The organism is Nocardioides aquaticus (genome assembly GCF_018459925.1).
Lineage (GTDB): Bacteria > Actinomycetota > Actinomycetes > Propionibacteriales > Nocardioidaceae > Nocardioides > Nocardioides aquaticus.
In genome coordinates, this window is record NZ_CP075371.1 from 445,900 (window position 1) to 668,720 (window position 222,821).

Annotated in this window: 224 protein-coding genes, 1 tRNA gene, 2 pseudogenes and 1 riboswitch (2 of these 228 only partly in view); of the genes and pseudogenes, 143 read left to right on the forward strand and 84 right to left on the reverse strand. The window is 74.4% G+C overall.

The genetic code is table 11. From position 1 onward, the window contains the following. The 6 genes in view from ENKNEFLB_RS02160 to ENKNEFLB_RS02185 are tightly spaced (at most 53 nt apart) and all read left to right on the forward strand, a layout consistent with a single transcriptional unit that may run on beyond the window. On the forward strand, positions 1-4,602 hold the 3' portion of the coding sequence (locus ENKNEFLB_RS02160; protein WP_214057693.1) for a DUF6531 domain-containing protein. The gene continues 873 nt to the left of window position 1, outside the view; only the last 4,602 of its 5,475 coding nucleotides appear in the window; its start codon lies beyond the left edge, outside the window; it ends in the stop codon at positions 4,600-4,602. 2 nt (positions 4,603-4,604) lie between these two features. Continuing rightward, complete coding sequence (locus ENKNEFLB_RS02165) at positions 4,605-4,901, forward strand: hypothetical protein (protein ID WP_214057694.1); 297 nt, start codon at positions 4,605-4,607, stop codon at positions 4,899-4,901. A gap of 9 nt (positions 4,902-4,910) precedes the next feature. Further along, positions 4,911-5,489 carry a hypothetical protein gene (locus tag ENKNEFLB_RS02170; RefSeq protein ID WP_214057695.1) on the forward strand — a complete coding sequence of 193 codons (579 nt, stop codon included), beginning with the start codon at positions 4,911-4,913 and terminating at the stop codon, positions 5,487-5,489. After that, positions 5,486-6,142: a hypothetical protein gene (locus ENKNEFLB_RS02175; protein ID WP_214057696.1), complete on the forward strand. Its 657-nt coding sequence runs from the start codon at positions 5,486-5,488 to the stop codon at positions 6,140-6,142. The genes ENKNEFLB_RS02170 and ENKNEFLB_RS02175 overlap by 4 nt, the downstream gene beginning before the upstream one ends. A 7-nt stretch (positions 6,143-6,149) precedes the next feature. Then, positions 6,150-6,485, forward strand: a complete 336-nt coding sequence (locus tag ENKNEFLB_RS02180) for a hypothetical protein (RefSeq protein WP_214057697.1) — start codon at positions 6,150-6,152, stop codon at positions 6,483-6,485. Positions 6,486-6,538: 53 nt separating this feature from the next. Then, on the forward strand, positions 6,539-7,048 hold the full coding sequence (locus tag ENKNEFLB_RS02185) for an Imm26 family immunity protein (protein ID WP_214057698.1): 510 nt from the start codon (positions 6,539-6,541) through the stop codon (positions 7,046-7,048). A gap of 14 nt (positions 7,049-7,062) precedes the next feature. Here the strand turns inward: ENKNEFLB_RS02185 and ENKNEFLB_RS02190 are convergent, their stop codons facing one another. Then, on the reverse strand, positions 7,063-9,069 hold the full coding sequence (locus ENKNEFLB_RS02190) for a serine/threonine-protein kinase (protein WP_214057699.1): 2,007 nt from the start codon (positions 9,067-9,069) through the stop codon (positions 7,063-7,065). A 291-nt stretch (positions 9,070-9,360) separates the two neighbouring features. Here ENKNEFLB_RS02190 and ENKNEFLB_RS02195 point away from each other — a divergent pair, with 291 nt between their 5' ends. The 9 genes from ENKNEFLB_RS02195 (at position 9,361) to ENKNEFLB_RS02235 (ending at position 20,329) form a co-directional block, all read left to right on the forward strand. After that, the gene (locus ENKNEFLB_RS02195) at positions 9,361-9,645 is read left to right on the forward strand and encodes a pyrophosphorylase (RefSeq protein WP_246535794.1); all 285 of its coding nucleotides are present in this window, start codon (positions 9,361-9,363) and stop codon (positions 9,643-9,645) included. Positions 9,646-9,700: 55 nt separating this feature from the next. Continuing rightward, on the forward strand, positions 9,701-15,250 hold the full coding sequence (locus ENKNEFLB_RS02200; RefSeq protein ID WP_214057700.1) for a DUF6531 domain-containing protein: 5,550 nt from the start codon (positions 9,701-9,703) through the stop codon (positions 15,248-15,250). Then, positions 15,231-15,605 (forward strand): hypothetical protein, encoded by a 375-nt coding sequence (locus tag ENKNEFLB_RS02205; RefSeq protein ID WP_214057702.1) that lies wholly within the window; start codon positions 15,231-15,233, stop codon positions 15,603-15,605. Before ENKNEFLB_RS02200 ends, ENKNEFLB_RS02205 begins: the two co-directional genes overlap by 20 nt. 651 nt (positions 15,606-16,256) lie before the next feature. After that, positions 16,257-16,895, forward strand: coding sequence for a hypothetical protein (locus ENKNEFLB_RS02210; protein ID WP_214057703.1), 639 nt, complete (start codon positions 16,257-16,259; stop codon positions 16,893-16,895). Positions 16,896-17,336: 441 nt separating this feature from the next. Next, positions 17,337-17,819, forward strand: a complete 483-nt coding sequence (locus ENKNEFLB_RS02215) for a suppressor of fused domain protein (RefSeq protein WP_214057704.1) — start codon at positions 17,337-17,339, stop codon at positions 17,817-17,819. Between the two features lie 188 nt (positions 17,820-18,007). After that, positions 18,008-18,328 (forward strand): hypothetical protein, encoded by a 321-nt coding sequence (locus ENKNEFLB_RS02220; protein WP_214057705.1) that lies wholly within the window; start codon positions 18,008-18,010, stop codon positions 18,326-18,328. Between the two features lie 300 nt (positions 18,329-18,628). Further along, positions 18,629-19,384 carry a pentapeptide repeat-containing protein gene (locus ENKNEFLB_RS02225; RefSeq protein ID WP_214057706.1) on the forward strand — a complete coding sequence of 252 codons (756 nt, stop codon included), beginning with the start codon at positions 18,629-18,631 and terminating at the stop codon, positions 19,382-19,384. A 94-nt stretch (positions 19,385-19,478) separates the two neighbouring features. Then, positions 19,479-19,973: a hypothetical protein gene (locus ENKNEFLB_RS02230; protein WP_214057707.1), complete on the forward strand. Its 495-nt coding sequence runs from the start codon at positions 19,479-19,481 to the stop codon at positions 19,971-19,973. A gap of 119 nt (positions 19,974-20,092) precedes the next feature. Beyond that, positions 20,093-20,329, forward strand: coding sequence for a hypothetical protein (locus ENKNEFLB_RS02235; RefSeq protein ID WP_214057708.1), 237 nt, complete (start codon positions 20,093-20,095; stop codon positions 20,327-20,329). Positions 20,330-20,381: 52 nt separating this feature from the next. On the opposite strand, the gene ENKNEFLB_RS02240 is transcribed toward ENKNEFLB_RS02235, so the two are convergent. After that, complete coding sequence (locus ENKNEFLB_RS02240) at positions 20,382-20,708, reverse strand: DUF6572 domain-containing protein (protein WP_214057709.1); 327 nt, start codon at positions 20,706-20,708, stop codon at positions 20,382-20,384. A 224-nt stretch (positions 20,709-20,932) separates the two neighbouring features. On the opposite strand from ENKNEFLB_RS02240, the gene ENKNEFLB_RS02245 reads away from it, so the two are divergent. The 12 genes from ENKNEFLB_RS02245 to ENKNEFLB_RS02300 all read left to right on the forward strand — a co-directional run bounded on the left by ENKNEFLB_RS02245 (position 20,933) and on the right by ENKNEFLB_RS02300 (position 26,310). Beyond that, complete coding sequence (locus tag ENKNEFLB_RS02245) at positions 20,933-21,205, forward strand: YrhB domain-containing protein (RefSeq protein ID WP_214057710.1); 273 nt, start codon at positions 20,933-20,935, stop codon at positions 21,203-21,205. Further along, positions 21,202-21,555, forward strand: coding sequence for a hypothetical protein (locus ENKNEFLB_RS02250; RefSeq protein ID WP_214057711.1), 354 nt, complete (start codon positions 21,202-21,204; stop codon positions 21,553-21,555). The genes ENKNEFLB_RS02245 and ENKNEFLB_RS02250 overlap by 4 nt, the downstream gene beginning before the upstream one ends. Positions 21,556-21,604: 49 nt before the next feature. Further along, entirely contained in the window at positions 21,605-22,204 is a 600-nt protein-coding gene (locus ENKNEFLB_RS02255; RefSeq protein WP_214057712.1) for a hypothetical protein, read from the forward strand. A gap of 206 nt (positions 22,205-22,410) precedes the next feature. After that, positions 22,411-22,707, forward strand: coding sequence for a hypothetical protein (locus ENKNEFLB_RS02260; RefSeq protein WP_214057713.1), 297 nt, complete (start codon positions 22,411-22,413; stop codon positions 22,705-22,707). Positions 22,708-22,750: 43 nt separating this feature from the next. Beyond that, complete coding sequence (locus ENKNEFLB_RS02265; RefSeq protein ID WP_214057714.1) at positions 22,751-23,137, forward strand: hypothetical protein; 387 nt, start codon at positions 22,751-22,753, stop codon at positions 23,135-23,137. Beyond that, positions 23,128-23,529: a hypothetical protein gene (locus tag ENKNEFLB_RS02270; RefSeq protein ID WP_214057715.1), complete on the forward strand. Its 402-nt coding sequence runs from the start codon at positions 23,128-23,130 to the stop codon at positions 23,527-23,529. The genes ENKNEFLB_RS02265 and ENKNEFLB_RS02270 overlap by 10 nt, the downstream gene beginning before the upstream one ends. A 73-nt stretch (positions 23,530-23,602) precedes the next feature. Continuing rightward, positions 23,603-24,025 (forward strand): ankyrin repeat domain-containing protein, encoded by a 423-nt coding sequence (locus ENKNEFLB_RS02275; RefSeq protein WP_214057716.1) that lies wholly within the window; start codon positions 23,603-23,605, stop codon positions 24,023-24,025. After that, entirely contained in the window at positions 24,022-24,522 is a 501-nt protein-coding gene (locus ENKNEFLB_RS02280) for a HEAT repeat domain-containing protein (RefSeq protein WP_214057717.1), read from the forward strand. The genes ENKNEFLB_RS02275 and ENKNEFLB_RS02280 overlap by 4 nt, the downstream gene beginning before the upstream one ends. After that, entirely contained in the window at positions 24,519-24,839 is a 321-nt protein-coding gene (locus tag ENKNEFLB_RS02285; protein ID WP_214057718.1) for a hypothetical protein, read from the forward strand. The genes ENKNEFLB_RS02280 and ENKNEFLB_RS02285 overlap by 4 nt, the downstream gene beginning before the upstream one ends. Before the next feature lie 33 nt (positions 24,840-24,872). Beyond that, on the forward strand, positions 24,873-25,364 hold the full coding sequence (locus ENKNEFLB_RS02290) for a hypothetical protein (protein ID WP_214057719.1): 492 nt from the start codon (positions 24,873-24,875) through the stop codon (positions 25,362-25,364). Further along, positions 25,361-25,762 (forward strand): DUF7919 family protein, encoded by a 402-nt coding sequence (locus ENKNEFLB_RS02295; protein ID WP_214057720.1) that lies wholly within the window; start codon positions 25,361-25,363, stop codon positions 25,760-25,762. The genes ENKNEFLB_RS02290 and ENKNEFLB_RS02295 overlap by 4 nt, the downstream gene beginning before the upstream one ends. Continuing rightward, positions 25,759-26,310 carry an SMI1/KNR4 family protein gene (locus ENKNEFLB_RS02300; RefSeq protein ID WP_214057721.1) on the forward strand — a complete coding sequence of 184 codons (552 nt, stop codon included), beginning with the start codon at positions 25,759-25,761 and terminating at the stop codon, positions 26,308-26,310. The genes ENKNEFLB_RS02295 and ENKNEFLB_RS02300 overlap by 4 nt, the downstream gene beginning before the upstream one ends. Here the strand turns inward: ENKNEFLB_RS02300 and ENKNEFLB_RS02305 are convergent. Next, entirely contained in the window at positions 26,279-26,893 is a 615-nt protein-coding gene (locus tag ENKNEFLB_RS02305) for a DUF4291 domain-containing protein (protein WP_214057722.1), read from the reverse strand. The two genes, ENKNEFLB_RS02300 and ENKNEFLB_RS02305, sit on opposite strands and share 32 nt — an antisense overlap. A 23-nt stretch (positions 26,894-26,916) precedes the next feature. On the opposite strand from ENKNEFLB_RS02305, the gene ENKNEFLB_RS02310 reads away from it, so the two are divergent. From ENKNEFLB_RS02310 to ENKNEFLB_RS02325, 4 genes are read left to right on the forward strand one after another with little or no spacing between them, the layout of a single operon-like run. Beyond that, positions 26,917-27,531, forward strand: a complete 615-nt coding sequence (locus tag ENKNEFLB_RS02310) for a hypothetical protein (RefSeq protein WP_214057723.1) — start codon at positions 26,917-26,919, stop codon at positions 27,529-27,531. Between the two features lie 49 nt (positions 27,532-27,580). Further along, positions 27,581-28,153 carry a hypothetical protein gene (locus tag ENKNEFLB_RS02315; RefSeq protein WP_214057724.1) on the forward strand — a complete coding sequence of 191 codons (573 nt, stop codon included), beginning with the start codon at positions 27,581-27,583 and terminating at the stop codon, positions 28,151-28,153. Further along, positions 28,150-29,043 (forward strand): hypothetical protein, encoded by an 894-nt coding sequence (locus tag ENKNEFLB_RS02320; protein ID WP_214057725.1) that lies wholly within the window; start codon positions 28,150-28,152, stop codon positions 29,041-29,043. The genes ENKNEFLB_RS02315 and ENKNEFLB_RS02320 overlap by 4 nt, the downstream gene beginning before the upstream one ends. Continuing rightward, positions 29,036-29,569 (forward strand): hypothetical protein, encoded by a 534-nt coding sequence (locus tag ENKNEFLB_RS02325; RefSeq protein ID WP_214057726.1) that lies wholly within the window; start codon positions 29,036-29,038, stop codon positions 29,567-29,569. The genes ENKNEFLB_RS02320 and ENKNEFLB_RS02325 overlap by 8 nt, the downstream gene beginning before the upstream one ends. Positions 29,570-29,733: 164 nt before the next feature. On the opposite strand, the gene ENKNEFLB_RS02330 is transcribed toward ENKNEFLB_RS02325, so the two are convergent. Then, positions 29,734-31,014 (reverse strand): HNH endonuclease signature motif containing protein, encoded by a 1,281-nt coding sequence (locus ENKNEFLB_RS02330; protein WP_214057727.1) that lies wholly within the window; start codon positions 31,012-31,014, stop codon positions 29,734-29,736. 176 nt (positions 31,015-31,190) lie between these two features. Here ENKNEFLB_RS02330 and ENKNEFLB_RS02335 point away from each other — a divergent pair, with 176 nt between their 5' ends. The 4 genes from ENKNEFLB_RS02335 (at position 31,191) to ENKNEFLB_RS02350 (ending at position 40,188) form a co-directional block, all read left to right on the forward strand. Further along, positions 31,191-31,412 (forward strand): hypothetical protein, encoded by a 222-nt coding sequence (locus tag ENKNEFLB_RS02335; RefSeq protein WP_214057728.1) that lies wholly within the window; start codon positions 31,191-31,193, stop codon positions 31,410-31,412. 311 nt (positions 31,413-31,723) lie between these two features. After that, on the forward strand, positions 31,724-34,354 hold the full coding sequence (locus ENKNEFLB_RS02340; protein ID WP_214057729.1) for a hypothetical protein: 2,631 nt from the start codon (positions 31,724-31,726) through the stop codon (positions 34,352-34,354). 2 nt (positions 34,355-34,356) lie between these two features. Continuing rightward, a complete protein-coding gene (locus ENKNEFLB_RS02345) occupies positions 34,357-35,664 on the forward strand; it encodes an ABC transporter substrate-binding protein (protein ID WP_214057730.1) in 1,308 nt (435 codons plus the stop codon). Positions 35,665-35,718: 54 nt separating this feature from the next. Further along, on the forward strand, positions 35,719-40,188 hold the full coding sequence (locus ENKNEFLB_RS02350; protein WP_214057731.1) for an FtsK/SpoIIIE domain-containing protein: 4,470 nt from the start codon (positions 35,719-35,721) through the stop codon (positions 40,186-40,188). Between the two features lie 22 nt (positions 40,189-40,210). On the opposite strand, the gene ENKNEFLB_RS02355 is transcribed toward ENKNEFLB_RS02350, so the two are convergent. From ENKNEFLB_RS02355 to ENKNEFLB_RS02375, 5 genes are all read right to left on the reverse strand, one after another. Then, a complete protein-coding gene (locus ENKNEFLB_RS02355; protein ID WP_214057732.1) occupies positions 40,211-40,747 on the reverse strand; it encodes a hypothetical protein in 537 nt (178 codons plus the stop codon). Further along, on the reverse strand, positions 40,747-41,526 hold the full coding sequence (locus tag ENKNEFLB_RS02360) for a hypothetical protein (protein WP_214057733.1): 780 nt from the start codon (positions 41,524-41,526) through the stop codon (positions 40,747-40,749). Before ENKNEFLB_RS02360 ends, ENKNEFLB_RS02355 begins: the two co-directional genes overlap by 1 nt. A gap of 173 nt (positions 41,527-41,699) precedes the next feature. Then, positions 41,700-41,984: a pyrophosphorylase gene (locus tag ENKNEFLB_RS02365; protein WP_246535794.1), complete on the reverse strand. Its 285-nt coding sequence runs from the start codon at positions 41,982-41,984 to the stop codon at positions 41,700-41,702. A 176-nt stretch (positions 41,985-42,160) separates the two neighbouring features. After that, positions 42,161-43,072, reverse strand: a complete 912-nt coding sequence (locus tag ENKNEFLB_RS02370) for a DMT family transporter (RefSeq protein ID WP_214057734.1) — start codon at positions 43,070-43,072, stop codon at positions 42,161-42,163. Between the two features lie 39 nt (positions 43,073-43,111). Then, positions 43,112-44,038, reverse strand: a complete 927-nt coding sequence (locus ENKNEFLB_RS02375; protein ID WP_214057735.1) for a LysR family transcriptional regulator — start codon at positions 44,036-44,038, stop codon at positions 43,112-43,114. Between the two features lie 113 nt (positions 44,039-44,151). Here ENKNEFLB_RS02375 and ENKNEFLB_RS02380 point away from each other — a divergent pair, with 113 nt between their 5' ends. After that, on the forward strand, positions 44,152-44,328 hold the full coding sequence (locus tag ENKNEFLB_RS02380) for a hypothetical protein (protein WP_214057736.1): 177 nt from the start codon (positions 44,152-44,154) through the stop codon (positions 44,326-44,328). An 18-nt stretch (positions 44,329-44,346) separates the two neighbouring features. Here ENKNEFLB_RS02380 and ENKNEFLB_RS02385 read toward each other — a convergent pair whose 3' ends face one another. Continuing rightward, a complete protein-coding gene (locus ENKNEFLB_RS02385) occupies positions 44,347-45,321 on the reverse strand; it encodes an MOSC domain-containing protein (RefSeq protein WP_214057737.1) in 975 nt (324 codons plus the stop codon). Between the two features lie 133 nt (positions 45,322-45,454). Then, positions 45,455-45,961, reverse strand: coding sequence for a TspO/MBR family protein (locus tag ENKNEFLB_RS02390; protein WP_214057738.1), 507 nt, complete (start codon positions 45,959-45,961; stop codon positions 45,455-45,457). Positions 45,962-46,062: 101 nt separating this feature from the next. Here ENKNEFLB_RS02390 and ENKNEFLB_RS02395 point away from each other — a divergent pair. Then, positions 46,063-46,135 (forward strand) — tRNA-Thr (locus tag ENKNEFLB_RS02395). 102 nt (positions 46,136-46,237) lie between these two features. Here ENKNEFLB_RS02395 and ENKNEFLB_RS02400 read toward each other — a convergent pair. Continuing rightward, positions 46,238-46,387 (reverse strand): hypothetical protein, encoded by a 150-nt coding sequence (locus ENKNEFLB_RS02400; RefSeq protein ID WP_214057739.1) that lies wholly within the window; start codon positions 46,385-46,387, stop codon positions 46,238-46,240. Between the two features lie 183 nt (positions 46,388-46,570). On the opposite strand from ENKNEFLB_RS02400, the gene ENKNEFLB_RS02405 reads away from it, so the two are divergent. Continuing rightward, complete coding sequence (locus tag ENKNEFLB_RS02405) at positions 46,571-47,002, forward strand: Fur family transcriptional regulator (protein WP_246535795.1); 432 nt, start codon at positions 46,571-46,573, stop codon at positions 47,000-47,002. Positions 47,003-47,081: 79 nt separating this feature from the next. Next, entirely contained in the window at positions 47,082-49,289 is a 2,208-nt protein-coding gene (katG, locus tag ENKNEFLB_RS02410; protein WP_214059278.1) for a catalase/peroxidase HPI, read from the forward strand. 69 nt (positions 49,290-49,358) lie between these two features. Here the strand turns inward: katG and ENKNEFLB_RS02415 are convergent, their stop codons facing one another. Continuing rightward, positions 49,359-49,736, reverse strand: a complete 378-nt coding sequence (locus ENKNEFLB_RS02415; protein WP_214057741.1) for a hypothetical protein — start codon at positions 49,734-49,736, stop codon at positions 49,359-49,361. Positions 49,737-49,867: 131 nt separating this feature from the next. On the opposite strand from ENKNEFLB_RS02415, the gene ENKNEFLB_RS02420 reads away from it, so the two are divergent. Then, positions 49,868-50,695, forward strand: a complete 828-nt coding sequence (locus ENKNEFLB_RS02420) for an oxidoreductase (RefSeq protein WP_214057742.1) — start codon at positions 49,868-49,870, stop codon at positions 50,693-50,695. Here the strand turns inward: ENKNEFLB_RS02420 and ENKNEFLB_RS02425 are convergent. Continuing rightward, on the reverse strand, positions 50,692-51,096 hold the full coding sequence (locus tag ENKNEFLB_RS02425) for a Rid family hydrolase (protein WP_214057743.1): 405 nt from the start codon (positions 51,094-51,096) through the stop codon (positions 50,692-50,694). The genes ENKNEFLB_RS02420 and ENKNEFLB_RS02425 overlap by 4 nt on opposite strands. 33 nt (positions 51,097-51,129) lie before the next feature. Continuing rightward, entirely contained in the window at positions 51,130-51,474 is a 345-nt protein-coding gene (locus tag ENKNEFLB_RS02430) for a hypothetical protein (protein ID WP_214057744.1), read from the reverse strand. A 126-nt stretch (positions 51,475-51,600) separates the two neighbouring features. Here ENKNEFLB_RS02430 and ENKNEFLB_RS02435 point away from each other — a divergent pair, with 126 nt between their 5' ends. The 6 genes from ENKNEFLB_RS02435 to ENKNEFLB_RS02460 all read left to right on the forward strand — a co-directional run bounded on the left by ENKNEFLB_RS02435 (position 51,601) and on the right by ENKNEFLB_RS02460 (position 58,798). Next, positions 51,601-52,167: a hypothetical protein gene (locus tag ENKNEFLB_RS02435; protein ID WP_214057745.1), complete on the forward strand. Its 567-nt coding sequence runs from the start codon at positions 51,601-51,603 to the stop codon at positions 52,165-52,167. A gap of 60 nt (positions 52,168-52,227) precedes the next feature. Then, positions 52,228-53,244: an LLM class flavin-dependent oxidoreductase gene (locus ENKNEFLB_RS02440; protein ID WP_214057746.1), complete on the forward strand. Its 1,017-nt coding sequence runs from the start codon at positions 52,228-52,230 to the stop codon at positions 53,242-53,244. Between the two features lie 62 nt (positions 53,245-53,306). Then, entirely contained in the window at positions 53,307-53,840 is a 534-nt protein-coding gene (locus ENKNEFLB_RS02445) for an NUDIX hydrolase family protein (RefSeq protein WP_214057747.1), read from the forward strand. 160 nt (positions 53,841-54,000) lie between these two features. Then, positions 54,001-55,155, forward strand: coding sequence for a zinc-binding dehydrogenase (locus ENKNEFLB_RS02450; RefSeq protein WP_214057748.1), 1,155 nt, complete (start codon positions 54,001-54,003; stop codon positions 55,153-55,155). 123 nt (positions 55,156-55,278) lie between these two features. Continuing rightward, positions 55,279-56,565: a uracil-xanthine permease family protein gene (locus tag ENKNEFLB_RS02455; RefSeq protein ID WP_214057749.1), complete on the forward strand. Its 1,287-nt coding sequence runs from the start codon at positions 55,279-55,281 to the stop codon at positions 56,563-56,565. Between the two features lie 139 nt (positions 56,566-56,704). After that, a complete protein-coding gene (locus ENKNEFLB_RS02460; protein WP_214057750.1) occupies positions 56,705-58,798 on the forward strand; it encodes an ATP-binding protein in 2,094 nt (697 codons plus the stop codon). Here ENKNEFLB_RS02460 and ENKNEFLB_RS02465 read toward each other — a convergent pair. Then, positions 58,773-59,603, reverse strand: a complete 831-nt coding sequence (locus ENKNEFLB_RS02465; protein WP_214057751.1) for a Cof-type HAD-IIB family hydrolase — start codon at positions 59,601-59,603, stop codon at positions 58,773-58,775. The genes ENKNEFLB_RS02460 and ENKNEFLB_RS02465 overlap by 26 nt on opposite strands. A 196-nt stretch (positions 59,604-59,799) precedes the next feature. Here ENKNEFLB_RS02465 and ENKNEFLB_RS02470 point away from each other — a divergent pair, with 196 nt between their 5' ends. Both ENKNEFLB_RS02470 and ENKNEFLB_RS02475 read left to right on the forward strand, forming a co-directional pair. Then, complete coding sequence (locus ENKNEFLB_RS02470) at positions 59,800-61,209, forward strand: mycothione reductase (RefSeq protein ID WP_214057752.1); 1,410 nt, start codon at positions 59,800-59,802, stop codon at positions 61,207-61,209. A 61-nt stretch (positions 61,210-61,270) separates the two neighbouring features. After that, entirely contained in the window at positions 61,271-62,269 is a 999-nt protein-coding gene (locus tag ENKNEFLB_RS02475; protein ID WP_214057753.1) for an NAD(P)H-binding protein, read from the forward strand. Positions 62,270-62,284: 15 nt separating this feature from the next. Here ENKNEFLB_RS02475 and ENKNEFLB_RS02480 read toward each other — a convergent pair whose 3' ends face one another. The 3 genes from ENKNEFLB_RS02480 to ENKNEFLB_RS02490 are packed head-to-tail and all read right to left on the reverse strand — an operon-like array spanning position 62,285 to position 64,442. Further along, the gene (locus tag ENKNEFLB_RS02480) at positions 62,285-63,004 is read right to left on the reverse strand and encodes a helical backbone metal receptor (protein ID WP_246535796.1); all 720 of its coding nucleotides are present in this window, start codon (positions 63,002-63,004) and stop codon (positions 62,285-62,287) included. After that, positions 63,001-63,522, reverse strand: coding sequence for a thioesterase family protein (locus tag ENKNEFLB_RS02485; protein WP_214057754.1), 522 nt, complete (start codon positions 63,520-63,522; stop codon positions 63,001-63,003). Before ENKNEFLB_RS02485 ends, ENKNEFLB_RS02480 begins: the two co-directional genes overlap by 4 nt. Further along, positions 63,519-64,442: a TetR-type transcription factor C-terminal domain-containing protein gene (locus tag ENKNEFLB_RS02490; RefSeq protein ID WP_214057755.1), complete on the reverse strand. Its 924-nt coding sequence runs from the start codon at positions 64,440-64,442 to the stop codon at positions 63,519-63,521. Before ENKNEFLB_RS02490 ends, ENKNEFLB_RS02485 begins: the two co-directional genes overlap by 4 nt. Positions 64,443-64,562: 120 nt before the next feature. On the opposite strand from ENKNEFLB_RS02490, the gene ENKNEFLB_RS02495 reads away from it, so the two are divergent. Then, positions 64,563-65,549: a cyclase family protein gene (locus tag ENKNEFLB_RS02495; RefSeq protein ID WP_214057756.1), complete on the forward strand. Its 987-nt coding sequence runs from the start codon at positions 64,563-64,565 to the stop codon at positions 65,547-65,549. A gap of 7 nt (positions 65,550-65,556) precedes the next feature. After that, positions 65,557-67,203: a class I adenylate-forming enzyme family protein gene (locus ENKNEFLB_RS02500; protein ID WP_214057757.1), complete on the forward strand. Its 1,647-nt coding sequence runs from the start codon at positions 65,557-65,559 to the stop codon at positions 67,201-67,203. 54 nt (positions 67,204-67,257) lie between these two features. On the opposite strand, the gene ENKNEFLB_RS02505 is transcribed toward ENKNEFLB_RS02500, so the two are convergent. The 3 genes from ENKNEFLB_RS02505 to icmF all read right to left on the reverse strand — a co-directional run bounded on the left by ENKNEFLB_RS02505 (position 67,258) and on the right by icmF (position 72,671). Beyond that, positions 67,258-68,103, reverse strand: a complete 846-nt coding sequence (locus tag ENKNEFLB_RS02505; protein ID WP_246535797.1) for an SDR family oxidoreductase — start codon at positions 68,101-68,103, stop codon at positions 67,258-67,260. Then, a complete protein-coding gene (locus ENKNEFLB_RS02510; RefSeq protein ID WP_246535798.1) occupies positions 68,100-69,323 on the reverse strand; it encodes an acyl-CoA dehydrogenase family protein in 1,224 nt (407 codons plus the stop codon). The genes ENKNEFLB_RS02505 and ENKNEFLB_RS02510 overlap by 4 nt, the downstream gene beginning before the upstream one ends. 123 nt (positions 69,324-69,446) lie before the next feature. Then, positions 69,447-72,671, reverse strand: a complete 3,225-nt coding sequence (gene icmF / locus ENKNEFLB_RS02515) for a fused isobutyryl-CoA mutase/GTPase IcmF (protein ID WP_214057758.1) — start codon at positions 72,669-72,671, stop codon at positions 69,447-69,449. Between the two features lie 106 nt (positions 72,672-72,777). Between icmF and ENKNEFLB_RS02520 the strand changes: the two genes are divergently transcribed. Then, positions 72,778-73,857 (forward strand): glycoside hydrolase family 6 protein, encoded by a 1,080-nt coding sequence (locus tag ENKNEFLB_RS02520; protein ID WP_214057759.1) that lies wholly within the window; start codon positions 72,778-72,780, stop codon positions 73,855-73,857. 268 nt (positions 73,858-74,125) lie between these two features. Here the strand turns inward: ENKNEFLB_RS02520 and mftR are convergent, their stop codons facing one another. After that, the gene (mftR, locus tag ENKNEFLB_RS02525) at positions 74,126-74,725 is read right to left on the reverse strand and encodes a mycofactocin system transcriptional regulator (RefSeq protein WP_214057760.1); all 600 of its coding nucleotides are present in this window, start codon (positions 74,723-74,725) and stop codon (positions 74,126-74,128) included. Positions 74,726-74,857: 132 nt separating this feature from the next. Between mftR and mftA the strand changes: the two genes are divergently transcribed. From mftA to ENKNEFLB_RS02555, 6 genes are read left to right on the forward strand one after another with little or no spacing between them, the layout of a single operon-like run. Then, positions 74,858-74,959 (forward strand): mycofactocin precursor MftA, encoded by a 102-nt coding sequence (gene mftA, locus ENKNEFLB_RS02530; RefSeq protein WP_214057761.1) that lies wholly within the window; start codon positions 74,858-74,860, stop codon positions 74,957-74,959. Further along, the gene (gene mftB, locus ENKNEFLB_RS02535; protein ID WP_160005032.1) at positions 74,959-75,231 is read left to right on the forward strand and encodes a mycofactocin biosynthesis chaperone MftB; all 273 of its coding nucleotides are present in this window, start codon (positions 74,959-74,961) and stop codon (positions 75,229-75,231) included. Before mftA ends, mftB begins: the two co-directional genes overlap by 1 nt. Next, on the forward strand, positions 75,228-76,568 hold the full coding sequence (gene mftC / locus ENKNEFLB_RS02540; RefSeq protein ID WP_214057762.1) for a mycofactocin radical SAM maturase: 1,341 nt from the start codon (positions 75,228-75,230) through the stop codon (positions 76,566-76,568). Before mftB ends, mftC begins: the two co-directional genes overlap by 4 nt. Continuing rightward, complete coding sequence (gene mftD / locus ENKNEFLB_RS02545; protein WP_246535799.1) at positions 76,568-77,836, forward strand: pre-mycofactocin synthase MftD; 1,269 nt, start codon at positions 76,568-76,570, stop codon at positions 77,834-77,836. The genes mftC and mftD overlap by 1 nt, the downstream gene beginning before the upstream one ends. Before the next feature lie 20 nt (positions 77,837-77,856). Continuing rightward, entirely contained in the window at positions 77,857-78,549 is a 693-nt protein-coding gene (gene mftE / locus ENKNEFLB_RS02550) for a mycofactocin biosynthesis peptidyl-dipeptidase MftE (protein ID WP_214057763.1), read from the forward strand. Next, on the forward strand, positions 78,546-79,328 hold the full coding sequence (locus tag ENKNEFLB_RS02555; protein ID WP_214057764.1) for a mycofactocin-coupled SDR family oxidoreductase: 783 nt from the start codon (positions 78,546-78,548) through the stop codon (positions 79,326-79,328). Before mftE ends, ENKNEFLB_RS02555 begins: the two co-directional genes overlap by 4 nt. A gap of 35 nt (positions 79,329-79,363) precedes the next feature. On the opposite strand, the gene ENKNEFLB_RS02560 is transcribed toward ENKNEFLB_RS02555, so the two are convergent. The 3 genes from ENKNEFLB_RS02560 to ENKNEFLB_RS02570 all read right to left on the reverse strand — a co-directional run bounded on the left by ENKNEFLB_RS02560 (position 79,364) and on the right by ENKNEFLB_RS02570 (position 83,151). Then, the gene (locus ENKNEFLB_RS02560) at positions 79,364-80,836 is read right to left on the reverse strand and encodes an FGGY-family carbohydrate kinase (protein WP_214057765.1); all 1,473 of its coding nucleotides are present in this window, start codon (positions 80,834-80,836) and stop codon (positions 79,364-79,366) included. Then, on the reverse strand, positions 80,833-82,311 hold the full coding sequence (locus ENKNEFLB_RS02565) for an FAD-binding oxidoreductase (RefSeq protein WP_214057766.1): 1,479 nt from the start codon (positions 82,309-82,311) through the stop codon (positions 80,833-80,835). The genes ENKNEFLB_RS02560 and ENKNEFLB_RS02565 overlap by 4 nt, the downstream gene beginning before the upstream one ends. A 63-nt stretch (positions 82,312-82,374) precedes the next feature. After that, complete coding sequence (locus tag ENKNEFLB_RS02570) at positions 82,375-83,151, reverse strand: SDR family oxidoreductase (RefSeq protein WP_246535800.1); 777 nt, start codon at positions 83,149-83,151, stop codon at positions 82,375-82,377. A 238-nt stretch (positions 83,152-83,389) separates the two neighbouring features. Between ENKNEFLB_RS02570 and ENKNEFLB_RS02575 the strand changes: the two genes are divergently transcribed. Continuing rightward, entirely contained in the window at positions 83,390-84,160 is a 771-nt protein-coding gene (locus tag ENKNEFLB_RS02575) for a hypothetical protein (RefSeq protein WP_214057767.1), read from the forward strand. Positions 84,161-84,224: 64 nt separating this feature from the next. Here ENKNEFLB_RS02575 and ENKNEFLB_RS02580 read toward each other — a convergent pair whose 3' ends face one another. Both ENKNEFLB_RS02580 and ENKNEFLB_RS02585 read right to left on the reverse strand, forming a co-directional pair. After that, the gene (locus ENKNEFLB_RS02580) at positions 84,225-84,728 is read right to left on the reverse strand and encodes a VOC family protein (protein WP_214057768.1); all 504 of its coding nucleotides are present in this window, start codon (positions 84,726-84,728) and stop codon (positions 84,225-84,227) included. Between the two features lie 138 nt (positions 84,729-84,866). Beyond that, on the reverse strand, positions 84,867-86,243 hold the full coding sequence (locus tag ENKNEFLB_RS02585; protein ID WP_214057769.1) for an NAD-dependent succinate-semialdehyde dehydrogenase: 1,377 nt from the start codon (positions 86,241-86,243) through the stop codon (positions 84,867-84,869). A gap of 116 nt (positions 86,244-86,359) precedes the next feature. Here ENKNEFLB_RS02585 and ENKNEFLB_RS02590 point away from each other — a divergent pair, with 116 nt between their 5' ends. The 4 genes from ENKNEFLB_RS02590 to ENKNEFLB_RS02605 are packed head-to-tail and all read left to right on the forward strand — an operon-like array spanning position 86,360 to position 89,679. Then, complete coding sequence (locus tag ENKNEFLB_RS02590) at positions 86,360-87,583, forward strand: thiolase family protein (protein WP_246535801.1); 1,224 nt, start codon at positions 86,360-86,362, stop codon at positions 87,581-87,583. Beyond that, positions 87,580-88,248 carry a 3-oxoacid CoA-transferase subunit A gene (locus ENKNEFLB_RS02595; RefSeq protein WP_214057770.1) on the forward strand — a complete coding sequence of 223 codons (669 nt, stop codon included), beginning with the start codon at positions 87,580-87,582 and terminating at the stop codon, positions 88,246-88,248. Before ENKNEFLB_RS02590 ends, ENKNEFLB_RS02595 begins: the two co-directional genes overlap by 4 nt. Further along, positions 88,245-88,916, forward strand: a complete 672-nt coding sequence (locus ENKNEFLB_RS02600) for a 3-oxoacid CoA-transferase subunit B (protein ID WP_214057771.1) — start codon at positions 88,245-88,247, stop codon at positions 88,914-88,916. Before ENKNEFLB_RS02595 ends, ENKNEFLB_RS02600 begins: the two co-directional genes overlap by 4 nt. 10 nt (positions 88,917-88,926) lie before the next feature. Then, positions 88,927-89,679, forward strand: coding sequence for an IclR family transcriptional regulator domain-containing protein (locus ENKNEFLB_RS02605; protein WP_214057772.1), 753 nt, complete (start codon positions 88,927-88,929; stop codon positions 89,677-89,679). Between the two features lie 19 nt (positions 89,680-89,698). Here ENKNEFLB_RS02605 and ENKNEFLB_RS02610 read toward each other — a convergent pair whose 3' ends face one another. Together ENKNEFLB_RS02610 and ENKNEFLB_RS02615 are read right to left on the reverse strand one after the other, a co-directional pair. Then, complete coding sequence (locus ENKNEFLB_RS02610; protein WP_246535802.1) at positions 89,699-90,760, reverse strand: NADH:flavin oxidoreductase; 1,062 nt, start codon at positions 90,758-90,760, stop codon at positions 89,699-89,701. Positions 90,761-90,768: 8 nt separating this feature from the next. Continuing rightward, positions 90,769-91,578 (reverse strand): IclR family transcriptional regulator, encoded by an 810-nt coding sequence (locus ENKNEFLB_RS02615; RefSeq protein WP_214057774.1) that lies wholly within the window; start codon positions 91,576-91,578, stop codon positions 90,769-90,771. A gap of 97 nt (positions 91,579-91,675) precedes the next feature. Here ENKNEFLB_RS02615 and ENKNEFLB_RS02620 point away from each other — a divergent pair, with 97 nt between their 5' ends. Next, positions 91,676-92,080 (forward strand): VOC family protein, encoded by a 405-nt coding sequence (locus ENKNEFLB_RS02620; protein ID WP_214057775.1) that lies wholly within the window; start codon positions 91,676-91,678, stop codon positions 92,078-92,080. A gap of 11 nt (positions 92,081-92,091) precedes the next feature. Here ENKNEFLB_RS02620 and ENKNEFLB_RS02625 read toward each other — a convergent pair whose 3' ends face one another. After that, positions 92,092-93,354: an MFS transporter gene (locus ENKNEFLB_RS02625; RefSeq protein WP_214057776.1), complete on the reverse strand. Its 1,263-nt coding sequence runs from the start codon at positions 93,352-93,354 to the stop codon at positions 92,092-92,094. Between the two features lie 138 nt (positions 93,355-93,492). Between ENKNEFLB_RS02625 and ENKNEFLB_RS02630 the strand changes: the two genes are divergently transcribed. Genes ENKNEFLB_RS02630 through pcaDC form a run of 5 tightly spaced genes read left to right on the forward strand, consistent with a single transcriptional unit; the run spans position 93,493 to position 98,683 of the window. After that, a complete protein-coding gene (locus tag ENKNEFLB_RS02630) occupies positions 93,493-94,707 on the forward strand; it encodes a 4-hydroxybenzoate 3-monooxygenase (RefSeq protein WP_214057777.1) in 1,215 nt (404 codons plus the stop codon). Continuing rightward, positions 94,704-95,534: a protocatechuate 3,4-dioxygenase subunit beta gene (gene pcaH, locus ENKNEFLB_RS02635; protein ID WP_214057778.1), complete on the forward strand. Its 831-nt coding sequence runs from the start codon at positions 94,704-94,706 to the stop codon at positions 95,532-95,534. The genes ENKNEFLB_RS02630 and pcaH overlap by 4 nt, the downstream gene beginning before the upstream one ends. Further along, complete coding sequence (gene pcaG, locus ENKNEFLB_RS02640; RefSeq protein ID WP_214057779.1) at positions 95,534-96,139, forward strand: protocatechuate 3,4-dioxygenase subunit alpha; 606 nt, start codon at positions 95,534-95,536, stop codon at positions 96,137-96,139. Before pcaH ends, pcaG begins: the two co-directional genes overlap by 1 nt. Positions 96,140-96,173: 34 nt before the next feature. Further along, on the forward strand, positions 96,174-97,469 hold the full coding sequence (locus tag ENKNEFLB_RS02645; RefSeq protein ID WP_214057780.1) for a lyase family protein: 1,296 nt from the start codon (positions 96,174-96,176) through the stop codon (positions 97,467-97,469). Then, positions 97,466-98,683: a bifunctional 3-oxoadipate enol-lactonase/4-carboxymuconolactone decarboxylase PcaDC gene (gene pcaDC, locus ENKNEFLB_RS23270; RefSeq protein ID WP_214057781.1), complete on the forward strand. Its 1,218-nt coding sequence runs from the start codon at positions 97,466-97,468 to the stop codon at positions 98,681-98,683. Before ENKNEFLB_RS02645 ends, pcaDC begins: the two co-directional genes overlap by 4 nt. Before the next feature lie 44 nt (positions 98,684-98,727). Here the strand turns inward: pcaDC and ENKNEFLB_RS02655 are convergent, their stop codons facing one another. Continuing rightward, positions 98,728-99,243, reverse strand: a complete 516-nt coding sequence (locus tag ENKNEFLB_RS02655) for a thioesterase family protein (protein ID WP_214057782.1) — start codon at positions 99,241-99,243, stop codon at positions 98,728-98,730. A gap of 114 nt (positions 99,244-99,357) precedes the next feature. Between ENKNEFLB_RS02655 and ENKNEFLB_RS02660 the strand changes: the two genes are divergently transcribed. Continuing rightward, entirely contained in the window at positions 99,358-99,561 is a 204-nt protein-coding gene (locus tag ENKNEFLB_RS02660; protein ID WP_214057783.1) for a hypothetical protein, read from the forward strand. 1 nt (position 99,562) lies between these two features. Next, positions 99,563-99,772 carry a hypothetical protein gene (locus tag ENKNEFLB_RS02665; RefSeq protein WP_214057784.1) on the forward strand — a complete coding sequence of 70 codons (210 nt, stop codon included), beginning with the start codon at positions 99,563-99,565 and terminating at the stop codon, positions 99,770-99,772. Between the two features lie 42 nt (positions 99,773-99,814). Here the strand turns inward: ENKNEFLB_RS02665 and ENKNEFLB_RS02670 are convergent, their stop codons facing one another. The 3 genes from ENKNEFLB_RS02670 to ENKNEFLB_RS02680 all read right to left on the reverse strand — a co-directional run bounded on the left by ENKNEFLB_RS02670 (position 99,815) and on the right by ENKNEFLB_RS02680 (position 104,058). Continuing rightward, a complete protein-coding gene (locus ENKNEFLB_RS02670) occupies positions 99,815-102,139 on the reverse strand; it encodes an MMPL family transporter (protein WP_214057785.1) in 2,325 nt (774 codons plus the stop codon). 76 nt (positions 102,140-102,215) lie between these two features. Next, positions 102,216-102,836: a TetR/AcrR family transcriptional regulator gene (locus ENKNEFLB_RS02675; protein WP_214057786.1), complete on the reverse strand. Its 621-nt coding sequence runs from the start codon at positions 102,834-102,836 to the stop codon at positions 102,216-102,218. A 58-nt stretch (positions 102,837-102,894) separates the two neighbouring features. Next, on the reverse strand, positions 102,895-104,058 hold the full coding sequence (locus tag ENKNEFLB_RS02680; protein ID WP_214057787.1) for an acyl-CoA dehydrogenase family protein: 1,164 nt from the start codon (positions 104,056-104,058) through the stop codon (positions 102,895-102,897). Between the two features lie 82 nt (positions 104,059-104,140). On the opposite strand from ENKNEFLB_RS02680, the gene ENKNEFLB_RS02685 reads away from it, so the two are divergent. After that, the gene (locus ENKNEFLB_RS02685) at positions 104,141-104,731 is read left to right on the forward strand and encodes a TetR/AcrR family transcriptional regulator (protein ID WP_214057788.1); all 591 of its coding nucleotides are present in this window, start codon (positions 104,141-104,143) and stop codon (positions 104,729-104,731) included. Positions 104,732-104,786: 55 nt separating this feature from the next. Here ENKNEFLB_RS02685 and ENKNEFLB_RS02690 read toward each other — a convergent pair whose 3' ends face one another. The 3 genes from ENKNEFLB_RS02690 to ENKNEFLB_RS02700 all read right to left on the reverse strand — a co-directional run bounded on the left by ENKNEFLB_RS02690 (position 104,787) and on the right by ENKNEFLB_RS02700 (position 107,055). Beyond that, positions 104,787-105,563 (reverse strand): helix-turn-helix transcriptional regulator, encoded by a 777-nt coding sequence (locus ENKNEFLB_RS02690; protein WP_214057789.1) that lies wholly within the window; start codon positions 105,561-105,563, stop codon positions 104,787-104,789. A gap of 10 nt (positions 105,564-105,573) precedes the next feature. Beyond that, positions 105,574-105,933 (reverse strand): hypothetical protein, encoded by a 360-nt coding sequence (locus tag ENKNEFLB_RS02695; protein ID WP_214057790.1) that lies wholly within the window; start codon positions 105,931-105,933, stop codon positions 105,574-105,576. Between the two features lie 99 nt (positions 105,934-106,032). Continuing rightward, on the reverse strand, positions 106,033-107,055 hold the full coding sequence (locus tag ENKNEFLB_RS02700; RefSeq protein ID WP_214057791.1) for a MerR family transcriptional regulator: 1,023 nt from the start codon (positions 107,053-107,055) through the stop codon (positions 106,033-106,035). Positions 107,056-107,165: 110 nt separating this feature from the next. Between ENKNEFLB_RS02700 and ENKNEFLB_RS02705 the strand changes: the two genes are divergently transcribed. After that, the gene (locus tag ENKNEFLB_RS02705) at positions 107,166-107,474 is read left to right on the forward strand and encodes a hypothetical protein (protein ID WP_214057792.1); all 309 of its coding nucleotides are present in this window, start codon (positions 107,166-107,168) and stop codon (positions 107,472-107,474) included. Between the two features lie 31 nt (positions 107,475-107,505). Here ENKNEFLB_RS02705 and ENKNEFLB_RS02710 read toward each other — a convergent pair whose 3' ends face one another. Together ENKNEFLB_RS02710 and ENKNEFLB_RS23095 are read right to left on the reverse strand one after the other, a co-directional pair. Beyond that, positions 107,506-107,952, reverse strand: coding sequence for a sigma-70 family RNA polymerase sigma factor (locus ENKNEFLB_RS02710; RefSeq protein ID WP_214057793.1), 447 nt, complete (start codon positions 107,950-107,952; stop codon positions 107,506-107,508). 56 nt (positions 107,953-108,008) lie between these two features. Continuing rightward, positions 108,009-108,143, reverse strand: a pseudogene (locus ENKNEFLB_RS23095) (sigma factor); the annotation flags it as partial. 366 nt (positions 108,144-108,509) lie between these two features. Here ENKNEFLB_RS23095 and ENKNEFLB_RS02720 point away from each other — a divergent pair. Beyond that, the gene (locus ENKNEFLB_RS02720; RefSeq protein WP_214057794.1) at positions 108,510-110,123 is read left to right on the forward strand and encodes an adenylate/guanylate cyclase domain-containing protein; all 1,614 of its coding nucleotides are present in this window, start codon (positions 108,510-108,512) and stop codon (positions 110,121-110,123) included. Here ENKNEFLB_RS02720 and ENKNEFLB_RS02725 read toward each other — a convergent pair. Together ENKNEFLB_RS02725 and ENKNEFLB_RS02730 are read right to left on the reverse strand one after the other, a co-directional pair. Beyond that, complete coding sequence (locus ENKNEFLB_RS02725) at positions 110,107-111,357, reverse strand: cysteine desulfurase-like protein (RefSeq protein WP_214057795.1); 1,251 nt, start codon at positions 111,355-111,357, stop codon at positions 110,107-110,109. The two genes, ENKNEFLB_RS02720 and ENKNEFLB_RS02725, sit on opposite strands and share 17 nt — an antisense overlap. Then, complete coding sequence (locus tag ENKNEFLB_RS02730) at positions 111,354-111,743, reverse strand: hypothetical protein (protein WP_214057796.1); 390 nt, start codon at positions 111,741-111,743, stop codon at positions 111,354-111,356. Before ENKNEFLB_RS02730 ends, ENKNEFLB_RS02725 begins: the two co-directional genes overlap by 4 nt. A 221-nt stretch (positions 111,744-111,964) precedes the next feature. Between ENKNEFLB_RS02730 and ENKNEFLB_RS02735 the strand changes: the two genes are divergently transcribed. The 3 genes from ENKNEFLB_RS02735 (at position 111,965) to ENKNEFLB_RS02745 (ending at position 116,321) form a co-directional block, all read left to right on the forward strand. Next, positions 111,965-112,816, forward strand: a complete 852-nt coding sequence (locus tag ENKNEFLB_RS02735; protein WP_246535804.1) for a response regulator transcription factor — start codon at positions 111,965-111,967, stop codon at positions 112,814-112,816. Positions 112,817-113,023: 207 nt separating this feature from the next. After that, complete coding sequence (gene zwf / locus ENKNEFLB_RS02740; protein ID WP_246535805.1) at positions 113,024-114,451, forward strand: glucose-6-phosphate dehydrogenase; 1,428 nt, start codon at positions 113,024-113,026, stop codon at positions 114,449-114,451. Further along, positions 114,444-116,321: a glycoside hydrolase family 15 protein gene (locus ENKNEFLB_RS02745; protein WP_214057797.1), complete on the forward strand. Its 1,878-nt coding sequence runs from the start codon at positions 114,444-114,446 to the stop codon at positions 116,319-116,321. The genes zwf and ENKNEFLB_RS02745 overlap by 8 nt, the downstream gene beginning before the upstream one ends. A 70-nt stretch (positions 116,322-116,391) precedes the next feature. Here the strand turns inward: ENKNEFLB_RS02745 and ENKNEFLB_RS02750 are convergent, their stop codons facing one another. Further along, positions 116,392-117,051 carry an HAD family hydrolase gene (locus ENKNEFLB_RS02750; protein ID WP_246535806.1) on the reverse strand — a complete coding sequence of 220 codons (660 nt, stop codon included), beginning with the start codon at positions 117,049-117,051 and terminating at the stop codon, positions 116,392-116,394. A 137-nt stretch (positions 117,052-117,188) separates the two neighbouring features. On the opposite strand from ENKNEFLB_RS02750, the gene ENKNEFLB_RS02755 reads away from it, so the two are divergent. Further along, positions 117,189-117,464 (forward strand): DUF7218 family protein, encoded by a 276-nt coding sequence (locus ENKNEFLB_RS02755; RefSeq protein WP_214057799.1) that lies wholly within the window; start codon positions 117,189-117,191, stop codon positions 117,462-117,464. A gap of 28 nt (positions 117,465-117,492) precedes the next feature. Here ENKNEFLB_RS02755 and ENKNEFLB_RS02760 read toward each other — a convergent pair whose 3' ends face one another. Next, positions 117,493-117,795 carry a MerR family transcriptional regulator gene (locus ENKNEFLB_RS02760; protein WP_214057800.1) on the reverse strand — a complete coding sequence of 101 codons (303 nt, stop codon included), beginning with the start codon at positions 117,793-117,795 and terminating at the stop codon, positions 117,493-117,495. Positions 117,796-117,895: 100 nt separating this feature from the next. Here ENKNEFLB_RS02760 and ENKNEFLB_RS02765 point away from each other — a divergent pair, with 100 nt between their 5' ends. Continuing rightward, positions 117,896-118,333: an Hsp20/alpha crystallin family protein gene (locus ENKNEFLB_RS02765; RefSeq protein ID WP_214057801.1), complete on the forward strand. Its 438-nt coding sequence runs from the start codon at positions 117,896-117,898 to the stop codon at positions 118,331-118,333. A 219-nt stretch (positions 118,334-118,552) separates the two neighbouring features. Here ENKNEFLB_RS02765 and ENKNEFLB_RS02770 read toward each other — a convergent pair whose 3' ends face one another. Beyond that, a complete protein-coding gene (locus tag ENKNEFLB_RS02770; protein WP_214057802.1) occupies positions 118,553-119,347 on the reverse strand; it encodes a putative protein N(5)-glutamine methyltransferase in 795 nt (264 codons plus the stop codon). A 58-nt stretch (positions 119,348-119,405) separates the two neighbouring features. Here ENKNEFLB_RS02770 and ENKNEFLB_RS02775 point away from each other — a divergent pair, with 58 nt between their 5' ends. Then, entirely contained in the window at positions 119,406-120,470 is a 1,065-nt protein-coding gene (locus ENKNEFLB_RS02775) for an MBL fold metallo-hydrolase (RefSeq protein WP_214057803.1), read from the forward strand. 153 nt (positions 120,471-120,623) lie between these two features. Here ENKNEFLB_RS02775 and ENKNEFLB_RS02780 read toward each other — a convergent pair whose 3' ends face one another. Next, on the reverse strand, positions 120,624-121,064 hold the full coding sequence (locus tag ENKNEFLB_RS02780; protein ID WP_214057804.1) for a GNAT family N-acetyltransferase: 441 nt from the start codon (positions 121,062-121,064) through the stop codon (positions 120,624-120,626). Beyond that, positions 121,061-121,815, reverse strand: a pseudogene (locus tag ENKNEFLB_RS02785) (alpha/beta hydrolase fold domain-containing protein). The gene ENKNEFLB_RS02780 and the pseudogene ENKNEFLB_RS02785 overlap by 4 nt, the downstream one beginning before the upstream one ends. A 232-nt stretch (positions 121,816-122,047) precedes the next feature. Further along, positions 122,048-122,154: riboswitch (TPP riboswitch) on the forward strand. Here ENKNEFLB_RS02785 and ENKNEFLB_RS02790 point away from each other — a divergent pair. The 8 genes from ENKNEFLB_RS02790 (at position 122,144) to ENKNEFLB_RS02825 (ending at position 132,094) form a co-directional block, all read left to right on the forward strand. Further along, entirely contained in the window at positions 122,144-123,250 is a 1,107-nt protein-coding gene (locus ENKNEFLB_RS02790; protein ID WP_246535807.1) for a thiamine ABC transporter substrate-binding protein, read from the forward strand. It overlaps the preceding riboswitch by 11 nt. 10 nt (positions 123,251-123,260) lie before the next feature. Beyond that, positions 123,261-124,928, forward strand: a complete 1,668-nt coding sequence (locus ENKNEFLB_RS02795) for an ABC transporter permease (protein ID WP_246535808.1) — start codon at positions 123,261-123,263, stop codon at positions 124,926-124,928. Between the two features lie 7 nt (positions 124,929-124,935). After that, entirely contained in the window at positions 124,936-125,955 is a 1,020-nt protein-coding gene (locus ENKNEFLB_RS02800; protein WP_214057806.1) for an ABC transporter ATP-binding protein, read from the forward strand. 34 nt (positions 125,956-125,989) lie between these two features. Beyond that, positions 125,990-127,174 carry a phosphatase PAP2 family protein gene (locus ENKNEFLB_RS02805; RefSeq protein ID WP_246535809.1) on the forward strand — a complete coding sequence of 395 codons (1,185 nt, stop codon included), beginning with the start codon at positions 125,990-125,992 and terminating at the stop codon, positions 127,172-127,174. 146 nt (positions 127,175-127,320) lie between these two features. Next, positions 127,321-128,712, forward strand: coding sequence for a C40 family peptidase (locus tag ENKNEFLB_RS02810; RefSeq protein ID WP_214057807.1), 1,392 nt, complete (start codon positions 127,321-127,323; stop codon positions 128,710-128,712). Positions 128,713-128,774: 62 nt separating this feature from the next. Continuing rightward, positions 128,775-130,823 carry an acyl-CoA dehydrogenase family protein gene (locus ENKNEFLB_RS02815; RefSeq protein WP_338040940.1) on the forward strand — a complete coding sequence of 683 codons (2,049 nt, stop codon included), beginning with the start codon at positions 128,775-128,777 and terminating at the stop codon, positions 130,821-130,823. A 27-nt stretch (positions 130,824-130,850) separates the two neighbouring features. Continuing rightward, a complete protein-coding gene (locus ENKNEFLB_RS02820; protein WP_214057808.1) occupies positions 130,851-131,420 on the forward strand; it encodes a hypothetical protein in 570 nt (189 codons plus the stop codon). Next, the gene (locus tag ENKNEFLB_RS02825) at positions 131,417-132,094 is read left to right on the forward strand and encodes a class I SAM-dependent methyltransferase (RefSeq protein WP_214057809.1); all 678 of its coding nucleotides are present in this window, start codon (positions 131,417-131,419) and stop codon (positions 132,092-132,094) included. The genes ENKNEFLB_RS02820 and ENKNEFLB_RS02825 overlap by 4 nt, the downstream gene beginning before the upstream one ends. A 54-nt stretch (positions 132,095-132,148) precedes the next feature. Here the strand turns inward: ENKNEFLB_RS02825 and ENKNEFLB_RS02830 are convergent, their stop codons facing one another. Further along, positions 132,149-132,643, reverse strand: coding sequence for an inorganic diphosphatase (locus ENKNEFLB_RS02830; protein WP_214057810.1), 495 nt, complete (start codon positions 132,641-132,643; stop codon positions 132,149-132,151). A 118-nt stretch (positions 132,644-132,761) separates the two neighbouring features. On the opposite strand from ENKNEFLB_RS02830, the gene dacB reads away from it, so the two are divergent. The 13 genes from dacB (at position 132,762) to ENKNEFLB_RS02895 (ending at position 145,009) form a co-directional block, all read left to right on the forward strand. Continuing rightward, positions 132,762-134,186, forward strand: coding sequence for a D-alanyl-D-alanine carboxypeptidase/D-alanyl-D-alanine endopeptidase (dacB, locus tag ENKNEFLB_RS02835; protein ID WP_214057811.1), 1,425 nt, complete (start codon positions 132,762-132,764; stop codon positions 134,184-134,186). Positions 134,187-134,301: 115 nt separating this feature from the next. Next, positions 134,302-135,375 (forward strand): zinc-dependent metalloprotease, encoded by a 1,074-nt coding sequence (locus tag ENKNEFLB_RS02840; RefSeq protein ID WP_246535810.1) that lies wholly within the window; start codon positions 134,302-134,304, stop codon positions 135,373-135,375. 16 nt (positions 135,376-135,391) lie between these two features. Next, complete coding sequence (tilS, locus tag ENKNEFLB_RS02845; protein WP_214057812.1) at positions 135,392-136,399, forward strand: tRNA lysidine(34) synthetase TilS; 1,008 nt, start codon at positions 135,392-135,394, stop codon at positions 136,397-136,399. Positions 136,400-136,558: 159 nt separating this feature from the next. Then, positions 136,559-137,404 carry an Ig-like domain-containing protein gene (locus tag ENKNEFLB_RS02850; protein ID WP_214057813.1) on the forward strand — a complete coding sequence of 282 codons (846 nt, stop codon included), beginning with the start codon at positions 136,559-136,561 and terminating at the stop codon, positions 137,402-137,404. Between the two features lie 26 nt (positions 137,405-137,430). Next, positions 137,431-137,982: a hypoxanthine phosphoribosyltransferase gene (gene hpt / locus ENKNEFLB_RS02855; RefSeq protein WP_214057814.1), complete on the forward strand. Its 552-nt coding sequence runs from the start codon at positions 137,431-137,433 to the stop codon at positions 137,980-137,982. 145 nt (positions 137,983-138,127) lie between these two features. Continuing rightward, the gene (ftsH, locus tag ENKNEFLB_RS02860; RefSeq protein ID WP_214057815.1) at positions 138,128-140,218 is read left to right on the forward strand and encodes an ATP-dependent zinc metalloprotease FtsH; all 2,091 of its coding nucleotides are present in this window, start codon (positions 138,128-138,130) and stop codon (positions 140,216-140,218) included. A 16-nt stretch (positions 140,219-140,234) separates the two neighbouring features. Continuing rightward, positions 140,235-140,849: a GTP cyclohydrolase I FolE gene (gene folE, locus ENKNEFLB_RS02865; protein ID WP_214059291.1), complete on the forward strand. Its 615-nt coding sequence runs from the start codon at positions 140,235-140,237 to the stop codon at positions 140,847-140,849. A 29-nt stretch (positions 140,850-140,878) separates the two neighbouring features. After that, positions 140,879-141,760, forward strand: coding sequence for a dihydropteroate synthase (gene folP / locus ENKNEFLB_RS02870; protein WP_214057816.1), 882 nt, complete (start codon positions 140,879-140,881; stop codon positions 141,758-141,760). After that, positions 141,757-142,131, forward strand: coding sequence for a dihydroneopterin aldolase (folB, locus tag ENKNEFLB_RS02875; RefSeq protein WP_214057817.1), 375 nt, complete (start codon positions 141,757-141,759; stop codon positions 142,129-142,131). Before folP ends, folB begins: the two co-directional genes overlap by 4 nt. After that, on the forward strand, positions 142,128-142,697 hold the full coding sequence (gene folK, locus ENKNEFLB_RS02880) for a 2-amino-4-hydroxy-6-hydroxymethyldihydropteridine diphosphokinase (RefSeq protein ID WP_214057818.1): 570 nt from the start codon (positions 142,128-142,130) through the stop codon (positions 142,695-142,697). The genes folB and folK overlap by 4 nt, the downstream gene beginning before the upstream one ends. Beyond that, the gene (locus tag ENKNEFLB_RS02885; RefSeq protein ID WP_246535811.1) at positions 142,694-143,251 is read left to right on the forward strand and encodes a DUF3180 family protein; all 558 of its coding nucleotides are present in this window, start codon (positions 142,694-142,696) and stop codon (positions 143,249-143,251) included. The genes folK and ENKNEFLB_RS02885 overlap by 4 nt, the downstream gene beginning before the upstream one ends. A gap of 9 nt (positions 143,252-143,260) precedes the next feature. Further along, positions 143,261-143,860 (forward strand): hypothetical protein, encoded by a 600-nt coding sequence (locus tag ENKNEFLB_RS02890; protein ID WP_214057819.1) that lies wholly within the window; start codon positions 143,261-143,263, stop codon positions 143,858-143,860. 54 nt (positions 143,861-143,914) lie between these two features. Beyond that, positions 143,915-145,009 (forward strand): GNAT family N-acetyltransferase, encoded by a 1,095-nt coding sequence (locus ENKNEFLB_RS02895; RefSeq protein ID WP_214057820.1) that lies wholly within the window; start codon positions 143,915-143,917, stop codon positions 145,007-145,009. Positions 145,010-145,100: 91 nt separating this feature from the next. On the opposite strand, the gene ENKNEFLB_RS02900 is transcribed toward ENKNEFLB_RS02895, so the two are convergent. Next, positions 145,101-146,114, reverse strand: a complete 1,014-nt coding sequence (locus tag ENKNEFLB_RS02900) for an ABC transporter ATP-binding protein (protein WP_420830522.1) — start codon at positions 146,112-146,114, stop codon at positions 145,101-145,103. Positions 146,115-146,117: 3 nt separating this feature from the next. Here ENKNEFLB_RS02900 and ENKNEFLB_RS02905 point away from each other — a divergent pair, with 3 nt between their 5' ends. The 11 genes from ENKNEFLB_RS02905 (at position 146,118) to ENKNEFLB_RS02955 (ending at position 157,954) form a co-directional block, all read left to right on the forward strand. Next, positions 146,118-146,843 (forward strand): ABC transporter permease, encoded by a 726-nt coding sequence (locus ENKNEFLB_RS02905; protein ID WP_214057821.1) that lies wholly within the window; start codon positions 146,118-146,120, stop codon positions 146,841-146,843. Next, a complete protein-coding gene (locus tag ENKNEFLB_RS02910; RefSeq protein WP_214057822.1) occupies positions 146,840-147,604 on the forward strand; it encodes an ABC transporter permease in 765 nt (254 codons plus the stop codon). The genes ENKNEFLB_RS02905 and ENKNEFLB_RS02910 overlap by 4 nt, the downstream gene beginning before the upstream one ends. Before the next feature lie 114 nt (positions 147,605-147,718). Then, positions 147,719-148,666, forward strand: coding sequence for an ABC transporter substrate-binding protein (locus tag ENKNEFLB_RS02915; RefSeq protein ID WP_214057823.1), 948 nt, complete (start codon positions 147,719-147,721; stop codon positions 148,664-148,666). A 180-nt stretch (positions 148,667-148,846) separates the two neighbouring features. Continuing rightward, complete coding sequence (locus tag ENKNEFLB_RS02920) at positions 148,847-149,779, forward strand: Rossmann-like and DUF2520 domain-containing protein (RefSeq protein ID WP_214057824.1); 933 nt, start codon at positions 148,847-148,849, stop codon at positions 149,777-149,779. Next, positions 149,776-150,678 carry a pantoate--beta-alanine ligase gene (panC, locus tag ENKNEFLB_RS02925; RefSeq protein ID WP_214057825.1) on the forward strand — a complete coding sequence of 301 codons (903 nt, stop codon included), beginning with the start codon at positions 149,776-149,778 and terminating at the stop codon, positions 150,676-150,678. The genes ENKNEFLB_RS02920 and panC overlap by 4 nt, the downstream gene beginning before the upstream one ends. Continuing rightward, positions 150,678-151,100 (forward strand): aspartate 1-decarboxylase, encoded by a 423-nt coding sequence (gene panD, locus ENKNEFLB_RS02930; RefSeq protein WP_214057826.1) that lies wholly within the window; start codon positions 150,678-150,680, stop codon positions 151,098-151,100. The genes panC and panD overlap by 1 nt, the downstream gene beginning before the upstream one ends. Positions 151,101-151,109: 9 nt before the next feature. Continuing rightward, positions 151,110-152,843: an L-aspartate oxidase gene (locus ENKNEFLB_RS02935; protein ID WP_214057827.1), complete on the forward strand. Its 1,734-nt coding sequence runs from the start codon at positions 151,110-151,112 to the stop codon at positions 152,841-152,843. After that, the gene (gene nadC / locus ENKNEFLB_RS02940) at positions 152,840-153,757 is read left to right on the forward strand and encodes a carboxylating nicotinate-nucleotide diphosphorylase (RefSeq protein ID WP_246535812.1); all 918 of its coding nucleotides are present in this window, start codon (positions 152,840-152,842) and stop codon (positions 153,755-153,757) included. Before ENKNEFLB_RS02935 ends, nadC begins: the two co-directional genes overlap by 4 nt. Beyond that, the gene (locus ENKNEFLB_RS02945; RefSeq protein ID WP_214057828.1) at positions 153,754-154,545 is read left to right on the forward strand and encodes a type III pantothenate kinase; all 792 of its coding nucleotides are present in this window, start codon (positions 153,754-153,756) and stop codon (positions 154,543-154,545) included. The genes nadC and ENKNEFLB_RS02945 overlap by 4 nt, the downstream gene beginning before the upstream one ends. A 245-nt stretch (positions 154,546-154,790) precedes the next feature. Beyond that, positions 154,791-155,129 (forward strand): histone-like nucleoid-structuring protein Lsr2, encoded by a 339-nt coding sequence (locus ENKNEFLB_RS02950; protein ID WP_214057829.1) that lies wholly within the window; start codon positions 154,791-154,793, stop codon positions 155,127-155,129. Positions 155,130-155,347: 218 nt separating this feature from the next. After that, a complete protein-coding gene (locus ENKNEFLB_RS02955; RefSeq protein ID WP_214057830.1) occupies positions 155,348-157,954 on the forward strand; it encodes an ATP-dependent Clp protease ATP-binding subunit in 2,607 nt (868 codons plus the stop codon). A gap of 129 nt (positions 157,955-158,083) precedes the next feature. On the opposite strand, the gene ENKNEFLB_RS02960 is transcribed toward ENKNEFLB_RS02955, so the two are convergent. Beyond that, positions 158,084-158,950: an HhH-GPD family protein gene (locus ENKNEFLB_RS02960; protein ID WP_214057831.1), complete on the reverse strand. Its 867-nt coding sequence runs from the start codon at positions 158,948-158,950 to the stop codon at positions 158,084-158,086. A 67-nt stretch (positions 158,951-159,017) separates the two neighbouring features. Between ENKNEFLB_RS02960 and ENKNEFLB_RS02965 the strand changes: the two genes are divergently transcribed. Then, positions 159,018-159,869 carry a hypothetical protein gene (locus ENKNEFLB_RS02965; RefSeq protein WP_214057832.1) on the forward strand — a complete coding sequence of 284 codons (852 nt, stop codon included), beginning with the start codon at positions 159,018-159,020 and terminating at the stop codon, positions 159,867-159,869. A 51-nt stretch (positions 159,870-159,920) separates the two neighbouring features. Here the strand turns inward: ENKNEFLB_RS02965 and disA are convergent, their stop codons facing one another. Together disA and radA are read right to left on the reverse strand one after the other, a co-directional pair. Continuing rightward, on the reverse strand, positions 159,921-161,003 hold the full coding sequence (gene disA / locus ENKNEFLB_RS02970; RefSeq protein ID WP_214057833.1) for a DNA integrity scanning diadenylate cyclase DisA: 1,083 nt from the start codon (positions 161,001-161,003) through the stop codon (positions 159,921-159,923). 78 nt (positions 161,004-161,081) lie between these two features. Continuing rightward, positions 161,082-162,548 carry a DNA repair protein RadA gene (radA, locus tag ENKNEFLB_RS02975; protein WP_214057834.1) on the reverse strand — a complete coding sequence of 489 codons (1,467 nt, stop codon included), beginning with the start codon at positions 162,546-162,548 and terminating at the stop codon, positions 161,082-161,084. A 279-nt stretch (positions 162,549-162,827) separates the two neighbouring features. Between radA and ENKNEFLB_RS02980 the strand changes: the two genes are divergently transcribed. Then, positions 162,828-163,865, forward strand: a complete 1,038-nt coding sequence (locus ENKNEFLB_RS02980) for a LacI family DNA-binding transcriptional regulator (protein WP_214059295.1) — start codon at positions 162,828-162,830, stop codon at positions 163,863-163,865. Between the two features lie 53 nt (positions 163,866-163,918). On the opposite strand, the gene ENKNEFLB_RS02985 is transcribed toward ENKNEFLB_RS02980, so the two are convergent. The 3 genes from ENKNEFLB_RS02985 to ENKNEFLB_RS02995 form a co-directional block, all read right to left on the reverse strand. Then, on the reverse strand, positions 163,919-164,644 hold the full coding sequence (locus ENKNEFLB_RS02985) for a methyltransferase domain-containing protein (protein ID WP_338040941.1): 726 nt from the start codon (positions 164,642-164,644) through the stop codon (positions 163,919-163,921). 2 nt (positions 164,645-164,646) lie between these two features. Next, positions 164,647-165,282 (reverse strand): VOC family protein, encoded by a 636-nt coding sequence (locus ENKNEFLB_RS02990; protein ID WP_214057835.1) that lies wholly within the window; start codon positions 165,280-165,282, stop codon positions 164,647-164,649. Between the two features lie 67 nt (positions 165,283-165,349). Beyond that, the gene (locus ENKNEFLB_RS02995) at positions 165,350-166,108 is read right to left on the reverse strand and encodes a DUF3109 family protein (protein WP_214057836.1); all 759 of its coding nucleotides are present in this window, start codon (positions 166,106-166,108) and stop codon (positions 165,350-165,352) included. Positions 166,109-166,173: 65 nt separating this feature from the next. On the opposite strand from ENKNEFLB_RS02995, the gene ENKNEFLB_RS03000 reads away from it, so the two are divergent. The 5 genes from ENKNEFLB_RS03000 to ENKNEFLB_RS03020 all read left to right on the forward strand — a co-directional run bounded on the left by ENKNEFLB_RS03000 (position 166,174) and on the right by ENKNEFLB_RS03020 (position 170,189). After that, entirely contained in the window at positions 166,174-167,133 is a 960-nt protein-coding gene (locus tag ENKNEFLB_RS03000) for a Ppx/GppA family phosphatase (protein WP_214057837.1), read from the forward strand. Continuing rightward, the gene (locus ENKNEFLB_RS03005) at positions 167,133-167,933 is read left to right on the forward strand and encodes a sugar phosphate isomerase/epimerase family protein (RefSeq protein ID WP_214057838.1); all 801 of its coding nucleotides are present in this window, start codon (positions 167,133-167,135) and stop codon (positions 167,931-167,933) included. Before ENKNEFLB_RS03000 ends, ENKNEFLB_RS03005 begins: the two co-directional genes overlap by 1 nt. 72 nt (positions 167,934-168,005) lie before the next feature. After that, on the forward strand, positions 168,006-168,728 hold the full coding sequence (locus ENKNEFLB_RS03010; RefSeq protein WP_214057839.1) for an ABC transporter ATP-binding protein: 723 nt from the start codon (positions 168,006-168,008) through the stop codon (positions 168,726-168,728). Further along, positions 168,725-169,459 carry an ABC transporter permease gene (locus tag ENKNEFLB_RS03015; protein WP_214057840.1) on the forward strand — a complete coding sequence of 245 codons (735 nt, stop codon included), beginning with the start codon at positions 168,725-168,727 and terminating at the stop codon, positions 169,457-169,459. Before ENKNEFLB_RS03010 ends, ENKNEFLB_RS03015 begins: the two co-directional genes overlap by 4 nt. Before the next feature lie 82 nt (positions 169,460-169,541). Further along, positions 169,542-170,189, forward strand: a complete 648-nt coding sequence (locus ENKNEFLB_RS03020; RefSeq protein ID WP_214059297.1) for a TrmH family RNA methyltransferase — start codon at positions 169,542-169,544, stop codon at positions 170,187-170,189. A 22-nt stretch (positions 170,190-170,211) separates the two neighbouring features. On the opposite strand, the gene ENKNEFLB_RS03025 is transcribed toward ENKNEFLB_RS03020, so the two are convergent. Genes ENKNEFLB_RS03025 through ENKNEFLB_RS03040 form a run of 4 tightly spaced genes read right to left on the reverse strand, consistent with a single transcriptional unit; the run spans position 170,212 to position 172,317 of the window. Then, a complete protein-coding gene (locus tag ENKNEFLB_RS03025) occupies positions 170,212-170,727 on the reverse strand; it encodes a DUF2867 domain-containing protein (RefSeq protein ID WP_214057841.1) in 516 nt (171 codons plus the stop codon). 49 nt (positions 170,728-170,776) lie between these two features. Continuing rightward, positions 170,777-171,268 (reverse strand): SigE family RNA polymerase sigma factor, encoded by a 492-nt coding sequence (locus ENKNEFLB_RS03030; protein WP_214057842.1) that lies wholly within the window; start codon positions 171,266-171,268, stop codon positions 170,777-170,779. After that, positions 171,265-171,882 carry a hypothetical protein gene (locus ENKNEFLB_RS03035; RefSeq protein ID WP_214057843.1) on the reverse strand — a complete coding sequence of 206 codons (618 nt, stop codon included), beginning with the start codon at positions 171,880-171,882 and terminating at the stop codon, positions 171,265-171,267. The genes ENKNEFLB_RS03030 and ENKNEFLB_RS03035 overlap by 4 nt, the downstream gene beginning before the upstream one ends. A gap of 33 nt (positions 171,883-171,915) precedes the next feature. Continuing rightward, positions 171,916-172,317 (reverse strand): cupin domain-containing protein, encoded by a 402-nt coding sequence (locus tag ENKNEFLB_RS03040; protein WP_214057844.1) that lies wholly within the window; start codon positions 172,315-172,317, stop codon positions 171,916-171,918. A gap of 110 nt (positions 172,318-172,427) precedes the next feature. Between ENKNEFLB_RS03040 and fbaA the strand changes: the two genes are divergently transcribed. Beyond that, the gene (gene fbaA / locus ENKNEFLB_RS03045) at positions 172,428-173,459 is read left to right on the forward strand and encodes a class II fructose-bisphosphate aldolase (protein WP_214057845.1); all 1,032 of its coding nucleotides are present in this window, start codon (positions 172,428-172,430) and stop codon (positions 173,457-173,459) included. Positions 173,460-173,529: 70 nt separating this feature from the next. Continuing rightward, the gene (locus ENKNEFLB_RS03050; RefSeq protein WP_214057846.1) at positions 173,530-173,946 is read left to right on the forward strand and encodes a DUF3151 domain-containing protein; all 417 of its coding nucleotides are present in this window, start codon (positions 173,530-173,532) and stop codon (positions 173,944-173,946) included. Between the two features lie 130 nt (positions 173,947-174,076). Here ENKNEFLB_RS03050 and lysS read toward each other — a convergent pair whose 3' ends face one another. After that, positions 174,077-175,570 carry a lysine--tRNA ligase gene (gene lysS / locus ENKNEFLB_RS03055; RefSeq protein ID WP_214057847.1) on the reverse strand — a complete coding sequence of 498 codons (1,494 nt, stop codon included), beginning with the start codon at positions 175,568-175,570 and terminating at the stop codon, positions 174,077-174,079. A 57-nt stretch (positions 175,571-175,627) separates the two neighbouring features. Next, positions 175,628-176,542 carry a diacylglycerol/lipid kinase family protein gene (locus tag ENKNEFLB_RS03060; protein ID WP_214057848.1) on the reverse strand — a complete coding sequence of 305 codons (915 nt, stop codon included), beginning with the start codon at positions 176,540-176,542 and terminating at the stop codon, positions 175,628-175,630. A gap of 167 nt (positions 176,543-176,709) precedes the next feature. Between ENKNEFLB_RS03060 and ENKNEFLB_RS03065 the strand changes: the two genes are divergently transcribed. After that, on the forward strand, positions 176,710-177,993 hold the full coding sequence (locus ENKNEFLB_RS03065; RefSeq protein WP_214057849.1) for an adenylosuccinate synthase: 1,284 nt from the start codon (positions 176,710-176,712) through the stop codon (positions 177,991-177,993). A 65-nt stretch (positions 177,994-178,058) separates the two neighbouring features. Here ENKNEFLB_RS03065 and ENKNEFLB_RS03070 read toward each other — a convergent pair whose 3' ends face one another. Then, positions 178,059-178,739, reverse strand: a complete 681-nt coding sequence (locus ENKNEFLB_RS03070; RefSeq protein ID WP_214057850.1) for a MerR family transcriptional regulator — start codon at positions 178,737-178,739, stop codon at positions 178,059-178,061. 59 nt (positions 178,740-178,798) lie between these two features. Here ENKNEFLB_RS03070 and ENKNEFLB_RS03075 point away from each other — a divergent pair, with 59 nt between their 5' ends. The 4 genes from ENKNEFLB_RS03075 (at position 178,799) to ENKNEFLB_RS03090 (ending at position 182,685) form a co-directional block, all read left to right on the forward strand. Beyond that, entirely contained in the window at positions 178,799-179,377 is a 579-nt protein-coding gene (locus ENKNEFLB_RS03075) for a DUF4188 domain-containing protein (RefSeq protein ID WP_214057851.1), read from the forward strand. Between the two features lie 194 nt (positions 179,378-179,571). Then, a complete protein-coding gene (gene purD / locus ENKNEFLB_RS03080; protein ID WP_214059298.1) occupies positions 179,572-180,852 on the forward strand; it encodes a phosphoribosylamine--glycine ligase in 1,281 nt (426 codons plus the stop codon). Beyond that, entirely contained in the window at positions 180,849-182,267 is a 1,419-nt protein-coding gene (gene purB, locus ENKNEFLB_RS03085; RefSeq protein WP_214057852.1) for an adenylosuccinate lyase, read from the forward strand. The genes purD and purB overlap by 4 nt, the downstream gene beginning before the upstream one ends. A 4-nt stretch (positions 182,268-182,271) precedes the next feature. Next, positions 182,272-182,685: a hypothetical protein gene (locus ENKNEFLB_RS03090; protein WP_214057853.1), complete on the forward strand. Its 414-nt coding sequence runs from the start codon at positions 182,272-182,274 to the stop codon at positions 182,683-182,685. Here ENKNEFLB_RS03090 and ENKNEFLB_RS03095 read toward each other — a convergent pair. Continuing rightward, positions 182,670-184,121, reverse strand: coding sequence for an MFS transporter (locus tag ENKNEFLB_RS03095; protein ID WP_246535813.1), 1,452 nt, complete (start codon positions 184,119-184,121; stop codon positions 182,670-182,672). The two genes, ENKNEFLB_RS03090 and ENKNEFLB_RS03095, sit on opposite strands and share 16 nt — an antisense overlap. 75 nt (positions 184,122-184,196) lie before the next feature. Here ENKNEFLB_RS03095 and ENKNEFLB_RS03100 point away from each other — a divergent pair, with 75 nt between their 5' ends. After that, positions 184,197-184,511: an acylphosphatase gene (locus ENKNEFLB_RS03100; RefSeq protein ID WP_214057854.1), complete on the forward strand. Its 315-nt coding sequence runs from the start codon at positions 184,197-184,199 to the stop codon at positions 184,509-184,511. Between the two features lie 43 nt (positions 184,512-184,554). Here ENKNEFLB_RS03100 and ENKNEFLB_RS03105 read toward each other — a convergent pair whose 3' ends face one another. The 5 genes from ENKNEFLB_RS03105 to ENKNEFLB_RS03125 form a co-directional block, all read right to left on the reverse strand. Continuing rightward, positions 184,555-185,130 carry an antibiotic biosynthesis monooxygenase gene (locus ENKNEFLB_RS03105; protein ID WP_214057855.1) on the reverse strand — a complete coding sequence of 192 codons (576 nt, stop codon included), beginning with the start codon at positions 185,128-185,130 and terminating at the stop codon, positions 184,555-184,557. A gap of 153 nt (positions 185,131-185,283) precedes the next feature. Next, the gene (locus ENKNEFLB_RS03110) at positions 185,284-185,901 is read right to left on the reverse strand and encodes a hypothetical protein (protein WP_214057856.1); all 618 of its coding nucleotides are present in this window, start codon (positions 185,899-185,901) and stop codon (positions 185,284-185,286) included. Between the two features lie 27 nt (positions 185,902-185,928). Continuing rightward, the gene (locus ENKNEFLB_RS03115) at positions 185,929-186,264 is read right to left on the reverse strand and encodes a hypothetical protein (RefSeq protein ID WP_214057857.1); all 336 of its coding nucleotides are present in this window, start codon (positions 186,262-186,264) and stop codon (positions 185,929-185,931) included. Beyond that, complete coding sequence (locus ENKNEFLB_RS03120; protein WP_214057858.1) at positions 186,248-187,024, reverse strand: hypothetical protein; 777 nt, start codon at positions 187,022-187,024, stop codon at positions 186,248-186,250. The genes ENKNEFLB_RS03115 and ENKNEFLB_RS03120 overlap by 17 nt, the downstream gene beginning before the upstream one ends. Further along, a complete protein-coding gene (locus tag ENKNEFLB_RS03125; protein ID WP_214057859.1) occupies positions 187,021-187,689 on the reverse strand; it encodes a hypothetical protein in 669 nt (222 codons plus the stop codon). Before ENKNEFLB_RS03125 ends, ENKNEFLB_RS03120 begins: the two co-directional genes overlap by 4 nt. 133 nt (positions 187,690-187,822) lie before the next feature. Between ENKNEFLB_RS03125 and ENKNEFLB_RS03130 the strand changes: the two genes are divergently transcribed. Together ENKNEFLB_RS03130 and ENKNEFLB_RS03135 are read left to right on the forward strand one after the other, a co-directional pair. Next, entirely contained in the window at positions 187,823-188,695 is an 873-nt protein-coding gene (locus ENKNEFLB_RS03130) for a phosphoribosylaminoimidazolesuccinocarboxamide synthase (protein ID WP_214057860.1), read from the forward strand. Between the two features lie 10 nt (positions 188,696-188,705). Then, complete coding sequence (locus tag ENKNEFLB_RS03135) at positions 188,706-189,116, forward strand: SRPBCC family protein (protein ID WP_214057861.1); 411 nt, start codon at positions 188,706-188,708, stop codon at positions 189,114-189,116. Positions 189,117-189,140: 24 nt separating this feature from the next. On the opposite strand, the gene ENKNEFLB_RS03140 is transcribed toward ENKNEFLB_RS03135, so the two are convergent. Further along, positions 189,141-189,644, reverse strand: a complete 504-nt coding sequence (locus tag ENKNEFLB_RS03140; RefSeq protein ID WP_214057862.1) for a YflT domain-containing protein — start codon at positions 189,642-189,644, stop codon at positions 189,141-189,143. 143 nt (positions 189,645-189,787) lie between these two features. On the opposite strand from ENKNEFLB_RS03140, the gene purS reads away from it, so the two are divergent. Continuing rightward, a complete protein-coding gene (purS, locus tag ENKNEFLB_RS03145; protein WP_214057863.1) occupies positions 189,788-190,078 on the forward strand; it encodes a phosphoribosylformylglycinamidine synthase subunit PurS in 291 nt (96 codons plus the stop codon). Further along, positions 190,075-190,743 (forward strand): phosphoribosylformylglycinamidine synthase subunit PurQ, encoded by a 669-nt coding sequence (gene purQ, locus ENKNEFLB_RS03150; RefSeq protein ID WP_214057864.1) that lies wholly within the window; start codon positions 190,075-190,077, stop codon positions 190,741-190,743. Before purS ends, purQ begins: the two co-directional genes overlap by 4 nt. A gap of 67 nt (positions 190,744-190,810) precedes the next feature. Here purQ and ENKNEFLB_RS03155 read toward each other — a convergent pair whose 3' ends face one another. Next, a complete protein-coding gene (locus ENKNEFLB_RS03155; protein WP_214057865.1) occupies positions 190,811-192,175 on the reverse strand; it encodes a glycoside hydrolase domain-containing protein in 1,365 nt (454 codons plus the stop codon). 171 nt (positions 192,176-192,346) lie between these two features. Between ENKNEFLB_RS03155 and purL the strand changes: the two genes are divergently transcribed. Then, positions 192,347-194,626 (forward strand): phosphoribosylformylglycinamidine synthase subunit PurL, encoded by a 2,280-nt coding sequence (gene purL, locus ENKNEFLB_RS03160; RefSeq protein ID WP_214057866.1) that lies wholly within the window; start codon positions 192,347-192,349, stop codon positions 194,624-194,626. Positions 194,627-194,716: 90 nt separating this feature from the next. Here the strand turns inward: purL and ENKNEFLB_RS03165 are convergent, their stop codons facing one another. Beyond that, a complete protein-coding gene (locus ENKNEFLB_RS03165) occupies positions 194,717-195,565 on the reverse strand; it encodes an SCO6745 family protein (protein WP_214057867.1) in 849 nt (282 codons plus the stop codon). Between the two features lie 125 nt (positions 195,566-195,690). Between ENKNEFLB_RS03165 and ENKNEFLB_RS03170 the strand changes: the two genes are divergently transcribed. From ENKNEFLB_RS03170 to ENKNEFLB_RS03185, 4 genes are all read left to right on the forward strand, one after another. Next, the gene (locus tag ENKNEFLB_RS03170) at positions 195,691-196,356 is read left to right on the forward strand and encodes a class I SAM-dependent methyltransferase (protein ID WP_214057868.1); all 666 of its coding nucleotides are present in this window, start codon (positions 195,691-195,693) and stop codon (positions 196,354-196,356) included. Between the two features lie 99 nt (positions 196,357-196,455). Then, the gene (locus ENKNEFLB_RS03175; RefSeq protein WP_214057869.1) at positions 196,456-197,031 is read left to right on the forward strand and encodes a dihydrofolate reductase family protein; all 576 of its coding nucleotides are present in this window, start codon (positions 196,456-196,458) and stop codon (positions 197,029-197,031) included. Positions 197,032-197,035: 4 nt separating this feature from the next. After that, positions 197,036-197,464, forward strand: a complete 429-nt coding sequence (gene arfB, locus ENKNEFLB_RS03180; protein WP_214057870.1) for an alternative ribosome rescue aminoacyl-tRNA hydrolase ArfB — start codon at positions 197,036-197,038, stop codon at positions 197,462-197,464. A gap of 38 nt (positions 197,465-197,502) precedes the next feature. Beyond that, the gene (locus ENKNEFLB_RS03185; protein ID WP_214059300.1) at positions 197,503-198,354 is read left to right on the forward strand and encodes an alpha/beta hydrolase; all 852 of its coding nucleotides are present in this window, start codon (positions 197,503-197,505) and stop codon (positions 198,352-198,354) included. A gap of 18 nt (positions 198,355-198,372) precedes the next feature. On the opposite strand, the gene ENKNEFLB_RS03190 is transcribed toward ENKNEFLB_RS03185, so the two are convergent. Continuing rightward, positions 198,373-199,230 (reverse strand): DNA-formamidopyrimidine glycosylase family protein, encoded by an 858-nt coding sequence (locus ENKNEFLB_RS03190; protein ID WP_214057871.1) that lies wholly within the window; start codon positions 199,228-199,230, stop codon positions 198,373-198,375. A 132-nt stretch (positions 199,231-199,362) separates the two neighbouring features. Between ENKNEFLB_RS03190 and ENKNEFLB_RS03195 the strand changes: the two genes are divergently transcribed. The 4 genes from ENKNEFLB_RS03195 (at position 199,363) to ENKNEFLB_RS03210 (ending at position 204,134) form a co-directional block, all read left to right on the forward strand. Next, positions 199,363-199,722 (forward strand): sterol carrier family protein, encoded by a 360-nt coding sequence (locus tag ENKNEFLB_RS03195; RefSeq protein WP_160004731.1) that lies wholly within the window; start codon positions 199,363-199,365, stop codon positions 199,720-199,722. Between the two features lie 27 nt (positions 199,723-199,749). Beyond that, positions 199,750-201,138: a dipeptidase gene (locus ENKNEFLB_RS03200; protein ID WP_214057872.1), complete on the forward strand. Its 1,389-nt coding sequence runs from the start codon at positions 199,750-199,752 to the stop codon at positions 201,136-201,138. Positions 201,139-201,223: 85 nt separating this feature from the next. Further along, positions 201,224-203,614 (forward strand): molybdopterin cofactor-binding domain-containing protein, encoded by a 2,391-nt coding sequence (locus ENKNEFLB_RS03205; RefSeq protein WP_214057873.1) that lies wholly within the window; start codon positions 201,224-201,226, stop codon positions 203,612-203,614. Positions 203,615-203,642: 28 nt separating this feature from the next. Further along, complete coding sequence (locus tag ENKNEFLB_RS03210; RefSeq protein WP_214057874.1) at positions 203,643-204,134, forward strand: (2Fe-2S)-binding protein; 492 nt, start codon at positions 203,643-203,645, stop codon at positions 204,132-204,134. A gap of 60 nt (positions 204,135-204,194) precedes the next feature. Here the strand turns inward: ENKNEFLB_RS03210 and ENKNEFLB_RS03215 are convergent, their stop codons facing one another. Then, positions 204,195-205,349, reverse strand: a complete 1,155-nt coding sequence (locus ENKNEFLB_RS03215) for a sensor histidine kinase (RefSeq protein ID WP_338040963.1) — start codon at positions 205,347-205,349, stop codon at positions 204,195-204,197. Further along, positions 205,274-206,155: a hypothetical protein gene (locus ENKNEFLB_RS03220; protein WP_214057876.1), complete on the reverse strand. Its 882-nt coding sequence runs from the start codon at positions 206,153-206,155 to the stop codon at positions 205,274-205,276. Before ENKNEFLB_RS03220 ends, ENKNEFLB_RS03215 begins: the two co-directional genes overlap by 76 nt. Before the next feature lie 177 nt (positions 206,156-206,332). On the opposite strand from ENKNEFLB_RS03220, the gene purF reads away from it, so the two are divergent. The 3 genes from purF (at position 206,333) to ENKNEFLB_RS03235 (ending at position 209,399) form a co-directional block, all read left to right on the forward strand. Beyond that, positions 206,333-207,880, forward strand: coding sequence for an amidophosphoribosyltransferase (gene purF, locus ENKNEFLB_RS03225; RefSeq protein ID WP_214057877.1), 1,548 nt, complete (start codon positions 206,333-206,335; stop codon positions 207,878-207,880). A 28-nt stretch (positions 207,881-207,908) separates the two neighbouring features. Further along, the gene (gene purM / locus ENKNEFLB_RS03230) at positions 207,909-209,042 is read left to right on the forward strand and encodes a phosphoribosylformylglycinamidine cyclo-ligase (RefSeq protein WP_214057878.1); all 1,134 of its coding nucleotides are present in this window, start codon (positions 207,909-207,911) and stop codon (positions 209,040-209,042) included. Positions 209,043-209,225: 183 nt separating this feature from the next. Then, entirely contained in the window at positions 209,226-209,399 is a 174-nt protein-coding gene (locus ENKNEFLB_RS03235; RefSeq protein WP_214057879.1) for a DUF3073 domain-containing protein, read from the forward strand. Between the two features lie 242 nt (positions 209,400-209,641). Here ENKNEFLB_RS03235 and ENKNEFLB_RS03240 read toward each other — a convergent pair whose 3' ends face one another. The 9 genes from ENKNEFLB_RS03240 to ENKNEFLB_RS03280 all read right to left on the reverse strand — a co-directional run bounded on the left by ENKNEFLB_RS03240 (position 209,642) and on the right by ENKNEFLB_RS03280 (position 221,015). After that, positions 209,642-210,754 (reverse strand): Glu/Leu/Phe/Val family dehydrogenase, encoded by a 1,113-nt coding sequence (locus ENKNEFLB_RS03240; protein WP_246535814.1) that lies wholly within the window; start codon positions 210,752-210,754, stop codon positions 209,642-209,644. 136 nt (positions 210,755-210,890) lie between these two features. Further along, a complete protein-coding gene (locus ENKNEFLB_RS03245) occupies positions 210,891-211,835 on the reverse strand; it encodes a lipid kinase (protein WP_214059302.1) in 945 nt (314 codons plus the stop codon). Between the two features lie 43 nt (positions 211,836-211,878). Further along, the gene (locus ENKNEFLB_RS03250; RefSeq protein ID WP_214057880.1) at positions 211,879-212,793 is read right to left on the reverse strand and encodes a serine/threonine-protein kinase; all 915 of its coding nucleotides are present in this window, start codon (positions 212,791-212,793) and stop codon (positions 211,879-211,881) included. Beyond that, on the reverse strand, positions 212,790-214,676 hold the full coding sequence (locus tag ENKNEFLB_RS03255) for an ABC transporter ATP-binding protein (RefSeq protein WP_214057881.1): 1,887 nt from the start codon (positions 214,674-214,676) through the stop codon (positions 212,790-212,792). Before ENKNEFLB_RS03255 ends, ENKNEFLB_RS03250 begins: the two co-directional genes overlap by 4 nt. An 83-nt stretch (positions 214,677-214,759) precedes the next feature. Continuing rightward, positions 214,760-216,184 (reverse strand): hypothetical protein, encoded by a 1,425-nt coding sequence (locus ENKNEFLB_RS03260; RefSeq protein ID WP_246535816.1) that lies wholly within the window; start codon positions 216,182-216,184, stop codon positions 214,760-214,762. Then, positions 216,181-217,395, reverse strand: coding sequence for a TerC family protein (locus ENKNEFLB_RS03265; RefSeq protein ID WP_214057882.1), 1,215 nt, complete (start codon positions 217,393-217,395; stop codon positions 216,181-216,183). The genes ENKNEFLB_RS03260 and ENKNEFLB_RS03265 overlap by 4 nt, the downstream gene beginning before the upstream one ends. A 199-nt stretch (positions 217,396-217,594) precedes the next feature. After that, on the reverse strand, positions 217,595-219,763 hold the full coding sequence (locus ENKNEFLB_RS03270) for an SCO7613 C-terminal domain-containing membrane protein (RefSeq protein WP_214057883.1): 2,169 nt from the start codon (positions 219,761-219,763) through the stop codon (positions 217,595-217,597). Continuing rightward, positions 219,760-220,095, reverse strand: a complete 336-nt coding sequence (locus ENKNEFLB_RS03275) for a hypothetical protein (protein WP_214057884.1) — start codon at positions 220,093-220,095, stop codon at positions 219,760-219,762. Before ENKNEFLB_RS03275 ends, ENKNEFLB_RS03270 begins: the two co-directional genes overlap by 4 nt. Before the next feature lie 170 nt (positions 220,096-220,265). Beyond that, on the reverse strand, positions 220,266-221,015 hold the full coding sequence (locus tag ENKNEFLB_RS03280) for a YqjF family protein (protein ID WP_214057885.1): 750 nt from the start codon (positions 221,013-221,015) through the stop codon (positions 220,266-220,268). 211 nt (positions 221,016-221,226) lie between these two features. Here ENKNEFLB_RS03280 and ENKNEFLB_RS03285 point away from each other — a divergent pair, with 211 nt between their 5' ends. Then, positions 221,227-221,997, forward strand: coding sequence for a hypothetical protein (locus ENKNEFLB_RS03285; protein ID WP_214057886.1), 771 nt, complete (start codon positions 221,227-221,229; stop codon positions 221,995-221,997). Between the two features lie 47 nt (positions 221,998-222,044). On the opposite strand, the gene ENKNEFLB_RS03290 is transcribed toward ENKNEFLB_RS03285, so the two are convergent. Next, positions 222,045-222,821: the 3' portion of an acetamidase/formamidase family protein gene (locus ENKNEFLB_RS03290; RefSeq protein ID WP_246535817.1), read on the reverse strand. It continues 546 nt past the right edge of the window; the window shows 777 of its 1,323 coding nt (coding positions 547-1,323); its start codon lies beyond the right edge, outside the window — the gene reads right to left on this strand; it ends in the stop codon at positions 222,045-222,047.

Sequence of the window (222,821 nt, forward strand, 5' to 3'; positions counted from 1 at the left end):
GACCCGGTCAACACCTCGACAGGCAACTTCCTCGAGCCCGAGGCCGATCTCGGCTTCGCCGGCGGGTGCGCCTCGCTGTCGTTCACCCGGATGTACAACTCGATGACCTGCGTCGTCGGCGCCCTCGGTCCGGGCTGGTCCTCCTGGGCCGACACCGGGCTGTCCCTCGACGACGAGGCCGCCCGGTGCACCCTGCCCGACGGCCGGCAGCTGGTCTTCCCCCGTCTCGGCGAGGCGTGGGACCGCGCGGCCGGAGAGAGCCGGTGGCTCGAGCGGCAGGACGACGGCTACCTCGTCAGCGGCAACGACGGCGTCCGCTGGCGCTTCGACCGCGCCGGTCGGCTCCTGGCGCAGACCGCCGGGCCCGGCACCACGGTCCGGCTGACCTGGGCCGAGGACCGCCTGGTGCGCATGTCCCACGAGCGAGGACGCCACCTCGAGCTGGTCTGGGGCGACACCCGCCTGCTCGCCGTCCGTGCCTCGGACGGGCGCGAGGTCACCTACGACTACGACGACCAGGACCGTCTGGTCGCGGCCGGCACCGCCCTCGGCACCCGCCGCTACCGGTGGGACGAGCGCGGGCTCGTCGACGCCGTCATCGGCGCGTCCGGCGTCGTCGAGGTCGAGAACTCCTACGACGACCGCTCCCGGGTGACCCGTCAGCGCTCCCCGCACGGCCGGGTCACCCGGTACGCCTACCTGCCGGGCAGGGTCACCGTCGTCTCGGACGAGGACGGCACCCGCTCGAACACCTGGGTCGCCGACGAGCGCGGGCGGCTGGTCGGCGCGATCGACAGCGCCGACCGGCGGCAGTCGACGTCGTACGACCCCCACGGCAACGCCGTCTCGGTCACCGAGCGCGACGGGTCGACCACGGTGCGGGAGTACGACGCCCGCGGCCGTCTGGTCCGCACCGTCAGCCCCAACGGCGCCGACGTCACCCAGTCCTTCGACGACCAGGACCGGCTCGCGACCGTCGAGGTGCTGACCGAGGACGGCACGCCCGCGGTCACCTCCTTCACCTACGACGGCGACGAGCGCAACCCGTCCACCCTGACCGACCCCGAGGGCGGCGTGACCCGGATGACGTGGGCCGCGGGCCTGCTGACCGAGGTCGTCGACCCGACCGGGGTCGTCGTCTCCTTCGCCTACGACGCGCACGGCGACCTCGTCTCGACCACCGATGCCGACGGTCACGCCGCCCGGCTGGAGCGCGACCACGCCGGTCGCGTCGTCGCCGCGACGACCCCGTCGGGCCACCGCACCACCTTCGCCTTCGACGAGGTCACCGGCCTGCTCCGCGGCCGCACCGACCCCGACGGCGCGACCTGGACCTACGAGCACACCGTCGACGGTCGCGTGGCGGCCATCACCGACCCGCTCGGCGCGCGTACCGAGATGCAGCACGGCGCCGCCGGCGACCTCGAGACCACGATCGACCCGCTGGGGCGGGCCGTCACCCGGCACGTCGACGACCTCGGCAACCTGGCTGCGGTCGAGCTGCCCGACGGGTCCGAGTGGCGCTTCGCGCACGACGCCCTCTCCCGGCTGCGTGAGACCACCGACCCCACCGGGGCGGTCTGGACGCGGGACTACGACGCCAACGGCGACCTGGTCACGACCACCTCGCCGACCGGCGAGCAGCGCGCCGCGCGCGCCGACGTCGCCGCCGGCACCGCCGAGGTCGTCTCCGGGTCCGTCGCCGCCGGCATGCAGTTCGACACGCTCGGCCGCCTCGTGGCCAGCGTGCGCCCCGACGGCTCCAGCGTCCTGACCCGCTACGACCGCTGCGGCCGGGCCGTCGAGCTGGTCGACGCCGCGGGCGGCCTCACCACGGTCGAGCGCGACGCCGCTGGCCGTGCGGTGTCCGTGACCCGGCCCGGCGGCGGGGTCGTCGCCTACGAGTACGACCGCTGCGGTCGTCCGGGCGCGGTCGTCGACGAGCTCGGCGCGCGCACGACGATGACCTACGACGCCGACGGCCGGGTCGTCGCGCAGACGATGCCCACCGGCGAGCAGGCCACGTGGCGCTACGACGAGTGCGGGCGGGTCGTCGCCGCCAGGGTCCCCGGGGTCGGCACGACGCTCGTCACCTACGACCTCCTCGGGCGGGTCCTGGAGTCCCGCGACCCGCAGCACGGCCGTCGCCGGTTCCGCTACGACGACGCCGGCCAGCTGGTCGAGGCCACCGACGGCAACGGTGGGTCGACCCGGTGGGAGTACGACGCCGGTGGCCGCGCCGTCGCCATCACCCGTCCCGACGGGGGCGTGGTGCGCCGGGAGTTCGACGCGATGGGCCGTACGGTCGCCGAGACCGATCCGCTCGGCCGCACGATCCGCGGCGGGTACGACGGGGCCGGGCGCCAGGTGTGGCAGGAGCACCCCACCGGCACGCGGACCGAGTGGACCTATGACGACCAGGGACAGGTCGCGACCGTGGCCGTGGACGGCCAGGTCGTCTCCCACGCCGTCCGTGACGCCCGTGGTCGGACCGCGCGCGTGGTCGACCACACGCAGCAGGGCGAGGAGACCGTCCACGAGCTGGCCTGGGACCCCCGGGGGCTGCTGGTCTCGCAGACCCGGGACGGCCGGGGCCTCTCCTGGTCCTACGACGCCGACGGCCGCCGCTCGACGCGCACCGACCCTGACGGCAGGCGGGTGCACTACGAGCGCGACGCCGCCGGCCGCATCGTCGCGGTGGAGCACGACGCGCTCGGCCGTGCGACGTTCCGACGCGACCTGGGCGGGCGGGTGGTCGCCGCCGAGGCGGGCGGGGTCCGGCAGTCCTGGACCTTCGGCGACGGCCACGTCGCCGGGCACACCCTCGCCGAGGGCGGGCGCACCTCGACCACCGTGGTCGACCGGGACGCCACGGGCAGGATCAGCACGATCGCGCGCGACGGCGTCTCGAGCGCCTTCGAGTACGACGAGGCCCACCAGCTCGTCGCGCTGCGGACGACCGGCGGGCACGCGGACTCGGTCAGCCGCTGGCGCTACGACGCCGCCGGCCGCCTCGTGGCCGAGACCACGGACGGCCGCACGCGCGAGCTGTCGTACGACGCCGCGGGCCAGCTGCTCGCCGCTGTCGAGCGCGACGGCGGCACCACCCGTAGCGCGCGCTACTCCTACGACGGGCTCGGTCGCCGCACCCGGGTGGAGCGCAGCGACGGCTCGACCCGGGACGTCCGCTGGAGCCGGCTCGGTCCCCTGGCCGAGGTCGTCGACCGCGACGACGAGGGGCGTGAGCGACGGGTCACCTCCGTCGTGGACGCCCTCGGGCAGCTGACGCGGCTCGACGGTGCCGAGGTCTTCTTCGACGGCGCCGACGCGAGAGCCGCCGCGCCGGCCCGGGTGGGGGACACCACCGTGGTGTCGACCGGTCCCGTGCTCGGCGTGGGCTCCCGGTGGAGCACCTCCGGGTGGCGACAGGTCCGTGCGACCGGGGACGACCCGTGGGACCTCGACGAGACGGCCGGCCCTGCCGGCCCCGGCCCCGGGCTCGGCTCGGCCGGGGAGCTGACCTTCGCCGGACTGGAGTGGATGGGTCGTCGGGTCTACGACCCCGACACCCGTGGCTTCCTCTCGGTCGACCCGTGGGAGCCGGTGACGGGTGCGGGGTGGTCGGGGAACCCGTACTCGTTCGCGGGCAACGACCCGATGCACGCCCTGGACCCGCTCGGCCTCAGCCCGATGACGGACGCCGACCTCCAGACCTACCTGTCGGAGAACGGCGGCGCCTTCGCCGCCGCCGGCAACTGGGCGAAGGACAACTGGGAGTACCTCGCCGGCGGTGCCATGGTCATCGTGGGAGGGGCGCTGATGTTCACCGGCGTCGGGGGGCCGGCCGGGATGATGCTGATGTCCGCGGGCGCCGACACCATCATCCAGCGCGCGACGACCGGCAGCGTCGACTGGGGTCAGGTCGCGATCTCCGGCGCGTTCGGGGCCTGGAGCGGCGGTGGTGTCGCCGCACGGCTCGGTGGGTCCATGATGCGGCGCGCCGTCGTCGGCGGAACGATCTCGGGGACCACCAGCGGCGCGGCGGGCGGGGCGTACACCTATGCCCGGAGCGATGGTCCGCACACGGTGAGCGGCTTCCTGCGGCACACCGGTGCGAGCGCCGGGGTGGGGGGTCTGACGGGCGGGGCCCTCGGTGGCGCAGGTCGTCAGCTCGACCTGGTCGGAGAGCGCACGCTGGCCTCCCGGGGCGCGATCCCCGAGATGCCGGACCCGTACGCCGGGGTCCGGGAGGCGTCGGCCTTCCTCCAGGAGCAGGGCGTCCCGCGGCAGTTCCGCAAGGAGGCGCTGGAGTCCTTCACGCCCGGGACGGTGCGGATGAACACCGCGGACGGCGCGACCTACGGTCTGCGCCACTTCGGCGGGGGGTCGGCGGCCGAGGGTCGCTACCTCACCCCGACGCTGCCCGCCACCCGCACGGAGCTGGCGCTGCCGTCCGCCAACACCATGGGCGGGCTGGCGCAGTTCCGGCTGCCGGAGGGCACCGGCTACGTCTCGGGCCAGGTCGGCCCGAACTTCGGTCATCCCGGCGGTGGGGAGCAGCTCTACGTGCCGGACCCGTCGGTCCTGGAGAGGTTGGGATAGCGGTGGCAGGGTTCGAGACCAGGCTGGAGGCGCTCGAGGGCGCGCTCCGCCACGAGCAGCAGCTGCCGCCGGGGGAGCGCAGGACCGCGGCGTCGGACGCCGCGCTCGCCCGGGCCGTCGACAGCACGGGGCGCGCCAGGCTGCTGCTCGCCGACGGTGACGCCGCAGGTGCGAGCAGGCTCCTGGACGAGGCGGCCCACCTGGCCACCGACTCGTGGTCCTACACCTCGGAGCTGGCCGCCGAGGTGGTCGCCGTCGCACAGGCGGCACGCCGGCTACGCACCCGGCCCGGTGGGTAGCCTGCCGCCATGAGCAGGCGGGCACGGACCTCGGCGGACAGCGCCGACGTGTGGCCGGCCTGGGTCCGGACCACGGTCCTGGTGGCGCTGGTGCTGGTGGTGGGGATCGGGGTCGTGGTCGCGCTCTACGACCGTGGTCTGCTGGCCCTGACCGGACCCCTGGTCGTGCTCGTGGTGGCCCCTGCCGTCGGCCTGGCGGGGATCGCGGTGGCCCGGCGGCGGTGGTCCTCGCAGCAGCGCCGGACCGGTGAGCTGCTCTCCCAGCTCGTGGACCTCCTCGAGGTCGAGCTGGGCCAGGACCAGGAGCGCCGGCACAGCCGGGCGGACGACGGCCAGGTCCGCGCGGCCCTCCGGCGTGCGCAGGAGGCCCGGGCGCAGCTCGCGTGGGGGCGCGGTCAGGGTGTCGCCGAGCTGGAGAAGCTCGTCCGTACGACGCGGTCGTGGCCGCCGGGCACCCCGCTGTCGACCGCATCGGCGCGCCTCGACCGCGAGTCCGCGCGACTGCGCCGTACCGAGTCCTTGCTCGAGCGCCTCCGCGCTGGGCGCGCCCGCCGTTCCGGGTCGGCGCCCGACCGGCAGTCGTCGTGACCGGGCCGGAGGACCGACGAGACCCCGTCACCGCCGCGATCGGGTTCCTGGAGGCGCCGACCGACGACGTCGCAGCCTCCCTGCGCGCGTGGCGGGCACAGATCCACGGCGCCGCCGACGTGGAGCACCTCTCGGGCGGCCTGAAGGAGAACGTCGGCCGGCTCGAGCCGCTCACCGGCCGGGTCCGGCCACGGGAGCTGGTGGTCGGGACCGCGGGTGGCCGGTGGACCGCGCTGTTCGACTGTGGTGTCAGAGGAGGTGACCCGGTCGCCTCCGTCGGCCACCTGTCCAGGTCGATGGGGGTCCAGGGTGTGGTGGTGGTGTGTGTCGCCGAGGGTGCCGTCAGGGGGCAGGCCGCACGCCAGCTGCAGCTGTTCGGCCCCCTCCCGACGGACTTCCTGAACTACGTGCGCACGATCTCCGTGGTGCAGGACGGCAGCCGTTGGCGCTTCGACGCCCACGGCGTCGTCCAGGACTTCGAGGAGGTCGAGGCCTACGCCGCCCGCCGGGTGGAGGACCGGCTCACCCCGGAGATGCTCCAGCGGTACTGCCGGGCTCTGGGCCTGGAGCCGTTCGCCCCCGACTTCTACGCCGGCCCGAGCCGTCTGGTGACCAACCCCTCGGCGCCTGTGGTGGGGGACTGGTCGGGCTGAGGACGAGGTGAGCGAGATCGCGGTCTCGGAGATCGAGGCGTTCTTCCGTCAGCACCGCCCCGGGCTGAAGCTGCCCGACGGGTGGTTCGGCCGCCCGTTCGACGGCCAGCACGAGCTGACGGCGGTCCAGGAGACCGAGGACGGGCTCCTCATCGAGCTGGACGGTCGCCTGCGCATGCTGCTGCGCGGCCCGGTCGAGGTGGCGGTGGAGCCCGGCCGTCGACTGGTCCTGACGGGCTTCACCTCGCTGTCCTGGGAGCGGCAGGACTACGGCTCGTCCGGGCGGGTCCACCGCACGGAGTACGGTCCCGGCACGGTCGAGCTGGTCGTCCCGGCGGGCTGAGGACGCGACGTCGAGCGTCACCAGCGAGCACCAGGTCCCGAAGGAGGTCCACGGTGAGTCAGCAGGTCGACGAGGGCGACATGTTCTCGATCCCCCTGGGAGACGGCCGGTGCGGGTTCGGCCAGGTGGTGGCGACGTACCGGAAGAAGGGCGTCTACTACGTCGCGGTCTTCGACAAGATCGTCGACGAGGCCGTCGTCGAGGAGTCGGCCGAGGAGGCTCGCGCGTCCCGGTTGCTGTTCCTGGCGCTCACCCTGGACTCGCGCCTGCACCACGGGATGTGGCGGGTGATCGGTCCCCGGGACATCGCGGCGGACCTGCCCTTCCCGGCGTACAAGGTCGATGTCGGGTTCCCTCCGGTGCCCCACGTGGTGGACCACCTCGGTGAGAGGACCCGTCCGGCCACCGCGGACGAGGTGGCGCTGCTGCCGGTCCGTACGACGGTCGCTCCCGTCGCGCTCGAGAGGGCGCTGCAGGCGAGGGCCGGTCTGGCGCCGTGGACGGAGCGGTTCGACGGCTTCGCCCCGGACGAGGACCTGACCACGGACCGTTTCTTCGGCTGACGGGCGGAGCGAGGTCAGCTGTCGCGGAAGGCGACGGCGAACGGAGCGCTCGCGGTCTCGGGCAGATTGCCCAGCTCAACCCCCACGGTGCAGTCCTCGACCTGCGACAAGGCGCTCACCAGGCCGGCCGCGGTGACGACCACCGACGGGGCGCAGCTGCTGGAGAGCGAGACACCGTCGGTGCCGCCGGCGACGGCGGCGAGGACCGAGTTCGGGTCGCCGGAGGAGCCTGTCGCGAAGATCGCGACGGTCCCGGTGCCCGACGGCCACTCCGGGTAGACCGTCACGGGCACGACCCTCTCGATGAAGGTGCTGCTCGGGACGTCGACGCTGATCCCCAGCAGGCGCTGCGCGGGGTAGGAGTCCACCGCGGCCGACAGGCCGGGGTCGGTCAGCGCCGTGGTGGTGGTCTCGTCGACCCCGGCCAGCCACTCCTGCAGGGCCGTCGAGGCGTCACCGCCCTCGTCCACCTCGAGCGGGAGGGTGAAGGTCGCCTGGAGCTGGACCGTCTGACCGGGCTGGATGGTGCCGACGTCCAGGGCCCACGCGCAGGGGGCGTCGATGCTGGTGGTGGAGACGATGTTGGGCTCCTGGGGGACGTCCCAGTCGACGTCGGTGGGGCAGTTGCCGTCCGGGTTGGCCAGGACCTCCAGCACCGGTCCCATCAGCGGGGCACGGTCGGCGGAGTAGGTGAGGGTCAGCTGGACCTGCTCGGTCTCCGGGTCCCACGCGGCGGCCCGCTCGAGGCCGAGACCGGAGGCTGCCTGCAGCTGGCTCGGCTGCTCGGCCTCCGCGGGGCCGGCGGCCGGGACCTCGGGGGTGGGGTTCTCGGTGGACGCGTCGTCCTCGCCGCCGGTCAGGGTCACGAAGAGGACCGCGCCGACGAGGAGCACGAGGGCCGCGGCGACGACCCCGATCAGCTTGGGGTCCTTCCACCCGGGCACGGCGGCGCGGCGGGCGGGCGCGGCGGGCGCGTCGTCGTCCTCCTCGACCACCGTGCGGCGCTGCATCGGGCGGACGATCGTCTGCTGGCCCGGGGCACCGAGGTCGGTGGGGGTCCCGGGCTCGTCGTCGGTGCCGCTCGGGGCGGCGGGCGTCTCGGGCGTGAGGCCGCGGACGACCGTGGAGGGTCCGCGGGCGGTGTCGAAGTCCTCCGGCCCGGCCTGGGGTGCCAGGGCCGGGGTGCCGGCGACCGCGGCGCGCGCCCCGCGGAGCGCGACCGCGGCGGCCGCGGCCGACGGGCGCCGGGTCGGGTCCTTCTCCAGCAGCGCCTCGAGCTGCGCGGCCAGCGGGGCCGGCACGTCCAGCGGCGGCGGCTCGGCGGTGACGTGGCGGTGCGCGATCGTGTACTCGTTGCCGGGGCCGGCGAAGGGCGTCCGCCCGGCCAGCAGCTCGTAGAGCATGATCCCGACGCCGTAGACGTCGGCGGGGGACTCGGCCGTCCCCCGCGTGAGCAGCTCCGGGGACATGTACTCCGGAGTGCCCAGCAGCCCGGTCGCGGTGCGCTGCCGATCGGTGATGATCCGGGCGATGCCGAAGTCGACCAGCTTCACCGACCCGGGCTCGCCGCTCTCCCAGTCGCGGGTCAGCAGGACGTTGTCGGGCTTTACGTCACGGTGGACCACGTCGCGCTGGTGGGCGCTGGCCAGGCCCTCGAGCACGGCGGCGGCGACGTCGACGGCCAGGGCGGGAGTCAGGGTGCCGCGCTCGCGGAGGACGTCGCGCAGCGAGCCGCCGTCGACGTGCTCCATCACGATCGCGAGACGCTCGCCCTCCACGACGAGGTCTCGTACCGCGACGACCGCAGGGTGGCGCAGCGTGGTGAGCACCGAGCGCTCCTGGACGAACCGCCCCACCAGGTCGCGGTCGGCGAGGTGCTCGCGCCGCAGCAGCTTCGTCGCCACGATCTCGTCGGTCCGCTTGTCCACGGCCCGCCAGACCTCGCCGCTGGCCCCCTCGCCGAGGCGGTCGAGGAGGCGGTAGGACGCGCCGAGGGCGTCGTCGAAGCCCTCTGGCTGCACGTCCCCTCCTGTCCGGTCCGATCGGGTCGACGGCGAGCGTAACCGAGCGGCCGGTGGGGGGCCCGGGGAACGACCGATCCGGCGCCAGTCCCGCCCGCGAGACAGGTCGAGTCTCGCGGACGAGACGCCCGAGGCCCTGGTCTAGGCGTGGATCGGGCGTGGATCCGGCGTGTCACCAGGAGTTCGCCTCCGACCTGGTGCGCCGACGGCCCCGGGCGTGCATCATCTGGCGGGTCCGTACGACCACGTCCATGACAGCCGGCCCGCGTGGTCGGCGAAAGGCAGGCACCCGTGTCCGACCGCGTTCTCTCCTCCGCCACCGCCAAGTCCGCCATCCAGCAGATGTCCTCGATCATCAACGGCGGCCTGACCGACCAGATCAACCAGCTCGACACCAAGGGCCAGCAGCTCTCCGACCCCAACAACTGGGACGGCCCCCTGGCCGAGCGGTTCCGCTCCGCGACCTGGCCCGAGACCAAGGCGGCCCTGGACAAGGCCAAGACCGAGCTCGAGGAGCTGCGCGTGCAGCTGGACCAGATCAGCCAGAACATCATGACCGCCGGCGGCGGCGCCTGACCGTCCGAGCCGACCGGCAGCACACGGCACGACAGGCACCAGAGAGGCACCACGCATGAGCGGGATCGGTCCGATCGAGGAGGACGTGCGCTTCGACCACGGGGCGGCGCAGCACCTCGTCACCCTGGCCGGCAGCACCGCGTCGACGGTCGAGTCGCAGCGCGGCTCCCGTCTCGCCTGGGCGAGCACGGCGATGGGGGAGTTCCGGGGCTACTTCTCGACCCTCTTCGCCGGCAACGCCGAGACCGCAGACGCGGACGCCGAGCAGGTCGTCGTCGGCCTGCGTGACGTGGCCCGCTTCGTGGGTCAGCTCGCCGACTCCGCCCGCGAGGAGCAGGCCCGCCGCGAGACGGCCCGTGAGTGGCAGCGCGAGCAGGAGGACCGCAACCTCCTCGAGAAGGGCATCGACGGAGGCAAGAGCCTGCTCGGTATGGGCGAGGACAAGCCCCCGGTCGGTGACATGCCGGAGCCGCCGTCCTACGCCCCGACCGTGGTGGCGCCCCGACCCCGCCAGAACCCCGGCGCCGGGAGCGGCGGGGCCGGCGGGACCTCCTCGGCCCGTCCGGCCGACCTGCGCACCTTCGCCACCGGCTCCCAGGGCGCCAACGGCACCCTCGCCGGCAAGCCGTCGTCCTGCCGGAGCGCCTACGACGCGTTCGTCGCCGGCTGCGGCTGGGGGCACCTCGAGGCCAGCAGCGTCTTTACCGGCTTCGACCGCTGGCTGGACGCGAACGCCGAGGACGTCCTCTGGACCACCACCGTCGCCGACGCCTTCGCCACCGCCGGCAGCGACGCCGACGTGTCCACCCTGAGCGACAGCGCGGTCGCGGCCGCGCTGCAGGCCGCGGGGGTCGACGCCTCGCGCCAGGACCTCGACATCGACCCGCCGACGGCCTACGGCAACCCGCCCTCCAGCGGGTACGCCGACGACCCCGTCAACGCCGCGACGGGCAACTTCATCGAGAACGAGGCCGACCTCGGCTTCGCCGGCGGCACGGCGTCGCTGTCGCTGGACCGCACCTACAACTCCTTCGACACCGGCACGGGTGCCTTCGGCCCGGGCTGGTCGAGCTGGACCGAGGCCGGGCTGACCCTCGACGACGAGGCCGCCCGGCTGCGCCTGCCCGACGGCCGCGTGGTCTCCTTCGGCCGCCTCGGTGAGGCGTGGGACCGCGCCGCCGGGGAGGACCTCTGGCTGGACCGCACCCGGGACGCCGCGAGCGGGGACGAGCGGCTCGTGGTCACCGGCAGCGACGGCACCCGCTGGACCTTCGACCGCGCCGGCCGGCCGCTCACCAGCTCGCGCGGCCCCGGCACGACCGTCCGCCTCGTCCACGAGGTGGTCGGCGGCGAGGCCCGCCTGGTCCGTCTCGAGCACGAGCGCGGCCGCAGCATCGACCTCACGTGGGACGTCGAGCGCGTCGGCGGACCCCGCGTGGTCGCCGCGCTCGCCTCCGACGGCCGGCCCGTGACCTACGACTACGACGACGCCGGCCGGCTGCTGCGGGCCACCACCCCGCGCGGCACGCGGTCGTACGCCTGGGACGAGGCGTCGCTGATCACCTCGGTGACCGACGCGGACGGCGTCGTCGAGGCCGAGAACACCTATGACGAGCACCGCCGCGTCAGGCGGCAGCGCTCCCAGCACGGCCGGTTCAGCCGGTTCGTCTACCTGCCCGGCCGCGTCACCGTCGTCTCCGACGAGGACGGCTCGCGGTCCAACACCTGGGTCTCCGACGCGAAGGGGCGCGTCGTCGGCATCGTCGACGCCGAGGAGCACCGCCAGTCCACGTCGTACGACGCGCACGGCCACCCCGTCCTGCAGACCGCCCGCGACGGCTCGACCACGATCCACGAGCACGACGAGCGCGGCCGCCGGGTGCGGACCGTGACACCGTCCGGTGCCGACGTGACCTACGGCTACGACGAGCACGACCGGGTCACGACGGTCGTCGCCGAGTCCGGCGCGGTCACCGAGTACACCTACCCCGCAGCCGACGAGGCGTCCGACCCGGCGACCGGCGTCCCGCGCAACCCCGTGCGCGTCGTCGACCCCGAGGGCGGCGTCACCGGGCTGTCCTGGTCCGACGGGCTGATGACCGGCCTGGTCGACCCCACCGGCGTCACCGTCCGCTTCACCTACGACGAGCACGGCGACCTGGTCGCCACCACCGACGCCACGGGACGAACCGCCCGGCTCGAGCGTGACGGCACCGGCCGCGTCGTCGCGGCCCTGAGCCCCGGCGGGCACCGCACGACCTACACCTACGGCGCCGCCGGCCAGCTCGTCTCGCGCCGCGACGCCGACGGGGCCGTGTGGCGCTACGAGCACACCGCCGCCGGCCGGCTGACGGCCGTCGTCGACCCCACGGGCGCGCGCACCGAGGTCGAGCGCGACGCGCACGGCGAGGAGTCGCGCACCATCGACCCGTTGGGTCGCGCGATCACCCGTCGCGTCGACGACCTCGGCAACGTGGCCGCGGCCGAGCTGCCCGACGGCTCGACCTGGGAGTTCGCCCACGACGCGCTGTCACGGCTGGTGGCGACCACCGACCCCGCCGGGGGCACCTGGCGCAACGAGTACGACACCACCGGTGGTCTGACCGCCACCGTCGACCCGACCGGCGTGCGCAAGGAGGTCAGCGCCGACCGCGCCACGGGCACGGTCAGCGTCGACGACGGCTCGGCCACCCTGTCCACCTCCTTCGACCCGCTCGGCCGCGCCACCCGCTCGGAGCAGGCCGACGGCTCCGCCGCGATGGCGACCTACGACCGGTGCGGGCGGCCCGTCGAGCTGCTCGACGCCGACGGCGGCCTGACGCTCGTCGCGCGCGACGCCGCGGGGCGCCCCGTGGCGATCACCTCTCCGTCGGGTGCGGTGACGCGCCGGGAGTACGACGAGTGCGGCCGGCTGGTCGCGGTGGTCGACCCGACCGGTGCCCGCACCACCCAGGAGTACGACGCCGACGGCCGGGTGGCGCGCCAGGTGCTGCCCACCGGGGAGGTCGCGTGGGTCGAGCGCGACGCGATGGGTCGCGTCACCGCCCGCTTCACCCCGGGCGCCGGCATCGCGCGGTACGCCTACGACGCCGCCGGCCGCGTGGTCCGCTCCTCCGACACCTGGCACGGGCAGCGCCGCTACCGCTACGACGCCGCGGGCCAGCTGGTCGAGGTGGCCAACGGCAACGGCGGGGTCACCCGCTGGGAGTACGACGCCAACGGCCGCGCCGTGGCGATCACCGACCCGCTGGGCCAGGTGACGCGCCGCGAGTTCGACGCGATGAACCACTGCACGGCCGAGACCGACCCGCTCGGCCGCACCACCCGTGCCGGCTACGACGCCGCCGGGCGGCAGGTCTGGCAGACCGACCCGGACGGCCGCCTCACCGAGTGGGCCTACGACGCGCAGGGCCGGCTGGCCTCGACCGCGGTCGACGGGCGGGTGGTCTCGTCCATCAGCCGTGACCTGCGCGCCCGCCGCCTGGTGCTGACCGACCGGACCCGCACCGACGGTCCGGGCGAGGGCGCCGTGGTGCGCCACGAGCTCGAGTGGGACCGGCGGGGGCGGATGGTCTCGCGGACCCGCGACGGCCGCGGGGTCTCCTGGACCTACGACGCCGACGGCCGCCGTACCTCGATGACGACCCCGGACGGGTCAACGACGTCCTACGAGCGCGACGCGGCCGGCCGGCTGCTCGCGGTCGAGCACCCGCTGCTGGGCCGGGCGTCGCTGACGCGCGACGCGGCGGGCCGGGTGGTCTCGGCCAGCGCCGGCGGCACCCTGCAGACCTGGGAGCACGCCGACGGGTTCGTCGTGGGCCACACCGTCACCGACGCCGAGGGCGCCACCCGCACCACGATCGAGCGCGACGAGCTCGGCCGGGTCGCCACGGTCGCCCGCGAGGACCGCGTCACCTCCTACGAGTACGACGGGGCGCACCAGCTCCTCGCGACCCGTACCGGGTCGACGGCCCCGGGCAGTCGGGCCTCGGAGACCCGCTGGCGCTACGACGCCGCGGGCCGCCTGGTCTCGGAGTCGCTGGACGGGTCGACGCGGGAGTACGTCCACGACGCGGCCGGGCAGCTGCTGAGCGTCACCGGGCCCGACGGGACGGTCACCCGGCACGCCTACGACGGCGCCGGGCGCCGGGCGCGTACGGACCTGCCCGACGGCGGCGTCCGACGGTTCTCCTGGTCCTCGACCGGGTTCCTCTCGGCGGTGGGCGAGCAGTCCGCCGCTGGTGCCGGAGACGTCGTCGAGCGGCGTACCGAGGTGCACGTCGACGCCCACGGCGAGCTCGCGGACGTGGACGGCACGGAGGTCTTCTGGGACTCCGCCGACCCCTACGCGCCAGGCCTGGTCCAGGCCGGCGCGACGTCGGTGGTGGGGGCCGGTCCGGTCACCGGTGTCGGCTCGACCGACAGCGGGGCCGACGGGTCCGGCGGCTGGTCGGCGGCGGGGTGGCGCACGGCGCGCTCGGCCGCGACGGCCGACGACCCGTGGGGCGTCGGGGGCGGCATGGAGCTGCCCGGAGGCTTGGAGATCGGGACCTCGGGCGAGGTCTCCCTTCCGGGCGCGGGTGGGCTGGAGCTGCTGGGCGCCCGGGTCTACGACCCGACCTCGCGAGGGTTCCTCTCGGTCGACCCGCTCGACCCGGTGGTCGGGTCGGGGTGGTCGGGCAACCCGTACTCCTACGCCGGCAACGACCCGGTGCACGCCGTCGACCCGACGGGCCTGCGGCCGATCAGCGACGCGGAGCTGAACGCCTACATCGGCTCGACCAAGGGTCCGCTGGGTCATGCCACGGACGCGGTCGGGGACTGGGCGAAGGACAACTGGGAGTACGTCGCGGCCGGCGCGATGATCGTCGCCGGCGCGGCGCTGATGATCGCGCCGGTGCCGGGCGTGGCCCAGGCCGCGGGCATGGCGCTGATCTCGGCGGGCATCGACACCGGGATCCAGAAGGCCACGACCGGTGAGGTGAACTGGGGCCAGGTCGCGGTCTCGGGTGCTGCGGGGGCGATCGGGTTCGGTGCCGGCGGCCTGCTTGCTCGTGGGGGCGCCAGCGCGGTGAAGGTCGCCGTGGCCGAGGGCGTCACCGAGGGTGTCGTCTCCGGTGCCGGTGGGTACCTGACGGGCCCGGGACCGCACACCCCGGAGGGGTTGCTGCGCAACACCGCGATGGGTGCGGGGACCGGGGTGCTCCCGGGGCCGGCGATGGGCGACGACGCCGTCCGAGCGGGCACGCGCAGTCTCGACGACGTACCGCCCGTCACCCACCCACCGCGCGCCGACTTCATCGCCAGCGCAGACGGTGTCGTCATCCCCACGAGTCGATCCCGTCTGGAGGGTGGCTTCAACGATGCAGGCTTCCCCGCTGCGCCGACAGATCGTCCAGGGACGGGATACACACTCCCTGACGGTTCCAAGGTCCGCGTCATGGATCCATCTGGACAGGCTCCCGCCCGTGCGTCCTTCACGAACGCGAACAACGGGCCGGTGGACGCTTTCACCGGCAAGCCGATCCAGCCACCCTCTGGCCTGACAGGACCAGAGCGAAAGGCTTACGTGAGGGAGCGCAGTCATGTCGAACTGGACCCCTAGCCGCCCCGCGTCACAGCTCCTGCGTGAGGCACTGCCGCTTCAGATACGCGGTACCGAGACGACGGATCCCGTCGTCACGCTCTTCGGTGAGAGCTGGAGCCTCACTCTGTGGTGCGACTGGACCGTGGAGTCGATGTCGCTGAGCTCGAGCTCCCCGGACCTGGAAGACCGTGTGTGGGACCTCGTCTCGTTGAGCATCGTCGGGTTGGAGGTCGTCGAGAACGTCGGCCCGATCTTTCGTCTGTCTAGCGGGCACCAGCTTGCACTGATGGAGGGAGACGACGAGGAACCCTGGGTCATGCAGATCCCTGGTCTGATCATCACCGGCGGCACGCGGAGCGAGTACTGGGGCTGAAAGCCGCCGCCGGACACTCCCGACGACGGGCGCGTCGCAGGCGTGGTGCTCTGTGGGCGTGCCCACGGGATGTCCTCGAAGGACGGGGACGGGTGTCGGTCGGCTTCATGCGCCGGTCCCGGGCCTGCGCGCTCTCGATGCGCTCCTGCCGACGCCATCGCCGAACGCACTCTGCGTCGTCGTCAGAGGGACGGCGTTCCTCGGCGGGGTCGAAGATCAGGCGTCCTTCGGGCTTGTGACACCTACACCGGTGGTCGCGGCCGAGGCCTTGCCGCGGAAGGTGTGCTGCTCCTGGTCACGCCGTGGACCGAGATTGCCATGGATGACCTGGGTATGAGGTGGACCTCGCGCGACTGGCCGTTGACGGTCGCCGCATCGACGAGGTGACCGACGGTGCCATGCGTGGGGTGGCTGACCCCGCGGACGAGGAGCCGCGGAACTTCGCGATCGACCTGGCGACAGGAGCAGTCGTGGGCGGTGCCTCCCTGTGGCGATGGGTCACTCGACCCGTGGTGACCGCTGTCCCGCATCAGGCGCCGCCTCTCGAGCGGTGCCGTAACCGGAGGAGAATGGGTCTTGCTGGAACGACCACCGGTCGCCCGGGAGCCAGTCCCGCCGACGCCCGTCCAGATCGACCGATGGGATCTGTGAATGTCACGAGACGAGACAGTTCCGCGACGGGCGCGCGACAGCTGCCGTCGAGCGCTGGAGTCAGCCGGGCTGCGCAAGCGGGCAGGTGACGTCTACACCTTCGACTCCGGGGTGGACGGCACACTGGGGCGCGTCGCCCTGAACACAGCGAGCAACGGTCCCGGGGGCCGGTTCGAGATCAATCCGGTGATGGGTGTCTGCCATGAGGGCATCGAGTCCCGACGCTCCGCCCTGGTGGGGACGAAAGGCCGTCCCTACGAGCTGGCCACCCTGTCTTCGGCCGTCGGGTACCTGATGCCGGAGGGTGCCTACCGGGCGTGGTTCTTCGAGGACGGCTCAGACCTCGACGACGTCGCAGGCGACCTGGCGGCGGCGGTGGTCGCGTACGGGTTCCAGTTCGGACAGGACCACGCGGAGCTCGAGGTCATCGCCGATGACCTCGAACAGGTTCGCTTCACCACCCTCGAGGCCCGCAAGACCCGTCTGCCGATCGCCTACGAGCTGCTCGGTCGACCACGGGACGCGCGGCGGACCCTGGATGCGTCGTTGGCGGAGGTCGAGGGTGAGACTCACATGGCGGCCGAGCAGTTCCGTACGTTCGTGGAGCGGTTCGAGGCCGAGTTCGCGGGCCCTGGTTGAGACCGGTGTCGCGTGCAGCGAGGATGTCGCGCGAGCAGGTCAGCACGTGCGGACGAGGCAACCGGTGATCGAGTGCGAGAACGTCCCGACGCATCAGACCGAGGATCCGTCCTCGGACGTGACCACCGGCGCGAGATGCCATGACGTCTGACGACGGGATGGGCCGGAGCCTCAGCACCATGCGGCTGGAGACACGCCCGACGGCGCAGCATGCCCAGGGGAAGGACCTGGCCGACCTCATGGTTGTCCGGCTCCCGGAGTGAACGGCTCGAGCCCGCAGCCTGTTGCCCCGGCACCAGGTCGCGCGTAGACATGGGCGCTGTGCGAGGTCTGCAGCAACACGCCTACGAGTCGTACCTGCACGACCTGACCGGAGCCCTTCCGGAGCGCGTGCGGGCTCGGGGTGGGGACGGTCCCGGTGCTGGTGACGAGCCCGGGGGCGTGGTGGCGCTGCGCTTCCGGGACCTGCCTGAGCCGGGCATCCAGACGGTGTTCACCTCTGGGCTGTCGCGGGCGCGGCAGGCGGTGTGGACGCAGGGGCGCCCCGAGCTGGTGCTCAGCGTGCGCAGTGCCGACCCCGGGTGGGCGTCGGCGGTAGCCACGCTCGCGCAGTCGATGAGGGACGTGTGTCCCTTCCGGGTCGGTGATGTGATCGGCTCGCGTGCTCCGCTGGCCGGAGACACGACGATGACGTCGTGGTTGTGCTTCGCGCCCGCTGTGGTTCCTGCAGAGGCGCGGCGCATCGAGGTCGGGGACGACCTGCCGATCAATCTGCAGGGCCTCTACCCCATCCATGCGTCGGAGGCGGACCTGATCGCGGCCCACGGGCTGGGCCCGTTCTGGGACATGGAGTGGGACCCGTACGACGTGGGTCGGCCCCCCGCTCGACCCGGCGCACCCACGCGCCGAGGACGACGTCGGTGATACCCGATCTCTTCACGGGCAGCTCGGGCGCGGACAGGGCGTCGTGCGGCTTGTTCAGGGGAGCGACACTCGCCGGGGTCTGGATGGTGGCGAACCCTGGCTCCTGGTGGAGCCGGTGGATACTCAAGCCGGGGGATCCCAGGTGGCGCGCCCCCGAACGAGGATCAGGCCGCACGAGGAGTCGCAACATGTCGACAGTCACGCACCTGGACGGCTCGATGGAGCCTTTCGACGAGAGCAAATTGCAGAGCCTGCTTGATGAGCTCGTAGGTGCTGATGGAGAGCACGCGGATGTGAGCGTCCAGCACACCGACGGTGTCTCGTTGTCCGTGTTCGCCTCCGGTCGCTTGGTTGTCGAAGATGTCGAAGAGGGTCTCATCGGTCCGATCTGGAGCCGAGGTGCAGATCGTTCTCAGACCCTGGACGTGATGAACGTGGTCGGCACTGGCGATTTCACCGTCAGGCGTAGCGGCTTGAGCTGGACGGACGGCTACGGACCTACTGTCTGACCAATCTCGATTGCTCCCCTGCCGGCGCGGAGTCGTCGCGGCGTCCGGTCCCGTTCGACGTCGTCCTGCACGAGGTCCAGCAATCGGGATCCTGGCTGACCGACTCAGGCTAAGGAGGGCAGGCAGCGCGTGGTGACGTCCAGAGACCTGCAGGGCAGATGGCTGGACCGTGACGGCCTGGGCTTGGCGCGGGCGGTCAAGGCGTGGTTGTGCGGCGGCTCCCCGCGTCCTGACGGACTGGGCGAGGTCGATGGGCGGGTCGACTTGCGGGGAATCTCCCTGACGAGCCTGCCCACACAGGTGGGCTCCCAGGACGATCCGGCCGCCGGGGCGTGCTGGGAGGGGTTGGACCTACGGGGCGCCGACGTCGACGAGCTGCGCCTGTTCGGGTCCGTGATCAGGGACTGCCTGTTCGACCGCGCCGGCTGCGTCGGCTGGCGGGTCTGGGGAAGCACGATCGAGGATTGTTCGTTCGACGGGGCGAGGATGACGAGCCGCGGCCTGGGAGGCGGCGGGCCGTGGAATGACCGGTCGACGGTGTGGCGTCGCGTGTCGTTCGCCAGGACGGTCCTGCGGGAATCGAGCTTCGTCGGATGCGTGCTGGAGGAGTGCGCATTCGAGGCGCCGGGGCGTCGGCTGGTCATCCAGGACTGCGATGTCGACCGGGTGATCTTCCGCGGACCGTTGCCGTCCCTCATCGTCACGGGGCAGGGGGCGCGCGCGGAGGTCTCCCCGCATGCCTTCGAGGCCGACTTCTCCCAGGCCGTCTTCGACGACACGAGCCTGATCGGGTACGTCCTGGACAGGACCCTGCTCCCGAAGCAGGAGGACCTTCGGGTCGTGCATCGGTACAGGTCCGTGCTCGGGGCGGCCATCGATCGCCTCCAGGCTGGAGACCCTGACCAGGCGGGACAGGCCGCGGTCGACCTCCTGGCCGGTGTGCTCCAGGCGCACGCCAGCGAGGAGTCCGACTGGGCCTTCGACCTGGGCGGCCTCGGCTCGACCGCGGTCCCGGGCCTGCGCGAGCGCCTCGACGACGCGCTCTTCCCGCGCTGACGACGACGGGCACCCTCTGCCCGTGCGGGCCGATGGGATCCGAGATCAGTCCGAACCACTCGTACGCTCAGGGTGTGAGGGACTGGGGTGAAGCATGACTGAGGAGTCGCGGTCGGTGATCGAGACGAACATGGTGGCCTTTGACGGCCCCGGTTCTCGGCCGGTTACCGGCGAGGTCGACGTCGTCCGGATCGGTGAGTACACCTGTCCTGCCCGCGTCGTCTCCACCGAGGCCTCGATCGGACCCATGCGTGGGGTCGTCCTGGTGTACGTCTTCAGGCCGGTCGCGGCCGACTGGTCGCCGGAGGTGGATCGCGGTGTCCTGGGGGTCTCGAACCTGCTCGTCCCACCTGTCCTGGTCAACAAGTTGCCGTGGACGATGAGATTCTTTCGGCGGGTCTCGCACCTCGACTTCGTCGGAGGCGAGGTGCTCGATCAGCACTGCTTCAGAGACACCCGCGGCTGGTTCTTCGACGAACGGTCGCGACGCTTGGAGGGATCCGTCGAGCCGGTCGGGGAATGGGGGTTGCAGTCGTATCGGACCGTCGACGACCGGTTGAGTGACGCCCTGGGGATCGCCCGTGTCTGAGTCCCTTGTCATGGTGGGGGCGGGATGGGGCTCACGCGCTGGCGACGAAAGCCGTGGACGCGCCGAACGGCGCCGCCTGGGGCCAGTCCTCGGATCAGCTGTCGACGGGAGGACACCTCGTGGCGAGGGACTACATCGGTGATGCCCGATCTCTCAGCGGGCAGCTGGGGCAGCTCGGGCACGGGCTCTGGGAGTCCCGAATCGACGACGTCATCGTCGGGGGCGCCACCGGTACAGAGATCCTGATGGGCCTGAGGTTCGTGCTCGGCAACCTGGTCGAGAGCGGGGAGTGCGACAGCGCGCTCGCCGACCAGGCGGCGGAGCTGCGACACGCGATCGACGCTGCTCTGTCGTGAGGGTGCCGACGCGGTCGGCGCCGGAGGCCCGTCGCGCACGGCTGTCCTGGAGTCAGATCGTGATGATGTTGGTCGTGAGGTCGATGGAGTGCTTGGCGAGCCCTCGTCGGGCCGTGGCGAGGAGCTCGGCCACGTCCCCGGTGGGTTCCTCGACGCTGTCGACCTGGATGCGGACCCGGGCGCCGGAGGCCTCGGGGTAGGTGTCGACGAGCTGTCCGTCGAGGGCGTACGTCGCGTAGTTGTTCAGCTTCTCCCGCAGTCGCGTGACGTCGTGGCCGTCGGCGCTCCACGGCTCGGCGTGGACGAGGATGAGGGCGACGTCGCCATCGGCGTCCTGGGTCACCAGGTCGACCGTGGCGGGGTCATCGAGGCCTGCCATGAGGGTCTGCTCCTTGGGTCCGGTCCGTCCTGTGCTGAGCAAGCCTAGAGCGGGCCAGCTGCGTCTCTGTGGCGCGGAGTCCGTGAGCAGGACCGTGTCCGGCACCGTGCCGGGGGCACGTGTCGGGGTCGCCCCTCCGGTGACCTTCCTGATCACCGCCCCGCCCTGTTGAGTGTCCCCATGACTCCGGACCTGCTGCGTCGTCGACGGCTGGGGACGACCTAGTGGCCATCGGGAGGCACGAGGCTCGGGCCGCGGCCGAGGGCGAGCTCGACCGCGGCATCAGGACGTCGCTGCGTCAACCGGTCTCGATCGACGACGGCGCGACGCAGGAGACAGCAGACGTGTTCGTCTTCTTTTACAACACCGTCGCCTTCCTGGAGACCGGGGAGGTCAAGCACGCCCTCGCCGGGAACGGCCCCGTCATCGTCGACCGGGCCACCGGTGCGTGTCGCGTGGCCGGGTCCGGGCGCCCGTGGACGGAGCAGCTGCCGTGACGGGCCTGCTGACCGCGGGTGAGCTGCCGCCCGGGTTCAGCTACCCCGAGCCCTTCCTCCGTGTGGTCCGGCTGGGGCTGACGAACCTGGAACCGTGGCAGGTGCTCGACGGTCACCTCCTGCGCCGCCATCGGCAGGGTGTCGGCACCCGTTACCCGGACCGGCGCCTGGTGGTGTTCGCCCGCCGTGGTGACAACGACGACCTGGCTTGCTGGGACCTCGACCGCGGACCGGGGCGGGTGTCCGTCATCCATGACTTCGCCGCTCCCGGTTGGGAGCAGCGAGCGGACCTCCCGGGCTTCGACGCGTGGCTCCGGCGGGCGGTGGAGGACCTGCTGGCGTTCGAGTGACGGAGAGTGGGGGTCGTCAGCAACGACGGATCGAGATCGAGGTGGTCGTGTGAGCCCGTTCGAGGCAGCGTCGGACGAGGTGGCGGCGCAGGTCCGAGGGTTGTCGGTCCGATCGGCCGTCGGCCTGTTCTGGGCCGGTTCGGTCGCCCTCACCCGCGACTACGTCCAGTGGTCCTCGGCGGTCCCCGCCGACCCAGAGATCGAGCGTCTGGCGGAGGCGCAGGTGGCGGCGCGCGAGATCGCCCTCGGACGGGGACCGGCCTCGGCGGTCCTGCTGGCCGAGGTGGAGTCGCGGGTGCCGTCCGGGCCGTCGGACGTCGCGGGCTTCACAGCAGCCCAGGACTGCTGGATCTGCGTCGACTCGGCCCTGCGCCTGGCGCTGGGCCGGCTCGAGGCTGAGGACGGGGCGTGGTTCCTGCTGGAGCCCGCGTTCCACCGTGTGACGGAGCGGTTGTCCGGGGTCTACGACACCGGCTCGGCAGACCAGGAGGACACCGAACGAGAGGCGCTCGACGACCCGGTCCTGGCAGGTGCGCGCCAAGGCCTCGATCGGGGGATCCGGCTCCTCGCACGCCACCCGGAGCCCGACGAGGACGTCCTGGCCGAGTGCCTGGTGTCGGTCTCGGCGATCGCTGCGGCCGCCGAGTGAGCAGCGACCGGCCGGCCGGCAAACCCGACGTGCCGCCGGACTGGTCGAGGTCGATCCGGGTGACCGAGGTCGTACGCTCCGTCGTGAGCCTGCCGGCCCCTGGGCGGAGACGAGGGAGCGGAGTCATGCCGAGCTGGACCCCACCTCCCCGACCTGTGCGGCAGCTCCTGCAGGAGGCGCTTCCGTTGCTGATCCGCGGCACTGAGGTGACGGACCCCGTCGTCACCCTGTTCGGCGACGGGTGGGGCATGACCCTGTGGTGCGACTGGACCGTCGACGCACTGGCACTGGGCTCGTCGTCTCCCGACCTCGAGGACCGCGTCTGGGACCTCGTCGGGATGAGCATCGTCGGGGTCGAGACCCGCGCGGGCGTCGGACCGGTCTTCGCCCTGTCCGCCGGTCACGAGCTGGCGCTGGTGGAGGGCGACGACGACGAACCGTGGGTGATGCACCTCCCTGGGCTCATCCTCACCGAGGGCATCCGGGGCGCCTCATGGGGTTGACGGACGGTCGGCCCAGCAGGCCCGCAGCAGAGGAGTCAGGACGATGAACGAGGTGCTCGCCGAGGCGCGCGTCCTGCCGCTCCACGCGCAGGTCTCCGCACACGACCGCGGCACGACCGACCTCCCGGAGTGGGTGACCGGGTCGGAGGCGACGGTGCACTCCGAGCGGGCCGTCGTGGTCGCGACCCGACCGGACACGGCGGGTGACGTGCTCGTACGGGTGCTGCTCGGTGACGACGCGGAGGCCGGGACCGGCGTGTTCGACGGTCGGATCATGATCTCGACCGCGCTCGAGGTGGGATCCGTCGTCGCGTCGGACCTGGTCCCCGTCCCGGTGGCGCCTGGCGCGCACCGTCTCGCCGTGTTCGTGCACCCCGCGGACGCTCCGTCGGTCGTGTCGTTCGTCCTGGGACGGCCGCCGTGGACCTGATCCTCAGGTTCGTGGCGGACCACCTGTCGTGGCTGTGGCGCGGAGGTCGCTTCCAGATCACGGACTCCCGCGCGGACCGCAGCAACGGGGGCGACGGCCTGCTGGTCGTCGAGTCCGAGGGCCTGCGGATCCGCTTCACCTGCGACCGCCGGCAGCTGATGGCCGACGTCCAGCCGGTCCAGGACCCAGGGGACTGGTACTCGATCGACCTGCTCCGCCGGCTGTGGACGGGCCGGCCGGAGTCCTCGGCGCTCCTCGACGCGTCGTACGCCCGGTTCCTGCAGCTGCACCTCGACGAGATCGAGGACATGGCCGCGGGGGAGCGGTGGCCCGCGGCGAGGGCTCGCCTGCGGGAGCTGCGGGTGCAGCGGTCGAAGGAGCTGTTCGGCTGACGGCGCGGTCCGGCGGGGAGGCGCTCTTGTGCTCAAGCCGCTGCCGGAGCGACTCATGGGTGAGGATGGCGGGATGACCTCGTCTTCCGGACCCGCTCGCAGGGACGCGATGGGCCGCAGCGCACTGCACTACGCCGCCGTCGACGTCGACAACGTGAGGGTGCGACGCCTGCTCGACGAGGGCGCCGACGTGCGCGTCGTGGACGGGCGGGGGTTCACCCCGCTGCACTTCGCGGCCCAGCAGGGGAACCTCGAGGGTGTCCGGGTGCTGCTGGCGGCCGGCGCGGACCCGAGGGCGCAGAACGCCCTGGGCAACGACCCGCTGAGGTCCGCGATGCAGGCGCCCCAGGACCTGGAGCTGATCATCAGCGAGCTGATGGCGCACGGGGCCGACCCCGAGTCGCCGAACGCCCACGGCTCCAGCACGGCCACGATGGTCCGCCTGATGGAGCGGCAGGACCTGGCCGACCTCATGGGTGTCCGGCTGTCCGGATGAGCCCGGACCAGCAGCACCTCGTCTTCACCCTCGACCGGCACGACCTCGCGGACGCGCTGGGCGTCGGGGACGTGTCGTCGTGGGCGTGGGACGAGCTGGCCGGCGCGCGGTCCGCGCAGGACCCGGCGACGGTGGAGGCCTCCCTGAAGCTGGGGGACGCCTTCGGGTACGACCACCGCTGGTGCGACCCGCTCGTAGATCTGCTCGGCCAGGACTGGCACACGCGGCACGAGGACGTCGCCTTCATGCTGGGCCGGGTGGGGTGCGTGGACGCGGTCCCCGCCCTGGTCGGAGCGACCCGGTGGGTGCCCGACTACCTGGACTACGACGAGTCCCGCCAGCTGGCCGTCAAGGCGATCCACTCGTTGGGGCGGATCCCCGGCGACGAGGCACGCGTGGCCCTAGAGGCTCTGCTGGACCACGAGGACCACGCCCTGCGTCCCCGTGTGCGACGGGTGCTCGACCGCCGCACCGACGCGGGGGGAGTGGGCTCGTGACCGACCTCAGCGGTTTCGAGGGCCGTCTGGACGAGCTGACCACGCGGGTCCTGATGCCCCTACGGGGCGACAAGTCGTTGGACGGTCAGGCGCTGACCGAGCTCGAGGAGCTGGTCCAGGAGATCGGCGACAGCGGCGCGGTCGCCGAGACCATCCCGACGGCCTTCGCCGGCAAGCTGTGGTTCGTCTTCTACGCGATGCACGACGAGGCCGACCACGCGCGTGCGGAGGCCGGCGCGATCAGGAGGGCCGCCGCGGGCTACCAGGAGGCGCTGCGGGTTGCGATCTTCGGGCCCTGGTGGGGGCGCGGGCGGTAGTCCGGCGCGGTGGGGTCTCCTACGCTCCGGGGCATGACCGACGTAGCGGCTGCCGGGTCCGAGCTGATGCGGCTGCGGGGCGACCCGGCCGCAGGTGGCAGCCCGGGCGGTGCGGGGCTGGTCACCGTCCGGGCGCGGGTGCCACCACCCGCCGACGGTGCCCAGGACGAGGCGTGGGCGGTCCTGCGACGCGTGAACGACGTGGTCCTCGCCGCGGTCCTGCTGCCGGCGGAGGAGCACGCTGCGCCCGACGCCGACCGCCACCTCCCGCCGTGGTTCCGGCAGGCCTGCGCCCCCGAGGGTGCGCGGTCACCGGACGAGCGACGCTGGACGGCGCGCAGCTGGCTGTCCTGGTTCGACCCGTCGGACCGCCCATGGCGGTGGTGGGACGCCGAGGTCGTCACGCCCGATCTGGTCCGGGTCCGGGTGGAGGTGCCGGGGTGGCCGGTCGCCCTGGGCGCGCTGGCGTGGGCGCTCGAGGCGGCCGGCGCGGTCGACGTCACCGAGGACGAGAGCTCCGGATGACCGTCTACGAGGACGGGACCGAGGTCCCCGAGGGTGGCGCCGTCGTGGGTGGACCGGCTGTGGGGGCCCTGGCCTTCGGCTGGCTCGGACCCGGTGATCTCGGGCCTCCCCGTCATTGTCCCGACTCCCTCCTGCGCGTGCTGGAGGACGCGGCCCGGTCGCCGGTCGGGCGCACGCGCGGCTTCCACCGATGCCCGTTCTGCCCGGATGCCGAGTTCTGGCTGACACGCCACCAGACCACGGACGGGTCGGAGCTGTGGCTCGGGAGCGCCGCGATCGAGGTCCGTGACAGAAGTGGTCGGACCTGGCAGGCGCCGAACCTGGTGCTGCACTACGTGACGGCGCACGGCTACCTGCCGCCGGCGCCGCTGGTCGAGACCTACGGCACAGCGCGGTGACCCCCGGCCTCCAGCAGCTCGTCGCGCTGGTCCCGCCGCCGCCGGTGCCCGGGGCGTACGCCATCCCGGCCGCACGGCTCGCTGCCGAGGCCTCCCTCGGTGTCACCCTCCCCGACGATCACCGCGCGCTGCTCGACACCTACGGGCCGGGCGCGTTCGACGACTTCCTGTGGCTGCTCGCGCCCGGCGCCGAGGAGCGGCACCTCGACCTGGTGGAGCAGGCACGCGTCAGGCTCGAGGCGCTGCGGTCGCTGGCCGCGGGCGGCGAGGTGGTGCCGTACGACGTCGACGGCGGCGAGCTGCTCCCGTGGGCGGTGACCGACAACGGCGACGTCTGCTTCTGGCGGTGCTCCCCGCGTCACGACCCGGAGCGGTGGGGAGTCGTGGTGAACGAGGCCCGCGGGCCGGCGTGGGAGCCGTTCGACCTGACCGCGACGGGTTTCCTCGTCGCGGTTCTCTCGGGCCGGGAGCGAGTACGCGCCTTCCCGTCGGACGTGCCGTCCGCGCAGCCCCGGTTCACTGTTCGTGCTGCGGGAGGGGCCGGCTGAGGCCGATCCGCGGGCCCACGGCCTCGGGCAGCGGGTAGGGCCGTTCGAGGCCGGGTCGGGTGCGGCGCAGCGCGGGGTCCTCGCGCATGGCGTGCACCTCGGCGGTGAGGTCGGTCAGGTCGACCATCCACTCGTCGACGTAGGCCGCGACCGTGCGGCCACCGAGGCCCACCTGGATCGAGCGCCACGGGAGCGGGTCGAGGGTCGTGGAGCGTTCGGGGTCCCACTGCACGCGCACGGGGCTGGCTTCCTTGAGCCGGGCCCAGGTGTCGCGGTCGGGGTGGATCTCCGCGTCGAGGTGGCTGAGGCAGGACGACGCGAGTGCCTCCTCGAAGCCCGCGCGGGTGATCCGGACGGCCAGGACGCGCTCCTGGTCGGGCTTGGTCGCCCAGCCGCAGCGGTACATCATCCAGAGGAACGACGGCTTGACCCAGGTCATCCGCTCGCGCTTGAAGGGCGGCACGAAGCGCCCGGCCTCGAGGGCGGCGTCGGCGACCCGGTCGGGGTAGGCCTGGTAGACGGTGATGGTCTGGTCGTCGTAGGCGGCGCGGACCTGGCGCAGCGGCGGGGTCGACGGAGACACGGGACCATCATGGAGGCAGGACGATGACGCTCGACGAGGTGCGTGCCCGGGTGACCCGGCTGGACGTGCCCTCTGACGCCGTCGTCCTCGGCCACGGTGCGGCGGCGAACGAGGCGTGGGTCCTGTGCGACGAGGGCAGCCGGTGGAGCGTCTACTACGCCGAGCGCGGCGGACGTACCGCGGAGCGCCGCCACCCCACGCTCGAGGAGGCCGCCGAGGACCTGCTGACACGCCTGGCCCGGGTCTTCCCCGCCGCTCGGGAGGTCGGTGAATCTCGGACCACCTACTACCTCAGCTCCCTCGAGAGCACCCGGCTCGCGCAGGTGCGCCAGTGTCACGTCCTGCGGGTGCTGGCCTTCGACAACGGCAAGCCGGCCCTGCTGGTCCGCCTGCAGCCGCCGCTCCCGGGGCAGGAGCTCGGCGAGCGCGAGGACGTCGGGGTGGTCGTCCTCGCCGCCCGTCACCGGGGCGCCTCGGTCGACCCGGTCGCGGAGTTCCCCTGCTTCGTCCACGTCGCGGTGGCGGCCGAGGGTCGGGAACCGCCGCAGGACCCGGTGAGCGCCGCGGACCTCACCGTGGTCGGCTGGGGGGAGCTCTACCGGACAGCGGCGGACGCCGCGGCGAACCGCTTCGAGTGACCGGGGCCGGTCGAGGCGGGGGCGGGCCGGCGACTGTCATCATGACGACGTGGACGTCCTGGGGCGGGCTCGTGGCCTGGTGGTCCTGGTCGAGGACCAGCTGACCCGCCGCGACGTCGACAACGCCTGGGACCTCCTCGACGCGAACGAGGCCGGCGTCGCCGTCGAGCTGGTGGCCACCCAGCTCGTCGAGCACGGCGCGACGGTCGAGGAGGAGACGGTGCGGCTGGTCCGCTCTCTGTGCGAGGAGATGGGCCTGCGCGACGAGGTCTGGCGCTCGCTGCGGGGGACGACCGCAGACGCACCCGACGGGGTCGCCGAGACGCTCCGCGCCCTCTCGTCGTTGCTCTACCGCACGGGCGAGCCGCGCTGGGCAGCACTGCTGGGCTCGCTCGCCGAGGAGGCCGCCACGCCCCGTCCGGCCGACGAGCGGCGTCAGCTGCTGGTCACGGTGATCGGCCTCTACCGCGGCATGGGTGGGCTCGACGACCTCGTCCTCCAGGACGCGTCCGGGGTACGCACCGAGCAGCCCGCTCTGGACGACCTGCGCCGGCGGCTCCACGAGCAGGCGGTACGCGAACGTGGCGCGGACGGACCGGTCGGCGGGGGTGCCGGCTCGTGACGAGCGGATTCAGCGAGGGCGAGCTCGGTGGCGTGGTCGAGGTCGTGCTCCAGGGTCGGTGGACCCCCGCGGCAGCGGAGCCGTTCACCTCCGGGCGTGCGCAGCGACTCGTCGTCAACCACGCGCTCGGCGCCGACGAGCCGGACCTCGGGTTCCTCGAGGGGCTGCCGGTCCGCGAGCTGGTGGTGCTCGACCGACGGGTCCGGAGCCTGAAGCCGGTCGAGGCCCTCGGGGCGAACCTGAGCAAGTTGTCAGTGACCACGCACCCCTCGGCGGTCCTCGACCTGGGACGGCTGCCGGGGCTCCTCGAGCTGGCGGCCGAATGGAGCCAGGTCCGAGGTTCGTGGGCCTCGGCCTCGGCCTCGGGCCTCCTGCGCGCCGCACTGCGTGGCTACACCGCGGCGGACCTCATTCCGCTGGGCGCCGCCCCGGGGTTGGTTCAGGTCGACCTGAAGGACCGTCCGCGGCTGGAGTCGCTGCGCGGTGCGTCCGCGCTGCCCGCTCTCCGCCGGCTCGCCGTCGTCGGCGCGGCCGCGCTCACCGACATTGACGACCTGCGCACCCTCGGCCGGTTAGAGGAGCTCGAGCTGGAGGCGTGCCGCGGGGTGGGTGCCCTGGACGCGGTGGCGGACTGCCGTGCTCTGACCCGGTTCAACGCCAGCGACTGCGGCGACGTCGCGTCGCTGCGACCCCTGCGTGACCTGGCACGGCTGCGGCACCTCAGGCTCTACGGGACGACGCGGGTCCTCGACGGCGACCTGTCCGTCCTGGCGGACCTGCCCGTCCTCGAGGACCTGCGGATGAGGAGCCGTCGGGAGTACCGCCCGTCGGTCGCCGAGATCCAGGCGCTGCGTCCGCGGGTCTCGCCGGGAGCGGGTCCCGATGAGTGACGTGCTCGGCCTGCTGGCGCTGCCGACCGACGAGCGCGACCACGACGTACCGGCGTCATGGGTGCTACGCATCGCCGACTCGATGTCCCAGGAACCCGGGCAGTGGTCGGCGGCAGCGGACGGGCTCGACGACGGCCACTCCTGGCCGCTGCTCGGGTTCGTGGAGCACGCCTCCTCGCTCGTCGCCCGGGACGGCAGCCTCCGGCTCGCCGAGCAGGCCGCCTTCGCCCTGGCGTTGCTGCAGGACGGACCCCTGGACCGGCGGGACGTGATCGTCGTCGCCGACCTGCTCCCGCGAGCCTGCGACCGGGCCTGCCTGGACTTCGCCGCCGTGGTGCGGGCGGGGTGCGCGCGGGCCGGGGAGCGCGGCGAATCCTGCCGGAATTGGCTGCTGCAGCGCCCGGTCGGCTCGTCGCTGTACGACGAGGTGGGGGAGGGGCGGACGTTCCGCTACCGCCGGGTGCCGGCGGAGTTCGACGCCGACGACCTGCTCGCCCGGTTGGAGCGCCACCGCAAGGACCGCTGATCCGTCAGGGCGCGCCAAGGCGGCGCGCGCAGCCCCGGTGGTCGAGGGCGAGCGCAGCGTCCGGTCGTCGAGGGCGTGCGTCAGCCCGGGTGGTCGAGGGCGTGCGTCAGCCCCGGTGGTCGAGGAGCGAGCAAAGCGAGAGCTCGCCCGCCGAACGGGTCGGCCTAGGTCCGGCGGTGGAAGGTGACCTTGTTGTCGGCGTGGACCTTCATCTCGTAGGCGGGGTCGTGGGCCCGGGCGTGGTGGTGGGGGCACAAAAGCCGCCCGTCCTCGATGTCGGTCAGGCCGCCTTCGGAGAACTTCTTGTCGTGGTGGGCGTGACACAGACCCGGTGGCCAGTCGCACCCTTTGGCGGTGCACGACTTGTCGCGGGCGTGCAGGGCGTAGGTCTGGGCGGCGGTGAACCGGCGTCGGGCCCGGCCCTGGTGCAGGACCTCGCCGTTGCCGCCCAGGACGACGGGGATGATCCGGGCCTCGCAGGCCAGGCGCATCGCCTGGGCCGCGGTCATCGGGGTCCCGTCGTCGAGCGTCGCGGTCCCGAGTGCGGTGGTGAGGAGGTCGAAGGTGGTGGTCGTGATGAAGGTGCCGTCGGTGCGTCCGAGCTTCGGGGCGTTGTTGCGGGGGTAGTTCTCGATGAGCTCGCAGAACGCCTCACCCAGCTTCTGCGGTGACGGCCGGCCCTTGGTCCATTCCCGCTTCCCACCCTCGGGGTCGTCGCTGGCGGGGGTGCAGTTGACGTGGCCGGGGGCAGCGAAGCCGTAGAGGAGCTTCTGCAGCATCTTGGCTTGGACCTCGGGGATGGTGAACCGGCCATGCGCGGTGCCGTGGCCGTCGAACGACAGGCTGAACCGCCGCTTCTGCGCCGCCTTCGCCTCAGCGGCTTCGAGACGTTTGCGGTCGATCTCCTCACCGACCTCGGGTGCGACCAGGGTCAGGATGTGCGCCCCCAGCTGCCTCAGCTCCTGGGGAGCGAACTCCACCGCGTACCCGACCAACGCCTCCTCGGCTCGTGTCACCAACCCCGCGTCGAGGTCGTCGGGGAGGTCCTCCAACGCGTTGACCACGACCCGGACCTGCTCCGCGTTCATGGACCCGGCGGCGAGCGCGTCCCGCACACGGTGCCACCGGGTCTCCAACGCGGTCGCCAACCTGACCTGGGCGGCGGACACGTTCTTCTGCGACCGGGTGGCGTTGGCGGCCCAGACGCCGGTGGAGGTGCAGCCGGTGTCGGCGCCGACCTGGACCTCCTCGGCGTGGGCGAGGACGGCGTACTCGTAGGAGGCCAGGCGGGACTTCAGCTCGGCCAGGGCCAGGATCGTGTCCCTCGTGGTGGCGGCGTCCAACGCGAACAGCGGCCGCTCCACCAACGCGACTACAGCTGCGGACACCGCGCGGACACCGGCCGGCACGGGGTGCCCGGTGGTGGTGTCCTTGTCGGTGGCCATGAATCAATCCAAGCACTCGCCACCGACAGTCCTGGGGTGTTTCCACAGGTCAGAGGCGGTTATCCTCAACCAGGACGGGCACATTCGATCAAACGTTCGGTAACAAGATCGAGGTGACCGCTTGATGACGAGGTAATCCGCCCCGCGCCCGTCCGCGGTGCCGCATCATGACGCCCGTGAATGCTCCGGAAACCCCTCTGTCCCAGGCGTCCGACTTCCCGAGCGTCACCTACCTGGTCGTCACTGGCACCATCGCGGTGATCGGGCTGGGCCTCGCGTTCGCTGCTGTGGTGCCGTCGATCGTCGGGGTCATCTCGATGCTGCCGGTCCTGATCGGCTTCCAGCAGATCGGGCTTCGCAAGCGGGCGGAGCGGCAGGAGAAGAAGGCTCGCGGCTAGCCCGGACAACGACCTTGTTGAACCGTTGACAAGCTTCTGACCTGCGACGACTGCGTGGTCTAGCCGGTTGGACGGGACCACCGTCGTTCGGGTACGGGTCGCTGTACCCAGGCCTTATGCTGTGGCCGCTGCGGGGCTCGCCATGGGGTGTCTCGGCATCCGCGATCAGCTAGATGGGGTCACACATGTTCCACAACCGTCCGTCCGCGCGCGCAGCGACGCTGCGCGCTCGCAAGCCACTGGTCGGCCTCGTCGCCGCCGTGGCGGTCGCCTCGCTGGTGGGCTCGGCGTCGACGCCGGGCCTGGTCACGGTGGCCGACTCCGAGCTCCCCGTCTCCCCGGGCGACCGCGTGCTGCAGTCGGTCGAGATCGCCATGGGTCCCGACGGCACGCTCACCGCCGTCGAGGGCACGACGGTCACCGCTTCGGCCGACGGTGAGAGCGCCGACAGCACCACCCAGGCGTACTCGCCCGACGACGTGGTCAGCGACCTGCCGGTCCGCGTCCTCACCTCCTACCGCACCGCCGACGGCACTGGTTCGGACCTCGCCGACCTCGAGGGGTACGACGGTGAGGTGCAGATCGACCTCACGGTCCAGAACCTGACGGTCGAGGCGCAGGACATCACCTACGACGTCCCCGGCGGATCACGCACCCGCCCGGCCCTGGTCGGTGCGCCACTGACGATCGTCGCCGGCGCCGACCTCGGCAGCACCGATCCCGCTCGGGTCGTCACGCAGTCCGCCGGCCAGGACAACGTGACCAACGGCGTGCTCAGCCAGGGCGCCGACGGTGCCACCCAGGTCCAGTGGGCCACGATCCTGGCCCCGCCGCAGCTGAGCTCCAGCGCGACGCTGAGCCTGGTCGTCGACGCCAAGGACTTCAGCGCCCCGGCCTTCGACCTGAGCGTCCAGCCCGGCCTGGTCACCGACCCGTCGGTGGGCGCGCTGGTCGAGAACGCCTTCAACCCCGCTGCCTCCGAGGAGCTCGCCCTGCAGGCGCGCACCGTCGAGGTCGTCGGCGAGGTGAACGAGGTGCTGGCTGAGGCCGGCGACTCCATCTCCGCCGTGCGCGACAGCCTGAACTCCACCACCGAGACCCTCGGCCAGAAGACCGTGGGCGACCTCGAGACCAGCATCACCGGGATCGCCGCCTCGATGGAAGCCCTCGACGGCACCGTCACCGGCCTCGGCGACGGCATCTCCTCGGCCCTCGACTCGACCGGCTCATCCTCACTCGCCCAGCTCGAGAGCACCGTCAACTCTGTTGACTCACTGCTCGGCGACACGAGTGGTGCGGTGCCGGCGGCGCCCGCCTCCGGCGGCGGATGCGGGGCCAGCGTCCGAACGGGCGCCGGTGCTGGCAGCGTCTACGACAGCCTGCGTCGCGTGGCTGGCACTCTTAAGGGCTATGCGGCAGCGAGCGAAGCCTGCAAGGAGCAGTTGGGCCAGCAGATCCTGGTCTCGATCGGCCCGGACGTCCCGAGCCCGGCGATCTGCGTCCCTCCCTCGCCCAACTCCGCGAACCCCTTCACGGAGTCGGTGACTTGCTCGCTCTTCCGCGCCAAGGACGACTTCCGCGGCGTCGCTGACAAGATTCGTGAGACCACCGAGTCGGTGCAGAACACGGTCGACACCACCGGTATCAGCGACGCGCTCGACGCAACGCTCGGACTCGAGAATCAGGTTGATCGGACCATCTCGGCGCTCACTGAAATCCGCGGCAGCCTGCCCGAGGATGAAGTGCTGGAGCTGGGCGATCTCATCAAGGCTCGCAACGCATTCGCGGCTCAGGGTCAGGCCTTCACAACTGCGATCACAGCGGTACGGAGTACCGCGGACACCAACCTGAGCCAGAACCGCGACCTCGCGGCAGCTCTTTGCGGCCTGATCGCTCCGGACGAGGCCGCCGTCCAGCCCGGTCAGCTCACTCGGGCCACCGTGGAGTCGCTCCGGTCGAAGTTGACCTTAGTGCCGTGCGCGGAAGTGACCGAAGAAAACCCGGCAACCTTCCCGGGCTGGCAGTCAGTCATCGACGCCACCGACACCTCGGACGGCTCTCAGTCCGACTTCGGGAAGGCGATGAACTTGTACAAGTCAAACCTACGGGCCTTGAACGACGCCATTCTGGTGCTGGAGACGGCTAACGAGGCGTCGGGCCAGACGGATCCGGCCAAGAAGACGCTGAAGGACAAGCTCGACGACCTCCTGAAGTCGGAGGGTGGTCTCACGTCGACGCGTGACGAGGTGAAGGCGGCGGCGACTGCTCTTCGCACCAGTGAGCAGAAGGCAAAGGACCAGATCGAAGCCGGCATTGAAGCTGCGGCCGTCAGCGCCGAGGGTCTGGGTGCGTCGGCGATCGATCCGGCCATCCGACAGGTGGGCCGCAAGGCCGACGAGGTGCGTGACTCGGTTGGCGAGGTGTTCGAGAACTCCCAGGCAGGCATGAACGCTGCGGCCGACGACATCGTCAAGGACGGCAAGGCGACCATCAACGAGCAGAAGGCCGGCCTGGACAAGACCTCGAAGGAGGCGACGTCCGCGATCGAGTCGAACGTCCGCCAGGGTCTCGACGTCATCGCCGACACCGTGTCGGCCTCGACCCGGGACACCGACGCGGCCGGCAAGCTGCTCACCGCCGACCTGACCAAAGTGCTGCTCGACCTCGGTGACCCCGAGGTCGAGGGGGCCGGGCTGCTCGGCACGCTCGGCGCGAACGCGGGCGACGCCCGGGCCGCCGACTTCCAGCTCGCGCTGGCCACCCGGACCGCGTCCTCCTACGCCAACGCGCGCGGGCAGGACATCGGCGGGCTGATGCTGCGTCAGGCGCAGGCCGAGGCTGCCTTCAAGCGTCAGGCCCAGCTGCAGGCCTTCCAGGTGGACGTGCCCGAGGGCGTCGAGCGCCGCACGGTCTACTCGTTCCACCTGGCCGCCGGGCAGTGAGCGTGCGGTCGTCGCAACGGTGGGCAGCCCTGCCCGCAGCCGCGCTGCTGGCGTTGGCCGTCACCTCCTGCTCGGGGGACGACGCCGAGCCGGAGGATGCCGCCGAGTCCACCGCGGCCCCGGCCACGCCGGCGGCGGTGCCGCTGGAGGCCGAGGGCCTGCCTGAGGGCGCGTCGATCGGGGTCGTGGTCAGCCTGTCCTCGCCCGACGACTCCGGGGCCCAGTGGAACGAGGCGGCCGAGGGCGCCGAGGTGGCGGCGTACCGCCTGGGCCTCGGCGGCACCCCCGTCGACGTCGTCGCGGTCGACGACCGCGGCACGGTCGAGGGCGCCGAGCAGGCGGTCCAGGACCTCGCCGAGCAGGGCGTGGCCGGGGTCGTCGTCGCCTCCTCCGGTCCGCACGTCGCCGGCGCGGTCGACGCCGCGGCCGAGACCGGGGTCCCGGTGCTGCTGCCGTACGCGCCCAGCCCGGCGCTGCCCGACGGTGCGCCCGTGTGGCTCACCGGTCCGGCCCAGACGGCCATCGCCGACGAGCTCACCGGCGCGATCGATGCGGCCGGCGTCTCCAAGCCCGTGCTGGTCGACGCCGGCGGTGGCGAGCTGCCCACGCTGGCCCCGGCCGCGCAGCGCGCCCTCGCCGTGGGCGCGCCGGTCAGCGCCGCGGACCGGCTCGCCACCGAGATCGCCCGGCTGGCCGACGACGCCGAGGTCGACTCCGTCGTCGTCACCGGCCCGGCCTCGCGCCAGGCCGTCATGGTCCGCGCGCTCCAGGGCTCCGCGGTGTCCCTGCCCGTCTTCCTCACCCCGGACGCGCTGAGCCCGGTGCTGGCGACGGACCTCGTCGAGGCCGACGGCAGCCTGGCCTCCGAGATGGTCACCGTCGGCGAGGACACCGGCGACGTCGCCGCCCTCGAGCCCGGTGCCACCGGGGAGTCGCTCTCGGCGTACTTCGCCGCCGTGCGCGCCGCGGCCGCCGACCCGGCCGTCGAGGACTTCTTCGACGGTGAGCCGTTCTCCACCATCGCCGGCAGCGCCGACACCCGCAGCCACGACGCGGTCGTCGCCCTCGCGCGCGCCGCGGCGGAGGCCGGCAGCACCGAGCCCGCCGCGGTCGCCGACGCGCTCGGCGACCTGCAGCTGGACCGGGCCGACGGCCTGACCGGCTCCGGTCTCGACTTCAGCTCCTCGCGCGCGCTGCCCGCCGACCAGGTGGTCGCCCTCCAGGCCACCTCCCAGGACCCGGGCGTCCGCCCGGTGTCCGGCTCCGCCCCGGCACCCCGCCTGTTCTGGTTCGCGGTGCCGCGCGGCTGACCCCGTCGTACGCCGGTCCGCCCGGCGTGCCGACCGACCCCAAGGAGACCGCCCGTGCGCGTGACCATCGACGTCGACGGAACCCCCCACGACGTGGAGCTGGCGCAGGCCGCCGGCACGGCGACCCTCGCCGACCTCGTCGAGCAGGTCTGCGGCCAGCTGCTCGCCGCGGCCGACGAGGTGTGGGTCGACGAGCGGAAGCACGCCGCGAGCGACCGGCTCGCCGACGTGACCCTGCTCGAGGGCTCCCGCGTCGGTCGGGACCCGCTGTCGCGGACCACGCCGGTCACCTCCTGGACCGCGACGGTCTCCGGCGGCCTCGACGCCGGCCGCGTGGTGCCCCTCCCGCGCCAGCGTGCGCTGACCATCGGCCGGGCGCCGCTGGCCGACATCACCGTGGACTCCCCGAGCACCTCGTGGAACCACGCCAGCCTGACCCTGGAGGAGGACGGCGTCCGCGTGCGCGACGTCGGCTCCACCAACGGCACCGTCGTCGAGGGCGAGCGCGTCGCGACCCTCGCCGAGCTCGAGGCCGCGGCCGCCGCGGAGGCGGAGGAGGCGGCGAAGGCCGAGAAGACCGGGGTGGCCGCCAAGGTCTCCGGCCTGCGCCGCAAGGACGAGGAGACCGAGGAGCCGGAGCCGATCGTCGACGGGGTCCTGGTCACCGAGGAGGCCGTGGTGCTCGTCGGTGGCGCCGCCATCACGCTGCGCCGCAAGCCCGCGGAGCCACTGGCCCCCGCGCCCGGCTCGCTGAACAACGTCACCCCCTCGGGCACCGCGCCGTTCAACCGCCCGCCCCGTCCGGGCCGCCCGCCGGCACCGGAGGAGATCACCCCGCCGGTGAAGAAGGACGACCCGCCCCCGAGCCGCTTCCCGCTGGCCACCGTGATCGGGCCGCTCGTGCTGGCCGTCGCCATGGTCTTCGTCCTGGGCAACGCCAAGTTCGCCCTGATCGCCGGCCTGAGCCCGATCCTCGGGATCGGCACCTACTACGAGCAGAAGCGGCGCCGTACGAAGGAGATCGAGGAGGAGGAGACGCGCTTCGCCGAGGCGCTGGAGACCTTCGCGTCCGACATCGCCGAGGCGGCCGCCGCGGAGCGGGCCCGCCGCCGGGCCGAGCTGCCCGACCCGGCCACGACGATCCGGCGGGCCGCGCTGCCCTCGACCCTGATGTGGCAGCGCCGGTTCTCGGCCGACGACTTCCTCAAGCTCAACGCCGGCGTGGGTGACGTCGGGTGGGCCCCGCCCATCGACGACTCCTCCAACGGCAAGCGACTCCACGACGCCGCCAAGAAGACCATCCGGGCCAGCATCCTCGGCTCCGCACCCGTCGAGGTCGACCTCGGCAACGCCGGCGTGGTCGGCATCGTCGGCGACCGCGAGGGCGCGCTCGCCGTCGCCCGCAGCCTGGTCGCCCAGGCCGCGGTGCACGTCGGCCCCGCCGACCTGACGATCGGCGTCTTCTGCGACCGGGGCCGCGACGCCGACTGGTCCTGGACGCAGTGGCTCCCGCACAGCCGCCGGCTCGGCGACTCCGCCGGCGGGCACTGGCTCTCCGACGACCGCAGCCGCAGCGAGGCCATGCTGCGCGGCCTGCGCGACAACGTCGACCGGCAGCCCACGCCGGCCGTCCTGCTCGTCCTCGACTCCGACGTGCTCCTGGAGGGCCGCAACGCCCCCGCCCGCACGCTGCTCGGCCACGGGCGCCGGATCAGCTCGACCAGCCCGATCAACCCCAACCAGCGCGAGGTCCACGTCGCCGGGATCGTCGTGGCGTCCTCCCACGAGCAGCTGCCGTCGTCGTGCACGGTCGTGCTCGAGGTGCAGCCCGACGCCCTCGGCACCGCCACCCGCCCCGACGACCTCACCACCGTCGACGACGTCGTCCTGGCCGGCCTCGACCTGCCCACGGCACGTCGCTGCGCGCTCGACCTGGCCCGCTTCGACGACCCCGAGCTGGTCGTGCCGGGCGCGGCGCTGCCCTCGATGGTGCGCCTGCCCCCGCTGCTGGGCATCGAGGAGATCAGCCGCGAGGCGATCCGGGAGAGCTGGCGCACCTCGACCCGGATCAAGGCGCCGATCGGCGTCGGCGAGACCGGGGGCTTCGAGCTCGACCTCGTCCGCGACGGGCCGCACGGCCTGGTCGGCGGGACCACCGGCTCAGGGAAGAGCGAGTTCCTGCGCTCCCTGGTCGCGGGGCTGGCGGCGCGGACCGACCCGACCCGGCTCACCTTCATCCTGATCGACTTCAAGGGCGGCGCGGCGTTCGCGGCCTGCGAGCGGCTGCCCCACACGATCGGCACGGTCAGCAACCTCGACGCCCAGCTCGCCGACCGCGCGATCCGGGCCCTCGAGGCTGAGATGCGCTACCGCCAGGAGATGTTCGCGGCCGCGGGGGAGGGCGTGGACAACCTCGACGCCTACCTGGCCACCAACCCCGCCGAGCCGATGCCGCGGCTGCTGCTGGTCGTCGACGAGTTCGCGATGCTGGCCAAGGAGTACCCCGACGTGCTGTCCTCCCTGGTCAGCGTCGGTGCCGTCGGTCGTACGCTCGGGGTGCACATGATCCTGGCCACCCAGCGCCCCGCCGGCGTCGTGAACGACGACATCCTGGCCAACACCAACCTGCGCGTGGCGCTGCGCGTGCAGAGCCGCGACGACTCCAGCAACGTGATCGGGGTGCCCACCGCCTCCGCCATCGGACGCACCCAGATGGGTCGCGCGTTCGTGAAGCTCGGCCAGGACGACATCACCCCGGTCCAGACGGCGCTCGTCACGGGCCGCGCCCAGGCCGAGTCGTCCACGGTCGTCGAGGCGCACCCGCTCGGCTTCGGGGTCACCATCACCCCCGAGCAGGTCGAGGTCGACGACAAGGACGCCCCGACCGACCTGGACCTGCTGATCGACGCGATCGTGGAGGCCAACGACGAGATGGGGTACGCCCCGCCGCGCCCGGTGTGGCCCGAGGCGCTGGGCGAGCGCGTGGAGCTCGCCGGGCCGTACGCCCCGGCGCTCGCCGAGCCGGACCCGCACGGCCCGGCGCCGCTGCCGGTGGTCGGCTCCGTCGAGGGCGGGCGGGTGCTGTTCGCGATCTCGGACGAGCCCGACCGCCAGCGCCAGATCCCCGCCGCGTGGGACCTCGGCAACGGCAACGCGCTGATGATGGGCATCCCGGGCAGCGGCACCAGCACCGCGCTCGCGACGATCGGCCTGACCGTCTGCGCCGCCACCTCGCCCGAGGACGTCGACCTGCTGGTGATGGACCTCGGGAGCCGCGACCTCGCCCCGCTCCGCGACCTGCCCCACCTCGTGGGGTACGTCGGCTCCGGCGCCGCCGCCCGCGAGGAGCAGGTGCGCCTGCTGAAGTACGTCCGGGCCGAGCTGGACCGCCGGCGCGCGTCGAGCGGGCCGTACCGTCGCCTGGTCGTGCTCATCGACGGCCTGGCCACCCTGCGTGACGAGTACGACGACTACGAGGGCATCCGGCTCCTCGAGGGCCTCTACCGCGCCTGGACCGACGGCCCCGACCTCGGCATGCACTTCGTGGCCAGCACCGCGCGGGTCAAGGCGGTGCCGCCGGCGATCGACGAGGTCACCACGCAGAAGTGGCTCTTCCGCCTCGCCGACGCCTACGACTACTCGACCGCGGGGGTGCCGGCCAAGCTCGCGCCGCCGCCGGTCCCCGGCCGCTGCGTGCTGGCCGAGACCAAGCTCCAGACCCACGTGGCCACCCCGGCCGGGGGCCTGGCGGCCGCCGTCGAGGCCGTGCGCGGCACCTGGTCGGGCGCGCAGCGCAAGGCCACCGTGATCGGGCGGCTGCCCGAGGTCGTCTCGGTCGCCGACCTCGGCGTCGGCGCGCGGATCGACACCGAGCCGTGGCTCCTGCCCGTCGGGATCGCCGAGGCCGACCTCGGGGTCGCCGCGCTCGAGCTGTGGCAGGGCGAGCACGTGATGGTCACCGGCCCCGCGCGCAGCGGCAAGTCCACCCTGCTGCTCGCGATGGCCGAGACCATCCGTACGGCGGCCACCGCGGCCGGCACACCGGTCGCGATCTGGGGCGTGTGCGGGCGGCGCTCGCCGCTCGGCGACGCCGGCCTGGACAAGGTGGCCGTGGGCGAGGAGGACCTCGCGGCGCTGCTGGCCACCGCGCGCGTGCACCGCGGCCAGCTGGTCCTGCTCATCGACGACGCCGAGCAGCTCGACGACCGGGACCAGGCGATCACGGGCCTGCTCGACGCCAAGCTGCCCGGCCTGACCGTGATCGCCGCGGGCCGCTCCGACGACCTGCGCGGGATGTACAGCCACTGGTCCAAGACCGTGCGCAAGTCGCGCTGCGGTGTGCTGCTGATGCCGAACGTCGACTTCGACGGCGACCTGCTGGGCGTCTCCTCGCTGCCGCGCAAGGCGCCGGTCGCGCTCACCGTGGGCCGCGGCTACGCCGTGTCCGGCGGGGCGGTCGGCCTGGTGCAGACCGCCACCCCGACCCCGGCGCCCGCCGCGGGGGAGCCGGCGGTCGCCGGCTGACCGGTACGGGTCGGTCGGTGGGTCAGGGCCGGTACGGCTCGTCGTCGTACATGCCGGTCGGCCGGCGTTCCGCGTCCTGAGCGTGGGCGCCGCCGCCCGAGGGGCCGCGGCGGCGCGTCACCAGGCTGCGCACGAGCAGCACCAGGAGCAGCAGGGCGCCGACGCCGCTGAAGACGGTGACGCCGAGCGGTCCGTGGTCCGTGTCCCCGGTCTGGGCGACGTACGGCGACTCCGGGTCGTAGCGGACCTGGACCGCGCTCTCCCCACCGTCGGCCGGACAGGCGCCGCCGACCCGGTCGGTGATCTGCCAGTCGCGACCGTCGACGGCGTAGACGATCGTGCCGGCGCACCGCTCGCCGCCGGCGGAGAGGCTCTCGGTCTCGCCCGAGACGACCTCACCGGTCGTGGTGGCGCTCAGCGCGCGCTCCTCCACCACGCCCGTCATGGCGGCCGCCACGCCGACGAGCGCCAGCAGCAGGAGGAAGGCGAGGAGTCCGGGGGTGGCGACGCCACGGGTCGCGGGGCGTGACCTCGGGCTCGTGCCCGTCCGCGCCACCACTACAGGTCTCCCGAGGCGTCGAGCGCCGGAGGCCGCAGGTCGGCAACCTGCATGCCGCCACGAAGCTCGTGCGCGGGGGCCGGGGTGCCGCCGGCGGCGACGTGCTCGACCGCCTCGAGCGCCCGGCCCAGCGTGGTGGTGGCGGACGCGGGGACGCGCCCGTCGGTGCCGGCGATGCGGACAGCCACCTCGCCGCCGGACTGCTCGTGCGGCCCGCTGGTCAGGGCCTGCCACCGCGGGAGCCGGGCGCTGACGTCCGCGCAGTAGAGCACCAGGAGGGGACCGCCGGCGTCGCCACCGATGTCGAGCCGGGCGTGCCCGCGTGCGATCGAGACCACGGTGCGCCCGCGACCGTCCAGCGCCCGGACGGCATCGAGGAGGTCGGCGGTGGACGGGGTGTCGGGCTCGACCGTCTCCGGCCCGTGGTCCCACCGGACACGCACGGCCGTGGCCGGGCCGCGCCGACGGCCGCGCTCGGCGCGACCGGTGAGCACCATGCCGAGCACCGCGCCGAGCACCATGCCGGCGATCCAGGAGCCGCCCGACTCGGTGCGGTCCAGGGACCCCAGGACGACGACCCCGGTCGCGAGCAGGGCGAAGAACGCCGCGAGCTTCCGGCCGCCGACGAGTGGCCCGGTCGCCACGCCGGCCACGACCCCCAGGGCGAGGACCGCGACCGTCAGGGCCGGGTCGAGGCCGAGTGCGACGGGCAGGACGACCCCCGTCGCGGCACACCCCAGGCCGAGGACGACGTCGCCGAGTCGGTTGCCTACCGCCATGGTCGGACCCTAGGGGTCCGGGACGACGTCCCCGGCGCCCCCCACGCCCGCTCCGCCTCGTGCGGAACCGCGGGAGAACCAGTCGGCGGCGCGCCGGGTGACATCATGGTGCACCGCCACCCGCCGTCGCGTGGGTGATGGACGGATGGCGGACGGTCGCAGTGGGGTGGGCCTCAGGCGCCGCCGCCGGCGGTCATGATGTTCTGGCTGATCTGGTCCAGCTGCACGCGCAGCTCCTCGAGCTCGGTCTTGGCCTTGTCCAGGGCCGCCTTGGTCTCGGGCCAGGTCGCGGAGCGGAACCGCTCGGCCAGGGGGCCGTCCCAGTTGTTGGGGTCGGAGAGCTGCTGGCCCTTGGTGTCGAGCTGGTTGATCTGGTCGGTCAGGCCGCCGTTGATGATCGAGGACATCTGCTGGATGGCGGACTTGGCGGTGGCGGAGGAGAGAACGCGGTCGGACACGGGTGCCTGCCTTTCGCCGACCCCGTGGGCCGGTCGGGTGGGGACACGGGCCCGGCTTCTCCCGGCCCGTGGTGCTGCCTTGCGCGAGGAGGGTAAACCCGCCGGAGGGACTTCCGACCCCCCTTGAGCAGGACCGTCCTGCCCCGTCTGGACCAGGTGCGGGGCCGGCGCCCTCCTCAGTCGGTGCGCCGCAGCTCCGTCGGTTGCGGGTGGGCGTCGCTCCGCCCGAGGTGCTTCCAGCTGAGCCCGCGGTCGCGGGTGCCGTGGGTGAGCCACGTGCGCACCGCCGACTCGGCCTGCGCGAGCCCGACGACCCGGGCGCGGTCGACCTTGCTGCCGGGGAAGCCGCCCCGGACCAGCTCGCCGACGGCGCCACGCGGCAACGAGGCCGGGTCGACCACGACGTTGACGTCCCAGGCCGGCAGCAGCCGGTTGTCGGTCTGCTGCACGACGTAGCCGTCGCTCCTCCCGATCACGTCCATCCGCCCTCGACCCCGGTAGACGCTGACGTACACGTGCTGGGCCGACCCGAGGCGGCGTACCGCGTCGAGGACGACCGCGGGGTCGGGCTCGACGGCCTCGTACTCGTGGCGGGCGTCGCGCCAAGTGGCCAGGGTCCCGACGTCGGTGCCACCCCGGGGGTCGTGGTCGACCGCCGGGGCACCGGCAGCCGTGGCCAGGCGTCGACGCCGGTCCCGGCGCGCCAGGAGGGGGAGCAGGAGCGCGACGCCCACCCAGAACCCCATCAGCCAGGAGACCAGCTCACCGACGCCGTCCCCCTCCGGCCCGCCGATGACCGCCAGGCCCACGATCCCCGCCACCACGAGCGCGAGCAACCGCACCAGCCCGGGCAGGGGGTAGCCGGCCAGGCACAGCACGACCGCCGCTCCCAGGGCGAGCAGCACCTCGACCGGGTCGGCGCCGAGCACGGCCGGCGACAGGCCGGTCAGGAGTCCGACCGCGACCGCGAGCCCGACGGCGCCGCGGGCGGCCGGTCGCGAGGTGGTCACCCGGGGGACGTCGAAGGAGGTCACGCCGGGGGGCAGGGCCGCAGCCGGGGACGGGTCCGGTGAGGCGTACTGGGTCACGGCAGCAGTGTGCCGTGGTCCTCCTGAGGTACGCACGCCTCAGCGCGGGGCGACCGGTTCGGCGATGGACCGGATCCGTGCCGTGGCCAGCTCGATCATCAGCTGCGCCGCCGGGCTGAGGACCGCGCCGGCACGGTGCACGATGGCGAGCGTGTCGTACTGCCGGGGGCGCAGGCTGACGAAGCCGGCGTCGGGGGCCAGACGCGGGAGCAGCTGGTCGACCGCGCCGCGCGGGATGATGGTGTCCGCCAGACCCCGTCCGGCGAGCTCGACTGCGGTCTCGACGTCCTCGACCTCGATCCGGGTCGTGGGGTTGCGTCCGGTCTCGTGAAGCATCTGGCGCAGCACGATCCGCGTGGAGTCCTCCGCGCGCCAGGTCGTCTCGGGCATCACCAGGGAGGCTCGCGCCAGGCGCTGTGCGGTGACCGGGCTGGTGAGCCGCTCGGGGTCGGCGCTGACGTAGACCAGCTCGTCGCGGGCGACCGGGGTGACCGTCATGCCCTCGCCGGTGAGCCCGGGCACCGCGATCATCGCGGCCTCGATCCGACCGCGGCGCAGGTCCTCGAAGACGTCGGAGGAGTTCTGCCCGACCAGCTCGACGCGCACCCCCGGGTGCCGCTCGAGGACGTCGGCGACCAGGTCGGCGCCGGCGTAGAGGCGGGCGGTGCCGAACATGCCGAACCGGATGGTGCCGGTCTGCAGGGTGCGGGCGCGCTGGACCGCGCGGCGCGCCTCGTCGACGGCGGCCAGCACCTGCTCGGCGTGGGGGCGCAGCGTGTCGGCCACCGTGGTCGGCACCACACCCCGCCCGACCCGGCGGAACAGCTGCACCCCGAGCGTCTTCTCCAGGGCCCTGACCTGCTCGGACACCGACGGCTGGGCGTAGCCGAGCTCGTCGGCGGCGGCCGTCAGGGAGCCGTGCTCGTAGGTGGCGAGGAAGCAGGTGAGCTGATGCAGCGAGAGCACTGTCACATCATAGGAGATTCCTGGGGCTTCTGAAGGAAAGCAAGGCTGGTCCTGGAGGTTGAAGACGGTCACACTGGAGAAGCCCCCGATCCACCACCGAGGAGGTCCTCACCGTGTTCACCCGCCGTTGCACCACCTGCGAGCGCCGTCAGCTCGTCTTCCCCAGCCAGCTCGCCGGCATCTCGACCACCGCCCACGGCGTCGAGGTCTCCTACCGCTGCTGGTGCGGCGACGTGCAGTCCTTCGAGACCGCGCACGTCGACCAGGTCATGCCCCGCGTCGCGGCCTGACCCACCTTCGGCTGCCCGTCAGGGCAGCAGCCGGGCGCCCAGGCGCAGCGCCGGCCGGGCGACCCGTCGTACGACGGGCCCGGCCACCCGCGCCGCCAGCGGCACCGGGGTCCGGCCCCGCGAGGTGACCTCGTCGCCGACCCGCAGCGTGCCTTCAGCGCGCACCTCGGCGTAGACGCCGAGGAACCGGCCCGCCTCGCGAGCGACCGCGCGGCTGACCCCGCGGTCCTCGGCGACCCCGTCGGCCTGGGCGTGCCCGGGCACCACGCAGCGGATGGTCGGCATCGTCACCGACACCCGGGCGGCTCCGAGCGCGAGGTCGTGGTCCACCCACGCCCGCTCGGGGAACCCCTCCCCGGAGCCGGTGGCAGACTCCAGCAGCGCGGTCGGTCGGAAGCGCCGGACGTCGGCGTCGACCCCCGCCGCCGCGAGCGTGGCCAGGCTGGTGGTGGTCAGCAGGTGCAGCCCTGCCACATCGGCGAAGGTGCCCGGCGGCGTGCTCCACACCGCGAGCCGCGCCAGCGTCCGGGCGTCGAGGAACGACGGGTCCGGCAGCGGCTCGTCGGGGTCCAGCCCGAGCTCGGCACGGATCGCCGCGGCGGTCCGCAGCCCGCCGCGGTGGGCGCGCCGGTCGGTGAGCGGCGGTAGCGGTTCGAGCCGGCTGGGTCGGCCGAGGACCTCGGTGAGCGCGCCATGGACCCGGGGGTCGGCGCTGCCGACCTCGGCACCGTCGGGGAGCGTGATCACGACCGGCCAGGGGTGACCGGGCCCGACGTCGGCCGGGGGCTCGCCCACGAAGCGGGCGCGGCAGGCCAGCAGTGCCGGCAGTCGCCGCGCGGTCGCCACCCGGCCGTCCTCCAGGTCGCGCACCGCCCACAACCGGTCGCCCACGACGCCGCGCGGGCCGAGGCGCACCTCGTCGACCGGCCCGCCGCCCATCGACTTCACCGGATAGCGCCAGATGCCGACGACGCGCGCGGAGGGGACGTCCATCCCGCCAGCCTCGCTCATCGACGTAGCCAGGCGTACCAACCGAAGGACTGTCCGGCAGGGTGGCGCGCTGACGGGCGGCGATGGCACGGCGTCAGGCGCGGTCGGGGGGTTCGGTACGCCTGGTTGCGACCGATCAGCGGTTGAGCCACCACATCGAGGCGTTCAGCGCGGTCGCGAACAGGACCCAGGCGAGGTAGGGGACCATCAGCCAGGCCGCCGGGCGGCTGCGCGGCAGGAACAGCGCCACGGTGACCACGATCGCGACCAGCAGCACGACGATCTCGACCAGCGCGACGCCGTAGAGGCCGGCGCCGAAGAACAGCGGCGTCCAGGCGGCGTTCAGCACCAGCTGCACCGCCCAGGCGGTCGTGGCGCGGCCCCACCCGACGCGGCGCCAGACCAGCCAGCCGGCCACCGCGATCATCACGTAGAGCACCGTCCACACCGGCCCGAAGACCGAGGACGGCGGCGCGAAGGCCGGCTGGGCGAGGCGGGCGTACTCCGAGCCCGCCGACCCGGCGGCGAGCCCGCCGAGGCCCGCGGCCACCGCGACGGCGGCCAGGAACCCGAGCAGGGCGAGCAGGGAGCGGGGGCTGGCCGGGCGGGGCGCGGTGCGGGGGGCGGAGGTCGACGGGCTCACCGGTCGATGGTCCCCGACGGCGGTTTCGCGGCGCACGGCGGGCGTCTGTATGCTCCGGGCGTTGCTCGTCACGGTGCCTCGCGGTGCTGGTCGACCTGCACGCCGCCTTAGCTCAGTCGGTAGAGCGTCTCACTCGTAATGAGAAGGTCGTCGGTTCGATTCCGACAGGCGGCTCCGATCTCCGGACCACCCGGTCCGACGCGCGAGGCCCCCGCACCGCCATCGGCGGTACGGGGGCCTCGGCCGTCCGCGGGGGGAGCGGACGCGACGGGTACGTCAGTTGGTGCGCGTGTTGCGCGACCGGCTGCGGCGGTTGCGCCGACGGCGACGACGGCGGCGGCGACCGTCCCGGCTGCCGGTGTCGGTGTTGTCGCCGCGTGCGGCGACGGCGGGGGTGAGGGCGGTGAAGATGCCGGACCTGGCCATGGGGTTCTCCTCGGGTGGTCTGTCCCCGGTGGACCGGGGCTGATGTCGAGAACTCTGGCGGGGCTCGGTGAGGTGACCGTGAGACCTGGGTGAGGGAATCCTCATCGACGGTCACCGATGTGGCGACGCGACCTCCGCGGGCCTTGTCTTGACTCGTTCCAGAAAAGCGGGCATGGTCGAGGGGTGCAGCCGACCCCCGAGATCCAGCAGGCCCTGCGCGGCGCCGAGCTGCGTGTGACGCGCCAGCGCGCCGCGGTGCTGGCCGCGGTCCTCGCCCACCCGCACGCCGACACCGACACCGTCCTGCGGGCCGTGCGTGACGAGCTGCCCGGGGTGTCCCACCAGGCCGTCTACGACTCCCTGCACACGCTCACCGGCGCCGGCCTGGTGCGTCGCATCCAGCCCGCCGGTTCGGTGTCGCGCTACGAGGCGCGTACCGGTGACAACCACCACCACGTGGTGTGCCGGTCCTGCGGCAGCGTCGCCGACGTCGACTGCGCCGTCGGTGCCGCGCCCTGCCTGACCCCCTCCGAGGACCACGGCTTCGTCATCGACGAGGCCGAGGTCGTCTTCTGGGGCACCTGCGGCGCCTGCGGCGCCGCCCGCCCCACCTGATCTTCCCGACCGACCGACCGTCCACCCGAAGGAGAGGAACCCCGTGACCGAGCAGAGCCACGAGACCCGCGAAGCAGAGATGAACACCCAGGACGCCGGCGGCTGCCCCGTCGCCCACGGGCGGATGAGCCACCCCACCGAGGGCTCGACGAACGAGCGCTGGTGGCCGGAGACGCTGAACGTCAAGATCCTCCGCAAGCACCACCCCTCGGCCGACCCGATGGACGACGACTTCGACTACGCGACCGCGTTCCAGTCCGTCGACCTCGCCGAGCTGCGCGCCGACGTCAAGCAGGTCATGACGACCTCACAGGACTTCTGGCCGGCCGACTACGGCCACTACGGCCCGTTCTTCATCCGGATGGCGTGGCACAGCGCCGGGACGTACCGCGTGGCCGACGGCCGCGGCGGCGCCGGCGCCGGCATGCAGCGCTTCGCCCCGCTCAACAGCTGGCCCGACAACGCCAACCTCGACAAGGCCCGTCGCCTGCTGTGGCCGATCAAGCAGAAGTACGGCCGCAACCTCTCCTGGGCCGACCTCATCGTCTTCACCGGCAACGTGGCGCTCGAGGACATGGGCCTGCCGACCTTCGGCTTCGCCGGCGGCCGCGCGGACGTGTGGGAGCCCGACGAGGACGTGTACTGGGGTCCCGAGACCACCTGGCTCGGCGACGAGCGCTACACCGGCGACCGGGAGCTCCAGGGACCCCTCGCTGCGGTCCAGATGGGTCTGATCTACGTCAACCCCGAGGGCCCGAACGGCAACCCGGACCCGCTGGCCTCGGCCCGCGACATCCGCGAGACCTTCGGGCGGATGGCGATGAACGACGAGGAGACCTTCGCCCTCATCGCCGGTGGCCACACCTTCGGCAAGACCCACGGCGCGGGTGACCCCGAGCCGCACGTCGGCCCCGAGCCCGAGGGCGCGGACCTGACCGAGCAGGGCCTCGGCTGGCGCAGCACCTTCAAGTCCGGCAAGGGCCGCGACGCGATCACCAGCGGCATCGAGGTCACCTGGACCCAGACGCCCACGCAGTGGTCGATGAAGTACCTCGAGAACCTGTACGACCTCGACTGGGAGCTCACCACGAGCCCCGGCGGCGCCCACCAGTGGCAGCCCTCCGGCGGTGCGGCCGCCAACACGGTGCCCGACCCCGAGGACGGCTCCCTCTCGCGCCCGCCGACGATGCTCACCACCGACGTGGCGCTCAAGGTCGACCCCGTCTACGAGGAGATCGGGCGCCGCTTCCGGGCGGACCCCGACGCCTTCGCCGACGCCTTCGCCCGGGCCTGGTTCAAGCTGACCCACCGCGACATGGGCCCGATCCAGCGCTACCTCGGCCAGGAGGTCCCGACCGAGGAGCTCGTCTGGCAGGACCGCGTGCCGGCCGTCGACCACGAGCTGGTCTCGGACGCCGACGTCGCCGCGCTGAAGGAGAAGGTGCTCGGGTCCGGTCTGTCGGTCTCCCGCCTGGTCTCCACCGCGTGGGCCTCCGCCTCGACGTTCCGCAACAGCGACAAGCGCGGCGGCGCCAACGGCGCCCGCCTCCGCCTCGCCCCGCAGAACGGCTGGACGGTCAACGACCCCGAGGAGCTCGCGCAGGCGCTGCGGGTGCTCGAGGGCGTCCGCGACGAGTTCAACGCCGCGGGCGGCGCGAAGATCTCGCTGGCCGACCTGGTCGTCCTGGCCGGTGCCGCCGGCGTCGAGAAGGCCGCCCGCGACGGCGGCCACGACGTCACGGTGCCGTTCACCCCGGGCCGCACCGACGCCACGCAGGAGCAGACCGACGAGGCCTCGATGGCGTGGCTCGAGCCCACCGCCGACGGCTTCCGCAACTACCTCGGCAAGGGCCAGATGCTGCCGGCGGAGTTCCTGCTGGTCGACCGGGCCAACCTGCTCGGCCTGAGCGCCCCGGAGCTGACCGTCCTGGTCGGCGGCCTGCGGGTGCTCGGGGCCAACACCGGCGGCTCGAAGGCCGGCGTGCTCACCGAGCGCGAGGGAGTGCTCAGCAACGACTTCTTCCGCACGCTGCTCGGCATGGACCTCGAGTGGAGCCAGGTCGGCGACGACCGCGACTCCTTCGAGGCCCGCCGCCACGGCTCGGACGAGGTCGTCTGGACCGGGACCCGCAGCGACCTGGTGTTCGGCTCGAACTCCGAGCTGCGCGCGGTCGCCGAGGTCTACGCCTCCGACGACGCGCAGGAGAAGTTCGTGCGCGACTTCGTCAAGGCCTGGGACAAGGTCATGATGGCCGACCGCTACGACGTGGCGGACGCCCGCGCCTGACGGTCCTGCACACGCAAGAGCCCGGTCGCCCCGAGAGGGGCGGCCGGGCTCTTGTCGTACGTCGCTGGGTCAGCAGCAGATCGTGGAACGCTCCCGGACCGGGGGCGCGACGTGGTGGGGGTCCGGTGCGCCGGCGACCAGGACGTGCGCCTGGGGCGCCCCGAGGTGCGGGCCGCGCACGCACCGCAGCGACCCCGAGCGGTGCTCGCAGCGCTCCTCGTCGTGGCCGGCGACCTCGATGCTGCCGATCCGGAACGGGGCGGGCGCCGTACGCAGGGTGCGGCGGGTGCTCAGCGACGTCACCGAGCGGCCGGGCCGGCGCCGGGGGACGGCGGGCTCGAGGTGGGTGACGGTCTTCACCGTCGCGGGGCGGGCGGGCTGGGCGGGCGGAACGGGTGTCGTGGCGATCACGAGGGCCTCCGGGAGGGGGTCGGGGTGGTCGGCCACCGGCGTGTCCGTCGGCCTGTCCGGAGGAACAACACCGGGAGGGCCCCGGACAGTCCCGCCCGAGGGGTGACTTCTACCGTCGTGGCTGCAGCGGCCCACCGGGCCGCGCCACCGACCAGGAGGGACAGACCATGACCACGTGGTTCATCACCGGATGCTCGACCGGGCTCGGGCGGGCCTTCGCCCTCGAGGCCCTCGACCGCGGCCACCGGGTCGTCGTCACCGCACGTGACGTGGGCTCGGTCCAGGACCTCGCCGACGCCCACCCCGACCAGGTGCTCGCGGTCCCGCTCGACGTCACCGACGACGCCCAGGTCGCCGCGGCCGTCGCCGCGGCGGAGGAGCGGTTCGGCGGCGTCGACGTCCTCGTCAACAACGCCGGGTACGGCTACCGCTCCGCCCTCGAGGAGGGCGACCACGAGGACGTGCTGCGGCTGTTCGACACCCACGTGCACGGCACCGTGCGCCTGACGCAGGCCGTCCTGCCCGGGATGCGCGCCCGGCGCTCGGGCACGGTCGTCAACCTCTCGTCGATCGGGGCGCGGGTCTGCCCGGAGGGCTCCGGCTACTACGCCGCCGTCAAGGCCGCCGTCGAGGCGCTCACGCTCTCGCTGCGCAAGGAGGTCGCCCCCCTCGGGATCACCGCCATGACCGTCGAGCCCGGCGCCTTCCGGACCGACTTCTCCGGCCGGTCGCTGACCCAGTCGGCCGTCCCGATCGACGACTACGCCGACACCGCGGGCCGCCGTCGTCGCGAGAACGACCCGACCGACGGCACCCAGCCCGGTGACCCGGCCAAGGCGGCGAGGGCGCTGGTCGACGTCGTGGAGTCGGGGCGGGCGCCGTACCTGCTCGTGCTCGGCAACGACGCCTCCGACGGCATCCGCGGGGCGCTGGACGCGCTGCGCGCGGACCTGGACGCCTGGGAGGACGTCAGCCGCAGCACGGACTTCGACTAGGCCCGGCCGAGCGGGTCCTCGGCCACCGCGCGGATCTCCACCAGCGTGCCCGGGACCACGAGCTCGGCGATCCCGATCGCCGACCACGCGGGGTACGGCGCGGGCACGTGCTGGTCCTTGACGGCGGCGAACGCGAGGAAGTGCTCGCGCAGTCCGACGTGGTACGTCGTGAGCTCGACCAGGTCGGCCGTGGTCGCACCCGCGGTGGCCAGCGTCGCGTCGAGGTGGGTGAACGCCTGGCGGAACTGGGTCGTCGGGTCGGGATCGACGGTGCCGTCGGCGCGCACGCCGGTGACGCCGGAGCAGAAGAGCAGGCCGCGGCTGCGGACGACGTGGCTGAAGTGCCAGCGCGCGGCGGGGTCCTGGGGGCCGGCGGCGGCGGGGTCGACGAGGTGGTCCACGGGGCGATCCTGCCCTGCTGCCGCCGGGTCCGCTCAGGCCCGTCGTCGCACCCACAGGCAGGCGACGACGTCGTCGGTGTCGGGTGCCAGGAAGAGCAGGTAGTGGCGTCCGGCGACGTCGTCGACGACCGGCGCCAGGCGGACGGTCTGCTGGCCGGAGGCTGCGAGGTCCTCGACTGCGCTGTCGAACCCGGCGTGCTCGACGCCGACGGCGACCACGTGCGCCGCGCGGCGCCGGTAGATCGTGAGCAGGTTCGCCGTGGTCGGCCGGCCCGGGAACGTCTCGGGGCGGGCGCCGCGCCCGATCGCGTCGGCGCAGTCGTGCGAGGCCGGGTCGGGTCGTTCCCGCAACGTCGCCTGCAGCCGGTCGAGGTCCATGCCCCGATGCTGGCACCCGTGTGCTGCGTTCCGGACCACCGCCGGGCCGGTCGCGTCTAGCCTGCGGGACGTGCTGCTCCACCTCGCCGTCGTCCCACCCCCGCCCTGGTCGACGAGGCCTCGGCCGTGCTGCGGGACCTGCGGGCTCCGGCCCCGGCTCGCAGCGGCGGGGTCGGGCGCCTGCTCGGGCGCTCCCGCACGACGCCCGCCGGGCCGGCTCCTCTCGACCTCCTCGACCCGGACCTGGTCCTGCTGCCCGTGACCCCCCTGGGCAACCTCACCCCGCGCGACGCCCGGCGCCTGGCCGCGGCGGTCACCGACGCCCTCGCACCGCTCGCCAGGCCGGTGGTGCGCACGCACGGCGGGGTCGCCCTCGAGCCGATCGGCGACGACCGTGTCCAGGTCCGCCTGGTCGGCGACGAGAGGGGACTGCGGACGGTGGTCTCGGCGGCGCTCGCCGCGATCGAGCAGGTCGGGATCTTCTGCGACCGCCGGGTGTTCCGTCCGCTGCTCCCGCTGGCCCGGGTCAACGAGGCGACCACCGAGGCCGACCTGGAGGCCGCTCTGGCCGCGCTGGCCGGGGCCGAGGGGCGGCCGTGGGCCGTCGACCACGTCGCGCTCCTCCAACGCCCCGCCGACGCGCGGACCCAGCCGTCGCGGGTGGTCGAGCGGATCCCGGTCGGGGCGCCGTAGCCCGGGTGTCCTGAGGGTGGAGATCGGGAAGAAAAGCCCCGCGGTGTTGTTCAACCTTGCATGAAGAAGATCGGCTTCCTGTCCTTCGGGCACTGGACCCCCTCGCCGCAGTCGCAGACGCGCTCGGCCTCCGACGTGCTGCTGCAGTCGATCGACCTCGCGGTCGCGGCGGAGGAGCTCGGGGCGGACGGAGCGTACTTCCGCGTGCACCACTTCGCGAACCAGCTCGCCTCGCCGTTCCCGCTGCTGGCCGCGGTCGGGGCGCGCACGAGCCGGATCGAGATCGGCACCGGCGTGATCGACATGCGCTACGAGAACCCGCTCTACATGGCCGAGGACGCCGGCTCGGCCGACCTCATCTCCGGCGGCAGGCTGCAGCTCGGCATCAGCCGCGGCTCACCGGAGCAGGTCGTCGACGGCTTCCGCTACTTCGGGTACGCCCCCGGTGAGGGCCAGGACGCCTCCGACATGGCCCGTCAGCACACCCAGGTGCTTCTCGAGGTGCTCAAGGGCGAGGGGTTCGCCGAGCCCAACCCGCGCCCGATGTTCCCGAACCCGCCGGGCCTGCTGCGCATCGAGCCGCACAGCCCCGGCCTGCGGGACCGGATCTGGTGGGGCGCCGGCACGCGCGCCACGGCCGAGTGGACCGCGGAGCAGGGGATGAACCTGATGAGCTCCACCCTGCTCAGCGAGGACACCGGGGTGCCCTTCCACCAGCTGCAGGCCGAGCAGGTCGAGCGGTACCGCAAGGCGTGGGCCGACGCCGGGCACCAGCGGGACGGCCGCGTCTCGGTCAGCCGGAGCATCTTCCCGGTCGTCAACGACCTCGACCGGGCGTACTTCGGTGCGGCCGGCGGGCAGGACCAGGTCGGCTACCTCGACGGCGGCAAGGCCCGCTTCGGCAAGACGTACGCCGGTGAGCTCGAGCAGCTGGTCAAGGACCTGGCCGAGGACGAGGCGATCGCGGCGGCGGACACCCTGCTGCTGACGATCCCCAACCAGCTCGGGGTCGACTACTGCGCCCACGTCCTCGACGTGGTCGTCAACCAGGTGGCGCCGGAGCTCGGCTGGCGCTGATCCGGGGGGCGCCGACCCGGCCCGCGCCGGACGCGGCGGGGCGCGTCCGGTAGACAATCCCCATGAGCGACCTGTTCACCGAGTCCAGCAGCCAGTGGCTGAGCCGCGACGAGCTGGAGTCGGCCCGCCAGCGGCTGCCGATGCTCTACGTCGACGCGGTGCCGGTCCGGGTCGACGAGACGGGCACGGTCACCGCGTTCGGGCTGCTGCTGCGGGTCAGCGGCGACGGCGAGATCAGCAGGGCGCTGATCTCGGGCCGTGTGCTCTACCAGGAGCGGGTCCGCACCGCGCTCCTGCGCCACCTGGAGAAGGACCTCGGCCCGCTGGCGCTGCCCAAGCTCCCGGCCCACCCGCAGCCCTTCACCGTCGCGGAGTACTTCCCGATGCGGGGCGTCACCCCGTTCCACGACGCCCGTCAGCACGCCGTCTCGCTGGCCTACGTCGTGCCGGTCGAGGGCGACTGCGCCCCCCAGCAGGACGCGCTGGAGCTGGCCTGGTTCACCCCCGAGCAGGCTGCCGACCCGGAGGTCCAGCAGGCGATGGCCGGCGGCCAGGGCACGCTGCTGCGCCAGGCGCTGGCGGTCTGCGGCTTCTAGCCGAGATGACGCTCGCGGACAGCCGAGGTGACGCTCGCGGACAGCCGAGGTGACGCTCGCGGACAGCCGAGGTGACGCTCGCGGACACGCGAGATGACGGTTGCGGCGCGTGGCATGCTCCGGCCATGCCCGCTCTGCTGACACCCGGCCCCGTGCGTCGATGAGGGCGGTCTCCTGCGCCCACGGCGAGCTGGAGGTCGTCGACCTGCCCGACCCTCGCCCGGCCGCCGGCCAGGTCGTGCTCGCCGTGCGCCGATGCGGGATCTGCGGCTCCGACCTGCACGCCAAGGACCACGCCGACGAGCTCGACGAGGTCATGGTGGAGGTCGGGTACGACGCCTCGATCCGCTCCGACCGCCCCACCGTGCTCGGCCACGAGATCTGCGGCGAGGTCGTCGAGCGCGGTCGTGGCGTCCCCCGGGAGCTCCGTCCGGGCACGCTGGCGGTGACCTTCCCGCTGGTCCGCGCGGCCGGGGCGGTGCACCTGACGGGGTTGTCGCCCCAGGCGCCGGGCGGGTACGCCGAGCAGGTGCTGGCGCAGGGCTCGATGACGCTCGCCGTGCCGAACGGGCTCGCGCCCGAGGTCGCCGTGCTGACCGAGCCGATGGCCGTCGCGCTGCACGCGGTGCGCCGGGCCGACGTCGGGCGGCGCGACGTCGCGGTCGTCCTGGGCTGCGGCCCCGTCGGCCTGGCCGTGGTCTGCCACCTGAAGGCGCGCGGCGTACGTCGGGTCGTGGCCTCGGACCCCTCGGCCGCCCGGCGGGCGCTGGCCCTGCGGTGCGGAGCGGACACCGTGGTCGACCCGCGCGAGGAGTCGCCGTACGACGCAGCCTCGACGCGGCGGACCGTGCGGACGGCCCCGCAGCTCCTCGAGCTGGCCGTGGGTTCGATGGACAGGCTGCGCCGGGTCCCGGGGTGGGTGCACCTCTACCGCGCCGCCGAGCTGGCCGGGGCGGCGGACGCGCCGCGGCCGGTCGTCTTCGAGTGCGTCGGCACCCCCGGGATGATCGACGGTGTCCTGTCCGGGGCGCCGATGGGCACCCGGGTCGTGGTGGTCGGCGTCTGCATGGGCGCGGACCGGATCCGCCCGTCGATGGCGGTCAACAAGGAGATCGAGCTCCGCTTCGTGCTCGGCTACACCCCTCTTGAGCTGCGGGACACGCTGCACCTGCTGGCCGAGGGCGAGGTCGATGCCTCGCCGCTGGTCACCGGGACGGTCGGGCTCGACGGGGTGGCCGGGGCGTTCGTCGCGCTGGCCGGGGCCGAGCGGCACGCCAAGGTGCTCGTCGACCCGTCGTCCGACGCCGTGCTCTGACCCCGGGGCGAGGGCGCGCCGCAACCGTCACCTCGAGGCGCCGCGAGCGTCATCTCGGCTGTCCGGAAGGGTCATCTCGGCCCGGGTGCGGTGCGGGGCCCGGGACAGGGGACGATGCCGGTCATGCGACTGACCTGGACCCTGCACGGTGACGGGCGCTCGGTGGCCCCCGACGCGATCGTCCGCCCCGGCGAGCGGCTCAGCTGGCCGCTGACGGTCGGGCTCGGCGCGCAGCACGTCGTCGCGATGTTCGGCGCGACCTTCCTGGTCCCGCTGCTGACCGGCTTCCCGCCGACCGCGACCCTGTTCTTCTCCGGCGTCGGCACGATCCTCTTCCTGCTGCTGACGGCGAACCGGCTGCCGAGCTACCTCGGCTCGTCGTTCGCCTTCATCGCCCCGATCACGGCCGCCAGCACCAGCGGCGGCCCCGGGGCGGCCCTGTTCGGCGTGCTGGCCACCGGGCTGCTGCTCGCCGCGGTCGGCGCGGTGGTCCTGGTCACCGGCACCGGCTGGATCGAGTCGCTGATGCCGCCCGTGGTCACCGGCGCGATCGTCGCCCTGATCGGCCTGAACCTCGCCGGCGCCGCGACGACCAACGTCGAGATGGCGCCGCTCACCGCCTTCGTGACCCTCGCCGTGGTGCTGCTGGTCGCGGTCGGCCTGCGCGGGTTCGCCGCCCGCCTGTCCATCCTGATTGGCGTCGCCGTCGGGTACGTCGTGGCCGCGGTCACCGGCGTCGTCGACCTCGCCCCCGTGGGCGACGCGGCCTGGGTCGGCCTTCCCGACTTCACCGCCCCGTCCTTCGCGTGGTCGGTCCTGCCGGCCTTCCTGCCGGTGGTGCTGGTCCTGGTCGCCGAGAACGTCGGCCACGTCCGTACGGTCGCCCACCTGACCGGGGACGAGTCGGTCAACCGGCTCACCGGACGAGCGTTGCTGGCCGACGGGCTGGCCACCACGCTGGCCGGGGCCGGCGGCGGATCGGGCACCACGACGTACGGCGAGAACATCGGCGTGATGGCCGCGACGCGCGTCTACTCGACCGCGGCCTACTGGGTCGCCGGGCTGACCGCGCTCCTGCTGAGCTTGTCGCCCAAGTTCGGTGCGCTGGTCAACACGATCCCGGCCGGCGTGCTGGGCGGGGTGACCGTCGCGCTCTACGGCCTGATCGGCGTCATCGGCGTCAAGATCTGGATCGACAACCGGGTCGACTTCTCCCGCCCGGTCAACCAGCTCACGGCGGCCGTCGCGCTGGTGATCGGGATCGGCGACCTGACCCTCGGCTTCGGCCTCGGCGGCGAGGACGTCGTGGTGACCGGGATCGCGCTCGGCACGATCGCCGCGCTGGTCGTCTTCCACCTGATGACCGCGGTCGAGAGGGCCCGCGGGACGGGCCCCGCCGGCCGGCCGTGAGTCTCCGGGCTGTTCTCGCCGAGCGCCTCTGGCTCGGTGTCTACTCTTGCCGGGTGCGCAGCCTGCTGGTGGTGGAGGACGACCGGGACGGGCGGGCCCGGACCGCCGCACCGGTCCCGCGACGACGCCCGGTGAGCCCGTGACCCTGGCCGAGGACCCCGTCGACGGCGTGCCGCGTCCCCGAGTCGTCGCCCACCTCGGGTGGGCCCTCGTCCTCGTCCTGCTCGTCCTGGTCGGTCGTCTCACCGTGGTGGGGGACGAGTCCCTCGGCCTGGTGTGGCCCGCGGCGGGGGCGGCGTTCATGTGGTTGTTCCAGCAGCGGGGTCGGCCGGCCTCGGCAGCCGTGCTGGCCGGCATCGCGGCCGCGGTGGGCGTCGCGACGGCGTTGACCGGTGCGTCCACGCTCGTCCTGGTGATCGCGGTCGTCGTCAACGTCGGCGAAGCAGCCCTGGCTGTGCTGCTCGTGCGGCGCTGGTGCCCCCAGCTGCTCGGCGCCGGAGGGCAGGACAGCGTGCACGATCCCGGGGTCGTGGCCCGCGGGGTCGCCGCGGTCGCCCTCGCCACCGGTGTGGGAGCGGTCGCCGCCAGCCTGTCGTTGGCGGCGGCCGGTCTCGCCGGGCCGGGCGCCGGTTTCCTCGACTGGTGGGCCCGTCACCTGACGGGACTCGTGGTGGTCGCGGCCGTGACGCACCTGCTCTGGGAGCGCCTGCTCCGACGACGCGCCGGCCTCCCCGCACCCGGGTGGACACGGACCTCGCGGCTCGAGGCCGTGGCGCTCGGGGTGGTCTCGCTGGCGTCCTACGGGACGGTCTTCCTGCAGGACTCCGGTCTGCCGCTGACCTTCCTGCTGATGGTACCTGCGATCTGGGTGGCGTCGCGGTTCAGCACCCTGGTCGCGGTGCTGCACAGCGTCGTCCTGGGGTCGGTGGGCGTCGCGCTGACGGTGACGGGTCGCGGGCCGTTCGGCGACCTGGCGACCGCGCAGGCCGAGGTGCTCGTGGTCCAGGCGTTCCTGCTGACCGTCCTGCTCACGGTTCTGGCGATCGGCTCCGGGCGGGACGAGCGGCAGCGGCTGGTGGCCGAGCTGGTCGTGTCCCACCAGGGCACCGCGCGTCGCGCGGAGCTTCTCGACGCGATGACCGACGCGATGGACGAGGGGCTCGTCGTGCTCGACCGCGCGGGAGTCATCCTGCGCACCAACCTCGCCGCGCGCGAGTTGCTGGAGATCACCGACACCGGGTACCGCTCGTCCTCGCGCGAGTACGCGGTGCTCCGGCCCGACGGGACGCCGATGCCGTTCGAGGAGCATCCCTCCCAGCGGGCACTGCGCGAGGGGCGCGTCGCCCCCGAGGACGTGGTGCTGCGCGACGTCGGTGGTGGTGAACGCGTCCTGTCGGTCACGGCGGCTCCTCTGTCGTCGGGCGTCCCCGGGGCGGCGGCGACGGCCTCGCTGGTGGTCTACCGCGAGGTCACCGCGGAGCGTCAGCAGCGCGCGCGGCTGGCGGACTTCGCCGCCGTGGCCGCGCACGACCTCCGCAACCCGTTGACCTCGGTCGGCGGATGGGTCGACCTGGCCCGTATGCAGGTCGCCAAGAAGGACGGCGCCGACCCCGTCGCGCTGGACCGCGCGCTGGGCCGGGCCCGGAGCGCCGTGGACCGGATGGCCTCCCTCGTCGACGACCTCCTGGCCCAGGCGCACGCCGAGGGCGGCGCGCTGGTCCTCGTCGCCACCGACCTGGGCGGGGCCGGCGGACTGGTGCGGGACGTGGCCGGCGAGCTCGACCTCGCCGTCGAGGTCGCCGACGGTCCGTGGCCGGAGGTCCTGGTCGACGCCGACCTCGTGCGTCAGCTGGTCGCGAACCTGCTGGGCAACGCCCACAAGTACGTCGCCCCCGGGGTCGAGCCGCGCGTCTGCGTGTCGTCGCAGGTCGCCGGTGCGCGCCTCGTGGTCCGCGTGGAGGACAACGGGATCGGGGTGCCCGAGGGCCAGCACGACCAAGTGTTCGAGCGGTTCCACCGCGCGCACGCCGAGGACGGGTCCTACCCGGGCACGGGCCTCGGCCTGGCGATCTGCCGCACGGTGGTGCAGCGGCACGAGGGCAGCATCGTCTGCACGCCGGCCCCGGGGGGCGGCACCGCCTTCACCTTCGACCTCCCGTTGGCGGCGACAGGAGGGGCCGAGGGCCCCGCCGAGGGTGCGAGCGGCGTCACGCCCGGTCGAGCAGGGTGGTGAGGGTGCGCACGACCCCGTCGTCGGTGTTGGCCGGGGCCCGGTGCCGGGCGCGCTGGAGGACGTCGGGGTGCGCGTTGTCCATCGCGAAGGACAACCCGGCCTCGTCGAGCATCTCGAGGTCGTTGAGGTAGTCGCCGAAGGCGGCCGTCTGCGCCGCGGTCACCCCGAGCGCCTCCTGCAGCCGCCGCACCGCGACGCCCTTGTGCACCCCGGCGTCCATCACGTCGACCCAGTGCGCGCCCGAGACGACCACCTGGTGGTCGGGCCGCAGCGGGGCCAGGGCCGGCTCGACCTGCTCGGTCGGGTCGCCGAAGGCGAACACGGCGACCTTGACCGCGATGTCGTCGACGGCGAGCAGGTCCTCGACCTCGGTCAGGCTGGCGTAGTAGGGGTCGACGTGGTCGAGGAAGGCCCGGTCGTGGCGCTCGACGTAGGCCGTGCGGCGACCGCAGACGACCACGCCGAGGTCGGCGCCGCCGTCCGCGAGCGCCCGCATCCGGCGGACGACGTCGGTCACCAGGGCGGCCGGCAGGGTCGCCGCGCTGATCTCCTGACCGTCGCGCACGACGTAGCCGCCGTTCTCGGCGATGAACACCATGCCCTCGGCTGCGCGGGCGAACATCGCGGCCAGGGTCGCGTACTGCCGCCCGCTCGCGGGGGCGAAGACCACGCCGGCCTCCCGCATCCGCTCGAGCAGCGGCCAGAGGCCGTCCGGCACCTGCCCGGCACCGTCGAGGAGCGTGCCGTCCATGTCGACGACCGCGAGGCGGAGGTCGGGACGCTCGGGCAGCGGTGCGTGGCTCACCCGGTCAGGATCCCAGTCCCGCCCGGAACCTGCGCACCCGGTCACTCGTCGCCGGAAGGAACGAAGTGCGCCGTGCCCCCTGGTGCGGGGCACTGACCTGCACCGACCGCGGACGGGTTGGAGGTCGGCACGACTTCCTTCCTTCCCACGACGTCACTACCCGCCGGGTGAGGCGTCCCGACCTACGGTTCTGCCCATGACTCACTACGACCTCGTGATCATCGGGACCGGCTCCGGCAACACCATCCTGGACGACCGGTTCGAGGGGTGGCGGGTCGCGATCGTCGAGGAGGGCGCGTACGGCGGGACCTGTCTGAACCGCGGCTGCATCCCCTCGAAGATGTACGTCGTCCCCGCCACCATCGCCCACGACGCGGCCGACGAGGGCCCCCGCCTGGGTCTGCGGACGTCGTACGACGGCGCCGACTGGCGCGCGATGCGGGACCGGGTCTTCGGGCGGATCGACCCGCTCGCACGGCAGGGCCACGAGTACCGCGTCGGGCAGTCGCACGTCGACGCGATCGACGGCCGGGCGCGGTTCACCGGGGCCCGTGCCCTGGTGGTCTCCCGCGAGGGGGAGACCGACCTGGAGCTGACCGCCGACCACGTCCTGATCGCGGTGGGCAGCCGGCCGGTCGTGCCGGACGTGCCGGGCCTGGACGCCGTGCCCTACGAGACCAGCGACACCGTGATGCGCCTCGACGCGCTGCCCGCGCGGATAGGGGTCGTCGGCGGTGGCTACGTCGGGTCGGAGTTCGCGAACGTCTTCGCCTCCCTCGGCACCCAGGTGGTGCAGGTCGACTCGGCGCCGCGGCTGATCGACAACCACGACCGGGAGGTCGCCGACCACTTCACCGAGCTCGCCGGGCGCCGCTGGGACCTCCGCCTCGACGCCGGTCTCGAGAAGGTGGAGCGCACGGACTCCGGGAGCATCACGATGCACCTCGGCGACGGCAGCCGCGCCGAGGTCGACGTGCTGCTGCTGGCCGTGGGTCGCACGCCCAACGCCGACCTGCTCGACCTCGACGGCAGCGGGAGCGGGGTGGAGGTCGACGACGCCGGCCGGGTGGTGGTCGACGAGCACCAGCGCACCACCGCAGACGGGGTCTGGGCCCTCGGCGACGTCTCCTCGCCTCAGCCGCTCAAGCACGTGGCCAACCAGGACGCCCGGGTCGTGCAGCACAACCTGCTGAACCCCGACGGCCTGCGGGTCAGCGACCACCGGTTCGTGCCGAGCGCCGTGTTCGCCTCCCCGCAGGTCGCCGCGGTCGGCCTGACCGAGGAGCAGGCCCGCGAGCAGGGCCTCGACCTCGCGGTCGGCCGGTCCCACTACGCCGACACCGCGCACGGGTGGGCGATGGAGACCGACGACCGGTGCCACTTCGCCAAGGTGCTGGCCGACCGCGCCACCGGCCGGCTCGTCGGCGCGCACCTCATCGGCCCCCAGGCCTCCGTCCTGGTGCAGCCGCTGATCCAGGCGATGAGCTTCGACCAGCCGGTGGTGGGGCTGGCCCGCGGGATGTACTGGATCCACCCCGCGCTGAGCGAGGTCGTCGAGACCGCGCTGCTCGCGCTCGAGGAGGAGCTGGTCGGCGAGAAGCCGTAGGCCCGGCCGCCGAGGCCGACGCCGCCGCCGGGGGTGAGCGGGGCCGCCGTACCGTCGGGGCGTGGACGAGACGACGAACGAGCAGGGCCCCGCGACGGCACGCCGCCGGCGGGTGCTGGTCACCGGCGCGACGGGGTACGTCGGCTCGCGGCTCGTGCCCGCCCTGCTCGCCGAGGGCCACGAGGTGGTCGCGGCGACGCGCAGCGCGTCGAGCCTCGAGGACTACCCCTGGTCGGACCGGGTCGACGCGGCCGAGTTCGACATCGCCGACGAGGACAAGATCGCCGCCGCGGTCGAGAGCGTCGACGCGGTGGTCTACCTGGTGCACTCGATGGCCGACGAGGACTTCGTCCGCAAGGACCGGGAGGCCGCCGAGCGGGTGGCCCGGGCCTGCGAGAAGGCCGGTGTGGAGCAGGTCGTCTACCTCTCCGGCCTCGTGCCGGACGCCGAGCTGACCGACCACCTGCGCTCGCGCCTGGAGGTCGAGGAGGTCTTCCTCGACTCGTCGGTCCCGGCGACGGTGCTGCGCGCCGCGATGGTGATCGGGTCCGGGTCGACCTCCTTCGAGCTGCTGCGCCGGCTCAGCCGTCGGGTGCCGCTGGTGACGCCGGTCCCGTCGTGGATGCGCCGCAGCCTCCAGCCGGTCTCGATCGACGACGTCGTCCACCTGCTGGTGCGCGCGCTCCAGGGTGAGGTGCACGACCGGCACTACGACGTCGGGGGCGACGACGTCCTGACCTACCCCGAGCTGCTGGCGCTGTTCGCCGAGGTGGACGGCCTGCGCCGACGCCGCGTGCTCGTGCCGGGCCTGTCGGCGAGGACGGTCGGGTGGGCCTGCGCGCGGATCAGCGGGATGGACATCACCACCGTCTCGGCCCTCGTCGAGAGCCTCGGTGAGGACATGGTCTGCGGCGAGGACGACGTACGTCGGGACCTCGCCGACCCCGACCACCGGTTCGTGTCCGTGCGGGAGGCGCTGCAGCGCTCCGTCTCGGAGTCCACGGACGGCGGGACGCTCGAGGGCGACACGCACGCCCCGGCACCGACCGACTCGGTCTGAGCCGCCTCAGCCGCCTCAGCCGCGCAGCGCCGCAGCCTCGCCGAGCGAGGGGCCGTACCAGGTCAGCAGGCGGCCGGGCACCCGGCGGGTCGGGACCCGGGTGAAGGCCTCGGGGCCGTCGGCGGCGGTGAACTCGTACGGCTCGTCGGGCAGCAGGACCAGGTCCACCCGCTCGGGGTCGTCGATCTCGGCCAGCTCGACGTGCGGGTAGCGCTCGCGGTCGCCGAAGGCGTTGGCCCAGCCCAGCCGGCGGGCCAGGTCGGAGGTGAAGGTGTCGCCGCCGACGACCATCCACGGGTCGCGCCACACCGGGATCGCGACCCGCGCGACGACCGGCGGCAGCGGTCCGCACCACTGCTCCCGCGCCGCGCCCAGCCAGCCGGGCCGGTCCCAGCCCAGCACGCGGTCGAAGAGGTCCTCGAAGGTCTCCACGGCCTCCGGGACCGTGCTGATCTCGCTGACGTGCACCCGGACGCCGGCGTCGCGCAGACGCCGCACGTCGAGCTCGCGGTTCTCCTCCTTGACCGCGAGCACGAGGTCGGGCGCGAGCGCGCGGACGGCCGCCAGGTCGGGGTTCTTCGTGCCGCGCACGCGGGTGACGTCGAGGTCGTGCGGGTGGGTGCACCAGTCCGTGGCGCCCACGACGCGCTCGGGGGCGACCGAGGCCAGCGCCTCGGTGAGCGAGGGCACCAGGGAGACCACCCGCTGCGCCGAGCGAGGCGCGCCGAGGATCACGACGGACGCCGCAGCGACAGGCCGGTGGCCACGTCGGCGACCCACGGGTGCGCGGCGACCTCGGCGCCGGCCCGGGCCGCGACGTCGTCCGGCATCGTGCTCGAGCGCCGCGCGTCCATGTCGACGTGCAGGTAGACGACCTCCATCCGGCATGCGACGCGGTCCCGCTCGCGGTCGAGGACGAGCGCGAGGCCGTGCAGCGCCTTGTCGGTGCGCCCGGCGAGGGCGGCGTGCACGGAGTACCGCTCGCCGAGCCGCAGCTCGCCGAGGTAGGCGATCCGGTGCTCGACGGTGAAGAAGGACGAGCCCCGGCGGGCGATGTAGTCCGCCCCGGTGACCCGCTCGGTGGTGAGGTCCCAGACCGCCCACGACGCGGCCGAGAAGTAGTGGCCGATGTTCATGTGGCCGTTCTCGTCGATGTGGTCCTCGGGCACCGTGGTGTCGGTCGCGGTGTGCAGCGCGAGGACCTGGGCGGTGGTCGGCTGCGCGGTCGGGCGGGCGGCGGGGGAGTCGGTCACGGGGCCTTCCTGAGGGGCGGGGGACGGTGGTCGGGGGCGCAGCGGACGAGGTCCAGGGCGAACCCGACGTAGTCGGCGGCGACCTGCTCGGCGGTCGCCGGGCCGTCGTGGCGGAACCACTGGGGCAGCGCGGTGCACAGGGTCACCGCGGCGCGGGCGGCCTCGTGCGGCCGGGTGGTGGCGAAGACGCGAGCGCGCACGCCGTCCTCGACGACGGCGTCGACGACCCGCTGCTCGGCGACCCGGCTCGCGGCGACGCGGGACCGGGCGGCCGGCTCCAGGCTGCGCATCTCGGAGGCGCCGACGAAGCCGAGCTCGCGGCGGTGGGTGTGGAACAGCGCCAGGCACTCGACCACGTGCGCGAACCGCTGCACGGGCCCGTCGGCCTCGTCCAGCGCGGCCCGGGTGCGGGCGTGCAGGTCGGCCATCGTCACGTCGAGCAGGGCCACGAGGAGGTCCTGCTTGCTGTCGTGGTGGTGGTAGAGCCCGGGCACCGACAGACCCGCCCGCCCGGCGATCGTGCGCATCGTGGCGCCGTGGTAGCCGTACTCGAGGAAGGCCGACAGCGCCCCGGTCAGCGGGGCGTCCAGGACCAGCGGCGGGAACGTCCGCCAGTCGCCGGCGTGCACGGCGGCCAGGGCCGCGGCGGCGCCGCGCGGGGGGCGGTCCGCGGGGTCGGCGAACAGCTGCTCCACGGGCACCCCGAGGGCCTGCGCGACCTGGGCCAGGCGCTGGGTCGAGACGCCCGTACGGCCGTTCTCGATCCCGCTGACCGTCGCGGTGCTCACCTCGAGCAGGGCGGCCAGCTGCCGGGAGGTGAGGCCGCGCTGGTGGCGCAGGCCGCGGATGGTCCGACCGAGCCGCTCGCGGTGGGTGACGTCGCCGGACGGGACCGGCGGGACGTCGTCGAGCGTGGGCACGGGTTCAACATAACTGAACCCGGCGGTGGTGAGGGGGACGGTGGACGGACCCTTGACGCCCGGGTGCGGCCCGCGACATGGTGAGGTACGTCATACGCGCGCCGAGCGCTCGCTCGGCCCGTGACCGCCACCGTGCTGGAGGAACCCATGAACGACGCCCCCGTCCCCGCCCTCGGCGAGCTGCTCAAGGACGCCCCGAGCAACTGGGGGAAGTGGGGGGAGGACGACGAGGTCGGCGGGCTGAACTACCTCGGCCCCGAGCAGGTGCTCGCCGCCGTCGGGCTGGTCCGCCAGGGCAAGACGTTCTGCATCCAGCGGCTGATCGGCGACCCGAAGGGCGACCCGGTGTGGCCGGGCCGCAAGCCCGCCGTGCGCACCCAGATCATGGACGAGGCGACCTGGGACGCCGACGACGCGCCGGCCTTCCCCGGCGGCCTGCACTACGCCGACGACATGATCAACGCCTTCCTCCAGGGCTCCACGCAGTACGACGCCCTCGGCCACGTGTGGTTCGACGGCCAGATGTGGAACGGCTACGACGCCCGCAGCTCGGTGGGCGGGATGGACAAGGCCAGCGTCGAGCCGATCGCGCAGAAGGGCGTCGTGGGGCGTGGCGTGCTGCTCGACATGGCCCGCTTCCGCGGCAAGACCTACCTCGACTCCGCCGAGACCTTCACCCACGAGGACCTCCTGGCCTGCGCCGAGTCCCAGGGCGTCGAGCTGCGCAAGCGCGACATCCTGGTGATCCGCACCAACTACCTCCAGCGGTTCTTCGAGCTCGGCGAGGCGTTCTACGAGGGCTTCTGCGAGCCGGGCCTGGTCTACAGCCCCGAGCTCGTCCAGTGGTTCCAGGACATGGAGATCCCCAACCTGGTCACCGACACCATCGCCAACGAGGTCACCTTCGACCCGAACACCGGTGTCGCGCTGACCCTGCACAACGCGCTGATGCGCAACCTCGGCGTCACCTTCACCGAGATCGTCGACCTGGAGGACCTCGCCGCCGACTGCGCCGACGACGGCACGTACGAGTTCTGCTACACCGCCGCCCCGATCAAGGTGGCCCAGGGCAGCGGTGCCCCGGTGAACCCCGTCGTCCTGAAGTGAGCACCCGGTGAGCGCCTACGACGAGTTGCCGTGGCTGGGCGTCTACGCCGGGCAGTCCGCCGAGCTCCCGCCGGAGCACCCCGACGCGCTGACGATGTACCGCGCCGGGCTCGCCGCCGACCCCGACGGCGTCGCGATCCGCTACTTCGACGGCGTGCTGACCCGGTCCGAGCTGGAGGCGCAGAGCGACGCCCTGGCCAGCGCCCTGCTGGCGCACGGCTTCGAGCGGGGCGACCGGCTCGCGGTCTACCTCCAGAACGTCCCGCAGTTCGTGGTCTGCATGGTCGCGACCTGGAAGGCCGGCGGGGTGATGGTCTCGATCAACCCGATGAGCCGCGCCCGCGAGCTGACCTACCTCCTGGCCGACTCCGGCGCGCGGGTCCTGGTCAGCCTGGAGACGCTGTACGACGAGGTGGCGCGCGAGGTCGTGCCCGGCACTGCGGTCGACCTCGTCCTGACCACCAGCGGGCTCGAGCACCAGCAGCGGCACGACGAGCGGCTGTTCGCCGGGGTCGCGCGCGCGCGGCACGACGGGACGACCGACCTGGCCACGCTGATCGAGGAGCACCGCGGCCAGGTGCCGCCGCCGGTCACGCTCGGGCCCGACGACGTCGCGTTCCTGACCTACACCTCGGGCACGACCGGGGTGCCCAAGGGCGCGATGAACACCCACCGCAACGTCGTCTTCACCGCCGGCGTCTACCGGGACCGGGCCCGGTTCGCGCCCGGCGGGTCGGTGTTCGGCGTCGCCCCGCTGTTCCACATCACCGGGCTCATCGGGCACGTCGCCGTCACCCTCGCCGCCCCGTCCGAGCTGGTGCTGGCCTACCGGTTCGAGCCGGGCGTCGTGCTGGACGCGCTGCTGGAGCACCGCCCGACGTACACGATCGGCGCGATCACCGCCTTCAACGCGCTGCTCAACGCCGAGGGCTTCACCCGCGACCACTTCTCGTCCTTCACCTCGGTCTACTCCGGAGGGGCCGCGATCTCGCCGACGGCCGAGAAGGCGTTCGCGGAGAAGACCGGGCTGCAGGTGCACAACGCCTACGGGCTGACCGAGACGACCAGCCCGATGACGCTCACGCCGTACGGCGCCCCCTCCCCGGTGGACCCGACCTCCGGGGCGCTGTCCGTCGGGGTGCCCGTGCCGAGCACGATCGTGCGGATCCAGGACGACGACGGGAACGACCTGCCGCTCGGCGAGGTCGGGGAGATCGTCGCCGACGGCCCGCAGGTCGTGGCGGGCTACTGGGGCAAGCCCGAGGAGACCGCCGCCGGCCTCCCGGGCGGGGCGCTGCGCAGCGGCGACGTGGGGTTCATGGACGCCGACGGCTGGGTCTACATCGTCGACCGCAAGAAGGACATGATCAACGCCTCCGGCTACAAGGTCTGGCCACGCGAGGTCGAGGACGTCCTGGCCGAGCACCCCGCCGTGCGCGAGTCCGCGGTGGTCGGCGTGCCCGACGAGAAGCGGGGCGAGACGGTCAGGGCGTTCGTCAGCCTGCACGCCGGCGCGACCGTCACCACCGAGGAGCTCGTCGCGCACTGCAAGGAGCGGATGGCGGCCTACAAGTACCCCCGCCAGGTCGTCGTCATCGACGAGCTCCCCAAGACCGTCACGGGCAAGATCCTGCGCCGCGAGCTGCGCGACTGACCACGTCGGACCACGGAGCCCCGCGCCCGTGGTCCGACGTGCCCCACCCGGGGCTCAGGCGTCGTCGGGGTCCAGGAACAGGTCCGGGAGGAGCGGCCCGGTGCCGCCCTCGACGCGGTACCCGTCGAGGTCGGTGACGCCCTCCTCGGCGAGGACCTCGTCGTCGACCAGGAAGCGGCCGGTGCAGGTGCGCGGGTCGCGGGTCAGCACGGCGTACGCCGCGTCGGCGACGATCTCCGGCGTGCGCGACCCGGCCACGGCCTCGGCGCCACCGAGCAGGTTGGCGACCGCGGCGGTGGCGATCATCGTGCGCGGCCACAGCGAGTTGACCCCGATGCCGGCCTCGCGCAGCTCCTCGGCCAGCCCGAGCGTCACCAGGCTCATCCCGTACTTCGCCATCGTGTAGCCGAGGTAGGACCCCGCCCAGCGCGGGTCGAGGTCGAGCGGCGGCGACAGCGTGAGGACGTGCGCCTGGTCGCTGCGCTCGAGGTGCGGGATCGCGGTCTTCGACAGCAGGAACGTGCCGCGGGCGTTGATCGACTGCATCAGGTCGTACTTCTTCATGCTGAGCTCGCGGGTGGGGCTCAGGTCGATCGCGCTGGCGTTGTTGACCACCACGTCGATCCCGCCGAAGCGCTCGACGGCCGCGGCCACCGCGCGCTCGACGTCGTCGTCGCTGCGCACGTCGCCGACCACGGCGAGGGCCTCGCCGCCGGCGGCCTCGATCTCGGCGGCCGCGGTGTGCACGGTGCCCTCGAGCTTCGGGTGCGGCTGGTCGGTCTTGGCCATCAGCACCACGCGGGCACCGTCGCGGGCGGCGCGCAGCGCAATCGCCAGGCCGATGCCGCGGCTGCCGCCGGACATCAGGATCGTGCGGCCGGCCAGGGTGCGGGTGCTCACGCGCGGCCCCCGTCGGTGTTCCCGGAGGTGGGGCCGGCGGGGGGCAGGACCGGCGTACGCCCGAGCTCGCCGCGCGCGATCGAGCGCACGTGAACCTCGTCGGGCCCGTCGAAGAGCCGCATCGCGCGGTGCCAGCCGTACATCGCGGCCAGCGGGGTGTCGTCGGTGACGCCGGCGCCGCCGTGGACCTGGATGGCCCGGTCGATCACCTGGGTCGCGGCACGGGGGACGGCGACCTTGGCCATCGCGACCAGGTTGCGGGCCTCCTTGTTGCCGTGGGCGTCGATCACCGCGCAGGCGCGGTGGCAGAGCAGCCGGGCCTGGTCGATCTCCATCCGGGACTCGGCGATCTGCTGGCGCACGACGCCCTGGTCGGACAGCGGTCCGCCGAAGGCGACCCGGTCCTGGGCGCGGGCGACCATGAGCGCCAGCGCCCGCTCGGCCGCGCCGAGGGCGCGCATGCAGTGGTGGATCCGGCCGGGACCGAGCCGGGCCTGGGCGGCGGCGAACCCGCCGCCCTCCTCGCCGAGCACGTTGGTCGCGGGCACCCGCACGTCGTCGAAGCGGACCTCGGCGTGGCCGTGCTGGTCGTGGTGGCCGAAGACGGGCAGGTCGCGCACGATCGTCACGCCGGGGGTGTCCCGCGGGACGATCACCATCGTCTGCTGGCGGTGGGTGGCGGCCTCGGGGTCGGTCTTGCCCATCACGACGAGGACCGCGCAGCGCGGGTCCATCGCGCCGCTGGTCCACCACTTGCGGCCGTTGATGACGTACTCGTCGCCGTCGCGGACGATCCGGGTGGCGATGTTGGTGGCGTCGCTGCTGGCCACGGCCGGCTCGGTCATCGAGAACGCCGAGCGGATCTCCCCGGCGAGCAGGGGGGCGAGCCACTGCTGCTTCTGCTGCTCGGTGCCGAGCAGGTGCAGCAGCTCCATGTTGCCGGTGTCGGGCGCCTGGCAGTTCAGCGCCTCGGGCGCCAGGTCCAGGCTCCACCCGGAGAGCTCGGCGATGGGGGCGTACTCGAGCTGGGTCAGCCCGGACTCCGAGGGCAGGAACAGGTTCCAGAGCCCCAGCGCCTGCGCCTTCGTCTTCAGCTCTTCGACCACCGGCGGCAGGGTGTGGTCGTCGGGACCGGCGGCGCGACGGTGGTCGGCGTAGGCCTGCTCGGCGGGCAGCACCTCGGTGCGCATGAACTCGACCATCCGGCCGTGCAGGTCCACCGCCCGCTCGGAGGGGCGGGCAGCGAGTGGTCGTCGTACGTCGTCACAGAGGCGCTCCTGAAGTCGGACCGAGCCAGCGCTCGGTGACGTTCACCATAGCGGGGGCGGGCCGCCCCGGCGGGGTCAGACGTTGCGGCGGTACTGCCCGCCGACCTCGAAGAACGCCTCGGTGACCTGGCCGAGCGAGCAGACCCGCGCGGCGTCCATCAGGACCGCGAAGACGTTCTCGCCGCCCATCGCGGCCTCCTTGAGCCGGGCCAGCGCGGCCTCGCCCTCGTCGGTGTGGGCGGTGCGGAAGGACTGGACCCGCTCGAGCTGGCCCTCCTTCTCCTCCTCCGTGGCCCGGGCGAGCTCGACGTGCTGCGGGGTCGCGTCGTCGGACTGCGGCGCCAGGAAGGTGTTTACGCCCACGATCGGCAGCGAGCCGTCGTGCTTGCGGTGCTCGTAGAGCATCGACTCGTCCTGGATGCGGCCGCGCTGGTAGCCGGTCTCCATCGCGCCGAGCACGCCGCCGCGCTCGTTGATCCGGTCGAACTCGGCCAGCACGGCCTCCTCCACCAGGTCGGTCAGCTGGTCGATGACGAACGATCCCTGGAGCGGGTTCTCGTTCATCGCCATGCCCCACTCGCGGTTGATGATGAGCTGGATCGCCAGCGCCCGGCGTACGGACTCCGCACCCGGGGTGGTGACCGCCTCGTCGTAGGCGTTGGTGTGCAGGCTGTTGGCGTTGTCGTAGATCGCGATCAGCGCCTGGAGCGTGGTGCGGATGTCGTTGAAGTCCATCTCCTGCGCGTGCAGCGACCGCCCGGACGTCTGCACGTGGTACTTCAGCTTCTGGCTGCGCTCGTTCGCGCCGTACTTCTCCTTCATCGCCACCGCCCAGATCCGCCGCGCGACGCGGCCGATCACGGAGTACTCCGGGTCCATGCCGTTGGAGAAGAAGAAGGACAGGTTCGGCGCGAAGGCGTCGATGTCCATCCCGCGCGCGAGGTAGGCCTCGACGTAGGTGAACCCGTTGGCGAGGGTGAAGGCGAGCTGGCTGATCGGGTTCGCCCCGGCCTCGGCGATGTGGTAGCCGGAGATCGACACCGAGTAGAAGTTGCGCACGCCCTTCTCGATGAACCACTCCTGGATGTCGGCCATCATCCGCAGCGAGAACTCGGTGGAGAACAGGCAGGTGTTCTGGCCCTGGTCCTCCTTGAGGATGTCGGCCTGGACCGTCCCGCGGACCGTGGCCACCGCGTGCGCGGCGAGCATCGCGGTCTCCTCCTCGCTCGGGTCGCGGCCCTCGGCCGTGCGGAACTTCTCGACCTCCTGGTCGATCACGGTGTTGAGGAAGAACGCCAGCACGGTGGGCGCCGGGCCGTTGATCGTCATCGAGACCGAGGTGGTCGGCGAGGTGAGGTCGAACCCGCCGTACAGCACCCGCATGTCGTCGAGCGTGGCCACCGAGACCCCCGACGTGCCGACCTTGCCGTAGATGTCGGGGCGCGGGTCGGGGTCGCGGCCGTAGAGCGTGACCGAGTCGAACGCCGTCGAGAGGCGCTTGGCGTCGCCGTCGGCGGAGAGCACCTTGAAGCGGCGGTTGGTGCGGGCGGGGTCGCCCTCGCCGGCGAACATCCGCGCGGGGTCCTCGCCGTCGCGCTTGAACGGGAACACCCCGGCGGTGAACGGGAACATCCCGGGGAGGTTCTCGTGGCGCCAGAAGCGGACCAGCTCGCCGTGGTCGGCGTACGCCGGCAGCGCGACGCGGGGGATCCTGCTGCCGGACAGCGACTCGCGGGTGAGCTGGGTGGTGATCTCGGTGTCGCGGACCTTGGTGACCTGCTCCTGCCCGGAGTAGGACTCGACCACGGCCGGCCACCCGGCCAGCTGGTCGTGCAGCGCCGGCGGCACCTCGCGGCGGCTCTTCTCGAGCAGCTGCGGGACGTCGCCCTGGTCGCCCTCGCCGAGGGCGGCGGTGACGGCCTCGACCTGCTGCAGCCGCCGCGCCGCGTCGGCCAGCCGCTCGGTCTCGGCGTGGTAGCCGCGCACCGTCTCGGTGATCTCGGCGAGGTAGCGGACCCGGTCGGTCGGCACCACCTGGCGGATGCCCGAGGAGTGCCGCACGTCGACAGCCGGCAGCACGCCGTCGGCCACCGGCAGGCCACGGTCGGCCAGCAGGCCACGCAGCTCCTGGTAGAGCGCGGTCACGCCGTCGTCGTTGAAGGTCGCCGCGCTGGTGCCGAAGACCGGCATGTCGTCGGGCTGCTTGCCGAAGGCCTCGCGGTTGCGGACCAGCTGGCGGCCCACGTCGCGCAGCGCGTCCTTGGCGCCGCGGCGCTCGAACTTGTTGATGGCCACGACGTCGGCGAAGTCGAGCATGTCGATCTTCTCCAGCTGAGAGGCGGCGCCGAACTCCGGCGTCATCACGTACAGCGAGGTGTCGACGAACGGCACGATCGCCGCGTCGCCCTGGCCGATGCCCGGTGTCTCCACCACGACCAGGTCGAAGCCGGCGGCCTTGAGGACCGTCATCACGTCGTCCAGGTGCTCGGGCAGCTCGCGGGCGCCGCGGGTGGCCAGCGAGCGGAAGTAGACCCGGTCGCCGTCGAGGGAGTTCATCCGGATCCGGTCGCCGAGCAGCGCCCCGCCGCCCTTGCGCCGGGTCGGGTCGACGGCCAGCACCGCGACGCGGAGCTTGTCCTGCTGGTCGAGCCGCAGCCGGCGTACGAGCTCGTCGGTCAGCGACGACTTGCCCGAGCCGCCGGTGCCGGTGATGCCGAGGACGGGCACCTGGTGGCCGGCCGCGGCCTCGCGCAGGCGGGTCAGCGTGGCCTCGTCGAGGCGGCCGGTCTCGGCGCCGGTGATCGCGCGCGCGATCGCGGCGTGGTCGCCGGTGAGCACCTGGTCGGCGGTGACCGCGCCGGCCTGCCACAGGTCGGTGTCGCAGTCGGCGACGACCGTGCTGATCATCCCGGCCAGGCCGAGGCGCTGGCCGTCCTCCGGCGCGAAGATGGTCACGCCGGACTCTCGCAGCCGGGTGATCTCGTCGCGCACGATGACGCCACCGCCCCCGCCGACGACCTTCACGTGGCCGGCGCCGCGCTCGCGCAGGGACTGCACGAGGTACTCGAAGTACTCGATGTGGCCGCCCTGGTAGCTGCTGACGGCGACGCCCTGGACGTCCTCCTGGACGGCGGCGTCGACGACGTCGGCGACCGAGCGGTTGTGCCCGAGGTGGATCACCTCGCAGCCCTGGCTCTGCAGGATCCGCCGCATGATGTTGATCGAGGCGTCGTGGCCGTCGAAGAGGGCGGAGGCCGTGACGAGGCGCACCGGGTTGGTGGGGACGTGGAGCTCGGGCACGGGTGCCTCCTGCGGCGGGGGAGTGGGGCTGGTCACGACATTAGTAGGACGTCCTACTAAATGCCATCCGCCCTCGGGCCGGCCCGGGGCGTCGTACCGTCGGTGGGTGACCCGACGCCTGACCGCCCTGCTCCTCGGCGCCCTCGCGCTGCTGCTCGCCGTGCCCGCCGGTGCCGGCGCCGGGGCCGCCCCGGCCGCGCCGCGGGACAACCCGCTGGCCGGGCGGGAGTGGGGCACCTACCGGGGCCCGGCCGAGATGGCCTGGCAGCCCTACGTCGACGCCCGCGGTCCGCGGAAGAGGACGCTGGCGCGGATCGCGCAGACCCCGAAGGCGAAGTGGTTCGGCGCCTGGATCCCCGACCGCGAGATCGCGGGCAAGGTGCGTGAGTACGTCGCGAACGCCCAGGGCGGCGACCCGTCGGTGCTGGTGCAGATGTCGGTCTTCCGGATGGTGCCGTGGGAGCACGAGGCGTGCTCCCGGCTGCCCACCGCACGGGAGCAGGCGTCGTACCGGACCTGGATCGACAACTTCGCGCGCGCCCTCGGCGACACCCCGGCCGCGGTCGTGCTGCAGCCCGACCTGCCGTTCGCGCTGTGCGTGCCGCGCGGCTCGGACGTGCCGACCCGGCTGGTGGCCTACGCCGCGAAGAAGCTCGCGGACCTGCCCCGCACCTCGGTCTACCTCGACGCGGGCGCGGCGGACTGGCCCTCGGCGGGGCAGGGTGGCGTGCGGCGGGCCCTGGACTTCCTGGTCCCGGCGGGGATCCGGCACGTGCGCGGCGTGGCCCTGAACGCGACGCACTACTCCGCCACCGCGCTGGAGGTGCGCCGTGCGGCCGCCCTGGTGAAGGCGCTGGACGCGCGCGGCATCACCGGCAAGCACGCGGTGATCAACACCTCCTCCAACGGCCAGCCGTTCAAGTTCGGCGAGTACGACGGCCCGGACCCCGACAACGCCCGCACCTGCCGCTCCCGTCACGACACCCGCCGCTGCGTCGCGCTCGGGATCCCGCCGACCCACCGCGTCGCCGCCGACCGCTGGCGGCTGCCGGCCGAGGTCGACCGGCTCGCCCGCCGCTACGTCGACGCCTACCTGTGGGTCGGCCGGCCCTGGCTGTACCGCCAGAACTCGCCGTTCCAGATGAAGCGGGCGCTGGCCGTGGTGCGCTCCAGCCCCTGGCGCTAGTCGTCCGGCGTAGCCAGGCGTACCCAACGGGTCCGGGGTGCTAGCGGCCAGGCCGCTGACCTGCGTCGACGCGGATGCCCGCGCGGCATCGGCCGCGGTTGGTACGCCTGGCTACGCGGTAGCACCGGCCCGGCCCAGGGGTTCTGGAACGGAAGAACGTACACAAGCCGTGCTGCCGCCCCCGCGGCCGCGCATCACCGCAGGTCAGCGCGGTCCACCCGGGCCCGGCCCGGGCTTGTGTACGTTCTTCCGTCGGCCGCGGGCCGACTCAGCAGCACAGATGGGCGCGCAGGCCGCGCATCGCCTCGTCGACGAGGCCGGCCAGGGAGCGGGAGGGGTCGCGCATCCAGGCGTCGTAGGCCGCCAGCGCCAGCGCCAGGGAGACGTGGCCGACGGTGGTGGGCAGCAGGTCGGTGGGGGCGCAGCCCAGCCGGTCGGCGACGTGCTCGGCGATCACGGCGCGCCACTCGGCGTAGCGCAGCGCGGAGTGGGCCTGGAGCTCCGGCGTGCCGAGGATCAGCTCCATCCGCTCGCGGTGGCCGGGGCGGGCGTCGCCGGGGAACTCGTTGAAGCGCACCACGCCGCGGTGCACCGCCTCCCACAAGGGGAGGCCGGCCGGGGTGGCGTCGAGGATCCGGCGGAAGTCGTCGAGGGTGCGGTCGAACTGCCCCCACGGGATGTCGTTCTTGGAGCGGTAGTAGCGGAACAGGGTCCGCCGCCCGACGCCGACCGCCGCGGCGATGTCGTCCAGCGTGGTGCCGGCGAAGCCCCGCTCGGCGAACAGGCCGAAGGCGGCCTGCTCGATCGCAGCGTGGCTGGTGGCTCCCGGGCGCCCGGCCGCCCGCGGGCGCGCCGGCGTGGTCGTCATGGCTCGGACCCTAGCCCGCCCCCGGCGGGACCGCGGCCGGCGGCGACCCGTCCGTTCGGAGGGGTCGTTGTGGCCACCGGTGCCAATAGCGTGACGCAGACCACGTCACACCCCGCCACGAGAGGAGTCGCGATGAACCCCGAGCACGCCCAGACCAGCCAGACCGACGAGGAGATGACCGCCGAGACGCTGGTCGAGGAGGTCTCCATCGACGGCATGTGCGGCGTCTACTGATGCTCGACGAGCCCTGGACCCTGTCACCGTCGGTGGCGCTGCGCCCCGAGCCCTTCGGTGCGCTGGCCTACCACTTCGGCAACCGGAAGCTGAGCTTCCTCAAGCGGCCCGAGCTGGTGGCAGTGGTCCGGGGACTCGGTGACGCGCCCGACGTCCGGTCGGCCCTGGTCGCCGCCGGCGTCCCCGACGCCCAGCACGACGCCTACGCGGCCGCCCTCGAGGGCCTGGCCGCCACCGACATGATCCGCCCCCGCACGGAGGTGCCCGCATGACCCTGGCTCCCGAACGCCCCCTCACCGTGACGCCCGCGCGTCCGGAGCGCCCGGTCGGCGGTGCGCTGGTCGACCAGTTCGAGCTCGGCCTCGACGCCCCGATCTGCCTGACGTGGGAGCTCACCTACGCCTGCAACCTCGAGTGCGCGCACTGCCTGTCCTCCAGCGGTCGCCGCGACCCCGACGAGCTGACGACCGAGCAGTGCGAGGCCGTCATCGACGAGCTGCAGCGGATGCAGGTCTTCTACGTCAACATCGGCGGCGGCGAGCCCACGATCCGCCCCGACTTCTGGCACCTCCTCGAGTACGCCGTGGCGCACGACGTGGGCGTGAAGTTCTCCACCAACGGCGTGCGGATCACCCCCGAGCGGGCGCGCTTCCTGGCCTCGACCGACTACGTCGACGTGCAGATCTCCCTCGACGGGGCGACGGCCGAGGTCAACGACTACGTGCGCGGCCCCGGGTCGTACGACACCGCGATCACCGCACTGCAGAACCTCCAGGACGCCGGGTTCGTCGACGCCAAGATCTCGGTCGTCTGCACCCGCGAGAACATCGGCCAGCTCGACGAGTTCAAGGCGCTGGCCGACTCGTTCGGGGCCACGCTGCGGCTGACCCGGATGCGTCCCTCGGGCCGCGGCGCGGACGTGTGGGACGAGCTGCACCCCCTGCCCCACCAGCAGCGGGAGCTCTACGACTGGCTCGTCGCCAACGGCGAGAACGTGCTGACCGGCGACTCGTTCTTCCACCTCGCAGCCTTCGGCGAGCCGCTGCCCGGTCTCAACCTGTGCGGCGCCGGCCGCGTGGTCTGCCTGATCGACCCGGTCGGCGACGTCTACGCCTGCCCGTTCGCGATCCACGACCAGTTCCACGCCGGCAACCTGCTGCGCGACGGCGGGTTCGACAACGTCTGGAAGACCTCACCGCTGTTCACCGAGCTCCGCTCCCCGCAGACCGGTGGCGCGTGCACGAAGTGCTCGCACTTCGACGCCTGTCGCGGGGGCTGCATGGCGGCGAAGTTCTTCACCGGCCTCCCGCTCGACGGACCCGACCCCGAGTGCGTCAAGGGGTACGGCGAGACCGCGCTGGCCGGCGAGCGGACCATCCCGGCGCAGAGCCAGGACCACTCCAAGTCCAACCCGACCCGCAACCAGCCGGTGATGCTGCAGCTGCTCACCCGTCGGCCCGACGGGTCCTCGGACGGCTCGGGCGTCCCGGTCTCGGCGTGCGCCGAGAGCCCGCTGGCCGGGTTCAGCCCGACCGACCCGACGGGCGACCCGCTGGCCGCCGCGAGCCCGTCCGGGGGCTGCGGCTGCAGCGCCGGAGGGGCGCACTGATGGAGACCTCGAAGAGCGCGCGGATGGCCACCATCCGCAAGAACCTCGAGAACCCGTGGAAGCAGAACCCGTGGTTCGAGTCCGTCGCGGTCGCGCAGCAGCGGGCCCGCAAGCGGCTGCCCGGCCCGGTGTACGGCGCCCTGGTCGCCGGCTCCGAGCGGGGCCAGACCATCGACGACAACCAGCGGGCGTTCACCGAGATCCAGTTCGCCCCGCACGTCGCCGGCCACCAGGCCGAGCGGTCGATGGCCACGACCCTGATGGGCCAGGAGATCTCCCTGCCCGTCGTGATCAGCCCGACCGGGGTGCAGGCGGTCGACCCCGAGGGCGAGGTCGCGGTGGCCCGTGCGGCGGCATCGCGCGGCACGATCATGGGGTTGTCGAACTTTGCCTCGAAGTCGGTCGAGGAGGTCTGTGCGGTCAACGACAAGACCTTCTTCCAGATGTACTGGACCGGCGACCGCGACGTGATGGTCCAGCGGATGCAGCGCGCCGCCGACGCCGGCTCGAAGGGTCTCATCGCGACCCTCGACTGGTCGTTCTCGATGGGCCGCGACTGGGGCAGCCCGGAGATCCCGGAGAAGGTCGACCTCCGCACGATGGTGCGGATGGCGCCCCAGGTCGCGACCAAGGTCGGCTGGTTGTGGCGGTTCGGGAAGACCGGGACCATCCCCGACCTCACCGCGCCCAACCTCGCCGCCCCCGGCGCCGCGAAGGGCCCGACGTTCTTCGGCGCCTACTACGAGTGGATGACCACCACCCCGCCGACCTGGGAGGACGTCGCCTGGATGTGCGAGCAGTGGACCAGGGTCAGTGGCGGCAAGCCGTTCATGCTGAAGGGCGTCTGCCGGGTCGACGACGCCAAGCGTGCCGTGGACGCCGGGGTCAGCGCGATCTCGGTCTCCAACCACGGCGGCAACAACCTCGACGGCACCCCGGCCACGATCCGCTGCCTCGCGGCGGTGGCCGAAGCCGTGGGCCACGACGTCGAGGTCGTCCTCGACGGCGGGGTACGGCGCGGGTCCGACGTGGTCAAGGCCGTCGCCCTGGGCGCGCGCGCGGTGATGATCGGGCGGGCGTACCTCTGGGGCCTGGCCGCCAACGGCGAGGACGGGGTCGGCAACGTCCTGGACGTGCTCCGCTCCGGCATCGACTCGGCGCTGCTCGGGATGGGCCTGTCGTCGATCGACCAGCTCAGCCCCGACGTGCTCGAGATCCCCGACGGGTTCCACCGCGCGCTCGGCGTCCCGGCGCAGCACCGGCACTGAGCCGGGTGGAAGGCGGCCGGGTGCGGACGGCGCAGGCGACGTCGGCCGAGGTGGTCAGCGCGGGCGTGGTGCTCGTGCCGGTCGGCTCGACCGAGCAGCACGGACCGCACCTCCCGCTGGGCACCGACACCCTGGTGGCGACGGCGGTCGCCGACGCGCTCGCAGCACGGCTCGGCCCGGACGTCCCCGGCGGTGCCTGGGTGGCGCCGCCGGTGGCGTACGGCTCCAGCGGCGAGCACCAGTCCTTCCCCGGCACCGTCTCGATCGGGACCGAGGCGCTGCGGGTGGTGCTGGTCGAGCTGGTCCGCTCGGTGCGCACCTGGTGCGACCGGGTGGTGCTGGTCAACGGCCACGGCGGCAACCTGGAGGCCGTGCGGGGGGCGGTCGAGCAGCTGACGTACGAGGGTCACCGCGTCGACTGGGTCCCGTGCGCGGTCGCCGGCGCCGACGCCCACGCGGGGCGTACCGAGACCTCGCTGGTGCTGCACCTGCAGCCCGACGCCGTCCGCACCGCGCTGGCGGAGGCCGGCTGCACCACGCCCGTGCGCGACCTGCTCCCGGCCCTGCGCGCCGGCGGCGTCGCGGCCGTCTCGGCCAACGGGGTCCTCGGCGACCCGACCGGCGCGAGCGCGGCCGAGGGCGAGAGGCTGCTGGCCGCGATGGTGGACGGGGCGCTGGCGCGGCTGCGCCCCGACGTCGAGGCGTCCGCGTGACGCCGGCCCGCGTCGCCCTGGTCACCGGCGCCGCCCGCGGGATCGGCGCGGCCACCGTCGCCCGGCTCGCCGCCGACGGGTGCGCCGTGCTCGCCCTGGACTCCTGCGCCGGGCCGGGCGCGACGCCGTACGACCTCCCGACCCGAGCGGACCTCGAGGCGGTGGCCGCACCGTGGCCCGAGGTGCTCCCCGTGGTCGCCGACGTCCGCGACCGCGCCGCGCTGCGCGACGCGGTGGGGCACGCCGTCGAGCGGTGGGGACGGCTGGACGTGGCCGTCGCCGCCGCCGCCGTGATGGTCGGGGGGCGCCCGCTCTGGGAGACCGACCCGGCCGAGCTCGACCTGCTCTGGGACGTCGACGTCAAGGGCGTCTGGCACACCGCCGCCGCGGCCGTCCCCGCGATGATCGACGGCCCGGACCCGTCCGGGTGCCGGGTCGTGGCCGTCGCGTCGGCCGCCGGCAGCCACGGGCTCTACCGGCTGGCCGGCTACACCGCGGTCAAGCACGCCGTGGTCGGCCTGGTGAAGGGCCTGGCCGCCGACCTCGTCGGCACCGGGGTCACCGCGGTCGCGGTCTCACCCGGCTCGACGCGGACCGCGATGCTCGAGCAGACCGCCGCCATCTACGCCACCACCACCGACGACCTGGTCTCGCACCAGCTGCTCGGCCGGGTGATCGAGCCCGAGGAGATGGCCGCCACGATCGCCTTCTGCGCGAGCCGGGAGGCCGCGGTCCTGCACGGCTCGGTGGTCTCCGCCGACGGCGGCTTCGGCGCCTGACGCGCCGTCACCGTCACCTCGACGCGCCGGAAGCGTCATCTGGGCTGTCCGGGAGCGTCATCTCGGCGGAGGACGGGGGCGAGGGAGGCGCGGAGGTCGGCGTGGGTCTGCCCGATCTCCCCGTACGCCCGGGTCGCCGCCGCGTCCGGCTGCACGGACGGCCCGGGGGCGACCATCGCGGCCACCGCCTCGTCGAAGCCGGGGTGGACGCCGGTCCCGACCGCGGCGCAGACCGCGGCCCCGAGCGCGGCCGGCGAACCGTCGTCGACGGCCACGCGGACCGGCAGGCCGGTGACGTCGGCGACCACCTGGCGCATCAGCGGCGACCGGGCGCCGCCGCCGGAGAGCAGCACCAGCCGCACGTCCCGGTCGAGCCCGTCGACCAGCGTCCGGAGGTGGCCCCCGACGGTCAGCGCCAGGCCCTCCAGCACGGCGCGGTAGAGGTGGGCGGCGCCGTGCCGGCCGTCGAACCCGACGAACGCCCCGCGCCGCCACGGCTCGTGCGCCGGGGCCAGCCAGTCGAGCACGGCCAGCAGCCCGTCCGCGCCGACCGGAACCTCCGCCGCGGCGCGGTTCAGCACGTCCTCGAGCTCCTCGGGCGCGCCGCCCGGGAGCAGCCCGGGGCCCACCAGGTCGCGCAGCCAGGACACCGTCCACATCCCGCGCCGCACGCCGCCGCCCTCCAGCAGGTACCGGCCCGGGACGCTGGCCAGGTTCGTCCAGGCGCCGGCGGCCTCCTCCTCACCGGGTCTCAGCGGGGCGTCGCCGAGCAGCATCGGGGCGACGTAGGTGCCCAGCGAGACCAGGGCCTGGTCGGGCCCGGCCAACCCGCAGCCGAGCGCCTCGACGGCCTTGTCGTTCGCGGTCGCGACCACCGGCAGGCCCGCCGGCAGGCCGGTGGCGTGGGCGGCGACCTCGGTCACCGCACCGAGCACCGCCCCCGGGAGGACGAGGTCGACCAGCTGGTCGCGGCGCAGGCCCGACGCCGCCACCACCGCGTCGTCGGTCGACCAGTCCCAGCGCTCCAGGTCCAGCGGCCACAGCACCGGGTAGGCGGCCGGCGAGTCCGCCGCCCGGCCGGTCAGCCACCGGGTGAGGTGACCCGACGAGGCGGTCACCACCGCGGTGTCGGCGGGTGCCGCGGCGGGGTCGTGGGGGCGGGAGGCCCGCTCGTCCATCCAGCTGATCACCGGGGCCGCGAGGGTGCCGTCGGCGCGGAGCAGGGCACGGGTTGACCGGATCCCGCAGAGCCCGAGCCCGACGAGGTCGCCGGTCGACCCGCCCGCCGCCGAGAGCGCGGCCACCGCGTCGCGGCAGGCGGCGGCGAGGGCGTCGACCAGGTCGTCGTCGGGGTGCTCCACCACGCCGGGTCGCGGGGTCAGCGCCGCGCGCAGCGGCCGTCGTCCGCTCGCCACGACCCGACCGTCGGCGGTGTGGACGGCGACCTTCGCGCTCTGGGAGCCGAGGTCGACACCGACCAGGAGCGGGCCGGCAGGCGACCGGGTCACGTCAGCGGGTAGATCGTGCCGGGGTTCATCACCCCGTGCGGGTCGAAGGCCTCCTTGAGCCCCGTCAGCAGCCGCCACGACGAGCCGTGCTCGGCCTCGACCCACGGCGTGCGGTACTTGCCGACGCCGTGGTGGTGGACCATCGAGCCGCCCACGCGCAGCGCCTCCTCGACCACGATCGCGTTGAGCGGGCGGTGGTAGAGCTCGATCTCCTCCCGCGGGTCGCAGGTGATGTCGTAGTCGTAGACGAAGTACAGGTTGGTGCCGGTCTGGTAGCTGTGCGAGGAGTGCGCGCCGAGCATGGTCAGGTCCGCGGCGCGGGGGAACTCCTCGCGCACCCGGCGCAGCACGGCGGCGTGCAGGTCGGCCACCTGCGACCAGGCCGCCGAGACCTCGGTGGTGTACCCGAGGTGCCGGTCGGTGAGCATCGCCTGCTTCTCGGCCTCGATCTTCTCCGGGCCCCAGTTCAGGTGCGCGAACCAGTCCTCCACCAGGGCGGGGTCCACCGGCCGCGCACCGACGGCCTCGGCGGCCGCGACCACGGCCGCGGCGGTGGCCTCGGCGATGCCCCGCGGGCCCTCGGACACGGCCACGAGCACCGCCGACCCCGGCCCGCCGGCCCCGTCGCCCGGGCCGTCGGCCCAGCCGGGCAGGTGGGAGAAGTGCTGCTGCGCGTCACCGGCGTCGTAGACCCGGGCGACCGAGGGCCGGAACCCCGCGGTGACCACCTCGCGGAGCACCTCCACGCCGCCGGGCAGGTCGTCGAGCAGGTAGCCGGTGAAGACCCGGTGCTCGGGCAGCCGGTAGACCTGCACGGTGACCTCGGTGACGTAGGCGAGCGCGCCCTCGTTGCCGAGCACGACGTGGCGCACGTCCGGGCCGGCGGCCCGGCGCGGGACCGGGCGGACCCGGACCACCTCGCCGCCGGGCAGCACCGCCTCGAGCCCGAGCAGCATGTCCTCGATGCCGCCGTAGAGCGTGGACAGCTGGCCGATCGACCGGGTCGCGACCAGACCGCCCATCTGGGCCAGCGGCTGTGACTGCGGCGAGTGGCCGGTGGTCAGGCCCTCCGCGCGCAGGGCGTCCTCCAGCACCGCCAGGCGCACGCCGCACTGCGCGGTGGCGGTCATGTCGACCGGGTCGATGTCGAGGATCTGGTCGAGGTCCGAGCCGTCCAGCACGATCGTGCCGTCCACGACGACCTCGAGGCCGCCCTCGGTGCCGGTGCCGCCGGTGCGCGGGACGACCGGCACCCGCTCGTCGTGGGCCAGGGCGAGCACGGCGGCGACGTCGTCGGTCGAGCGCGCCCGCACCAGCGCGACCGGCTGCGGGCCGTCGAAGATGCCGTGCACCGACTGGTACTTCTTCCAGCGGTCCTGGCTGACCTCGCGCAACCGGTCCGGGTCGACCACGACCCGGTCGGCGCCGACCAGGTCGACGAGGCGGGCGACGAGCGCGTCGGTGGAGAGGGTCACGGTGGCTCCTGCGGGTGGGTGCGGGGGTGCGGGGCGGGGAGTCGTACGGGCGCGGCGTCGCCGTCAGCGGACGAGGTAGCCGCCGTCGACGGTCAGCACGTGTCCGTTGACGTGGTCGGAGGCGCGCGAGGCCAGGAAGACCACGGTGCCCATCAGGTCCTCCGGCTCGCCCCAGCGGCCGGCGGGCGTGCGCTCGCGCACGGCCCGCTCGGCGACGGGGTCGGCGCGGGTCGAGGCCGTCAGCGCGGTGGCGACGTAGCCGGGGGCGATCGCGTTGACCTGCACCCCGTGGCCGCCGAGCTCGTCGGCGTAGGCCTTGGTGAACCCGACCAGGCCGTGCTTGGTCGCGGCGTACGCGGGCGAGGTGCGGCCGCCGAGGAAGGAGAAGACGGAGGCCACGTTGACGATCTTGCCGCGGCCGCGGTCGACCATCCCGGGTGCCGCGGCGCGCGCCATCGCGAACGGCGCGGTGAGGTTGACCTCGACCATCGGCTCCCAGTGCTCGCGGCCGAACTCCTGCCACGGGGCGACCCGGTTCAGACCGGCGGAGTTGACCAGCACGTCGGGCCCGCCCAGCTCGGCGGCGCAGGTGGCGACGACCTCCTCCGCCGCGCCGTCGCGGGTCAGGTCGATGGTCAGCTCGACGTAGCGCCGGCCCGTGGCCTCGACCAGGGCGCGGGTCTCGCCGCCGTCGCCGAGCAGGGTCGGGACGCACACGTCGGCGCCGGCCGTGGCCAGGGCCAGGCTGAACGCCTGCCCCAGGCCGCTGTTGCCGCCGGTCACGACGGCCGTACGCCCGGCCAACGAGAACCACTCCAGCGAGAAGTCGGTGATGCCCACGTGATGCAGCCTGGCACGTCCGGCCCCTCCTGTGGGGTCGGGGTGGCTCGAAGGGGTGAGCAGCCGGCCCCCGGGCGCGAGGCACCCTCGAAGGGCACCCTCGTTGTCCACAGGACCCGGGTGAGCCCTCACCTGCAGGAAGTGGGCGAGGGGACGGTGGCCCTGCTCCCCCGGGGGCGGGGCCACGACCGCTGCTCCCCGGCCCGGACGACCGCCTAGACCCAGGAGGAACAGCACCATGAGCGCGCGCACGAACCCAGGCGACCGCAACCGTGCCGGCAGGCAGGCCCAGCGGTGGGAGGACCCGGACGCCGGCGACGACGTCAGCTACGTCGGTCCGAGCCACACCGTGCGTCCGCGCTGGTCCTGGAGCGGGCTCGCCCTGCTCGTCCTCGGCGGCGTGGTCGCCGGCGTCGGGGTCGCGATCACCCTCGTCTGGCTGATCGCCGTCGGCGCCGTGGTCCTGGCCGTGGGGGCGTTCGCGGCGCTCAAGGGCAACCTCTTCTACGACATCGAGGGCGTCTCGCTCTCCCAGGAGGGGGCGAAGACCGTGGCCCCGGGCGCCACCGCGCTCGTCGACGACGGCGAGATGCGCACGGAGGTCGCCGAGGAGGAGCACGAGCTGGCCAGGATCCGCACCCGCGAGGGCGTGCGACCGACCCTGCGCAAGCCCGCCGCGGGGCTGCTCGTCGCCCTCGGCGCGTGGCTCGTGCTGACCCAGGGCGTCTGGTACTCCGAGTCCGACCCGAGCGGCCGCGACGGCACCTACCGCGCGCTGGCCGCCGGCCTCGCGCTGCTGCTCCCCGGGACGTACCTGCTGCTGAAGCGGTCCTCGGTCGTCGCTGCCGCCGTCTGCCTGGTCGCCGGGGTCGGCCTGGTGCTCGGCGGTCTGCTGGCCGGGACCAGCGACGTGCGCGGGCCGGTCAACGAGATCATCTGCGGCGTCCTGGTCCTGCTCGCCGCCCCGGTCGCCGCGCTTCCGGCGCTGAAGGGCCGCCCCCGCGCCTGAGCCGGGATGACGCTCGCGGACAGCCGAGATGACGCTCGCGGCGCGTCGAGATGACGGTTGCGGCTCAGAGCACGTGCTCGCCGTACATCTCGCCGAGCGGGTCGGCGATCAGCTCGAGGCGCGCACCGTCGGGGTCGCGGAAGTAGATCGAGACCCCGCTGTGCACCTCGTGGTCGACGCCCGCCGCGGTGAGCCGCCCCCGCAGGGCCTCCCAGCGCTCCGGGTCCACCGAGATCGCTACGTGGTGCAGGCCGCCGAGGACCTCGGCGTACGGCCCGACGTCGAGACCGGGGAAGTCGAAGAAGGCCAGCAGGTTGGAGTTCCCGATGTCGAAGAAGAAGTGCGAGGAGCCCGCGTAGTCGCGGTTCTCGATCAGCTCGGTCAGCGGGAACCCGAGCACGTCCTGGTAGAACGCCACGGTCCGCTCGACGTCGCTGCTGACCAGGGCGGTGTGGTGCAGCCCCCGCGCGGTCGAGGCCGGGCGCTCCCCGGTCGGGCGCAGGTGGGTGGCGCGGATCCGCTCGCGCGCGGCGGCGACGGCGTCCAGGTCGACGGTGCTCTCGGTCATCGCCCCATGGTAGTTGAGGCGTCAACCACCTGGTCCCGTTCCTGACGTCCTGGTCGGGGAGGCAGGAACGACGACGCCCCCGGCCGCGAGGCGACCGGGGGCGTACGGGTGGTGCCGTGCCGCAGCTGCGGCGGGCGACTACTTCGCGGAGACGCGGACCAGCTTCTTGTTCACGAACTCGTCCATGCCCCAGGGGCCCAGCTCGCGGCCGACGCCGGAGCGCTTCACGCCACCGAAGGGCAGGCCGGGCATCGTCGTGCCGTGCTCGTTGACGAAGGCCATGCCGACGTCGAGGCCCTCGGCCACCTCGCGGGCACGCTCGGTGTCCGCGGACCAGACCGAGCCGGAGAGCCCGTAGGCCGAGTCGTTGGCCAGGGCGAGCGCCTCGGCGGCGTCCTTGACCTTGTAGACCACGCCGACGGGACCGAAGAGCTCCTCGGCGAAGGCGCGCATCTCCGGGGTGACGTCGGCCAGCAGCGTCGGCTGGACGTACGCCCCGGGGCCGTCGACCTTGCCGCCACCGGTGAGCACGGTCGCGCCCTTGGACACGGCGTCCTCGACCTGCTCGACCAGGGTGTCGGCCGCGGTCTGCGAGGACAGCGGGCCCAGCTTGGTGCTCTCGTCGAGCGGGTCGCCGGTCTTGGTGGCCTCGAAGGCCGCGGTGAGCTGCTCGACGAAGTCGTCGTAGTACTCCTCGGTGACGATCAGGCGCTTCGCGGCGTTGCACGCCTGGCCGGCGTTGGACAGCCGGGCCCGGGCCGCGGACTTGACGGTGGCCGCCATGTCGGCGCTGTCCAGGACGATGAACACGTCGGAGCCGCCGAGCTCGAGCACGACCTTCTTCAGGTTGCGCCCGGCGGTCTCGGCGACCGCGGTGCCGGCGCGCTCGCTGCCGGTGAGCGAGACGCCCTGGACGCGCGGGTCGGCGATCATGTCGGCGATCTGCTCGTTGGTGGCGAAGATGTTGAGGTAGGCGTCCTCGGGCAGGCCGGCGTCCCGGAAGATCTCCTCCATCAGCAGCGCCGAGGCCGGGCAGCTGGGGGCGTGCTTGAGCAGCACGGTGTTGCCGACCATCAGGTTCGGGCCGGCGAACCGGGCCACCTGGTAGTAGGGGAAGTTCCACGGCATGACCCCGACCAGGGCGCCGATCGGGCGCCGCTGCACGACCGACGACTCCGCACCGGGGACGTCGAGGGTCTCCTCGGCCAGGAACGACGGGCCGTGCTCGGCGTAGTAGGCGTAGATCGCGGCGGAGAGCTGCACCTCGCCCTTGGCCTCGCGGACCGGCTTGCCCATCTCGAGCGAGATGGACCGGGCGAGCTCGTCGGCGCGCTCGGTGTAGATCTCGGCGACGCGGGACAGCACCCGCGAGCGCTCCTCGATCGGCGTGGTGCGCCAGGAGAGGTAGCCCTGGTGGGCGCTCTCGAGGGCCTGCTCGACACCTGCGGCGTCGAGGGTGTAGTACTCCTTCACGGTCTCGCCGGTGGCCGGGTTCACGGTCTGGTAGGTGCTCATGGGGGCATAGCGGTCCCGGGCGCCGAGGTATTCCAGGAGGCGTGGCGGCCGTCACCTCCGGTCGCTAGTCTGTGCGCACAGAGAACAGACGTTCGCTGTGCGAACAGGAGATCACCGTGACCGAGCCCTTGTCCGAGTCCTACGTGTACGCCGCCGCCCGCACCCCCTTCGGCCGCTTCGGCGGCGCCCTGGCCGAGACCCGTCCCGACGACCTCGCCGCCGTCGCGCTGTCCGGCGTGCTCGCGAAGGCACCCGCCCTCGACCCGGCCGCGGTCGGCGACGTGGTGTGGGGCTGCGCCAACGGCGCCGGGGAGGACAACCGCAACGTCGGCCGGATGGCGGTGCTGCTGGCCGGGCTGCCGACCTCGGTGCCGGCCAGCACCGTCAACCGGCTCTGCGGGTCCTCCCTCGACGCGGCGATGTCGGCCTCGCGCTCGATCGAGACCGGGGACGCCGACGTCGTGGTGGCCGGCGGGGTCGAGTCGATGACCCGGGCGCCCTGGGTGCTGCCGAAGCCCTCGCGGGCCTTCCCGGCCGGCAACGTCACGGCCGTGTCGACCACCCTGGGCTGGCGCCTGGTCAACGACCGGATGCCGCAGGAGTGGACGATCTCGCTGGGGGAGTGCAACGAGCAGCTGCAGGAGCGCTTCGGGATCTCGCGCCAGCGCCAGGACGAGTTCGCCGCGCGGTCGCACAACCTGGCCCACGAGGCCTGGGAGTCCGGGTTCTACGACGACCTCGTGGTGGCCGTCGACGGCGTCGACCTCGCCCGCGACGAGGGCATCCGGCCCGGCTCGACCGCCGAGAAGCTCGGCGGGCTGAAGCCGGCCTTCCGCCCCGACGGCACGATCACGCCGGGCAACGCCAGCCCCCTCAACGACGGTGCCGCGGCGCTGCTGCTCGGCTCCGGCGGGGCGGCCGGCACCCTCGGGCGCGACCCGCTCGCCCGGGTGGCCGGCCGCGGCGCCCACGCCCTGGACCCCCAGGAGTTCGGCTACGCCCCGGTCGAGGCGGCCAACACCGCGCTGCGCCGGGCCGGCATCTCCTGGTCCGACGTCGGGGCGGTCGAGCTCAACGAGGCGTTCGCGGTGCAGTCCCTGGCCTGTGTCGACGCCTGGGTGGCCGACGGCCTGGCCGACGCGGAGCTGGTCAACGCCCGCGGCGGCGCGATCGCGATCGGGCACCCGCTCGGGGCCTCCGGCGCGCGCGTGCTCGGCACCCTGGCCCACCGCCTCGTCGCCGACGGGCAGCGGTGGGGGGTCGCCGCGATCTGCATCGGTGTGGGCCAGGCCCTCGCGGTCGTGCTGGAGAACGTCGACACCGCGCGGCGGTCCGCGTGAGCGCCACGACCTTCGCGGGGGACACGGCCTACGACGACGCGCTCGCCGACGTCGCGGACGGCGCGACCGTGCTGGTCGGGGGGTTCGGGATGGCCGGGATGCCCGTCGAGCTGATCGAGGCCCTGATCCGTCAGGGTGCCGGCGACCTGACCGTGGTCTCCAACAACGCCGGCAACGGCGACACCGGCCTGGCCGCGCTGCTGGCGGCCGGGCGGGTGCGCAAGGTGGTCTGCTCCTTCCCGCGGCAGAAGGACTCGTGGGTCTTCGACGGGCTCTACCGCGAGGGCCGGGTCGAGCTCGAGGTCGTCCCCCAGGGCACGCTCGCGGAGCGGATGCGGGCCGCCGGCGCCGGAATCGGGGCGTTCTTCTGCCCGACGGGGGCGGGCACCCTGCTCGGTGAGGGCAAGGAGACCCGCGAGATCGACGGGCGGCTGCACGTGCTCGAGCACCCCATCCGCGGCGACCTCGCCCTGGTCAAGGCCTCCGTCGCCGACGAGCTCGGCAACGTCGTCTACCGCAGGACCGCGCGGAACTTCGGGCCGGTGATGGCGACCGCGGCGGAGACCGTGGTGGTCCAGGTCGACCGGGTCGTGCCGGTCGGCGGGCTCGACCCCGAGGCCGTCGTCACACCGAGCATCTACGTCGACCGGGTGGTGGTGGCATGAGCCGCAGCAAGGACGAGATCGCCGCGGCGATCGCCGCCGACATCCCGGCGGGCTCCTACGTCAACCTCGGGATCGGGCAGCCGACCCTCGTCGCGGACCACCTCACGCCCGGGTCCGGGGTGGTGCTCCACACGGAGAACGGCATGCTCAACATGGGTCCCGCCGCGCACGGCGACGAGATCGACCCCGACCTCACCAACGCCGGCAAGATCCCGGTGACCGAGCTGCCGGGTGCGGCGTACTTCCACCACGCCGACTCCTTCGCGATGATGCGCGGCGGGCACCTCGACGTGTGCGTGCTGGGGGCCTTCCAGGTCTCGTCCGGCGGCGACCTCGCCAACTGGCACACCGGCGAGCCCGACGCGATCCCGGCCGTCGGCGGCGCCATGGACCTCGCCATCGGCGCGCGGCGGGTGTTCGTGATGATGACGCTGCTGGCCCGCGACGGCACGCCCAAGCTGGTGCCCGAGTGCACCTACCCGCTGACCGGGCTGGGCTGCGTGGACCGCGTCTACACCGACCTGGCGACCTTCGAGGTCGGCCCGACGGCGCGCGCCGCGGGCGGGGTCCGGGTGCTGGCGACGTACGGGACCGGGGTGGCCGACCTGCGCGAGCTGCTCGCGGTGCCGCTGGTCGACGCCACCGCGGCCCCCGCCGACGGCGGCTGAGGGGCCCGGGGTGGCCGAGGAGTTCGTCCGGTCGCTGGCCCGCGGGCTGGAGGTGATCACCGCCTTCGACGCCGACCACCCCGCGTTGACACTGAGCGAGGTGGCCGCGCGGACCGGCCTGGGTCGCGCGACCGCGCGGCGGTTCCTGCTGACCCTGGTCGAGCTGGGGTACGTCCGCTCCGACGGCCGGCGCTTCACGCTGACGCCGCAGGTGCTCCGGCTCGGGACGGCCTACCTCTCGGGCCTGGACCTGCCCGGCGTCGCCCAGCCGCACCTCGAGCAGCTCTCGGCGGAGGTCGGCGAGTCGACGTCGGCAGCGGTGCTGGACGGGACCGACATCGTCTACGTCGCCCGGGTCGCGACCCGACGGATCATGTCGGTCGGGATCACCGTCGGCACCCGCTTCCCCGCCCACGCCACCTCGATGGGGCGCGTCCTGCTGGCCGGTCTGGACGCGCCCGAGCGTCGCGCGCTGCTGGGGGAGGGTCCCCTGGCCGCGCCGACCGGGCGGACGCTGACGCGCGTCGACGACGTGCTGGCCGCGGTCGACCGGGTCGCGGCGCAGGGGTGGGCCCTGGTCGACGGCGAGCTGGAGGTGGGTCTCCGTTCCCTGGCGGTGCCGCTGCGCGACGCCGGGGGCGCGGTCGTGGCCGCGCTCAACGTGTCCTCCACGTCACCGGCCGCGACGCTGCGCCAGACGCTCGGGCCGCTGCGCGCGACCGCGGCCGCCGTCGAGGCCGACCTGCGGCTCGTCGCGCGCTGAGGCCACGGCCCCGCGCTGCTCAGGCGACGAAGTCGTCCCAGTTCTCGGCCAGGTAGTCCACGAACACCGGTCCCACCGCCTCCGCCGCGAGGTGCTGGCGGGTGACCGGCTGGTCCACCGCCCGGAAGCCGGCGTCGGCGACCGCGCGGCGGGCGAAGTCGTGGTGCAGGATCGCGCCGGTGCCGACCAGGACGAAGTCCGCGCCGCGCGACAGGCACCACGCGGCGTCGGCGGCCGACTTGATCTCGCCGGCCAGCCCGAGCCGGGCGCCGTGGCGGGGCAGGTCGACGACGTGGTCGACCAGCAGGCCGTCCCAGCGCTCGGTGTCGTGCGGGGCCTTGCGGACGTCCCACATCGAGACGTCGAGGTAGTCCAGCCGCCCGCTCGCCAGCACCGAGCCGGCGACCTCGCGGAACTCGCCGAGCTCGATGCCCATCCGCTCCGGGGTCAGCCGCAGCCCGACCTGGAAGTCGGGCCCGGTCGCCCCGCGGACGCCCTCGAGGACCTCGCGCAGGAAGCGGGACCGGTCCTCGAGCGAGCCGCCGTACCCGTCCTGGCGGTGGTTCGAGCGCGCGTCGAGGAACTGCCCGATCAGGTAGCCGTGCGCGCCGTGCAGCTCGACCCCGTCGAAGCCGGCCCTCTCGGCGCGGACCGCGCCGGCCACGAAGTCGGCGACGGCCTCGTGCACCTCGGCGGTGCTCAGCGCGGTCGCACCGGTCGACTCGTCGTCCCAGGGCGCCTTCGTCGGGACGCCGGAGACCTCGCTGCTGGCGCGGCGACCGCCGTGGTGGAGCTGCACCGAGGAGACCGCGCCGGCCTCGCGCAGCGACGTCGCGAGCCGGGTCAGGCCGGGGAGGTGTGCGTCGGAGGCGATCCCGAGCTGGCCGTGCCAGGCCTTGCCGGCGTCGGAGACGTACGCGGCGCACGTCATGACCAGCCCGAAGCCGCCCTCGGCGCGCGCCCGCAGCCACCGGTGCTCGTCCTCGGCCAGGGTGCCGTCCGCGTGCGACTGCTTGTTGGTCAACGGCGCCAGCGCGTAGCTGTTCGGCCACGCGGGCCCGTGGGGCAGGGAGAGGGTCACCCCGCCAGTCAACCCGTCGGCCCGGGCGGGCGGGGAGCCGGGTGCGCCGACCCGACCGTCCGGCCGATGCCCCGGGCGGCCACCTGGAGCGGCGCGACCAGCCGGGCGCGCTGCCCGCGGAGCGTCGGGACCACCAGCCCGAGCGCGGCGACCACCTCGCCGTCGGCGCCGCGGCGCACCGGCACGGCCAGCGAGCAGGCGCCCAGGCTCATCTCCTCGCTGGTCGTCGCGTGGTCCTCGGCCCGGACCCGGGCGAGCTGGCGGTCCAGCGTCCCGGGCTGGGTGACCGTGTAGGCCGTGACCCGGGTCAGCCCGGCCAGCACCTGTCGCCGCACGTCCGCCGGGGCGTGCGCGAGCAGCACCTTGCCGACCCCGGTGGCGTGCAGCGGCAGCCGCGAGCCGACGGTGCTGACCACGGGCACCGACGCGTGCCCGCCCAGCCGGTCGAGGTAGAGCGCCTGGTCACCGTCGCGCACCGCGAGGTGCACCGTGGCGCGGGTCGCGGCGTAGAGGTCGTGCAGGAAGGGCGAGGCCGCCTCGACCAGGTCGGTGTTGACCGGTGCGAGCAGCCCGACGTCCCACAGCCGCCGGCCCACGACGTAGCGGCCGTCCTCCTCCCGGGCCAGCGCACCCCAGGAGACGAGCTCGCCGACCAGGCGGTGCGCCGTCGGCAGCGGCAGCCCGGCCCGCTCCGCGAGCTCGGTGAGGCCGAGCCGCCGGTGGGCGTCGTCGAAGGCGCCGACCAGCGACAGCGCGCGGGACGTGACGCTCGCGCCGGGTGCGGCCCGCGTACGCCCGTCGTCGCCCACCGCGTCCATCCCGCCATCATCGCCCGGGAAACCCCTGGCGCCGACCTCCCGGTCCTGCCTAGCCTCGTCGGGCCCGGTCGATCCCCGACCGGTCGGAGGAGGACACGTGCAGCTGCAGAACCTCGGGTTCGTCATCCTGTCCCGCGACGTCCGCGCGGCCTCGCAGTTCTACGTCGACCTGCTGGGCTTCCAGCCGCTGGTCGTCCTGGACTGGTACGCCAGCCACCAGCACCCGTCCTTCGAGGGCGTCTTCCTCGACGTCCTCGACGCCGACCACGAGGCGGCCGGCGGTCGCCTGCGAGGCCAGGAGACGACGGGCACGATGATCGCGCTCGTCGTCGCCGACGCCACGGCGGAGCGGGAGCGCCTGGCGGGGCTCGGGGCGGAGGTCGTGCTCGACCTGCAGGACGAGCCGTGGGGCCAGCGCCGGTTCCAGGTGCTGGCGCCGGACGACGTCGTGGTCGAGGTGGTCCAGCGGATCGACCCCGACCCGAGCTGGTCGGCCGGCTGACGGACGCTGGCTCAGGCCGTGCTCGGCACCCCGTCCGGCACCGTCTCGTCCTCGAGGTCCGCCGGCACGGTGGCCAGCGCCGCGAGGGCGAGCAGGGCGGCGACCGCGAAGGCGTAGAAGCCCCAGGGGTAGGCGATGCCGGCGGTGACCAGCAGGCCGCCGAGCGAGGGCCCGACGATCGCGCCCACGCGCCCCACGCCGGCCGACATCCCGAGCGCGGTCCCGCGGACCGCGGCCGGGTAGAGGTGCCCGACGAAGGCGTAGACGAGCACCTGCGCGCTGAAGACGAAGATGCCGGCCAGGGTCACGGCGACGTAGACCAGCGGGGTGCTCTCCAGACGGACCGACAGGGCAGCGAGGAAGACCGCCGCCAGGCCGAACCAGGCCAGGACGGTCGGCTTGTTGCCGCGCGAGTCGCTGATCCGACCGGCCAGCAGCAGGCCCAGCACCGCGCCGACGTTCAGCACCAGCAGCAGCCCGGTGCCCTGGTCGATCGAGTAGCCGGCCTCGCCCATGATCGTGGGCAGCCAGGTGTTGAGGCCGTAGACCAGGAGCAGACCCATGAACGAGGCGACCCACAGGCCCAGGCTGACCCGCAGGAAGCGCCCCCGCACGACGTCGGAGCTGCGGACGCGCGCCGGGGACAGGGTGCCCTCGGGGGCCGCGCCGCGGCGGGCCAGCTCGTCGAGGTAGCCCTGGGACTCGGGCAGCCTGAGCCACATCACCGGCAGCACCAGCAGCCCGGCCACGCCGCCGACCACGAACATCGACTCCCAGCCGGCGGCGGCGATCAGCCACAGCCCCAGCAGGGCCGTCAGCACCGCGCCGACGTGGTAGCCGGTCATCATCCGGGTCACCGCGGTGCCGCCGCGCCCGGGCGTCGCGTGCTCGCTCATGTAGGCCAGCGCCGTCGGCAGGCAGGCTCCCAGGCCGAGCCCGGCGGCGAACCGCAGCACCGTGAACGACGTCGTGCTCCCCGCCAGCGGGATCGCCAGGGTGAGCACCGAGAAGAGCGCGATGCACCCGATCAGCGGGAGGCGCCGGCCGTACCGGTCGGCGACCGGGCCGATCGCGACCGCGCCGATCCCCACGCCGACCAGGCCCAGGGTCGAGGCGACGGTCAGCGAGGCCGCGGTGAAGCCGAGGTCGCCGGAGGCGGCCAGGACCGGGATCACCGCACCGAGGACGACGAGGTCGAAGCCGTCGAGGGCCACGGCGGCCCAGCACAGCCAGACGGGCCAGGCCGAGCGGGCGGTGGTGGTGGGGTCGGTCATCGGGGTGCTCCGAGACGGTCGGGGACGGGGTGCATCCGGCCACGCTGCCCACGTCCGGGTGACGGTCGCCACAGGCCGGTTCCGTCCAGCGGAAGTCGGGTGTGTCGGTCGTCTCCGCCGACGGGACACGATGGCGTCATGCCCGAGGTCGCGCCCGTCCGTTCCCACGTGCCCGTCGCCGTCGTCGGTGCCGGTCCCGCCGGCCTCATGCTCACCCACCTGCTCGCCCGGTCCGGCATCGCCAGCACCGCCGTCGACCTGCGCACGCGCGCCGAGATCGAGCAGACCCACCGCGCCGGCATCCTGGAGTCCGACAGCGTGCGGATGCTGGTCGACAGCGGTGCCTCCGACCGGGTCCTGCGCGACGGCGACGAGCACCGCGGGATCGAGCTCGGCTTCGGCGGGGGCCGGCACCACCTCGACTTCGCCGACCTCGTCGGTGCCACCACCCGGCTCTACCCGCAGACCGACGTCTTCCTCGACCTCGCCGACGCCCGCGAGCGCGACGGCGGGGACGTCCGCTTCGGGGTCGCCGACGTCGAGGTCGGCGACCTGTCCGCCCGGACGCCGGCGGTGCGGTTCACCGACGCGGACGGCGTGCGGCACGAGGTCACCTGCGACTACCTCGTCGGGGCCGACGGCTCCCGCTCGGCGTGCCGCCGGGCGGTCCCGGCCGACGCCCGACGCCAGTACGTGCGGGAGTACCCGTTCGCCTGGTTCGGCATCCTCGCCGAGGCGCCGCCCAGCGCGCCCGAGCTCGTCTACCACCACAGCCCGGACGGCTTCGCCCTCGTCAGCCAGCGCACGCCGACCCTGCAGCGGATGTACTTCCAGTGCGACGCCGCCGAGGACCCCGACGCGTGGTCCGACGACCGGGTCTGGGCGCGGCTGCAGGCGATCTGCGGCAGCAACGGCCACGAGCTCCTCGAGGGGCCGATCACCTCGCGCACCGTGCTGCCGTTCCGCTCCTTCGTCCAGGAGCCGCTACGCCACGGCCGCACCGTGCTGGTCGGCGACGCCGGGCACACCGTCCCGCCGACCGGCGCCAAGGGCCTCAACCTGGCCCTGGCCGACGTCCGGGTGCTGGCCGAGGAGCTCGAGCGCGCCGTGCGCGACGACGACCCCGACCACCTCGACACCTACTCCGTCCGCGCCCTCGAGCGGGTCTGGAAGGTCCAGCACTTCTCCTACTGGATGACCACCATGCTGCACGCGCTGCCCGACGCGTCCGACTTCGACCTGCGCCGCCAGCAGGGCGAGCTGGCCGCCGTCGTCGGCTCCCGCGCCGGCTCCACCTGGCTGGCCGAGGCCTACACCGGCTGGCCGACCACGACCACGGGAGGACCCCGATGACCGAGACGACCCAGGCGCAGACGACCCAGGCCCAGCCGACCCAGGCCCAGCCGACACAGGCCGAGGTCAGCGCCGAGATCGAGGCCGAGGAGCAGGCGTACGCCGCCCGCCCCGCCGGCACGCCCGCGGAGACCGCGACCCGGCGCGGCTGGGGGGCGTACCGCTCCAGCGTGCTGCGCGTCCCGCGCAACGACCCCCACCCCGTCGACCCCGAGGGCGTCGAGCTCTGGGCGCCCTGCTTCGGCCAGCGCGACGTCGACCCGCTCGAGGCCGACCTGACCATCCAGGGCCGCGGCGAGCCACTGGGGGAGCGGATCGTGGTCACCGGGCGGGTCCTGGACGGCGACGGCCGCCCGGTGCGCGGGCAGCTCGTCGAGGTCTGGCAGGCGAACGCGAGCGGCAGGTACGTCCACCAGCGCGACCAGCACCCGGCGCCCCTCGACCCGCACTTCACCGGCACCGGGCGCTGCCTGACCGACCAGGACGGCACGTACCGCTTCACCACGGTCAAGCCCGGGCCGTACCCGTGGCGCAACCACCGCAACGCCTGGCGGCCGGCGCACGTGCACTTCTCGCTCTTCGGCACCGACTTCACCCAGCGGCTGGTGACCCAGATGTACTTCCCCGGCGACCCCCTGATGGGGCTGGACCCGATCGCGACCGCCGTGGTGGACCCCGCCGCCCGGGCCCGGATGGTCGCGACCTACGACCACGACCTGACCCAGCCCGAATGGGCCACCGGCTACCGGTGGGACGTCGTCCTGACCGGCGCGCACCGCACCCCCCGCGAGGACGACCTCGCCGCCGCCCTGGGCGAGGAGGCCTGATGACCGCGACGCCGCCGACCCCCGGCCCGACCCCCGGACCGACCCCCGGCCAGACGGTGGGCCCGTTCTTCCACGACGCCCTGCCGTGGCCGGGCGACGCCGAGCTGGTCCCGCCCGGGCGCGCCGACGCCGTACGCCTGCACGGCGTGGTCCGTGACGGCGCCGGCGACCCGGTGCCCGACGCGCTGGTCGAGCTGTGGCAGGTCGGCCCGGACGGCCGGGTCGTGCAGCGGCCTGGCTCGCTGCGCCGCGACGGCCACACCTTCACCGGCTTCGGGCGCTGCGCCACCGACCGGGCCGGGTCCTACTCGTTCACCACGCTGCTGCCCGGGCCGCACGCCGACGGAGCCGCGCCCTTCGTCGCCCTCACCGTCTTCGCCCGGGGGCTGCTCCACCGCCTGCTGACCCGTGCCTACCTGCCCGAGGGTCGGGGTGGCACGGCCGAGGCCCTGGCGGCCGACCCGCTGCTGTCCGCGCTCGACGACGCCGGGCGGGCGACGCTGGTCTGCGACGTGGACGGCGACGCGCTGCGCCGCGACCTGGTGCTGCAGGGTCCGGGGGAGACGGTCTGGCTGACCTACCCCCGGCTGCCGCACGGCGGCTGAGCCGGGCCGGGCGGACGTGGGCGAGACTGACGGGGTGACCGACCTCCTCGTGCCCGGCGACCACCGTGCCGACGGCGTCCTCGACGACGCCGCCGTGCTCGCGGCGATGCTCCGGGTCGAGGAGACCTGGCTGGCCGCGCTGGTCGTGCACGACGTCGCGCCGCCGGCCGCGGCCCTGCCCGCCGGGGGGCTGGGCCGCCTCGTCGGCGACGGTGACCTCGCCGTGCTGGCCCGGGAGGCCGACGACAGCGGCAACCCGGTCGTCGCGCTGGTCGCCCTGCTGCGCGCGCGGCTGGAGGACGCCGGGGAGCCGGACGCCGCGCGCTGGCTGCACCGCGGCCTGACCAGCCAGGACGTCGTCGACACCGCCCTGGTGCTCGGGGCCCGCGAGGGCGTGCGCCGGGTGCGCCTCGACCTGGCCACCCAGGTCGCCCGGCTGGCGCAGGTCGTGGCGGCGCACCGCGACACGCTCGCCGCCGGGCGGACGCTGACGCAGCACGCGGTCCCGACCACCGTCGGCCTGCGCGGCGCCGGGTGGCTGACCGGCCTGCTCGACGCCGACGACGACCTCGCCGCGCTCGAGGCCGACGGCTGGCCGGTCCAGGTCGGGGGTGCCGGCGGCACCCTCGCCGCGCTGGTCGCGCAGGCCGGGCCCGAGCGCGCCCGGGCGGTGGTCGCCACCCTCGCCGAGCAGCTCGGCCTGCGCCCCGTCGCCCCGTGGCACGGCCGCCGTCGCCCGCTGACCCGGGTCGGCGACGCCCTGACCACCACCACCGACGCCTGGGGCCACCTCGCCGCGGACGTGCTCGCGCTCGGCCGGCCCGAGGTCGGCGAGCTCGCCGAGGGCGCCGGCGGCGGGTCGTCGACGATGCCGGGCAAGGCCAACCCCGTCCGGTCGGTGCTGCTGCACCGCGCCGCGCTGGCCGCTCCCGCCCACCTCGCGACGCTGCACCTCGCGGCGGCCGGCCAGGTGGAGGAGCGGGCCGACGGGGCCTGGCACGCCGAGTGGCCCGCCCTGCGCGCCCTGGTCCGTGGTGCCGTCACCGCCGGCGGGCACGCCACCGACCTGCTGGCCGGGCTGGTGGTGCACGCCGACGTCGCCACGGCCCGGGCGCACGAGGCGGCAGAGGTGCTGACCGCGGAGCAGCGCTCGATGGCCGCCCTGGCCGGGCCCGCGCCCCGTGCCGTCACCGCGGACGCCGACCCCGCGTCGTACCTCGGCCTGGCCGGTGACCTCGTCGACGCCGTGCTCGTCCGCGCCGCCACGCACCAGGCAGCCCACCAGGCAGCCCACCAGACCCGTCCGTCCCCGACCCCGGAGGTCCCATGACCATCGCCGTCCGATTCGGCCGTGGCAGCACGGCCGACAAGCCGCTGCTCGTGCTCGGTCCCTCCCTGGGCACCTCCGCCACCACGCTGTGGTCGGCGGCCGCCGACCGGCTGGCCGAGCACTTCCACATCCTGGCCTGGGAGCTCCCCGGGCACGGGCTCGACCGGGTGGTGCCCGAGGGCCCGCTGAGCGTCGCCGACCTGGCCGCCGGCGTGCTCGAGCTGGTCGACGAGGTCGGCGAGCGTCGCTTCCACTACGCCGGCGACTCGGTGGGCGGCGCGGTCGGCCTGCAGCTGCTGCTCGACGCACCCGACCGCGTCGCCTCGGCCGTGCTGCTGTGCACCGGCGCGCGGATCGGCAGCGAGCAGGTGTGGAACGACCGGGTCGCCGCCGTCCGTGCCGGCGGCACCGCCGGCCTGGTCGAGGCCTCGGCCGGGCGCTGGTTCGGCCCCGGGTTCGTCGGGCGCGAGCCCGACCGCGCCGGCGCGCTCCTGCACGCGCTGGCCGGCGCGGCCGACGAGGGGTACGCCGCCGTGTGCCAAGCCCTGGCCGGCTTCGACGTCCGCGACCGGCTCGCCGAGATCGGTGCGGCCGTGCTGGCCGTGGCCGGCGCCGAGGACGCCGTGACGCCTGTCGACGGCCTGCGCGAGATCGCCGACGGTGTCCGCGACGGTCGCCTCGAGGTCCTCGACGGCGTGGCCCACCTGGCCCCGGCCGAGGCGCCGGACCGGGTGGCCGCGCTGGTGCTCGAGCACGCGCTGGGCATCCAGCCCGAGCCGGCTCCCGCGCCGGAGGAGGCGCCGGGGGTGCCGGGCCCGACGGCGGCGGGCCCGTCGTACGACGCCGGGATGGCGGTGCGGCGCGAGGTGCTCGGCGACGCCCACGTCGACCGCGCGACGGCGGCGACGACCTCGTTCACCGCCGACTTCCAACAGTTCGTCACCGAGCACGCCTGGGGCGCGGTGTGGACCCGCGACGGCCTCGACCGACGGAGCCGCTCCATGATCACGATCACCGCGATGGTCGCGCTGGGCCACCAGGAGGAGCTGGCGATGCACGTGCGCGCCGCACGTACGAACGGGCTGAGCGTGGAGGAGATCCGCGAGGTGATCCTGCACAGCGCGGTCTACTGCGGGGTCCCCGCGGCGAACACGGCCTTCCGGGTCGCCCAGGAGGTCCTGGTCGGCCTGGGCGACGTCGAGTCGCCTGTCTGAGAGCCGGACGTGACGGGCAGGTCGCGGCGGGGGAGGCCGCGCCGTCAGCGCAGCGCCATCGACCCCGAGACGGGGGAGTCGAAGCCCAGCGCCTGGTGCTCGGCGACCCGCTCGTCGAGCTTGGCGGCGACGTCGGCGGGCCAGGGGGCGGTGCGGCGGGTCTCCATCGAGACGTGGAGGAAGATCTCCTCCATCACGTAGCTGAGCCGCTCGTGGGTGTCGTCGAGCAGGTAGACCAGCACGTGCACGGCGCGCTCGGAGCGGCCGACCAGGCGCACGCGGACCGAGATCTTGTCGCCGGTGCGCAGCTCGTCGAGGTAGCTCATGTGGTGCTCGGCGGTGAAGACGCCGGAGCCGGCCACCGTGGGCCACTTCTGCGGGATGCCGCACTCGACGAGGGACTCGTCGAGGCCCTCGCTGGAGATGCCGACGTAGTGCCGGATGTTCAGGTGCCCGTTGACGTCCTCAAAGGCCGCCGGCACGGACCGCGCGGCGTACGACGGCAGGGCGGCGAGCTCGGCGTAGCTCGGCTGGGACGTGGCAGAGTTCGAGGAGGTCACGCAGCAGATCCTAGGTGGTCGACGTCACGTGGGCTGGCCCCCGGTCTGATCTGAGACACGGGTCACGCGCCGTCCGGTAAGGTCGGAGGTCCCAGTCGAGCCCCGGAGGCCTCCATGACCGTCGTCCTGTGCGTCCTCGCGTTCCTGGCCGCGATCCTCCTGGTCGACCTGGTGCTCGACCGCCGGCTCGCGGCCCGCCTCAAGCGCGGGGGACGTGGCGAGGTCGGTTCGCAGCCGTTCAACGCGGCGGCGGAGGAGCACGGCATCGAGCGCTCCGCCCAGCAGGGTCGGGACGCGACGTACGGCAGCGGCTTCTGAGATGGGCGCCGGACTGCTGGTCGCGATCGGGGTGGCCGCGCTCGTGGTGGCCTACCTGGTCCACGACTGGCGCTCCGACCGACGGCTGCGCCGGCGCCTCGCCGACGGCGGTGCGCCGCCGCGGGGTGTCGCCGGCGAGTACGACGCCGCCGTGCACGCCCACGTCAACATGCCCCGCGCCGACGACGGCCGGAGCGGCACCGGCTTCTGAGCCGGCGCCGCGTCCGGGCGTCGTCGGTCGTGCCAATCGGTCCTAGCGGACCTCGGCCAGCTCGCTCTCCCGGGTGCCCGGGCCCTCGCGCCGGGTGGCGTCCAGGTGCGCCTGGAGCTTCTCGCCCTCGACGTCGACGTCCGGCAGGATCCGGTCGAGCCAGGCCGGCAGCCACCAGGCCTTGTCGCCGAGCACGTACATCAGCGCCGGGATCAGCGCCATCCGCACGACGAAGGCGTCGAAGACCACGGCGACGGCGAGTGCGAAGCCCATCGACTTGATGATCGGGTCGTCGATCAGCACGAAGGCGGCGAACACCGAGGTCATGATCACCGCGGCGGCGGCGACCACGCGGGCGGAGTTGCGGAACCCGTCGACGACGGCCTCGCGGGCGTCGGCCCCGTGCACGTACGCCTCCCGGATCCGGGTGACCAGGAAGACCTGGTAGTCCATCGCCAGCCCGAAGACCACGCCGATCAGCAGGATCGGAAGGAAGCTGACGATCGGCTGTCCCTCCACGAGCCCGAACGCCCCCTCCTGGAAGACCGCGACGGTGGCGCCGATGGTGGCCAGCACCGAGAGCAGGAAGCCCAGGGTGGCGGTCAGCGGCACCAGGACCGAGCGGAAGACCACCATCAGCAGCAGGAACGCCAGCCCGACGACCACCGCGAGGTAGATCGGGAGCGCCCCGTTGAGGCGGTCCGAGACGTCGGTGGTGATGGCGGTCAGGCCGGTGATGCCGAGGTCGGTGCCGGTGGCCTGCTCGGTGTCGCCCTCGGTGTCGCGCAACTCCTGGAGCAGGTCCCGCGTCGCGGGGTCGTCCGGCCCGGCCTCGGGGGTGATCAGCACCTGCGCGCCGTCCCCGGCCTCGTTGGTGCCGGCGACCTGGGCGTTGACCACGCCGTCCTGGGTGGCGGCCCACTCGGTGACGGCGCCGAAGGCGGCGCCGCGCTCCTCGGCGGGCACGTCACGGGCGTCCACGACGACCAGGAGGGGGGCCTCGCGGCCGGGGCCGAAGGCCTCGGTGACCAGGTCGGAGGCGCGGCGCTGGGTGGTGTCGGAGGAGGCGGTGCTGTCGGTCGGGAAGGCCAGGAAGAGGTCCTTCATCGGGATCGCGACCGCGCCGAGCGCCACCACGACGAGCAGCGCCACCGCGACCGGGCGCTTGCCGACCACCCGGGCCCAGCGGACGCCGTTGTTGAGCACGGCGCCGTCGGCCTCGCGGGTCGGGCGGTAGCGGCGGACGACGCCGCCGAAGGCCTTGCCGCCGACCATGCCGAGCAGGGCGGGCAGCAGGGTGAGCGCCACCAGCACGGCGACCAGCACGGTCGCGGCCGCGGCCAGGCCCATCGCGGAGAGGAAGGGGATGCCGACGACCGTGAGCGCCGCCAGGGCGATCAGCACGGTCAGGCCGGCGAAGACCACCGCGGAGCCGGCGGTGCCGACCGCCTTGCCGACGGCCTCGGCCCGGTCGTCGGTCCGGGTCAGCTCCGAGCGGTAGCGGGCCAGGATGAACAGGGCGTAGTCGATGCCGACCGCGAGCCCGATCATCGAGGCCAGGGTCGGGGTGGTCGACCCGACGGTGTCGGTCAGGCCGGTGGCGGCGGTGATGCCGGCGATGCCGATGCCCACCCCGACCATGGCGGTCAGGATCGGCAGGCCGGCCGCGACCAGGGAGCCGAAGGTCAGCACGAGCACGCCGAGGGCGACGGCGATGCCGAGGGCCTCGGAGGAGGCGCCCGGCGGCTCGAAGCTGGCCATGCCCTGGCCGTTGGCCTCGGCGGTCAGCCCCGCGTCGCGGGCGTCGGCCAGGGCGTCCTTGACGGCGTCCTGGCTGGCCGGCTCGACGTCGGTGACGGTGTCGACGTCGAAGGCGAAGGAGATGACGCCGACCCGGCCGTCCTCGCTCAGGGTGGCGATGGTGTCGGCGTTGGCCTCGGCCGCCGCGCGCGGGGTGCCGGCCTGGACCTGCTGGGCCACGATGCCCTGGCGCTGCTCGGGCCAGGCGACCGACGGGTCGGCCAGGGGCGCGTCGTCGGGCACCTGGTCGACGGCCAGCAGGTCGTCGATCAGGGCCTGGACGGCCGCCTGGTTGTCGGGGTCAGCGAGCGTCTCGCCCTCCGGTGCCGCGACGACCACGTTGACGGTGGCCTGGTCGAAGGCGTCCTGGCTCGACGGGAAGAGCTCCTGCTGCAGGTCGGCGGCCTGCTCGGAGGGGATGCCGGGGATCGTGAACTCGTCGGAGGTCGGCTGCGACAGCGTGAACGCGGCGGCGCCGACGGCGACGACGGCGACGAGCCAGACGGCGAGGAAGGCCTTCCAGCGCCGGAACGCCGTCCGGCCGAGGCGGTAGAGCAGGGTGGCCATGGGGTTCTCCTGGGGAAGCGGGCGTACGGGGCGGGGAGCGGGTGGTGCAGGTGGTGCGGGTGACCGGGGGAGCCGGTCAGCGGAAGACGGTGCGGACCTCGCGCACCACGTCGGCGAAGGTGTCGGCGAAGGCCCGGGGGTCGGCGTCGGGCCGCTCGAGGACGCGGGCGAGGGCGAGGTCGTGCGCCACGACCAGGACCCGCACCAGCAGGGTCGCCCGGTCGCGGCCGAAGCCGGGACCCTCGCGCTCGATCAGCAGCCCGGCGAGCTCGGAGGCGAGCTGGTCGAAGCGCTCGTGCGCGGCCGCGAGCAGGCGCGGCTCGCCGAGCATCACCCGGCGGCTGCGCTCGAGCTCGTCCAGGCTGAGCCCGGCGGCGTCCACGAGGGGGCGGGCCGCGACCAGCAGGTCCTCCACGAGGTCGCCGGCCGGTCCGCCGGCGCAGAACTCCTCGACGTCGGTGCCCGCGACGTCGGGCAACGGGCCGAGGACCGCGTCGACCTTGCTCGGGAAGTAGTTGAACAAGGTGCGGCGCGAGACCCCGACGGCGGCGGCGAGGTCGTCGAGGGTGAAGCCGTCGAGGCCGCGCTCCTCGGTGAGGGCCTGGGCGGTCGCGGTGATCCGGTGCGCGGTGTCCCACCGACGCAGGTCGCGCAGGGACACGCGTCCGGACGGCGCGGAGGTTGCACTCTCGGTCATGAAGTGCAGTTTTGCACTCTGGACCCCGGAGTGCACCATCGGCGCCGTAGGTCCTTGGTCACACGTGGGTGATCTCCCCGGACCCGCGGACGTCCAGGCCGCGCGCGACGACCATCCGCTGGATCTGGTTGGTGCCCTCGAAGATCTGCATCACCTTGGCCTCGCGCATGTAGCGCTCGACCGGGAAGTCGCGGGTGTAGCCGGCCCCGCCGAGCACCTGGACGGCGTCCGTGGTCACCTTCATGGCCTGGTCGGTGGCGACGAGCTTGGCCACCGAGGCCTCCCGGGAGAACGGGCGGCCGAGGTCGCGCAACCGGGCCGCCGCCAGGGTCGTGGCGCGGGCCGACTGCACGGCCGCCTCCATGTCGGCCAGCACGAAGCCGAGCCCCTGGTGGTCGATGATGCGGCGTCCGAAGGTCTCCCGCTCCCGGGCGTAGGCCAGCGCGTGGTCCAGCGCGCCCTGGGCCAGCCCGGTGGCCACCGCGGCGATGCCGAGGCGCCCGGAGTCGAGGCCGGCCAGCGCGATCTTGAGCCCGTCGCCCTCCTCGCCCAGGCGGCGCCCGGCCGGCACGCGCACCCCGTCGAGGCGCATGGTCGCGGTGGCGGACCCGGTCAGGCCCATCTTCCGCTCCGGCGGGTCGGCCACGAGGCCCTCGGTGCCCGCCGGCACCAGGAAGCAGGAGATCCCGTTGCGGTCGTCCGAGGTCCGCGCCATCACCTTGTAGAAGTCCGCGTGGCCGCCGTGGGTGGTCCAGGCCTTGGCGCCGTCGAGGACGTAGTCGTCACCGTCGCGGCGCGCGGTGGTCCGCATGGCGGCCGGGTCCGAGCCGGCGTGCGCCTCCGAGAGGCAGTACGCCCCCAGCTGCTCGCCCCCGAGCATGTCGGGCAGCCACGCCTTCTGCTCCTCGGTGCCCCGGGTGAACAGGCCGAAGCAGGACAGGGCGTGCACCGAGACCCCCACGCCGACCGAGGCCCACACCGCCGCGAGCTCCTCGAGCACCTGGAGGTACACCTCGTACGGGACCCCGCCCCCGCCGACCTCCTCCGGGTACGGCAGCCCCAGCACCCCGGCCCGCCCCAGCAGCCGGAACACCTCGCGGGGGAACTCCTCCTCGGCCTCGGCCCGCGCCACGGCCGGGGCGAGCTCGGTGGTGGCGAGGTGGCGGACCAGGCGGAGCAGGTCCGCGGTCTCCTCGGTGGGCAGCACGCGGTCGGCGGGCACGGGTCCTCCAGGGGTGTCGGGCTGACGGTCAGGGCCGAGTCGAGTACCAGAGTACGCCGCTGGGTACTGCTAGCGTCGATCCATGACCTCGGAGGTCGGGCCTCGGACGCGTCGAACCCGTGAGGCCCTGCTCGACGAGCTGGTCGGGGTGTTCCTCGCCGAGGGGTTCCGTCACCTCGGGGTCGCCGACCTGGCCGCCCGCCTGCGGTGCTCCCGGTCCACGCTCTACGCGGTGGCGCCCAGCAAGGAGCAGCTGGTGCTGGCGGCCGTCCGGCACTTCTTCCGGCGCGCCACGGAGCGGATCGAGCCGGCGGTGCGGGCCGAGCCCGATCCCGGGCGCCGGCTCGGCGCCTACCTGGCGGCCGTGGCGCGCGAGCTGGCCCCGGCGAGCGCCGCCTTCCGGGCCGACCTGGCCGGGCACCCGCCGGCCGACGAGGTCTACCGCGCCAACACCGAGCGCGCGGCCCGACGGGTGCAGGAGCTGGTCGACGACGGCGTGCGGGCCGGGCGGATGCGTCCGGTCGACGCGCGCTTCGTGGGCGCGGCGGTGGCCGAGGTGATGACGGGCATCCAGCGCGGGGTGCTGCAGGAACGGACCGGGCTGGGCGACGCCGCGGCCTACGCGGCGCTCGCCGACCTCGTCACCCGCGGCGTCGGCACGCCCGGGACATGAAGGACGCCGCGCACCCCGGGGGGTGCGCGGCGTCGTGCTCCGGGGGGTGGAGGGATCAGCTGGCGACGGCCGACAGCGTCGTGCCGGTGCTCGCCGGCGCCTGGGTGTCGGTCGCCTCGACCTCGTCGGTCTCGAGGTCTTCGGGCAGCGCGCCGCCGAGGCCGTTGGTCATGCCCCAGGCCACGGCCTGGGCGCGACGCTCGACGTCGATCTTGCGGTAGGCCTGACGGATGTAGGTCTTGATCGAGTTGATGCTCAGCGTGAGCTGCTCACCGATCTCGGCGTTGGTCAGGCCGTTGGTGATCAGCACCAGGATCTCGTGCTCGCGGCGGGTCAGGCGCAGGCCCGAGGGCGTCTGCGGGTGCACCGGGGTGGCGGGGCGCATCGGGCGCACCTCCTCGACCTCGGCGGCGGCCTGGGCCTCGGCCTCGGCGCGGGCGGCGACCTCGTCCTCGCCCGGGGTGGTCTCGAGCTCGCCGCGGCCGCTGACGAGGTCCTCGAGCGCACGGACCAGCTGGGAGGCGGTCAGTCGCTTGGACAGGTACGGGCGGGCCGTCGCGGTGGGCAGCTGGTCGGCGGGCGCCCAGCTCCACACCACCGAGGTGGCGTCGCCGGCGCGCTGCAGGTCGCGGAGCACGGCCTCGCCGAAGTGGGACTGGCCCATCGGCTCGTACAGCACGACGTCGACGTCCTTGGCCCGGGCGAGCCCGGAGCGGAGGTCGAGCAGCTCCACGCGCTCGGCGTACGGGGCGAGCATGCACTCGAGACCCGAGACCGACAGGTCGTGGTCGTCGACGAGGGCGATGGTGATCTGCGGGGTGGTGGAAGACATGGGGGAACTCCTAGGAAGCCGTGTCGGACGATGCGTCGAGCAGAGGACGTGCCTCGCGGAGCGAGGCGCGGTTGGCCGGTGGCAGGGCCGGCAGGAGCTCGTCGAGGACGGCCCCGACGAGGGCGTGCAGCAGGTGGGGGCGCAGTCGGGCCCGGGTCGCCTCGGCGACCAGGACGGCCAGGTCGCGGCGCAGCTCGCCGGTCTCGTGGTCGTCGAGGTCCGAGAGCGGCAGCGAGAGGCGGGCGAGGTGGGCGAAGTAGACCAGGCCGTTCCGCACGCTCGCGGCGTGTTCGCGCCGGGCGTCCGCGCTGCCCGGGGAGTCGTCCCCGAGAGCGGTCCCGGTCGGGACGGAGTGGAGTGCGGCGGACATGAGTCCGTCCTCTCGGTCGGGTCGGGCGCCCGGTCGAGCGCCTCGAACCCCCCGTTCTCCGCCCGTGCGGGTTTCAATCACCTCGGGCTGAAAAACTTTCTACAAACTTTGTACAGGCCCCTCCGGGCCGGACCGGCGGATCGTCCCGCGCAGGCGCTGGGGGACCAGCTGCTGGGCGCTGGCGACCGGGTCGCCCGACAGGTGGGTCGCCCCCCACGCCGCGGCCAGGGCGGCGTCGGCGCCGGCGCCGGCGATCGCCAGGGGCCAGCGGGTACGGAGCTCGGTCAGCGCGGGGTCGTCGGTGTGGAACGCGGCCCGCCGGGTCGCGGCGAGCACGACGAGGTCGGGCTCGACGACCTCGGCCGCGGCCAGCAGCGAGCGGGTGGGGGTCTGGGTGCCGAGGAACCGGGTCCGCCAGCCGGAGCGCTGCAGGACGACCTCGAACGCCTTGAGCGCCAGGTCGTGCGTCTCTCCGGGGGGACAGGCCAGCAGGACCAGCGGACCGGTGCGGGGGGCGCCGCCCACGGCCAGCGCGGACAGGCGGGACCGGACGACCTCGGTCGCGAAGTGCTCGTCGGCCACGTCGTAGTCGCCGGTGGACCAGCCCCGGCCCACCTCGTGCATGAACGGCATCAGCACGTCGCGGATGGCGGCCTCGACCGAGACGCTGCGCAGGACGCGGTCGATCGTGTCGTGCATCGCGGTGACGTCGTAGCCCACCATCGCGGCCCGCAGGTCCTCGCGGGCGACCTCGGCGTCGTGCTCGCGCCGCACCCGGTCGGCCTCCGCGGCCTCCTCGTCGTGGGCCCGCCCGGCAGCGGTGGCCCGCTCGGCGGTCAGCACCTCCGCCGCGGCGCGGGCGGCCGGCACCCCCTGGTCGCGGGCGGCGACCATCGCGCGGATCCGCCGCTCGTCCTCCGGGCCGTAGAGCCGGTAGCCCGAGGCCGAACGGGTCGGGCTCAGCAGGCCGTAGCGGAGCTCCCACGCACGCAGCAGGGTCTCGGAGACCCCGACCCGTGCGGCGAGGACGCCGATCCTCCACCGCTCGCCCGGGCCGGCGGGGCGCGCTGCGGGACCGCCGGGACCACCGTCGGGACGGCCGTCCTGCAGATCCTCGGGCACCGGCTCTTAACCTTCCACAAACATTCGACTACCCTGAGGTTACCGCAGCAGTCACCGCGCGGCCGGGCTCGTGCCCCGGGCACCGGCGCTTTCCTGGGGAGGGACCGTTGATGACACAGGCAGAACCGCTCGGCGGGCTCGTCGACTCGCTCGGCGTCCGGCACCGCCCCGAGGAGGGTGAGCTGGTCCTCGGCGCGGTCGTCCTGCTGAAGGTGATGGAGCCCGACGGCGAGATCACGATGCGGTCCGCGTGGTCGCCCGGTCTGTCGTGGATGGAGCGGGTCGGCATGCAGCACGCCGCAGCCCAGGCCGACCAGCCGGCCCGCGAGGAGCGGCGCGACGCCGTGCCCCCACCAGCCCGGCTCGATCTGGTGGCGGACCTGGCCGAGGACCTGGTCGACGAGGACGAACCGGCCTGAGGGCAGCGCCTGCCGCGGTTGGCGGGCCGGATCAGCCGACGTCGCCGAGTGTGGCGCGCAGGTGCGTGAGCATCTTCTGCAGCAGCCGCGACACCTGGATCTGGGTCATGCCCAGGCGCTCGGCGATCTGGCGCTGCGACATCTCGTCGACGAACCGCCAGGCCAGGATCTGGCGCTCGCGCTCGTCCATCGAGGCCACCAGCGGGGCCAGCATGGTCCGCGCCTCGGCGGCCTCGGCCGCGTGGTCGCCGACGTCCGCGACGTCGATCGTGCTGCCGCCGGCCTCGGTGGGCTTGTCCAGGGAGAGCAGCGAGAAGCCGTCCCGCGCGACGAGCGCCTCACGGACGACCTCGACGGACTCCTCGACCTCGGCGGCCAGCCGCTCGAGCGCGTCGGCGTCGTAGCGGTCGCGCTGGTCGCTGCTGCGCAGGATCCGGGAGTGGGCCCGCTGCACCTCGCGCGGGGGCGGATGCTCCACCCCTGGTCACGGAAGTGGCGGCGGATCTCGCCGGTGATGTTGGGGACCGCGAAGGTCAGCAGGTCCTCACCGCGGTCGGCGTCGTAGGTGGCCACGGACCGGACCAGGGCGAGGTAGGCGACCTGGGTGAGGTCCTCCAGGGGGATGCTGCGCTGGGCGTAGCGCCGGGCGACGGCCTCGGCGACCTGCATGTTGAGCTCGACCACGGCGTCCAGCAGGCGGTCGCGCTCCACCGGGTCGCCACCGTCGGCCGCCGTGGCGGCGGCCGCGAGCAGCTCGGTGGTGCGCGCCGAGCGTTCCGCCGGGGGGACGCGCCGGGAGCGGCGCTGGTGCGTGAGATCGATGCGGTCCACGATCCTGGCCTCTCCGTCGGGCACCGTCCGGTGCGGGTCGTGTTGAACCTTGTTCAACCTTGTCTCCACAAGGTTGCACAGACCTACGGCGTAAGCCAGCCACGCCGGATATTCCACCTCTCGGGGTGAGAGCGCCCCGAGGGCCCGGTGGGCAACACCGCTGTCCGGCTCCGACCGGCTCCGGTCGGCCGCTACCCTGCCGCCATGCCGACGAGCCCCCAGGGCGTGGGTTCCACCGCCTTCGAGTCGGTCCTGCTGGGTCCCACCGACCAGTCGCCGCGCCGGCTGCGCTGGCGCGTGCAGGTCCTGCTCACTTCGATGCTGCTCGCCACGCACCTGATCGGCGCCGCCGTCGTGGTCGTGCTCTCGGTGCTGGTGCTGCCGTCCACCCCGCTCTCCGACGCCAGCGTGGTGGGGCTGGCGATCGCGGTGCCCGTCTACGTCGTCGTCGCGGTGGTGGTCGGTGGCACCGCCGCGACCGTCCGCGGGCTCCGCGCCCTGCGCTGGTCCAGCCAGGGGCGCGCGCCCTCGGAGCAGGAGCGGCGTACGGCGCTGCGGCTGCCGTGGCAGCTGACCCTCGTGCAGGCCGCGATGTGGGCCGGGGCGCTCGGGGTCTTCTCGCTCCTCAGCCTCCTCCTGCAGCCCGAGCGGGCGCTGACCACGGCGCTGACGATCGCGATCGCGGGCCTGGTGGTGAGCGCCGTGGCCTTCCTGCTCAGCGAGTTCGGGCTGCGCCCGATCGCGGCACGGGCGCTGACCGGCGAGCTGCTCCAGGACGGTCGCGGCCTGGTCGGCGTGCGTCGGCGGATGGTCGTCTTCTGGTTGATCGGCACGGCCGCGCCGCTGATGGGGGTCTTCCTGGCCGCGGTCATCTTCCTGGCCGACGGCGCGCTGGGCGGCGAGGACCTGGGGCCGACGCGGTTCGCCTGGATCGTGCTGGCGCTGGCCGGGGTGGTCCTCGGCGTCGGGCTGCTGGTCACGCTGCTCACGACGCGGGCGGTGGTCGGCCCGATCACCTCGGTCCGGCAGGCCCTGCTGCGGGTCGGCGAGGGCGACCTCGACACCGAGATCACGGTGTACGACGGCACCGAGCTCGGGCTGCTGCAGGCCGGCTTCAACCAGATGGTCCGGGGCCTGCGCGAGCGCGAGGAGCTGCGCGACGTGTTCGGGCGCCACGTCGGGCGCGAGGTCGCGGACGCGGCCGCCGCGGGGTCGGTCGAGCTGGGCGGGCAGTCCCGCGCGGTCACGGTCCTCTTCGTGGACCTGGTCGGCTCGACCTCGTTCGCGACCGAGCGGGACGCCGACGAGGTGGTGGGCACGCTCAACCGGTTCTTCGCCGTCGTGGTGGAGGAGGTCGGGCGTGAGCGGGGCCTGGTCAACAAGTTCATGGGCGACGCCGTCCTGGCGGTCTTCGGGGCACCGGTCGACCACGAGGACCACCCGGGTGCCGGGCTCCGCGCGGGGCGACGGATCGCGGCCCGGCTGGCCGAGGAGGTCGGCGAGATCCGTGCCGGCATCGGGATCGCGACGGGCACCGCCTTCGCCGGCAACGTGGGCGACGAGCAGCGCTACGAGTACACCGTGATCGGCGACTCGGTGAACTGCGCGGCGCGGCTGTGCGACCTCGCCAAGGACCCGCCCCCCGGGACCGCGGAGGCGGTCGGGTCGTCGCTGCTGCTCGCCGCGATGAGCACGGTGGCGGCCGCTGCGGGCGACGAGGCCGGGCACTGGCGCGCGGCGGGCTCGACGGTGCTGCGCGGGCGCAGCGAGGAGACGGAGCTGGCGGCGCTCGCCGCCCCGGTCAGCGCGGCCCGGTGACGAGCCGGCCGAGGCCGTCCAGCAGGCGGTCGACGTCCTCGTCGTCGGTGTAGGGCGAGATCCCCACCCGGAGGCCACCGGTGTCGCCCAGGCCGAGGTGCCGTGAGGCGTGCACCGCGTAGAAGTGGCTCGCGGGCGCGTTCACCCCCAGCCCGGCCAGGAACCGGTACGCGTCGGCCGCCTCGACGCCGGGCACGTCCTCGAACGTCAGCAGCAGGGTCGGGGTGCGCCGGGCCGCCCGGGACCTCACGGTGACGCCCAGGTCGGTGGCGCCCTGCTCCACCCGGTCGCGGAGCCGGGCCTCGTGCGCCTCGACCGCGGCCAGCGAGTGCGCGAGGCGGGTGGGCCGCGGGTCCGTGGCCGCGGCGGCGGGCGCGCCCACCACGTCGGCCAGCCCGGCCAGGAAGTCGACCGCGGCGCTCAGCCCGGCGAGCAGCTCGTACGGCAGCGTGCCGGCCTCGAACCGCTCCGGCACCCGCTCGGGCGACGGCTCCAGCTTGGCCGGGTGCAGCGTCTCGAGGAGCGCGGGGTCACCGTGCAGGACGCCGCAGTGCGGGCCGAGCACCTTGTAGGGCGACCACGAGTAGAGGTCGGCGCCGATCGCGGGGAGGTCGACGCGGTGGTGCGCGGTGAGGTGGACGCCGTCGACGTGCACCAGCGCGCCGGCGTCGTGGGCGGCCTCGGTGATCGCGGCGACGTCGGGGCGGGTGCCGAGCAGGTTGGAGGCGCCGGTCACCGCGACCAGGCGGGTGCGCGGGCCCAGCAGCCCGGTGATCGCGGCGGGGTCGAGCTCGCCGGTGGCCGGGTCGAAGTCCGCCCAGCGCACGGTGGCGCCGACGGCCGCGGCGGCCGAGGTCCAGGGCGCGACGTTGGCGTCGTGGTCCAGCCGCGTCACGACCACCTCGTCCCCGGGACCCCACCCCGCGGCCAGGGTGCGGGCGAGGTCGAAGGTCAGCGCGGTCATGCTGCGGCCCACGACCACGCCCGCGGGATCCCCGCCCACGAGGTCGGCGGCAGCCTGTCGGGCGGCCAGGACGACGGCGTCCGCGCGCCGCTCCGAGGCCGTGGTGCCACCCCGGTTCGACAGCCCCGCGACGAGCGCGCCGGCGACGGCCTCGGCGACCGCGGTCGGGGTCTGCGAGCCCCCGGGCCCGTCGAAGTAGGCGGTGCCGTCGGCCAGCGCCGGGAAGTGCGCCCGGAGCGCGGCGACGTCGTAGGTGGTGCCGGTGCTCACCGCAGGACCTCGCGGACGGCGGCGGTGAAGCCGTCCACGTCGGCCACGGTGAGGGTCGCGCCCGGGTGCCGCAGCCGGCCGGTCGGCTCGATGCTATGGACCGGCTCGTGGAAGGAGACGCAGGCGCCGCGGTCGCCGTTGGTGGCGAAGCTGATCCCGCGGTCGCTGAAGGAGAGGTGCGGCGGGCCGGCGGTCTTGAGCAGGGCGTAGCCGCCGGAGACCTCGACACCGGCCAGGTTGGCGACCGGGGTCCGCAACCGCCACGGCCCGAACCGCACCCGCAGCTCGTCGTCCAGCTCCACGCCGGTGGTGGCGGCCGTGATGCCGAAGGGCAGGCCCAGGACCTTGTAGCGCGGGTCGAGGCGGAAGGCGAAGCGCTGCGTCATCCGGGCAACCTACGCGTGGCCCCCCCGGCCCCGTCCTCGCCCGTCAGGTCGGGGTGGCGGCGAGATTCTGGAGGCACAGTCGCGCGGATCAGGGTTCACCCTTCAGAATGGGGCGCGGCGGCACGCGCTGCCGTTTCGATCGGGCGTGGCCCGCACCACGTTCCCCCCTGCGGCGACCACCGAGCCCGCGACCACCGAGCCCGCGACCGCGAAGGAGCCCCGTGACCCCCCACGCCCACGACGCCCGGGCGGCCCGCCGGGCGCTCCGGGGGGTGCGCGGCGGGGTGCTCGGGGGGACCGGTCGCCCGGTACGGCTGGCGGTCGTCGACGACTACGAGATCGTCCGCGCCGGCATCACGGCGATGCTCGAGCCGTACGCCGCGCGGGTCCGCGTCGTCGAGGTCGCCGCGGCCGACCTCGACCAGGAGGACGTCGACGTCGTGCTCTACGACACCGACACCCAGACCCAGGGCACCCGGGTCAGCCTCGAGGTGCTGCTCGGGCGGACCCCGGTGGCCGCCGACCGGGCCCCGGGGCAGCGACCGCCCCGGGTGGTGGTCTTCAGCTGGAACGTGGACCCCGCCCGGGTCGACACGGCCCTGCGGCGCGGTGCGGCGGGCTACCTCAGCAAGGGGCTCACGGCGGTGGACCTGGTCACCGCGGTCGAGCAGGTGCAGGCCGGCGAGCGGGTGCGTCCCGAGGCCGAGGGCGACGACGACGAGCCGGCCGGCGGGTGGCGCGGCCAGGGGGAGGGCCTGAGCGCGCGGGAGGCCGAGACCATCGCGCTGATCACCCAGGGCCTGTCCAACCAGGAGATCGCCGACCGGTCCTTCCTGTCGATCAACTCGGTGAAGACCTACATCCGCAGCGCCTACCGCAAGATCGGCGTGACCCGTCGCTCGCAGGCGGTGCTGTGGGGCCTGCAGCACGGGTTCGACGTCCCGGACCGGCCCGTGCCGGGGGTCGGCGCCGCGGGGGCCGACCTGACCCGGCGGCCCCCGCCGTCCCACCCGCCGTCCCACCCGCCGCCCCACCCGCCGTCCCGCCCGCGCCCGCCCGCCGTCGAGGCGTAGCCCCGCACCGTCGGGTCGTTCGTCGGGCCGCTCGTCGGGGGTGGGCCGATCCGGCATACTGGGCGTGCCGGCGGTCACGCCCGGGTTCCCGACTCACGCAGACGGGGCCCGAGCCTGGCTGCCGGTGCCACGTCCGGGGGACGGACCGACGCCCGCCGACCCGACTGGGTGGCCGGTGCCCACGCGCGCTGCTGGCAGGCTGGGACGGTGAGCCCCACCGAGAAGCTGCCCCCGCACGTCATGGTCCTCTTCGGCGCGACGGGTGACCTCGCCCGCCGCAAGCTCTTCCCGGGCCTCTACAAGCTGGCCCGCGCCGGTCGGCTGCCCGCGGACTACCAGGTCATCGGCAGCGGCCGGCACAGCCCGGGCTCCGACGAGGAGTTCCGCGACCAGGTCCGCAAGGGGCTGGCCGAGACCGTCGGCGACCTCGACGACGACCTGGTGGCCGAGCTCGTCGGCCGGGTGTCGTTCCAGACCTCGAACGCCGACGACGGTGCCGACCTCGCCGAGGCCGTCCGGACCGCCGAGCAGGCGCTGGTGGGGGGCGACGACGTCTCCGACGTCCGCCGGCTGGTCTACCTCTCGGTGCCGCCGTCGGCCATGCAGGACATGATCCACATGCTCGGTCGGGAGGGCATCGCCGAGCGCGCCCGCCTGGTGATCGAGAAGCCGTTCGGTCTGGACCTGGAGTCCTCCCGCGAGCTCGACGCGGCCCTCAAGGACGTCGTCGACGAGGACCAGGTCTTCCGCATCGACCACTTCCTGGGCAAGGAGGCGGTGCAGAACATCCTGGCGCTGCGCTTCGCCAACGGCCTCTTCGAGCCGGCCTGGGACGCCCAGCACCTCACCTCGGTGCAGATCGACGTGCCCGAGGAGCTCGGGCTGGAGGGACGCGGCAGCTTCTACGAGTCCACCGGCTGCCTGCGCGACATGGTCTCCACCCACCTCTCGCAGCTGCTCGGCTTCGTGGCGCTGGAGGACCCGGGCGAGTTCAGCGCCGACGCCGTGCGCGACGCGAAGGCGAAGGTCTTCGCCGACCTGCAGCCGCTGGACCCGGCCAAGGTCGTCTTCGGGCAGTTCGAGGGCTACCGCGACGAGGAGGACGTGGCCGAGGACTCCGACGTCGAGACGTTCGTGGCGATCGAGGCCCGCGTCGACAACGACCGGTGGCGCGGGGTGCCGTTCTACCTGCGCACCGGCAAGGCGCTGGCGCAGCAGCGGCGCACGATCACGCTGCGCTTCCGGACCGCGGAGAGCCTGATCTTCGGCGAGGACCCCGGCCCGAACGAGCTGGTCCTCGAGCTGACCGACGACCCGCAGGTGCTCATCGACATGCGCGCCAAGCGGCCCGGGCCCGACATGGAGCTGGCCGAGGCCACGATGCGGATGGACTTCTCCGACGCCATCCCCGGGGCCGACCCGCTGGAGGCCTACGAGCGGCTCCTGCTCGAGGTCATCCGCGGCGAGCAGACCCTGTTCACCCGCTCCGACGAGGTGGACCGGCTCTGGCAGGTCGTGCAGCCGGTGCTGGACAGCCCGCCGCCGCTGCAGACGTACGCGCAGGGCTCCTGGGGCCCGCAGGCCGCGCTGGACCTCCCCGAGGGCGGCTGGCGGCTCGGGCGCGACGATGACTGACGCCTCCCAGGAGGGGGCCCGCAGCCGCAGCACGGGCGGGTCGCAGAGCGCGCTGGGGGACCGGGAGTTCCTCGCCATCGCCGACCACGGCCTGATCGGCGACCTGCGCACCTGCGCCCTGGTGGGCTCCGAGGGCACCATCGACTGGTTCTGCGCGGGGCGGTTCGACGCGCCGAGCGTGTTCGGGGCGCTGCTGGACCCCGAGCAGGGCGGTGCGTGGCGGTTCGAGGTCGTGGACGGTCACGTCACGACCGCTCAGTTCTACTTCCCGGACTCCAACATCCTGGTGACCCGGTTCCTGACCGAGGAGGGCGTGGCGGAGGTCCACGACTTCATGCCGGTCGTGAAGGCGCACGACCCGGACCACCGGCAGCGGATCGTGCGCCGCGTGGCGGCCGTGCGCGGCACCACCCGGCTGCGCATGGAGCTGGCCGCCCGGCCCGACTACGGCCGCGTGACCCCCGACGTCGAGCTGGTCGGCACCGACGCCCTGGTCACCGGCGGCGGGCTGCGGCTCGGGGTGGCCTCGACGGCCGACCTCACCGCCGAGCACGGCACGGTGCACGCCGACCTGACCCTGCGCGCGGGCGAGGAGGCGCTGTTCGTCCTCCAGGTGCTCGGCGAGGGCGAGGACCTGACGCCCGGCGACTGCGAGGACACCGCGCACCTGTTCACCGAGACCGCGGCGTTCTGGCGCGAGTGGCTCTCCCGCTCGACCTACCAGGGGCGCTGGCGCGAGATGGTCAACCGGGCGGCGCTCACGCTGAAGCTGCTCACCCACGAGCCGACCGGCGCGATCATCGCGGCGCCGACCACGAGCCTGCCGGAGGAGATCGGCGGCCCGCGCAACTGGGACTACCGCTTCGTCTGGATCCGCGACGCCGCGTTCAGCCTCTACGCCCTGCTGCGCCTGGGCTTCACCGACGAGGCCAACGCCTTCATGGGCTGGCTCTCACGCCGTCTCGAGGACCAGGGCGACGACGTCGACCCGGAGCTCGGCCCGCTGCGGGTGCTCTACGACATCGACGGCCGGATCCCCGACACCGAGCACGAGCTCGACCACCTCCGCGGCTACCTGGACTCCAAGCCGGTCCGGGTGGGCAACGCCGCGGCCGGTCAGCTCCAGCTCGACATCTACGGCGAGCTGATCGACTCGGTCTACCTGTTCAACAAGTACGGCAACGGCCTGTCCTACGACTCCTGGTCCGACCTGACCCGGGTCCTGGAGTGGCTGATGGACAACTGGGAGCGGCCCGACGCCGGGATGTGGGAGATCCGCGACGAGCCGCGCCACCACACCACCTCGCGACTGATGGCGTGGGTGGCGCTGGAGCGGATGATCCGGACCGCCCGCCAGCGGGGCCTGCCCGGCGACGCGACCCGGTGGATGCAGGTCCGGGACCAGATCTACGAGCGGCTGATGGACCGGTCCTGGAATGCCGAGATCGGGGCGTTCGTGCAGCACGAGGGCGCCGACGTGCTCGACGCGGGCGTGCTGCTGATGCCGATGGTGAAGTTCGTGGCGCCCGACGACCCGCGCTTCCTGTCCACCCTGAAGGCGATCGAGGAGCGGCTGGTCTCGGACAGCCTGGTCTTCCGCTACGACGTGGAGATGTCGGCCGACGGCCTCGAGGGTGGCGAGGGGACGTTCTCGCTGTGCTCGTTCTGGTACGTCGAGGCGCTCACCCGCGCCGGTCGGCTCGACGACGCGCGGCTGGCGCTGGAGAAGATGTTCACCTACGCCAACCACCTCGGCCTCTACGCCGAGCAGATCGGGCTGACCGGAGTCCAGCTGGGCAACTTCCCCCAGGCCTTCACCCACCTCAGCCTGATCAGCGCGGCGCTCAACCTCGACCGCGCCCTCGGCTGACCGCCGAGGTGACGCTCGCGGACAGCCGAGATGACGCTCGCGGACAGCCGAGATGACGCTCGCGGACAGGTCAGTCCTTGAACGGGGCCTCGTCGAGGTGCGCCATCAGCTCGCGCGGGCTGTCGTAGACCGCGACGGCGCCGGCCTCAAGCAGCTCGGCGCTGCCGAACCCGCCGGTGAGCAGGGCGACGCAGGGGACCCCGGCCTTCGCCGCGGCCTCGACGTCCCAGACGGCGTCCCCGATCATCACGGCGCGCGTGGCGTCGACGGACTCCAGCGCGACCTCGATCAGGTCCGGCTCGGGCTTGCTCTGCTCCGCCTCGGCGCCCGCGATCGACTCGTGCAGGTGCTGCCCGGCGCCGTCGAGGAGCTCCAGGAGCCGCTCGCTGAGCTCCTTGTCGGCGGAGCTGGCGAGCACGACGTTGAAGCCCTTGCCGCGCAGCGCCTCGAGCAGCTCGCCGGCGCCGTCGGTGGCGCTGAGGTCGTGGAAGCGCTCGTCGAGGTAGCGCTGGTGGCGCTCGCGCACCTCGTCGCCCATGGCGTCCTCGACGGACTGGCCGGCGACGTGGGCCACGAGGCGGTCCCCGCCCATCCCGATCGCGCGCTGGACGTGGTGGCTGGCCACGGTCACGCCGACGTCACGGAAGGCGAGCTTCCAGGCGGTGGTGTGCACGTAGACGGAGTCGACGAGGGTGCCGTCGAGGTCGAGCAGCACGGTGTCGATGGACACGAGGTGGGCTCCTTGGGTCGGGTACGGGGGACCCGCCACCCTCGCAGTGTCACGACCCGACGGTCCTCACCCCCGGGGTCGGTGCCGGTCCCGGGCGCGCTGGCTAGCGTGGTCCGTCCCCGAGGAGAGGTGGCGGCGTGGCCCCGAAGCAGGAGGACCCCGGTCCGAGCGTCAAGGACCCGGAGCTGTACGAGAAGCTCCGCGACGAGGGCAACAGCAAGGAGAAGTCCGCGCGCATCGCCAACGCCGCCGCGAACAGCTCCCGCTCCGAGGTCGGCGAGCGGGGCGGGTCGTCGCCGTCGTACGAGGAGTGGACCGTCGCGGAGCTCCGCGAGCGGGCCGCCGAGCTGGACGTGGAGGGCCGGTCGACGATGACCAAGGACCAGCTGGTCGACGCCCTGCGCGACCACTGAGCCGCCTGGAGGACCGGGCGCGCGGCGATCAGGCGCCGGCGGGCCGGGCGAGGCGACGGCGCAGCGAGGTGTTGGCCGTCCGCAGGCGGGCGACCTCGTCCTCGAGCGCCACGACCCGGGCCACGCCGGCCAGGTTCAGCCCGTCGGCGAGCAGGGCGCGGACCCGGTCGACCCGCTCGAGGTCGGCGGCGGAGTAGAGCCGCGTGCCGCCGTCGGTGCGGCCGGGGGCGACCAGGCCGTGCCGCTCGTACACCCGCAGGTTCTGCACCTGCGTGGAGCACATCCGTGCCGCCACCGAGATGGCGAAGACGCCCTGGTCCCGTCCGGTCATGGTCTTGATCCTGCCTCATCGCTGCGCTATATAAAACCTGTAACAACCGATACAGGTACGCGACGCCACCCGGCGTCGCCCGTCATCCGAGGAGGACACCATGCTGCTGCGCACCACCGACCCGTTCCGCGACCTCGACCGCCTCGCCCAACAGGTCATGGGCACCACGAACCGCCCCGCGGTGATGCCGATGGACGCCTGGCGCGAGGGCGACCGGGTGGTGCTGGAGTTCGACCTGCCCGGCGTCGCCCCCGAGACGATCGACCTCGACGTCGAGCGCAACGTGCTGACCGTGCGCGCCGAGCGCGTCGCGCGCAACGGTGACTGGGAGTCGCTGACCGCCGAACGGCCCCGCGGCGTCTTCAGCCGCCAGCTCGTGCTCGGCGACAACCTCGACCTCGACGCGGTGGAGGCGTCCTACGACGCCGGGGTGCTGCGGTTGGTCGTGCCGGTCGCGGAGAAGGCCAAGCCGCGGCGGATCGCCGTGACCGCCGGCCACCCGGGAGCCTCGACCGAGCAGCCCGCGATCCAGGCCTGAGCACGGGGTGGCGGGGTGGCCCGGTCCCGGTGCCGGGGACCGGGCCGCCCCGTCCGGTGACCCGGCGCCGCGGGGGCGGACCTGCCTGACGAGGGACCGGAGGGAGCGTGTCGCCATTCCTTCGACAGGGTCCGGCGACGCGCCACGGCGCCGGGTCAGGAGTGGTTCGGAGCACATCTGTAGCCGGATTGGTCCGAGCGTCGGCGGGTTGAAGGCCGGTCAGCGCCCGGGCCGGGCGACGAGCACGGTGGCGTCGAGGTCGTCGTCGACCTCGACGCGCGCCGTCATCCCGGCCGCTCCTGCGGCGGCGGCGGACGCGGCGGACTGCCCGCGCGAGGTCTCGACCAGCACCAGCCCGTCGGGCGCGAGCCACCGGGCGGCGCCGGCGAGCACCCGCCGCTGCACGTCGAGTCCGTCGACCCCGCCGTCGAGGGCGCGGAGCTGCTCGTGCAGCCGGGCCTCCGGGGGCATGAGCGCGACGGCGGCGGTCGGGACGTACGGCGCGTTGGCGAGCAGCACCGCGACCCGTCCCGCCAGCGCCGCCGGCAGGGCGTCGTAGAGGTCGCCCTCCCGCACCCGCTCGGGCGCCAGCACCTGGCGTGCACAGCGGACCGCGGCGGGGTCGACGTCGACGGCCCAGACCTCGGCGTCCGGTCGGGCCGAGGCCACGGCCGCCCCGAGCGCACCGGTGCCGCAACCCAGGTCGACGACCACCGCGGCGGCCGGTCGTACGCCCAGCTCCTCCACGGCGAGCCGCACCAGCAGGGCACTGCGGGCGCGGGGGACGAAGACGCCGGGCTCGACGGGGACCCGGACGCCGGCGAAGGCGGCCCAGCCGACGACGACCTCCAGCGGGACGCCGGCCTCGCGGCGGACCACGAGGGCCTCGAGGTGGGCCGGGGTCAGGGCCTCGTCGAGGAGCAGGGCGACCTCCTCCTCGGCCCACACGCAGCCGACGGCGCGCAGCCGGGCGGCGAGGCGGGCCGTCTCCGCGGTGCCGGGGTCGGGGCTCACCCCGTCATGGTCGCAGGGGCCGGTACGCCGGCGCGCCGCCCCGCGTAGCCTCCGGCGGGTGACCAGCACCCCGACCTCCCGCGCCGTGTCCCCGGACTCCGGCGAGCACTGGACCGAGCCCGGCGCGTGGCCGGTCGCCGACGGGGTCCACCGGATCCCGCTGCCGCTGCCGCAGGACGGTCTGCGCGCGGTGAACGTCTACGCCGTCGAGAGCGAGGCCGGCCTGACGCTCGTCGACGGCGGGTGGTCGATCGTCGAGGCACGGGAGCTGCTCGAGCGGTCGCTGGCCTCGATCGGGTACGCCTTCGCCGACGTGCGGCGCTTTCTGGTCACCCACGTGCACCGCGACCACTACACGCTGGCGCACGTGATCGGTCGCGAGGTCGGCGCCGAGGTGAGCCTCGGGATCGGCGACAAGCCGACGCTGGACCTGATGCACGCCACCGAGCCGCCGTTCACCGGGTCCAGCGACCTGCTCCGCGCCGCCGGTGCGACGGAGCTCGCGGACCGCTGGGGCCGTCCGAGCGCGAGCCCGACCCTGGACCTCGCGCACTGGGGCTACCCCGACCGCTGGCTCGAGGGCGACCACGACATCACCCTGGGCTCGCGCACGCTGGCCGCGGTGGAGACGCCCGGGCACACCCAGGGCCACGTCGTCTTCGCCGACCACGGCGGGGGGCTGCTGTTCGCCGGCGACCACGTGCTGCCCACGATCACGCCGTCCATCGGCTTCGAGCCGGTGCCGGTGGAGCAGCCGCTGCGCGACTTCATGGGGTCGCTGGCCAAGGTCCGGGCGATGCCCGACCTGCGGCTGCTCCCGGCGCACGGCCCGGTGGCGCCGTCGGTGCACGCCCGGGTCGACGAGCTGCTGGCCCACCACGAGGAGCGCCTCGCCGCCTGCCTCCGGGCGCTGGTCGGCGCGGCCCCGGCGGGGCTGACCTCGTACGACGTGGCGGGCGTCCTGCCGTGGACCCGGCACGAGCACGCCCTGGCCGACCTCGACCTCTTCAACGCGGGACTGGCGACGATGGAGACCAAGGCGCACCTCGAGCTGCTGGTGGCCCGCGGCGACGCGGCGCGCTCCGTGGTGGACGGGGCCGTGGTCTTCACCGCTGCCGGCTGAGGCGACCCGGTGTCGATGGGTGGTCTTCCTCCACCCGGTGCGTGCAGATCACCCATCGACCGGCGGGGGCGTGCCGGTACACCGGTGGGGCGGGTCTCGAGACGGTTGCTTGCGCTCCCTCCTCGACCACCGTCCCGGGCCCGTGCCCGTGCCTCAGCGCCCCTCGCGCCGCATCGGCAGGTGGGGGATGTCGTCCTCGAGGAACTCCGGGCCCGCGACGGCGAAGCCGTGCGTGGCGTACCAGCGGGCGAGCGGCGACTGGGCGTGCAGGACGACGGCGCGGTCGCCGGTCTCGGCCAGCGCCGCGCGCATCAGCAGGTCCGCCAGCCCCCGTCCGCGGCCGGCGCGGGCCAGCACCACCCGCCCGATCCGGGCCTCGTCGCCGTCGTCGAGCACCCGGAGGTAGCCGAGCAGCACGTCGTCCTCGTGCAGCAGCACGTGCCGGGTGGTCGGCTCCCGGTCGCGCCCGTCGAGGTCGGGGTAGGGGCAGTCCTGCTCGATGACGAAGACGTCCTGCCGCAGCCGCCAGGCGTCGTACGCCGTCGCGACGTCGAGCTCGGCGAAGGAGCGGACCGCCACCTCGACGCCGCTCATCGGACGAACTCCGCGACCGCGACGCCGGCCGTACGGGCCTCGGGGACGCCCGGCAGCAGCGGGTACACGTGGATCAGGTCCGGCCGCTCGACGTAGGTCATCGCCCACCGCGCCGCGGCGGCCCGGTCGGCGAGCAGCCGGCAGCCGGGGTGCAGCAGGTCGCGGGTGCCGCAGAGCACGAGGGTCGGCGGCAGCCCGTCGAGGTCGCCGAGCGCGGGCGACAGCTCCGGGCGCGCCAGCTCGGCCGGGTCGTCGGAGCCGGCCCACCACGAGGCGTAGAGCCGGAGCTTCGACAGGTGCAGCCATGGGTCCGTGCCGTCGAGGGCGGCGGTCTGCGGCGTCGACTCGCTGAGGTCGACCCAGGGCGAGACGAGCACCATCCGCGAGGGCGCCGGTCCGCCGCGGTCGCGGAGCTCCTGGGCGACGGCCAGGGCGATGCCGCCCCGGCGGAGTCGCCGGTCAGGACCACCCGCCCGAGCTCGGCGTACCGCGCGACGTCCTCGACGAGGGCCGCGCGGGAGGACCGCCAGTCGTGCGCGGGCGCCAGCGGGTAGTCCGGCAGCACCACCCGCGCCCCCAGCGGACCGGCGACCCGGGTGGCCCACCGCACGTGCGCGGAGTCGGCCGGCGACACGAACCCGCCCCGTGCAGGTGGTAGACGGTCGAGGTGGCCTCGCCCGTCCGCGGCTCCAGGGCCCAGGCCGGGAACTCCCCGTCCGTGCCGGCCAGGAGCTCGCGGCGGGCGACCCACTGCCGGCCCAGGCCAGGCACCAGGCCCGTCGGCAGCGACCGGTCGAGGCCCTCCTGACGGCGGGAGACGCGGTCGCGCTCCACCGTGGCGGCGGCTGCGACCCCGCTCGAGACGTCGAGGTCACCGGCTCCTCGCAGCCGGGGCACGAGGGTGGCGAGGAGCTGGTGGCGCAGGCTCGGGGTCACCGCCGAAGCCTCCCACGCGCGCCCTCGCGGACCGCCCCGTATGGTGGGCGGCACGACAGGGGAGCACGCGCAGCGTGCTGAGAGTGCGGACCAGCCGCAGACCCTAGAACCTGCTCCGGCTAGTACCGGCGAAGGGAGTCATCATGATGCTGCCCGCACGCACCCGAGGTGCCGCACGACCACTGCTGGCGGGGGTGGGAGCGGCCGCGCTGCTGCTGACCACGTCCTGCAGCCTCGTCGGAGGGGGTGACGAGGACGAGGCGTCGGGCACGCCCACCGGCGCCGCCGGCGAGGCAGGCGGGACGGTCACCCTGGTCACGCACGACTCGTTCGTGCTGCCGGGCAAGGTCCTGCGCGGCTTCACCGCGGAGACCGGCTATGACCTCGAGCAGCGCCCGCTCGGCGACGCCGGCTCGATGACCAACCAGCTCGTCCTCGCCGCGGGCACGCCGCCGGGCGACGTCGCGTTCGGCGTCGACAACACGTTCGCCTCGCGGGCCCTGGAGGAGGACGTCTTCGTCCCGGCCCTGCCCGACGACCTGCCCGCCGGCGTCGAGGACGACCTGCTGCCCGGTGACGACGAGGGCCTGCTGACGCCCGTCGACGACGGCAACGTGTGCGTCAACGTCGACGACACCTGGTTCGCCGAGCGCGACCTCGAGCCCCCGGCCTCCCTCGACGACCTCGTCGACCCGGCCTACGCCGACCTGCTCGCCCTGCCCGCGGCCACCACCAGCTCGCCTGGCCTGGCCTTCCTGCTGGCCACGATCGACGAGTACGGCGACGACTGGCCGGCCTACTGGGAGGCGCTGGTCGACAACGGCGCCGAGATCACCTCCGGCTGGGAGCAGGCCTACCAGTCCCGCTTCACCCAGGGCGGGGGCGACGGCGACCGCCCGGTCGTCGTGTCCTACGACTCCTCGCCGGCCTTCACCGTCGACGGCGGTCGGAGCACCACCAGCGCGCTGCTCGACACCTGCTACCAGCAGGTCGAGTACGCCGGGGTGCTCGCCGGCGCCGAGAACCCCGAGGGCGGCGCGGCGCTGGTCGAGTACCTGCTCTCGCCGGAGGTCCAGGAGGCGCTGCCGGAGAGCATGTACGTCTTCCCGGTCGTCGAGGACACCCCGCTCCCGGCGGACTGGGCCCGCTTCGCCGAGCGGCCCACCGACCCGTACGCCGTGGACCCGGCCGAGATCGCCGCGAACCGCGACACCTGGCTGCGCGAGTGGGCCGACGTCACCAGCCGGTGACGGCCAGCCGGTGACGACCGCGACCTCGACCACCACCCGCCGCCTCGCCACGACGGCGGCGCTGGCTGCGCTCCCGCTGGCCGTCCTCGGGGTGTTCTTCCTGCTCCCCGTGGCCGGCATGGTCGACCGCGGCCTGCGACCCGACGGGGTGCTCGACCCGGGGGCCGTGCTGGAGGTCCTCACGCGGCCCCGGACCGGCCGGGTCGTCTGGTTCACGCTGTGGACCGCGACGCTGGGCACCGCGGTCGCCGTGGTGCTCGGGCTGCCCGCGGCCTACGTCCTGCACCGGCTGCGGTTCCCCGGGCGCGGACTCGTACGGGCCGCGCTGCTGGTGCCGTTCGTGCTGCCCACGGTCGTGGTCGGGGTCGCCTTCGACCTGCTGCTGCGCGACGGGGGCCCGCTGGCCGGGCTCGGCCTGGCCGGCACCCCGGCCGCGATCGTCGCGGGCCTGGTCTTCTTCAACGTCGCGGTGGTCGTGCGCAGCGTCGGCGCCACCTGGGAGGGCCTGGACCGGCGACCCGCGGAGGCCGCCGCCGCGCTCGGGGCGGGCCCGTGGCAGGTCTGGTGGACCGTCACGGCCCCGGCGCTGCGCCCGGCCGTGGTCTCGGCGGCCAGCGTCGTCTTCCTCTTCTGCGCCACCGCCTTCGGCGTCGTGCTGGTCATCGGCGGCGTCCGGTACGCCTCGGTGGAGACCGAGATCTACCTCCTCACCGCCAACCTGCTCGACCTCCAGGCCGCCGCCGCCCTCTCGCTGGTCCAGCTGCTGGCCGTGGTCGCCCTGCTGCTGGTCTCCGCGCGGCTGCGGACCACCGCCGACCCGACCCGGTCGCGGGTGGTCGCCGCGCCGCGCCGCCCGGCCCGGGGCGACGCCGTCCCGGTCGTGGTCACCGCGCTGGTGCTGCTGGCGGTGGCCGCGCCGGTCGCCGCGCTGGTCGTGGGGTCGCTGCGGGTCGACGGGGCGTGGAGCCTCGCGTCGTACCGCGCCCTGGGCGCCGACCCCGGCGACGGGGGCGGGCAGGCGCTGCTGGTGCCGGTCACCGACGCCCTGCTGAACTCCCTGCGCACGGCCGTCGACGCGACCTGGATGTCGGTCCTGCTCGGCCTCCTGGTCGCCGCCGTGGTCACCCGGCGGTCCCGCTCCCGGGCCGAACGGCGGGTCCGCTCGCTGCTCGACGGCCTGTTCATGCTGCCGCTCGGCGTCTCGGCGGTGACCCTCGGCTTCGGCTTCCTGGTCACCCTCGGCCGTCCGCCGCTGGAGCTGCGTGACAACCCGCTGCTGGTCCCGGTCGCCCAGGCCCTGGTCGCGCTGCCGCTGGTGGTCCGCACCCTGGTCCCGGTGCTGGCCTCGGTCGACGAGCGGCTCCGCCAGGCCGCGGCGTCGCTCGGTGCGACACCCGCCCGTGCGCTGCTGGCCGTGGACCTGCCGGTGCTCTGGAAGCCCCTGGTGGGGGCCGCCGGGTTCGCCTTCGCGGTCTCGCTGGGGGAGTTCGGCGCGACCTCGTTCCTGGCCCGTCCCGACCACCCGACCGTGCCGGTGGTCATCTTCCGCCTGCTCGGCAACCCCGGCGAGCTCAACTACGGCATGGCCCTGGCCGCGTCGGTGGTCCTGGCCGCCACCACCGCCGGCGTCATGCTGGCCGTGGAGCGGCTGCGCGTGCCGTCGCTCGGGGCCTGGTGAGGCAGGCATGACCCTCCGCGTGCGCGACCTGTCCGTGTCGTACGACGGCGCGCCGGCCGTCCGGGCCGCCAGCCTCGAGGTGCCGGCCGGGTCGACCCTGGCCGTCCTCGGCCCGTCCGGCTGCGGCAAGTCGACCCTGCTGCGCGCCGTGGCCGGCCTGGAGCCGCCCGACGCCGGGACGATCGGGTGGGTCCCGGGGGAGGAGAGCGAGGTGGAGGACCTGACCCGGGTCCCCACCCACCGGCGCGGGTTCGCGCTGATGTTCCAGGACGGACAGCTGTTCCCGCAGATGACCGTCGGGCGCAACGTCGCGTACCCGCTGCGGCTGCGCCGCACCCCGGTCGCCGCACGGCGCCGCCGCACCGCCGAGCTGCTCGACCTGGTCGGTCTCCAGGGGTACGCCGACCGCCTGCCCGCCACCCTGTCCGGGGGCGAGCGGCAGCGGGTGGCGCTGGCGCGGTCGCTGGCCGCCGACCCGCGGCTGCTGCTGCTCGACGAGCCCCTCTCGGCCCTGGACGCCGGCCTGCGCGAGCGGCTCGCCGCCGACCTGCGCGACATCCTGCACTCCGCCGGCACCACCACGGTGCTGGTGACGCACGACCACGAGGAGGCGTACGCCGTGGCCGACCGGCTCGCGGTGATGCGCGACGGCGTCGTCGTCCAGCAGGGCGCGACCGCGGAGGTCTGGCGGCACCCGCACGACGCGGCCACGGCGCTCTTCCTCGGCTACGCCCGGGTGCTCGAGCGCGACGCGGCGACCCCTGTGCTGGCCGCGGCCGGCCTCGGCCCGGCGTCCGCGGTGGCGCTGCGGCGCTCGGCGCTGGTGCTCGCGGACCCCGGGACGGGTGGCCTGTCAGGTCGGGTCGTGTCCTGGCGGGCCACGCCCGACCAGGTCCGGCTGGTGCTCGACGTGCCCGGTGCGGGGGAGGTCGACGCCGTCGCCGGGCCGGCCGGACCGCCGGTCGGGCTCGCCGTCGGGGACGAGGTCCGCGTCACGGTCGACCCGGACCGCCTCGCCGTCGTGTGAACGGGCCGTGAACGCCCCACCTAGACTGACGCCCGTGCATCGCAGAGCCTGGACCCTTCTCGTGGGGATCGCCGCGACCATGGGCGTGCTCGCGTTCGTGGTCTCGTACCTCTACGACCGCCCGCTGCTGGACCCGGAGGGCAGCTTCCTCGGCCCGACGTGGCTGCGGCTCCCGCTGCTGCTGCTCGGCGCGCTGCTGCTCGACCTGCTGCCCCGCACGCTCTGGTTCTCCCGGGGCAACCCCAAGGCGATGCCCGGCATCGTCCGGGAGCGGCTGCGCACGCACTGGGACCGCGACCGGCTGACGCTGGTCGCGCTGGGCGTCTTCTGCTTCTACATCACCTACGTCAGCTACCGGAACCTCAAGTCGGTGCTGCCCGAGGTGATCGACACCAAGTACGACCGCGAGCTGCACCTGGTCGACCGGGTGCTGATGTTCGGCGGCGACCCCTCCGACGTCCTGCACGCCGTGCTCGGCACCGGGATCTCGGCGCACGTGCTGTCCTACATCTACCTGTGGTTCCTGCCGCTGGTGCCGATCGCGCTGACCGCCTGGCTGGTCTTCCCCAAGAACCTGTCGTACGGGTACTGGTTCGCGACGTCGCAGTGCATCGCCTGGACGTTGGGGACGCTTTCCTACTACCTGCTGCCCACGCTCGGGCCGGGCTTCGAGTACTCCGCGAAGTACAAGGACGTCGTCGACGCCGGCACGCCGAGTGGCGACCTGATGGACTCGCTGTCGAACTCGCGCGCCACGGTGCTGAGCCAGCTCGAGGGCGCCGAGGGATTGGTGAACTCGGTGGCCGGCTTCGCCAGCCTGCACACCGCGATCACGCTGCTGGTGGCCCTGATGGTCCAGTTCACCCTGCAGTCGCGGACGCTGAAGATCGTCTTCTGGGTCAACTTCGGGATCACGGTGGTCGCCACGCTCTACTTCGGGTGGCACTACATCCTCGACGACGTCGCCGGCATCTTCATCGCCTTCGTCGCCTTCTACGTCGGGGGCTGGCCAGCGGTCAGAAGTTCGAGCGCGGCAGCCTGCGCTCCCACCCCACGACGACGACCGACAAGGTCCCGGTCGACCGCTGAGGTCCTGACCGACCCCGCGTCGCCGCGTCCCCGCCTCCCGGCCCGGGGCGTCATACGCCTGCGCGCACGGCCCGCGCGCGGACCGTATGACGTCCCGACGGCCCGTGCGACGAGAATGACATCGTTGTAGTTCGCAAGTCGACACGCCGTATGGGTTCGAGTTTCTTGGTGAAGATGTTCCTTTTGTGACTCCTGAGCACTAGCGTGACGCGAGTGCCGCATGGGAATCGACCGCGCGAGCGCTCCCGAGTCCGTCGTCAGCCAGGAGTCCCTCACGTGCACCGCCCCCGCGGAACGGTCCGTCGCCTCGCCCCCTCCCTGATCGCCCTCACCGTGCTGTCCGGTGTGCTCGGCGTCCCGGCCGCCCAGGCCGACCCGGCCGACCCGGCCCCGGTGCCCGTCCCCAGCCGTGCCGAGATCGACGCCGCCGCCGGCGAGGCCGAGGTGGCCGAGATGGACCTGGCGACCGTCCGGGCCCAGCTCGCCGCCGCCGAGCTCGAGGTCCAGGAGTCCGCCGAGCGGGCCGCCCGGGCGGCGGAGGCCTACAACGGTGCCCGCTGGCGCGCCGAGCAGGCCGACGAGGCCGCCGACCGTCGCGAGGTGCTCGCCGCCGACGCCGCCGACGAGGCCGCCGACCTGCGGGAGGCCTACGCCGACGCCGTGCTGACCGGCTACGAGCAGGCCCCCACGATGACCGCGCTGTCCTCGCTGACGCGCGCGGACGGCATCGGCGCCGTGGTCGACCGCACCAGCGCGCTGCGGATGGCCACCGAGGCCCTGGACGAGCGCACCCGCGAGGCCGAGGGCGCCGCGCGCGGCGCCTCCGCCGAGCGCACCACCGCGGTGGCCGACCGGATGGCCGCCGACGCCGCCGCGGACGAGGCCGCGCAGGCCCGCGACCTCGCCGCCGCCACCGCCCGCTCCGCGGCGAGCCAGGCCACGCTGGTCGCCGACCAGCGCGACGCGCTGGTCGCCCGCGCCGCTGCGCTGCAGGGCGTCAGCACCGCGCTCGCCGCCCGCCGTCAGGCCGGTCTCGAGGCCCGCGCCGCAGCCCGGACCCAGGCGGCGGTCGCAGCCCAGGCGACCGCGCAGGCAGGCCAGGCAGGCCCGGACGGTGTTTCGGACCCGGCGGACCAGGGCCTCGACGCCGCCTCGGACCGCGCCCCGGCGCCGGTCCCGCCGCCCGCGACGCCCGACCTGGCCGACCTGCCCGCGATCCCCGACGTCCCGCCGGCCCCTGCTCCGCTGCCCGCCCTCCCGGCCGCGGCGGCCGCCCCGGCTGCCTCGGCCTCGGTCCCGTCCGCCACCGGGGGCGCCGCGGCCGTCGCGTTCGCCCGTCAGCAGCTCGGCGAGCCGTACGTCTGGGCCGCCGCCGGGCCCGACTCCTGGGACTGCTCGGGCCTGACGATGGGCGCCTGGGCCGCGGGCGGGACGTCGCTGCCGCACTACTCCGTCGCGCAGTACGAGGCCTCGACGCCGATCGCCCCGTCCGACCTGCAGCCCGGTGACCTGGTCTTCTGGGGGGACTCCTCCGACCCCGGCTCGATCTTCCACGTGGCGCTGTACGCCGGGAACGACATGATCATCCACGCCCCGCGCACCGGTCGCCCGGTGGTGGAGGAGTCGATCTACTACTGGCGGCTGCCGGACTTCTACGCGCGGCCCTGAGCCGGGCGTACCGCCCTTGCGGAGACCTCCCGCGGCACGCACGCTGGCGGTAGCGTGAACACATGTCCACTGACACCGCCACCCCGCGCACCGCGACCCCCGAGGACGACGGCGTCACCGACGCCACGCACGCCCCCGGGGGGAGCCCGGCGACGGGGGGCTTCGACCCCGCCGCGATGACCCGCCTGCTCGACGGGCGCTACGCCGAGGTGCGCGCGCTCGTGCGCTCCAACCTCGCCGAGTACGCCTCCGTGCTCGAGGACGCCGAGACGATGAGCCGCGCGGACTACCGCGAGCGGGTCAAGGACATCGTGCTCGAGATGGCCGCCACCGGGCAGACCGGGATGGGCTTCCCCGAGGAGTACGGCGGGGGCGGCGACATCGGCGCGTCCGTGGCCGCGTTCGAGACCCTGGCGCTGGGCGACCTGTCGGTGCTGGTCAAGACCGGGGTGCAGTTCGGGCTCTTCGGGGGCGCCATCCAGCAGCTCGGCACGAAGCGGCACCACGACGCGTACCTGCGTCCGCTGATCACCGGCGAGCTGCTCGGCTGCTTCGCGATGAGCGAGACCGGGCACGGCTCCAACGTGCAGGCCCTGGACACCACCGCGACCTACGACGCGGACACCGAGGAGTTCGTCCTGCACACGCCGACCGAGCAGGGCGGCAAGGACTACATCGGCAACGCCGCGCAGCACGGCGAGGTCGCCGTCGTCTTCGCCCAGCTGCACGTCGGCGGCGAGGGCCACGGCGTGCACGCCTTCGTGGTCCCGATCCGCTCCGGCGGCGAGGCCTGCGCGGGCGTCCGGATCGAGGACGACGGGCTGAAGATGGGCCTGAACGGCGTCGACAACGGTCGGCTGTGGTTCGACCAGGTCCGGGTGCCGCGCGACGCGCTGCTGGACCGCTTCGCCTCGGTCAGCGCCGACGGTGCCTACTCCAGCCCCATCGAGAACCCCAACCGACGCTTCTTCACGATGCTCGGAACCCTGATCACCGGTCGCGTCTGCGTCGGCGGCGCCGGCATCAACGCCGCCAAGGTCGCCCTCGCGGTCGCGGTGAAGTACGGCCTGCGTCGCCGCCAGTTCGAGGCGGCCTCGAAGGACGAGGAGCAGCTGGTCCTCGACTACGGCATGCACCAGCGGCGGCTCTTCCCGCGCCTGGCGCGCGGCTACGCGATGCACTTCGCGCAGGAGGCGCTGGCCGCCGAGCTGCACACCGTGCTGACCGACCAGGTCGAGGACGACACCCGTCGTCGCGAGCTCGAGACGATGGCGGCCGGGATCAAGGCGCTCGGCACCTGGCACGCGACCGACACGATCCAGGAGTGCCGTGAGGCCTGCGGCGGTGCGGGCTACCTCGCCGTGAACCGGTTCCCGGCGCTCAAGGCCGACACCGACGTCTTCACCACCTTCGAGGGCGACAACCACGTCCTGCTGCAGCTGGTCGCCAAGGGGCTGCTGACGAACTACGCCGAGGAGTTCGAGGACCTCGACTCCCTCGGGATGGCCCGCTTCGTGGCCGGGATGGCCGTCGACACCGTCGTGGAGCGCACCAGCGTCCACAAGCTCCTCGAGCGGCTCCGCGGCGTGCTGCCCGGCGGTGACGACGAGGGCGTGGAGGGCGTCCGGGACACCGACTACCACCTGACGATGCTGCGCTTCCGCGAGGAGCACCAGGTCGGCGGCGTGGCCCGCCGCCTCAAGCGGGGGATCGACGCCGGGGGCAACCCGGGCGTGGTCTTCTCGGAGGTGCAGGACCACGTCATCGCCGCAGCCCGCTCGCACGTGCAGCGGGTCGTGCTGGAGGCGTTCGTCGACAAGGTCCGCGGCCTGCCGGAGGGCGAGCTGCGCGACGCGCTGCAGCTGCTCTGCGACCTGCACGCGCTCTGCACGATCGAGGACGACCGGGCCTGGTTCATGGAGCACGGCCGGCTCTCGGCGCCGCGGTCGAAGGCGGTCAGCCGCGAGGTCAACGCGCTGTGCCGCCGGGTGCGTCCGCTGGCCGAGGCCTACGTCGACGGGTTCGGCGTGCCGCCGGAGATGCTCCGCGCCCCCGCGCTGGTCGACGCCTACGCCAACGCCACCCGCACGGCGCCCGGCGAGACCCACTAGGCCGCGGGGCTCCGGGTGGTGCGCGGCGTGCGGGGCCGCGCCGTCCTCCTGCCCGGGCGGGCCTACGCCGTCTCGGCGCCGCTGCTGGCCCGTGCGGGCGAGGTGCTCGCGGCCGACGGGTGGGACGTCCGGCCGGTGCACTGGGACGCCCCGGCGCCGCTGCCCGGATCGGTGGCCCCGGCGGTCGCGGAGGGCTTCGTCGTCCGGCACCTGCGGGAGGCCACCGCCGACCTGCCGCCGGGGAGGTCGGGCGAGGTGCTGGTCGTCGCGAAGTCGCTCGGCACCCGCGCCGCGTCGTACGCCGCCTCCCGCTCGTGGTCTGCTGCGTGGATGACTCCGCTGCTCACCGACCCGTCCTGCCGCGCCGGGATCGCGGCCAACCGGGCGCCGCAGCTGCTGGTGGGCGGGGCGGCCGACCCGTACTGGGACCGGGCCGTCGCGGCGGGGCTGGGGCGTGCGGCCACGGTGGAGGTGCTCGAGGTCGCCGGCGCCGACCACGGCCTCGTCCTGGGCGACGCCGGCGCCACCGCGGCCGCGCTGGACCGGGCCGGCCGGACGCTGGCTGCGTTCGCCCGGCGGCTGCAGGGGGCGTCGTGAAGATCGTGGGGGGCTGGTCCGAGGACCCGCTCTGGGCGCACGTCTACGACTGGATGGTCGAGCACCCGGTCGCCGGGGGAGCGGCGTTCCGGGCCGGTCTGGGGTCGCCGCTGCGGCTGCTCCACGAGGCGACGTACGAGCTCGGGATCCTGCCCGCGGGCACGCGCGTGCTGGACGTGCCCTGCGGCGGGGGCGTGGGGTTGCGGGGCGTCCGGCCCGGCCAGGGCCTGGACTACCTCGCGGTCGACGTCAGCGAGGCGATGCTGCGGCGCACCCGGGAGGCCGCGCACGCGCGCGGGGTGGGCGACCAGGTGACGACGGTGCGCGCCGACGTGGGCGCGCTGCCGTACCCCGACGGCCACGTCGACCGGGTGCTGACCCTGACCGGGCTGCACTGCTTCCCCGACCCGGCCGCCGCGGTGGCCGAGATGGCCCGCGTGCTGCGCCCGGGCGGCGTCCTCACCGGCAGCACGGTGCTGGAGGAGGCCGGCCCGCGCTGGTGGCCGATGCGCGTCGGTGGGCGCCTCGGCGGGATCCTGGGCCCCGGCGTGACCGCGGCCCAGGTCCGTGACCTGCTCGCCGCCCACGGGATGGTCGACGTCGACCTCCAGGTCACCGGGGCGCTGGGCTACGTCCGCGCCCGCCGAGATGACGCTCCCGGACAGCCGAGATGACGCTCGCGGCGCGTCGAGATGACGATTCCGGCGCGCCGCGCAGACCCCGAGGGGTCAGTGACCGCCCTCGTCGACCTGGCGCTGGAACGACGCCTTGACCTCGGCCTCGGCCTCGGTGCGCCCGACCCAGTCGGCGCCCTCGACGGACTTGCCCGGCTCCAGGTCCTTGTAGACCTCGAAGAAGTGCTGGATCTCGAGCCGGTCGAACTTCGGCACGTGGTTGATGTCGCGGATGTGCTCGGCGCGCGGGTCGGTGGACGGCACGCACAGCACCTTGTCGTCGCCGCCGGCCTCGTCGGTCATCCGGAACATCCCGATCGCGCGGCACTTGATCAGGCAGCCCGGGAAGGTCGGCGCCTGCAGCAGCACCATGGCGTCGAGGGGGTCGCCGTCCTGGCCGAGGGTGCCCTCGATGAACCCGTAGTCGGTGGGGTACTGCGTCGAGGTGAACAGCATCCGGTCCAGGCGCATGCGCCCGGACTCGTGGTCGACCTCGTACTTGTTGCGCTCGCCCTTGGGGATCTCAATGAGCACGTCGAACTCGAGCACCTGTCCACCTCTCTCGCCTGCCGCGACCGCCGCGGCCGTGGCGCGCTCATCCTGCCAGGCCGGGGCCGCGCCCGGGGCGCCCGCCCGGAACCCGCCGTCGGCACGCCATGATGGAACGGTGAGCGAGAAGACCGGGCGGCGTCGGGGCCGGGGCGCCCTGGCGGTCCTGGTCGTCGTCGTGCTCGCGGTGGTCCTCGCGGTGACGACCGACCTCGCGCTGCATCGCCCGCCGCGCCCGCCCGTCGGTCCCGCCGGGATCGCCCCGCCCCCCGGGCTCGACCTGCCGCAGGCCCGGCCCGCGCCCGCGGTGGTCGAGGCCGCGCCCACCGCACCGGTCGCCCCGGAGGCCGTACGCCGGGCGCTGGCCGGCCCGCTCGCCGACCCCGACCTCGGACGGCACGTGGTCGCGTCGGTCGCCGGGCTCGACGGGGGGCCCCGCTGGGAGCTCGGCGGGACGGGTCCGGGCCGGGTCGCCGTCCCGGCGTCGACGACCAAGGTGGTCACCGCGGCCGCGGCCTTGCTCGCCCTCGACCCCGAGGACACCTTCACCACCCGGGTCGTGGCCGACGGTCCCGGTCGTGTGGTGCTGGTCGGCGGCGGCGACCCGTTCCTGGCGGCCGCCCCGCCCGCCGACGGCGAGGAGGCGTACCCGCCCGTGGCGGACGTCGTCGACCTCGCGCGTCAGAGCGCCCGGGCCCTGCGTGCCGACGGTGTGCGGTCCGTGCGCGTCGGGTACGACGACACCCTGTTCAGCGGCCCCGCGGTCAGCCCGCGGTGGCCCGCGACCTACCTGCCCGACGTCGTGACGCCGATCCACGCGCTGTGGGTGGACCAGGGTGTCGACGGCGACGGTCTCCGGGTGGCGGACCCGCCGCGGTCGGCCGCGGACGCGTACGCCGCCGCCCTGCGCGCCGAGGGGATCCGCGTGCGCGGCGGCCCGACGCCGGTGACGGCGCCCGCGGCGTCCCCTGACCTCGCCTCCGTGGAGTCCGCCCCGCTGGCCGCGGTCGTCGAGCAGGTGCTGCGGGTCAGCGACAACGAGGGCGCCGAGGTGCTGCTGCGCCACGTCGGCCTGGCGACCGGACGACCCGGCTCCTTCGACGGTGGTCGCGCCGGAGTCCAGGAGGAGCTGGCCGCGGCCGGCGTCGACCTGGCCGCGCCGTCCGTGCTCTGGGACGGCAGCGGGCTGTCGCGCGAGAACCGGCTGGACCCCGGCCTCCTGGTCGACGTCCTGCAGCTGACCGCCTCCGAGGACCGGCCCGAGCTGCGGGCGGTCGTCACGGGCCTGCCCGTCGCGGGCTTCGACGGGTCGCTCGCCGACCGCTTCGACACCGGCGACCCGCGTGCTCCCGGCCGGGTCCGGGCCAAGACCGGCACCCTGTCCAACGTCTTCGGCCTCGCCGGGCTGGCCGTCGGCGCGGACGGCCGTCCGGTCGCGTTCGCCCTGCTCGCCGACCGGATCCGCCTCCCGCGCACCTCGCTGGCCCTGCAGGCGATGGACCAGGCCGCCGCGGCCCTGGCCGGCTGCCGCTGCACGCGCTGAGCGGTCGTACGACCCCCGGAGGTGTCCGGAACCGTCACCTCGACGCGCCGCGCGCGTCATCTCGGCTGTCCGGGAGCGTCATCTCGGCGGAGGGGGCCGGGCTAGATTGCAGGACATGAGCTCCCCTGCCACGACCGGCCCGCCCTCGACCGGTCCGTCGATGATCGACTGGGACCTCGCCGTCTCGCTGGCGTCCCGGCTCGCGGGGGAGGGGCCGCGGGTGCCGCGGGACCGGGCCGTCGCGGCGGTCGCCGAGCTGCGCGCCGACGCGGACCGCTCGACCGGGCTGGTGCGCGACTTCACCGGCCTGGAGGCCGCCGACCACGGCGCGCCCGTGCTCGTCGTCGACCGCCCGGGCTGGATCCAGGCGAACGCCGACGGGTTCCGCCGGATCATCGACCCCCTCGCGGACCGGATCACGAGCGCCAAGCCGCCGAGCGGCCTCACCCGCGCGGTCGGCTCCCGGATCACCGGGGCCGAGGTCGGCGGGCTGCTCGGCTTCCTGGCCGGCAAGGTGCTGGGCCAGTTCGACCCCTTCGCCGACCCCGCCGGGCGGCTGCTCCTGGTGGCGCCCAACGTGGTCGCCGTCGAGGACGAGCTCGGCGTCGACCCGACGGACTTCCGGCTCTGGGTCTGCCTGCACGAGGAGACCCACCGCGTGCAGTTCACCGCCGTGCCGTGGATGCGGGAGCACCTGTTCTCCGAGATCGAGAACCTCTCGGCCACGGTCCGCCCCGACGCCGCGATCGACGAGACCCTGAAGCGCCTCACCGAGACCGTCCGCACCGTGCGCCGCGACGGCGTCGGCCAGGGCGGGCTGCTCGACCTGCTGGGCAGCCCCGAGCAGAAGGCCGTCCTCGACCGGGTCACCGGGATGATGTCGCTGCTCGAGGGGCACGCCGACGTCGTGATGGACGGCGTCGGGCCGCAGGTCATCCCGTCGGTGCGTCGCATCCGCGCCTCCTTCGACCGCCGCCGCCAGGGCGTCGGGACGCTCGACCGGGTGCTGCGCCGGCTGCTCGGGCTCGACGCCAAGATGGCGCAGTACCGCGACGGCGCCGCCTTCGTGCGCGGGGTCGTCGACACCGTCGGCATGGAGCGGTTCAACGCCGTCTGGGAGCGCCCCGAGCACCTGCCCACCAAGGCCGAGCTGCTGGACCACGGGGCGTGGATCCGCCGGGTCCTCTGAGCCGGGCCCGCCCCCGATGAGCCACGACCAGGCCGTCGTCGCGGTCCGCCGCGGCGTCCGCGACGCCCTGGCCGGCCTCGACCCCCGCGCCACCGGCCCGGTGGTCGTCGCCTGCTCCGGCGGCGCGGACTCGCTGGCGCTGCTGGCAGCGACCGTCGCCGAGGTCGCCCGGGCCGGCCGCGCCGGCGCCCCGACGCCCCGGGTCGTCGGCGCCACCGTCGACCACGGGCTCCAGGACGGCTCCGCCGAGCACGCCGCGCGCGTCGTCGAGCAGATGGCGACGACCGGCGCCGACGAGACGCTCACCGCGCGGGTCGCGGTGACCACCGCCGGCCGCGGGCCCGAGGCCGCGGCCCGGGAGGCGCGGTACGCCGTGCTGGAGCAGGTCGCGACCAGCCTGGACGCCGCGGCGGTCCTGCTCGGCCACACCCTCGACGACCAGGCGGAGACCGTGCTGCTCGGGCTGGCCCGCGGCTCCGGGGGTCGCTCCGTGGCCGGGATGCGGCCCGGGTTCGGTCCGTTCCTGCGCCCCCTGCTCGACGTGCGCCGCGCCGAGACCCTCGCCTACTGCGCCGCCGAGGGCCTCACCGTGTGGGACGACCCGCACAACGAGGACCCCCGCTTCACCCGGGTCCGGGTCCGCCGGCGGGTGCTGCCGGTGCTGGAGGAGGAGCTCGGCCCCGGCGTCGCCGAGACCCTGGCCCGCACCGCCGGACAGCTGCGGGCCGACACCGAGGCGCTCGACGGCTGGGCCGAGGACGCCCTGGCGACCGCCTCGACCGGGGACGGGGCGCTCGACCTGGCCCCGCTCACCGCCCTGCCCGCGGCGGTGCGCACCCGCGTCCTGCGCGCGGCGGCCCTGCGGGCGGGCTCACCGGGCGCCGAGCTCTTCCACGTCCACGTCGCCGCGCTGGACCGGCTCGTCGCCGGCCGGCTGCGCGGCCAGGTGCAGCTGCCGGGCCACCTCACCGGCTCCCTGGTGGCCGGCACGCTCCGCTTCACCGCCACCGTGGTCCCGGGCTAGCCCGGGACCACTCGCCGGGGCGTACCGGGCCCCGACCCCTCAAGCGCGCCGGTCGGACGGCCGAGACACCCCCTGCGGGAGAAGCCCGGCCCCACCCCCCCCGGAGGGTCCGGGCCTCCCGCTCCGCCGACCTCCGTGCGTACCCCCCGAGGACCCCTCATGACCCGTCGCCGCCCCCCGCTCGCCCTCCTCGCCGCCGGTGCCCTGACGGCGGCCCTCGTCCCCGGGCTGGGGTTCGTGGCAGGCGTGGCCGCGGGTCCCGTCGCGGGGGCCACCCCGGCCACCGGCGCCGCGGGCCTGCTCGGCGTCACCGCGGAGCCCCCGGCCGGTCGCGCCTGGATCCAGGGCCTCGTGGTCGACCGGGCCGGCCACCGCTTGGACGACGTGGTGGTGCAGGCCTTCGACGCCGCGGAGGTCGAGACCGACCCGGACGCCGACCCGGTGGCGACCTGGATCACTTACGCCGACCCCGCCGACGGACCCGCCCACGGCTTCTTCCGGCTCTACGTCCCGCAGGGTCAGGGCGCGGTCTACGACGTCCGGTTCTCCAGCCCCGAGGGCGACGCCGACCCGTACCGCGCCCGCGGGCTCGACGGTGCCGTCCTGATCGGTGGTGGGAAGAGGGCCGCGGGCAAGGTCGAGGATCTCGGGACGACCGTGATGACGCTCCAGCGCCGCGCGGAGACCAGGATCTCGCTCCGGCCGTCGCGTGACGTGACCCGGCAGCACCGGTCCGGGCGCCTCGCGGTCACGCTCACCAGCCCCGACGTCGACCCGGTGACCGGCACGGTCGCCGTGAGCGTCGACGGCCGGGCCCGGGGCCGGCAGGTGCTCACCCGCAGGTCGGACGGGCGCGCCGCCTTCGCGCTGCCCGTGCTGAGGCCCGGCCGGCACACCCTCGCGGTCCGCTACGCCGGGTCCCGGCTCGTCGCGGCCGCCTCGGCCCGCGTCGTGGTGAAGGTCGACCGGGCCCCGCGCACGGGCAAGGGCGGCGGCGGCCGCTGACCGCGGCCTGTGGGAGGCTTCGCGCCATGGACGCGTCACACGTGGAGCAGGACCTGGTCAACGTCCTGTTCACCGAGGCCCAGATCCGGGAGCGGCTGGCCGAGATGGCCGCCCAGATCGAGGAGGACTACGAGGGCCACGACCTGGTCATCGTGGGCATCCTGCGGGGCGCGGTGATGGTGATGGCGGACCTCGCGCGGGCCTTCGGCCGGCACGTCGAGATGGACTGGATGGCGGTGTCCTCCTACGGCTCCGGCACGAAGTCCAGCGGCGTGGTGCGCATCCTGAAGGACCTCGACAGCGACATCTCCGGCCGGCACGTGCTGGTCGTCGACGAGATCATCGACACCGGGCTGACCCTGTCCTGGCTGACCGCGAACCTCTCCTCGCGCAACCCCGCCAGCGTCGAGATCGCCACGCTGCTGCGCAAGCCCGAGGCCCTCCAGATGCCGGTCGACGTCAAGTACGTCGGCTGGGACATCCCCAACGAGTTCGTCGTCGGGTACGGCCTGGACTACCGCGAGCGCTACCGCAACCTGCGCGACATCGCCACGCTCGCGCCGCACGTCTACTCCTGAGCCCGCCGGACACCCACCACGGTGCCGCCCGGCGGCGTTGCCGTCCACGTGTACCGTCGTAAGTCAGTCCACCGTGCGCCGGCCCGGACCGGCCTCACCCGCCGGAGCAGGGAGCGGCGCCCATCCCTGAGGTCGAGAGAAGTCCGTGAAGAAAGCGCTCAAGGGTCCCTGGGTCTGGATCGTGGTCGCCGTCGTGGCGGTCCTGGTCGCCCTGAACTTCCTCGTCCCCGACGGCGGGTACGACGAGGTGCCGACCTCGCAGCTGGAGTCCTACATCGCCGAGGGCCAGGTCGACGAGATCACCTTCATCGACGGTGAGCAGGCGATCCAGGCCACGCTCGACGACGGCGTGCGCGACGAGGGCGAGCAGGTCCAGTCCTACTACGTGCTCGGCCAGGTCGAGGACATCGTCAACGCGGTCGACGAGCAGGTCGCCGCGGGCACGATCAGCGAGTCGAACTCCGAGAACCCCCAGCCGAGCTTCCTCGGCCAGCTCCTCGGCGCGTTCCTGCCGATCCTGCTGATCGTGGGCATCTTCCTGTTCCTGATGACCCGGATGCAGGGCGGTGGCCGCGGGGTCATGCAGTTCGCCAAGTCCAAGGCGAAGCTGATCTCCAAGGACATGCCGAAGTCGACCTTCGCCGACGTCGCCGGCTGCGAGGAGGCGATCGAGGAGCTCGGCGAGATCAAGGAGTTCCTCTCCGAGCCGGCCAAGTTCCAAGCCGTCGGCGCCAAGATCCCCAAGGGCGTCCTGCTGTACGGCCCCCCGGGCACCGGCAAGACCCTGCTGGCGCGCGCCGTGGCCGGCGAGGCCGGCGTGCCGTTCTACTCGATCTCCGGCTCCGACTTCGTCGAGATGTTCGTCGGCGTGGGTGCCTCCCGCGTGCGCGACCTGTTCGAGCAGGCCAAGGAGAACGCCCCCGCGATCGTGTTCATCGACGAGATCGACGCCGTCGGTCGCCACCGCGGCGCCGGCATGGGCGGCGGGCACGACGAGCGCGAGCAGACCCTCAACCAGCTGCTGGTCGAGATGGACGGCTTCGACGTCAAGGGCGGCGTGATCCTGATCGCCGCGACCAACCGCCCCGACGTGCTCGACCCCGCCCTGCTGCGCCCGGGCCGCTTCGACCGCCAGATCCAGGTCGACGCCCCGGACCTCAAGGGCCGCCACCAGGTCCTCGAGGTCCACTCCCGCGGCAAGCCGATGGCCGCCGACGTCGACCTCGTCTCGGTCGCACGACGCACCCCCGGCTTCACCGGCGCCGACCTCGCCAACGTCCTCAACGAGGCCGCCCTGCTCACCGCGCGCAACGACGGCAAGCTGATCGACGCCGAGGCCCTCGACGAGGCCATCGACCGCGTGATCGCCGGCCCGCAGCGCCGCACCCGGCTGATGAACGAGCACGAGAAGCTGATCACGGCCTACCACGAGGGTGGCCACGCCCTGGTCGCCGCGGCGCTGCCCGGCACCGACCCGGTGCACAAGATCACGATCCTGCCGCGCGGTCGCGCCCTGGGCTACACGATGGTGCTGCCCGACGAGGACCGCTACTCCCAGACCCGCAGCCAGATGCTCGACCAGCTGGCCTACATGCTGGGCGGCCGCGCCGCGGAGGAGATGGTCTTCCACGACCCCACCACCGGTGCCGGCAACGACATCGAGAAGGCCACCAACCTGGCCCGGGCGATGGTCACCCAGTACGGCATGACCGAGCGGCTCGGTGCGATCAAGCTCGGCGACGCCACCTCCGAGCCGTTCCTCGGCCGCGACATGGGCCACCAGCGCAACTACTCCGAGGACGTCGCCGCCGCCGTCGACGAGGAGACCAAGAAGCTCCTCGCCGTGGCGCACCAGGAGGCCTTCGACATCCTCGAGGAGAACCGCGACGTCCTCGACGCCCTGGTGCTCGCGCTGCTCGACCGCGAGACCCTGGACAAGAAGGAGATCGCCGAGGTCTTCGAGGCCCTGCGCCGCCGGCCCGACCGTCCCGCGTGGACCGGGTCGCCCTCGCGCAACCCCTCGGTGATCCCGCCGGTCGAGGTGCCGCAGGAGATCAAGGACCGCGCGCTGGCCCACGCCCAGGCGAACGGGCACTTCCCGGCCGCCGACCCCGGCGCCGTGCTGACGCCGCCGGGCGCCGACGGCGACGTCCACGACCCGACCCTGCCCCCGGACGGCGGCGGGTCCGGGCCGGTCCCGCCCGCGCCGGGTGCGGGCCCCTCCGGGACCCTCTGAGTCCCCGGTGACCGACATCATCTCGGCGGCCTCCCTGCCGACGGGGGAGCCGCCGGCCTTCGACCACGCCCGCGCCGAGGCGGCCGTGCGGGAGCTGCTCCACGCCATCGGGGAGGACCCGGAGCGCGAGGGGCTGCGCGAGACGCCGGCCCGCGTCGCCCGGGCGTACGAGGAGCTCACCGCCGGCCTGCGCCAGCAGCCGGAGGACGTGCTGACGACCGTCTTCGACCTCGGCCACGACGAGATGGTGCTGGTGCGCGACATCGAGCTGTGGTCGATGTGCGAGCACCACCTGGTGCCGTTCACCGGGGTCGCCCACGTCGGCTACATCCCGGCCTCGAACGGCAAGATCACCGGGCTGTCCAAGCTGGCCCGCCTGGTCGACGTCTACGCCAAGCGGCCCCAGGTCCAGGAGCGGCTCACCACCCAGGTCGCCGACGCCCTGGTCGACATCCTGGACGCGCGCGGCGTGATCGTGGTGATCGAGGCCGAGCACCTGTGCATGACGATGCGCGGGGTCCGCAAGGCCGGCGCCCGCACGATCACCTCCGCGGTGCGCGGCGTGATGCGCAACGCCGCCACCCGCTCCGAGGCGATGAGCCTCATCCACCGGGGCGGCTGGGCCCGCTGAGACCCCGCCGCCGGCGGTAGCGTCGCGCCATGCCCGCCCCCGTCCGTCCCCTGGTGATGGGGGTCCTCAACGTCACCCCGGACTCGTTCTCGGACGGGGGCCGGTACGCCGCGACCGACGCCGCCGTCGCCCACGGCCTGCGGCTCGTCGCCGACGGGGCCGACCTCGTCGACATCGGCGGGGAGTCGACCCGCCCCGGTGCCACCCGGCCGCTGGTCTCCGAGGAGCTCGACCGGGTGGTGCCGGTGATCCGCGAGCTGGTCGACGCCGGCGCGGTGGTCTCGGTCGACACCATGCGCTCGGAGGTCGCCGCCGCCGCGGTCGCCGCCGGGGCGCGCGTCGTCAACGACGTCTCGGGCGGGCTCGCCGACCCCCGGGTCCTCGACGTGGTCGCGGACTCGGCGGCGACCTACGTCGCCATGCACTGGCGGGCGCACGCGGACCGGATGGTCGACCTCGCGACCTACGACGAGCCGGGCGGCGTCGTGGCCGCGGTCCGCCGTGAGCTGGGCCAGCGGGTCGAGGCCGTGCTGGCGGCCGGGGTGCCGGCCGACCGGCTCGTGCTCGACCCCGGCCTGGGCTTCGCCAAGCGCGGCGCGCACAACTGGGAGCTGCTGCGGCACCTCGCGGACGTGGCCGTCCTGGGCCTGCCGCTGCTGGTGGGGGCCAGCCGCAAGTCCTTCCTGGGCGACCTGCTGGCCGACGACGGCACCTCCCGCCCGGTGGCCGACCGGGAGGTCGCCGGGCACGCCCTGAGCGTGCTGGTGGCCGGCCAGGGGGCGTGGGGCGTGCGGGTGCACGACGTACGCGGGACCCGCGACGCCCTGGCCGTGTGGGAGCGTCTGGGCATGCCCCGCACCACCGTCCCCGTCCCGCCCGGACCGCCCGTCGCCGGCCCGGACCGCCCGTGAGCGCCCCCGACGAGCTGGCCGTCACCGGTCTGGAGTGCTGGGCCCACCACGGCGTCTTCGATCACGAGCGCCGCGACGGCCAGCGCTTCGTCGTCGACCTCGTGCTGGGGCTCGACACCCGGGAGGCGGCGGCCTCCGACGACTTGCACCGCACCGTCGACTACGGGACCCTCGGGGCCGCGGTGCACGCTGCCGTCCAGAACGATCCGGTCGACCTGATCGAGACCTTGGCCCAGCGGATCGCCGACGTCTGCCTCGCAGACGGTGGTGTTCAATGGGCGCGGGTCACCGTCCACAAGCCGGATGCCCCCCTGCAGGTGACGTTCTCCGACGTCGCCCTGACCATCACCCGGAGACGCGAGGGCCAGTGACCGAGACCCCGAACCCCTACATCGTCGATGCCGACACCCTGACCGGCGAGATGCGGCCGATCCGCCGCGTCGTGCTGGCCCTGGGCTCCAACCTGGGCGACCGCATGTCCTGCCTGCAGGGCGCCGTCTCGGCGATCGCCGACACCCCCGACGTCTGGGTCACCGGCGTCTCCCCGGTCTACGAGACCGAGCCGGTCGGCGCCCCGGACGGCTCCGAGCCGTTCCTCAACGCGGTCGTCCTGGTCGACACCACGCTGGCCGCGCACCGGCTCATGGAGCGCGCCCTGGCCATCGAGGACGTCTACGACCGCGAGCGCACCGACGTCGTCAACGCCCCCCGCACCCTCGACGTCGACCTGATCGTGGTCGGCGACCGCCGCAGCCACGACGAGTCGCTGCGGCTGCCCCACCCGCGCGCCCACGAGCGCGCGTTCGTCCTCCAGCCGTGGGCCGACCTCGAGCCGGACGCGGTGCTGCCCGACCACGGCCCCGTCGTCGAGCTGCTGGCCGCCCTCGACGGGTCGGGGCTGACCCGGCGCGACGACCTCGAGCTCGACCTCGGGTGAGCCAGGGCCCGCGGGGTCCCGGCGGCGGTGACCGGGACCGCGGGCCGCTCGCCGGCGGTCCCGACGACGGCGCCGGCGACGGACCCGACGGCGGGTCCGGCGACCGGATGGTGCCGACCTCGCCGACGGTGCTGCTCGGCGTCGCCCTCGCCGGGGTGGTCCTGGGCCGCCTGGTCCGCCCCGCGATCGAGTGGGCCGGAGGCCTGGCCCCGGTCGTGGGCTGGTCGCAGGCCTCGGTCCTGGTCGTGGTGGCGGCTGTGCTGCTCGCCACCGCCCGGGCCACGCGCGCGGCCCTGCCCGCCCACCGGGTGGCCGAGCAGCCGCAGCTGGCCGTGAACCGGCTGCTGCTGGCCCGGGCCAGCGCCGTCGTCGGCGCCCTGGTCGGGGGCGGCTACGTCGGGTACGCCGTCGCGTGGCTGGGGGACCCCTCCCAGCTGGCCGACCAGCGCGTGCTGCGCTCGCTGCTCACGGCGGCGGCCGCCGCCGCGGTGGTGGTGAGCGCGGTGCTCCTCGAGCGCGCGTGTCGCGTCCCCCCGGCGCCTCCGGCGCCCTAGCCTGCGGGCATGACCTCCCCGTCCCAGCCCTCCCGGCGTCGCCAGCGCTCCGCCCGGGTGCTCGTCGCCTGCGTCCTGCTCGCCCTCGCCGTCGTGGCGGTGGTCGGCGCCGCCGTGGTCGGTGGGTCGGGTCCGCTGCTCGGTGCCGCGGTCCTCGCGGTGCTGCTGGGCGCCACGGCCACCCGCATCACGCACTCCGAGCTGGCCGACTCCCGCCGGGACGCCGCCCAGGACCGTGCGGAGCAGGCCCAGGCCTACCGTGACCTGACCGCGGACCGGGTGGCCGAGCAGCAGCACTACGTGCGTCGCACGACCGCCACGCTCGAGGGGCACCGCAGCACGATCTCGGGCCTGGTCGAGGAGCTGGCCGGGGCGCGTACCGAGGTCGCCGAGGCCCGGCTCGCCGTCGAGCGGGAGCACGACCGCGCCGACCGGGCCGAGGCCGAGGGCCGGCTGCTGACCGGTCTGCTCGACCAGGCCGAGGAGCGGGCCGCCGAGGCGATCGTCCGCCTCGCCGAGCTCGAGGACGAGCACCTCGTCCTGCTCGCCGAGCTGGACGCCGAGCGGGCCGCGTGGGCGGTGTCCCCGGCGATGCGCAAGCGCGCCTGAGAGCGTCCCCGGACCCTCCGGCGGGACGGCCCGCGGACGGTTGCGGCATGATCGATGACCGTGATCCCCGAGGACTCCCGATTCGAGACCGACCCCGAGCAGCTCCTTCCCGAGCTGCCCGGGCTGCCCGGCGGCTGGACCGTCGACGTCCCGGACCCCGGTGACCGAGAGGACGTCGCCCGGCTGACCGTGCTGCTGCGCGCCCACGAGAAGGAGGGCCGCGGCTGGGCCGGGGCCGCCGAGGAGGACGTGCTGGTCGAGGTCTCCGAGCGGGGCCTGCGCACCCGGTCCAACGTGGTGGTGCGCGACGCGGACCGGGTGCCTCGTGCCTGGGGCAGCGTGCACGACCGGGCGGGGGGCCGGATGCTCCTGCTGCACGTGGTCGAGCGCGGCCTGCCCGACAGCGTCGCCCGGGCCTGCTCCGACGTGCTGGTGGAGTGGGCGGTGGGCCAGGCCCGCGAGGTCGGCGCCGCCCGCGGCCTGGAGGTCCAGCAGATCGACACCGGCGCCTTCGAGGGTGACGAGCGCCAGGCCCGGTGGTTGCGCGAGGCCGGCTTCGAGAAGGTGCGGACCTGGTGGCAGATGAACCGTCCGGTGCAGCCCGAGGAGTCCACCCTGGTCCCCGACCCGGCCGGCTGGGAGCGGGCGGAGAAGGGCGTGCGGTTCCGCCTGGTGCGCCGCGCGGGCAGTGGGATGCCGAACGAGGACGACCTCCGCGACGTCCACGACGTGCTCGAGGAGGCCTTCCTGGACCACTTCAACTCCTGGGAGGAGACCTTCGAGGAGTTCCTGTACCGCCTGCGCGAGGACCCCGGCCACCGCTGGGACCACTGGTGGCTGGCCGAGACCGTCGACGGCTCCGAGCCGCGGGCCGTCGGCGCCCTGGTCGGCACCGTCTCGGAGAGCAGCAACGGCCCGGACGGGTCGTACGTGTCCTACATCGGCGTCCGGGAGGCCGCCCGCGGCCGCGGCGTGGCCAAGGGCCTGCTGCACACGATCATCGCGGACGCCGCGGCCCGGGACCGGGACCGCGTCGGGCTCGAGGTCGACGCGGACTCCTCCACCGGCGCCGACGGCCTGTACGGCTCGCTGGGCTGGCGCACCAAGTACGTCACCGAGTCCTGGCACCGCGACGTGCCGGTCGACTGACCCGCGTCCCCCCGCCCCGCCCGTCGGGGCCGCCCGGGACGTCATACCTCCCGCGCCTCGGCCACCGACCGGGGCGGATGACGTCCCGCGGTCAGGCCAGCGAGGACCGCAGCGCCCGGTGGACGCCGTCGGGGGTCAGCACGCCGACGATCCGCGCGCCCTCGCGGACCGCGACCATCGGCTTGTCGCGGCGCAGCATCTCGGCCAGCGCCTCCTCCAGGCTGACGCCGAGGGCGACGGACCCGCCGAGCTGGCCGCCGGTGACGCCGTCGACCGGGTCGAGGTGCTCGCGGGCCAGCGGCGTGACCGTCAGCCGTCGCAGGCCCTTGGTCGAGCCGACGAAGTCGGACACGAAGTCGTCGGCCGGACGACCGAGCACCTCGGCCGGGGTGCCGTACTGCGCGAGCCGGCCCCCCTCGGCGAAGACCGCGACCCGGTCGCCCATCCGGACGGCCTCGTCGATGTCGTGCGTGACGAGCACGACCGTCTTGCCCAGGTCGCGCTGCAGGCGCAGGAACTCGTCCTGCAGCCGGACCCGGACCACCGGGTCGACGGCGCCGAAGGGCTCGTCCATCAGCAGCACCGGCGGGTCGGCGGCCAGCGCGCGGGCCACGCCGACCCGCTGCCGCTGGCCGCCCGAGAGCTGGTGGGGGTAGCGCGGGCCGTAGGTGGCGGAGTCCAGGCCGACGGTGTCGAGCAGCTCGGCGGCGCGGGCGCGCGCGGTGGCCTTCGACTCGCCGTACAGCAGCGGCACGGTCATCACGTTGGTGATCACCTTCTGGTGCGGGAACAGCCCCACCTGCTGGATGACGTAGCCGATGCCGCGGCGCAGCGCGACGGGGTCCTGGTCGGTGACGTCCTGGCCGTCGATCTCGATCCGGCCGGTGGACGGCTCGATCAGGCGGTTGATCATCTTCAGCGTCGTCGACTTGCCGCAGCCCGAGGGACCGACCAGGCAGACCAGCTCCCCGCGGCGCACCTCGAGGTCGAGCTCGTGCACCGCGGCCGTGCCGTCCGGGTACGTCTTGCCGACCCCCGACAACCGGATCATGGTCTCGCCGGGCCCGTCGGAGTCAGCACGGGACGCCGCGCCGGTAGTGTCCATGCGGTGACCCTACTGGTGGCAGCAGCCGCGGTCCCGTCGGTCGACGCCGCCTCCCAACCGAGCTGCTACAGCCGCCTGGTCAACGAGTGGTTCTGCCTCGACTACGTCCAGGACCGGCAGTCGCAGATCCTCGACGCCCTGCTCCAGCACGTCGCGATCACGCTCGCCGCCGTGGTGCTCGGCGTGGTCGTCGCGCTGCCGCTGGCCCTGCTCGCGCGCCGGTTCCCGCGGCTGGAGACCGGCGTGCTCGGCGTCAGCACCGGTCTCTACACCGTGCCCTCGCTCGCCCTCTTCCCGCTGCTGGTGCCGTTCACCGGCCTCAGCCCGGTCACCGTGGTGATCGGGCTCGCGCTGTACGCCCTGACCGTGCTGGTCCGCGCCATGCTCGAGGGGCTGCGGGCCGTGCCGGAGGACGTGCTGGAGTCCGGGCGGGGCCTGGGGTACGGGCCGACGCGGCTGCTGCTCAAGGTCGAGCTGCCCCTCGCGCTGCCGGTGGTGATGGCCGGGCTGCGGGTCGCCACCGTCTCCACGGTCGCGCTGACCACGGTCGGCTCGCTGGTCGCCTACGGCGGGCTCGGCAACCTGATCAGCGAGGGGGTCTCCACCGACTTCCGCGCCCAGCTCCTGACCGCCGCGGTGCTCTGCGTGGTCCTCGCCGTGGTGCTCGACGTCGTCATCGTGGTGCTGCAACGGCTGCTGACGCCCTGGACCCGGGGGGTGCGCGCATGACCGTCCTGGTCGACATGTGGGCCTACCTCACCGACGGCGGGAACTGGTCCGGCAGCGGCGGCATGCTGCAGCTGCTGGGCCAGCAGCTCCTGCTCACCGTCACCGCGCTGCTGGTGGCGGTCGCGGTCGGGCTGCCGGTCGCGCTGTGGCTGGGCCACCTCGGCCGCGGCGGCTTCCTGGCCATCAACATCTCCAACGTCGGCCGCGCCGTGCCGACGTTCGCGCTGCTGGCGCTCCTGGTCACCGCGGACTTCCCCGGCACCGACACGCTCGGCCCGTACGGCCGCGCCGGCCTGGCGACGCTGATCGCGCTGACCCTCTTCGCGCTGCCCCCGATCATCACCAACGCCTACGTCGCCGTGCGCGAGGTGCCGGCCGACGTCGTGCAGGCCGCGACCGGGATGGGGATGTCGGGGCGGCAGCGCTTCGTGCGCGTGGAGCTGCCGCTGGCCCTGCCGCTGGTGGTCTCGGGCGTGCGCCTGGCGCTGGTCCAGGTGTGGGCCACCGCCACCATCGCCGCGCTCGTCGCCGGGCCCGGCCTGGGCCGGGTGATCACCGACGGGTTCTTCCGCACCGACTACGGCAAGGGCCTGGCCGGCGCGGTGGTCGTCGCGGCCGTCGCGCTGGTCCTCGAGGGGCTCGCGGCGCTGGTGCAGCGCGCCGTACGTCCGGTCCCGACCGGCCCGCCCGCCGGCGACGCCGGCCCCGATGGTCACGGTCACGCATCATCGGCTGCGGGGGTGGAGGCGTCGTCGGCGTGAGCGCCTAGGCTCACGCAGGACAGCGCCACCGGCCCCTCCACCCCGCGTCGCGGGCGGGCCGCGGGCCCCCGGACACGCGCGGTGCACGCCGCGGGACACACAAGGACCTCTCTCATGCAGCTCCGCCTCACCCTGGCCGCGCTGGCCTCCGCCGGCGCCGTCCTCCTCGCCGGCTGCGCCGGCGACGACCTCGCCTCCGACACCCCGGCCGGCGGTTCCTCCGAGGGCTCCGGCGACAAGGGCTCGGTGGCCATCGCCGGCCAGAGCTTCCCCGAGGCCGCCCTGGTCGCCGCGATGTACGACCAGCTCCTGACCGAGGCCGGCTACTCGACCGAGGTCACGCTGGTCGACGCCCGCGACGCCTACATGGCCGACTTCCCCGGCAACATCGACGTGGTGCCGGAGTACGTCGGCGGCATCGTGAACTTCCTCAACGCCCGTGAGAACGGCGCGAGGGCCGAGCCGTTCACCGCCGGCGACGGGGCCGAGCTGGTCGAGCAGGGCGGTGACCTGCTGACCGAGGCCGGGATCACGCTGCTCGAGCCGTCCGCGGCCGCCGACGCCAACGCGTTCTTCGTGACCCAGGAGTTCGCCGAGGAGAACGACCTCAGCACGCTCTCCGACCTCGAGGGCGAGTCGGTCGCGCTGGCCGCGGCCCCCGACTGCGAGGGCCGGCTGGACTGCGAGGGCGGGCTCTCGGACGAGTACGGCATCGACGTCACCGAGGTCCTCCCGCTGGGCTACGCCAGCAACCAGACCTACCAGGCCGTCCTCGACGGCGAGGTCGAGCTCGGCGAGACCAGCACCACCGACGGCACGCTCGAGAGCCAGGGCCTGGTCGTCCTCGAGGACGACCAGCAGATCCAGCCCGCGCAGAACCTCGTGCCGGCCGTCAGCACCGAGTTCCTCGAGGCCAACCCCGACGTGGCGGAGGTCCTGAACCCGCTCATGGAGGCGCTCACGACCGAGAACCTCACCGAGCTGAACGGCCGCGTCGCGGTCGACCGCGAGCAGCCCGAGGACGTCGCGACCGACTTCCTCACCGAGGAGGGCCTGCTCTGAGCCGGTGACCCGGCGGCCCGTCCGGCCCCGGCCGAGGTGTCGGCCACGTCACACCGCCGGGCTGGTGTCGGGGCGCGCGGGGCGGCGTACGGTCGGACCGACACCACGAGCACGACGTCTGGTACCCGGACCGGCCCCGACCAGGGGTGGGCGGCGGGACTGGAACCGAAAGGCTGGACCATGTCGCACCTCCCCGGCGGGGGCCTGCGGGTGGGCGTGGTCGGCGCTGGTCGCGTCGGCGCCGTCCTCGCAGCCCGTCTGCACACCAGCGGTCACCGCGTCGTCGCGGTCGCCGGTGAGTCCGACGCGTCGCGCGCCCGGATCACCGACCTGCTGCCCGGTCTCGAGCCGCAGCGCCCCAGCGCGGCCGCCCGTGCCTGCGACCTGCTGCTGCTGACCGTGCCCGACGACATGCTGCCGAACGTGGTGCGCGTGCTGGCCGACAGCGGGGCGCTGCACCCGGGCCAGCTGGTCGCCCACACCTCGGGCCGGCACGGCCTGGCCGTCCTGGAGCCGGCCCGCGCCGTCGGCGCCCGACCGCTCGCGCTGCACCCCGCGCTGACCTTCACCGGGACCCGGCTCGACCTCGACCGGCTCACCGGCTGCGTGGTCGGCCTGACCAGCGGACCGGCCGAGCGCGAGGTCGCCGAGGCCCTGGTCGCAGACCTCGGCGCCCGGCCGACGTGGGTGCCCGAGGAGATGCGCACGCTCTACCACGCGGGACTGGCGCACGGCGCGAACCACCTCGTCACGCTGGTGACCGAGGCGATGGAGATGCTGGCCGCCGCCGGGGTCGACGACCCCGCCGGCACCCTGCGCCCGCTGCTCGGCGCCGCCCTCGACAACGCCCTCGCCGACGGCGACGCGGCCCTCACCGGGCCGATCGTCCGCGGGGACGTCGGCACGGTCACCGCCCACCTCGCCGACCTGGGCGCCTCGGCGCCCCAGGCGCTCGGGTCGTACGTCGCGCTCGCCCGCGCCACCGTCGCCCGCGCGGTCACCGACGGCCGCCTGGTCCCGCTGCGGGCGCACGCCCTGGGGCAGGTCCTCGACGCGGCCGTCGCCGCCGACCGCTCCGGGGTGGCCGACCCGGCCGCCGGGGACGCGCGGTGACGCGACCGCAGGTCCTCACCACCCGCGCCGCCCTGCAGGAGGCCCTGGCCCCGGCCCGCCGGTCGGGGGCGAAGGTCGCGCTGGTGCCGACCATGGGCGCCCTGCACGCCGGGCACGCCAGCCTGCTGCGCGAGGCGCGGGCGAGGGCGGGTGCGGGCCCGGTGGTGGTGTCGGTGTTCGTCAACCCCCTGCAGTTCGCGCCCGGCGAGGACCTCGACCGCTACCCCCGGACCCTGGAGGCCGACCTCGAGGTCTGCGCCGCCGAGGGCGCCGACCTGGTCTTCGCGCCGTCGGTGGCCGAGGTCTACCCGGGCGGGCCCGACCCCGACCCGGTCACCGGGATGACCACGGTCGTGCCGGGCCCGCTGGCCGAGCGGCTGGAGGGCCGGACCCGCCCCACCCACTTCCGCGGCGTGCTGACCGTGGTGGCCAAGCTGCTCGGCCTGGTCCGGCCCGACGTGGCCGTCTTCGGCGAGAAGGACTACCAGCAGCTGGTGCTGGTGCGACGGATGGTCCTGGACCTCTGCCTGGGCGTCGACGTGGTCGGCGCCCCGACGGTCCGCGAGCCGGACGGGCTGGCGCTGTCGAGCCGCAACCGGTTCCTCGACGCCGAGCAGCGCGAGGCCGCCACCGCGCTGCCGCGCACCCTGCACGCCGCGGTGGGCGAGGCGCCGTACGGCCTCCGCGCCGCGCTGGACGCGGCCCGCGCCGAGCTGCGCGCCTCGCCGGGCGTGGACCTGGACTACCTCGAGATCGCCGGACCCGACCTCGAGCCGCTGCCCGAGGACCCCGCCGCCGGCACGCCCTGCCGGGTGCTGATCGCCGCGCGGGTCGGCAGCACCCGACTGATCGACAACCTGCCCGCCGTCCTGGGCACCCCGAGCGAACGGAGCGGCTGATGCTGCGCACCATGATGACGAGCAAGATCCACCGCGCGACCGTGACCCAGGCGGACCTGCACTACGTCGGCTCGGTGACCGTCGACGAGGACCTGCTGGACGCCGCCGACCTGCTCCCCGGCGAGCTGGTGCACATCGTCGACATCACCAACGGGGCCCGGCTCGAGACCTACACGATCGCCGGCGAGCGCGGCAGCGGCGTGCTCGGCATCAACGGGGCGGCGGCCCGGCTGGTGCACCCCGGTGACCTGGTCATCCTGATCGCCTACGGCCAGATGACGACCCAGGAGGCGCGCGAGCTCCGCCCGCACGTGGTCTTCGTCGACGAGGACAACCGGCTGGTCGCCACCGGCGCCGACCCCGCCGATGCGCCGGTCGGCAGCGGGCTGGTGCGCGGCGACCTCGTCGCGGCCCGGCAGTAGCCTGAGGCGATGACCACGGGCCCCGTACGCGTGCCACCGGTCGCCGGGCCCGTCCCGGGGGTCCCCGCCAGGCTGGCGGCACCCGAGCCGGGCTGGACGACCTCCGCCGACGTCGTCGTGGTCGGCAGCGGCATCGCCGGGCTGACCGCCGCGCTGCGCCTGCGTGCCCGGCTGGCCGGCCGGGGGACGGTCCTGCTCGTGACCAAGGACGTGCTGTCGGCCGGCTCCACGCAGTGGGCGCAGGGCGGGATCGCCGCGGCCCTCGGCCCCGGTGACACCCCGGCAGAGCACCTCCTCGACACCCTCGTCGCCGGTGCGGGGGCCTGCGACCGCGAGGCCGTGCACGCGCTGGTCACCGAGGGCCCGGAGGCCGTCCGCGAGCTGATCGCGCTCGGCACCGTCTTCGACCACGACCCCGACGGGGTCCTGTCGCTGACCCGCGAGGGCGGCCACCACCGCGACCGGATCGCGCACGCCGGCGGTGACGCCACCGGCGCCGAGATCCAGCGGGCGCTGACCGCGGCGGTGGACCTGGCGCCCGGGATCGAGGTCGTCGAGCACGCCCTGGCCCTGGACCTGCAGCGCGCCGCGGACGGGGGCGTCGCCGGGGTGACCCTGCACGTGATGGGCGAGGGGCAGCGCGACGGCGTCGGCGCGGTCCGCTGCCGGGCGGTGGTGCTGGCCAGCGGCGGCCTCGGGCAGGTCTTCTCCCAGACCACCAACCCCTCGGTGTCTACCGGTGACGGCGTGGCGCTCGCGCTGCGCGCCGGAGCGACCCTGCGCGACCTCGAGTTCGTCCAGTTCCACCCGACCGTGATGTGGCTCGGGCCGGGCTCCCGCGGCCAGCAGCCCCTGGTCAGCGAGGCCGTCCGCGGCGAGGGCGCGTTCCTCGTCGACGACGCCGGCGACCGGTTCATGACCGGGGTGCACGAGCTGGCCGACCTCGCTCCGCGCGACGTGGTCGCCAAGGCGATCACCCGCCGGATGTACGAGCAGGGCAGCCCGCACGTCTGGCTCGACGCCCGCCACCTCGGCGCGGCCTTCTGGGAGCGTCGCTTCCCGACCATCCTGGCCACCGCGCGCCGCCACGGCGTCGACCCGGCCACGCAGCTGCTCCCCGTCGCCCCCGCCTGCCACTACGCCTCCGGCGGCGTCCGCACCGACCTGCACGGGCGTACCGACGTGGCGGGCCTCTACGCCACCGGCGAGGTGGCCTGCTCCGGGGTGCACGGCGCCAACCGGCTGGCCTCCAACTCGCTGCTCGAGGGCCTGGTGTTCTCCCGCCGCATCGCCGAGGTCCTCCCCGACGAGCTGCGCCCCTGGAGCGACCCGGCCGACGACCCGCGCGCCGCGGGCGCGGTCGACGGCGACGTGCGGGGCGTGCTGCAGGAGACGATGACCGCCCGGGCCGGGGTGCTCCGCTCGGCCGCCGGGCTGGCCGTCGCCGCCGACGTGCTGGACGGCCTGGCGGACCGGCCGGCCACCGCGCTGGGCGTCGACGCCTGGGAGGCCACCAACCTGGTCACCGTCAGCAGCGCCCTGGTCGCCGCCGCCACGGTGCGCGAGGAGACCCGCGGCTCGCACTGGCGCGAGGACCACCCCGAGCGGGACGACGCACGCTTCGCCGGCCACGTGGACCTCCGGCTGGACGGCTCGGGCGTGCTCGGCAGCACCTGGGCACCGGCCCCGGCCAGCGACACCGGGCCGCTCCCGGCGGTCCCCGTGGTCGGGGTCGCGCCGTGATCGCACGCCCGGCGTACGACGACCTCCCGGTCGGCCTGCGCGAGGAGCTGGCCGCCGCGGGGCTCGACCCCCGCGCGGTGCACGCCCTGGTGGTGGCCGCCGTCGACGAGGACCTCGCGGGCGGGCCGGTCGCCGACGACGTGACCAGCGCGGCCACCGTGCCCGACGGCGCGCGGGGCCGTGCGGTGATCGGGTCGCGCGACGGCGGCGTCGTCGCCGGGCTGGCGGTCGCCGAGCTGGTCTGGCGCCACGTCCTGGGTGACGACGTCGAGGTCCTGCACCGCGCCGCGGACGGCGCCCGGGTCGAGCCCGGCGACCGGGTGCTCGAGGTCGCCGGCCCCGTGCGCGGCCTGCTGACCGGGGAGCGGACCGCGCTCAACCTCGCCTGCCACCTCTCGGGCGTCGCCACCACGACGGCGCGCTGGGTGGACGCGCTCGCGGAGGGCGGCGGGGGCACGCGTGTGCTCGACACCCGCAAGACGCTGCCGGGGCTGCGCGCCCTGCAGAAGTACGCCGTGCGCTGCGGCGGCGGCACCAACCACCGGTTCTCGCTGGCCGACGCGGCCATGGTCAAGGACAACCACGTGCTCGCCGCCGGCGGTGTGGTGGCGGCCTACGAGGCCGTGCGCGCCCGCTTCCCCGACCTCGTCGTCCACGTCGAGGTGACCGACCTCGAGCAGCTCGTGGCGGTCCTCGCCGCCGGGTGCGCCCACGTGATGCTGGACAACATGACCACGGCCACGATGGCCGAGGCGGTCCGGGTCACCGCCGGCCGGGCGACCCTGGAGGCCACCGGACGGATGAGCCTGGACCGGGCGGCCGAGGTCGCCGCGACTGGGGTCGACTTCGTCTCGGTGGGGGCGCTGACCCACTCGGTGGGCGTCCTCGACCTCGGACTCGACCTGCTGTCGTGAGCCTGCTCGCCGTCGACGTCGGCAACGCCCACACCGTGCTGGGCCTGCTCGAGGACGGGGTGGTCGGTCCCACCTGGCGGGTCGCCAGCGACGAGCGCCGCACGGCCGACGAGTGGGCGGTGCTGCTGCGCGGCCTGCTCGCCGGGGTCGGCACGACGGTGCGCGACCTCGACGGCGTCGCGGTCAGCTCGGCGGTGCCGTCGATCCTGCACGAGTGGCGCGAGATGCTCCGTGTGCACGTCGCCGGGGTGCCGCACGTCGTCGTCGGGCCCGGGGTCCGGACCGGCCTGCCGGTGCTGACCGACAACCCGCGCGAGGTCGGCACCGACCGGGTCGTCGGGGCGGTCGCCGCGGCGCACCGGTTCGGCGGGCCGGCCGTCGTGGTGGGCCTGGGCGGGACCGCGACCACCGTGGACGTCCTCGACGCCGCGGGCCGCTACGTCGGCGGGGCGATCGCCCCGGGCCTGGAGGTGGCCTCGGCCGCCCTCGGTCGCTCCGGCGCCCAGCTGCGGGAGGTGGAGCTCGTCCGGCCCCGCACCGCGATCGCCCGCAACACCGTCGAGGCGCTGCAGTCGGGGATCGTCCTCGGCGGCGCGGCACTGGTCGAGGGCATGGTCGCGCGCGTCGTGGCCGAGCTCGGCGTGCCCGTCACCGAGGTCGCGGTGGTCGCCACGGGCCACCTCGCGCCGGTGGTGCTGGGGGAGTGCGCCTGCTTCACCGACCACGTCCCCCACCTCGCGCTCGAGGGCCTCGGCCTGGTGTTCTCGCGCAATTCCCCTTTCGCCTGAAACGCCCCGCCCGGCATCTTGTCGGGCACGTCCTGCGCTTTATCGCGGAGGCGTCGGCGCCGGGACCTTCGTCGCTTTTCCGAGACATTCCGGAGAATGGTCGCGGGTGTCGTCCGCTAACTGATCTTGCTTTCTGGTGCGCCAGAAGAATGGTGTGCTAACTTCGCATTGACAGGGCGCTTATCGAAATGCGCCCACGAATGTGATCGTCAGCTCACCCCCGAGCAGAGAGCAAGGAATTCCCCATGGCGCAGAAGGTCCACATCGTGCTCGAGGACGACCTCGACGGCGGCGACGCCTCCGAGACCGTCTCCTTCGGGCTCGACGGCAAGAGCTACGAGATCGATCTCAACGAGGAGAACGCCGCCGGTCTGCGTGAGGCCCTTTCGGCCTACGTGGGCCACGCCCGCAAGGTCGGCTCCGGACGACGGACGACCAAGCGGTCGGCCGCCTCCGGCGGCAGCACCGCCGGCGGCCCCGCCGCCAAGGACGTGCGCGAGTGGGCGCGCGAGGCCGGCCACGAGGTGCCCGACCGCGGTCGCATCCCGGCCGACGTGCGCGAGGCGTACGACGCCGCGCACTGACCCACCCGGACCCCCGGGCCCGCACCACCCCAGGACCCCCGCCCGCACCCCGGTGCGCGCGGGGGTCCGGCGCGTCGGGGCGGGCTTGTTCGCTGTCGGCGGACGACCCTTGGTCCGTGGGAGGGAACGTCTAGGCTGTGGACGGGGTTGATAGTCCTGAACGCCCACCCGTCAGCCCAGGCGGGTCGGGCACCCCTCAAGCCCCCGAGGAGCACTGCATGTTTGAGCGGTTCACAGACCGAGCCCGCCGGGTGGTCGTGCTGGCCCAGGAAGAGGCCCGCATGCTCTCCCACAACTACATCGGGACCGAGCACATCCTGCTCGGCCTCATCCACGAGGGCGAGGGAGTCGCCGCGAAGGCGCTCGAGAGCCTCGACATCTCGCTGGAGGCCGTGCGCGCCCAGGTCGAGGAGATCATCGGCCAGGGCCAGCAGGCCCCCAGCGGTCACATCCCCTTCACCCCGCGCGCCAAGAAGGTGCTCGAGCTGTCCCTGCGCGAGGCGCTGCAGCTCGGCCACTCCTACATCGGCACCGAGCACATCCTGCTCGGCCTGATCCGCGAGGGCGAGGGCGTCGCCGCGCAGGTCCTGCAGAAGCTCGGCGCCGACCTGAACCGCGTGCGCCAGCAGGTCATCCAGCTGCTCTCGGGCTTCCAGGGCAAGGAGTCCTCCGCCGCGGCCGCGACCTCGGGTGGCGGCGCCGAGTCGCCGTCCTCCTCGCTGGTCCTCGACCAGTTCGGCCGCAACCTGACCCAGGACGGCCGCGAGGGCAAGCTCGACCCGGTGATCGGGCGCGAGAAGGAGATCGAGCGGGTCATGCAGATCCTCTCGCGACGCACGAAGAACAACCCGGTCCTGATCGGGGAGCCCGGCGTCGGCAAGACCACGATCGTCGAGGGCCTGGCCCAGGACATCGTCCGCGGCAACGTGCCCGAGACGCTCAAGGACAAGCAGATCTACACCCTCGACCTCGGCGCGCTCGTGGCCGGCAGCCGCTACCGCGGTGACTTCGAGGAGCGGCTGAAGAAGGTCCTCAAGGAGATCCGCACCCGCGGCGACATCGTGCTGTTCATCGACGAGATCCACACCCTCGTCGGGGCCGGCGCGGCCGAGGGCGCCATCGACGCCGCCAGCATCCTCAAGCCGATGCTGGCCCGGGGCGAGCTGCAGACGATCGGCGCGACCACCCTCGACGAGTACCGCAAGTACCTTGAGAAGGACGCCGCCCTGGAGCGCCGCTTCCAGCCCATCCAGGTCGCCGAGCCCTCGATCGCCCACACCATCGAGATGCTCAAGGGCCTGCGTGACCGCTACGAGGCGCACCACCGGGTCACCATCACCGACGAGGCGCTGGTCTCGGCTGCGACCCTGGCCGACCGCTACATCTCCGACCGCTTCCTGCCCGACAAGGCCATCGACCTGATCGACGAGGCCGGGTCGCGCCTGCGGATCCGCCGGATGACGGCGCCCGAGGACCTGCGGGAGTACGACGAGAAGATCGGCGAGGTGCGCACCCGCAAGGAGGCCGCCATCGACGGCCAGGACTTCGAGGCCGCCGCGCGCCTGCGCGACGAGGAGAAGCAGCTGATCCTGGCCAAGTCCGAGCGCGAGAAGCAGTGGCGTGCCGGCGACATGGACGACGTCGCCGAGGTCGACGAGGAGCTGATCGCCGAGGTCCTCGCGGTGGCCACCGGCATCCCGATCGTGAAGCTCTCCGAGGAGGAGTCCTCGCGGCTGCTCAAGATGGAGGACGAGCTGCACAAGCGCGTCATCGGCCAGGACGAGGCCGTCAAGGCGCTCTCCCGGGCGATCCGACGCACCCGCGCCGGGCTCAAGGACCCCAAGCGTCCCGGTGGGTCGTTCATCTTCGCCGGGCCCTCGGGCGTCGGCAAGACGTGGCTGTCCAAGACGCTCGCGGAGTTCCTCTTCGGCGACGAGGACTCGCTGATCCAGCTCGACATGAGCGAGTACGGCGAGAAGCACACCGTCTCGCGGCTGTTCGGCTCGCCCCCCGGTTACGTGGGGTACGAGGAGGGCGGCCAGCTCACCGAGAAGGTGCGCCGCAAGCCGTTCTCGGTGGTGCTCTTCGACGAGGTCGAGAAGGCCCACCCGGACATCTTCAACAGCCTGCTGCAGATCCTCGAGGAAGGTCGCCTGACCGACTCGCAGGGCCGCGTGGTCGACTTCAAGAACACCGTCATCATCATGACCACGAACCTCGGTACGCGAGACATCGCCAAGGGTCAGGGTCTCGGTTTCGCGCAGACCGGTGACGCCGCCGGTTCCTACGACCGGATGAAGAACAAGGTGAACGAGGAGCTCAAGCAGCACTTCCGTCCCGAGTTCCTCAACCGGGTCGACGAGACCATCGTCTTCCCGCCGCTCTCGCAGGAGCAGATCGTGGCCATGGTCGACAACATGGTCACCGGCGTGGAGCTGCGGCTGCGCGACCGCGACATGAAGCTGGAGCTGACCGACGCGGCCAAGCGCCTGCTCGCCGAGCGGGGCTTCGACCCGGTCCTCGGTGCGCGGCCGCTGCGCCGCACGATCCAGCGCGAGATCGAGGACGTGCTCGCCGAGAAGATGCTCTTCGGCGAGGTCGGCCCCGGCCAGATCATCCTGGTGGGCGTCGAGGGCGAGGGCCCGACGGCGACCTTCACCTTCCGTGGCGAGAAGGTCGGCGAGCTGCCCGACCTCCCGCCGCTGGAGAGTGCGGAGGTCGGCGGGTCCGAGGACCTCGGTCCCCGCGACGTGCCCAAGGGCAGCGGCGACGACGGCGAGCCCGGCGCGGCCGGCGCCACCGCACCGCCCGCCCCGCCGGTCTGACCGGCAGCACCTGGTAGCACCCCGGAGCCCCGGACCCCTGCGGTCCGGGGCTCCGGTGCGTCCGGGCCCGGGTCGGGCCCGGGTCGAGGCCTGGGTCCGGGCCTGGGTCGGGGCCCGGTCAGGGGCGGGTCAGGGGAGGGCGTGCCGGCCGTCGTCGAGACGCACCGCGAGCCCGTCGGCGACCAGACCGGCCAGGCAGCGCACGCGTTGCGGCGCGTCGGCCCACGCCTGCTCGAGGCGGGCCAGGGGCACCGTCCCCTCGGCCTCGCGCAGCACGGCCAGCAGCCGGCCGCGGCACTGGCGGTCGGTGCCGGCCCAGGCCTGCGCGCGGCGGGGTGGGCCGTCGTACGCCGGTCGGCCCGCGGCCACCCACGCGCAGCGGTCGACGACCGGGCAGGTGCCGCAGCGGGGGTTCACCGCGGTGCACACGAGCGCACCGAGCTCCATCACCGCCACCGACCAGGTCGCCGCGGTCGGGCGGTCCTCGGGCAGCAGCGCGGCCGCCTGCTCCCGCTCGGCCCGGGTGAGGGACGCGCCCGGCAGCTCGACGCCACCGACCACGCGGCCCAGGACCCGGCGCACGTTGGTGTCCAGCACGACGTGGCGCTGGCCGAAGGCGAAGGTGGCGATCGCCGCCGCGGTGTACTCCCCGACCCCCGGGAGCGTGAGCAGCACGTCGTGGGAGGTCGGGACCTCCCCGCCGTGCTCGGCGACGATCACGCTCGCCGCGGCGTGCAGCCGCAGCGCGCGGCGCGGGTAGCCCAGGCGTCCCCACGCGCGCACGGCCTCCCCGGTCGGCTCGGCGGCGAGGTCGGCGGGGGTCGGCCAGCGCTCGAGCCAGGCGGCGTGCACGGGCAGGACCCGGGCCACCGGGGTCTGCTGGAGCATCAGCTCCGAGACCATCACCGACCACGCCGACGCCGACGGCTCGCGCCAGGGCAGGTCCCGCGCGTGGGCGTCGTACCAGGCCAGGACGGGGGCGTGCAGCTCGTTCATCACGCCCATTGTCGGCCCCCGGTGTGGCGTCGACGATCTCCCCCTCCGGGCTGGCTAGCGTGCGCCCATGAGCTCCCTGGTCCGAGGCCCGCTGTCGCCCAGGGTCTACTGGCGCCGCCGGCTCGTCGTGCTCGCGGTGCTCCTGCTGCTGGTCGTCCTGGTGCTGCGCGCGCTCGGTGGCGGTGGCGGCGACGAGCAGGGTGCGGCGACCACCGTGGCCGACGACGCCGCCGCGACGACGCCGGAGGGGCCGTCGCCCAGCGCCGGGCCCACGATGAGCGCCGCCGACCAGGCCGAGGTCGACGCCGCCGACGCGGAGCGGGCCGAGGCCGAGGCGGCCGAGGCCGCCGAGCGGGCGGCCGAGCGCGCGACCGAGCGGGCGGCCCGCAAGGCCGCCACCGCGCCGCTGCCCGAGCCCGAGGGCCGGTGCTCCGACGCCGACGTCGTCGTGACGCCCGTGGTCGAGGGCGCGGTGGCCGGCAGCGACGTGAGCGTCCTGCTGAACCTGCGTACCGTGGCCACCGAGGCGTGCACCTGGGAGACCGGCCCGGCGCACCTGACGGTGAAGATCACCTCCGGCGACGACGACGTCTGGTCCAGCCGGCAGTGCCCGGGCCGACTGGACCGCTCCACCCTCACCGTCCGCTCGGACAGCACCACCACGACGTCCCTGGTCTGGGACGCCAAGCGCTCGGCCGAGGACTGCCCGAGCACCACGCCGTACGCCGCGCCCGGCTACTACCACGTGATCGCGTCCTCGCTGGGTGGTGAGCCCAACGACGTGCAGTTCGAGCTGGTCGACCCGCGCGACATCGTCGCGGAGCAGGCCGAGGCGGCGCAGGACGAGGCAGCGCAGGACGACGCCGACGCGCAGGACCGCCGGGCCGGGCAGCGCGCCGAGCGGGCGCAGCAGGACTGACGGCGCCCAGCGGCGCTCAGGCGGCGCTCAGACGTCGCGCTCAGATGGTGCTCAGACGTAGCGCTCGAGGATCGTCGACTCGGCCAGGCGGGAGAGCCCCTCGCGCACGCCGCGGGCCCGCAGCTCGCCGACCCCGTCGACGGTCTGCAGGTCGCTGACCCCGGCCGAGAGCAGCTTCTGCAGGGACCCGAAGTGGTCGACGAGCCGCTCGACCACGGCGGGGGAGAGGCGAGGGACGCGGGCGAGCAGCCGGTAGCCCCGCGGGGTGACCGCTCCGTCCAGGTGCTCGTTGCCGCCGAGGCCCAGGACGGCGGCGGTCGCGGCCGGGTCGACGAGGTCGGTCGCCGAGAGCGCCTCGAGGTCGTCGAGCAGCTCGCGCGGGGTCCGGTCGCCCCGGGTGGCGGAGACGTAGTCGCGCACCAGCAGGCCGCGCTCCACGTCGACGCCGGTGACCAGCTCGTCCAGCTGGAGCGCGAGGAGCCGGCCGTCGGTGCCGAGCTGGAGGACGTACCCCTCGATCTCGCGGGCGATCCGGGTGACCATCTCCAGGCGCTGGGCGACCACGGCCACGTCGCGCACCGTGACGAGGTCCTCGATCTCGAGCGCCGAGAGGGTGCTGGAGACCTCGTCGAGCCGCATCTTGTAGCGCTCGAGCGTGGCCAGGGCCTGGTTGGCGCGGGACAGGATCTGGCCGGAGTCCTCGAGCACGAAGCGGTTGTCGTCGACGTAGGCGGCGATGATCTGCATCGACTGGGACACCGAGATCACCGGGAAGCCGGTCTGGCGCGCCACGCGGTCGGCGGTGCGGTGGCGGGTGCCGGTCTCGTCCGAGCTGATCGTGTGGTCAGGCATGAGGTGCACCGCGGCGCGCAGGATCCGGGTGATGTCGGTGTCGACGATGATCGCGCCGTCCATCTTGGCCAGCTCGCGCAGCCCGGTGGAGGTGAACGGGACGTCCAGCTCGAAGCCGCCGGTGGCGATGGAGCGCACCACGTCGTCGGAGCCCAGCACGATCAGGGCGCCGGTGCGCCCGCGCAGGATCCGCTCCAGGCCGTCGCGCAGGGGCGTCCCGGGGGCGATCAGCGCCAGCGTCTCCCGCAGGCGGGTGGCAGCGTCGGGACGGTCCGTGGGCACGGTGGTGCTCCCCTTCGTGGTGCCGCGGCGGTGGGTCCGGGCGCGGGCCGGTGCACGGAGTCTAGGACATGGCCCGGGTCATCGGGGACGCTGCGCGGGGGTGGCCTCGTCGGCGCTGGTCAGCGTCAGCCGGGGCGTGCCGAGCAGACCCATCAGCCGCAGCGCGGACACGGCGTCGGGTGCCTCGACGACCCGCAGGCCGTCGACCATCCGCGCCGCGTCGCGCCGCGGCGTACGGCGTGAACCGGGCTCCATCGGGACCACGGCCATCTTGAACCCCAGCCGCGCGGCCTCCGCGACGCGCAGCTCCAGGTCGCGCACCCGCCGCAGCTCCCCGGCCAGCCCGATCTCGCCCATCGCGACCACGCCGACCGGCGGCGGGGTGAGCGTGGTGGCCGAGACCACGGCTGCTGCCACCGCCAGGTCGCTGGCCGGCTCGGACAGCCGCGCCCCGCCGACGGTGGAGGCGAAGACGTCGTGGTGGTGGAGCATGACCTTGGCGTGCTGCTGCAGGACCGCGAGGACCATGGCGATCCGGGAGCCGTCGAGGCCCGAGACGGTGCGTCGGGGACGCTCGAGCGCCGACGGGGTGACCAGGGCCTGCACCTCGGCCAGCAGCGGCCGGCGCCCCTCCATGGTCACGGCCACGCAGGTGCCCGAGACCCGGCCGTGGTGGTCCTCGACGAAGAGCCCGGTGGGGTCGGTGACCGCGCGGATGCCGGTGGCCGACAGGTCGAAGCAGCCGACCTCGTCGACCGGGCCGAAGCGGTTCTTCATCGCGCGCACCATCCGGAACCTGCTCTCCCGGTCGCCCTCGAAGTGCAGCACCACGTCGACGAGGTGCTCCAGCACGCGGGGTCCGGCGATGGAGCCGTCCTTGGTGACGTGACCGACCAGCACGGTGGTGATGTTGCGGGTCTTGGCCACCCGGATCAGGGCGGCCGCGACCTCCTTGACCTGGGTGACGCCGCCGGGCACCCCCTCGGTGCCGGGCGCGGCGATGGTCTGCACGGAGTCGACGACGATCAGCTGCGGACGCACCTGCTCGACGTGGGTCAGCACGGCGCCCAGGTCGGTCTCCGCCGCCAGGTAGAGCTCGTCGTGGACACCGCCCGTGCGGTCCGCGCGCAGCCGGACCTGGGAGGCGGACTCCTCGCCGGTGACGTAGAGGACGCGACGCGCGCCACCGGTCGCCGAGGCCGAGGCCGTGCGCGCGGCGACCTCGAGCAGCAGCGTGGACTTGCCGACCCCGGGCTCGCCGGCCAGCAGGATCGCCGCCCCGGGCACCAGCCCGCCGCCGAGCACGCGGTCGAGCTCGTCGACGCCGCTGCTGCGGAAGGCCGACTCGGTGACCGAGACCTGCCCGATCGGCACCGCCGGCGTCGTCACGGGCGTCGCCGCGGTCGCGCGTGCCGGTGCGGCGGCAGCCTCGGCCACCGACCCCCAGGCCTGGCACTCCCCGCAGCGCCCGACCCACTTGGCCGTCTCCCACCCGCACTCGCTGCAGCGGTAGAGAGCGCGGACGCGGGTGCTCGACTTGGCCATCCCCGCAACCTAGGCGATCGCGCCGACACCGCTCCCGCTCCCTCCCCAGGCCGGTGCGGGCGCGACGACGGCGGGCGACGTGGGCGTGGCCCTCGTGCCCGGTCAGGGACCCGATGTCATGAGAAGCAGGTCTGGAGGGCGCCAGGACCTGCTTCTCGTGACACGTCCGGGTCCGGGCAAGGGAGGTGGCTGCAGGGATCACACCCAGGGAGGGAGCGGACCGGGCGGGGGCGGGCGCTAGGCTGCTTGGAACGATCAAAGGAGTGCGCCGTGGGCCGGATGCCGGAGCGCGTGCCGGGCAGGCTGCCCGGGTCGCCGCCGACCCTCGCCGACGTCGCAGAGCGGGCCGGGGTCTCGCGCCAGACGGTGTCGAACGCGGTCAACAACGCCGAGCTCCTGCGCCCCGACACCCTCGAGCGGGTGCGGGCGGCCATCGCCGAGCTGGGGTACCTGCCCAACCGCGCCGCGCGCAACCTGCGTACCCGCTCCTCGCACCTGCTCGGCCTGCGGATCAGCCCCCACCTGGAGGGCACCGCCGAGGCCACGATGGACCGCTTCGTGCACTCGCTGGTCGAGGCCTCGCGCGGTGCCGGCTACCACGTGCTGCTCTTCGACGCCGTCGACCGCACCGACCCGCTCGCCGGGTACGACGACCTGCTGCGGGCCACGGCCGTCGACGCGTTCGTGGTCACCGACACCTACCTCGGCAACCCCCAGGCCGGGCTGCTCGACGAGCGCGGCGCCCCGTTCGTCGCCTTCGGCCGGCCGTGGGACGACCCGGGTGCGCCGCACCCGTGGGTCGACGTCGACGGCGCCGCCGGGACCCGCCTGGCCACCGAGCACCTCCTCGACCGCGGGCACGAGCGGATCGCCTGGATCGGGTGGCGCAAGGACTCCACCATCGGGGAGGACCGTCGCTCGGGCTGGAGCAGCGGCCTGCGCGACCGCGGGCTGCCCACCACCGGGCTGGCCTCCCGGGTCGAGGACACCGTGGCCAGCGGGCGCGGGGCCAGCGCCGTGCTCCTCGACGAGGCCCGTCCCACGGCGTTCGTGTGCGCCTCCGACACGCTGGCCGTCGGCGTGCTCCACACGCTGGCCGACCGCGGCCTGGTCGCCGGGCGTGACGTCGCGGTCGTCGGCTTCGACGACTCCCAGGCCGCGCAGCTGGTCCTGCCCGGCCTGACCTCGGTACGCCAGCCGCTGGAGCAGGTGGCCGTCGAGGTGGTCCGCGCGCTCGAGGGCGTGATGACGCACCAGCCGCGCCCGGAGCCCGGCCTGCTGCTCACCCCGACGCTCAGCGTCCGCGGCTCCAGCTGACCGGAAGCGTCAACTCGCGGCGCCGCAAGCGTCACCTCGGCTGTCCGCGAGCGTCATCTCGGCTGGTGCTTGACCCAGAGGTTGACGGCGTAGTCGACCTCGAGGCCGTCGTGCCCGGCCAGCACGGCGTCGGCGACCTCGGGCCGCAGCTCGATCCGCACGACCGCCTCCAGGTCGGCGCGCGACGCGAAGCGCCAGCCCATGTCGACCCCGACCCGGGTCCAGCCGCGGGTGGTCCAGAAGCGCTCGGTCTCCTCGGGCGGGTCGAGGTGGGGGTAGCCGCGGCGGAACCACGACCCCCAGGTCGACCGGGCGCCGTCGTTGTCGACGACCAGGGCGGTGCCGCCGGGGCGCAGCACCCGGTCCAGCTCGACCAGGCCGGGCTCGCAGCCGCGGCCGAAGAAGTAGGCCCAGCGGACGTGGACGACGTCGACGCTGGCGTCGGGCAGCGGGACCTCCTGGGCCACGCCCTCGCGGACGTCGACGCGCGGCAGCCCCCGGACCCGCCGGCGGGCCAGCGAGACCAGGGACGGGTGCGGCTCGACGCCGACCACGCTGCCGCCGGGGCCGACCTCGTCGGCGAGCCGGGGCAGGTGGAAGCCGGTGCCGCAGCCGAGGTCCAGCACCGTGCGGCCGGCGAACCCGCCGCGCCCGCCCTCGGTGAGGGCGTCCCGCATCGCCTGCCAGAGCCGGCCGTCCGGGTCGGCGGCGCGGTTCTCGGTCTCGTAGGTGTCGGTGTGGCGCCAGATGTTCGGGCTGGGCACCGCTCCGGGGAGCACGCTCAGATGCGGACGAGCCCGGTGGGCGTCTGCACGTGGGCCGCGAGGATGCCGGGGGTGCCGTGGGGGGCGACCCAGTCGACCTTGACGTCCTCGAGGGGCTGCTCGACGGACTGACCGAGCCACTCGCTGACCCGCTGCGGGTCACCGGCGATCTCGAGGCAGGCCAGCGAGAACCGCCCGTCGCTCTCGGCGCCGGGGTGCAGCTCGGGGGTCTCCCAGGCCACGAAGAACGGCAGCTGGGGGTCACCCATCAGGCTGGTCACGCCGATCTGGTGCCAGCGCAGCTCGACGCCGTCGGGGCGGTGCCGGTTGCCGGCCACCGAGGGACGACCCAGGCGCGCCTCGACCTCGGAGATGTCGTCGACCGCGACGACCCACCCGAGCCAGCCGCCGCCGAGCATCGAGCGGGCGCGCACGGCCTGGCCGAACGGCGCCTTGTCCGAGGCCGGGTGGTCGAGCACCTCGACGACCTCGAGGTAGGTCCGGTCCGCCAGCGGCAGCACCATGTTGCGGGTGCCGAAGCGGGGGTGGATGCCGCCGTCGAGGAACGTGGCGCCCAGCAGGTCGCCGATGCGGTCCGCCGTGGCCTCGAGGCCATCGGGTCCTGCTGCGTACGAGACGTGGTCCAGGCGCATGACGAGATTGTGCGCACAGTCGCGTGGAGGCGTGACACCGGGGTCCCGGTGTCTTGACGTCGAGACGTCAGGCCGGGTCGGCCGGGTGCAGCGCGAGCCGCGGACGAGCCGCGAGGTGGGTCTCGCAGTGCCCGACCAGCGCGTCGTAGGCGCCGCGCCCCATCAGCGCCACCAGCTCCGGGGCGTGGGTCACGTAGACCGGCTCCGGCGCGTCGTGCGCCTCGGTGTTGCCCGAGCAGTACCAGTCGAGGTCGTGCCCGCCGGGGCCCCAGCCACGACGGTCGTACTCACCGATCGTGACCTCGAGGTACTCCGTGCCGTCGGCGCGCTCGACGTCGCGGAACGTGCGCCGCATCGGCAGCTGCCAGCACACGTCGGGCTTGGTCTCCAGCGGCTCGCGGCCCTGCTCCAGCGCCAGGGCGTGCAGCGCGCAGCCGGCGCCGCCGGCGAAGCCCGGCCGGTTGCTGAAGACGCAGGCGCGCTGGCCCTCCGACTCGATCACGCGCGTCTTGCGGGCGTCGTCCTCGACCTCGACCCAGTCGGCCTCGGTGACCTCGCGTCCGGGGTGGTGCTGCCACAGCCGCTCGTCGAGCTGGGCCACGAACCCGGCCGTACGGGTCTCGTCGTCCTCGTCGGAGAAGTGCGCGCCGAGGGTGCAGCAGCCGACGTCGGGGGCGTCGGCGAAGATCCCCGCGCAGCCCGAGCCGAAGATGCAGCGGTAGCGCGACGTCAGCCAGGTCAGGTCGCAGCGCAGCACCTCGCCCGCGTCCTCGGGGTTCTCGAACTCCACGAACGCGCGGGGGAACACCAGGTCGACCTCGGGCACCGCTGGAGCCTACGACGCGGGGGAGCGGGGCGAGGGGGGAGGTCCGGCCCGGGTACGTTGGTCCCATGCGCCTCGGCGTCCTCGACATCGGCTCCAACACCGGCCACCTCCTGGTGGTGGACGCCCACGACGGCTCGGCGCCGCTGCCTGCCTCCAGCCACAAGCAGCGGCTGCGCCTGGCCGAGCACCTCGACGACCGCGGCGCGGTCACCGACGAGGGCGTCGCGGCGCTGACGGCCTTCACCGCCGAGGCCGTCGCGGTCGCCGAGGACAAGGGCTGCGAGGAGATGCTTCCGTTCGCCACCTCGGCGGTGCGCGACGCGGTCAACTCCGACGACGTCCTGGCCCACGTCGCCCGCGAGACCGGTGTCCAGATCCCGGTGCTCTCCGGCGAGGACGAGGCCCGGCTGACCTTCCTGGCCGTACGCCGGTGGTTCGGGTGGTCGGCCGGCCGGCTGGCGGTCCTCGACATCGGCGGCGGCTCGCTCGAGATCGCCGGCGGCACCTCGGAGCTGCCCGACGTGGCCTGGTCGCTGCCGCTGGGCGCCGCGCGCCTGGCCCGGGGCCACTTCGCCGAGGGCCCCGCGGACGCCGGGAGCCTGCGCGCGCTGCGCCGTACGATCCGCACCGAGATCGCCCGCGACGCCGGCCTGCTGCTGCGCGCAGGCCCGCCCCACCGCGCCGCGGCGACCTCGAAGACCTTCCGGTCCCTGGCTCGGATCTGTGGCGCCGCACCGTCCGACGACGGGCCGCTGGTGCCCCGCACCCTCGCCCTGGAGACCCTGCGCGACCGCCTGCCCGCGCTGGTGACGATGTCGGTCGAGGAGCTCGCGGGCCTGCCCGGCGTCTCCGCGAGCCGCGCCCACCAGATCGTCCCCGGGGCGCTGGTGGCCGAGGCCTGCATGGACATCTTCGACCTCGCCGAGCTCGAGATCTGCCCGTGGGCGCTGCGCGAGGGGGTGATCCTCGAGCGGATCGACCGGCTCGGGGAGGACCTGGCGGCCCCCGGCCGACCGGGCGCCTGATGCCGACCCGGATCGGGTTGTCGACGTCCTCGGTCTACCCCGAGTCGACCGCGCACGCCTTCGGCTACGCCGCCGACCTCGGCTACGACGCCGTCGAGGTGATGGTCGGCGTGGACGGCCTCAGCCAGCAGACCAGCGCGGTCGCGCAGCTCTCGAAGCACCACGGCGTGCCGGTCAGCGCGATCCACGCCCCGACGCTGCTCTTCACCCAGCGCGTCTGGGGCGTCGAGCCCTGGGGCAAGCTCGAGCGCGCGGCCGAGATGGCCCACGTCGTCGGCGCCGAGGTGGTCGTCCTGCACCCGCCGTTCCGCTGGCAGAAGGAGTACGCGCGCGACTTCGTCAACGGCGTCGCCGCGCTGGAGCAGTCCACCGGCCTGGCCTTCGCGGTCGAGAACATGTACCCCTGGCGGGCCTCCTCGCGCCGCGGCGTCGAGATGTACCTGCCCGGCTGGGACCCCTCGACGGAGTCCTACGCCAACACCACCGTCGACCTGTCCCACGCCTCCATCGCGCAGGCCGACCCGGTCGCCATGGCCACGCGCCTCGGCGACCGGCTGCGCCACGTGCACCTCACCGACGGCAACGGCACCGCCAAGGACGAGCACCTCGTCCCGGGGCGCGGCACGACCGGCGCCGCGGCGTTCCTGCGGCACCTGGTCGCGACCGGGTTCGCCGGCGAGGTCGTGCTGGAGATCAACACCCGTCGCTGCCGCACCCGCGAGGAGCGCGTCGTCGACCTGCGCGAGTCGCTGGAGTTCGCGCGCGAGCACCTCGGTCCCGCGGGCGCGGTCGCCGGCTGAGCGGGCTCCCCCGCGCGCACGCCCCGGTGCCCGCCCTTGTCAGGCGGTCGGACCAGGAGAACAGTTCCTCGGGTGGCGACGACGGTGGTGGAGGTCCGCGGCCTGAGCGTGGTGCGGGGTGGTCGCCCGGTGCTCGAGGGCCTCGACCTCGACGTCGGCGGCGGGGTCACCGGCCTGCTCGGTCCCTCGGGGTGCGGCAAGACGACGCTGATCCGCTGCCTGGTCGGGGTGCAGCGGGTGGCCGGCGGGACCGTGCGGGTGCTCGGCGAGCCGGCCGGCAGCAGACCACTGCGTGACCGCGTGGGGTACGTGACCCAGCAGGCCAGCGTCTACGACGACCTCGGCGTCGAGGAGAACCTGCGCTTCTTCGCCCGGGTGCTGCGCACCCCGTCGGCCTCGGTGGACGCCGAGGTGGACCGGGTCCTCACGACGGTGGGGCTCACCGACCACCGTTCCAGCCTCGTCCGCGCCCTCAGCGGGGGCCAGCGCTCCCGGGTGGGCCTGGCCGCGGCCCTCCTCGGAGACCCCGGGCTGCTCGTGCTCGACGAGCCGACCGTGGGCCTCGACCCCGTCCTGCGCCGGGACCTGTGGGAGGTCTTCCACGCCATCGCCGGGCGCGGGGCCGCGATCCTGGTGTCCAGCCACGCGATGGACGAGGCGGAGCGGTGCGACCGGCTGCTGCTGATGCGCGAGGGGCGGGTGATCGCCGACGGCACCCCGGCGGCCATCCGGGAGAGGGCCGGTGCCGCGGACGTCGAGGGAGCCTTCCTGAGGCTGGTCGGCGAGGCGTCGTGAGGACGCCGGTGGTGGTCCTGGTCGCGGGTCGGGTGCTGCGCCAGCTGCGCCGCGACCGGCGCACGGTGGTCATGCTCCTCCTGCTGCCCTGCCTGCTCGAGGCCCTGCTGTGGTGGGTCTACCGCGACGTGGGGGAGGTCTTCGACCGGGTGGGGCCCGGGCTGCTGGCGGTCTTCCCCTTCGTGGTGATGTTCCTCGTCACCAGCGTCGCGACGCTGCGCGAGCGCTCGTCGGGGACCCTCGAGCGCCTGCTGACGCTGCCGGTGACCCGGCTCGACCTGCTGCTGGGCCACGCCCTGGCCTTCGCCCTGGTGGCCGTCGTGCAGGCGAGCCTCGCGGTGGCGACCTCGGTCGGCCTGCTCGGGCTGACCCTGGCCGGGCCCGGGTGGCTGCTGGTCGTGGTGGCGGTCACGAACGCGGTGCTCGGCACCGCGCTCGGCCTCTTCGTCTCCGCCTTCGCCCGCACCGAGTTCCAGGCGGTGCAGTTCATGCCGGTGTTCGTGATCCCGCAGCTGCTGCTGTGCGGGCTGCTGCTGCCACGCGCCGAGATGCCCGGCACGCTCCGCGCGGTCTCCGACCTGCTCCCGCTGTCGTACTCCGTGGACGCCATGGCCGAGCTGACCCGCTCGAGCGCCACCGGCGCGGTCTGGCGCGACCTGGCCGTCGTGGGCTGCTTCGTGGTCCTGGCCCTCGGGCTGGGGGCCGCCACGCTGCGACGCCGCACGCCCTGAGGCCGCGCCGGTGCCGGCCGGCGTCGCCCGCGGGCTAGGGTCGTGCGCCGTGGACGAGGAGCAGCGGGCGCCGTACGACCCGATGCCCTACGGCCCCGACGAGGTCGGGGTGGGCCCGTGGCCCGGCGGTGAGGCGGCGTGGCCCGACGACCCGCGCTACGACCCGGTGCTGCTGCGCGACGGCGACCGGCGCAACGTGGTCGACCGCTACCGCTACTGGACCCTCGAGGCGGTCGTGGCCGACCTCGACACCCGCCGCCACGACCTGCACGTGGCCGTGGAGAACTGGCAGCACGACTTCAACATCGGCACCGTCGTGCGCACCGCGAACGCGTTCCTGGCCGCCGAGGTGCACATCGTGGGCCGCAAGCGGTGGAACCGGCGCGGGGCGATGGTGACCGACCGCTACCAGCACGTGCGGCACCACCCGACCGCCGCGGACCTCGCGGCGTACCTCGCCGACCGGGGCACGCCCCTCTACGGCGTGGACAACCTGCCCGGCTCGCGGCACCTGGAGACGCTGGCGCTGCCCCGGCGGGTCTGCCTGCTGTTCGGGCAGGAGGGGCCGGGGCTGTCCGAGGACGCCCGGGAGGCGTGCGAGGCGACCTTCTCGATCGCGCAGTTCGGCTCGACCCGTTCCATCAACGCCTCGGCGGCCGCCGCGATCGCGATGCACACCTGGGTGCGCCAGCACGCCGACCTCGGCGCCGAGGAGACCTGGCGGGGCTGACGCCCGTCGCGGGAGCCGGGCCTCAGCCGGCCGTACGGACCCGGGCGCCGGTGGTGGCCTCGACGTCGGCCAGCAGCGCGCGCTGCGTCAGCTCCATGACGACCTCGCGGGCGGGCAGGTCGGTGACCAGGTAGGTCCAGCCGAGCACCCCGCGCGGGGCGAAGGAGATGGCCAGGGTGACCACGCTCCAGTCGGCGCCGGCGTCGGCCACCGAGACCTCCATCCGCACGGTGCCCGGCGCCCGGACCGAGGCCTGCATGGTCATCCGGCGGGTGTCGTGGTCGACCTCCAGGACCTCCCAGAACCCCGCCCGGTCACCGCTGCGCAAGAGGTCCCGGTCGGGCAGCGGCCAGCGCCGGCCCTGGCCGAGGGCGACCCGGTCGATCGCGCCCCGGACCACGAAGCCGGGCGCGTCGACGTACCAGACGTGGCCGTCCTCGTCGGGGCGGGCAGAGGCGACCGCGGCCCAGACGTCGCCCGCCGCGCGGTCCAGGGTCGTCGATCGTCCGCTGCGCTGCAGGGTCGGGAAGGCTCTCACCTCGTGAGCGTACGGCGGCCCGGCCACCCGGCCGGTTCCCCGCCGCACCTCACCGGTCGGCGTCGGCCAGCAGGGCCTGCAGCCGCTCGCGGCCGCGGGCGGCGTGGCTCTTGACCGTCCCCTCCGCGATCCCGAGCTCGGCGGCGGTCTCCGCGGTCGACATCCCGAGCCAGTACCGCAGCAGCACCGCCTTGCGCTGCATCGCGGGCAGGTTCTGGAGGGCGTCGAGCAGCGCCGAGCGCTCCTCCACGGGCTCGGGCTCGCAGGACCCGCCGTGCTCGGGCACGCCGACGTGCTCGCGGTTGGTGGCGCGCCGGTGCCGGTCGATGTTGGCGCGGACGATGATCCGGCGCACGTACGCCTCCTCGTTGCCCTCGCAGCGGATCCGCGGCCACGCCACGAAGGCCTTCACCAGGGCGGTCTGCACCAGGTCGTCGGCGGTGTGCCAGTCGCCGCACACGGCGTAGGCGATCCGGCGCAGGTGGTCGCGGCGGGCGGTCACGAAGGCGGTGAACGAGGCCTCGCGCTCGTCGTCCCTCATCCCGGTCCTGCGCCCTGCGGCCCGTTCAGCCGGACCTGGTCGTCGACCCAGCTGGTGAAGGAGGCGTAGGCGCCCCAGGGACCCCAGGAGCTGATCGTCGACTGCTGCGGCGAGCGGTCGAGGAGGTACCAGTTGGTGCTGCCCCCGCGCCGCACCGAGACCGCCGCGGAGTACGCGGGCGGCTCGCGGTCGAGGGGGTTGGCGACCTGCTCGAGGATCGTGGCGCCGTCCACGGCGACGAGGCGGCCGTCGGAGGTCAGCCGGACGCCCCGGGCCGGCCCGCGCCGCGGGCGCCACCGCTCGATCCCCACCCTGCTCATCCGGTCGACCACCTCGCCCTGGCCGGTCGACGGCGCGACCGAGCGGGGGCGCGGAGCCGTCGAGGGGTCGGCCGCGGGTGGGACCGCGGGGTCCGGGGCGACGTCGGGGGCGGGCGTGCCGGGCACGACCAGCGCGCCGGTCACGGCCACCACCGCGACGACGGCGAGCGCCGAGGCCGTCGTGGCGAGCCGGCGCCTCAGCAGGGCCCGGCGCCCGGCCGCGACGGTCCCGGAGACCGGGGGCGGCACGGGGCCGTGCCCGATCGCGTCGTCGAGCTGCTCCGACAGGTCCATGCCGGTCCTACGCACCGGCCGGCCGATCGGTTGTCACGCGTGCGGCGGGGGAGCGTGGTCCACGTTGACCGTCGGGACGCCGTCCCCGGCGCGGGCGATCACCGCCAGCGAGGGCTCGTCGCCGGGGTTCGACTCCCGGTGCACGGTGCGGGCCGGCACCTCGACGAAGTCCCCGGGGTGCGCGTCGACGTGGCCCGCGACGCCCTCGCACTCCAGGCGCAGCACGCCACGGACGACGTACAGGCTCGAGACGTTGGTGTCGTGGTGGTGCCAGCCGGAGACCGCGCCCGGGTCGGTGACGACCGTGCCGGCCCACAGGCCGGGGACCTCGAGGGCGCGGGAGCGCTGCATCCCGGCCGTGGGGTCGGCGGCGACGAGGTCGGCGGCCCGCACGACGCGGACCGGGTGGGGAGGGTCGTGCGGGGTCCGGCTCACCCCCGCACCCTAGGCGTGGCGCACGCCACACGCACTAGGCTGGCCGGGCACGTGACGACGTGTCCGGCAGTGCCGGGCACGGCACCGGACCCCGCCCGAGGAGAGCAACGATGCCCATCGCCACCCCCGAGAAGTACGCCGAGATGCTCGACGCCGCGAAGGCCGGGGCGTACGCGTTCCCCGCGATCAACGTCTCGTCCTCCCAGACCCTCAACGCGGCGCTGAAGGGCTTCGCCGACGCCGGCTCCGACGGCATCATCCAGGTCTCGACCGGCGGTGCGGAGTACTTCTCCGGCCAGGGCGTCAAGAGCATGGTCACCGGCTCCGCGGCGTTCGCGGCGTTCGCGGCCGAGGTCGCCGCGGCGTACCCCGTGAACATCGCCCTACACACCGACCACTGCCCGCAGGACAAGCTGGACGGGTTCGTGCGTCCGCTGCTGCAGATGTCCACCGAGCGGGTGCAGCGCGGCCAGGCGCCGCTGTTCCAGTCGCACATGTGGGACGGCTCGGCCGTGCCGCTCGAGGAGAACCTCGAGATCGCCGCCGACCTGCTCGAGAAGTGCATCGCGGCGAAGATCATCCTCGAGATCGAGGTAGGCGTCGTCGGCGGCGAGGAGGACGGCGTCGAGGCCGAGATCAACGACAAGCTCTACTCCACCCCGGAGGACGCGATCGCCACCGCGAAGGCGCTCGGGTACGGCGAGCAGGGCTACTACATGACCGCGCTGACCTTCGGCAACGTGCACGGCGTCTACAAGCCCGGCAACGTCAAGCTGCGCCCGTCGGTGCTCAAGGAGGCCCAGGAGGCCGTGGTCCGCGAGTTCTCCCTCGAGGACGGCGCCAAGCCCTTCCACCTGGTCTTCCACGGCGGGTCCGGCTCGTCGGCCGAGGAGATCGCCGAGGCGCTCGACTACGGCGTGGTGAAGATGAACGTCGACACCGACACCCAGTACGCCTTCACCCGGCCCGTGGCGGGCCACATGCTGGCCAACTACGAGGGCGTGCTGAAGGTCGACGGCGAGGTCGGCAACAAGAAGCAGTACGACCCGCGCGCCTGGGGCAAGGCCGGCGAGGCCGGGATGAGCGCCCGCGTGGTCGAGGCCTGCGAGAACCTGCGCTCGGCCGGTTCGTCGATCGGCTGAGACACCGCACCGGGGCGCCCGTGGGGCGGGCGGTGGGGCGGGCGGCGGTCCGGCGCGCGAGGATGGGGCCATGACGTTCCAGGACCTGATGGCCGGCCCCCCGCCCACCCACCTCCCCGAGGACCCGGCCGAGGCCGAGCTCGCGGGATCCACCCCGGCCGACGTGGTGCGCCGCCACCCGGCCTCGCCGATGGCGTGGGCCGCGCTGGCCGAGGAGGCGCGCGACGGCGGCGCCGACGTCGTCACCGCGTACGCCTACTCGCGCGTGGGCTACCACCGCTCGCTGGACATGCTGCGCCGCAACGGCTGGAAGGGCAACGGCCCGGTGCCGTGGGAGCACGAGCCCAACCGCGGCTTCCTGCGCTGCCTGGCGATGCTGGCCGTGGCCGCCCGCGAGATCGGCGAGACCCCGGAGTGGGAGCGCTGCTCGACGTTCCTGCGCGACTCCAGCCCCGCGGCGTACGACGCGCTGCTCGGCGACGCCTGACGGCTGCCGGGGAGCGCACGGCGGCCGCGCTGTAACGCTGTGTTACTCGATCTGGTGCAGCGTCACGACGCGGCTCCAGACGAAGTAACACAGCGTTACAGCTGGCTCGGCCGTACGCAGCGGCTCGGCGTCAGCGGGCCTCGGCGCGCAGGTGCGGGAACAGGATGGTCTCGCGGATCCCGACGCCGGTGAACAGCATGATCAGCCGGTCGATGCCGAGGCCCAGGCCGCCCATCGGCGGGGCGCCGTACTCCAGCGCCCGCAGGAAGTCCTCGTCGAGCTGCATCGCGTCGGGGTCGCCCCCGGCGGCCAGCTCGGACTGCCGGGTCAGCACCTCGCGCTGCACGACCGGGTCGACGAGCTCGCTGAAGGCGGTGCCGCGCTCGACGCCGGCGATGATCAGGTCCCAGGCCTCGATCAGGCCGGGCTCGCTGCGGTGCGGGCGGGCCAGCGGCTGGGCCGAGGGCGGGTAGTCGCACAGGAACGTCGGCTGCAGCAGCGTCGGCTCGACGAGCTCCGAGAGCAGCTCGAGGACGACCTTCTCGGCGCCCCAGGCCGGGTCCAGCTCGACGTCGTGGGCCTCGGCGAGCTCGCGCAGGCGCTCCACCGGCGTGAGCGGGGTGACCTCCTCGCCGACCGCGGTCGAGACGCCCTCGTAGACCGGCAGCCAGCGCCACTCGCCGTCGAGGTCGACCACGCCGGCGGGGGTCTCGACCTGACGGGAGCCCACCGCGTCGGCCGCGGCGAGGAACATGGTGCGCATCAGGTCGGCCATCGTGTGCTGGTCGCCGTAGGCCTCGTAGACCTCGAGCATCGTGAACTCGGGGGAGTGGGTCGAGTCCGCGCCCTCGTTGCGGAAGATCCGGCCCATCTCGAAGACCCGGTCGACGCCGCCGACGACGGCCTTCTTCAGGTTCAGCTCCAGGGCGATCCGGAGCGTCATCTCCTGGTCGTAGGCGTTGAAGTGGGTGCGGAACGGGCGGGCCGCGGCGCCGCCGTGGATGCGCTGGAGCACCGGCGTCTCGATCTCGAGGAAGCCGCCGTCCTCCAGGGTGCGACGGACCGCGCGGGTGATCTCGGAGCGGGTACGGACCATGTCGCGCGCCTCCTGGCGCACGATCAGGTCGGCGTACCGCTGGCGGACCCGGGACTCCTCGGACAGGTCCTTGTGCAGCACCGGCAGCGGCCGCAGCGCCTTCGAGGCCATCTCCCAGCGGGTCGCCATCACCGACAGCTCGCCGCGGCGCGAGGAGATCACGCGGCCCTCGACCAGCACGTGGTCGCCGAGGTCGACGGTGCGCTTCCAGTCCTCCAGCTGCTCCTCACCGACCTCGGCCAGGCTGAGCATCACCTGGAGCCGGGTGCCGATGCCCTCCTGGAGCGTGGCGAAGCACAGCTTGCCGGTGTTGCGGACGAACATGACGCGGCCGGCGACGCCGACGACGTCCTGGGTCTCCTCGCCCTGCTCGAGGTGCTCCCAGGTGCTGCGCACCTGCGCGAGCGTGTGGGTGCGCGCGACGGTGACCGGGTAGGCCTCGCGGCCCTCGTCGAGCAGCCGCTGGCGCTTCTCGCGCCGGACCGCCACCTGTGCGGGCCAGTCGTCGGTCTGCTCGTCGTGATCCATGGCGCAGAGGCTACCGAGACCTCCGGGCCCGCCCGGACGGCACCGTCGGCACGACGATCAGGGCAGGACCATCTCGTACGCCGCCGGCTCGATGCGCCAGGTGCGTCGGCGCTCCGGGCCGCTGATCTCCCCGTCGGCGCTGACCCAGAACTCCTCGCCCACGACGCTGACGGTCCGGGCGCGGAGGTAGTCGACGTCGCTGCGCTCGTGGTGCGTGCCGAGGAGGAGGCGGGTGGCGTACCCGAAGCGCGCCAGCGGTCCGGCCGCGCGCGAGATCATCACGTCCAGCCGACCGTCCTCGGGGTCGGCCTCCGGGATCAGCTCGGTGCCGCCGCCCACGGAGCGGCCGTTGCCCACCGCGACCATCAGCACCGGGCGGTCGAAGTCGTTGACGACCTCGCCGTCGACCTCGACGCGCAGCCGGACGACCGGGGGGTCGATGGCGGTGATCGCGGCGCCGATCGGGTAGCCGAGCTTGCCGAGGTTGGCCTTCTTGTAACCGACCTTGCCCAGCCGGTGCTTCCAGCGCACGGAGCGGCGGCTGGCCGCGGCCCCGGCGCCGACGTGGGCGTTGTTGACCACGATGGTGCCGACCTCGTCGACGATCAGGTCCATCGGGCGCGGGGTGCCCTCCAGGACGACCTCGGCGGCGTCCTCGACGTCGAGGGGGACGCCGTTGGTCCGGGCGAAGTCGTTGCCGGTGCCGAGCGGGAGCAGCGCGACCTGGTTCTGGCCGAGCTCGTGGCGCTTGTGCAGCGCCGAGAGCACCGCGTGCAGGCTGCCGTCACCGCCCGCCACGACGATCCGGCGGGTGCCGGCACGGTGCAGCACCCCGTCGAGCTCGCCGGGGTTCGCGGTGCGGGCCACCTCGACCGACGCCCGGCCCCGCATCACCTCGAGGGCCAGGCCGAGCCGTTCCTCGTCGGAGGTGCCGGCGTCGGCGTTGGCGATGACCAGGAGGGGGTCTGACATGTCTTCATCATGCCGGGCGGGTGGGTCCCGCGGATCGGGTGGGCGGGCCGGGACCTTGGTAGGTTGAGCAGCCGCAGCCCCGGTCCGCCCGGGGCTCTCGCACGTACGGGAGCACCGCCCGCGGACCCGGCCGTACCGTCCAGCGAACGTCCAGCCTGAGGAGCACCATGCCCGCGATCGCCATCATCGGAGCCCAGTGGGGCGACGAGGGCAAGGGCAAGGCCACCGACCTGCTCGGTAGCCGCGTCGACTACGTCGTGAAGTTCAACGGCGGCAACAACGCCGGCCACACCGTGGTGATCGGCGACGAGAAGTACGCCCTGCACCTGCTGCCCAGCGGGATCCTCTCGGCCAACTGCACGCCGGTCATCGGCAACGGCGTGGTGATCGACGTCGACGTGCTCTTCGAGGAGCTCGACGCCCTCGAGGCGCGCGGTGTCGAGGTCGGCAAGCTGAAGGTCAGCGCCAGCGCCCACGTGATCGCCAGCTACAACCGCAGCGTGGACAAGGTCGCGGAGCGGTTCCTCGGCTCGCGCCGGATCGGCACCACCGGGCGCGGCATCGGCCCGACGTACGCCGACAAGATGAACCGGATCGGCATCCGGGTGCAGGACCTGTTCGACGAGAAGATCCTCCGCGCCAAGGTCGAGGGCGCGCTGGAGCTGAAGAGCCAGATCCTCACCAAGATCTACAACCGCCGCGCGCCCGACGTCGACGCGGTCGTCGAGGAGCTGCTGGCCCACGCCGAGCGGCTCCGCCCGATGGTCTGCGACACCGGCCTGCTGCTCAACCAGGCGCTGGACCGCGACGAGACCGTGCTGCTCGAGGGCGGCCAGGCCACGCTGCTCGACGTGGACCACGGGACGTACCCGTTCGTCACGTCGAGCTCGGCGACCTCCGGCGGCGCCTGCACCGGCTCCGGCATCCCGCCGCGCCGCCTGGACCGGGTGATCGGGATCGTCAAGGCCTACACGACCCGGGTCGGCGAGGGTCCGTTCCCGACCGAGCTGTTTGACGACTTCGGTGCGCACCTGTCCAAGGTCGGCGCGGAGTTCGGCGTGACCACCGGTCGCGCGCGGCGCTGCGGCTGGTTCGACGCCGTCATCGCGCGCTACGCGGCCAGGGTCAACGGGGTCACCGACTTCGTGCTGACCAAGCTCGACGTGCTGACTGGTCTCGAGCAGGTCCCGGTCTGCGTGGCCTACGAGGTCGACGGGGTGCGCCACGACGAGATGCCGGTCAGCCAGACCGACTTCCACCACGCCAAGCCCGTCTACGAGTACTTCCCCGGCTGGTGGGAGGACATCTCCGAGGCCCGGACCTTCGAGGACCTGCCCAAGAACGCCCAGGACTACGTGCTCGCGGTCGAGAAGATGTCCGGCGCCCGGATCTCCGTGGTCGGCGTCGGTCCGTCGCGGGCCGCCACGATCGTGCGCCACGACCTGCTCTAGCCGAGATGACGCTCGCGGACAGCCGAGATGACGCTCGCGGACAGCCGAGATGACGGTCGCGGCGCTCAGGCGTCCGGCGGGCCGTACCGGACCAGGCTGTGGTGCGCCTCGCCGAGCCGGCGGAGCACCTCCAGCAGCCGGCCGTAGACGACCTGTCCCACCACCAGCTGCGTGAGCAGGTCGGTCGGGTCGCCGTCGCCGAGCGCCGCGACGTCGTGGCGGGCGACGAGGTCGGCGGCCACGACGTACGGGCGCAGGTCGGTCGACGCGACCGGCAGCCCGAGCCGCTCCCAGGCCAGCACGGTCTCGAGCACGGAGCGCACCGCGGCCCACTCGGGTGCGGCGCGCAGCTGGTCGTCCCACCCGACCTCGTCGGCCAGCTCGCCGGCGAGCGCGTCGGCCCGCTCGGCCAGGGGGCCGGGCGCGGGGACCGGGCCGGCGAGAGCGCTCGACCCGGCGGCCAGGACGCCGAGGCTCCGGTGCGGACGGTCGGCGCCGTGGTCCTCGAGCGCGGCGACCAGGTCGCGCAGGCGCCCGACCGGCACGTCGCCGACCTCGCGCAGCAGGCGCAGCAGCCGGAGCCGGGCGAGGTGCGTCTCGTCGTAGTCGGCGCGGGTGGTGCTGCGCAGGCGCCCCTCGGGCAGGAGCCCCTCGCGCAGGTAGTACTTGACCGTGCCGACGGGGACCTCGGCGGCCCGGGCCAGCTCGCCGAGGGTCAGGGGGGCGGTCGCGGGCGTTGACACCATGCCTGGATAGTGCCAGTCTCCAATCAGGAACCAGCACTTCCCAATGGGACGAGGATGCGATGTCGACGACGAGCACGAGCACCACGACCGGCCCCCCGGCGTACCGCGGGGCGGCGGACGCGGCGCCCGCGGGCGTCCTCGGTGGTGCCCTGTCGGCCGACCTCGGCGAGGACGAGGTCGTCCTGTTCCTGATCGGGATGCGCGTCAACCGGCTCCGGAGGGTGCGCAGCTGGAGCTACGTGGCCCGGCAGATGCCGGCGATGCTGCGTGAGCTCGCCGCGCTGCCGGACAGCCCGCTGCTGGCCTTCCGCACCTGGTGGTCTGGTCGCGACGTGATGGTAACGCAGGTCTGGCGCTCGGCCGAGGAGCTGGGTCGGTTCGCGCGCGACCAGGACCACCCCCACGCGACGGCGTGGCGTGAGTTCAACCGGCGGATCGCGGCGTCCGCCGACGTCGGGATCTGGCACGAGACGTACGTCGTGCGCGCCGACCAGGTCGAGTCGCTCTACGGCAACATGCCGCCGGTCGGGCTCGGGGCCGCCCACGGGCTCGTGCCGGCCGGCACGCGGCGGGCGACGGCGGCCGTACGACGGGTGCACGGCGCGGCCGGCGACCACGCGCTGGGCCAGCTGGACTGACACCGACCGGCCGCGGGGCGCCGGAATCGTCATCTCGGGGCGCCGCGAGCGTCATCTCGGCTGTCCGGAAGCGTCACCTCGGCGGGGCGGGCGGCGAGGCGGCACTAGGGTCGTGGCCCGTGAGCGAGCACCGTACGGACCCCGCCGCCCCCGCCCCCTCGGCCCCGCCCGCGTCCGACGCCCGCGACGGGCTGCTGACCGTGCTGGTCGTCGGCACCGGCGGGCGCGAGCACGCGCTGGCCCGGGCCCTGGCCCGCGACCCCGGCGTGCGCGCCGTCCACGCCGCCCCGGGCAACCCGGGCATGCGCGCGGTGGCCGAGCTGCACGACGTGGACCCGATGGACGGGGCGGCCGTGGCCGACCTCGCCGTGGCCCTCGGCGCGGGGCTCGTGGTGGTCGGTCCCGAGGCGCCGCTGGTCGCCGGGGTCGGCGACGTGGTCCGCGAGCGGGGCGTGCCGGTCTTCGGGCCGACCCGCGAGGCCGCCCGGCTGGAGGGCTCCAAGGCCTTCGCCAAGGACGTGATGGCCGCCGCGGGCGTGCCCACCGCGGCCGCCCGGGTCTGCACCACGCCCGCGGAGGCGGCCGCGGCGCTGGACGAGCTCGGCGCGCCGTACGTCGTCAAGGACGACGGCCTCGCCGCAGGCAAGGGCGTCGTGGTGACCACCGACCGCGAGGAGGCGCTGGCGCACGCCGCGGCCTGCGAGCAGGTGGTGGTCGAGGAGTTCCTGGACGGCCCGGAGGTCTCGCTCTTCGCGATCACCGACGGCGTCACGATCCACCCGCTCCAGCCCGCGCAGGACTTCAAGCGGATCGGCGACGGCGACGTCGGCCCGAACACCGGCGGCATGGGCGCCTACACGCCGCTGCCGTGGGCTCCGCCCGGCCTGGTCGACCAGGTGCTGCGCGAGGTGCTGCGTCCCACCGTGGAGGAGATGGCCCGGCGGGGGACGCCGTTCTCGGGCCTGCTGTACGCCGGCCTCGCGATGACCTCGCGGGGGGTGCGCGTGGTCGAGTTCAACGCCCGGTTCGGCGACCCCGAGACCCAGCCGCTGATGGCGCTGCTCGAGTCCCCGCTCTCCCCGCTGCTGCTCGGCGCCGCGACCAGGACCCTGGCCGACGTGCCGGCACCGTCGTGGCACCCCGGCTCCGCCGTCGCCGTCGTGCTGGCCAGCGCCGGGTACCCCGCCACCTCCTCCTCGGGCGACGTGATCCGTGGCCTCGACGACGCCGAGGCCGCCGACGGGGTGCACGTCGTCCACGCCGGGACGGCCGAGGCGGGCGACGACGTCGTCACCGCCGGCGGGCGGGTGCTGGCGGTCGTCGGCACCGGCGCCGACCTGTCCGCGGCCCGCGCCACGGCGTACGACGGGGTCGCCCGGGTCTCCTTCCCCGGCGCCCAGCACCGCACCGACATCGCCCTGGTCGCCGCCCGGGACGAGGCGCAGGACCGGGCCCGGGAGAGGATGGACCCGTGAGCGTCCCCAACGTCCTGGCCACCCGCTACGCGAGCGCCGACCTCGCCCGGATCTGGTCGCCCGAGCACAAGATCGTGCTCGAGCGACAGCTGTGGATCGCGGTGCTCCGCGCCCAGCGCGACCTCGGCGTCGAGGTGCCCGACGGCGTCGTCGAGGCGTACGAGGCAGTCGTCGACCAGGTCGACCTCGCCTCGATCGCGGCACGCGAGCGGGTCACCCGCCACGACGTGAAGGCCCGGATCGAGGAGTTCTGCGCGCTGGCCGGGCACGAGCACGTCCACAAGGGGATGACCTCGCGCGACCTCACCGAGAACGTCGAGCAGCTCCAGGTGCGCCAGTCCCTGGCCCTGCTGCGGGACCGCGCGGTGGCCACGCTGGCGCGGCTCGCGCGGCTGGCCTCCGAGCACGAGCTGACCGTGATGGCCGGCCGCTCGCACAACGTCGCCGCGCAGGCCACCACGCTCGGCAAGCGGTTCGCGACCGTGGCCGACGAGCTGCTGGTCTCCCTCGAGCGCGTCGAGGAGCTGCTCGCGCGCTACCCGCTGCGGGGGATCAAGGGCCCGATGGGCACCTCGCAGGACATGCTCGACCTGCTCGACGGCGACGAGGCCCGCCTCGCCGAGCTCGAGGAGCGGGTCGCGACCCACCTCGGCTTCGCGCGCGTGCTGACCTCGGTCGGCCAGGTCTACCCGCGCTCGCTCGACTTCGACGTGCTGTCCGCGCTCGTGCAGCTGACCGCCGCACCCTCCAACCTGGCCACCACGATCCGACTCATGGCCGGCCACGAGCTGGTCACCGAGGGCTTCGTCGAGGGCCAGGTCGGCTCCTCGGCGATGCCGCACAAGATGAACACCCGCTCCTGCGAGCGGGTCAACGGCCTGGCCGTGGTCACCCGCGGCTACCTCTCGATGGTCTCCGAGCTGGCCGGCGACCAGTGGAACGAGGGCGACGTCTCCTGCTCGGTCGTGCGCCGGGTCGCCCTGCCCGACGCGTTCTTCGCCGTCGACGGGCTGTTCGAGACCTTCCTGACCGTGCTGGAGGAGTTCGGCGCGTTCCCAGCCGTGGTGGCCCGCGAGCTGGACCGCTACCTGCCGTTCCTGGCCACCACCAAGGTGCTGATGAGCGCGGTCCGCAACGGCGTGGGCCGCGAGAGCGCGCACGAGGCGATCAAGGAGGCCGCCGTCGGCACGGCGCTCGACATGCGCGCCGGGCAGGCCGAGAACGACGTGCTCGTGCGCCTGGCCGCCGACGAGCGGCTGGGCCTGACCGAGGCGCAGCTCGCCGCGCTGGTGGCCGAGCCGATCACGTTCACCGGCGCCGCCGTGGCCCAGGTCCAGGCCGTCGTACGCCGGGTCGCGGCCGTGGTGGAGCAGCACCCCGCCGCCGCCGCGTACGCCCCCGGCGCGATCCTCTGACGTCGTGGGCGACCGGGGCGGGCGGTCGCTGCTGAGGCTGCCGCGCCTGCCGCGGCTCTCGGTCGCGGCGGCCGTGGTGCTCGGGCTGCTCGGCGGGTTCCTGGTCGCCGCGGTCACGCAGGAGGTCGGCGGGACGGTGACCCCCGACGTGGTCGACGAGGTGTGCAGCGCCCCCGCGGACGGGGGACGCTGGTGCGTGCAGCGCCGCCAGCGCGCCGACGGCCTGGTCGTCGGCGCGGTCGACGAGCTCTGGGTGGTGCGCCGCCAGGGCGGGGAGGACGCCGACCGGGTCACCGTGGTGGCGTGGCCGTACCCGGGCGAGGCCTTCGACGCCCGGTTCGTCGAGGACACGATCGTCGTCCGCGGCCCCGAGGGGGCGCAGGCGGTCTACCCGCCGGCGTTCTACGCCCTGGACTGAGCCGGCGCGCTCCCGGCGTCCGACGCCGGGGCGGTCCCGCCCGGGTGGCGTACGGCGCGCACGGCCATCGCCAGGGCCAGCCCGAGCAGCACCGCGCCCACGGCCAGGGAGACCCGGAACGCGGTGTCCGGGTCGTACCGGGCGGCGGTGAGCTGGTAGGCCGTCACCAGCAGCGCGGCCCCGATCGAGGCGCCGATGCGCTGCCCGGTCTGCAGGGCGCCGCCGGCCGCGCCGCCCATCCGGGGCGGCACCTCGGCCAGGGTCAGGGTGATGTTGGGCGAGACGACCGCGCCGCCGCCGAGCCCGGCCAGCAGCAGGGTCGGGGTCAGCCAGAGCCAGAGCGGCTCGCGGCCCGGGGCCAGCACCAGCGTCAGCACGACGCCGACGATGGTCGTCACGAGCGCGGCGACCGTCAGCCCCCGTCCGACCCTGGTCACGAAACGGCCGGCGACCGGGGAGCTGATCGCCGAGCCCGCCGCGAACGGCACGAGCAGCAGCCCGGTCTCGAGCGGGGAGTAGTCGAGCCCGTCCTGCAGCCACACCGAGAGCACGAGCAGCAGCCCGGTGAAGCCGGTGAAGTACAACGCGCCGACGGCCAGGCCGTTGAGGTAGCCGGGCAGGGTGCGGAGCAGCGCGAGGTCGAGCAGCGGCGGGTGGCCACGGCGGGCCGTACGGCGCTCCCAGACCGCGAAGGCCCAGCCGAACAGCGGCACCCCGGCGAGCAGGACCAGCGGCAGCCGCGCGCCGCTCTCGAGGCGGACGACCGGGTAGAGCAGGCAGATCACCGTGAGGCCGAGCAGGACCGCGCCGGGCACGTCGATGCGCGGGTCGCCCTCGTCCTCGCCACGGACCCGGCGGGGGACCATCCGCGCCACCGCGAGCAGGGCGACCGCGCCGATCGGCACGTTGACCAGGAACAGCCACCGCCAGCCGTCGTCCTCGCCGGCGACAGCGATGATCAGCCCGCCGATCACCGGGCCGGCCGCCGAGGCGACGGAGACGGTGAACCCGAAGAGGCCGAACGCCTTCCCGCGCTCGTCACCGGTGAACAGCTGCTGGATCAGCCCGGAGTTCTGGGGGGTCAGCAGCCCGGCGGTGGCGCCCTGGAGCAGCCGGGCCGCGATCACCAGCTCGACGTTCGGCGCGAGGCCGACCATCGCGCTCGAGAGCACGAACCCGGTCAGCCCGACCAGCATCATCCGGCGGCGCCCGTACGCGTCCCCGAGCCGCCCGCCGGCGACCAGCGTCAGACCGAACGTGAGCGCGTACCCCGAGACGACCCACTGGATCGTGCCGGGCGAGGTGTCCAGCCCGGCCTGCATCGAGGGGATCGCGACGTTCACGATCGAGACGTCGAGCAGCGACATGAACCCGACCACCAGCGAGACGGCCAGGATGCGCCAGCGCCGCGGGTCCGGGGCGGCGACCTCACTCACCGGGACACTGTGGGGCACGGGGCTCCCCCCGAAAGGGCGGGTCGCCCGGGTACCGGACGCGACATGCTGGCCGGCATGAGCGGTCCGAGCACCGGCCCGGCCGACCGCACCACCGACCGCACCACCGCCGTACGTCTCGTCGTCCGGGGCGACGTCCAGGGCGTCGGCTACCGCGCCGCGGCCGGCTCCCGGGCGCAGGATCTCGGGCTGGTCGGCTGGGTGCGCAACGAGGCCGACGGCACCGTCGCGCTGCACGTCGAGGGTCCGCCCGACGCGGTCGAGGAGATGGTGGCCTGGACCCGCGAGGGGCCGTCGTCTGCCGTGGTCGAGGGCGTGGACGAGCGGGAGGCCGAGCCGCACGGGCCGTCGGCCTTCGACGTCCGCGCCTGACCGCCGAGATGACGCTTGCGGACCGCCGAGGTGACGCTTGCGGTCACCGCCGCCAGGGCGCCGGTTCGCCGGCCAGCCACCAGCCCAGGGCCCGCGTCATCCACGGCAGCGCGACGTAGGTCATCACCGGCGTCATCACCAGGGTGGTCCCCAGGACGCGCCACCCGACGGCGAGCTCCGGTGCGACCACGCCGAGCAGCAGCGTCACCACCAGGCTGAGCGGGAAGAAGACCAGCCAGATCATGGTCGCCTGCTTCCACCGCGGGGGAGCGGGGGCGGGCGGGCGGAGGTCCTCGACGTCGTGGGCCGAGGGCTCGTCGAACCAGCCCTCGATGCCGGTACGTCGCTCCAGGCGGGACTCCCCGACCAGGCCCTGCGCGGCGCCGAGCCACCACTGACGCTGGCTGGAGTGCTCCCAGCCGCGCAGCGACTCGTCGTCGGCGAAGCGGTAGAGCATGTGCCACTCGTCGGAGTCGGCACCCGTACGCACCCAGCCGGTCCCCAGGAAGCCGGGGAACCGGACGGCCAGGGCGCCGCCGGCCCGGATCCAGGCCAGCATCTGGTCGGCGTGGGCCGGGTCGACGTGGCGGGTGATGGAGACGGTCACCGGGGAGGACATGGCTCCATGGTCCCGCCCGGATGCCGGGGGCGCTGCCGCGGGCCGTCGTACGGGGGCCGCGGTGTGACGACCGCCCGGATCACGGTGTCCGGACGTGTCACCTCGAGGCGCCGCGAGCGTCACCTCGGCTGTCCGCGAGCGTCATCTCGGCGGTCAGGCGCGGGCGGTGCCGCCCCAGTTGGCCAGGCGCTTCGCGACGTGGGCCAGGTCGGCGCGCCAGACGTCCTCGGGTCCGGGCGGGAGCACGTCGTTCCACTCCGAGGCCGGCGAGCCCAGGACGTGGGTCAGCCGGGCGGTGCGCGCGAAGAACCAGGTGTGCAGGTGGGAGCCGCCGTCACCCCACCGGTTCACGTGGACGCGGCCGATCTCGGGCAGGTGCTCGACGATGCGGACCAGCCGGTTGGTGATCCGGCCGAGCTCCGAGGCGAGGTCGTCGTCGAGGCCGCCGAGGTCCTGGTGCTCGCGCGAGTGCAGCACCAGCACCAGCGGCAGGCCGGACGGGGCGCCGAGGTGGGTCAGCACCCAGTGCTCGTCCTCCCAGACCACCGTCTCCGGGTCGAACCCGGCGCAGGCCCCGCAGGGCTTGTCGGGGGACTCGCCCCACCGCGCCGGCTCGTCGCTAGGCGGGGGGAGGACCCGGGGCACGATCGCCCCGTCGACGGCCTCCCACGGGAAGATGTCCCACGAGGAGGAGTCCGACATCGGCAGGCGGCCGTCCGCGCCGACGGCGGCGACGACGCGGGCGTGGACCTCTTCGGCTGACTCCGGCATGGCCCACACTCTGGCACCGTGCCCGTGTCAGCGCCCGCGGACCCCCCGGTCCCCGGGTGGCACGTGCCGGGCCAGCTCGACCAGCCGCTCCGCGACGTCGCGGCGCGCCTCGGCGGCGGCCACGGAGCGGTCGCGCCCGTCGAGCACCGCCGCCCAGGTCGTCAGCCCGTCGTCCACCCGGGCCTGCAGCTCGCGTACGCCGGGCCCGAGGTCGCCGCGACGCGCCGCCGCACCACGGGCCGCGACGCGGGTGGCCGCCTCCGCCCGCCAGCGGTCGTGCTCGGCCCGCAACGACGCGGACACCGCCCCCAGACGCCGCAGGGCGTCATCCGTCCCGGCACCGGCCTCAGGCGGCGCGGACACCGAGGAACCCCGCCTCGGCGACCTCGGCCATGTCCTGCCCGGCCTCGGCGTGCGCCCCGGTCTCGACCGCCGCGGCGAGCGCCGTCAGCGCGTCCAGCAGCGCCTCGACCCGGCGCAGCACCGCGACCGCCAGCTCGACCGCGCGCACCAGGTCGGTGATCGCGTCCCGTCCCTGGTCGATCAGCCGGACCATCCGGATCACCATCCGGGGCGAGGTCGCCGCCGCCTTGGTCCACCCCAACGGCCCCGCGGCGGCGTCCAGCAGCAGCTCCTGGACCAGCCCGTCGAGGAACTGCAGCGCCGCGCAGACGACCTCGGCGGTGGCCTTCGACACCGACACGACGTGGCCGAGCTGCTCGGCCACCAGGGTGGCGGCCTCGCGCTGCTCGTCGTGCGCGACCGCCAGCCTCCCGGCCAACCGGGCCGCCGCGTCGGCCGACAGGCCCTCCCAGACCCCGGGCACCTGCTCGGCCAGCGCCCGGTAGTTCTCGCCGACCGCGCCGGTCGCCGTGGCGAGCTCGGCCCACCCGGCCCGCATCGACGACACCGCGTCCATGTCACCGGCCAGCGGCTCGAGCAGCTCGGTCAGCAGGTCGCGGCCGGTGAGCCGACGCACCACCTCGAGCACCCCGCCGATCAGGAGCCCGCAGTCGTCCCGCAGCCCGTCGACGAACGCACCCTCCGTGCCCGGCGGCCGTGCCCCGCCGCGCACCACCGCCCCCGCGTCGCGGACCTCGTGCACCCCGGCAGCACCGTTCACCGCCACCACCCCCGGGCGCCGTGGGCCACCTGGCCGGCCGACGGGGTCGCGCCCGCCGCGACCACGAAGTCCTGCTGCGCGCTGAGGTCGCCCAGCGCGTCGGCGGTGACCCGCACCGAGTCACCGAGCGCCCCTGCCTTCTCGCGCACGTCGTCCAGCGCCTGGTCGGCGTCGCGCACGGCGCCGAGCAGGTCGCCGAGGCCCGCCCGCCCGTCCGGGCCGGCGCGTCCCGGCCCCGTGGCCCCGTCCGCACCCCCGCCCGTGCCCCCGTCCGCGCCCCCCGGCAGCCGCAGCGCCAGCGGCTCCCGCGCCGGCGTCGGCGCACCGCCCCCGACCGGGGGCCCGCCGGGTGGGAGGTCGTACCGGCCCTCGGGACGGGTCCGGTCCAGCCGGCGCGCGACGTCGTCGTCGGTGGCCAGCACCTCGGCCCGCAGCCGGGCCATGCCGCGGCCCATCACCCCGGCCGCCCGGCCGGCCCCGGCGAGACCGCGGCGACCCGCCGCCACCGCGCCCGCGTGCGACCCCGCGAAGAGCACCAGGACGCCCGAGAACGCCTCGGGGCGGTCCAGGACCCCGTCGAGGTAGCGGCTCATGTCCTCGACGTGGGCCTGCTGGCGCACGCACAGGGCGCCGGCGGCGGCCAGGGCCTCGGGGTCGATCTCCACAGCCTGCTCCTCGGGGTGTGTCGGGATGTCAGGAAGAGGGATACCCGCTCGCGGCCCGGCCAAACCCGGCCGGCGCAGGATGTGGAGAACGGGGTGTGGAGGGGGCCGGGGGCCGCGGCGCTACCCTCGCCCCATGCCGCCCGCGACCCCGACGCTCGCCGGGGCGACCCACCTGCACTCCGGGAAGGTGCGCGACCTCTACGCGCTACCGTCCGGCGACCTGCTGATGGTGGCCAGCGACCGGCTCTCCGCCTACGACTTCGTCCTCGACACCACCATCCCCGACAAAGGCGAGGTGCTGACCCGGATGTCGCTGTGGTGGTTCGACCAGCTCGCCGACCTCGTGCCCCACCACGTGCTGTCGACCGACGTGCCCGAGGAGGTCCGCGGCCGCGCCGTCGTCTGCCGACGCCTCGAGATGTTCCCCGTCGAGTGCGTCGCCCGGGGCTACCTGACGGGCTCCGGCCTGCTCGACTACCGCGCGAGCGGCGAGGTCTGCGGGATCACCCTGCCGCCCGGCCTCGAGGACGGCTCCCGGCTGGACGCCCCGCTGTTCACCCCGGCCAGCAAGGCCGCCCTGGGCGACCACGACGAGAACGTCTCGTACGCCGCCGTCGAGGCCGAGGTGGGGCCCGACCGGGCTGCGGAGCTGCGTGGGCTGACCCTCGCCGTCTACGCCCGCGCCGAGGGGCTGGCCCGCGAGCGGGGGATCATCCTGGCCGACACCAAGCTCGAGTTCGGCGCCACGCCCGAGGGCACCGTGGTGCTCGCCGACGAGGTGCTGACCCCCGACTCGTCGCGGTTCTGGCCGGCCGAGGACTGGGCCCCGGGGCGCGCGCAGGCCTCCTTCGACAAGGACGTCGTCCGCCGCTGGCTGACCTCGCCCGACTCCGGCTGGGACCGCACGTCCGGCGAGCCCCCGCCGCCGCTGCCGCCCGAGGTCGTCGAGCGCACCCGTGACCGGTACGTCGAGGCGTACGAGCGCCTCACCGGCGAGAAGTTCTGAGGAGCAGGCGATGGTGACGGTGTTCCTGCCGGTCAGCCCCGAGGTGGCCTTCGACTACCTCGTCGACCCGGTCAACCGCCCGGCGTGGCAGGCCAGCCTGAAGGCCGTCGAGGACGTCGACGGCGAGGTCGGCCTCGGGCAGAGCTGGACCGACGTCACCGTCCCCGGGGTGCGCCCGCGGATGCGCACCACGGCGTACGAGCGGCCCTCCCGCTGGGCCGAGACCGGCACCTGGCGCGGGGTCAGTGCCGAGCTGACCCTGCGGTTCACGGCGTGCGGCGCGGGCTGCAGCGTCGAGGTCGGCACCCGGTTCACCGCGCGGGGCGCCTACAAGGCGGTGCTGCCGTTCCTGCCGCTCGCGGCGCCGCTGGCCGCGCGTACCGACCTCAAGGCGGCGGCCCGGGAGCTCGGCCGCCGCTGAGTCCCCGCGGGTCAGGCGCGCCGGTCAGGCGAAGGGGTCCGGCCGACCACCGGGCAGCTGCGCCAGCAGCTCGCGCGCCTGCTGGGCGTGCTTGTGCTCGACGAGCACCTCGTAGCGCGTGGCCACGATCTGGGCGACCGAGGTGAAGTCCCGCCGGCCCCGGGTGAAGGCGTAGCCGACGAGCGCCCAGACCAGGCCGAACAGCGCGCCGAACAGGACGGTCGAGAAGAACGTGGCCAGGCCCTCCGAGGAGAAGATGCTGAAGATCAGGCCGACGAAGGCGCCGAGCCACAGCCCGGACACGGCGCCCGCGAGGGCGACCTTGCCGGTGGTGAGCCGGCCGGTGATCCGCTCGACCCGCTTCAGGTCGGTGCCCACGATCATGCACGCCTCCACCGGGAAGTGCTGGTCGGAGAGGTGGTCGACGGCCTTCTGGGCCGCGGTGTAGTCGTCGTAGACGGCGAGGGACTGCGGGAACTGGAGGGTCAGCGGGCTCTGCGTCCCGCCGGTGCCGGAGGTCATGCTCATGGCCCCATCCTCGCGCACCGACCTGTGAACCGCCTGAGGCGTACGGCCCTGGCCCGGCCCCCGTGCGGCACCCGGCCCCGCGCGCGGCGCGCCGCGGCTTCACTACGATGGGCCGACAGCCCCCGCCACCGGATGGAGCAGCCGTGCCCCGTGTCGTCGTCGACGTCATGCCCAAGCCCGAGATCCTCGACCCCCAGGGCAAGGCGGTGCTCGGCGCCCTGCCGCGTCTGGGCTTCTCCGGGGTCACCGACGTCCGTCAGGGCAAGCGCTTCGAGCTCGAGGTCGCCGGAGAGGTGACCGACGCCGTGCTCGAGGACGTCCGCCGGATGGCCGAGACGCTGTTGTCGAACCCGGTCATCGAGTCGTTCACCGTCCACGTCGACGACGCGGTCGAGGACCAGCCCGCCGTGACCGGGACGGCGGCCGGCTCGTGAAGGTCGGCGTCGTCACCTTCCCCGGCTCGCTCGACGACGTCGACGCCCGGCGCGCGGTCGGTCTCGGCGGTCATGAGGCCGTCGCGCTGTGGCACGGCGACCACGACCTGCGCGGCGTCGACGCCGTGGTGCTGCCCGGCGGGTTCTCCTACGGCGACTACCTGCGCTGCGGGGCCATCTCGCGCTTCGCGCCGGTGATGACCGAGGTCGTCGAGGCCGCCGGCCGCGGGATGCCCGTGCTCGGGATCTGCAACGGCTTCCAGGTGCTGTGCGAGTCCCACCTGCTGCCCGGTGCGCTGATCCGCAACGACCACCAGCGCTTCGTGTGCCGTGACCAGCGCCTGCGTGTCGAGAACACGCGGACGCCGTGGACGGGGGCCTACGCCGAGGGCGCCGAGATCACCGTGGTGCTGAAGAACGGCGAGGGCGGCTTCGTGGCCGACGACGCGACGCTGGACCGCCTCGAGGGCCAGGGCCAGGTCGTGGCCCGCTACCTCGAGGTCAACCCGAACGGCTCGATGCGCGACATCGCCGGCGTCGCGAACGAGCGCGGCAACGTGGTCGGGCTGATGCCGCACCCCGAGCACTCCGTCGAGGCGCTGACCGGCTCCGGCACCGACGGTCTCGGCTTCTTCACCTCGCTGGTCGAGTCCGTCTGGGCCTGAGACCCGGCCCAGACCCGGCCCAGACCCGGCCTGAGACCGGGCCCAGGACCGGGCCCAGGCCCCGACCTCAGGCCCGGCCGCGCAGCAGCGCCGCCCAGTCGTCCCTGGTGACGATCCCCGTGGCGGGCAGGTCGACCCGGCCCTGCCAGGCGCGCAGCGCGGCGGCGGTCGCGGGGTTCATCACCCCGCGCGGGCGGAGCCGGGTGCCGGGCGAGGCGGCGTTCAGCGCGCGCTGGACCCGGCGAACCTGGGACCCTGCCGAGCCGACCTTGAGCACCGGCTTGCGCCCGGCGGAGAGCAGCGACATCCACACCGTGCGGCCGGCCTCGTCGCCCGCGGAGATCCCGCGACGCTCGCGCCAGCTCGCCACGGCCGCGGCGGTGCGCTGGTCGTAGACGCCGTTGAGAGCACCGTCGTGGAGGCCCTTCTCCTGCAGCAGGCACTGCAGCGCCGTGGTGTGCGCCGCCGGTGCCGTGTAGCCGGCGGCGGGCCGACGCAGCAGCGGGTAGGCGCGGAAGTCCACGCGGACGCCGCCGCACCGCTCCTCGGCGGGCGCCACAGACCCCTTGCCGAGGTCGAGGAAGTTGCTGTCGATGTTGATCGTCACGCCGCCGTGCGTCTCGTTGTGGCCGCCGCGGTACTGCTTGACGCGCCCGCCCGGCCGCCACCCGTCGTCGCGGAGGTAGCTGGTGGAGGTGTTCGCGACGCCGTCCCAGCGGGCGATCCAGACCTGGTCGGGCAGCGCGAAGGCCTTCGGCCGGTTGACGCGGGCGTCGTCCAGGGCCTTGATGCCGGACGCGGCCGAGGAGTAGACGCCGGAGACCCAGCCGAGCTCGTGCAGGCGGGTCGTCCACGCGGAGAGGAAGGACAGGGCCGACTCGCGGCAGGCGGTGTTGGTGACGTCGAAGGCCTCGAGGTCGTACCAGAGGGTGCTGCCGGGGGTCAGTCCGAGGGCGCGGGCGGCTGCGACGGCGCGACCGGCCTCCGTACGCCCCATCTCGCGGGCCCTCGGGTAGCGGCCGGACGAGCCGGCGGCGGGGTCGATGGTCGGGTCGTTGCCGTAGCGCGGGAAGGACGGCTGGCAGGACGCCTGGGGGCCGAGGGTGATCGGCAGCAGCCGCCAGCCCTTGCGCAGCTGGGTGCGCACCCACGACGGCGTCAGGTTCGGCTGGTCGCGGCAGCCGCGGGAGGCGCCGGAGATGTAGATGCCCACCGACAGGAACGGCGAGGTCTCGAGCCAGCGGTCCATCGCCGCCTGCGTGGGGGCCACGCACTGGTCGAAGCCGTACCCGGTGAGGTCGCCCGGCGTGACCGGGTTCGGCTTCGGTGCGGCCTGGGCGGCGGGGACCGCCGAGGCGACCAGGGACAGCGACAGCAGGAGGGCGGCGAGCGGGGCCAGCAGCCGGGCGAGCGGAGGTGCGAGGGAGGGCATGACGGGGGTCCCTTCCGGGGGACAAGGAGCCGGGGCGGGAGCACTCTAAGCACAGGAGTCACACCCGTCACAACGATCCGGTCGAATTACAGATGCGTAGTTTCCGCAGGTCAGAGCGGTGCGCGCGCCCTCCGGTCGGGCGCGACCGCGATCCTCGATAGGTTGGCGCCCGTGCTCGACACCGTCTCCGCCGCCGCCCAGGACCCCGACCGCGAGCAGCCGTTCGCCGAGCTCGGGCTCGCCCCCGACGAGTACGCCCGGATCCGCGAGATCCTCGGCCGCCGCCCCACCGGCAGCGAGCTGGCGATGTACTCGGTGATGTGGAGCGAGCACTGCTCCTACAAGTCCTCCAAGGTGCACCTCAAGCAGTTCTCCGAGATCCCCCAGGAGACGCCGGCCGGGCCGATGCTGGCCGGGATCGGCGAGAACGCCGGCGTGCTCGACATCGGGCAGGGGTACGCCGTCACGTTCAAGGTCGAGTCGCACAACCACCCGTCGTACGTCGAGCCGTACCAGGGCGCCGCGACCGGCGTCGGCGGCATCGTCCGCGACATCCTGGCGATGGGCGCCCGCCCGGTCGCGGTGATGGACCCGCTGCGCTTCGGCCCGCTCGACGCCGAGGACACCCGGCGGGTGCTGCCCGGGATCGTGGCCGGCGTCGGCGGCTACGGCAACTGCCTCGGCCTGCCCAACATCGGCGGGGAGGCCGTCTTCGACGCCTCCTACCTCGGCAACCCGCTGGTCAACGCGCTGTGCGTCGGGGTTCTGCGCCACGAGGACCTCCACCTCGCGCAGGCCTCCGGCGAGGGCAACCAGGTGATCCTCTACGGCGCGCGCACCGGCGGCGACGGCATCGGCGGCGCCTCGATCCTGGCCTCGGTGACCTTCGACGAGGACGGGCCCGCGAAGCGCCCCAGCGTGCAGGTCGGCGACCCGTTCATGGAGAAGCTGCTCATCGAGTGCACCCTCGAGCTCTTCGCCGCCGGCGTCGTGGCCGGGATCCAGGACTTCGGCGCGGCCGGCATCTCGTGCGCCACCTCCGAGCTGGCCGCGGCCGGCGACGGCGGCATGCACGTCGAGCTCGACAAGGTGCTGCTGCGCGACTCCTCGCTCTCGCCCGAGGAGATCCTGATGAGCGAGAGCCAGGAGCGGATGATGGCGGTGGTCCACCCCGACCACGTCGCCACCTTCCTCGAGATCTGCGCGCGCTGGGACGTCGAGGCCACCGTGGTCGGCGAGGTCACCGGCGACGAGCGGCTGCGCATCGACTGGCAGGGCGAGACCGTCGTCGACGTCGACCCCCGCACCGTCGCCCACGACGGCCCGGTCTACGAGCGGCCGCTGGCCCGCCCGGACTGGCAGGACGCGCTGCAGGCCGACCGCGCCGAGCTGCTGCCCCGCCCGGGCACCCCGGCCGAGCTGCGCGCGACCCTGCTGCGCCTGGTCGGCTCGCCGAACCTCTGCGACAAGTCCTGGATCACCGACCAGTACGACCGCTACGTCCGCGGCGACACCGTGCTCGCCCAGCCCTCCGACGGCGGCGTCCTGCGCATCGACGCCGAGTCCGGGCTCGGGGTCGCGCTGGCCACCGACGGCAACGGCCGCTTCGCGAAGCTGGACCCGTACGCCGGCGCGCAGCTGGCCCTGGCCGAGGCGCACCGCAACGTCGCCACGGTCGGCGGCCGTCCGCTCGCGGTCAGCGACTGCCTGAACTTCGGCTCGCCCGAGGACCCGGCCGTGATGTGGCAGTTCGCCGAGGCCTGCCGGGGCCTGAAGGACGCCTGCCTGGCGCTCGGGACCCCCGTCACCGGCGGCAACGTCAGCCTCTACAACCAGACCGCCGAGACGGCCATCCTGCCCACGCCCGTCGTGGCCGTGCTGGGCGTGCTCGAGGACGTCGCCCGGCGTACGGCCTCGCACTTCGCCGGCGACGGCGAGACCGTCCTGCTCCTGGGCGACACCCGCGAGGAGCTCTCCGGCTCCGAGTGGGCCCACGTCGTGCACGACCACCTCGGGGGACTGCCGCCGCTGGTCGACCTGGGCGCCGAGCAGGCGCTGGCCGCGCTGCTGGTCGAGGCGTCGGCGGGCACGCTGCTGACCAGCGCGCACGACCTCTCCGACGGCGGCCTGGCCCAGACCCTGGTCGAGGCCTCGATCGGCGGACGCGGCGCCCGGGTCGGCTGCACCGTGGACGTCGGCGACGTGGCCGGGGGCGACCCCTTCGTCGCGCTCTTCTCGGAGTCTGCGGCCCGGTGCGTGGTCACGATCCCCGACTCCGGTGTCGAGGCGCTGGTCGCCCTGGCCGACCACCACGGCGTCCCGCTGACCCGGCTCGGCACCACCGGGGGCGACGCGCTCGTGGTCCGGGCCGGCGGCGAGCCCGTCCTGGAGGTGCCGCTCGCGGAGCTGCACGTCACGTGGAGCGCGACACTGCCGGCCGTCCTGGGCTGAGGGTCGGTCAGCTGGCCCGGGACGTCATCCAGAAGCGTGGCGACGTCCCCACCGTTCGTATGACGTCCCGGGCCTAGGCGGGACCGGGACTCAGGCGAAGACACCGCCGGGGAACGCCCCGGCGGCGACGGCCTGCTTGGCGAACGGGCGGGCCAGCTCGCGCAGCCGGGTGGCCTTCTCCTCGCCCAGCGCCGCCCAGGGGGCGAGGCCGAGGCGGTCGGTCTCGGCCTCGACCTGCGTACGCAGCGCCGTGCCGTCGTCGGTCAGGTCGCCGCCGGGCGTCATCAGCCCCCGGTCGGTCAGCGCGTCGACGCTGGCCTGCCACTCCTCGGCCGACCAGCCGCGGGTGGCCTGGGCGGCCGCCACGGTGAAGCCCTTGCCGGTGGCGGTGTGGCTGACCAGGGCCTCGCGGCCGCTGAGCCCGGCGTGCAGGAGCGCGGCCACGTGGCCGTCGCCGCGGTGCTCGCGCACAAGGGTCAGCGCGTGGAACAGCACGAGGTGCGGCTCCTCGGGCCAGGCCATGTCGGCGTGCGCGGCGTGCAGGGCGCGCCCCTCGGGCGTGCAGCCCTCGGCGAGCTCCCGGGCGATCCCGGCGGCCTCGAGCATCTCGGCGGAGCCGAGGACGTCGTCGCCGAGCAGGTGCCGGTAGGCGGCGTCGACGCCGCGGTAGCGGGCCTCGTGGACGTCCTCGGGCGAGGCGATCTCCCAGGCCGAGGGGATGAAGTGGCCGACCAGCGAGGGGTTGAAGACGTAGAAGGTCGCGGTGACAGGGCCGCCCCCGACGCGGCCCATCGGGGCGGCGCGGCCGGCGAAGTAGCACATCCGGCCCTTGCGGAGCCCGAGGTCGACCAGGGAGGACTCGACCTCCGCGGAGAAGTAGCAGAGGGCGTGCAGGGTCTCGAGGGAGCGGGCGGTGCGTCCGGCGTCGTGGGCGTCCATGGGCACATGTGTACACGCAGCGACCGCTGCCGTCCCACGCCCGCCTCCCCGGTGCGGACCACTCGGTTCATTGCCGATCGGCAACAGAGTTTGCCGGGGGCGCCGGCGCAGGGCAGGCTCGCAGGATGAGCGACGCGCAGCCCACCGACCCGCCGGACGACGCCGAGATGCGGCGGCTCTTCTTCGAGAGCCCCGCCTGGGACGAGCGGTACGCCGCCACCGACCGGATCTGGAGCGGGCGGGTCAACCCGGTGCTGGCCACCGAGGCCGCGTCGCTCACGCCGGGCCGTGCGCTCGACGTGGGGAGCGGGGAGGGCGGCGACGCGATCTGGCTCGCGACGCAGGGCTGGGAGGTCGTCGGGCTCGAGTTCAGCCGGGTCGCCCGCGAGCGCGCCGCCCAGCACGCCACCGACGCCGGGGTGGCCGACCGGACGACCTGGCGCGACGCCGACGTGCGCACCTGGGAGCCCGGCGAGGAGCGCTGGGACCTGGTCACCTCGCACTTCTTCCACCAGCCCGACCAGCGCCTGCCTGACGTCGCACGACGCCTCGCCGGCGCGGTCGCCCCGGGCGGCACGCTGCTCGTCGTCGGGCACCACCCCGCCGACCTGGGCACCGGCGCGCGGCACGGCGACCCGACGTGGCTCTTCACCGCCGAGGAGCTCGTGCCCGCCCTGGACCAGGACGCCTTCGAGCTCGAGGCCGTGGAGGCCCGCACGCGCACCGGCGCGCACCCCGACGGCGGCACGGCCGACTTCACCGACGCCGTCCTGCGGGCCCGCCGCCGCTGACGCCCCGCCGGCGCGCCGGTGACTCCCGGTCGTCGGCGCGGTCGGAGAGGATGAGGCGCCCGCCACCCGGAGCGGGCGCCCACGACCGGGAGGACCCCCATGGGACGCATCGTCGCCTGCTTCTTCACCACCGTCGACGGGGTTGTGGAGTCGCCCCACGAGTGGCACTTCCCCTACTTCGACGAGGCCATGGGGCGCGCGGTCGAGCAGGTCACCAACGAGGCCTCGGCCTACCTGATGGGCCGCACGCTCTACGACCAGTGGTCGCAGTACTGGCCGGGCAACACCACCGACGACTTCGGCGACTTCATCAACCCGATCGCCAAGTACGTCGTCTCGTCGACGCTCACGCAGGCCGACTGGGAGAACACGACGGTGATCCCGGGCGACGACGCCGCGCGCCGGGTCGCCGAGCTGAAGGCGACGACGACCGGCACGATCGCCATGTCGGGCTGCGCGACCACCGTGCGCTGGTTGCTCGCCGAGGGCCTCCTGGACGAGCTGGTGCTGCTGGTCGACCCGATCGCCGTCGGCACGGGCGCGCGGCTCTTCGAGGACGGCGACCGCACCCCGTTGACCCTGCTCTCGAGCGAGGCGTTCGACACCGGCGTGCTGCACCTGCGCTACGCACCGGCGCCGCGGGTCGCCGAGCCGGCCGCGGGCCCGGCATCATGAGGGGATGCCCGACGACCTCGCGGTGACCAGGTCGCTGGTCATCCCCGCCGCGGAGCTGCGCGAGCGCTTCTCGCGCAGCTCCGGGCCGGGCGGTCAGGGCGTCAACACCGCCGACAGCCGGGTCGAGCTGAGCTGGGACGTCGCGGGCTCGGCCGTGCTGACCCCCACCCAGCGCTCCCGCCTGCTGGAGCACCTCGCGCCCCGGCTGGTCGACGGGACGCTCACCCTCGCGGCCAGCGAGCACCGCACCCAGCTGGCCAACCGGCGCGCCGCCCGCGAGCGCCTCACGGCCCTGGTGCGCGACGCCGCCGCGCCGCCCCCGCCGCCACGTCGGGCGACGCGACCCACCCGCGGCTCCCAGCGCCGCCGGCTCGACACCAAGAAGCAGCGCGGCGAGGTCAAGCGGGGCCGTCGCGGCGGCGGGTGGGACTGACGGTCGTCCGCGCCTGGTTCACTCCCCGGGTGAGCCCGATGCGTCGCCGTACGCTCCTGCGCGGTCTGGGCCTGCTGGCCGGCGCGGGCGCGGTCGGCGGCCTGAGCAGCTGTGGAGACGACCCCGTGCCCCCACCCCCGCCCACCAGCCCCGACGGCCTCCCGCAGGGCCGGCTGACCTACGGCGACGACCCCAGCCAGTACGCCGAGCTGTCCCGCCCGGCCGGTGAGCCGCGCGGCGTGGTCGTGGTGCTCCACGGCGGGTTCTGGCGCGCGGAGTACGGCCTCGACCTCGGCCGGCCGCTGGCCGCGGACCTGACCGGGCGGGGCTGGGTGACCCTCAACGTCGAGTACCGCCGGGTCGGCGACGGCGGGGGAGTGCCCGAGACGCTGGACGACGTCGCCGCCGCGATCGACCTGCTCGCCCGGACCGACCTCGGCCTCGACCTGACGACCGTGGTGACCCTGGGCCACTCCGCCGGCGGCCACCTCGCCGCCTGGGCGGCCTCCCGCGGACGCGACGAGCGCTGGGCCGGCGGGGTGGACGTGACCGCGGTGGTCAGCCAGGCCGGCGTGCTCGACCTGCGCGCCGCCGCCGAGGAGGGGGTGGGCGGCAGTGCGGTCGAGGACCTGCTGGGCCACCCGTACGGCCCCGACGACGCGATCGTCGACCCGGCCCGCCAGGTCCCGCTGGACGTGCCGGTCTGGTGCGTGCACGGCACCTCCGACCCGATCGTGCCCCCGTCGCAGTCGGTCGGCTACGTCGAGGCGGCGACCGCCGCGGGCGCGGAGGCCACGCTGGTCGAGGTCGACGGCGACCACTTCACCGTCATCGACGTCTCCTCGACGGCGTGGGCGCGCACGGTCGAGGTGCTCGACTCCCTCGGCTGAGCGCGTCGCGGCGGTCGCCTACCAAGACCCCGTCGTGCGCCGCCGCGACTCCGGGCCCGGCCCGGGCTGGCAGTGCGGGCACCACCACGTACGCCGGTTGCCGGGGTCGTTCTCGAGCTCGGCCACCATCTGCACCTGGGTGCCGCAGCGCAGGCACGGCCGCCGCTGGCGACCGGAGACCCAGTGCGTCTCGCCGCGGGTGCCGAGGCCGGTGGTGACCTGGTAGGCGCCCTCGACGGTCGCGGAGCGCCGCAGCGCGAGCGCGGCCCGGTCGACCAGGCGGACGAGGTCGACGCCGCCCACCGGCGTCCACGGGCTGACCCCGGTCAGGTAGGCCAGCTCGTTGGCCCACAGGTTGCCCAGCCCGGCCATCCGGGTCTGGTCGAGCAGCGCGGTGACCAGCGGGCGGTCCGGGTCGGCGGCGAGGCGTCGTACGGCGGCCGCGGCGTCCCAGTCCGGCCGCAGCGGGTCCGGCCCGAGGTGGCCCACGAGGCGGTCCTCGTCGCGGGTGCGGACGAGGTCCAGCTGGTGCAGCCGCCGCCCCCACCCGGTGCCTCCGGTGGTCTCCAGGACCACGCGGACCTCGTTCATCAGCCGGGTCGGCAACCGCTTGCCCGGCCCGGTCACCGACCACTCGCCGTCCATCAGCAGGTGGGAGTGCAGCGTCACGGGCTCGGGGTCGACGCCGTCCGGCGGACCGGCGTCGAAGCGGGTCAGCAGGTGCTTGCCGTACGTCGCGTGCTCGACCAGGGTGCGCCCGGTCAGGTCGCGGGTGGCCAGCCGCGGCACGCGCAGGTCGGTCCGCACGACGCGCTGCCCGCGCAGCCGGCGGTCGAGCCGCCGCGCGAGCTTGTAGACGCTGTCGCCCTCCGGCACCCCGCCAGTCAACCAGCGCGCCGGCGGGGCCCGTCCCACCCGCCCGGGCCGCCGGAACCGTCACCTCGAGGCGCCGCGAGCGTCATCTCGGCTGTCCGCGAGCGTCATCTCGGCGGAGGGCAGACTGGGGGAGTGCCCGCCCGTCTGCGCCTCCTCGACCCGACCACCGTCGCCGCCGCGCTGGCCCGGCTGCACGCCGGCGAGGAGGAGAAGGGCGACCGGCGGCTGCTGGTCAAGCACTACCTCGCGGTGCTCGAGGACCGGGTGCCGGGACGCTCCGTCGAGGTACGGGTCCCGCCGTACGCCGCGGTCCAGGCCGTCCCGGGCGTGCGGCACACCCGGGGCACCCCGCCGGCCGTGGTGGAGACCGACGGCGGCACCTGGATCGACCTGGCCAGCGGCGCGACCACCTGGGCGGAGGCCGAGGCGGCCGGGCTGATCCGCGCCTCGGGCCAGCGCGCCGACCTCGCGCCGTACCTGCCCCTCACCTGAGCCGCCGCGCTGGCTAGCGTGGGCGTCATGAGCACCGACAGCCCCGCCGACGACCAGACCAGCGACCTCCGAGCCCGCGTCCAGGACCTGCTGCCCGGGCTGCGCGCCGACCTCGAGGACCTGGTCCGGATCGAGTCGGTCAGCGCCGACCCCGCCCGCGCCGGGGAGGTGCGCCGCAGCGCCGAGGCCGTCGCGACGCTGCTGCGGGCCGAGGACTTCGACCGGGTCGACGTGGTCTCCGTGGACGACGGCGCCCCCGCGGTGATCGCGCACAAGGCCGGGCCGGCCGGCGCACCGACGGTGCTGCTCTACGCCCACCACGACGTCCAGCCCGAGAACGACCACGCCGACTGGGACAGCCCGCCGTTCGAGCCGACCGAGCGGGACTCGCCGACGGGTCGCCGCCTCTTCGCCCGCGGCGCGGCCGACGACAAGGCCGGGATCGTGGCCCACCTCGGCGCCGCCCGCGTCTTCGGCGCGGAGCTGCCGGTCAACCTCACGGTCTTCGTCGAGGGCGAGGAGGAGGTCGGCTCCGAGACGTTGCCGGCGCTGCTGGCCGAGCACCGCGAGCGGCTGGCCGCCGACGTGATCGTGATCGCGGACTCGGGCAACTGGGACGTCGGCGTCCCCGCCCTGACCACCAGCCTGCGCGGGCTGGTCCGGATGGACGTCACCGTGCGCACCCTCACCCACGCCGTGCACTCCGGCATGTGGGGCGGGCTGGTGCCGGACGCGCTGATGGCGCTGACCCGGCTGCTGGCGAGCCTGCACGACGACGAGGGCAACGTGGCGGTGGCCGGGCTGCATGCCGGCCCCGCCGCCGACGTCGACTACCCCGAGGAGCGGCTGCGGGCGGAGTCCGGCGCCACCGCCGACGTGCACTGGATCGGCTCCGGCAGCGCCGTCGAGCGGCTCTGGACCAAGCCGTCGCTGTCGATCACCGGCCTGGACGCCCCGAAGGTCGAGGGCGCCAGCAACACCCTCGTCCCGGCTGCGCGGGCCCGGATCAGCATGCGGATCGCGCCCGGCGACACCACCGCGTCGGCCGTGACGGCGCTGCGTTCCCACCTCGAGCAGCACGTGCCGTGGGGCGCCACGCTCGACGCGGTGGTCACCGACACCGGGGAGGCCACGCAGATCGACGCGAGCGGACCGGCGTACGACGCCGCGCGCGAGGCGTTCGCGGAGGCCTGGGACGGCACCCGTCCGGTGGACATGGGCGTGGGCGGGTCGATCCCGTTCATCGCGGAGTTCCTCGAGACCTTCCCCCAGGCCAGCGTCCTGGTGACCGGGGTCGAGGACCCCGACACCCGCGCCCACGGCGCCAACGAGGGCCTGCACCTGGCCGAGTTCGAGCGGGTGGTTCTGGCCGAGGCGCTGCTCCTGGCGCGTCTGGGGCGAGGCGCCGGCGGCTGATCTCACGGGGTGAGACGCTTTACAGATCGCGTGACCTTGTAACGGTCGTCACGTTAACTCCGGTTAACCGATCGGGAGGTCCCCCATGACCAGCACCACCGTCCAGCCCGCGGAGCACCCGGACGAGAGCGGACGCGGCCTCGGCCGCCGCCGCTTCCTCGGCTACGTGCTCGGCGGATCCACCCTCGTCACCGCCGCCGACCTGTCCCTCGGCCGTGCCGCGCACGCCGCCGGGATCAAGTCCGCGCCCCAGGTCTCGGAGATCTACGACCTGGAGGACCTGCAGACCGACGCAGCGCTCCCCACGGCGCAGCTGATCCAGATCGAGATCAACCGGGACGGCACCGCGTCCTTCGCCATCCCGCGGATGGAGGTCGGCCAGGGCATCGTCACCTCGACCGCGATGATCATCGCCGAGGAGCTCGACCTGCCCGTCGAGAAGGTCCGGGTCACCCTGGCCCCGGCGCGTCCGGAGCTGCTGCTCAACCAGCTCACCGGCGGGTCGAACACCACGTTCTCCACCTACACCCCGATCCGCGTCGCCGCGGCGCTCGCGCGCGGGGCCCTCATCGAGGCGGCGCTGCCGCTGCTCGAGGCCAACGCCGACCGGATCCAGGTGATCGCCGGCACGATCACCAACATCGACACCGGCGAGTCGATCGGCTTCGGCGACCTGAGCGAGGCCGCGGCCTGGCCGGTCGACCGGATCTCCGAGGTCGTGCTGAAGGAGGAGTCCGACTTCACCGTCATCGGGACCCCCCGCAACCGAACCGACGCGCGGGCGGCGGTGACCGGGGCCAAGGAGTTCTCCATGGACCTCGACATCCCCGGCGCCCTGCCCACGATGGTGTGCCGGCCCCCCACGCTGAACGGCACCCCGGAGCGCCTGCTGAACCGGCGCGAGGTGATGAGGATGGACGGCGTCACGCACGTCGCCAAGACCTCCCGCGGCATCGCGGTGCGCGCCCGCACGTTCGGTCAGTGCATCGACGCCATCCGGGCCATGAAGGTCTCCTGGAACGCCGGGTCGGTCGAGGGCGAGTCCGACGAGACCATCCTCGCCGAGCTGCGCGGGGCCGAGCTGCCGTTCACCCCGCTCACGCAGATCCCGGACCTCCCGCTGGGCAACCGGACGCTCGAGATCGACTGCGAGTTCATGTTCCGCTCCAGCGCGGCCCTCGAGCCGTACGCCGCCATCGCCAGCGTCACGGAGGACTCCGCCGAGATCTGGGGCGGGCTCAAGGTCCCGATCCTGGCCCAGCAGGACATCGCCCAGATGCTCGGGATGTCCCAGGAGCAGGTGACGGTCAACGTCATCACCGGCGGCGGCTCCTTCGGCCACAAGCTCTTCAGCGACCACGCGATCGAGGCCGCCGAGTGCTCGCGCGCCTTCGGCAACGTCCCGGTCCGCCTGATGTGGCACCGCGCAGACGAGCCGCGCCAGGGCCGGCTGCACCCGATGGTCACCTCGCGGGTCCGCGCCGCCACCGGCGGCGGGCTCCTGGGCGGGGGCCGCAAGGTCTACGGCTACGAGCAGCGCAACACCAGCGTGGTCACCGACTTCAGCCACGGCCTCGGCGAGATGATCACCTCGATCTCCGCCGACGACCTCCCGCTGAACCTCGGCGAGCTGACCTACTCGCAGTCGATCTTCCTGCTCACCCAGGAGCTCGGCTACGACTTCGGCGCGGTCACCCAGCTGCTGAACGAAGTCGACGACCGGTTCAACACCGGCAGCATGCGCAACATCTACTCCCCGGACACCCGCGTGGCCGCCGAGATGATGGTCGACGCGCTCGCCAAGGACGCCCGGATGGACCCGATGGAGTACCGCCTCGAGTTCCTGCGCAACGAGAACACCAAGCGGGCGCTGCGCAAGGTCTGCAAGGAGGGCAACTGGGGTCGCACGATGCCGCCCGGCACCGCCCAGGGCATCGCCATCCACCGGGAGTACAAGGGCACCACGGCGTGCCTGGTGGAGATCGACTGCCGTCCCGCCACCGTCAACCGCAAGATCCGCGAGGCCGTGACCGGCCCGCGGGTGACCAAGGGCGTGTTCGCCGTCGACGCCGGGCTCGTGATCAACCCGCGCGGGCTCGAGGCGCAGATGATGGGCGGGTTCGCGGACGGACTCGCGCTGACCCTGACCAGCAGCGTCCACCTCAAGGCCGGCCACTTCCTCGAGGCCAGCTGGGACAACTACTTCTACACGCGCCAGTGGAACATCGCGCCGGAGTTCGAGGTGCACGTGCTCGAGTCCGACCGGCCGGGACCCGGCGGCGCCGGCGAGGCCGGCGTGGCCGCGACCGCGGCGGCGACGGCGAACGCCTACGTCCGGGCGATGAGGATCGACCCGACCAAGCAGACCATGCGCTTCCCGGTCAACCACGACACGTCCCTGTCCGCCTTCACGCCCAAGTCGTTCGTGCCCCCGGTCCCGGTGTCGCCGACCAACGGCCTCAAGCTGACCCGCTGATCGCGCGAGAGAGACAAGGAACGAGACCATGCCCAAGCAGACCTTCATCCTCAACGGCAAGAGCGTCACCGTGAACGTGGCGGACGACGTCCGCGTCCTCTGGGTGCTGCGCGACATCCTCAAGGTGACCGGCCCGAAGTACGGGTGCGGCATCAACGTGTGCAAGGCGTGCACCTCGCACGTGAACGGCAAGGCCTTCAACCCGTGCTCGGTCAAGGTCGGTGACCTGAAGCGGACCGACGAGATCACCACCATCGAGGGCCTGGCCACCCTCGACGGCCGCAAGGACCTGCACCCGATGCAGCAGGCCTGGATCGACCGGGACGTCGCCCAGTGCGGCTACTGCCAGCCCGGCCAGATCATGGAGGCCGTCGCGCTGGCGCGCCGGGTCAGGCGGGAGCGGCGCTCGATCACCGAGGCCGACCTCGACGCGATCCGCAACGTGTGCCGCTGCGGCACCTACACCCGCATCCGCGAGGCCGTGGTGCAGGGTGCGCGGGCGATGGGCCCGAACGACTGAGGCTCGCTGTCTGAGGCCCGCCGTCCCAGGCCGGCCGTCGCAGGCCGACCCCGGCCCGGCTCAGGTCCCGCTGCCCGCCAGCGGTGCCCGGGCCGGGCCGTCGTCGTCCCGGTCGTCCCGGTCGTCGTCCTGCCCGTCCTCGGGCAGGTCGAGGTGCGCCCCGCGGACCTGGGCGACGAGGTCGGCCTCGAAGGCGGCCTCGGCGGCGGCCCGCTCGAACTCCTCCACGCTGGGCAGGACCACCCGGAACGTGCTCCCGACCCCGATCTCGGAGGTCACGGTGACCCGGCCGCGGTGCCGCTTGACGATCCGTCCGACGATCGCCAGGCCCAGCCCCGTGCCGCCCTGGCGGCGTACGGCGGGGTCGGCGGAGCGGAAGAACTCCCCGAACACCGCGCGCTGGTCCGCGGGCGAGATGCCCAGGCCCTGGTCGGTGCAGGTCAGGGCCACCTCGCGGGCGTCCTGGGTCAGCACGAGGCGCACCACGGTGCCCTCGCCCGAGTACTTCAGCGCGTTGCCGACGAGGTTCGAGACCACCGTGTCCAGGTCGCCGGTGAGCCCCCGGACCAGCACCGGGGAGTCCGGCAGCTCCACCTCGACGCGCTGACGGCGACGCCGGGCCGGCAGGTCGTGCAGCTCGCGCACGTCGCGCACCACCTCGCGCAGGTCGATCACCGCCGGCGCGAAGACCCGGCCGGGGTCGCCGACCTTCGAGAAGGTGAGCAGGTCCTCGATGATCCGTTCGAGCCGGCTGGTCCCACGCTCCATCGCCGCCAGCGAGCGGTCGGTGCCGTCGGGCATCGCGTCGCGCATCGAGCGCAGGATCTCCAGGTGGCCCGCGACCGCGCTGAGCGGGTTGCGCAGCTCGTGCGACACCGTGGCGATCAGGCCGCTCTTGTAGGCGTCGAGCTCGCGCAGCTCGGTGAGCAGCTCCCGCTCGCGCCGGTGCGCGCGGGCGTTGAGGATCGCGTGGCCCAGGTCGTGGCCGACGTCGAGCGCGGTCGAGCGCTCCACGTCGCTCCAGGTCGGGTCGCCGGGGCTGCGGGTCAGGGCCAGGCTGCCCAGGCAGGTGCGGCCGACCCCGATCGGCACGAACAGCAGGGAGCCGATCTGCTGCTGGCCCAGGTACTCCTGCAGCGTCAGGGCCTCGGTGTCGCCGAGCCAGTCCCCCGGGGGTGGCAGCGGTCGACCACGGAGACCTGCTGCGCCGACCAGGCCGTCCGGGCGGCGCGCTCGGCGATGTCGACGACCGGCTGCGGGATCGACGTCTCCTCCCCGTCGGCGCGGTAGACGGTGCCGACCCGGGCGACGCCCTGCTCGCCGAGGAGCTGGATGAACAGGCCGCGCGCCCGGAAGCCCTCCATCACCGCGGTGTGGCTGCGGGCCAGGATCGACGGGATCGTCTGGCGGCCCGCGCTGCGGCGCACGACGTCGCGGGCGGTGCGCGCCATCCGGGCCTGGGCGGAGAGGCGCTCGCGCTCGCGGGCGGCGACCAGGGAGCGGGCGGCCGTGGCGCAGCGCCGGTCGAGCTCGGCCAGGCGGTGCGCGTCGGGCCGCCGGCCGTCGAGGGGCAGGTCGAGCTGGACCACCCCGACCACCGCGCCGTCGTCGTCGTGGGCGAGCACGGCCAGCCAGTCGTGCGGGTGCCAGCTCCCCTCGTCGTCGGCGGGCTCCTCGTGGCTGGTCCACCAGACCCGGGAGAGGTCCTCGTCCGGCTCCAGCCGCCGCACCAGCGCGGCCGCCCCGACCCGGGTGCCGCCGGTCATCAGCTGCTCGAGGACCGCGAGGGGGAGCCGGGTGCCGAGCAGCTGGGCCCGGGCGGTCTCGTCGCCGGCGATCGCGACGGTCTCGCAGACCGCGGTGTCGTCCACCACCCCGATCGAGACCACCTGGAAGCCGGTGGCGTCGCGCAGCGCCTCGGCCAGCAGGAGCAGGGAGTCGCGGGTGGCCTCGTCGGACCAGGTCGACCGACCCGGCCTGGCGTAGCCGCCGACGTGGAGCTGGGGGGCCGTGCGGGTCATGGGGGAGGCCTCGGGGCAGGGAGGGGAGGGGGAGGGTCGACAGGGGCGTGGACGGCCGGGGGCACCCCTGATGACCAGCCCCATCGTACGGCCGCGCCCGGCGGGGCGCAGTCGGTCGGGGGATCGGGCCGAGCGGGCTGACGAGCGTCTCGCGCCCCGGTCTCCTAGACTCGGGTCGTGCCCTACCTCAGCGGTCCCGGCCAGCGGCCAGGCGACGGCCGGCTCACCACCGACCTCGACCCCCAGGACCGGGGGCCCCAGGACGCCTGCGGGGTCTTCGGGGTCTGGGCCCCGGGCGAGGACGTCGCCAAGCTGACCTACTTCGGGCTGTACGCGTTGCAGCACCGGGGCCAGGAGTCGGCCGGCATCGCGGTCAGCAACGGCCGCCAGATCCTGGTCTACAAGGACATGGGCCTGGTCTCGCAGGCCTTCGACGAGGCCACCCTGGACTCGCTGCAGGGCCACCTCGCGATCGGCCACTGCCGCTACTCGACCACCGGTGCGAGCACCTGGGAGAACGCCCAGCCCACGTTCCAGCCCACCGAGGCCGGGTCGATCGCGCTCGGCCACAACGGCAACCTGATCAACACCCACGAGCTCCAGGCGCTGGTCGCGGCCCTTCCGGGCACCGCCGGCGAGCTGGAGATCAACATCCGCCGCCAGGAGGGGATCACCAACGACACCGGCCTGGTCACCTCGCTGCTGGCCCACCACCCCGACACCACGCTCGAGCAGCGTGCCCTGGAGGTGCTGCCGCTGCTGCGCGGCGCCTTCTCGATGGTCTGGATGGACGAGGACGCGCTGTACGCCGCCCGCGACCCGCAGGGCATCCGCCCGCTGGTGCTCGGCCGCACCGACCGCGGCTGGGTCGTGGCCAGCGAGGACTCCGCCCTGGCCACCGTGGGCGCCAGCCGGATCCGCGAGGTCGAGCCCGGCGAGATGCTGGTCATCGACTCCGAGGGCCTCCGGTCGCACCGCTTCGCCGAGCCCGAGCCCAAGGGCTGCGTCTTCGAGTACGTCTACCTCGCGCGCCCCGACGCCCGGATCGCCGGTCGCAGCGTGCACGAGGCGCGGGTCGAGATGGGTCGCCGGCTGGCCCGTGAGTTCCCCGTCGAGGCCGACCTGGTGATGCCGGTGCCCGAGTCGGGCACCCCGGCGGCCTCCGGCTACGCCGAGGAGAGCGGGATCCCGTTCGGCCAGGGGTTCGTCAAGAACGCCTACGTCGGGCGGACCTTCATCCAGCCCAGCCAGACCCTGCGACAGCTGGGGATCCGGTTGAAGCTCAACGCGCTCGAGCACATGATCCGCGGCAAGCGGATCGTGGTGGTCGACGACTCGATCGTGCGCGGCAACACCCAGCGTGCCCAGGTGCGGATGCTGCGTGAGGCCGGGGCCCTGGAGGTGCACGTGCGGATCTCGAGCCCACCGGTGCGGTGGCCCTGCTTCTACGGCATCGACTTCGCGACCCGCGCCGAGCTGATCGCCAACGGGCTGTCCCCGGCGGAGATCGCCGCGAGCGTGGGCGCCGACTCGCTGGGCTACATCTCGCTCGACGCGATGGTCGAGTCCACCGGGCAGGCCTCCGAGAGCCTGTGCAAGGCCTGCTTCACCGGCGAGTACCCCGTGGAGCTGCCCGACGAGGCGCTGCTGGGCAAGCACCTGCTGGAGACCTCGCTCACCGCGCCGACCCACGGCAAGGCCCTGCCGGTCCTGAACAACCCCTGACCTCGCCCCCGAGCCCGGAGCCCGCCTGATGAGCCAGACCCACCCGACCGCGCCCGGTGTCCCCTCCGGCTCCTCGGCCGGCGCCGACACGGGCACCTCCGCCTACGCCGCCGCCGGGGTGAGCATCGAGGCAGCCGACGCGGCCGTCGACCTGATGCGCGCCTCCGTCGAGCGCGCGCGCCGGCCCGAGCTGATCGGCGGGATCGGCGGGTTCGCCGGGCTCTTCGACGCCTCGGCCCTGACCCGGTTCGAGCGCCCGGTGCTGGCCACCTCGACCGACGGCGTCGGCACCAAGGTGGCGATCGCCCAGGCGATGGACGTCCACGACACGATCGGCTTCGACCTGGTCGGCATGGTCGTCGACGACCTGGTCGTGTGCGGCGCCGAGCCGCTGTTCATGACCGACTACATCGCCACCGGGCGGGTCGTCCCGGAGCGGATCGCCGCCATCGTCAAGGGCATCGCCGACGCCTGCGTCGAGGCCGGCTGTGCGCTGGCCGGGGGCGAGACCGCCGAGCACCCCGGGCTGCTGGCCCCCGACGAGTACGACGTCGCCGGCGCGGCGACCGGGGTCGTCGAGGGCGACCGGCTCCTCGGCCCGGCCCGCGTACGCCCCGGGGACGCCGTCGTGGCGATGGCGTCCAGCGGGCTGCACTCCAACGGCTACTCCCTGGTGCGGCACGTGCTGCTCGGCGAGCAGGGCCTCGGCTGGTCCCTGGACCGGCACGTGCCCGAGCTCGGCCGCACCCTGGGCGAGGAGCTGCTGGAGCCCACGAAGGTCTACGCGAAGGCGTGCCTGGCCGCCGCGGCGACCAACGCCGTGCACGCGATGGCCCACGTCACCGGCGGCGGCCTCGCGGCCAACCTGGCCCGCTCGCTGCCCGAGGAGCTCACCGCCACCCTGGAGCGCGGCACCTGGACCCCCGGGCCGGTCTTCGACCTGGTCCGCACGGCCGGCGGCGTCGGCGTCGAGGACCTGGAGGCCACGCTGAACTGCGGGGTCGGGATGGTGGCCGTGGTGGCCCCCGAGGGCGTCGACGCGGTGCTCGGCGTGCTCGCCGAGCAGGGCGTGCGCTCGTGGGTCGCCGGCGAGGTGATGCCGGCCGCGGCGGACGCCGACCGCGGCGCCGTCCGCCTGGTGGGCCGCCATCCCGGCTGGTGAGACCCGGGGCCGCACCGGGGGCCGTACGGGCCGCCGGACGGCCGTCGCGCCGCGCCTCGCCTGCCCGGGCGTGCGGTTCCGACCGGTCATTGGGTAGCGTGTGACTCACGATCACCGATGGAGACAGCCCGGTGCCCCGATCTCAGCGTCGGGCCCGGCCGAGTGTGCGAGGGGGCTGACCCTATGGGGCGCGGCCGAGCGAAAGCCAAGCAGACGAAGGTCGCCCGCGACCTGAAGTACCAGACCCACGAGACGGACTTCGGGGCGCTGGCACGCGAGCTGCACGGTGGCGAGGACGACAGCGGCAAGGCCGAGGAGCCCGACGACTGGTCGTCGGACCACCGCAGCCGCGACTGACACCTCCCCGCGGTGGGGACCCGGGCCGACCCGTGTGGGTCGGCCCGGGTTCTCGTGCGCGCCGACCGCTGCGTCGGGCGGTCCGATCGCAGTGGAAGCGGGCGCGAGCGCAGCTGTCACGCTGTGTTACGTCGACTCGTGCGGCGCCGTGACGGCCCGCCAGGTGAGGTAACACAGCGTGACAGCACCGGCCGGCGCGCCGGGAGCGTCATCTCGGCGCGCCGCGAGCGTCACCTCGGCGGTCAGGGGGTCCAGATGCCGCGCAGGCGGCCGACCTCGTGGATGCGTCGCTCGGCGACCCGGTCGGCGGCGACCGCGGGCGGGACGCCGTCGGAGGCGGCGCGCGCGAGCACCGACCGCGTGGTCTCGAAGATCCGCGAGGCGCGGTGGTGGGCGCGGTCGAAGGAGAAGCCCTCGAGCTCGTCGGCGACCTGGACCAGTCCACCGGCGTTGACGCAATAGTCGGGCGCGTAGAGGATGCCGCGGTCCTCCAGCACCTTGCCGACGCCGGGGTGGGCGAGCTGGTTGTTGGCCGCCCCGCACACGATCCGCGCCGACAGCACCGCCGCGACCTCGTCGGTCAGCGCGTCGCCCAGGGCGCAGGGGGCGTAGACGTCGAGCCGGGAGGCCACCATCTCCTCGGTGGAGCCGACCACGGTGACCGCGGGGTGCTCCTCGCGGACCCGTTCCACCGTCGGCGCGTGCACGTCGGTCACCACCACCGAGGCGCCGTCCTCGAGCAGGTGGCGCACGAGGTGGCGCCCGACCTTGCCGACGCCGGCGACCCCGACCGTACGGCCGGCCAGCGTGGGCTCGCCCCAGACGGCCTCCGCCGCGGCGCGCATGCCCTGGAAGACGCCGAGGGCGGTGAGCACCGAGCTGTCGCCGGCGCCGCCGTGGGCGGTGGTGCGGCCGGTGACGAAGTCGCACTCGCGCGCGACGAGGTCCATGTCCTCGGAGAACGTGCCGACGTCGCAGGCGGTGCGGTAGCGGCCGCCGAGGGTCTGCACGAAGCGGCCGTAGGCCCGCAGCAGCGGCTCGGTCTTCTCCGTCCGGGGGTCACCGATGATGACGGCCTTGCCGCCACCGAGGTCGAGCCCGGCCAGCGCGGCCTTGTAGGTCATCCCGCGGGACAGGGCGAGCACGTCGCGCAGGGCGTCGGCGGTCGAGGCGTACGGGTGGAAGCGCGTGCCGCCGAGGCCGGGGCCGAGCGCCGTCGAGTGGATCGCCACGATCGCCCGCAGGCCGCTGGCGGGGTCCTGGCAGAAGACGACCTGCTCGTGGTCGTGCCCGTCGCCGAAGGGGTCGGGCAGGGAGCGGTCGGGCGCGGAGGGGGAGACGTCGGCTGCAGGCACGGGTGGTCCTTCGGGTGGTCGGGGCGCGCCCGGGGGTGGTGGGCGCCGGTCGGTCGGCCCGCGGGGTGGTGCGGGTCACCTCATCCTGGCAGACCGTCCGCCCCGTGACGGGTGTGCCGGGCGGGTCCCTCCGGACTCAGCGGAGCCTGCGCCCCACGGGCCGGTCGAGGCGGGCGGCGGTGCCCCCGCGGGGCACCACGACGTGCACCGCGTCGCGGTCCACGCCGAAGGTCAGCGGGGTGGTCGCGACCACCTCGCCGTCGAGGTTCACCGGCATCGGGGGGTCGGTGACCAGGCGTACGGCGGTGGTGGTCAGGTGGCGGACCCGCTCGTGCTCGACGAAGGTGCCGTCCTTGAGCAGCCGGGCGATGGACACGTGGTCGCGGGCCCGGCCGCGCTGGATCGCGTAGACGTCGAGGCGCTGGTCGTCGATCGACGCGGTGGGAGACACGGTGGTGCCGCCGCCGTGGTGCCGGCCGTTGCCCACCCCGACCTGCAGCAGGTCGTCCAGCTCGAGGGTGGGGTGGTCGCCGTCGGGGAACTCCAGCCGGGCGGCGAACGGCACGTGGGTGCGGTAGGCGCCCAGGGTCGCCACGGGGTACGCCAGCGGGCCGAGGCGCTTCTTCAGGCCCGGGCGCAGCCGCTCGGTGACGCCCACCGACAACCCGACCGAGGCCACGTTGAGGAAGGCGCGCCCGTCGGCGCGGCCGAGGTCGATGTCGACGACCTCGCCGGAGATCAGGGTGTCCACCGCGCCCGCCAGGTCGCGGGGGACGCCGAGGGTGCGGGCGGCGTCGTTGGCGGTGCCGAGCGGCAGCACCCCGAGCACGACGCCGGTGCCGGCGACCTTGTCGGCGGCCAGCGCGAGCGTGCCGTCGCCGCCCCCGACCACGAGCAGGTCCGGGGCGCCGGCCAGCGCCTCGTCGAGGGCCGCGGCCAGGCCCTGCCCGGTGCCGGCCGGGTGCAGCGACAGCCGGCCCCAGCGGCCCTGCGCGGCACGGATCAGGGTCTCGGCGTGGGCCGACCGGGCGGCGCCGGTGCGCGAGGCCTCGTTGACCACGAGGGCGGTGCGGGAGAGCAGGGGGAACGCATGGTCGTGACCTTAGGAGGGTCCGATGAGGCGTTCATGAGGGGAGGCTGGGAGGGGCATGAGAACCGGCCTGGGGCCCGGTCTGGGGCCCGGTCCGGGGCCCGGTCCGGGGCCCGGGCGGTCGGCCCGTCAGGGGCTCGAGGACCGCGCGGACGTCGGCCAACCGCGGCCGGGCGGCCGGGTCGTGGTCGACGCACGACAGCAGCAGCGCCGCCAGCGGTGAGGGCAGGTGCGCGGGCGGGGTGGGGGGACCGGGCGGACGCCGGTGCAGCAGCGGCCAGCGGCGGCGGGTGTCCCAGGTCGCCTCCTGGCCGAAGGGCTGCTCCCCGGTGAGGCACTCCAGCAGCACCACCCCGAGCGCCCAGACGTCGGTCGCGCTCGTCAGGGTGCCGCCGTGGGCCTGCTCGGGGGCGAGGTAGCCGGGGGTGCCGGCGCCCGGGCGTCCCTCGCCGGGTCGGCCGGCGAGGTTGAGGTCGATCAGCACCGCCCGGCCGTGGTCGACCACGACGTTGCCGGGCTTGACGTCGAGGTGCAGCCAGTCGTGGTGGTGCAGGAACCCGAGCACCGCGGTGAGCTGCAGGCCGAGCTCGGCGACGTCCGGCACGCCCAGCGCCCCGTCCTCGACGACGCGGCCCAGGGTCTGCCCGCGCAGCGTCTCGAGCACGACGGCGACGGGGTCGTCGAGCACCTCGTAGCCCCGCACGAGGTGCGGGTGGGCCAGGGTCGTGGCGATCACGCCCTCGCGGCGCAGCGCCTCGACCACCCGGTCCTGGGCCCGGCGGTCGGGGCGGACGAGCTTGATGACGCAGCGGGTGCCCCGCAGCTCGTCCCAGGCGTCCCAGGTGTCGAGCCGCTTGCCGTGCGCCATCCGCTCCAGCAGCCGGTAGCCGGGCACGGTCGGGGCGGGCACGACCGGGGGGACGACCGGCGCGGTCGGGCGGGCCCTCACGCCGGCACCGGAGCCGCGGGCGGGGACACCGGCGGGGGCACCGGCGGGGGCACCGGCGGGGTGGCGGGGTCGGCGGCGAGGTCGATCACCCGGTCGACGTACTCGAGCGCGACCGCGTCGTGGGTGAGCAGCAGCACGGCGTGGTCGCCGGGACCGCGCAGCACGGCCTCGAGCAGGCGTCGGCTGGTGGCCTCGTCGAGGCCGGTGGTGGGCTCGTCCAGCACCAGCAGGCGGCTCTCACGCAGCAGCGCCCGGGCCAGGGCGAGGCGCTGGCGCTGACCTCCGGAGAGGCTGCGTCCGCGCTGGCCGACCCGGGAGTCGTAGCCCTGCGGCATCCGGGCCACGAAGTCGTGCGCGTCGGCGGCGCGCGCGGCCGCCTCGACCTCGGCGCGGGTGGCGTCGGGACGCGAGAAGGCGATGTTGTCGTGGACGCTGGCGTCGAGCATCAGCTGCTCCTGGTGGACGACGGTGACCGCGGCGCGGACCGACGTCGCGGTGCGTTCGGCCAGGTCGTGGCCGTCGAGGAGCACCCGGCCGGCCTCGGGGTCGAGGGCCCGGGTCAGCAGCCGCGCGACCGTCGACTTGCCGGTGCCGCTGGGCCCGACCAGAGCCACCCGCTCGCCGGGGCGCACGACGAGGTCGAGGCCGTCCAGGACGGGGGACGCGGCGTCCGGGTAGGTGTAGGAGACCGAGCGCAGCTCGACGCCGCCGCGGGGGGTGCCGGTCACCGGGGCGGGCAGCGGGGTGGCGCCGGGACGGTCGCCGGCGGCCGGCTCGTCGAGGAGCTCCACGATGCGCTCGACGCCGGCGGTGGCCGAGAACAGCGCCGGGACGAGCTGGCTGAGCTCGCGGACCGGCTTGTAGCAGGTGATCAGCAGCGTGAGGAAGGCCAGCAGCCCGCCGAGGGTCAGCCGGTCCGTGGCCAGGGCCCAGACGCCGAGCCCGATCACCAGCAGCATCCCGGCCAGCTCGGCCAGGTCCACCAGCGGCAGGAACACCGCCCGGACCCGGCTGCCGGCCAGCTCGGCGGAGGCGATCGCCTCGTTCTGGCGCTGGTACGACGCCACGGCGTCGGCCTCCCGGCCGTACCCCTGCACCAGGGAGGCGTTGGCCAGGCTCTCCTCGGTGACGCTGCTCAGCGACCCGCCGCGGCGGCGGCGCTCGCGGGAGACGTCCTTGGTGAGCCGGGCGAAGCGGGTCGAGACCCACCAGAAGACGGGCACCACGACCAGCGAGGCCAGGGCCAGCTGCCACTGGAGGTAGAACAGCGCGCCGAGGGAGAACACCAGCTGCAGCACCGCGCCGATGCCGACGGTGAGCTGGCCGACCATGAAGCTCTCCACGGCGGAGACGTCCGAGGTGAGCCGGGTCAGCACGTCGCCCATCCGGCGGCGGTCGTGGGTCAGCGACGGCTGCGAGAGCACGTGGGCGAAGGAGTCGCGGCGCAGGCCGACCAGGAACTTCTGGGAGATCCAGGTGCCGAGGTAGTCGTCGGCGCCCGAGACCACGCCGGAGAGCAGGTTGAGGCCCAGGAACACCAGGGCCAGCCAGAGCAGCGGGCCGGGATCGGCCGGCACGAGCACCTGGTCCACGAGCTGCTGGAAGAGCAGCGTCTCGGCGACGGTGATCGCCGGGGCGGCCGCGAGCAGGACCAGCCCGAGGACCAGCCACCCGCGCAGCGGACGCAGCCGCGGCCAGAACCGGCGTACGACGTCGGCGATCGTCATCCCGCGGGCCTGGGCCACCATCGGGTCGTCGTCGGCGCCGGGGCGCAGCGACGCCGCGGCGCGCGCCAGCAGGCCGGCCCGCGGCGTGGCAGGATCCGGGAGCGGCCGGGCGGGTGGCTCCTGAGGTGAGCCACCCGTCCGGTCGTCTGTCGTCACACCGAGGATCCTGGCGCCCGGCGGTGAGCCGCCGGTGAGAGCCGGATGAGGGTCCTCTCATCCGGGCGGGGCCGGCGCACGGGTCAGCCCTCGGCGGGGCGCTGGAGGACGAGGTCGCCGTGGGTGCCGTAGCCCAGCAGCGGGCCACCGGCCGGGGTGGAGTCGAAGCCGATCATCAGCGGGCCCGCCGCGGTGCGGGCGAGCGTGGGCCAGGGCAGGTTGGTCGGGTACGCCGCGTCCAGCCGGCCCACCTCGCGCAGGTCCAGGTCGAGCACCGGGTAGGTCGCCGCGGCGCCCTCGGCGTCCTTCCTGCCGTCGCGCCCGTGGCTGGCCAGCACCCGCCAGCCGTCGGTGGTGCGCAGCAGGGACGGGCCCTCGCAGGCCGTCCGCGCGGTGGCGGCGGCGCGCAGCGTCCAGCCGGCCGGGTCGGTGGGGTCGGGGCCGGCGGCCAGGGCGGGGTGGAAGACGAAGAACAGGGTCGCCTGGACGAAGGCGAGCAGCCAGGTGCCGTCGTCGTCGCGGACCAGGTGCGGGTCCCAGGTGCCGACCGGGGCGGGCCCGTCGGTGCCGTCGGTGTCGTCGGTGTCGTCGGTGCCGTCGGGGCCGGGGCCGGTCGGGGCGGGCAGCGGGACCGTGTCGAGCACGTGGCTGCCGTGCAGCAGGTCCGTGCCGGCGGGCACGACCGCGAGCGTCATCGAGACGTGCGGGTTGCGGTCGACGTCGAAGTCGCCCCAGGTGCTGGTGGCCACCAGCCAGCGGTCCCCGTCGCGGACGACGTGGGTGGCGTGGTCGCCGAGGACCCCGGCCCGGTCGGTGCGGTGGAAGAACAGGTCGCCGCGGTGGGCCAGGGCCAGGGTGGTCGGGTCGAGCGACCACAGCGAGGTGTGGCCCGTGCCGAAGCCGCCCGGCCCGGCCGAGGTCGCGCTGAGCAGCAGCAGGCCGTCACCGCCGTCGTAGGCGGTGCCGTCGGCGTGGGTGACCAGGTGCGGGTCTCGGAGGCCGAGCTGGCCGAAGGTGCCGGCCCGGTCGGCGCCCGGCTCGGCCCGCAGGCCGGCGAGCCAGTCCGCGTCGAACGGGTCGGGCGTGGTCGCGGGCTCGCGGCTGCGCAGCTCGGCGAGGTCCAGCACGGCCCGGGCGCGCCAGGTGCCGGCCTCCCGGGTCCAGGCGGTCGCCAGGGAGCCGGTCAGCGTCACCGCGAGCGCCTCGGCCCGGGGCGAGCGGGCGTGGCGCCGGCTCTCGTGGCGCGAGGTGGTCCCGTCGTGCTCGAGCTCGAGCCAGGTCCGACCGGCGGCGCGTCGCGCGCGCAGGGCGGTGGGGGCGCCCCCGGCCGGACCGGCCGCGAGCCCGACCACCGCGTCCGCGTCGGGGGAGGCGAGGTCGAGCTCGGCGGCGGCGTACGGGGCGGCGACGACGGCGGTGCCCGGCTGGGCCAGGGCGACCGGGCGTCGTCGGGCGACCGGGGTCAGCGGCGGGAGCGCACCGAGGTCCCAGGCGTCGGGGTGGGTCACGGTGCCGGGTTGTCCACCTTCGCGCCGGTGGCCTCCTCGTGCTGCTGGCGCGCCTTCTCGATCTTCTCCATCAGCTCGGTCTCGTCACGCATCATCCGCTTGGACTCGGGGCCGAGCGACCTGACCTGCTCGGCCTCCTCGACCAGCTTGCAGTAGACGCGCTCGCGCTCGCCCTCGTCGGCGGTGTAGTCGAGGTCGAGGTAGGCGTTGACGTGACGGCGGGCGTTGCCGATCGCGACCTTGGCGCGGCCCTTCTTGCTGACCAGGGACGCGACGACGGTGATCGTGAGCAGCCCGAGGATGACGCCCAGCGAGACGGCGGTGCTGATCTCGGTGACCTCGATCGGCTCGCCGCCGTTGATGAACGGCAGGTTGTTCTCGTGCAGCGCGTGCAGGATCAGCTTCACGCCGATGAAGGCGAGGATCGCGGCGAGGCCGTACGACAGGTAGATCAGGCGCTCCAGCAGGCCCTCGATCAGGAAGAACAGCTGGCGCAGGCCGAGCAGCGAGAACGCGGTGGCGGTGAACACGATGAAGGTGTTCTGGGTGAGCCCGAAGATCGCCGGGATCGAGTCCAGCGCGAACAGGATGTCGGTACCGCCGATGGCCACCATCACCAGCAGCATCGGGGTCAGGACCCGCTTGCCGTCGATCTCGGTGAACAGCTTGTCGCCGTCGTACTCCGGCGAGGTGTGCACGAGCTTGCGCGCCACCTTGACCATGAAGTTCTCGTTGTCGTGCGGGTCGTCGTCGCTGACCTCACCCTTGAGCATGTTGCCGGCGGTGAGGATCAGGATCAGGCCGAAGAGGTAGAAGACCCAGGCGAACTGGTTGATCAGCGCGGCGCCCAGGAAGATGAACCCGGTCCGCGCGATCAGCGCGAAGACGATGCCGAACAGCAGCACCTTCTGCTGGTCCTCGCGGGGCACCTTGAAGCTGGTCATGATGATCAGGAAGACGAAGAGGTTGTCGACCGACAGCGCCTTCTCGGTGATGTAGCCGGCGAAGTACTCCCCGCCCATCGTGCCGCCGCCGAACCACAGCACGACGAGGCCGAAGACGACGGCGATGCCGACGTAGACCGCCGACCAGACCGCGGCCTCCTTCAGCGAGGGCACGTGCGCCTTGCGGGTGTGGAACACGAAGTCGTAGACGAGCATCGCGAGGATGAGCGCGATGGTCGCGGCCCAGACCCAGGTAGGCACGGTCATGGTGGAACTCCTCGTCGGTGGCGGGCTCGTCGGCTGCGGGCCCGTCGGGGGCAGGTCGACGCAGGACGCACGCCGTCAGGTCAGGGTAGGGCAGCCGCGTGAGAGGGCATCTCACCCAGGGCGACGCCGCGGACCCGCCGAGATGACGCTCGCGGACAGCCGAGATGACGCTCGCGGCGCGTCCAGGTGACGGTTGCGGTCAGCGCAGGCGCACCAGGTAGCGGGCCGCCCGGCGGGCGTCGGCCGAGCGGTCCTCCCAGGTGACGCCGACGGCGGTGAGCACCGCACCCGCGGCGGCGAGCAGCAGCCACTGCGGGACGACCGCGGCGTACGGCACCAGCTCGGCGGCGACCAGGACGGCGCCCGCCGCACCCCCGACGACCACGGGGGCGCTCCAGCGCAGCCGGGCGCCGGCCAGGAGCAGCACCAGGCAGCCGAGCCCGAGGGCGGCGGCGCGGGGCGAGACGGGGTCCTCGGCCAGCACCACCAGCAGCGAGGGCAGCGTGGCGAGGACCAGCCCGGGCAGCAGCGTCGTACGGGTGGGGGCGTCCGCGTCGCGGCGGAGCCGGACCACGCCGACCGCGACCAGGACGAGCGCCGTCGGGAGGGTGTACGCCTCCGGGGCGCTGACGCCGAGGTCGGCCAGACGTACCCACGTGGCGGCGGCCAGCAGCAGCCCGCCCGGCCACGCCAGCAGCCGGCGGGAGGGGTGCATCGCCGCGCTCGCGGCGAGCAGCGCGCCGGCGAGGGTCAGGTGCAGCGCCAGCGACACCGACGCGGACCCGGTGACCGAGGTGGCGGGCGACGCCGCGACGGCCGCGAGCGCGGTGAGGGTCGCGGGCAGCGCGGCCGCGGTCGCCCCGAGCTCGACGGCGAGGCGGGGGCGGAGCACCGCCAGGGCACCGACGACCAACAGCACGGGGAGCGCCCGGTCGGCGACGGCGAGCCCCGTCACGTCGGCGACCGACCAGGCCAGGCCACCGAGGGCGAGGGGGAGCGCGGCGTCCGCGGCGGTCCGGGTCCGGGTGCCCGCGTCGCCGTCGAGCGCGACCTGGCCCGCGACGACGGCGACCGGGAGGAGGACGAGCGCGGTCAGGGCGGCGCTGGGCAGGGCGGCCGCCAGGGAGGTCCCGGCGGCTCCGGCGGCGGCGAGCAAGAGCGGCGTGCGGTGGCGTCCCTCCAGTGCGGCCGGCGCGACCAGGGCGGCCGTCGCGGCGAGCAGGCCGGGCACGGCGGCGACCGCGACGACCAGGGCGAGCGGCACCGGGACGGCGGCCAGCGCGACGGCCGAGGCGGGGACGGCGAGGGCGACGGCGGCCAGGAACCCGGTCCGGCGGTGCCGGGCGGGGAGGTGGACCGCGCCGGCGACCGCGACCAGGCAGGTGGTCGGCACCAGCAGGGCCGGTGCGGCGGCGGTGACGGTCGAACCCAGCACCGCGTCGAGCGGTACGCCGCCGGGGGACCCGACCCGCTCGGCCAGCCGGGCCACGTTGTCGACGGCCGCGGCGACGAGGTCCAGGGCGACGAGCGCGGCGGGGAGGGCGAGGACGAGCTGGGGCGCCGCGATCGCGGCGGTGCGGTCACGGAGGCCGGTGCGGCCGGCAGCGGCGACGACGACGGTCCACGCCGCCAGCCCGACGAGGCACCCGACCAGCAACGTCCCGGCGCCCTCGTCGGCCAGCGGGACCACGGCGAGCAGCGTCAGCAGCAGCGTGGAGACCGCCACGGCGGCCGGCCCGGCGACCCGCGACCGGCGTACGGCGGGGTGGGCCAGCGGCAGCAGGGCGAGCAGCCCGGCCGAGAGGAGGCCCGCGCCCGCGCCGTCGAGGACCAGGCCGCGCACGGAGGGGGCCGCGGCTGCGTCCGCGAGGCCGACGGTGGTCAGCCCGAGCCACCACGCGGTGGCGACGACCGCGGCCGCGTCGGCGGCCGTACGCAGGTCGAGCCGGTGGGCGAGCGCGGCGAGGAGCGAGGCGGCGAGGACGGTTGCGGCCGCGGTGCTGGTCAGGTGACCGGTGGCGACGACGGTGCCGCCGGCGAGGAGGAGCAGCCCGAGCGCGCCGCCGACCTGGGCGGCGACGGGGGCGGCGACGCGCTGCCGCGTCGCGGCCACCAGGGCGACGGAGGCGAGACCGACCGCCGTGCCGACCACGGCGGTGGTGCCGCCCCCGCCGAGCGGACCCAGCCAGCCCGACGACCGCACGCCGAGCACGTCGAGCGCGACCAGGCCGAGCGCGACGGTGGTGAGCGCCTCGGCGGCGACGGGCAGCGGTCGGTGCGCCAGGACCACCGCCGCGGTGGCGGCCCCGCCGGTGAGCAGGAGCAGCACCGCCGTACGCCCCTCGACCCCGAGCCACGACCACGTCACGGCCAGGAACGCGACCGCGGCGACGAGCAGGCAGGCCGCGCCGAGCCCGAGCAGGACCCGGGGACCGACGAGCCGCGCAGGCCGGACGCCGGTGCGGGGGCGGGCGCGGCCGGCGGCACCGGGACGCCTGCCGCGGGCACCGGCACCGCCGCGGGGGCCGGCGCGGAGGCCCGCAGCGCGGCCAGCAGCTCGTCGGCGCGGGTCAGCGTCGCGAGCAGCGTCGCGGCGGTCGGGCCCCGCAGCGGCAGCGCGCAGGTCGGGCACTGCGCCGGCGCGGCAGGCAGCACGGTGCGGCAGTCGGGGCAGGAGCCGGGGTCGGCGTAGCGGGGCATGGGTCCAGTACGCCGCACCGCGCACCCGTGCCCCAGGGTCCTCCTACTCGACCTGCTGAGCAGGACTACTCAGTCCGCCGGGCACCCCGCCGAGATGACGCTCCCGGACAGCCGAGATGACGCTCGCGGCGCCTCGAGATGACGGTCGCGGACACCTCGGCCGCGGTTGGTCACCGGCGGGGCAGGCCGAAGACGGTGTGCACGCCCGGGCTGAAGGCGACGTGGTCGGGGGCCCGGTCGAGCAGCTCGCCGAAGCCCACCGAGGCCAGCAGCCCGTCGGCGAGGTCGACCACCTCGGCGTCGTGCAGCGGCCACTGCTCGTGCGCGTTCGGCACGACCAGGGCCCGGCCGAGCACGGCCGTGTGCAGCCGCCACCGGGCGGAGACGAACTCGTCGAGCGCGTCCGCGGCCCGCGGTGCCCCGACCCGTACCGAGACCCGGCTGCGCCCCGAGGTCCCCGGCCAGCGGAGCCGCGCGGTGTAGGTGTGCACGTCGCCCTGCGGGCCCGGGCCGCCGCCCGGCGCCCGGTGGTGACGCATCCGCGCCCAGCGGTACGGCACGTTGAACGCCGCCCGCGCGCCCAGCACCACCAGCAGCCGGTCGGCATCGAGGCTGACGAAGACCACGCCCCGCCGGCCTCGTTCGTCGACGGAGTAGAGGCGCACGTTGGTCTCGAGGAACGTCCCGGCCCACGGCACGCTGACGCGGCCGCCGGGCCCGGCGTCGACCATCCGGAACGGCACGAGACCGACGTACGTCACGCCCTCGTGCACGTCGGGGCGTACGCCCGGCGGCATCAGGTGCGCCACCCGCTCCGGCGGCACCGCCCAGTGCAGGTACGTCAGGTCGCGCCAGTCCTGGTTCATCAGCGTCGGCCCGGCCAGCGGCGGGGCGAGCGGGTCGACGGGCTCGGGGCGCATGGTGCGAGTGTGCCCCCGACGCCCGCGCGACCGGCGCGGTGAGCCGCCCCGAGGCGCCGAGAGCGTCATCTCGACGCGCCGCGAGCGTCATCTCGGCTGTCCGCGAGGGTCACCTCGGCGGTGGGGCTACCGTCGCCGTCCGAACCACACGCACCCGAACCACCAGCCCGGACCACCCACCCCCATCACCCGCACACCCCGAGGAGCAGCCGTGGCCCCGTCCCGCCCCCGCGCCGTCCGCGCGGTCCCCGGCGCCCTGTCCCGGGGGCGCGAGCGCGTCACCGGCGTCTGGTCGCACCGGTTCCCGACCGTCGCCGTGACCGGGATGACCGGCGTCGGCAAGTCCGAGCTGGTCGACCACCTGGTCGGGCGCCCGCAGCCCGGCGGCACCCCCGAGGCCGGCTCGGCCGTGCTCGAGAGGCGGGTGCGCCGCGGCGGGCGGCTGAAGGGGTTCCGGTTCCGGGTCGTGCCCGGCGAGAACGCCGCCACCCGGCTCGGTGCCCTCGACGAGGTCTTCCACGACGACCCGGTCGACGGCGTCCTGCACCTCGTCGCGCACGGCCACGCCACCGGCCGCCGCCCCGCGGGCACCACCGGCCCGGCCCCGGTCACCCGCGAGCAGCAGCTGGCCGCCGAGCTCGAGGACTGGACCGTCACCGCGCACCGGATCGCCGCGATGTCCGTACGCCGGGAGCGCCCCACCTGGCTGGTCGTCGTGGTGACCAAGGCCGACCTCTTCGCCGACGACCTCGACGACGTGGTCCGCTCCTACTCCCCGGGCAGCGGCACCCCGTTCGGGGACCGCCTCGACGAGCTCCGCGCGCTGGCGGGCGCGGCCAAGCTGTCGATCGACGTGCTGCCGGCCTGCAGCCACCTCGAGGACCACGCGAAGGGCGTCGACCCCGCGGTCACCCCGAAGCAGCGCGACGCCTACCTCGAGGCGCTGCGGGCGCGGATGGCCCAGCTCGCCGGCCACGTCTGACGCGCGTCTGACGCACGTCCGACGCAGCCGGCGGGCCGGACGCCCCCTTAGAGGTCGCTCTTGCGGATCAGCGCGTGGATCCCGGTCGTCCGGTTCACCACCTGCGAGCACTGGAAGTCGGCAGCGGCGGAGAGGTAGGCGTACGCGACCGGGCCGGCGAGGCCCACGTCCTCGGTGAGGAACGCCATCGCCTGACGCACCGCCGCCTTCATCGCCACGTCCAGGCTGGTCTCGTTGCCGCCGTTCTCGGGGCCGTCGGGGTCGGACAGCCCGATCGGCACCCAGTGCCGCTGCGTCTCGGCGAACGGCCCGTCGAAGGCGGGCGAGGGCGCGCCACGGGTGCCCTTCTCGACCACGCTCAACCGGAAGGTCGGTCGCAGGGAGCCCTCCATCGCGGTGAGCGCGACCTCGCCGTCGCCCTGCGCCATGTGCGGGTCGCCGCTGAAGAACATCGCCCCGGCGACCTGCACGGGCAGGTAGAGCGTCGAGCCGACCTGCAGGTCGTTGATGTCGATGTTGCCGCCGGCGTCGGTCGGCGGCACCGAGTCGACCAGGGCCGAGGTGTCGCGGGCGACGCCCATCATCCCCATGAACGGCGCCAGCGGGAACCCGACCGGCACCGGCCCGGGCAGCCGCGCACGCTCCCCGTCGACGCGGGTGAAGACGCTGATGTTGCCGCCCTGGTTGAAGTACGGCTCGGCACCGGGGTCGCCGACGAACTGCTCGGGGTACTCCCCGGGCAGCGCGCCCTTGCCGTGCCGGTTGGAGATGACGCCGTACGGCACCCGCAGCTGCAGCCGCAGCACCTCGATCTTCAGCACGTC

Excerpts from the sequence above, each read along its gene's own strand:
- ENKNEFLB_RS02170 (WP_214057695.1), top strand. The coding sequence starts at position 4,911 with ATGAGCAGGCGGGCACGGACCTCGGCGGACAGCGCCGACGTGTGGCCG.
- ENKNEFLB_RS02200 (WP_214057700.1), top strand. The coding sequence starts at position 9,701 with ATGAGCGGGATCGGTCCGATCGAGGAGGACGTGCGCTTCGACCACGGG.
- ENKNEFLB_RS02205 (WP_214057702.1), top strand. The coding sequence starts at position 15,231 with ATGTCGAACTGGACCCCTAGCCGCCCCGCGTCACAGCTCCTGCGTGAG.
- ENKNEFLB_RS02210 (WP_214057703.1), top strand. The coding sequence starts at position 16,257 with ATGTCACGAGACGAGACAGTTCCGCGACGGGCGCGCGACAGCTGCCGT.
- ENKNEFLB_RS02220 (WP_214057705.1), top strand. The coding sequence starts at position 18,008 with ATGTCGACAGTCACGCACCTGGACGGCTCGATGGAGCCTTTCGACGAG.
- ENKNEFLB_RS02230 (WP_214057707.1), top strand. The coding sequence starts at position 19,479 with ATGACTGAGGAGTCGCGGTCGGTGATCGAGACGAACATGGTGGCCTTT.
- ENKNEFLB_RS02240 (WP_214057709.1), bottom strand. The coding sequence starts at position 20,708 with ATGGCAGGCCTCGATGACCCCGCCACGGTCGACCTGGTGACCCAGGAC.
- ENKNEFLB_RS02265 (WP_214057714.1), top strand. The coding sequence starts at position 22,751 with ATGAACGAGGTGCTCGCCGAGGCGCGCGTCCTGCCGCTCCACGCGCAG.
- ENKNEFLB_RS02275 (WP_214057716.1), top strand. The coding sequence starts at position 23,603 with ATGACCTCGTCTTCCGGACCCGCTCGCAGGGACGCGATGGGCCGCAGC.
- ENKNEFLB_RS02280 (WP_214057717.1), top strand. The coding sequence starts at position 24,022 with ATGAGCCCGGACCAGCAGCACCTCGTCTTCACCCTCGACCGGCACGAC.
- ENKNEFLB_RS02290 (WP_214057719.1), top strand. The coding sequence starts at position 24,873 with ATGACCGACGTAGCGGCTGCCGGGTCCGAGCTGATGCGGCTGCGGGGC.
- ENKNEFLB_RS02295 (WP_214057720.1), top strand. The coding sequence starts at position 25,361 with ATGACCGTCTACGAGGACGGGACCGAGGTCCCCGAGGGTGGCGCCGTC.
- ENKNEFLB_RS02310 (WP_214057723.1), top strand. The coding sequence starts at position 26,917 with ATGACGCTCGACGAGGTGCGTGCCCGGGTGACCCGGCTGGACGTGCCC.
- ENKNEFLB_RS02325 (WP_214057726.1), top strand. The coding sequence starts at position 29,036 with ATGAGTGACGTGCTCGGCCTGCTGGCGCTGCCGACCGACGAGCGCGAC.
- ENKNEFLB_RS02330 (WP_214057727.1), bottom strand. The coding sequence starts at position 31,014 with ATGGCCACCGACAAGGACACCACCACCGGGCACCCCGTGCCGGCCGGT.
- ENKNEFLB_RS02360 (WP_214057733.1), bottom strand. The coding sequence starts at position 41,526 with ATGGCGGTAGGCAACCGACTCGGCGACGTCGTCCTCGGCCTGGGGTGT.
- ENKNEFLB_RS02385 (WP_214057737.1), bottom strand. The coding sequence starts at position 45,321 with ATGGACGTCCCCTCCGCGCGCGTCGTCGGCATCTGGCGCTATCCGGTG.
- ENKNEFLB_RS02400 (WP_214057739.1), bottom strand. The coding sequence starts at position 46,387 with ATGGCCAGGTCCGGCATCTTCACCGCCCTCACCCCCGCCGTCGCCGCA.
- katG (WP_214059278.1), top strand. The coding sequence starts at position 47,082 with ATGAACACCCAGGACGCCGGCGGCTGCCCCGTCGCCCACGGGCGGATG.
- ENKNEFLB_RS02420 (WP_214057742.1), top strand. The coding sequence starts at position 49,868 with ATGACCACGTGGTTCATCACCGGATGCTCGACCGGGCTCGGGCGGGCC.
- ENKNEFLB_RS02430 (WP_214057744.1), bottom strand. The coding sequence starts at position 51,474 with ATGGACCTCGACCGGCTGCAGGCGACGTTGCGGGAACGACCCGACCCG.
- ENKNEFLB_RS02440 (WP_214057746.1), top strand. The coding sequence starts at position 52,228 with ATGAAGAAGATCGGCTTCCTGTCCTTCGGGCACTGGACCCCCTCGCCG.
- ENKNEFLB_RS02445 (WP_214057747.1), top strand. The coding sequence starts at position 53,307 with ATGAGCGACCTGTTCACCGAGTCCAGCAGCCAGTGGCTGAGCCGCGAC.
- ENKNEFLB_RS02450 (WP_214057748.1), top strand. The coding sequence starts at position 54,001 with ATGAGGGCGGTCTCCTGCGCCCACGGCGAGCTGGAGGTCGTCGACCTG.
- ENKNEFLB_RS02455 (WP_214057749.1), top strand. The coding sequence starts at position 55,279 with ATGCGACTGACCTGGACCCTGCACGGTGACGGGCGCTCGGTGGCCCCC.
- ENKNEFLB_RS02470 (WP_214057752.1), top strand. The coding sequence starts at position 59,800 with ATGACTCACTACGACCTCGTGATCATCGGGACCGGCTCCGGCAACACC.
- mftR (WP_214057760.1), bottom strand. The coding sequence starts at position 74,725 with ATGACGACCACGCCGGCGCGCCCGCGGGCGGCCGGGCGCCCGGGAGCC.
- mftA (WP_214057761.1), top strand. The coding sequence starts at position 74,858 with ATGAACCCCGAGCACGCCCAGACCAGCCAGACCGACGAGGAGATGACC.
- mftB (WP_160005032.1), top strand. The coding sequence starts at position 74,959 with ATGCTCGACGAGCCCTGGACCCTGTCACCGTCGGTGGCGCTGCGCCCC.
- mftC (WP_214057762.1), top strand. The coding sequence starts at position 75,228 with ATGACCCTGGCTCCCGAACGCCCCCTCACCGTGACGCCCGCGCGTCCG.
- mftD (WP_246535799.1), top strand. The coding sequence starts at position 76,568 with ATGGAGACCTCGAAGAGCGCGCGGATGGCCACCATCCGCAAGAACCTC.
- ENKNEFLB_RS02575 (WP_214057767.1), top strand. The coding sequence starts at position 83,390 with ATGAGCGCGCGCACGAACCCAGGCGACCGCAACCGTGCCGGCAGGCAG.
- ENKNEFLB_RS02580 (WP_214057768.1), bottom strand. The coding sequence starts at position 84,728 with ATGACCGAGAGCACCGTCGACCTGGACGCCGTCGCCGCCGCGCGCGAG.
- ENKNEFLB_RS02585 (WP_214057769.1), bottom strand. The coding sequence starts at position 86,243 with ATGAGCACCTACCAGACCGTGAACCCGGCCACCGGCGAGACCGTGAAG.
- ENKNEFLB_RS02600 (WP_214057771.1), top strand. The coding sequence starts at position 88,245 with ATGAGCCGCAGCAAGGACGAGATCGCCGCGGCGATCGCCGCCGACATC.
- ENKNEFLB_RS02615 (WP_214057774.1), bottom strand. The coding sequence starts at position 91,578 with ATGGACGCGGTGGGCGACGACGGGCGTACGCGGGCCGCACCCGGCGCG.
- ENKNEFLB_RS02625 (WP_214057776.1), bottom strand. The coding sequence starts at position 93,354 with ATGACCGACCCCACCACCACCGCCCGCTCGGCCTGGCCCGTCTGGCTG.
- ENKNEFLB_RS02630 (WP_214057777.1), top strand. The coding sequence starts at position 93,493 with ATGCCCGAGGTCGCGCCCGTCCGTTCCCACGTGCCCGTCGCCGTCGTC.
- pcaH (WP_214057778.1), top strand. The coding sequence starts at position 94,704 with ATGACCGAGACGACCCAGGCGCAGACGACCCAGGCCCAGCCGACCCAG.
- pcaG (WP_214057779.1), top strand. The coding sequence starts at position 95,534 with ATGACCGCGACGCCGCCGACCCCCGGCCCGACCCCCGGACCGACCCCC.
- pcaDC (WP_214057781.1), top strand. The coding sequence starts at position 97,466 with ATGACCATCGCCGTCCGATTCGGCCGTGGCAGCACGGCCGACAAGCCG.
- ENKNEFLB_RS02660 (WP_214057783.1), top strand. The coding sequence starts at position 99,358 with ATGACCGTCGTCCTGTGCGTCCTCGCGTTCCTGGCCGCGATCCTCCTG.
- ENKNEFLB_RS02665 (WP_214057784.1), top strand. The coding sequence starts at position 99,563 with ATGGGCGCCGGACTGCTGGTCGCGATCGGGGTGGCCGCGCTCGTGGTG.
- ENKNEFLB_RS02670 (WP_214057785.1), bottom strand. The coding sequence starts at position 102,139 with ATGGCCACCCTGCTCTACCGCCTCGGCCGGACGGCGTTCCGGCGCTGG.
- ENKNEFLB_RS02675 (WP_214057786.1), bottom strand. The coding sequence starts at position 102,836 with ATGACCGAGAGTGCAACCTCCGCGCCGTCCGGACGCGTGTCCCTGCGC.
- ENKNEFLB_RS02685 (WP_214057788.1), top strand. The coding sequence starts at position 104,141 with ATGACCTCGGAGGTCGGGCCTCGGACGCGTCGAACCCGTGAGGCCCTG.
- ENKNEFLB_RS02690 (WP_214057789.1), bottom strand. The coding sequence starts at position 105,563 with ATGTCTTCCACCACCCCGCAGATCACCATCGCCCTCGTCGACGACCAC.
- ENKNEFLB_RS02695 (WP_214057790.1), bottom strand. The coding sequence starts at position 105,933 with ATGTCCGCCGCACTCCACTCCGTCCCGACCGGGACCGCTCTCGGGGAC.
- ENKNEFLB_RS02705 (WP_214057792.1), top strand. The coding sequence starts at position 107,166 with ATGACACAGGCAGAACCGCTCGGCGGGCTCGTCGACTCGCTCGGCGTC.
- ENKNEFLB_RS02720 (WP_214057794.1), top strand. The coding sequence starts at position 108,510 with ATGCCGACGAGCCCCCAGGGCGTGGGTTCCACCGCCTTCGAGTCGGTC.
- ENKNEFLB_RS02730 (WP_214057796.1), bottom strand. The coding sequence starts at position 111,743 with ATGACGCAGCGCTTCGCCTTCCGCCTCGACCCGCGCTACAAGGTCCTG.
- ENKNEFLB_RS02745 (WP_214057797.1), top strand. The coding sequence starts at position 114,444 with ATGACTGACGCCTCCCAGGAGGGGGCCCGCAGCCGCAGCACGGGCGGG.
- ENKNEFLB_RS02760 (WP_214057800.1), bottom strand. The coding sequence starts at position 117,795 with ATGACCGGACGGGACCAGGGCGTCTTCGCCATCTCGGTGGCGGCACGG.
- ENKNEFLB_RS02765 (WP_214057801.1), top strand. The coding sequence starts at position 117,896 with ATGCTGCTGCGCACCACCGACCCGTTCCGCGACCTCGACCGCCTCGCC.
- ENKNEFLB_RS02780 (WP_214057804.1), bottom strand. The coding sequence starts at position 121,064 with ATGAGCGGCGTCGAGGTGGCGGTCCGCTCCTTCGCCGAGCTCGACGTC.
- ENKNEFLB_RS02790 (WP_246535807.1), top strand. The coding sequence starts at position 122,144 with ATGATGCTGCCCGCACGCACCCGAGGTGCCGCACGACCACTGCTGGCG.
- ENKNEFLB_RS02800 (WP_214057806.1), top strand. The coding sequence starts at position 124,936 with ATGACCCTCCGCGTGCGCGACCTGTCCGTGTCGTACGACGGCGCGCCG.
- ENKNEFLB_RS02815 (WP_338040940.1), top strand. The coding sequence starts at position 128,775 with ATGTCCACTGACACCGCCACCCCGCGCACCGCGACCCCCGAGGACGAC.
- ENKNEFLB_RS02840 (WP_246535810.1), top strand. The coding sequence starts at position 134,302 with ATGAGCTCCCCTGCCACGACCGGCCCGCCCTCGACCGGTCCGTCGATG.
- tilS (WP_214057812.1), top strand. The coding sequence starts at position 135,392 with ATGAGCCACGACCAGGCCGTCGTCGCGGTCCGCCGCGGCGTCCGCGAC.
- ENKNEFLB_RS02850 (WP_214057813.1), top strand. The coding sequence starts at position 136,559 with ATGACCCGTCGCCGCCCCCCGCTCGCCCTCCTCGCCGCCGGTGCCCTG.
- hpt (WP_214057814.1), top strand. The coding sequence starts at position 137,431 with ATGGACGCGTCACACGTGGAGCAGGACCTGGTCAACGTCCTGTTCACC.
- folP (WP_214057816.1), top strand. The coding sequence starts at position 140,879 with ATGCCCGCCCCCGTCCGTCCCCTGGTGATGGGGGTCCTCAACGTCACC.
- ENKNEFLB_RS02890 (WP_214057819.1), top strand. The coding sequence starts at position 143,261 with ATGACCTCCCCGTCCCAGCCCTCCCGGCGTCGCCAGCGCTCCGCCCGG.
- ENKNEFLB_RS02895 (WP_214057820.1), top strand. The coding sequence starts at position 143,915 with ATGACCGTGATCCCCGAGGACTCCCGATTCGAGACCGACCCCGAGCAG.
- ENKNEFLB_RS02900 (WP_420830522.1), bottom strand. The coding sequence starts at position 146,114 with ATGGACACTACCGGCGCGGCGTCCCGTGCTGACTCCGACGGGCCCGGC.
- ENKNEFLB_RS02910 (WP_214057822.1), top strand. The coding sequence starts at position 146,840 with ATGACCGTCCTGGTCGACATGTGGGCCTACCTCACCGACGGCGGGAAC.
- ENKNEFLB_RS02915 (WP_214057823.1), top strand. The coding sequence starts at position 147,719 with ATGCAGCTCCGCCTCACCCTGGCCGCGCTGGCCTCCGCCGGCGCCGTC.
- ENKNEFLB_RS02920 (WP_214057824.1), top strand. The coding sequence starts at position 148,847 with ATGTCGCACCTCCCCGGCGGGGGCCTGCGGGTGGGCGTGGTCGGCGCT.
- panD (WP_214057826.1), top strand. The coding sequence starts at position 150,678 with ATGCTGCGCACCATGATGACGAGCAAGATCCACCGCGCGACCGTGACC.
- ENKNEFLB_RS02935 (WP_214057827.1), top strand. The coding sequence starts at position 151,110 with ATGACCACGGGCCCCGTACGCGTGCCACCGGTCGCCGGGCCCGTCCCG.
- ENKNEFLB_RS02950 (WP_214057829.1), top strand. The coding sequence starts at position 154,791 with ATGGCGCAGAAGGTCCACATCGTGCTCGAGGACGACCTCGACGGCGGC.
- ENKNEFLB_RS02955 (WP_214057830.1), top strand. The coding sequence starts at position 155,348 with ATGTTTGAGCGGTTCACAGACCGAGCCCGCCGGGTGGTCGTGCTGGCC.
- ENKNEFLB_RS02960 (WP_214057831.1), bottom strand. The coding sequence starts at position 158,950 with ATGAACGAGCTGCACGCCCCCGTCCTGGCCTGGTACGACGCCCACGCG.
- ENKNEFLB_RS02965 (WP_214057832.1), top strand. The coding sequence starts at position 159,018 with ATGAGCTCCCTGGTCCGAGGCCCGCTGTCGCCCAGGGTCTACTGGCGC.
- radA (WP_214057834.1), bottom strand. The coding sequence starts at position 162,548 with ATGGCCAAGTCGAGCACCCGCGTCCGCGCTCTCTACCGCTGCAGCGAG.
- ENKNEFLB_RS02980 (WP_214059295.1), top strand. The coding sequence starts at position 162,828 with ATGCCGGAGCGCGTGCCGGGCAGGCTGCCCGGGTCGCCGCCGACCCTC.
- ENKNEFLB_RS02990 (WP_214057835.1), bottom strand. The coding sequence starts at position 165,282 with ATGCGCCTGGACCACGTCTCGTACGCAGCAGGACCCGATGGCCTCGAG.
- ENKNEFLB_RS03000 (WP_214057837.1), top strand. The coding sequence starts at position 166,174 with ATGCGCCTCGGCGTCCTCGACATCGGCTCCAACACCGGCCACCTCCTG.
- ENKNEFLB_RS03005 (WP_214057838.1), top strand. The coding sequence starts at position 167,133 with ATGCCGACCCGGATCGGGTTGTCGACGTCCTCGGTCTACCCCGAGTCG.
- ENKNEFLB_RS03020 (WP_214059297.1), top strand. The coding sequence starts at position 169,542 with ATGCCCTACGGCCCCGACGAGGTCGGGGTGGGCCCGTGGCCCGGCGGT.
- ENKNEFLB_RS03030 (WP_214057842.1), bottom strand. The coding sequence starts at position 171,268 with ATGAGGGACGACGAGCGCGAGGCCTCGTTCACCGCCTTCGTGACCGCC.
- ENKNEFLB_RS03035 (WP_214057843.1), bottom strand. The coding sequence starts at position 171,882 with ATGGACCTGTCGGAGCAGCTCGACGACGCGATCGGGCACGGCCCCGTG.
- fbaA (WP_214057845.1), top strand. The coding sequence starts at position 172,428 with ATGCCCATCGCCACCCCCGAGAAGTACGCCGAGATGCTCGACGCCGCG.
- ENKNEFLB_RS03050 (WP_214057846.1), top strand. The coding sequence starts at position 173,530 with ATGACGTTCCAGGACCTGATGGCCGGCCCCCCGCCCACCCACCTCCCC.
- lysS (WP_214057847.1), bottom strand. The coding sequence starts at position 175,570 with ATGGATCACGACGAGCAGACCGACGACTGGCCCGCACAGGTGGCGGTC.
- ENKNEFLB_RS03060 (WP_214057848.1), bottom strand. The coding sequence starts at position 176,542 with ATGTCAGACCCCCTCCTGGTCATCGCCAACGCCGACGCCGGCACCTCC.
- ENKNEFLB_RS03065 (WP_214057849.1), top strand. The coding sequence starts at position 176,710 with ATGCCCGCGATCGCCATCATCGGAGCCCAGTGGGGCGACGAGGGCAAG.
- ENKNEFLB_RS03070 (WP_214057850.1), bottom strand. The coding sequence starts at position 178,739 with ATGGTGTCAACGCCCGCGACCGCCCCCCTGACCCTCGGCGAGCTGGCC.
- ENKNEFLB_RS03075 (WP_214057851.1), top strand. The coding sequence starts at position 178,799 with ATGTCGACGACGAGCACGAGCACCACGACCGGCCCCCCGGCGTACCGC.
- ENKNEFLB_RS03100 (WP_214057854.1), top strand. The coding sequence starts at position 184,197 with ATGAGCGGTCCGAGCACCGGCCCGGCCGACCGCACCACCGACCGCACC.
- ENKNEFLB_RS03105 (WP_214057855.1), bottom strand. The coding sequence starts at position 185,130 with ATGTCCTCCCCGGTGACCGTCTCCATCACCCGCCACGTCGACCCGGCC.
- ENKNEFLB_RS03110 (WP_214057856.1), bottom strand. The coding sequence starts at position 185,901 with ATGCCGGAGTCAGCCGAAGAGGTCCACGCCCGCGTCGTCGCCGCCGTC.
- ENKNEFLB_RS03130 (WP_214057860.1), top strand. The coding sequence starts at position 187,823 with ATGCCGCCCGCGACCCCGACGCTCGCCGGGGCGACCCACCTGCACTCC.
- ENKNEFLB_RS03135 (WP_214057861.1), top strand. The coding sequence starts at position 188,706 with ATGGTGACGGTGTTCCTGCCGGTCAGCCCCGAGGTGGCCTTCGACTAC.
- ENKNEFLB_RS03140 (WP_214057862.1), bottom strand. The coding sequence starts at position 189,644 with ATGAGCATGACCTCCGGCACCGGCGGGACGCAGAGCCCGCTGACCCTC.
- ENKNEFLB_RS03155 (WP_214057865.1), bottom strand. The coding sequence starts at position 192,175 with ATGCCCTCCCTCGCACCTCCGCTCGCCCGGCTGCTGGCCCCGCTCGCC.
- ENKNEFLB_RS03165 (WP_214057867.1), bottom strand. The coding sequence starts at position 195,565 with ATGGACGCCCACGACGCCGGACGCACCGCCCGCTCCCTCGAGACCCTG.
- ENKNEFLB_RS03170 (WP_214057868.1), top strand. The coding sequence starts at position 195,691 with ATGAGCGACGCGCAGCCCACCGACCCGCCGGACGACGCCGAGATGCGG.
- ENKNEFLB_RS03175 (WP_214057869.1), top strand. The coding sequence starts at position 196,456 with ATGGGACGCATCGTCGCCTGCTTCTTCACCACCGTCGACGGGGTTGTG.
- arfB (WP_214057870.1), top strand. The coding sequence starts at position 197,036 with ATGCCCGACGACCTCGCGGTGACCAGGTCGCTGGTCATCCCCGCCGCG.
- ENKNEFLB_RS03185 (WP_214059300.1), top strand. The coding sequence starts at position 197,503 with ATGCGTCGCCGTACGCTCCTGCGCGGTCTGGGCCTGCTGGCCGGCGCG.
- ENKNEFLB_RS03200 (WP_214057872.1), top strand. The coding sequence starts at position 199,750 with ATGAGCACCGACAGCCCCGCCGACGACCAGACCAGCGACCTCCGAGCC.
- ENKNEFLB_RS03205 (WP_214057873.1), top strand. The coding sequence starts at position 201,224 with ATGACCAGCACCACCGTCCAGCCCGCGGAGCACCCGGACGAGAGCGGA.
- ENKNEFLB_RS03210 (WP_214057874.1), top strand. The coding sequence starts at position 203,643 with ATGCCCAAGCAGACCTTCATCCTCAACGGCAAGAGCGTCACCGTGAAC.
- ENKNEFLB_RS03220 (WP_214057876.1), bottom strand. The coding sequence starts at position 206,155 with ATGACCCGCACGGCCCCCCAGCTCCACGTCGGCGGCTACGCCAGGCCG.
- purM (WP_214057878.1), top strand. The coding sequence starts at position 207,909 with ATGAGCCAGACCCACCCGACCGCGCCCGGTGTCCCCTCCGGCTCCTCG.
- ENKNEFLB_RS03235 (WP_214057879.1), top strand. The coding sequence starts at position 209,226 with ATGGGGCGCGGCCGAGCGAAAGCCAAGCAGACGAAGGTCGCCCGCGAC.
- ENKNEFLB_RS03265 (WP_214057882.1), bottom strand. The coding sequence starts at position 217,395 with ATGACCGTGCCTACCTGGGTCTGGGCCGCGACCATCGCGCTCATCCTC.
- ENKNEFLB_RS03275 (WP_214057884.1), bottom strand. The coding sequence starts at position 220,095 with ATGCCCCGCTACGCCGACCCCGGCTCCTGCCCCGACTGCCGCACCGTG.
- ENKNEFLB_RS03280 (WP_214057885.1), bottom strand. The coding sequence starts at position 221,015 with ATGCGCCCCGAGCCCGTCGACCCGCTCGCCCCGCCGCTGGCCGGGCCG.